At 70.2% G+C, this 200,250-nt stretch carries 146 protein-coding genes, 2 tRNA genes and 2 pseudogenes; 83 read left to right on the forward strand and 67 right to left on the reverse strand.

Going from position 1 to position 200,250, the window contains the following annotated elements:
• Positions 1-1,119 (forward strand): 23S rRNA (cytidine(2498)-2'-O)-methyltransferase RlmM (rlmM, locus tag D7X99_RS01790; RefSeq protein ID WP_368667715.1); only part of this gene is annotated, 1,119 nt, incomplete at its 5' end.
• Positions 1,120-1,190: 71 nt separating this feature from the next.
• The gene (locus D7X99_RS01795) at positions 1,191-1,895 is read left to right on the forward strand and encodes a diguanylate cyclase (protein ID WP_121776182.1); all 705 of its coding nucleotides are present in this window, start codon (positions 1,191-1,193) and stop codon (positions 1,893-1,895) included.
• Positions 1,896-1,920: 25 nt separating this feature from the next.
• On the opposite strand, the gene D7X99_RS01800 is transcribed toward D7X99_RS01795, so the two are convergent.
• From D7X99_RS01800 to D7X99_RS01815, 4 genes are all read right to left on the reverse strand, one after another.
• Positions 1,921-2,838 (reverse strand): M23 family metallopeptidase, encoded by a 918-nt coding sequence (locus D7X99_RS01800; RefSeq protein WP_121776183.1) that lies wholly within the window; start codon positions 2,836-2,838, stop codon positions 1,921-1,923.
• A 225-nt stretch (positions 2,839-3,063) separates the two neighbouring features.
• Positions 3,064-3,864, reverse strand: coding sequence for a Stp1/IreP family PP2C-type Ser/Thr phosphatase (locus D7X99_RS01805; protein ID WP_121776308.1), 801 nt, complete (start codon positions 3,862-3,864; stop codon positions 3,064-3,066).
• Between the two features lie 107 nt (positions 3,865-3,971).
• Positions 3,972-5,708 carry a DNA repair protein RecN gene (gene recN / locus D7X99_RS01810; protein WP_121776184.1) on the reverse strand — a complete coding sequence of 579 codons (1,737 nt, stop codon included), beginning with the start codon at positions 5,706-5,708 and terminating at the stop codon, positions 3,972-3,974.
• A 157-nt stretch (positions 5,709-5,865) separates the two neighbouring features.
• Positions 5,866-9,129, reverse strand: coding sequence for a DEAD/DEAH box helicase (locus D7X99_RS01815; protein WP_211486379.1), 3,264 nt, complete (start codon positions 9,127-9,129; stop codon positions 5,866-5,868).
• Between the two features lie 310 nt (positions 9,130-9,439).
• On the opposite strand from D7X99_RS01815, the gene D7X99_RS01820 reads away from it, so the two are divergent.
• The 5 genes from D7X99_RS01820 (at position 9,440) to D7X99_RS01840 (ending at position 13,690) form a co-directional block, all read left to right on the forward strand.
• The gene (locus D7X99_RS01820) at positions 9,440-9,976 is read left to right on the forward strand and encodes an adenine phosphoribosyltransferase (RefSeq protein ID WP_120599144.1); all 537 of its coding nucleotides are present in this window, start codon (positions 9,440-9,442) and stop codon (positions 9,974-9,976) included.
• 95 nt (positions 9,977-10,071) lie between these two features.
• The gene (locus tag D7X99_RS01825; RefSeq protein WP_121755731.1) at positions 10,072-10,692 is read left to right on the forward strand and encodes a TetR/AcrR family transcriptional regulator; all 621 of its coding nucleotides are present in this window, start codon (positions 10,072-10,074) and stop codon (positions 10,690-10,692) included.
• Entirely contained in the window at positions 10,692-11,189 is a 498-nt protein-coding gene (gene coaD / locus D7X99_RS01830) for a pantetheine-phosphate adenylyltransferase (protein ID WP_120599142.1), read from the forward strand. Before D7X99_RS01825 ends, coaD begins: the two co-directional genes overlap by 1 nt.
• Positions 11,186-11,932, forward strand: a complete 747-nt coding sequence (locus D7X99_RS01835; protein ID WP_120580263.1) for an MBL fold metallo-hydrolase — start codon at positions 11,186-11,188, stop codon at positions 11,930-11,932. The genes coaD and D7X99_RS01835 overlap by 4 nt, the downstream gene beginning before the upstream one ends.
• Before the next feature lie 165 nt (positions 11,933-12,097).
• Entirely contained in the window at positions 12,098-13,690 is a 1,593-nt protein-coding gene (locus D7X99_RS01840) for a bifunctional UDP-sugar hydrolase/5'-nucleotidase (protein WP_121776310.1), read from the forward strand.
• A 3-nt stretch (positions 13,691-13,693) separates the two neighbouring features.
• Here the strand turns inward: D7X99_RS01840 and D7X99_RS01845 are convergent, their stop codons facing one another.
• From D7X99_RS01845 to D7X99_RS01855, 3 genes are read right to left on the reverse strand one after another with little or no spacing between them, the layout of a single operon-like run.
• Positions 13,694-14,473, reverse strand: a complete 780-nt coding sequence (locus tag D7X99_RS01845; RefSeq protein ID WP_121776185.1) for a YdcF family protein — start codon at positions 14,471-14,473, stop codon at positions 13,694-13,696.
• 10 nt (positions 14,474-14,483) lie between these two features.
• The gene (locus D7X99_RS44200; protein ID WP_121776186.1) at positions 14,484-16,322 is read right to left on the reverse strand and encodes a serine/threonine-protein kinase; all 1,839 of its coding nucleotides are present in this window, start codon (positions 16,320-16,322) and stop codon (positions 14,484-14,486) included.
• 60 nt (positions 16,323-16,382) lie between these two features.
• Positions 16,383-17,228 (reverse strand): NAD(+)/NADH kinase, encoded by an 846-nt coding sequence (locus D7X99_RS01855; protein ID WP_120579723.1) that lies wholly within the window; start codon positions 17,226-17,228, stop codon positions 16,383-16,385.
• 121 nt (positions 17,229-17,349) lie between these two features.
• On the opposite strand from D7X99_RS01855, the gene D7X99_RS01860 reads away from it, so the two are divergent.
• On the forward strand, positions 17,350-18,687 hold the full coding sequence (locus D7X99_RS01860; protein ID WP_121776187.1) for a replication-associated recombination protein A: 1,338 nt from the start codon (positions 17,350-17,352) through the stop codon (positions 18,685-18,687).
• A 27-nt stretch (positions 18,688-18,714) separates the two neighbouring features.
• On the opposite strand, the gene D7X99_RS01865 is transcribed toward D7X99_RS01860, so the two are convergent.
• The 3 genes from D7X99_RS01865 to D7X99_RS01875 all read right to left on the reverse strand — a co-directional run bounded on the left by D7X99_RS01865 (position 18,715) and on the right by D7X99_RS01875 (position 22,882).
• On the reverse strand, positions 18,715-20,187 hold the full coding sequence (locus D7X99_RS01865) for a sigma-54 dependent transcriptional regulator (RefSeq protein WP_120597987.1): 1,473 nt from the start codon (positions 20,185-20,187) through the stop codon (positions 18,715-18,717).
• On the reverse strand, positions 20,184-21,764 hold the full coding sequence (locus tag D7X99_RS01870; RefSeq protein ID WP_121776188.1) for an ATP-binding protein: 1,581 nt from the start codon (positions 21,762-21,764) through the stop codon (positions 20,184-20,186). The genes D7X99_RS01865 and D7X99_RS01870 overlap by 4 nt, the downstream gene beginning before the upstream one ends.
• A gap of 167 nt (positions 21,765-21,931) precedes the next feature.
• Complete coding sequence (locus D7X99_RS01875; RefSeq protein ID WP_121776189.1) at positions 21,932-22,882, reverse strand: diguanylate cyclase; 951 nt, start codon at positions 22,880-22,882, stop codon at positions 21,932-21,934.
• A 137-nt stretch (positions 22,883-23,019) separates the two neighbouring features.
• Here D7X99_RS01875 and D7X99_RS01880 point away from each other — a divergent pair, with 137 nt between their 5' ends.
• Positions 23,020-23,808 carry a glycosyltransferase family 2 protein gene (locus tag D7X99_RS01880; protein WP_121776311.1) on the forward strand — a complete coding sequence of 263 codons (789 nt, stop codon included), beginning with the start codon at positions 23,020-23,022 and terminating at the stop codon, positions 23,806-23,808.
• A 7-nt stretch (positions 23,809-23,815) separates the two neighbouring features.
• Positions 23,816-24,667 (forward strand): ChbG/HpnK family deacetylase, encoded by an 852-nt coding sequence (locus D7X99_RS01885; RefSeq protein WP_121776190.1) that lies wholly within the window; start codon positions 23,816-23,818, stop codon positions 24,665-24,667.
• On the opposite strand, the gene D7X99_RS01890 is transcribed toward D7X99_RS01885, so the two are convergent.
• The 5 genes from D7X99_RS01890 to hemE form a co-directional block, all read right to left on the reverse strand.
• A complete protein-coding gene (locus D7X99_RS01890; RefSeq protein ID WP_121776191.1) occupies positions 24,646-25,305 on the reverse strand; it encodes a bifunctional 2-polyprenyl-6-hydroxyphenol methylase/3-demethylubiquinol 3-O-methyltransferase UbiG in 660 nt (219 codons plus the stop codon). The two genes, D7X99_RS01885 and D7X99_RS01890, sit on opposite strands and share 22 nt — an antisense overlap.
• A 58-nt stretch (positions 25,306-25,363) precedes the next feature.
• A complete protein-coding gene (locus D7X99_RS01895; RefSeq protein WP_121776312.1) occupies positions 25,364-26,494 on the reverse strand; it encodes a mannosyltransferase family protein in 1,131 nt (376 codons plus the stop codon).
• A 104-nt stretch (positions 26,495-26,598) separates the two neighbouring features.
• Positions 26,599-28,836 carry a fatty acid oxidation complex subunit alpha FadJ gene (gene fadJ, locus D7X99_RS01900; RefSeq protein WP_121776192.1) on the reverse strand — a complete coding sequence of 746 codons (2,238 nt, stop codon included), beginning with the start codon at positions 28,834-28,836 and terminating at the stop codon, positions 26,599-26,601.
• Complete coding sequence (fadI, locus tag D7X99_RS01905) at positions 28,836-30,137, reverse strand: acetyl-CoA C-acyltransferase FadI (protein ID WP_121776193.1); 1,302 nt, start codon at positions 30,135-30,137, stop codon at positions 28,836-28,838. Before fadI ends, fadJ begins: the two co-directional genes overlap by 1 nt.
• A 117-nt stretch (positions 30,138-30,254) precedes the next feature.
• Positions 30,255-31,298, reverse strand: coding sequence for a uroporphyrinogen decarboxylase (hemE, locus tag D7X99_RS01910; RefSeq protein ID WP_121776194.1), 1,044 nt, complete (start codon positions 31,296-31,298; stop codon positions 30,255-30,257).
• Positions 31,299-31,653: 355 nt separating this feature from the next.
• Between hemE and D7X99_RS01915 the strand changes: the two genes are divergently transcribed.
• A complete protein-coding gene (locus tag D7X99_RS01915) occupies positions 31,654-32,004 on the forward strand; it encodes a hypothetical protein (RefSeq protein ID WP_147475993.1) in 351 nt (116 codons plus the stop codon).
• A gap of 4 nt (positions 32,005-32,008) precedes the next feature.
• On the opposite strand, the gene D7X99_RS01920 is transcribed toward D7X99_RS01915, so the two are convergent.
• Genes D7X99_RS01920 through D7X99_RS01935 form a run of 4 tightly spaced genes read right to left on the reverse strand, consistent with a single transcriptional unit; the run spans position 32,009 to position 35,776 of the window.
• Positions 32,009-32,638, reverse strand: a complete 630-nt coding sequence (locus D7X99_RS01920; protein WP_121776196.1) for a carboxypeptidase-like regulatory domain-containing protein — start codon at positions 32,636-32,638, stop codon at positions 32,009-32,011.
• A complete protein-coding gene (locus tag D7X99_RS01925) occupies positions 32,638-34,323 on the reverse strand; it encodes a caspase family protein (protein WP_121776197.1) in 1,686 nt (561 codons plus the stop codon). The genes D7X99_RS01920 and D7X99_RS01925 overlap by 1 nt, the downstream gene beginning before the upstream one ends.
• Positions 34,310-35,107 carry a hypothetical protein gene (locus D7X99_RS01930; protein WP_121776198.1) on the reverse strand — a complete coding sequence of 266 codons (798 nt, stop codon included), beginning with the start codon at positions 35,105-35,107 and terminating at the stop codon, positions 34,310-34,312. The genes D7X99_RS01925 and D7X99_RS01930 overlap by 14 nt, the downstream gene beginning before the upstream one ends.
• Before the next feature lie 3 nt (positions 35,108-35,110).
• Positions 35,111-35,776, reverse strand: a complete 666-nt coding sequence (locus D7X99_RS01935) for an RNA polymerase sigma factor (RefSeq protein WP_233613044.1) — start codon at positions 35,774-35,776, stop codon at positions 35,111-35,113.
• 239 nt (positions 35,777-36,015) lie between these two features.
• On the opposite strand from D7X99_RS01935, the gene D7X99_RS01940 reads away from it, so the two are divergent.
• The gene (locus D7X99_RS01940) at positions 36,016-36,786 is read left to right on the forward strand and encodes a DUF4382 domain-containing protein (protein ID WP_121755468.1); all 771 of its coding nucleotides are present in this window, start codon (positions 36,016-36,018) and stop codon (positions 36,784-36,786) included.
• A 28-nt stretch (positions 36,787-36,814) separates the two neighbouring features.
• Here D7X99_RS01940 and uvrA read toward each other — a convergent pair whose 3' ends face one another.
• The 3 genes from uvrA to D7X99_RS01955 all read right to left on the reverse strand — a co-directional run bounded on the left by uvrA (position 36,815) and on the right by D7X99_RS01955 (position 41,074).
• The gene (uvrA, locus tag D7X99_RS01945) at positions 36,815-39,358 is read right to left on the reverse strand and encodes an excinuclease ABC subunit UvrA (protein WP_121776314.1); all 2,544 of its coding nucleotides are present in this window, start codon (positions 39,356-39,358) and stop codon (positions 36,815-36,817) included.
• A gap of 109 nt (positions 39,359-39,467) precedes the next feature.
• Positions 39,468-40,574, reverse strand: a complete 1,107-nt coding sequence (locus tag D7X99_RS01950) for a serine hydrolase (protein WP_121776199.1) — start codon at positions 40,572-40,574, stop codon at positions 39,468-39,470.
• Positions 40,575-40,642: 68 nt separating this feature from the next.
• Positions 40,643-41,074: a YciI family protein gene (locus D7X99_RS01955; RefSeq protein WP_121776200.1), complete on the reverse strand. Its 432-nt coding sequence runs from the start codon at positions 41,072-41,074 to the stop codon at positions 40,643-40,645.
• Positions 41,075-41,253: 179 nt separating this feature from the next.
• On the opposite strand from D7X99_RS01955, the gene D7X99_RS01960 reads away from it, so the two are divergent.
• The 5 genes from D7X99_RS01960 to D7X99_RS01980 all read left to right on the forward strand — a co-directional run bounded on the left by D7X99_RS01960 (position 41,254) and on the right by D7X99_RS01980 (position 52,816).
• A complete protein-coding gene (locus D7X99_RS01960) occupies positions 41,254-41,805 on the forward strand; it encodes a hypothetical protein (protein WP_121776201.1) in 552 nt (183 codons plus the stop codon).
• A gap of 90 nt (positions 41,806-41,895) precedes the next feature.
• Positions 41,896-43,350: an SDR family oxidoreductase gene (locus D7X99_RS01965; protein ID WP_121776202.1), complete on the forward strand. Its 1,455-nt coding sequence runs from the start codon at positions 41,896-41,898 to the stop codon at positions 43,348-43,350.
• 26 nt (positions 43,351-43,376) lie between these two features.
• Positions 43,377-50,252, forward strand: a complete 6,876-nt coding sequence (locus D7X99_RS01970; RefSeq protein WP_121776203.1) for a type I polyketide synthase — start codon at positions 43,377-43,379, stop codon at positions 50,250-50,252.
• A 26-nt stretch (positions 50,253-50,278) separates the two neighbouring features.
• Positions 50,279-51,352 carry a fatty acid desaturase gene (locus D7X99_RS01975; protein ID WP_121776204.1) on the forward strand — a complete coding sequence of 358 codons (1,074 nt, stop codon included), beginning with the start codon at positions 50,279-50,281 and terminating at the stop codon, positions 51,350-51,352.
• 120 nt (positions 51,353-51,472) lie between these two features.
• Positions 51,473-52,816: an FAD-binding oxidoreductase gene (locus D7X99_RS01980; RefSeq protein ID WP_121776205.1), complete on the forward strand. Its 1,344-nt coding sequence runs from the start codon at positions 51,473-51,475 to the stop codon at positions 52,814-52,816.
• Positions 52,817-52,837: 21 nt separating this feature from the next.
• On the opposite strand, the gene D7X99_RS01985 is transcribed toward D7X99_RS01980, so the two are convergent.
• The 6 genes from D7X99_RS01985 to D7X99_RS02010 form a co-directional block, all read right to left on the reverse strand.
• On the reverse strand, positions 52,838-53,947 hold the full coding sequence (locus D7X99_RS01985) for a hypothetical protein (RefSeq protein WP_121776315.1): 1,110 nt from the start codon (positions 53,945-53,947) through the stop codon (positions 52,838-52,840).
• A 127-nt stretch (positions 53,948-54,074) separates the two neighbouring features.
• A complete protein-coding gene (locus D7X99_RS01990) occupies positions 54,075-55,700 on the reverse strand; it encodes a leucine-rich repeat domain-containing protein (protein ID WP_121776206.1) in 1,626 nt (541 codons plus the stop codon).
• A 10-nt stretch (positions 55,701-55,710) separates the two neighbouring features.
• Positions 55,711-56,076: a DUF6285 domain-containing protein gene (locus D7X99_RS01995; RefSeq protein WP_121776207.1), complete on the reverse strand. Its 366-nt coding sequence runs from the start codon at positions 56,074-56,076 to the stop codon at positions 55,711-55,713.
• Positions 56,069-57,085, reverse strand: a complete 1,017-nt coding sequence (locus D7X99_RS02000) for a phosphotransferase family protein (RefSeq protein ID WP_121776316.1) — start codon at positions 57,083-57,085, stop codon at positions 56,069-56,071. The genes D7X99_RS01995 and D7X99_RS02000 overlap by 8 nt, the downstream gene beginning before the upstream one ends.
• Positions 57,086-57,087: 2 nt before the next feature.
• Positions 57,088-58,290, reverse strand: a complete 1,203-nt coding sequence (locus D7X99_RS02005; RefSeq protein ID WP_121776208.1) for an acyl-CoA dehydrogenase family protein — start codon at positions 58,288-58,290, stop codon at positions 57,088-57,090.
• 24 nt (positions 58,291-58,314) lie between these two features.
• The gene (locus D7X99_RS02010; protein WP_121776209.1) at positions 58,315-59,088 is read right to left on the reverse strand and encodes an SDR family NAD(P)-dependent oxidoreductase; all 774 of its coding nucleotides are present in this window, start codon (positions 59,086-59,088) and stop codon (positions 58,315-58,317) included.
• A gap of 132 nt (positions 59,089-59,220) precedes the next feature.
• Between D7X99_RS02010 and D7X99_RS02015 the strand changes: the two genes are divergently transcribed.
• The 9 genes from D7X99_RS02015 to D7X99_RS02055 are packed head-to-tail and all read left to right on the forward strand — an operon-like array spanning position 59,221 to position 70,650.
• A complete protein-coding gene (locus D7X99_RS02015; protein ID WP_121776210.1) occupies positions 59,221-60,063 on the forward strand; it encodes an enoyl-CoA hydratase-related protein in 843 nt (280 codons plus the stop codon).
• The gene (locus D7X99_RS02020) at positions 60,060-60,722 is read left to right on the forward strand and encodes a TetR/AcrR family transcriptional regulator (RefSeq protein ID WP_121776211.1); all 663 of its coding nucleotides are present in this window, start codon (positions 60,060-60,062) and stop codon (positions 60,720-60,722) included. The genes D7X99_RS02015 and D7X99_RS02020 overlap by 4 nt, the downstream gene beginning before the upstream one ends.
• 8 nt (positions 60,723-60,730) lie before the next feature.
• Positions 60,731-61,561 carry an NAD(P)-dependent oxidoreductase gene (locus D7X99_RS02025; protein WP_121776212.1) on the forward strand — a complete coding sequence of 277 codons (831 nt, stop codon included), beginning with the start codon at positions 60,731-60,733 and terminating at the stop codon, positions 61,559-61,561.
• Positions 61,562-61,615: 54 nt separating this feature from the next.
• Positions 61,616-63,454, forward strand: coding sequence for a long-chain fatty acid--CoA ligase (locus tag D7X99_RS02030; protein WP_121776213.1), 1,839 nt, complete (start codon positions 61,616-61,618; stop codon positions 63,452-63,454).
• A 28-nt stretch (positions 63,455-63,482) separates the two neighbouring features.
• The gene (locus D7X99_RS02035; RefSeq protein ID WP_121776214.1) at positions 63,483-64,622 is read left to right on the forward strand and encodes an acyl-CoA dehydrogenase family protein; all 1,140 of its coding nucleotides are present in this window, start codon (positions 63,483-63,485) and stop codon (positions 64,620-64,622) included.
• A 12-nt stretch (positions 64,623-64,634) separates the two neighbouring features.
• Positions 64,635-65,783: an acyl-CoA dehydrogenase family protein gene (locus tag D7X99_RS02040; protein ID WP_121776215.1), complete on the forward strand. Its 1,149-nt coding sequence runs from the start codon at positions 64,635-64,637 to the stop codon at positions 65,781-65,783.
• A 28-nt stretch (positions 65,784-65,811) separates the two neighbouring features.
• The gene (locus D7X99_RS02045; protein WP_121776216.1) at positions 65,812-67,023 is read left to right on the forward strand and encodes an acetyl-CoA C-acetyltransferase; all 1,212 of its coding nucleotides are present in this window, start codon (positions 65,812-65,814) and stop codon (positions 67,021-67,023) included.
• A 38-nt stretch (positions 67,024-67,061) separates the two neighbouring features.
• On the forward strand, positions 67,062-69,239 hold the full coding sequence (locus D7X99_RS02050) for a 3-hydroxyacyl-CoA dehydrogenase NAD-binding domain-containing protein (RefSeq protein WP_121776217.1): 2,178 nt from the start codon (positions 67,062-67,064) through the stop codon (positions 69,237-69,239).
• A gap of 28 nt (positions 69,240-69,267) precedes the next feature.
• A complete protein-coding gene (locus tag D7X99_RS02055) occupies positions 69,268-70,650 on the forward strand; it encodes an aldehyde dehydrogenase family protein (protein WP_121776218.1) in 1,383 nt (460 codons plus the stop codon).
• Positions 70,651-70,694: 44 nt separating this feature from the next.
• Here D7X99_RS02055 and D7X99_RS02060 read toward each other — a convergent pair whose 3' ends face one another.
• Positions 70,695-72,716: a hypothetical protein gene (locus tag D7X99_RS02060; RefSeq protein WP_121776219.1), complete on the reverse strand. Its 2,022-nt coding sequence runs from the start codon at positions 72,714-72,716 to the stop codon at positions 70,695-70,697.
• Between the two features lie 168 nt (positions 72,717-72,884).
• A complete protein-coding gene (locus D7X99_RS02065; protein ID WP_147475994.1) occupies positions 72,885-73,490 on the reverse strand; it encodes a hypothetical protein in 606 nt (201 codons plus the stop codon).
• 122 nt (positions 73,491-73,612) lie between these two features.
• On the opposite strand from D7X99_RS02065, the gene D7X99_RS02070 reads away from it, so the two are divergent.
• Positions 73,613-74,536 (forward strand): hypothetical protein, encoded by a 924-nt coding sequence (locus D7X99_RS02070; protein WP_121776221.1) that lies wholly within the window; start codon positions 73,613-73,615, stop codon positions 74,534-74,536.
• Between the two features lie 14 nt (positions 74,537-74,550).
• On the opposite strand, the gene D7X99_RS02075 is transcribed toward D7X99_RS02070, so the two are convergent.
• Complete coding sequence (locus D7X99_RS02075; RefSeq protein ID WP_169829655.1) at positions 74,551-76,719, reverse strand: BTAD domain-containing putative transcriptional regulator; 2,169 nt, start codon at positions 76,717-76,719, stop codon at positions 74,551-74,553.
• 169 nt (positions 76,720-76,888) lie between these two features.
• On the opposite strand from D7X99_RS02075, the gene D7X99_RS02080 reads away from it, so the two are divergent.
• Positions 76,889-78,904, forward strand: a complete 2,016-nt coding sequence (locus D7X99_RS02080) for a DUF4091 domain-containing protein (protein WP_121776223.1) — start codon at positions 76,889-76,891, stop codon at positions 78,902-78,904.
• 305 nt (positions 78,905-79,209) lie between these two features.
• On the opposite strand, the pseudogene D7X99_RS44610 reads toward D7X99_RS02080, so the two are convergent.
• Together D7X99_RS44610 and D7X99_RS42195 are read right to left on the reverse strand one after the other, a co-directional pair.
• A pseudogene (locus tag D7X99_RS44610) lies at positions 79,210-80,097 on the reverse strand (hypothetical protein); the annotation flags it as partial.
• Positions 80,098-80,099: 2 nt separating this feature from the next.
• Positions 80,100-80,678, reverse strand: a complete 579-nt coding sequence (locus tag D7X99_RS42195; RefSeq protein WP_147475995.1) for a hypothetical protein — start codon at positions 80,676-80,678, stop codon at positions 80,100-80,102.
• A gap of 340 nt (positions 80,679-81,018) precedes the next feature.
• On the opposite strand from D7X99_RS42195, the gene D7X99_RS02090 reads away from it, so the two are divergent.
• The 10 genes from D7X99_RS02090 (at position 81,019) to D7X99_RS02130 (ending at position 92,772) form a co-directional block, all read left to right on the forward strand.
• Positions 81,019-81,279 carry a hypothetical protein gene (locus D7X99_RS02090; protein ID WP_121776225.1) on the forward strand — a complete coding sequence of 87 codons (261 nt, stop codon included), beginning with the start codon at positions 81,019-81,021 and terminating at the stop codon, positions 81,277-81,279.
• 4 nt (positions 81,280-81,283) lie between these two features.
• Positions 81,284-82,060 carry a hypothetical protein gene (locus D7X99_RS02095; protein ID WP_121776226.1) on the forward strand — a complete coding sequence of 259 codons (777 nt, stop codon included), beginning with the start codon at positions 81,284-81,286 and terminating at the stop codon, positions 82,058-82,060.
• Between the two features lie 110 nt (positions 82,061-82,170).
• Positions 82,171-85,842: a hypothetical protein gene (locus tag D7X99_RS02100; RefSeq protein WP_121776227.1), complete on the forward strand. Its 3,672-nt coding sequence runs from the start codon at positions 82,171-82,173 to the stop codon at positions 85,840-85,842.
• Entirely contained in the window at positions 85,839-86,378 is a 540-nt protein-coding gene (locus D7X99_RS02105; RefSeq protein ID WP_120575226.1) for a DUF1318 domain-containing protein, read from the forward strand. Before D7X99_RS02100 ends, D7X99_RS02105 begins: the two co-directional genes overlap by 4 nt.
• Positions 86,372-89,848 carry a PD40 domain-containing protein gene (locus D7X99_RS02110; protein ID WP_121776228.1) on the forward strand — a complete coding sequence of 1,159 codons (3,477 nt, stop codon included), beginning with the start codon at positions 86,372-86,374 and terminating at the stop codon, positions 89,846-89,848. Before D7X99_RS02105 ends, D7X99_RS02110 begins: the two co-directional genes overlap by 7 nt.
• A gap of 215 nt (positions 89,849-90,063) precedes the next feature.
• Positions 90,064-90,555 (forward strand): Spy/CpxP family protein refolding chaperone, encoded by a 492-nt coding sequence (locus D7X99_RS02115; RefSeq protein WP_121776229.1) that lies wholly within the window; start codon positions 90,064-90,066, stop codon positions 90,553-90,555.
• Between the two features lie 96 nt (positions 90,556-90,651).
• The gene (locus D7X99_RS42620) at positions 90,652-90,798 is read left to right on the forward strand and encodes a hypothetical protein (RefSeq protein WP_158620562.1); all 147 of its coding nucleotides are present in this window, start codon (positions 90,652-90,654) and stop codon (positions 90,796-90,798) included.
• A 137-nt stretch (positions 90,799-90,935) separates the two neighbouring features.
• Positions 90,936-91,007, forward strand: a tRNA-Val gene (locus D7X99_RS02120).
• A 13-nt stretch (positions 91,008-91,020) separates the two neighbouring features.
• A tRNA-Asp gene (locus D7X99_RS02125) sits at positions 91,021-91,097 on the forward strand.
• An 871-nt stretch (positions 91,098-91,968) separates the two neighbouring features.
• On the forward strand, positions 91,969-92,772 hold the full coding sequence (locus D7X99_RS02130) for a response regulator transcription factor (RefSeq protein WP_121776230.1): 804 nt from the start codon (positions 91,969-91,971) through the stop codon (positions 92,770-92,772).
• Between the two features lie 8 nt (positions 92,773-92,780).
• Here the strand turns inward: D7X99_RS02130 and D7X99_RS02135 are convergent, their stop codons facing one another.
• Positions 92,781-93,485, reverse strand: coding sequence for a hypothetical protein (locus D7X99_RS02135; RefSeq protein ID WP_121776231.1), 705 nt, complete (start codon positions 93,483-93,485; stop codon positions 92,781-92,783).
• Between the two features lie 34 nt (positions 93,486-93,519).
• Positions 93,520-94,596, reverse strand: coding sequence for a hypothetical protein (locus D7X99_RS02140; RefSeq protein WP_121776232.1), 1,077 nt, complete (start codon positions 94,594-94,596; stop codon positions 93,520-93,522).
• A gap of 118 nt (positions 94,597-94,714) precedes the next feature.
• Between D7X99_RS02140 and D7X99_RS02145 the strand changes: the two genes are divergently transcribed.
• A complete protein-coding gene (locus tag D7X99_RS02145; protein WP_121776233.1) occupies positions 94,715-96,070 on the forward strand; it encodes an amidohydrolase family protein in 1,356 nt (451 codons plus the stop codon).
• Positions 96,071-96,204: 134 nt separating this feature from the next.
• A pseudogene (locus tag D7X99_RS43410) lies at positions 96,205-96,923 on the forward strand (IS5 family transposase); the annotation flags it as partial.
• A 12-nt stretch (positions 96,924-96,935) separates the two neighbouring features.
• Here D7X99_RS43410 and D7X99_RS02160 read toward each other — a convergent pair.
• The gene (locus tag D7X99_RS02160; RefSeq protein ID WP_233613045.1) at positions 96,936-98,393 is read right to left on the reverse strand and encodes a sigma-54 dependent transcriptional regulator; all 1,458 of its coding nucleotides are present in this window, start codon (positions 98,391-98,393) and stop codon (positions 96,936-96,938) included.
• Entirely contained in the window at positions 98,353-99,849 is a 1,497-nt protein-coding gene (locus D7X99_RS42200; RefSeq protein WP_158626896.1) for a HAMP domain-containing sensor histidine kinase, read from the reverse strand. The genes D7X99_RS02160 and D7X99_RS42200 overlap by 41 nt, the downstream gene beginning before the upstream one ends.
• 173 nt (positions 99,850-100,022) lie before the next feature.
• Between D7X99_RS42200 and D7X99_RS02180 the strand changes: the two genes are divergently transcribed.
• Both D7X99_RS02180 and D7X99_RS02185 read left to right on the forward strand, forming a co-directional pair.
• Entirely contained in the window at positions 100,023-101,786 is a 1,764-nt protein-coding gene (locus tag D7X99_RS02180; RefSeq protein WP_147475997.1) for a SulP family inorganic anion transporter, read from the forward strand.
• Positions 101,787-101,906: 120 nt separating this feature from the next.
• Positions 101,907-102,359 carry a YciI family protein gene (locus tag D7X99_RS02185; RefSeq protein WP_121776319.1) on the forward strand — a complete coding sequence of 151 codons (453 nt, stop codon included), beginning with the start codon at positions 101,907-101,909 and terminating at the stop codon, positions 102,357-102,359.
• Between the two features lie 14 nt (positions 102,360-102,373).
• Here D7X99_RS02185 and D7X99_RS02190 read toward each other — a convergent pair whose 3' ends face one another.
• The gene (locus D7X99_RS02190) at positions 102,374-102,853 is read right to left on the reverse strand and encodes a hypothetical protein (protein ID WP_121776238.1); all 480 of its coding nucleotides are present in this window, start codon (positions 102,851-102,853) and stop codon (positions 102,374-102,376) included.
• A 152-nt stretch (positions 102,854-103,005) separates the two neighbouring features.
• On the opposite strand from D7X99_RS02190, the gene D7X99_RS02195 reads away from it, so the two are divergent.
• Positions 103,006-103,614, forward strand: coding sequence for a hypothetical protein (locus tag D7X99_RS02195; protein WP_147475998.1), 609 nt, complete (start codon positions 103,006-103,008; stop codon positions 103,612-103,614).
• Between the two features lie 22 nt (positions 103,615-103,636).
• Here the strand turns inward: D7X99_RS02195 and D7X99_RS02200 are convergent, their stop codons facing one another.
• Positions 103,637-105,295, reverse strand: a complete 1,659-nt coding sequence (locus tag D7X99_RS02200; protein ID WP_121776240.1) for an amidase — start codon at positions 105,293-105,295, stop codon at positions 103,637-103,639.
• Positions 105,296-105,454: 159 nt separating this feature from the next.
• On the opposite strand from D7X99_RS02200, the gene D7X99_RS02205 reads away from it, so the two are divergent.
• The 3 genes from D7X99_RS02205 to D7X99_RS02215 all read left to right on the forward strand — a co-directional run bounded on the left by D7X99_RS02205 (position 105,455) and on the right by D7X99_RS02215 (position 108,689).
• Positions 105,455-106,345, forward strand: coding sequence for a hypothetical protein (locus D7X99_RS02205; RefSeq protein WP_147475999.1), 891 nt, complete (start codon positions 105,455-105,457; stop codon positions 106,343-106,345).
• Positions 106,346-106,696: 351 nt separating this feature from the next.
• Complete coding sequence (locus D7X99_RS02210; RefSeq protein WP_233613051.1) at positions 106,697-108,172, forward strand: sigma 54-interacting transcriptional regulator; 1,476 nt, start codon at positions 106,697-106,699, stop codon at positions 108,170-108,172.
• 67 nt (positions 108,173-108,239) lie between these two features.
• Positions 108,240-108,689 (forward strand): hypothetical protein, encoded by a 450-nt coding sequence (locus D7X99_RS02215; RefSeq protein WP_121776243.1) that lies wholly within the window; start codon positions 108,240-108,242, stop codon positions 108,687-108,689.
• Here the strand turns inward: D7X99_RS02215 and D7X99_RS02220 are convergent.
• Positions 108,686-112,261 carry a serine/threonine-protein kinase gene (locus D7X99_RS02220; protein ID WP_121776244.1) on the reverse strand — a complete coding sequence of 1,192 codons (3,576 nt, stop codon included), beginning with the start codon at positions 112,259-112,261 and terminating at the stop codon, positions 108,686-108,688. The two genes, D7X99_RS02215 and D7X99_RS02220, sit on opposite strands and share 4 nt — an antisense overlap.
• Before the next feature lie 234 nt (positions 112,262-112,495).
• Entirely contained in the window at positions 112,496-113,401 is a 906-nt protein-coding gene (locus D7X99_RS02225; protein WP_121776245.1) for a bile acid:sodium symporter family protein, read from the reverse strand.
• Positions 113,402-113,557: 156 nt separating this feature from the next.
• Here D7X99_RS02225 and D7X99_RS02230 point away from each other — a divergent pair, with 156 nt between their 5' ends.
• From D7X99_RS02230 to D7X99_RS02240, 3 genes are all read left to right on the forward strand, one after another.
• Positions 113,558-113,749, forward strand: coding sequence for a hypothetical protein (locus D7X99_RS02230; RefSeq protein WP_121776246.1), 192 nt, complete (start codon positions 113,558-113,560; stop codon positions 113,747-113,749).
• 150 nt (positions 113,750-113,899) lie between these two features.
• Entirely contained in the window at positions 113,900-114,697 is a 798-nt protein-coding gene (locus D7X99_RS02235; protein ID WP_147476000.1) for a hypothetical protein, read from the forward strand.
• Between the two features lie 219 nt (positions 114,698-114,916).
• Entirely contained in the window at positions 114,917-118,525 is a 3,609-nt protein-coding gene (locus D7X99_RS02240; protein WP_121776248.1) for an FG-GAP-like repeat-containing protein, read from the forward strand.
• Between the two features lie 271 nt (positions 118,526-118,796).
• On the opposite strand, the gene D7X99_RS02245 is transcribed toward D7X99_RS02240, so the two are convergent.
• Positions 118,797-119,393: a macro domain-containing protein gene (locus D7X99_RS02245; RefSeq protein WP_121776249.1), complete on the reverse strand. Its 597-nt coding sequence runs from the start codon at positions 119,391-119,393 to the stop codon at positions 118,797-118,799.
• A 132-nt stretch (positions 119,394-119,525) separates the two neighbouring features.
• Between D7X99_RS02245 and D7X99_RS02250 the strand changes: the two genes are divergently transcribed.
• On the forward strand, positions 119,526-120,251 hold the full coding sequence (locus D7X99_RS02250; RefSeq protein ID WP_121776250.1) for a S9 family peptidase: 726 nt from the start codon (positions 119,526-119,528) through the stop codon (positions 120,249-120,251).
• Here the strand turns inward: D7X99_RS02250 and D7X99_RS02255 are convergent.
• The gene (locus tag D7X99_RS02255) at positions 120,238-121,359 is read right to left on the reverse strand and encodes a hypothetical protein (RefSeq protein WP_147476001.1); all 1,122 of its coding nucleotides are present in this window, start codon (positions 121,357-121,359) and stop codon (positions 120,238-120,240) included. The genes D7X99_RS02250 and D7X99_RS02255 overlap by 14 nt on opposite strands.
• A gap of 127 nt (positions 121,360-121,486) precedes the next feature.
• Here D7X99_RS02255 and D7X99_RS02260 point away from each other — a divergent pair, with 127 nt between their 5' ends.
• From D7X99_RS02260 to D7X99_RS02315, 11 genes are all read left to right on the forward strand, one after another.
• Entirely contained in the window at positions 121,487-121,879 is a 393-nt protein-coding gene (locus tag D7X99_RS02260; protein WP_121776252.1) for a RidA family protein, read from the forward strand.
• A gap of 192 nt (positions 121,880-122,071) precedes the next feature.
• Positions 122,072-122,818 (forward strand): hypothetical protein, encoded by a 747-nt coding sequence (locus D7X99_RS02265; RefSeq protein ID WP_121776253.1) that lies wholly within the window; start codon positions 122,072-122,074, stop codon positions 122,816-122,818.
• A 158-nt stretch (positions 122,819-122,976) separates the two neighbouring features.
• Complete coding sequence (locus tag D7X99_RS02270; RefSeq protein WP_121776254.1) at positions 122,977-123,741, forward strand: hypothetical protein; 765 nt, start codon at positions 122,977-122,979, stop codon at positions 123,739-123,741.
• Positions 123,742-123,856: 115 nt separating this feature from the next.
• Entirely contained in the window at positions 123,857-124,750 is an 894-nt protein-coding gene (locus D7X99_RS02275; RefSeq protein ID WP_158626897.1) for a sugar phosphate isomerase/epimerase, read from the forward strand.
• Positions 124,751-125,238: 488 nt separating this feature from the next.
• Positions 125,239-125,577 carry a hypothetical protein gene (locus tag D7X99_RS02285; RefSeq protein WP_147476002.1) on the forward strand — a complete coding sequence of 113 codons (339 nt, stop codon included), beginning with the start codon at positions 125,239-125,241 and terminating at the stop codon, positions 125,575-125,577.
• A gap of 122 nt (positions 125,578-125,699) precedes the next feature.
• Positions 125,700-126,176 (forward strand): SRPBCC family protein, encoded by a 477-nt coding sequence (locus D7X99_RS02290; RefSeq protein ID WP_121776258.1) that lies wholly within the window; start codon positions 125,700-125,702, stop codon positions 126,174-126,176.
• A 164-nt stretch (positions 126,177-126,340) separates the two neighbouring features.
• Complete coding sequence (locus D7X99_RS02295; RefSeq protein WP_233613046.1) at positions 126,341-127,903, forward strand: sensor histidine kinase; 1,563 nt, start codon at positions 126,341-126,343, stop codon at positions 127,901-127,903.
• Positions 127,900-129,252, forward strand: a complete 1,353-nt coding sequence (locus tag D7X99_RS02300) for a sigma-54 dependent transcriptional regulator (protein WP_121776260.1) — start codon at positions 127,900-127,902, stop codon at positions 129,250-129,252. Before D7X99_RS02295 ends, D7X99_RS02300 begins: the two co-directional genes overlap by 4 nt.
• Before the next feature lie 181 nt (positions 129,253-129,433).
• Positions 129,434-131,005, forward strand: coding sequence for a SulP family inorganic anion transporter (locus D7X99_RS02305; protein WP_121776261.1), 1,572 nt, complete (start codon positions 129,434-129,436; stop codon positions 131,003-131,005).
• Positions 131,002-131,700: a carbonic anhydrase gene (locus D7X99_RS02310; RefSeq protein ID WP_121776262.1), complete on the forward strand. Its 699-nt coding sequence runs from the start codon at positions 131,002-131,004 to the stop codon at positions 131,698-131,700. Before D7X99_RS02305 ends, D7X99_RS02310 begins: the two co-directional genes overlap by 4 nt.
• 86 nt (positions 131,701-131,786) lie before the next feature.
• The gene (locus tag D7X99_RS02315) at positions 131,787-134,891 is read left to right on the forward strand and encodes an ELWxxDGT repeat protein (RefSeq protein WP_158626898.1); all 3,105 of its coding nucleotides are present in this window, start codon (positions 131,787-131,789) and stop codon (positions 134,889-134,891) included.
• A 17-nt stretch (positions 134,892-134,908) separates the two neighbouring features.
• Here D7X99_RS02315 and D7X99_RS44615 read toward each other — a convergent pair whose 3' ends face one another.
• A complete protein-coding gene (locus tag D7X99_RS44615; protein WP_121776264.1) occupies positions 134,909-135,058 on the reverse strand; it encodes a DUF3969 family protein in 150 nt (49 codons plus the stop codon).
• A gap of 306 nt (positions 135,059-135,364) precedes the next feature.
• Between D7X99_RS44615 and D7X99_RS02325 the strand changes: the two genes are divergently transcribed.
• From D7X99_RS02325 to D7X99_RS02335, 3 genes are all read left to right on the forward strand, one after another.
• On the forward strand, positions 135,365-136,030 hold the full coding sequence (locus D7X99_RS02325; RefSeq protein ID WP_121776265.1) for a DUF4476 domain-containing protein: 666 nt from the start codon (positions 135,365-135,367) through the stop codon (positions 136,028-136,030).
• Positions 136,031-136,173: 143 nt separating this feature from the next.
• Positions 136,174-137,292 (forward strand): triacylglycerol lipase, encoded by a 1,119-nt coding sequence (locus D7X99_RS02330; RefSeq protein WP_158626900.1) that lies wholly within the window; start codon positions 136,174-136,176, stop codon positions 137,290-137,292.
• A 31-nt stretch (positions 137,293-137,323) separates the two neighbouring features.
• Complete coding sequence (locus D7X99_RS02335) at positions 137,324-138,559, forward strand: PQQ-dependent sugar dehydrogenase (RefSeq protein ID WP_121776267.1); 1,236 nt, start codon at positions 137,324-137,326, stop codon at positions 138,557-138,559.
• A gap of 216 nt (positions 138,560-138,775) precedes the next feature.
• Here D7X99_RS02335 and D7X99_RS02340 read toward each other — a convergent pair whose 3' ends face one another.
• On the reverse strand, positions 138,776-140,140 hold the full coding sequence (locus tag D7X99_RS02340) for a sigma 54-interacting transcriptional regulator (protein ID WP_121776268.1): 1,365 nt from the start codon (positions 140,138-140,140) through the stop codon (positions 138,776-138,778).
• 189 nt (positions 140,141-140,329) lie between these two features.
• On the opposite strand from D7X99_RS02340, the gene D7X99_RS02345 reads away from it, so the two are divergent.
• Positions 140,330-141,436 carry an ADYC domain-containing protein gene (locus D7X99_RS02345; RefSeq protein ID WP_147476003.1) on the forward strand — a complete coding sequence of 369 codons (1,107 nt, stop codon included), beginning with the start codon at positions 140,330-140,332 and terminating at the stop codon, positions 141,434-141,436.
• A 24-nt stretch (positions 141,437-141,460) separates the two neighbouring features.
• On the opposite strand, the gene D7X99_RS02350 is transcribed toward D7X99_RS02345, so the two are convergent.
• On the reverse strand, positions 141,461-144,685 hold the full coding sequence (locus D7X99_RS02350) for a serine/threonine-protein kinase (RefSeq protein ID WP_121776270.1): 3,225 nt from the start codon (positions 144,683-144,685) through the stop codon (positions 141,461-141,463).
• Positions 144,686-144,922: 237 nt separating this feature from the next.
• Between D7X99_RS02350 and D7X99_RS02355 the strand changes: the two genes are divergently transcribed.
• The 3 genes from D7X99_RS02355 (at position 144,923) to D7X99_RS02365 (ending at position 147,091) form a co-directional block, all read left to right on the forward strand.
• A complete protein-coding gene (locus D7X99_RS02355; protein ID WP_147476004.1) occupies positions 144,923-145,696 on the forward strand; it encodes a hypothetical protein in 774 nt (257 codons plus the stop codon).
• A 258-nt stretch (positions 145,697-145,954) separates the two neighbouring features.
• Entirely contained in the window at positions 145,955-146,443 is a 489-nt protein-coding gene (locus tag D7X99_RS02360) for an 8-oxo-dGTP diphosphatase (RefSeq protein ID WP_121776272.1), read from the forward strand.
• A gap of 120 nt (positions 146,444-146,563) precedes the next feature.
• A complete protein-coding gene (locus D7X99_RS02365; RefSeq protein ID WP_121776273.1) occupies positions 146,564-147,091 on the forward strand; it encodes a DUF2780 domain-containing protein in 528 nt (175 codons plus the stop codon).
• A 34-nt stretch (positions 147,092-147,125) separates the two neighbouring features.
• Here the strand turns inward: D7X99_RS02365 and D7X99_RS02370 are convergent, their stop codons facing one another.
• The 3 genes from D7X99_RS02370 to D7X99_RS02380 form a co-directional block, all read right to left on the reverse strand.
• On the reverse strand, positions 147,126-148,271 hold the full coding sequence (locus D7X99_RS02370; RefSeq protein ID WP_121776274.1) for an acyl-CoA dehydrogenase family protein: 1,146 nt from the start codon (positions 148,269-148,271) through the stop codon (positions 147,126-147,128).
• Positions 148,272-148,321: 50 nt separating this feature from the next.
• Entirely contained in the window at positions 148,322-151,165 is a 2,844-nt protein-coding gene (locus D7X99_RS02375; protein ID WP_121776275.1) for a carboxypeptidase regulatory-like domain-containing protein, read from the reverse strand.
• Positions 151,166-151,263: 98 nt separating this feature from the next.
• On the reverse strand, positions 151,264-152,121 hold the full coding sequence (locus D7X99_RS02380) for a hypothetical protein (protein ID WP_158626901.1): 858 nt from the start codon (positions 152,119-152,121) through the stop codon (positions 151,264-151,266).
• A gap of 328 nt (positions 152,122-152,449) precedes the next feature.
• Between D7X99_RS02380 and D7X99_RS02385 the strand changes: the two genes are divergently transcribed.
• Positions 152,450-154,585: an ATP-binding domain-containing protein gene (locus D7X99_RS02385; RefSeq protein WP_121776277.1), complete on the forward strand. Its 2,136-nt coding sequence runs from the start codon at positions 152,450-152,452 to the stop codon at positions 154,583-154,585.
• Here D7X99_RS02385 and D7X99_RS02390 read toward each other — a convergent pair.
• Positions 154,576-155,253, reverse strand: a complete 678-nt coding sequence (locus tag D7X99_RS02390) for a hypothetical protein (protein WP_121776320.1) — start codon at positions 155,251-155,253, stop codon at positions 154,576-154,578. The genes D7X99_RS02385 and D7X99_RS02390 overlap by 10 nt on opposite strands.
• Before the next feature lie 286 nt (positions 155,254-155,539).
• Between D7X99_RS02390 and D7X99_RS02395 the strand changes: the two genes are divergently transcribed.
• Positions 155,540-156,844 (forward strand): pectin acetylesterase-family hydrolase, encoded by a 1,305-nt coding sequence (locus D7X99_RS02395; protein ID WP_121776278.1) that lies wholly within the window; start codon positions 155,540-155,542, stop codon positions 156,842-156,844.
• 94 nt (positions 156,845-156,938) lie between these two features.
• On the opposite strand, the gene D7X99_RS02400 is transcribed toward D7X99_RS02395, so the two are convergent.
• The 4 genes from D7X99_RS02400 to D7X99_RS02415 form a co-directional block, all read right to left on the reverse strand.
• Positions 156,939-158,318 (reverse strand): DUF1552 domain-containing protein, encoded by a 1,380-nt coding sequence (locus D7X99_RS02400; protein WP_121776279.1) that lies wholly within the window; start codon positions 158,316-158,318, stop codon positions 156,939-156,941.
• 12 nt (positions 158,319-158,330) lie between these two features.
• Positions 158,331-159,953 (reverse strand): DUF1592 domain-containing protein, encoded by a 1,623-nt coding sequence (locus D7X99_RS02405; RefSeq protein ID WP_233613047.1) that lies wholly within the window; start codon positions 159,951-159,953, stop codon positions 158,331-158,333.
• A 196-nt stretch (positions 159,954-160,149) separates the two neighbouring features.
• A complete protein-coding gene (locus D7X99_RS02410) occupies positions 160,150-160,560 on the reverse strand; it encodes an SET domain-containing protein-lysine N-methyltransferase (protein WP_121776281.1) in 411 nt (136 codons plus the stop codon).
• Positions 160,561-160,675: 115 nt separating this feature from the next.
• A complete protein-coding gene (locus tag D7X99_RS02415; protein WP_121776282.1) occupies positions 160,676-161,713 on the reverse strand; it encodes a lysylphosphatidylglycerol synthase transmembrane domain-containing protein in 1,038 nt (345 codons plus the stop codon).
• A gap of 154 nt (positions 161,714-161,867) precedes the next feature.
• Between D7X99_RS02415 and D7X99_RS02420 the strand changes: the two genes are divergently transcribed.
• Entirely contained in the window at positions 161,868-162,239 is a 372-nt protein-coding gene (locus D7X99_RS02420) for a Spx/MgsR family RNA polymerase-binding regulatory protein (RefSeq protein ID WP_121776283.1), read from the forward strand.
• A gap of 70 nt (positions 162,240-162,309) precedes the next feature.
• The gene (locus D7X99_RS02425) at positions 162,310-163,167 is read left to right on the forward strand and encodes a general secretion pathway protein GspE (protein WP_121776284.1); all 858 of its coding nucleotides are present in this window, start codon (positions 162,310-162,312) and stop codon (positions 163,165-163,167) included.
• A gap of 13 nt (positions 163,168-163,180) precedes the next feature.
• Here the strand turns inward: D7X99_RS02425 and D7X99_RS02430 are convergent, their stop codons facing one another.
• Entirely contained in the window at positions 163,181-164,065 is an 885-nt protein-coding gene (locus tag D7X99_RS02430; RefSeq protein ID WP_158626902.1) for a DUF459 domain-containing protein, read from the reverse strand.
• 102 nt (positions 164,066-164,167) lie between these two features.
• Positions 164,168-164,962, reverse strand: a complete 795-nt coding sequence (locus tag D7X99_RS02435) for an alpha/beta fold hydrolase (protein WP_121776285.1) — start codon at positions 164,960-164,962, stop codon at positions 164,168-164,170.
• 244 nt (positions 164,963-165,206) lie between these two features.
• Between D7X99_RS02435 and D7X99_RS02440 the strand changes: the two genes are divergently transcribed.
• Complete coding sequence (locus D7X99_RS02440; RefSeq protein ID WP_121776286.1) at positions 165,207-165,575, forward strand: hypothetical protein; 369 nt, start codon at positions 165,207-165,209, stop codon at positions 165,573-165,575.
• Between the two features lie 20 nt (positions 165,576-165,595).
• On the opposite strand, the gene D7X99_RS02445 is transcribed toward D7X99_RS02440, so the two are convergent.
• Both D7X99_RS02445 and D7X99_RS02450 read right to left on the reverse strand, forming a co-directional pair.
• Positions 165,596-169,327, reverse strand: coding sequence for an AAA family ATPase (locus tag D7X99_RS02445; RefSeq protein WP_121776287.1), 3,732 nt, complete (start codon positions 169,325-169,327; stop codon positions 165,596-165,598).
• A 215-nt stretch (positions 169,328-169,542) separates the two neighbouring features.
• The gene (locus D7X99_RS02450) at positions 169,543-170,691 is read right to left on the reverse strand and encodes a hypothetical protein (protein ID WP_121776288.1); all 1,149 of its coding nucleotides are present in this window, start codon (positions 170,689-170,691) and stop codon (positions 169,543-169,545) included.
• 350 nt (positions 170,692-171,041) lie between these two features.
• Here D7X99_RS02450 and D7X99_RS02455 point away from each other — a divergent pair, with 350 nt between their 5' ends.
• From D7X99_RS02455 to D7X99_RS02465, 3 genes are all read left to right on the forward strand, one after another.
• Positions 171,042-173,069 (forward strand): YgiQ family radical SAM protein, encoded by a 2,028-nt coding sequence (locus D7X99_RS02455; RefSeq protein ID WP_121776289.1) that lies wholly within the window; start codon positions 171,042-171,044, stop codon positions 173,067-173,069.
• Positions 173,070-173,155: 86 nt separating this feature from the next.
• Complete coding sequence (locus D7X99_RS02460) at positions 173,156-173,659, forward strand: hypothetical protein (RefSeq protein ID WP_121776290.1); 504 nt, start codon at positions 173,156-173,158, stop codon at positions 173,657-173,659.
• 203 nt (positions 173,660-173,862) lie between these two features.
• A complete protein-coding gene (locus D7X99_RS02465; RefSeq protein ID WP_147476006.1) occupies positions 173,863-174,294 on the forward strand; it encodes a hypothetical protein in 432 nt (143 codons plus the stop codon).
• Between the two features lie 8 nt (positions 174,295-174,302).
• Here D7X99_RS02465 and D7X99_RS02470 read toward each other — a convergent pair whose 3' ends face one another.
• Positions 174,303-177,281, reverse strand: coding sequence for an ATP-binding protein (locus tag D7X99_RS02470; RefSeq protein ID WP_171805207.1), 2,979 nt, complete (start codon positions 177,279-177,281; stop codon positions 174,303-174,305).
• Between the two features lie 383 nt (positions 177,282-177,664).
• Between D7X99_RS02470 and D7X99_RS02475 the strand changes: the two genes are divergently transcribed.
• The 4 genes from D7X99_RS02475 to D7X99_RS02490 all read left to right on the forward strand — a co-directional run bounded on the left by D7X99_RS02475 (position 177,665) and on the right by D7X99_RS02490 (position 186,435).
• Positions 177,665-178,645, forward strand: a complete 981-nt coding sequence (locus tag D7X99_RS02475; RefSeq protein WP_121776293.1) for a ChaN family lipoprotein — start codon at positions 177,665-177,667, stop codon at positions 178,643-178,645.
• Positions 178,646-178,937: 292 nt separating this feature from the next.
• Positions 178,938-180,122, forward strand: coding sequence for a hypothetical protein (locus D7X99_RS02480; protein ID WP_233613048.1), 1,185 nt, complete (start codon positions 178,938-178,940; stop codon positions 180,120-180,122).
• Between the two features lie 184 nt (positions 180,123-180,306).
• Positions 180,307-185,268 carry a hypothetical protein gene (locus tag D7X99_RS02485; RefSeq protein ID WP_233613049.1) on the forward strand — a complete coding sequence of 1,654 codons (4,962 nt, stop codon included), beginning with the start codon at positions 180,307-180,309 and terminating at the stop codon, positions 185,266-185,268.
• Positions 185,269-185,334: 66 nt separating this feature from the next.
• Positions 185,335-186,435, forward strand: a complete 1,101-nt coding sequence (locus tag D7X99_RS02490) for an ADYC domain-containing protein (RefSeq protein ID WP_121776296.1) — start codon at positions 185,335-185,337, stop codon at positions 186,433-186,435.
• Between the two features lies 1 nt (position 186,436).
• On the opposite strand, the gene D7X99_RS02495 is transcribed toward D7X99_RS02490, so the two are convergent.
• Complete coding sequence (locus tag D7X99_RS02495) at positions 186,437-187,369, reverse strand: sigma-70 family RNA polymerase sigma factor (RefSeq protein ID WP_121776297.1); 933 nt, start codon at positions 187,367-187,369, stop codon at positions 186,437-186,439.
• Between the two features lie 125 nt (positions 187,370-187,494).
• Between D7X99_RS02495 and D7X99_RS44385 the strand changes: the two genes are divergently transcribed.
• Entirely contained in the window at positions 187,495-191,418 is a 3,924-nt protein-coding gene (locus D7X99_RS44385; RefSeq protein ID WP_121776298.1) for a bifunctional serine/threonine-protein kinase/formylglycine-generating enzyme family protein, read from the forward strand.
• A 9-nt stretch (positions 191,419-191,427) separates the two neighbouring features.
• On the opposite strand, the gene D7X99_RS02505 is transcribed toward D7X99_RS44385, so the two are convergent.
• Positions 191,428-191,946 (reverse strand): GNAT family N-acetyltransferase, encoded by a 519-nt coding sequence (locus D7X99_RS02505; protein WP_121776299.1) that lies wholly within the window; start codon positions 191,944-191,946, stop codon positions 191,428-191,430.
• Positions 191,947-191,956: 10 nt separating this feature from the next.
• Positions 191,957-192,997: a hypothetical protein gene (locus D7X99_RS02510; protein ID WP_121776300.1), complete on the reverse strand. Its 1,041-nt coding sequence runs from the start codon at positions 192,995-192,997 to the stop codon at positions 191,957-191,959.
• A gap of 146 nt (positions 192,998-193,143) precedes the next feature.
• Between D7X99_RS02510 and D7X99_RS02515 the strand changes: the two genes are divergently transcribed.
• Positions 193,144-193,431 carry a hypothetical protein gene (locus D7X99_RS02515; RefSeq protein WP_121776301.1) on the forward strand — a complete coding sequence of 96 codons (288 nt, stop codon included), beginning with the start codon at positions 193,144-193,146 and terminating at the stop codon, positions 193,429-193,431.
• Positions 193,432-193,555: 124 nt separating this feature from the next.
• Here the strand turns inward: D7X99_RS02515 and D7X99_RS02520 are convergent, their stop codons facing one another.
• The gene (locus tag D7X99_RS02520) at positions 193,556-195,055 is read right to left on the reverse strand and encodes a putative metal-binding motif-containing protein (protein WP_147476007.1); all 1,500 of its coding nucleotides are present in this window, start codon (positions 195,053-195,055) and stop codon (positions 193,556-193,558) included.
• A gap of 99 nt (positions 195,056-195,154) precedes the next feature.
• Positions 195,155-196,075 carry an RluA family pseudouridine synthase gene (locus D7X99_RS02525; RefSeq protein ID WP_121776303.1) on the reverse strand — a complete coding sequence of 307 codons (921 nt, stop codon included), beginning with the start codon at positions 196,073-196,075 and terminating at the stop codon, positions 195,155-195,157.
• Positions 196,076-196,174: 99 nt separating this feature from the next.
• Between D7X99_RS02525 and D7X99_RS02530 the strand changes: the two genes are divergently transcribed.
• Entirely contained in the window at positions 196,175-197,410 is a 1,236-nt protein-coding gene (locus tag D7X99_RS02530) for an MFS transporter (protein ID WP_121776304.1), read from the forward strand.
• Positions 197,411-197,414: 4 nt separating this feature from the next.
• Here the strand turns inward: D7X99_RS02530 and D7X99_RS02535 are convergent, their stop codons facing one another.
• From D7X99_RS02535 to D7X99_RS02545, 3 genes are read right to left on the reverse strand one after another with little or no spacing between them, the layout of a single operon-like run.
• Positions 197,415-198,491 (reverse strand): M20/M25/M40 family metallo-hydrolase, encoded by a 1,077-nt coding sequence (locus tag D7X99_RS02535; RefSeq protein WP_121776305.1) that lies wholly within the window; start codon positions 198,489-198,491, stop codon positions 197,415-197,417.
• Positions 198,478-199,344 (reverse strand): [LysW]-aminoadipate kinase, encoded by an 867-nt coding sequence (locus D7X99_RS02540; protein ID WP_121776306.1) that lies wholly within the window; start codon positions 199,342-199,344, stop codon positions 198,478-198,480. Before D7X99_RS02540 ends, D7X99_RS02535 begins: the two co-directional genes overlap by 14 nt.
• Entirely contained in the window at positions 199,341-200,117 is a 777-nt protein-coding gene (locus D7X99_RS02545; protein WP_121776307.1) for an SDR family NAD(P)-dependent oxidoreductase, read from the reverse strand. The genes D7X99_RS02540 and D7X99_RS02545 overlap by 4 nt, the downstream gene beginning before the upstream one ends.
• Positions 200,118-200,250 lie beyond the last annotated feature (133 nt).

The following is a 200,250-nucleotide window of genomic DNA, read 5'->3' on the forward strand; positions in this document are numbered from 1 at the left end:
CCCACGCCCCGTGCCGGTGGCCCCGGACGCTCCGCCCCGGCCCCCATCGCCTCGCCCGCGCCGCGCATCCCACCTCGGGCGCGCGTGCCATCCATGCCCTCACAGACACTGGCGGCCCAGCCGGGCCGGTGGCTGTGGACCTGCCGGGAGGGCTTCGAGTCGCACCTGTTCGAGGAGCTGACCTGGGCTGGAGCGGGTCCCCGCCTCCTGGGGCCCGCCCTGGTGGAGTCCGAGCAGCGGCCGGAGGTCCCCCCCGCCTTTGGCCGGGCGGTGGAGCGGGTCGTCGCCACCTGGGCGCCCTCGGGTGGAGCCCAGGTGCCGGTGGAGAACCTCGTGGCGGCGATGTCCGGGCTGCCCTCTCGCGTGCCCTGGCTCCTGCGGGCCTACACGCCGGACAGCGCGAAGGGCAACACGCAGGCGGGCCGTGCCGAAGCGCTGGAAGCCACGGTCCGCGCGGCGCTCCCCTCGGGACGCGTGCTGGAGGACGACGGACGGGCGCGCGAGGCGGGGGCCCTGCTGGTGGGCCTGTGCGTCGCGCCGGACGGGGTGCTGACCCTGGGCGCGGTGAGCGCTCGTGAGGCCCTGTCGCTCGCGCCGGGCGGGCGGCGACGGATGAAGCGTGCGGGCGAGTCCCCTTCCCGCGCGGCGATGAAGCTGGAGGAGGCGCTGGACGGGCTGGCGCATGAGCCCGGGCGCGGCGACGTCTGCGTGGACCTGGGCGCGGCGCCGGGCGGCTGGACGCAGCGGCTGGTGGCGCGAGGGGCGCGGGTGGTGGCGGTGGACCCGGCGAAGCTGATGCCGGAGCTGGCGAAGAACCCGCGCGTCCAGCACGTGCAGGAGAGCGCCTTCGCCTACGCCCCGGAGGAGTCCGCGGACTGGCTCTTCTGCGACATGGCGTGGCGGCCCCTGGAAGTGGCGCAGCTGCTGGCCAAGTGGGGTCGGCGCCGCTGGGCACGCAACCTGGTGGCCAACATCAAGCTGCCCATGAAGGACAAGAACCCGCTGCTCCTGCGGGTGCGCCAGACGCTCGTGGACGACGGGGGCTGGGAGGGCCTCACCGTCCGCCAGCTCTACCATGACCGGGATGAGGTGACGGTCACGGCGCGTCGCATGCGCTGAGGGCGACGGAGCGGGCGCGGAGAGAAGCTTTCCTGCGCCCGGGGCGGGTCCGCGCTACACACGCGGACACGATGCCCTACGCACTCGACGACGCCACCTCCACCGCCCTCGTCGCCCTCCACCCCCGGTCCGCGCGCCCGGGGCACACCCAGGAGGCGCCGCAGGCCGCAGCCCAGGAGCTCATCGCCGCCGAGCAGCGCCGGCGAGGCCAACCGGACGCCACCGGGGCCATGCACGTGCTGGCGCTCACCCAGGGCACGCTCCTCAAGGAGGAGTTCGACCTGTCCACGCATGCGCACCACGACGGCTGGCGCGTGGGCGCGCTGATGGTGGACGTGAAGGAGATGATCCACTTCAACGCGCGCTTCGGCTTCCCCGCCGGGGACGCACTGCTCAAGGCCGTCGTGGCGTCGCTGGCAGCGCAGTACCCGGGCGCGCGCATCGTGCGCTTCCAGCCGGACGGCTTCGCGGTGCTGCTGGTGCCCACGTCCCAGCTCACCGTGCGCGAGGACAGCGCGGACACCACGCGCGCGAGGCTGGCGGAGGACCTGCGCCCCGCGCTGCCTCCGGGCGCCGCTGACACCGACGTGCCGGGCTTCACCGTGGCGCTGCTGGAGCTGACGGTGCACCAGCCGTCGCACTGGCAGGTGCTGGGGCCGCTCCTGTGGGCGGAGGTGGAGCGGGCCTACATCATGGAGCGAACCGGGCGGACTCACGGCCTGCAGCGGCGGCGCCTGCGCCTGGACGCGTTCCTTCCGGAGCCGGAAGGAACCTGAGGCGCGTCCCCGAGCGACCCGTCTCCTACTCTTCGAGGATGAACTTGCGCGGGTTCTGCGGCACGCCGTTCACGCGCACCTCGTAGTGCAGGTGCGGGCCGGTGGAGCGGCCGGTGTTGCCCACCGCCGCGATGGACGCGCCGCGCTTCACCCGGTCCCCGGCCTTCACGAGAATCTTGGACAGGTGGCCGTAGCGCGTCTTGATGCCGTAGCCGTGGTCGATGACGAGCACGTTGCCGTACCCGCCCTCCAGGCCCGCGAACACCACCGTGCCGTCCGACGGCGCGGAGACTTCCTTGCCGTGCGGCGCCGCGATGTCCAGGCCCGCGTGCGTCACGCGGTCCGCCGTGTACGGGTCCAGGCGCTGACCGAAATCGCTGGTCACCCAGCCGCGCGCCGGCCACACCGACGGAGTGGAGGCCAACAGCGACTTCTGGTCCTGGAAGTAGGCCTGCAGGTCCTGGAGGCTCAGCTCCTGGCGGGTGGCCTCCGCGGAGAGCCGGTCCAGGCGGCCCAACAGCACCTTGGGCGTGTCCGTGGTGGTCAGCTGGGTGAACTGCGTGTCCGTCGTGGGCGCCGTGGTGCCGGCCTCCGGCTCCGTGGGGCCCATGGCCAGGTTGCGCTGCGGGTCCGACAGCAACGTCACCGCGCGCAGCTTCTGGTCGAAACGCTCCACGCGGTCCAGCGTCGAACCAATGTGCTCGATGCGCTCACGCACCGACTTCAGCTGGGAACGCAGCGTGAGGTTCTCCTCACGCAGGATGCGGTTCTCCGACGCGTCCGCCGCCACCTGGAGGTAATGGATGCTCGCACCGGCGCCCAGGCCCGCCACCAGCATCAGGCCCATGCCCACCTGCACCAGCCAGGAGCGCTGGATGGTGTAGCGCTTCACCGGAGCGTCGTGGTCCGGGATGACCATCAGCGTGAAGGACTTTTTGGCCACGGACCACTCCTGGGGAAACTCTTTCGCAACGTGGGACTTCCGGCGCCAGAAGCTAAGTCGCTCCCCGCGCTCGCAACACCTCCCCCACCCGCCGCCCCTCCCGCACCGTCACCCACTGGCGATTCTCAGTAGATGGAAAGGTTGGGGCAGCTATCATCCGCATTTGAAGAGTGTCAAGGTCAACAGACCGCAGGGCGCGCCCCAATCGCGCCCCGGGTCCGGGCCCTACCCGCCCTGCATGCGCACCACGATGACGCTGATGTTGTCGTCGCCGCCGCGCTCGTTGGCCAGGTCGATGAGGTGCTTGGGCACCTCCTCCAGGTTGGCGTGGCGCACGACGGTGTCGTGGATCTCCCGGTCCTCCAGCATGTTGGCGAGGCCGTCCGAGCAGAGCAGGAACACGTCACCGGGCTCGGACACGAGCCCCATGACGTCCACCTGGACCTCCTCCTCGAAGCCGACGGAGCGGGTGATGATGTTCTTGTACCGGGAGTGCTTGGCCTCCTCCGGTGTGATCATCCCCGCTTTGATCTGCTCGTTGACCAGCGAGTGGTCCTCGGAGATCTGCTGAATGAGGTCCCCGCGGATGAGGTACGCGCGACTGTCGCCCACGTGGGCGAAGAAGGCGTGCTCGTCGCGGACCACCAGGGAGATGACTGTCGTGCCCATGCCGGACAGGCGCGCGTCATCCTGGGCGGTGAGGTAGATGGCCTGACAGGCCTTCTCCACCGCGCCCCGGAGCGCTTCCGGAATGGGCGAATCCTGGAGGTTGGGAACGCTGACGAAGGGGTTTTCCCGCCCTTCACGCGCGCGCCTCAGCTCTTTGTCGATGGTCTCGACGGCGATGCGCGACGCGGTACCACCACCCGCGTGCCCACCCATGCCGTCCGCCACGACGTAGAGCTGGAGCTCATCGTCAATGAGGAAGCTGTCCTCGTTGTGATTGCGCTTGCGCCCGACGTCCGTCAGGCCAGCGGAGATGACTTTATGGCGGGGGGCCGCGGTCTGCCCTGCGGTGCTGGACACGCGCCGGATGCTATGTGAGCCCATAAGTGGGGGCAAGGACGCGGACAAAAACTCCCGGTGCGTCATGCCCCTCCCCCTGGGTCACCCCTACCTTGTAGGCCCCCATTTCAGGCCGTCCGGCGCAGCCGACCCCGGGGGCTGTTGCCTTCCGGACCCGACTCCCGGCGCGCGCGGGGCGTGGCCCGGTGGGCCGAACGCACCAGCGCCTCCGCCGCGCCCAGCGCCTCGCGCGTGACTTCCACGCCCGACATCATGCGCGCCAGTTCCTGGGTGCGCTCGGCGCCGGCCGAGAGCGAAAGCACCTGGGACACGGTGCGCTCGCCCTTCACGCTCTTGCGGATGAGCAGGTGCGCGTCCGCGTAGGCCGCCACCTGGGGCAGGTGCGTGATGCACAGCACCTGACGGTGGGAGCTGACCTCGCGAATCATCCGGCCCACCACGTCCGCGATGGCGCCGCTGACGCCCGCGTCCGCTTCATCCAGGATGTAGCAGCCGCACGCGTCACTGTCCGCCAGTGCACGTTTGAGCGCGAGCAGCAGCCGGCTCGCCTCACCGCCCGAGGCCACCTTGGCCAGGGGCCGCGCCGGCTCACCCGGGTTGGCGCTGAAGAAGAACTCCACTTCATCCATGCCGTCCGGACGCAACGACTCCCCGGCGGTGACGCGCACCTCGAAGGCGGCCTTGCCCATGGCCAGTCCGCCCAGGCCCTCGCGCACCTGCTGGGAGAAGGCGCCGGCGGAGGCCTTGCGCGCGCGGGACAGCGCCAGCGCCGCCTTGCGCGCCCGCTCCTCCACGCGTTTGCGCTCCTGGTTCAGCTCCTCCAGGATTTCGCGCCGGTTCTCCAGCGTGCCCAGCTCCGTCTCCAGCTCGCCGCGCTTCTTGATGACGCCGTCCAGCGTCGCGCCGTGCTTGCGGCACAGCCGCTTGAGCGCGTCCAGCCGCTCCTCCACCTCGCCCAGCCGCCCGGGGTCGGACTCCAGCCCCTCCACGTAGCGGTTGAGCAGGCGCGCGGCCTCCTCCAGCTCCGACAGCGCCGTGCTGAGTGACTGCGCCACCGGCGCGAGCGTCGCGTCGCACTTGACGCCCTCGTGCACGAGCCCCAGCGCGCGCCCGACAATCTCCACCGCGGACGGCGCTTCGCCCGACACCAGCAGTTCGGCCTCCGCGCCCTGACGCTTGAGCTTCTGGGCGCTGCCCAGCCGCCGGCGTTCCGCGTCCAGCTTCACGTCCTCGCCGGCATCGGGGTCCAGACGTGTGATTTCGTCCAGTTGGAAGCGCAGGAACTCCGCGCGCTCTCGCACCTTGGCGTCGTCTCCGCCCAGCGCGGCCATGCGGCCATCCACTTCGCGCAGGTTCGCCCACTCGCGGCCGTACGCGGCCAGCGTTTCCTCCAGGCGGCCGTACTTGTCGAGCAGCACCCGGTGCAGTCCCGAGTCGAAGAGGCTCACGTGCTCATGCTGGCCGGCGATGTCCACCGCGCCCCGGGTGAGCTTCCCCAGCACGCCCAGCGTCACCAGCGCGCCGTTGACGTAGACCTTTCCGCGCCCGGTGCGCCCGAGCACACGGCGCACGAGCACCTCCTCACCCAGGTCCGGGAGGCCCAGTTCCTCCAGGCGCGTGGCCAGCACCGGTGTCCGGGCGAATACGCCCTCCACCGCCGCGTCCTCGCAGCCCGCACGGATGACGTCCGCATCCGCCCTGCCCCCGAGCAGAAGGCCAAGCGCGTCCACCAGAATGGACTTGCCGGCACCCGTCTCACCCGTGAGGACGGTGAGGCCCGCGCCAAACGCGACCTCCACCTCCTCAATCACCGCTACGTTCGAAATCCGAAGACCCAGCAGCACTCGCGCCCTCCGCGATCCGTACGACGCCCCAACACCTGAACACCCTAGCAGGTCTCGATGACACTGCACAGGTGTTCGGGTCGGGCGGACGGCGGGAGGGCGAGTGGGAGGGCGTGGCATGTTGGCGCCACAACCCTCTCCCACTCCCCAAGTCGCATCAGATTTCGGTGAACAGCTCCTGGATGTCCTGTTCGGTGAGCGTGCGGCCCATGTCGTCCCCGTCCGGGCCCAGCACGCCGGCGGCGAGTTCGCGCTTGCGGCGCTGGAGGCTGAGAATCTTCTCCTCCACCGTGCCGCGGGTAATCAGCTTGTAGCTGATGACCGCGCGCGTCTGGCCGATGCGGTGCGTACGGTCCGTGGCCTGGTCTTCCACGGCGGGGTTCCACCACGGGTCGAAGTGGATGACGTAGTCCGCGGCGGTGAGGTTCAAGCCGGTGCCGCCCGCCTTGAGGCTGATGAAGAAGAGCGGCGGGCCGTCAGGGCGGTTGTACTCGTCCACCTTGCCCATGCGGTCCTTGGTGCGGCCGTCCAGGTAGAGGTAGCGCAGGCCCTTCTTGTCCGCCTCCTGCTTGAGCAGCTCCAGCATCTCCGTGAACTGGCTGAAGACGAGCGCGCGGTGGCCTTCCGCCACCAGGTCCGCCACCAGTTCCATGAAGCGCTCGAGCTTCGCGCTGGGCGGCAGCAGTGTGCCGGGCGGCATCTTGAGCAGACGCGGATCGCAGCAGACCTGACGCAGGCGCATCAGCGCGGCGAGGATGGAGACGCGGCTGCGCTTGAAGCCCAACTTCTCGATGGACTCGTTCACCTTGCGGCGGCTCTCTTCCAGCACCTCGCGGTAGAGCGCGGCCTGGCCGGGCTCCATCTCGCACCACGCGACGCTCTCCGTCTTCGGCGGCAGGTCCTTGGCCACCTCCGTCTTGAGGCGGCGCATGATGAAGGGCTGGATGCGGCGGCGCAGCCGGTCCTTCGCGGTGGCGTCGTTGGCCACCTGGATGGGCTGCTCGTAGCGGTCGCTGAAGCCTTCCGCGCTGCCCAGGAAGCCGGGCATCAGGAAGTCGAAGATGCTCCAGAGCTCCGACAGCCGGTTCTCCAGCGGCGTACCGGTGAGCGCGAGGCGCGTCTCGCTGGGCAGCGACTTGCACGCCTGCGCGGTGGCGCTGTCCGCGTTCTTGATGTTCTGCGCCTCGTCCAGGATGACGTAGCGGAAGCCCACCTGGGACAGCTGCTCCAGGTCGCGGCGCACCAGCGCGTACGACGTGAGCACCAGGTCCATGTCCTTCAGGTCCTCCGCGCGCTCGCGGCGGTCCTGCCCGTGCCACACCATGGCCTTGAGGCCCGGCGTGAAGCGCTCCGCCTCGCGCTCCCAGTTGGCGAGCACGCTCGTGGGCGCGACCACCAGGGACGGCTTGCGGCCCTCGTCGTTGGCCACCTTCTGCATCAGGCTCAGGGACTGGATGGTCTTTCCCAGACCCATGTCGTCCGCGAGGATGCCGGACAGCCCGTGGCGCCGGAGGAACCAGAGCCAGGACAGGCCCGCCTCCTGGTAGTGGCGCAGCGTGGCCTGGAGTCCTTCCGGCACGGCCACCTTCGGCACGCCGGCGGACTCGCGCAGCGCGAGCATGGCCTGACGGGCCTTGGCCTCCACCTCGGTGAACTCGCTCAGGTCCGCGAGCAGGTCCAGGGCGACCGCCTGGTGCAGCGGCAGCCGCGTGCGCGTGCGGCCCGGCATGGCGCCGGCCTCCTCCAGGAGGTCCGCCACGCGCTTGATCTCCGCGACGTCCGCCTCCGCGAAGGAGCCGTCCTTCAGCGGCACGAACTTGCGGCCGGAGTCCAGCCACATGCGCACGGCGCCCAGGTCCACGGCCTGGTCGTCGGTGACGAACTCCGCGTCCAGGTCGAACCACTGCACGCCGCTCATGCCCACGCGGATGCGCGGCTTGAGCTTCGGGCGCAGCCGCACCTTGGGCGCCTGCACGCCGTAGCGCTCCCACTCCTCAGGCAGGCTCGCCAGGCCCCGCGCCCAGAACTCCAGGGCCACGTCGCCCGTCGCGTCGAACGCCTGCGAGGCCTGATCAAAGCGCAGCCCCTGGTCGAGCAGCACCTTGCCCGCGGTGCGCTCCACCTCGTCGCGGCGGCGGTACAGCTTGCGTGAGTCCTCGCCCACGCCGCTGGCGTAGCCCAGGTGCGTGGCCGTGGGGGACACCGCCACCGTCGTCTGGCCGTATCTCGCGGCCAGCTGCACCTTCACGCGCTCGGCGGCGCCTTCCAGTGTGACGACGAAGCGCGGCTCCACCGACTCGTCCACTTCGATGTCGTCCGCCTTCAACGACATGCGGAAGCGCGGCAGGTGCGCGGCGAAGAACGTCAGGACCCGGTCCAGTTGCCCGGACGGGAAGGCCATGGTCGGTTCCAGCAGCCACTTGCGCAGCAAGCGCGGCGGGAAGTCCGGCTCCACGGAGTGGAGGTTCTGCGCCTGGATGACGTACGTGCGCCGGCCCGCGAGCACGATGACGTCCTTGAGCGGGTAGCCCACGCCGTCCGGGAACAGCAGCTCGATCTGCGCGGTGGCACCGTCTGGACGCGACTCCAGATGGATTTGCGGCCGCACGGGCTGCTCCATGTAGACGAGCGGCGTGCCCCGGTAGATGACCCGGCGCTGGCGCAACAGCTCCAGCACCTCGCACAGGTCCTCGTCGGAGAGGACGATGCGCGAGTCGTAGCGGTGCTCATGGCGCGACAGCACCATGAAGATGCGCTCGTCCGGGGGCGCGATGCGGCTGCCCGCCTGGAGCAGCCGCTTCACGTGCACGGGGCCCTTGGTCTGCGCGTCCTGACGGCGCACGTCCACGACCCAGTGGCGGTTGTTGGAGCCGCCCGCCCCCGTGCTCGCGGGGGTGAGCCGGTAGAGGAACTCGTAGTCGGGCAGTGAGGACAGGCCCAGCCAGCTCTCCACCTTGGCGAGCGCGGGCAGGCTTACGCCTTCCATCCCCGGCGCTCCGCCTCCGGGAATCTCCTCCTCGTCGTCCGGCCCCATGTCCTCAGGTTCGGGCGGAGGAGGCGGCGCCGCGGCTTTCTGCGGTGGCGGCGGTGGCCGGAAGCGGGCCGCGTAGATGAGTGCCACGGCGACCACGTGCTCGCAATGCGGGCCCGTGGTGTTCCACACCGGGCAGGTGCAGGAGGAAACGACTTTTCCCTCTCCGGGAATCAGGGCCACGTCGTAGCGCTCGCCGGACGGACCCGCGACCTGCGCGCGGATGCGTTCGGGTTCACGCGTGAGGCCGAAGACGCGGCGGCCTTCGGCCACCTCGCGGCCTTTCTTGAACGTGGCGGGCTCGACCTCGGCCTTGAGGGCGCGGAGCCAGATTCCGTCCTGGGGGGAGAGAGGGTCTCGGGTGTCAGCGGTGGTTTGCACGGCTTGCAAGGGCCCCAGACTCCTTGGTCGGGGGGAACCGCCTCGCTTAACACAGTGAGGGGATCCCCGCGCGCGGGAAAAAATACGGCGTCCGCCAGCCGATGCGGCCGGGCGGCGCGAAGCTGTGAGATCATCAACGTCCGCCATGCCCCGGTCCCGTCCCAGTCCGCCCATCCTCCGGCCGTTGGCCCTGGGACTCTGCGTCCGGGGGCCCGCCAGGCTGGCTGTCACCCAGGCCGGGTACCCTGGGTCCCAGGTCCACCCCGGGTGTCATCCACCGGGCTGAAACGCCGCCGTCCTCCTTTCGGAGCCCCACCCCATGTCCCTCGACCCCACGCTCGCCTCCGACCTCCAGGCCGTCCTGAGAGATGTGCCGGACTTCCCCAAGCCCGGCATCGTCTTCAAGGACATCACCCCCATGCTGGCGGACCCGCGCCTCTTCGGCCGGGTGGTCACCGCCATGTCCGCCCCCTTCCGGGGCCAGCACATCACCAAGGTGGTGGGCGTGGAGTCGCGCGGCTTCCTGCTGGGTGCCCCCATCGCGCTGGCGCTGGAGGCAGGCTTCGTGCCGGCGCGCAAGCCCGGCAAGCTCCCGCACAAGCGCATCGTGGAGAGATACTCGCTGGAGTACGGCGCGGACGGCGTGGAGATGCACGAGGACGCCATCCTCAAGGACGAGCGCATCCTCGTGGTGGATGACGTGCTCGCCACCGGCGGCACCGCCGACGCCACGGGCCGGCTCATCGGCCGGCTGGGCGGGCAGATTGTCGGCTACAGCTTCCTCATCACGCTCGACTTCCTCGAGGGCGCGAAGCGGCTGGGCCCGGACAAGGTGACGTCCGTCCTCCGCTTCTAGCCTTCCGCCTGGCGTCACCGGACCTCACGTCCGGTTGACGCCCGCGCCGGCCCTGTTTATAAGTTGGTCACACAACTTAGAAACCAAATCGCGCCATGCCTCGTCCCTCCAATACCGAAGCGCGCCGGGAACAGATCGTCGCTGGACTGCTCAAGGCCATGGCCGAGCGCGGCTACGAGGGCGCGTCCGTGGCGGAGATCGCCCGTGCGGCGGGCCTGAGCGCGGGGCTGGTGCACTACCACTTCGAGGACAAGCAGGAGATCCTCCTGACCCTGGTGCGCTCGTTGGCCGCTCGCGCCCGGCAGCGCTTCGCCACGCGGGCGACGAAGCTCGCCGCGGACGATGCACACGGTCGGGTGGAGGCGTTCGTGGACGCGTTCCTCGCCACCGGGCCGGACGCGGACGTGGCGGCGGTGGCGGGCTGGGTCACCATCAGCGCGGAGGCCATCCGGCAGCCGGAGGTGCGCGTCGCATACGAAGAGGTGGTGCGCGCGGACCTGGAGCAGTTGGAGGCGCTGGTCGCGGCGGTGGTGGGCAAGCGCCGCGCGCGTCCGCTGGCCGCAGGGCTCTTCGCCGCCATCCAGGGGTACTTCGTGCTGTCCGCGAGCGCGCCCGGGCTCGTGCCCCCGGGCTCCGCGGCGGGCACCGTGAAGCGCATGGCCGCGGGGCTGCTGGACGCGGCGACTTCTTCTTCTCCGGACCGTGAGGTGTCGTGATGACCATCGCCATCTACGCAGGCAGCTTCGACCCCGTGACGGCGGGCCACCTGTCGGTGGTGCGACAGGCGGCGCGCCTCTTCAGCCATGTCGTCGTCGTGGTCGCGGTCAACCCGAACAAGCTCACGCTGCTCACCGCCGAGGAGCGCGTGGCGCTCATCCGGGAGACCGTGGCCCGGCACCCCAACGTCTCCGTGACCTTCACCGAAGGGCTCATCGTGGAGCTGGCGCGGGAGATTGGCGCGAGCGTCCTGTTGCGCGGCGTGCGCGGCGCCACCGATGCGCAGTTCGAGACGGAGCTGGCGCAGATGAACCGCGCGCTCGCGCCGGAGCTGTCCACCCTCTTCCTGCCCGCGGAGGCGCACCTGGCGGAGGTGTCCAGCAGCGCCCTCAAGGAGCGCCTCACGCGCGGCGAGGACGTGTCCGCCTTCTGCCCTCCCGCCGTCGCCGCGAAGCTGCGCGAGCGGCTGTCCCCTTCCCTCCGGAGCCATCCATGAGCCTGTCCTTCATTCCCCTGGGCGTTGGTGATGCCTTCTCCGCGCTCTACTACTCGTCGTGCCTGGCGCTGGAGGCGGAGGACCAGGTGCTGCTGCTCGACTGTCCGCACCCCATCCGCAAGATGATGCGCGAGGCGTCCGAGTCCTCCGGCGTGCACCTGGACGTGGAGCGCGTCAGCGCCGTGGCCCTCACGCACCTGCACGCGGACCACGCCTCTGGCCTGGAGGGCCTGGGGTACTTCTCCTTCTTCGTGCTGCAGCGGAAGATGGAGCTGCTCGCGCACCCGAGCGTCACGCGCCGCCTCTGGGAGGGACACCTGGCCGCGGGCATGGAGTGCCTCATCGAGCAGCAGGGCGCGGGGCCCAGCCACAAGCACTTCGAGGACTACTTCACGCACACGCCGCTGCACCTGGAGCGCTCGGTGCGCCACGGCCCGTTCGAAATCGAGTGCCGCTTCACCTATCACCACGTGCCCACCACCGCGTTCCGCATCCGCGCCGGGGGCCGGTGCCTGGGCTACAGCGCGGACACCGCGTTCGACGAGGGGCTCATCTCCTGGCTGTCCGAGGCGGACCTGGTCATCCACGAGACGAACTACGGCGTGCACACGCCCTACGAGAAGCTGGCGGCGCTGCCGGAGGCGACTCGCGCGAAGATGCGCCTCATCCACTATCCGGACCTGTTCGACACGAGCGGCAGCGTCATCGAGCCGCTGGTGCAGGGCCGGCGCTACACCGTCTGAGGACGGAGCGCACGGTGGGCTGGATGCCCTTCATCCTCCGGGAAGAAGGGCTTGGGGCTTGCGCGTTGCGCCATGTCCGGTCCGCTCGCCTTCACGCGCCGAGTGCGCTACGCCGAGACGGGTTGGCGCTCCCCCTTTGTGCCCCGGCAAGAGAACGACTGTCCGATGATGACGAAGACCGTGAGCACCTGGGCGGTGCTGCTGCCGCTCGCGCTGGTGCTGGCCACCCGTTCCGCCGAGGCCGCCGAGCCGACGCCTCCCGCCGACACCGTCCGCCTCACGATCCTCCACCTCAACGACGTCTACCAATTCCAGCCCACCGCCCAGAACCGGGGCGGCCTGTCGCGCGTGGCCACGCTCAGGCAGCAGGCGATGAAGGAGTCGCCGCACGTCCTCACGCTGCTGGCGGGTGACACGATTTCGCCTTCGGTGGAGTCGTCCGCGGAGGTGGCGGGCGAGGCGCTCAAGGGCAAGCAGATGATCGACGCGTGGAACGCGCTCGGTCTGGACTACGCCACGGTGGGCAACCACGAGTTCGACTTCGGGGACGACGTGCTTCGCGCGCGCCTCCAGCAGTCGCGCTTCCCGTGGCTGGGCGCCAACGTGATGAGCGTGAAGTCGGGGCAGGTGTTCGAGGGGCTCAAGGCGTGGGACCTCCGCGACGTGGACGGCGTGAAGGTGGGCATCTTCGGCGTGGTGCTGCCAGAGACGCAGACCTCGTCCAAGCCGGGCAAGGACACGCGCATCACTCCGTACTGCGAGGCGGCGAAGCGCTCCGTGGAGGAGCTGCGGGCCGCGGGCGCGCAGTTCGTGCTGGGGCTCACGCACCTGGCGGTGGAGCAGGACCGCGAGCTGGCGAAGTGCGTGCGCGTGGACCTCATCATCGGCGGGCATGACCACGACCGCGTGGAGGAGACCGTCGCGGGCACGCCCATCTTCAAGCTGGACGAGGACGCCATCGACCTGGGCCGCGTCACGCTGGACCTGGATGCGAAGACGGGCGCGGTGAAGAAGCTGGCGTGGAAGGTGATTCCCATCACCTCGAAGACTCCGGACGACGCGGCGTTCAACGCGCAGATGAAGCCCTACGCGCCGCTGATGGCCACGCTGGCGGAGCGCATTGGCCGCTCGCCGGTGGCGCTGGATGCGCGCAGTGCGCCGAACCGGCTGAGTGAGACGAACCTGGGCTCGTTCCTGGCGGATGCGTTCCGCGAGGCGACGGGCGCGGACGTGGCGCTCGTGAACGGGGGCGCCATCCGCGCGGACCGGGTGCTGCCCGCGGGGAAGATGACCCGGCGCGAGATGTACTCGCTCATGCCCTACCGCAACGAGCTGGTCGTCCTGGAGGTGACGGGGGCGACGCTGCGCGCGGCGCTGGAGAACGGCGTCAGCCTGAGCAGCGTGGATGGCAAGCCGCCCGGTCGCTACCCGCAGGTGTCCGGCCTGCGATTCACCTATGACTTGCGCAAGGCGCCAGGCTCGCGGGTGACGAAGGTGGACGTGAAGGGCAAGCCGCTGGACGACGCGGCGAAGTACCGGCTGGCCACCTTCAGCTTCGTGGCACAGGGCAACGACGGCTACGCGATGTTCAAGGACCTGCCTGTCCTGCCCCCGAGCCCGGAGCACACGTCGCCCTGGGACGCGCTCAGCACCGCGTTCCGCACCGGCAAGCCCGCGCCCCGCGCGAAGCCCCAGGGCCGCATCACCGTCCTCGGCGTGCCCAAGGGCGGACTGCACGCGCCGCCGTCGATGAAGTAGCGCCTACCGCCAGGGCGCGGTCCAGCCTCGCGCCCGGTAGACAATCCGCCCCGCCAGCTCCCGCAGCATGTCCGTGCTCTGGTTGAGCGCTCCCGAGCGTGGCAGCCAGCTCAACTTCGCCGGGGGAATCGTCGAGGAGCGGAGGTCCACCGCGAGGGTGTCCGCCTTCAGCCCCACCGCCGCGAAGCAGCCGGCCGCTCGGGGCAGGTGCGCGGCGCTCGTCACCAGGAGCAATGACTTCCAGCCGTGCGCGCGCACCAGGGGCTCCGACTCCAGCGCGTTCTCACGGGTGTTGCGGCTGCGCCCTTCCTTCACGATGCGCTCGGGCGCGATGCCCCAGTGCTCCATTTGCGCGGCCAGCACGTCCGCCTCCACCACCGCCTCAGGCCTCGCGTCCAGGTTGCCAGCGGTAATCAACACCTGCCGCGCCCGGCCGTCGTGCAGCAGCTCGAAGGTGCGCATCATCCGCTCCGGCGCGGCGTTGTACTCCGGCTGCCCCGAGCGCTCCGTGGCCGCCGCGTCCAGCCCTCCGCCCAGCAGGATGACCGCGTCGTAGACGGTGTCCGGCCGGTACGTGCTCACCGCATCCGCCTCCGTCGCGCGCGTCAGCAGCGCCACCGTCGGCTCGATGGAGAACACGTACAGCACGGCCAACGCCGCGAGCTGGGACGCCAGCGACAGGCGCTTCCACCGGCGCAGCAGCAGCCCCGCCACGCTGAACAACAGCACCCACGTAAGCGGGGACAGCAACAGGTCCAACACCTTCGACAGGATGAGGAACATCGCAGCGCCGCTACCGACCCGACCGGGACTTGAGGTACTGCCGGGCCTCCGCCGCGCCGGCCCCTCGCGGACGCAACTGCAGATAGCGCCGGTAGTGCTCCACGGCCTCCCCTGCCCGGGCCGTCCGCGCTCCCACCCGCCCCATCCCCAGATGGCACTCCGCGGCCGTCTCCAGCAGCCGCAGGCACGTCCCGAACTTCCCACTGGCCTGCCCTGGCTTGCCCGCCACGAGCAGCTCCACGCCCAGCGTGTACTCCGCCCCCGCGCCCGGGGACTCGGAGATCCAATCCAGGGCCTCGTGCGATTCGCTCTGGGCGTTGACGCTCGGCACGCCCTTCCGGGAGCCCGCCTTCTGCGGCTCCGGCACCCGTGCGTCCACCACCGGCTCGGGGGGCGGCGGCGGGGGAGGCAGGCGCTCCAGCGTCACCTGCACGCGCTCCGGCACCGCCGCCTGCGACACGGTGGTCGACCACGGATGGTGGCCCACGTAGCGCAGCTCCAACTGGCGCGAGGCCTCTCCTGGAGCGACCTTCAGCACCGTCGGCGTCACCCCGACATACTTGCCGTCCCAGCGCACCTCCGCGCCTGGAGGCACCGACACCACCTGGAGATTGCGCCCCGGCGTTTCCGCCATGTCGGGCAGAACCGCCCGCCCCACGAAGAAAATCACCGCCGCCGCGATGACGGCCGCCCAGACCCAGCCGGGCACTCCCGCGCCCATGTCCGCCGCGGGACTGCCGCCCACCATCGCCCCGGGCACGTGATCCTCCGGGAACGCCTCGGCGTGCGCCCGGTGCACCGCGGACGCCCGCTCCGGCTCGTCCATTCCCCCCGGGCCGTCCTCCCCCGTCCACACCGCCACCTGGCGCAGGAAGGACTCCGGAATCCGCGGCGGCTGGCCCGCGAGCTTCAGCTCCTCCTCGAACAGCCAGCCCATCAGGTGGCGCAGCGTGGACGCGGGGAACAGCGGCGCCCGGTACGCGAGCCACTCCGCCAACGCGCGCTGGAAGTCCTCCGCGCTCGTGAAGCGATCATCCCGCCTCAGCGCCAGCGCCCTCGACACCAGCGCCCCCAGCGACGGATCCAGGTCCGACACGTGCGCGTGCGGGGGCGTCAGGTCGCCCGTGGCGATGCGCTCCATCACCGAGGCCTGGTCTCCCTCCGCGGGTCTGCGGCCGGTGAGCATTTCGAAGAGCACCACGCCGGCCGTGTACACGTCCGAGCGCGCATCCAACGCCTCCGCCCGCGTCTGCTCCGGTGACAGGTAGAGGAACTTGCCGCGCACCACGCCCGCGTCCGTGTCCTGCCGCCCGGCCCACTGCGCCTTCGCGATGCCGAAGTCGGTGAGCTTCACCTCGCCCTCGTAGCTCACCAGGACGTTGTCCGGAGACACGTCGCGGTGCACCAGCCCCAGCGAGCGGCCCTCCTCGTCGCGGCGCGTGTGCGCGTGGTGCAGGCCCTTGCAGACCTCCACCATCAGCTGCACGGCCAGCGGCGCCGGCAGGTGCGCCATCCCCTTCAGCTTCAGGCGCTTGAGCACCTTGGACAGGGGCTGCCCGTCCACCCACTCCATGGCGAGGAAGTACTCCCCCTCTTCCTGCCCGAAGTCGAAGACCTGGACGATGTTGCCGTGCGACAGCCCCATGGAGATGCGCGCTTCGTTGAGGAACATCCGCACGAAGGCGGGGTCCAGCGCGTACGGGTCCCTCACGCGCTTGATGACCACGGACCGGGACACGCCCTGCGCCACGGTGTAGCGCGCGCGGTGCACCACGGCCATGCCGCCCGCACCCAGGCGCTCCTGCAGCTCATACTTGCCGAAACGCGTCCTGTGCCCACCCGTCGTCACGGGCCGGACGCTACCCCACCGCTCACCCCCGAGGGGAGCCCCACCCCCGGGCCCGGAGGCTCAGCGCTCTCCCCAGTGGAGCTTCTGCCGGAGGATGGTGAAGAAGGCCACGCGCGGGTTGCGCACCAGGCCCACGCGGTTGGGCGAGCGCACCACTTCAATGCAGTCCCCGCCCTGGAGCGAGTGGCCCGTCTGCCCGTCCAGCGTGAGGTACGTGTCCGCCGTCTCGCTCTTCAGCGTCACGCGAATGGTGCGGTCCGCCGGCACCACGATGGCCCGCTGGGTCAGCGCGTGGGAACAGATGGGCGACAGGATGGTGCAGTCCACCGAGGGGTGCACGATGGGGCCGCCCGCGGACAGCGAGTACGCCGTGGAGCCGGTGGGCGTGGCCAGGATGACGCCGTCCGACTTGTACGTGGTGATGGGCACCCCGTCGATGGACGTCTCGTGGTCCGCGATGCGCGCGAGCGCGCCCTTGTTGATGACCACGTCGTTGAGGATCTCGTCCTCGATGAGGACCTTGCCGCCTCGCAAGAGCCGGCAGGAGAGCTTCATCCGCGAGTCCACGTGGAAGTTCCCCGCCAGCACGTCGTCCAGCCGGATGAAGAGCTCCTCCACGGAGATTTCCGTCATGAAGCCCAGGCTGCCCAGGTTGACGCCGATGATGGGCACATTGCGTCCGCCCAGCAGGCGCGCCGCGTAGATGAGCGTTCCGTCTCCGCCCAGCACCACCACCAGGTCCGCTCGCGCCGCCAGCTCGCGGTCCTCGATGCGTGGCCAGTTCAGCGCATGCGCCAGGGCACGATCCGCCAGCACCGTCAGGTTCGGGTGGCGCTGCTGGATTTCCGCCGCCAGGGCGACAGCCTGCGGGGTGTCTCGCTTCGCGACGATGACGAGGGTCTGCACGCCCCCCGGGTTCTAGTCCAGCCGGCCAACCGTCCTCTTCAGGAAAATGACGCACCTGCCCGGCGCCGGACATCACAAGGGGGCGCGGCAGGGCGGCCGGGACGCTAGGTTTGGAGGCCCCATGGACCTCTTCGACCACGCCAGCCAGAAGGAACAGGCCGTCCTGGCGCCGCTCGCCGAGCGCATGCGCCCCACCTCGCTCAGCGAGTACCTGGGCCAGGAGCACCTCACCGGCGAGGGCCGCTTCCTGCGCCGCGCGCTGGAGAGCGACCAGGTGCCCAGCCTCATCCTCTGGGGCCCGCCCGGAACAGGCAAGACGACGCTCGCCCAGCTCGTCGCGCGCTCCACCGGCGCCTCCTTCGAGACCATGTCCGCCGTGCTCGCGGGCGTGAAGGACATCCGCGAGACGGTGGCCCGGGCGCAGGACCGCTGGAAGTTGAACCGCCAGCGCACGCTGCTCTTCATCGACGAAATCCACCGCTTCAACAAGTCGCAGCAGGACGCGCTCCTGCCCCACGTGGAGAAGGGCACCGTCACGCTGATTGGCGCCACCACGGAGAACCCGTCGTTCGAGGTGAACGCCGCGCTCCTGTCGCGCTGCCGCGTCATCACCCTGCGCGGGCTGGAGCAGGAGGAGCTCATCGCCGTCATGCGCCACGCCGTCGCGGACGCTCGGGGGCTGGGCGGCAAGGTGGCCGTGGACGACGCTGCGCTGGAGTTCATCGCGGACGCGGCGGGCGGCGACGCGCGCAAGGCCCTCACCGCGCTGGAGGCCGCGGCGGCGTACGGCCGCACGGCGGTGGACCGCAAGGTGGCGGAGGAGGCGCTCCAGCAGAAGATGCTGCTCTACGACAAGGGCGGCGAGGAGCACTACAACGTCGTCAGCGCGTTCATCAAATCCATGCGTGGCAGCGACGTGGACGCCGCGCTGTACTGGATGACGCGCATGCTGGAGGCGGGCGAGGACCCCGTCTTCATCTTCCGCCGCATGGTCATCTTCGCGTCCGAAGACGTGGGCAACGCGGACCCGCGCGCGCTGGGCGTGGCGGTGGACGCGCTGAGGGCCTTCCAGCTCATGGGCCTGCCGGAGGGCACCCTGCCCCTCACCCAGGCCGTGACGTACCTGGCGCTCGCGCCCAAGTCGAACGCCGTCATCGCCGCGTACGCGGCCGTGCGCGAGGCCGTGACGAAGGAAGGCGCGCTGCCGGTGCCCATGCACCTGCGCAACGCGCCCACGAAGCTGATGAAGTCGCTGGGCTACGGCGGCGGGTACAAGTACCCGCACAACTTCGAGGGCAACTACGTCCCGGAGGACTACCTGCCCGAAGCGCTGCGCTCCCGCTGCTTCTACACCCCGACGCGCAACGGCTTCGAGGCGGAGCTGTCCGAGCGCTACGAAACCATCCAACAGCAGCTCGCCGCACGTCGCAGCGAGCGCGAGCCCGGGGAGGACGGCTGAAGCGCCGTCACTCCCCGAAGGGCCCCGTCAGGACACCGCTTCCAGGACGGGGCCCGGGCCGCTGTCCGAGTCCGGGCCCTTGGGCGAGCGCGGCTTCATGCTGCGGCCGGCCACTTCGTACTGCTTGAGCAGACGGCGGAAGTTGGAGCGGTCCACGCCGGCCGCGCGCGCCGCGCTGGACACGTTGTGGTTGTTCTTCTCCAGCAGCGCGGACAGATAGCGGCGCTCGAAGGCGCGCATGGCCAGGCGCTTGGCCTGGGCGTACGGCAGATGCGCCAGGCTGAACACCTCCACCGCCGAGTCGGCCTGGGGCGCGGCCTGGAAGCCGGGCGGCAGGTCCTCCACGTCGATGACGTCGTTGGCCGTCAGCACCACCGCGCGCTCGATGACGTTCTCCAGCTCGCGCACGTTGCCCGTCCACCGGTTGCAGGTGAGCGCCTCCATGGCGCGCGGGCTGATGCCGGCGACCTTCTTGTCCGCCTTGGAGGCGTAGACCTTGAGGAAGTGGTGCGCGAGCAGCGGCACGTCCTCCGGGCGGTCGCGCAGGGGCGGCAGGTCGATGGTGATGACGTTGAGGCGATAGAAGAGGTCCTCGCGGAACTTGCCCTGCTCCTTCGCGCGGGACAGGTCCACGTGCGTGGCGGCGATGACGCGCACGTCCACCTTCACGGGCTCGTTGGCGCCCACGCGCTTGACTTCACCCTCCTGCAGGACGCGCAGCAGGCGCACCTGGGTGGCCGGGGGCACGTCGCCAATTTCATCCAGGAAGATGGTGCCGCCGTCGGCCGCCTCGAAGAGGCCCTTCTTGTTGCCGGTGGCGCCGGTGAAGCTGCCCTTCACGTGGCCGAAGAGCTCGCTTTCCAGCAGCGTCTCCGTCAGGGCCGAACAGTTGACGGCGACGAAGGGCTTGTCGCGACGCGCGCTGCGGTAGTGGATGGCGCGGGCGACCAGCTCCTTACCCGTGCCGCTCTCACCCTGGATGAGCACCGTGGCGGTGGAGTGGCTGACCGTCTCCACCAGCTTGAACACGGCGCGCATCTGCGAGGACTGACCGATGAGGTCCTCGAACTGGCTGCGCGCGGTGAGCGCCTCCTCCAGCGCGCGGGTGCGGTCCTTCAGCGCCTTGCGCTCGGCGGCCTTGGCCACCGTGAGGCTGACCTCGTCGATGTTCTCGAAGGGCTTGGTGAGGTAGTCGTACGCGCCCGCCTTCACCGCCTCCACCGCCGTCTCCACGGTGGCGAAGGCCGTCATCATGATGACCTCCACGTCCGGGCGGTCCGCCTTGATGGCGCGCAAGAGGTCCATGCCGGACAGGTGCGGCATCTTGATGTCGAGCACGACCACGTCGATGGACGGATCCTTCGCCGCCGCGAGCCCCTCCACCGCGTCGTCGATGGCGACGACCGGGTGTCCTTCCCGCTGGAGGATCTGGGTGACGGCCTTGAGGACGACGGAGTCGTCATCCACAACGAGGACCTTGGCGCGCTTGACTTGGTTCACGGCAACCTCTCGAGCTGCAGGGGAATAGGCAGGTAGACGATGAAGCGGGAGCCCTGACCCACGTGGGTGTCCACGTGGAAGGTGCCCCCGTGGTCCTGGACGATGCGATAGGCGATGGACAGCCCCAGGCCGGTGCCCTCGCCGGGCGGCTTGGTGGTGAAGGACGGCTCGAAGATGCGCGGCAGGTGACGCTCTTCGATGCCCGAGCCGGTGTCCCTCACCGCGAAGAAGGTCCGGTCGCCCTCGCGCCCCGTCTCCAGGGACAGGCGCCCGTCGGCGTGGGGAAGCGCTTGCAGGCCGTTCTGCAGCAGGTTGAGCACCACCTGCGCGAGCGTGCCGGGGTCGCCGTACACCTTGGGCAGCCCGTCCTTCAGGCCCAGCTTCAGCTCCACCTTGGGCATGGACTTGAGCTGCGCGCGGAAGAGCACCGCGGCGTCCTCCACGCACTTGGACAAATCAAAGAGGCGGCGGTCCTCCACGCGGCTGTGCCGGCTGAACTTCAGCAGGCTCTCCACGATGCGCTTGCAGCGCAGCGCGCTCTCTTCAATCAGCTTCAGCGACTCCAGGTCGCTCTCGCTGCGGCCCGCGTCGCGGGACATCAGCTGCGCGAAGGCGAGGATGCCACCCAGCGGGTTGTTGATTTCGTGCGCCACGCCGCCCGCGAGCTGGCCCACCGCGGCCATCTTCTCCGTCTCGATGAGCCGGCGCGTCATGGCCTGCTCCTCCGTGACGTCGCGGTAGGTGCACACCGCGCGGTCATCACCGGCGAACGGGTACGCGGCCACCACGTAGCTGCGCCCACCCTGCTGCACTTCCCCGCGCGCGCCCTTGCCCGTCTCCATGGCGGAGGGCAGCGGGCAGCCCGTGCACGGCGTGTCCCGGCCGAAGAGGTACTGGTGGCAGGGGACGTCGGAAGGCACTTCCTCGATGGAGCGGCGGGCCACCTGCGCGTAGGCCACGTTGGCCCGGCGCACCGCGAAGTCCCGCGCGCGCACCACCGCGAGCGGCGTCTCCATGCAGTCGAAGGACAGCTCCCACTCGCGCTTGGCCGTGGAGAGCAGGCGCGTGCGCAGCGCGACGCGCTCCTCCAGGTCCGCGTTGAGGTGCTTGAGCTCCGCGTTCTGCTCCTGCGTGACGCGGTAGAGCCGGTCGTTCTCCGCGTGGAGCGCGTACTGCTCGAAGGCGCTCTTCACCGTGAGGACCAGGTGGCTGTCGTTCCAGGGCTTGGAGATGAAGCGGAAGATTTCCGAGCGGTTGATGGCCTCTTCGATGGCCTGCTGATCCGCCTGCCCCGTCAGCATGATGCGCTGGGCGCGCGGCTCCTGGAGCTTCACCTGGGTGAGGAACTCCACCCCGTTCATCCCCGGCATGCGGAAGTCGGAGATGACGACCTCCGGATGGAACCGCTCCAGCGTGCGCAGGCCCGCTTCGGCGTCCGTCGCCGTCTCTATGTCCCACTCACCGCGGCGCAGCACCCGCCGGATGGACTTGAGGATGTTCTCCTCGTCGTCCACGAGCAGCAGCCGGCCGCGGGCGACCGGGTCCTGCGCCTGCGCTTGAGCTCCGAGGGTTCCCATGGACTTTCCGGAGTTCGACATTTGCAATGGCCTTGCCAAACCGGAGATTTGGATAAACCCCGGCAATCACGCCCTTTTTCAGTGACATGACAAAAAGGGGCAAGGTCATCATAGACCCATGGCACCCAATGGGGTCAAACCCGACTCAGGGTTTTTGACCCGCTGGGTCAGCCAGCGCGGGAGGGCGGCGCGGAAAACAGGGGGGCGGGAGGGTGCAGACAGATGCGGTCGCGACCCTCCCTCTTGGCCCGGTAGAGGGCCTCGTCGGCGGTGAGCAGCAGCTGCTCCGGGGCGAGGATGGCGCGGTGGGGGAAGCTGGAGACGCCCAGGGACGCGGTGACGCGCAGGGCACCCTCCGGACCGGCGTGCAACTCGTTGATTCCCTTGCGGATTCTCTCCGCCACGGTGAGGGCGCCGGGCAGGTGGGTGCACGGCAGGAGGATGGCGAACTCCTCTCCTCCGTAGCGGGCCACCAGGTCCGTCTCACGGACGCTGTGCTGGAGGGAGGCGGCCACCTCTCTCAGGACGCGGTCCCCGGCGCCGTGGCCGTGGGCGTCGTTGATGTTCTTGAAGTGGTCCAGGTCCACCAGGATGAGAGAGAGGCTCTCGTCGTAGCGCTGCGAGCGGCGGAACTCCTCGCGCAGGCGCTCCTGGAAGTAACGGTGGTTGTGCACCTGGGTCAGGCCGTCCGTCACCGCCAGGCGCCGCAGTTCCTCGACCTGGGAGTGAAGTGACCTCAACCGGGAGTGCGCCTCCAGGCTCCGGTAGAGCCTCAAACGCAGCTCTTCATCGTCCCATGGGGTCAGAATTACCTCAGCCCCCCTGCGCAGCGCAGCCAGGCGCAAGGCCCGGTCTTCCGGGGGAGCCAGGACCACCACGGCGGGTTGGGGCGCCGGTTGCGGTGGGGTGAGGGCCTCCAGGAGCCCCAGGGCCTGGGCCTCGTCGGGCCCGCCGGAGCAGAGCAGGACGCCGTCTACCTCCTGGGTCAGCCCGAGCGCCTCCGGCCCGGAGCGGGCCACACGGAGCGCGAAGTCCTCCGGGCCGAGCGTGCGCACCAGCTGAGGCAGCAGTGCCTGTGAATCGTCCACGACCAGAAGCGTGTAGGGCTGGGTTTTCACCGTGTCCCCGTAAAATGATGACTAGGCGGTACTATAGGGGTTTCCCACGAGAAGGGCCAAGGGGTTTGCCTGCGGGTAGGGGCTCTGCTAGCGAGCCCGCGTTTCCTTCCGGACGGAACGCGCGCGACATGACGACCGTGGCCAAGTACCCGAGCATCAGCCTCTTCTTCCCCGCCTGGAACGAAGAGGACTACGTGGAGCGCGCGGTGAGCCGCGCACTGGAAGTGCTACCGAAGCTCACCGACGACTTCGAAATCATCGTCGTCAATGACGCCTCCACGGACCGGACCCAGGAGGTCTGCGACACGTTGGCGGCGAAGGTGCCTCAGCTAAGGGTCATCACCCACCCCGTGAACCTGAAGCTGGGCGGAGCGATGCGCACGGGGCTGGCGGCGAGCACGAAGGACCTGGTGCTGTACTCGGACATCGACCTGCCGTGGGACATGCGCGAGCTGGAGCGGGCGCTGCACCTGATGGGCTACCTGGAGGCGGACATGATCTGCGCCTTCCGGTTCGACCGCACGAGCGAGGGCGCCAAGCGCATCGTGTACTCGTTCGTCTACAACCTGCTCATCCGGGCGCTGTTCGACATCCAGATCAAGGACGTGAACTTCAGCTTCAAGCTGATGCGCCGCCAGGTGCTGGAGTCGATGGAGCTCAGGAGCCAGGGCTCGTTCATCGACGCGGAGCTGGTGGTGAAGGCCATCCGCAAGGGCTTCCGCGTGTTCCAGATGGGCGTGGACTACTTCCCGCGCACGCGCGGCATCTCCACGCTGGCGTCGCCGTCGGTCATCTTGAAGATGGTGAAGGAGCTGGTGGCGCTGTACCCGGAGACGCGCTCGCCGTCGCCGCCGGTCAAGCCGGTGCGCCTGCCTCCGTCCGTGCAGCAGTTGCGCTCGGTGCCGGGCCAGGCGGGGCGCGGGTAGGACGGACATGGCGTCGCGCACCCGCCTCATCGTCAACGCGGACGACCTGGGCCTGCATCCGTCGCTGGACGCGGGCATCCTCAAGGCGCACCGCGAGGGCATCGTGACCAGCGCGACGCTGCTGGCCATGGGGCCCTCCGCGGCGGAGGCCGTGGGCTTGGCGAAGGCGCAAGGGCTGGCGGTGGGCGTGCACCTGGCGCTGTCCACGCGGCTTCCCTGCGCGGCTCCCGCTGAGGCCGTGCGGACGGTGGCGCCGGGCGGGCGGCTGCGGGGCAACTGGGCGGAGTTCGCGAAGGCGTGGGTGACGGGGCGGGTGCGGAGGGAAGAGCTGGAGCGGGAGCTGTCCGCGCAGCTCTTCCGCGCTCGGGAGCTGGGCGCGCGGGTGGATCATCTGGACGGGCACCAGCACCTGCACTTGTTGCCGGGGGTGCGGTCGGTGGTGGAGGGCATCGCCGCGCGCGAGGGCCTGCCCCTGCGGTGGCCGGATGCGCTCCCGCGCGCGTCGTGGCTGCGGGCTCCCGGGCCCGCGTTGAAGACGACGGTGCTGGCGGTGCTCGCGCGGACGGCGCCTCGGGCCCGGCCGGGCGTGCGGCGGGTGAGCGCGGGCGGCGTATTCGAGGCGGGCCGGCTGGATGAGTCCGCGCTGCTCTCGGTGCTGGACTCGCTGCCGGCGGGGGACTTCGAGCTGGGGTGTCACCCCGGTGAGGGCGCTCCGCATGTGCCGGAGGATCCAGCGTGGACCTATGGCTGGGAGGCGGAGCTGGCCGCGCTCACCAGTCCCCGGGTGAAGGCGAAGCTCGTGGAGCGGGGCATCACGCTCGCGAACTACGGCGAGCTTCAGCGGGCCTCGGCGTCGTAGAGCAGGTGCGGCGTGGTGTAGCCCGCGCCCAGGCCCACGACTTCACGCACTTCGAAGCCTGCGTCGCGGAGCATGCGCACGCCGTCGACTCGCGGCTTGAGCACCATGCCTCCGCTGGCCTTGGTGCGCCCCAGGAGCGAGACCATCACCCACTCCTGCGCGAGCGCCTTCGCGTGCTTCCAGGAGCGGTCGCCTTCGACTTCCTTCAACAGGAAGCGGCCTCCGGGCTTGAGCAGGCCGCGCACGGACTGGAGGAAGCCGGGCCACCGCTCATCGGGCAGCAGGTACAGCACGTCGCAGACCACCACCGCGTCGAGGGTGTGCGGCTGCGTCTTCGCGAGCTCTTCCACGGAGCCCACGTCCAGCGTCACGTTGGGCAGCCCCGACAGGGCCTGCTTCGCCCAGTGCACCTTGCGCTCATCCAGGTCCACTCCGAGCACCCGGCGCTCCGGCACCGCGAGCGCCATCACCGCGGACAGGAGGCCGTGCCCGCAGCCGATGTCCGCCACCGTCCCGGCGGGCAGACGCGACGCCACCGCGAGCAGGGGGGCCGAGGACGCCCGCGCGTGCACGTGGAAGCGCTCGCCCGCGGGCAGGTGCGCGTAGAGCTCCAGCGCCTGGGACATGAGCCCGCTCATGACGCGGCCTCCGCGCTCGGGGCCGCGGCTCGCGCCAGCGCTCGTCCCATCCGTCCGCTCATGACACGTACTCCGCCGCACCGAAGGCCACCGTCAGCGCCAGCATCACGCATGCGCTGGTCGCGAGCACTCCCCACCTCGTGCGCGGCCGTTCCTTGAGCAGCAGCGCCAGCGTGAGGAACAGCGGGAAGGCGGCCAGCAGGTAGCGCCCCATGCCCATGAAGTCCTTGCTGGACAGTGCGGGCAATCCCACGATGGCCAGCGTGTACACGCCATAGCCCCACCCCAACCGCTTCACCGTGGGCCACACCAGCGCGAGCGCCCCCACCGTGACGGCCGCGTGCCCCATCAGCCTGAAGCCGTCCGACAGCGACATCTCCCGGCTGAAGCCCTGGAACCAGCGCAGCTTCGCCCACGTGCGCCAGCCCGGCTTCTGGTCCCACCCCGGCGCGGACTGCACCTTCACGAACGCGAACGGCTCTCCGAACGCCTTCCATTGGTAGAGCACGTACAGCACGAAGCCCGCCGCCGCGAACACCGGCAGCAGGTCCATCAGGCTCCACTTCAGGCCGCGCTCGTGCTTCCACTCCAGCCGCCGCGCCAGCAGGCCCACCACCAGCGCGGGCGCCACCGGCCGCGCCGCCGTGGCCACCGCCGCGAGCAGCACCGCCCACCCCAACTGCCCCCGCTCCAACAGCAGGAACGCTCCGATGATGAGCAGGAGGAACAGCGCGTCCGAATACATCGCCCCGTAGAGGAAGAACGCGAACGGATAGAACGCCAGCAGCAACCCCGCGTTCCTCGCCGCCTCTTCATCCGCTCGCGTGCGCGCCCACAGCGTGAAGACGTACAGCGCGCCCAGGCCGCACAGCATGGTGACGAGCACGCCCGCGAGGAACGTGTCCAAGTACAAGAGGCCCAGTCCGCGCAGCACCAGGGGATACAGCGGGAAGAACGCCACCGGGCTCTGCTGGCCGGGCGTGTAGCTGTAGCCCGCCGTCGCGATGTGCGCGTACCAACCGGCGTCGAAGTGCGTCCAGCCCACGAGGATGGGAGCGCCCGGCCACGTCAGCCGCGCGGGGCTGTAGCCCTGCGGGAACACCATCGCGGACACCGCTACCAGCGCGGTGCACACCGCCAGGGCCGCGAGCCCGGCGGTCAGAACAACACGAGGAGCGGAACGGACCATGTGGGGCATGCCCCTTGGTCCAGAACCGCCCCTCGCGTCAAGTCAAGCCCGGAAACAGGGAGAAAACCGTTTGAGGTCCCCTCACTGCCCGGTGCGTCACGCGCTCAGGACTCGTAGAAGCCCTTGTTGGCGCGCACCTTCTCCACCAGCAACGGCGCGGGCGTGAAGCGCTCGCCGTACTTGTCCTGGTAGTGCTCCAGCTTGCGCAGCAGGTTGGCCGGGCCCAGGGCGTCCGCGTACCGGAACGGGCCGCCCAGGAACGGCGGGAAGCCCAGGCCGAAGATGGCGCCCACGTCGCCGTCGCGCGGGCTGCGCAGGATGCCTTCACCCAGGCAACGGATGGCCTCGTTCACCATCTGCAGCGCGACGCGTTCCGCCATCTCCGCGGGGTCCAGGGACTTGCGGTCCTTGCCGTGCGGCAGGAGCAGGTAGACCTGCGGGTCCACCTCCTTCTTCTTCCCGTTCTCGTACAGGTAGAAGCCCTTGTTCGTCTTGCGGCCCAGGCGGCCGTCGGACACCACGCCCGCCAGCGCCTTGGGCGCCACCATGCGCTTGCCGAACGCGGCCTCCATGATGGGCCCCACCTTCTGGGCCACGTCGATGCCCACCTCGTCCAGCAGCGTGATGGGCCCCACTGGGAAGCCGAAGTCCACCAGCGCCTTGTCCAGTTGGACGATGTCCGCGCCTTCCGCCAGCAGGTACGCCGCCTCGTTCATGTACGGCGCGAGGATGCGCGACGTGTAGAAGCCCGGCCCGTCGTTGACGACGATGACCGTCTTGCCCTGCTTCTTGCCCACGTCCACGCAGGTGGCCGTCACCCACTCCGCCGTGCCCGGGTGCGTGATGATCTCCAGCAGCGGCATTTTGTGGACCGGGCTGAAGTAGTGCATGCCAATCACCTGCGAGGGGCGCTTGCTGCCCTTCGCCAGCTCGCCAATGGGCAGGCTGGAGGTGTTGGACGCGAAGATGGTGTTCTCGCCGGTGACGGCCTCCACCTCCGCGATGACCTGGTGCTTGAGCTTCAGGTCCTCGAAGACGGCTTCGATGATCAGGTCCACCGACTTGAAGCCGCTGTAGTCCGTGCCCGCGGTGATGTTGGACAGCTTCGCGTTCGACTCCAGCCGCGTGAGCGAGCGGCGCTTCACGCGCTCATCCAGCACCGTCTGCACCTGCTTGAGCGCGCGGCCCGCGCCCGCGTCGTCCCGGTCCTTCACGCGCACGGGCACGCCCTGGAGCACGCCGGCCACGTAGGCGATGCCGCCGCCCATGAGGCCGCCACCCAGCACGCCCACCTTCTTCACCTCGCGCGGCTTCAGGTTGGGGTTGGAGGTGCCGTTCTCCTTCTTCAGCGCCGTGGTGGCGAAGAAGATTTCGACCAGACGCCGCGACACGTCCGTGAACACCAGCTCGCCAAAGGCCTTCGCCTCCGCCTCCAGGCCCGCCTTGCGGCCGGACTCCAGGCCCACGCGGATGACCTGCAGCGCCTTCTCCTGCGCGGGGTACTTGCCGCGCGTCTTCTTCAGGAGCTGCTTCTTCGCCTGGTCGAACATCACCTTGCGGCCGAGCGGGTTGTCCTCCAGCGCCGCTTCCTTCCAGAGGTCCTTGTTGATGAGCCCCTGGAAGAGACCGGCGATGCCCTTCTTCTTGCCGCTCTGGGCCACGGCCTTGAAGCCCTGGTGCGAACGCTCCACCTTGAGCGTGCCCGCCGCCAGCTCCGCCGCGCGCTTGAGCGCGAGGTCCTTGAGCATGGGCACCGGCACGACTTCATCCACGACGCCCAGCTTCTTCGCCTTGGACGGCTTGACGTTCTTGCCGGTGAGGATGAGGTCCAGCGCGGCCTCCGCGCCAATCAGCGCGGGCAGCCGCTGCGTGCCGCCAGCGCCGGGGATGAGGCCCAGCTGCGTCTCCGGCAGGCCCACCACCGACTTGGGGCTGTCCGTGACGATGCGGTAGTGGCACGCGAGCACCCACTCCAGGCCGCCGCCCAGGCACGCGCCGTGGATGGCCGCGACCACGGGCTTGGAGAAGGCCTCCAGCCGGTCGAACTCCGCGTGCGCGGCGCGGCTGATGGCCTCCACGTCCGCCGGGGACTTGATGGTCTGCAGGAAGTCGATGTTCGCGCCGGCGACGAAGTTGTCCTTCTTGCCGGAGATGAAGACGACGGCCTTCACCTCCGGGTCCCGCTCCGCCTGGAGGAGCAGGTCGGAGAACGCGGCGCCCACGTCCGGGGACAGCGTGTTCACCGGCGAGCCCGGCTGGTCCACGGTGATGACCGCGACGCCGTTCGTGACGTCGTAGCTCAAGCCCTGCTTCGCTTCGACTGCCTCTTGCTTGGTCGCCATCACGCACGCTCCAGGATGACCGCGGCGCCCAGGCCACCCGCGGCGCAGACGGTGCACAACACCGTGTTCTTGTTCCGACGCTTCAGCTCATTCAGGGCCTGCGTGATGATGCGCGCGCCCGTGGCACCGAACGGGTGCCCGATGGAGATGGAGCCGCCCGTCACGTTCAGGATGGACCGGTCCACCTCGCCCACCGGCGCGTTGAAGCCCGCCTTCTTCGCGAACTCCTTCGACGCCAGCGCCTGGAGGTTGCTCGCCACCTGCGCGGCGAAGGCCTCGTGCATCTCCACCAGGTCGATGTCCGCGAGCTTCATCCCCGCGCGCTTGAGCGCCACGGGCGCCGCGTACGCCGGGCCCTGGAGCAGTTGGTCGCCCGGGTCCGTGGCCGCGAACGCGTGCGAGCGCAGGAAGCCCAGCGGCTCGTAGCCCAGCGCCTTCGCCTTCTCCTCGCTCATCAGCAGCAGCGCCGCGGCGCCGTCCGTCAGCGGGGACGCGTTGCCGGCGGTGACGCTGCCATAGCGGCGGTCGAACACCGGCTTGAGCTTGGACAGCGCCTCCAGGCTGGTGTCCTCGCGCACGATGTTGTCCTTCGTGGCGATCTGCTCGTACTTGGGCGGCACGGTGACGTGCATCACCTCACCGTCGAACAGGCCTTCCTTCCACGCGCGGGCCGCGTTCTGGTGCGAGTTGAACGCGATGAGGTCCTGCTCCTCGCGGGTGATGCCGTTCTCCTTGGCCATCTTCTCCGCGCTCTCGCCCATCGTCTCGCCGGTGGAGTACTCGGCGATGGCGGGGGGCACGGGGATGAGGTCCTTGGCCTTGAGCTTCTGGAAGGGCTTGAGCTTGTCCGGAAGGCTCTTGCCCTTGGACGACGCGGCCAGCGCGTGCGCCAGCGGGCGGCTGGTGAAGATGGGCGCGTCCGACAGGGACTCGGTGCCGCCGGTGATGACGACGTCCGCGTCCCCCAGCGCGATGGCGTTGGCGCCCGCCACCATGGACTGGATGGACGTGGCGCAGGCACGCGCCACCGTGAAGGCGTCAATGCGCTTGGGCAGGCCCGCCGCCAGCACCACTTCGCGCGCGATGGACGGCGCGGTCAGCGTGGGGATGACCTGTCCGAAGACGAGCTGGTTGATTTCGTTGGGGTCCAGGTCGCTGCGCTGCACCAGCTCCTGGACCACCATCCGGCCCAGGTCCAGCGCCGTCAGGTTCGCGAAGACGGTGCCCGCCTTCGCGAACGGCGTCCGCAGACCGCGAACGATGGCCACCCGCCGGTGGCCGTTGCGCTTCTCGCTTGCCATGTGTGCCTCACCCTCTGTGAAACGAGTGAGGCGCTTCTAACGGCGGGCAATGCACCGCGTCAATGTCGGATTGATTCTTGAGTCAACTGCTCGCCAGTCGGCCGGGCGGGGGATTGTTCAGCCGAGCGTGCCCTGGCGGAGGGCGGCGCCGTGCTTGTGGACGGCCTCCACGAGGAACTTCGCGGCGCCCGGGTCGGTGGGCGGGAGGATGCCGTGGCCCAGGTTGAAGATGTGCCCGGTGGGGCCGGCGCGGCGGAGGATGTCCTTCACGCGACCGTCCAGCTCTTCACGGGGAAGGAAGAGGTGGAGCGGATCCAGGTTGCCCTGGGTCGCCACGTCCGGCCCGAGGATGCGGCGGCCCTCGTCCACGGGGCAGCGCCAGTCCAGGCCGATGACGTCCGCGCCGGTGCGCTTCAGGAGCGGCAGGTGCGGCGTCATGTTCACGCCGAAGAGGATGACGGGGACGCCGGTGGCCTTGAGCTCCGTCACCATCTCGGTGAGGTACGGGAGGCTGAAGCGTTCGAAGTCCCAGGGGGACAGCTCGCCGCCCCAGGAGTCGAAGATTTGAACAATCTTCGCGCCGGCCTCCACCTGCATCTTGAGGTACGGGATGAGGGTGTCGGTGAGCTTCCGGAAGAGGCGGTGGGCGACTTCGGGCTGCTCGAAGAGCAGGCGCTTGATCTGGATGTAGCTCTTGGAGCCGCCGCCCTCGACCATGTACGCGGCCAGGGTGAAGGGCGCGCCCGCGAAGCCGATGACGGGCACGGAGTCGTTGATGGCCTTGCGCGTGCGGCGGATGGCCTCGGCGACGAAGCCGGTGCCTTCCACGGGGTCGGGGACGCCGAGCTTGTCGATGTCCGCGGGCGTGCGCAGCGGGTTGGGGAAGTGGGGGCCCTTGTCACCCAGCTCCAGGTGGATGCCCATGGCCTCCACGGGGATGAGGATGTCGGAGAAGATGATGGCCGCATCCACGCCCAGGCGGGTGATGGGCTGGACGGTGACTTCCGCGGCCAAGTCCGGGTTCTTGCAGAGGTCCAGGAACGCGATGTTGCCGCGGATGGCTCGGTACTCGGGCAGGTAGCGGCCCGCCTGACGCATCAGCCACACGGGGGTGGTGTCGGTGGGCTGGCGGCGCGCCGTGCGCAGGAGTCGGTCGTTCACGTCGTCACCTTCGTGGGGCGAGAGGGAGGCAGGGACTTCACGGACCGGGGTGTACCCTATCTTCATGACCCGGTTGAACCGCTACGTTCCGAGCCTGTTCGCGCTCGCATGCATGGCCTGTGCGGCAGGGCGGACGGCTGCTCCCGCCCAGCCTCAGTGGCCGCTGTCTCATGAGCTGGTCCGCTGGGAGCCGGTTCCCGGGGCGAGCGTCGTGGCGCCTCGGGTGCCTCCTGGGGCACCTCGGGTCGACCCTGCAGGGGTCTATTCTGGATGTAAGGACATCAATCCCGCTTACATTAGCGGTATCGAGCCCCAGGCCACGGCTTACGTCACCTGCTCGTGGCACCAGTTGGACTTGGGCCGACAGCTCAACATCGACCTGGCCACCAATGTCTATGAGCCTCACGCGTCGTCAGAAGAGAAGCGTGAGCAACTCCGAGTGACGCTGATCCAGCGATACGGCATTTCAGAGAAGGAGCTCACCCGGTTACCCGCCCCCTGGTTCGGGTGGGAATGGCGCAAGAGCGTTCAAGAGTGGCTTGGGCCTCCAGAAGAGCAGCCAGACGGTCCGGGAGAGTTGCTCCGAGACCGTTGGATCGTCGCCGGCACGGGCCGTCTCTTCGTTCAGGTGATCTCCTCGGGAGACGATCCGTTCCCTGAGGGCGAGGCCTTCCTCGAATCGCTGCGGGTCACTGACCTGAAGTGACGATTCAGCCGCCGTCCCGTCCGCCGCCGTGGTCGTCGCTGCCGCCGTCGTCGTCCCCACCGTCATCGTCATCCGCGGGCAGCGTGATGGGCTGAACACGCTCCTCGCCCTCACGGACGCAGACCTCCGTCTCCACGTCCTCCAGGTCGTCGGCCTTGACCTCCAGCGCGTAGCAGCCCGCGGGCAGCGGCCCCAGGCGCACCTCGCCGCTGCTCGTGTCCACCTTCGCGCGGTCTTCTCCCGTGCCTCGCAGCTCCACCTCGACGTCGGGCGGGATGGCGCCCTGTTCGTCCCGCACCCTCACGGTGAGGAAGGCCCCGGGCTTCCCCTGGATGTCACCCACGTCGGTGACCCTTGCACCCTGCGCCAACACGGGCGTCCTCGCCGCCTGCGTACGTGAGGCGACCACGTACAGCTCCAGCGGCACCGCTGGCACGCCGTCCAGTTCGAAGCGGCCGTCCGCGGCCACCGTCGCGCGCAGCTCCGAATGGCCCAGCACGCTGACGCGCGCCACGCCGGACTCCGCGCCCAGCACGCGGCCTCGCACGGTGCCCGTGCGCAGGTCTCCGTTGTCGAAACCGCCACAGCCCACGAGCGCCAACACCAGCGCTCCGCCGCATGTCCTGGCTCGCATCAGAAGCGGTACCCTCCGGCCAGCATCAGGCCTCCAAAGCCCACTGTGCGCGTCTGCCCGTCCACCGGGACGTAGGCCCACAACGCCTGTGCGCGCGCCTCCACCATCCACGCCGGGCTGAAGCGGAACGACAGCGCGGCCATCCACCCCGGCCAGGCCGTGACGTACTGCTCGTTCCGGTCCAGCAGCTCCAACTGGAAGGAGCGCTGCAACCACAAACCGGCCACGCGAGGACCGGTGGACAGACCCAGCCGGCCCCACGTCCACGTGGGCCCCACCGCCACTCCCACGAGCAGCGTGCGGTGCCGCACCGGCACGTCGCCACCTGGATCCAACCGCAGCGACTGACGCCCCTGCCCCGCCGCCACGTCCACCCAGAGGTCCAGCTTCCCGTCCAGGAGCACGCCCTCCCAGCCCAGCCCCACGCCCGCCTGCGCCGACGCCGGCAGCACCTGCTCGCGGCTCTGTCCATCCAGGAAGCCGAGCATGCCTCCGCCCAGCGTCACCGTGCGCTTGGGCCCGTCCGTCATGGGACGCAGGAACGCCTCCAGTTCGCGCCGCTCGCCGGAGCGCAGCGCCACGGTGTCCTCCCACAACACCTGGCCTCCCTTGCGCAGCTCCAGCTTCCGCTTGCCCTCCGGCACCACCACGCCTCCGGGCAACTCGCCCGCATCGTGGCCATCCACCTTGAGCGTGAAGCCCTCCAGCCTCGCGCTGTAGGAGAAGACCTCTGGCTGCCCTGGCCGCTGCAAGGAGCCGGACAGCAGCACCGGATCCGCGCCCACTTCCAGAATCTGCGCGCTGGGACGCTGGCGCCCTTCCGTATAGGCCCAGGTGTTGCGGCGGGCCTGGTCGTGGGCTTCGGTGGCGCTCACCGCGCCGTCGCGATTGCGGTCGCCACTTCCGTCGAGCGCCTGGATGAGGAAGTGCGTGTAGATGTCATTGGCCAGCGCGTCGTCCTCTCGCGCGGCCTCACCCCAATCGCTGGCGGACAACACCAGCGAGGCGCGGCTCGCGGCCTCCAATGGCTGCGGCAGGAAGGCCGCCTTCGTGTGCGCGAGCTCGTCGCGGACCTCCGGCGGCAGCAGCGACTTACCGGTGCCGCTGTGACAGGTGGCCAGCACCAGCACGCGCCGCCGCGAACCCAGTCGCTCCAGCGACTGCTCCAGCGTGGCCATGTCCAACCCCGTGCCGGCCACGTCGCGGTAGCGGGTGTCGGACGTCACCAGATAGCGCTGCAGCTCGCCCCTCGCGTCGCGCGCCAGCGAACCGTGTCCGGACACGTACACGAGCACCGTGTCCTGGGGCCGCCAGGGACGCGCCTCCAGCGCCTGGAGCGCGGCGAGCACCGACGTTCGCGTCGTCTGCTCCGGCCGCGTGAGCACCGTCACGGAGCGGAAGCCTCCGCGCGCTGGATCCGCCAGCACACGGCCCAGGTCGTCCGCGTCCTTCGCCGCGTAGCGCAGCCCGTTCCAGGAGGCGTCCGTGTACGCGGAGATGCCGATGAGCAGCGCGTGCCGTTCGCCCTCCTGCGCCGAAGCCAGCACGCCATCATCCAGGCGCACCCGCACCGCGCGGCCCTTCTCCCGCGACTCCACCGAGCGGCACGCGCCGAGCACCACCAGCGCCAGCACCACGGGGATGAACAGCAGGCGGGACACGCGCGGCTCCTCAGGGAGCAGCATGCCCCGACTCCACCTTCAAGCGAAGGCGGGCCTGGGCCGCGTCCGGTGGCACCTGTCCGCTGACGCGCACCGCCTCCAGCGCCGCGTTCTCCTGTTCACCGTGCGGCCAGGCGACCAACACCAGCGTCACGGGTCCGCGCTCATCCTCCAGGGACACGCCCGCCAGGTCCTCGCCGTCGCGCAGGTCGTGCGTGCCCGGCGTCAATGCATGGCGGCCCAGCACCTGCGGCGGCACACCCGGGGCTTCGCGCACCAGCAGTGCGTCCGCGGACTCACTGGCGTGGTAGCGCAGGAGCACCACGGCTTCGGGCGGAAGCACCGCGTCCGCGGCGACCGCGCGCACTTCGCCATCCGGTAATCGCGCCGCGGCCGTGAGCTCCAGCGCGAGCGGTGCAGTGCCCTTGATGCGCTGCGAGGGTGACTCCACGCTGCCCGGACCTCCGGCCCCTGGACGCACCACGAGCGCCAGGAGGACCGCGGCGGCCACCGCGCCCAGTCCTCCGGTCAGCCATGCCCGCTGGGGCGCGCGCATCTTCCGACGCACCCGCGCCCAACCGACCGCATTCTCGCGGACGGGACGGCCCGAGGCCGCGACGAGCGCTTCGTCCGCCAGCGCGTTCAACCCCGGAAGCGCATCGGGCTCCGCGTCGTCGCGCGCGAGGAACGCCTCGCACGTCTCACACGGATGCGAGAGGTGCTCGGCGAAGTAGCGCACCGCTTCGGGCTCGCGCCGTTCGAGCTGCTTCGCGGACTCCACGTCCAGATGTCTGTCGCTCGCGCCCATGGTTCAGCCCACCTCCGCGGCCAGCAGCCGCGCCAGCAGCTCGCGCTTCACGCGGGCCCGGAAGCGCTCCAGCCGCATCGTCACCGCGCTCTTGCCCAGTCCCAGCCGGTCGGCGATCTCCCGCGCGCTCAGCTCGCCCTCCAAATAGAAGAGGCGGACGGTCTCCTTCTCCGGGCCCTCGGGCAGGCCTTCGATGAGCGCGCGCACCACGGCCACGCGGCGCTCCAGCGTCAACGACGGAGGCAGCGCGGGCGCGACCGTGTCCAGTTCGCGCGCCAGGTCCTCCTCCACGCGGGCCCGGGCCTTCGCGCCACGACTGAGCGCATAGGCATGATGCCGCGCGATGGTCAGCAGCCAGCCGCTGAACGCGCGCGGATGCTGGAGCCGGGGCAGCTCGCGGAAGGCGCGCACGAACGTCTCCTGCACGGCGTCCTCCACCTCCGCCGTGCCCAGGACTCCCGAGCCCTGGGCCACGCGGCGCACGGCCCCGTGGAAGCGCTGGTAGAGCTGACCGCACGCGGACTGATCACCCCGCGCCGCCCGGCGGATGCAGTCCGCCAGCTCCTGCTCCGTCACGCCGCCCTCCCCGCCCGCTTCGCGCACGCGCGCGACGACCGCGTGCCGGGGCAGGGCCCCCGAGGCGATGCCGGTCCAGGTGAGAGGATGCAAGCCATGACCCCTGTTCAGTAACCGTCCCTGAGGAAGGAGTCACGGGGGGCTTTTCCGGCCACGTACGCCCGGCCGATTCCCCAGGCCTCCCTCCGGAAATCCGCGCGGAAAATCCGGCCCGTGGCCGTTTTTCGCGGCCGGACTCCCTTCCTTCAGCGGAAGGGATGACGGGCGGACATCGCACGGCCGGTGCGAGTCCACGGGCCCGTCATCCCCCACGGAACCAGGAGACACACGTCATGCGTCGTTTCATCGGTCTGTTCGCGTCCCTCATGTGGCTGTCCGCGTGCGGCAACAGCACGTCCTCGGTGGGGTTGAGCACGCGGATGGGGAGCGCGGTCACGGGCTCGGCCCTGACGCGCACGTCCAGCCAGCGGCTGGAGCTCTCCAATGGCATCACCGTGGAGCGTGTGCGGCTGTCGGTGCGCGAGCTGGAGCTCAAGCGCGAAGGCCACCATGACGACCGCTCCGACGACGACTCCGACGCCGGGAGCGACGACGACAAGAGCGAGTTCAAGCAGCGCACGGGGCCCTTCCTCATCGACCTGTCCGGCACGGCGCTGGACGGCCAGATGGTGCGCCTGCAGGACATCTCCGTGGACGTCGGCACCTACGACGAGATCGAATTCGACATCGGCAAGGTCGACCCCGCGACCGCCCCGACCGCGTTGAAGGAGCTGGCTGAGCAGGGGGCGTCGCTCATCATCGACGGCCACATCGACGGCGAGCCCTTCCAGTTCGTCTCCAGCCTCCGCGTGGAGCAGGAGCGCGAGGTGAGCTTCGAAATCGCCGAGGGCGACGACCAGAACGTGACCTTCAACATCGACCCGAGCGGCTGGTTCACCGACAAGGACGGCAAGCGGCTGGACCCGCGTGAGTCCAGCGCCCGGTCGCAGTTGGAGAACAACCTCCAGAAGTCCATCGACGCCTTCGACGACCACGACCGCAACGGCGGCGAGGACGACGACGACCACGACCGCCACGGCGGCCGGAGCGGCGGCGAGGACTGAAGCACGTCCCCGCCGTCCCACCGCTCCGTCACCCGAGCGTTCGCGCCAGGTACGGAGCGGTGCGGCTCTCCTTCACCTTCGCCACCTGCTCCGGTGTGCCCTGCGCCACCACGCGGCCTCCGGCGTTGCCCGCGCCGGGTCCCACGTCGATGACATGGTCGCTGGCGGCGACGACGCGCAGGTCGTGCTCCACGACGATGACCGTGTTGCCCGCGTCCACCAGTCCCTCCAGCTGCGTCATCAGCTTGTCCACGTCCGCCGGGTGCAGGCCCGTGGTGGGTTCGTCCAGCACGTAGAGCGTGTCGCCGTGCTGCGTGCGCTGCAGCTCCGTGGCCAGCTTGATGCGCTGGGCTTCGCCTCCGGACAGCTCCGTCGCGGGCTGGCCCAGGCGCAGGTAGCCCAGGCCCACGTCGCGCAGCACCTTGAGTGCGCGCTGGAGCGGCGGCTCTTCGGTGAAGAAGTCGAAGGCGCCGTCCACCGTCAGCCCCAGCACGTCCGCGATGTTCTTCTCGCGGTAGCGCACCTCCAGAGTCTTCGCGTTGTAGCGGGTGCCGTGGCACGTGGGGCACGGCGCGTACACGCTGGGCAGGAAGAGCAGCTCCACGCTCACGAAGCCCTCGCCCTCGCACGTATCGCAGCGGCCTCCCGCCGTATTGAAGGAGAAGCGCCCCGCGCCGTACTTGCGCGACTTCGAAAGGGGCGTCGCCGCGAACAGCTTGCGCACGTGGTCGAAGAGGCCCGTGTACGTCGCCAGATTGGAGCGCGGCGTGCGGCCGATGGGCTTCTGGTCCACCGTCACCAGCCTGCGGATGGCCTCCATCCCCTGCTTGATGTGTCCCTCGCTCGCCATCACCGGCTCGCGGTCCAGCGGCTCGCCCTCCTCCTCTTCCGGCGCCAGCGTCTGGCCCAGTCTTCCCGCCACCAGCTCCACCAGCGCCTGGCTCACCAGGCTGGACTTGCCGGAGCCGGACACGCCCGTCACCGTGGTGAAGACGCCCAGCGGGAAGTCCACGTCCAGCCCGCGCAGGTTGTTGCGCCTCACGCCCTCCAGGCGCAGCCGCCCCGTGGGCTTCCGGGGTTCGCGGCGGCGCAGAGCCTCTTCCTCGAAGAGATAGCGTCGCGTCCGGGACGCCTCCACCTTCGCCAGTCCTTCCGGCACCCCGCTGTAGAGCACGCGTCCTCCGTGCTCACCGGCCGCAGGGCCCACGTCGACGATCCAATCCGCGTGGCGGATGACGTCCACCTCGTGCTCCACCACGAACAGCGAGTTGCCCGCTTCCTTCAGGCGGTCCAGCGCCGTGAGCAGCGACTCCGTGTCCGCGGGGTGCAGGCCGGCGGACGGTTCGTCCATCACGTACACCACGCCGAAGAGGTTGGAGCGCACCTGCGTGGCCAGCCGCAGCCGCTGCAACTCACCCGGTGACAGCGTGGGCGTGCTGCGCTCCAGCGACAGGTAGCCCAGGCCCAGGTCGGTCAGCACCTGGATGCGCCCGAGCAGGTCCTTGGTGATGCGCTGGGCGACGATGAGCTTCTCCGGGTGTTCGCGGGCCATGACGTCCGCGTCCTTCCCCTTCCCTTCCGCCGTGGGTTTGATCAGCTCCGCGACCTGCTCCAGCGGCATGCGGGACAGCTCGCCGATGTCGCGGCCCGCGAACGTCACCGACAGGGACTCGCGCTTCAGGCGCTTGCCCTCGCACAGCGAGCAGTCGCTGGCGACCATGTAGCGGGCGACGCGCTTCTTCATCATCGCGCTCTGCGTCGTCGCGAAGGTGGTCATCACGTAGCGCTTCGCGCCCGTGAAGGTGCCCATGTAGCTGGGGGTCTCCTTGCGAGCCATGGCCCGCTTCACCTCCGCGGACGTGAAGCCCGCGTAGACGGGGACCGTGGGCTGCTCGTCGGTGAAGAGGATCCACTGGCGGTCCTTCTTCGGCAGGTCGCGCCAGGGCTTGTCGATGTCGTACCCGAGCGTCACCAGGATGTCGCGCAGGTTCTGGCCGTGCCACGCGGGCGGCCACGCGGCGACGGCGCGCTCGCGGATGCTCAAGGAGTCATCCGGCACCATGGAGCGCTCCGTGACTTCGAACACGCGGCCGATGCCGTGGCACTTGGGGCACGCACCCGCGGGCGTGTTCGGGGAGAACGCATCCGAGTCCAGCCGCTCCAGCTTCGGCGGGTAGTTGCCCGCGCGCGAGTACAGCATGCGCACGGAGTTCGACAGGGTCGTCACGCTGCCCACCGACGAGCGAGACGTCGGCGCGCCCCGGTGTTGCTGGAGCGCCACCGCCGGTGGCAGCCCGTCGATGGAGTCCACCTCCGGCACGCCCACCTGATCAATCAGGCGACGGGCGTACGGGGCCACGGATTCGAAGTAGCGCCGCTGCGCCTCCGCGTAGAGCGTCCCGAACGCCAGCGACGACTTGCCGGAGCCGGACACGCCGGTGAAGACCACCAGCGCGTCGCGAGGGATGTCCACGTCCACGTGCTTCAGGTTGTGTTCGCGTGCGCCCCGGACGCGGACGAAGCCGGAGGGGTCGGAGGTCTTGCGGGTGCGAGGTGCTTTCGGAGTGGCCATGCCGGGGCGGACGTTGCCCACCCGTCAGCGCGCGGTCATCCAAGAAGCGAACCGCCTCGTCGGAATCCAGATGAGTTCCGGGCCGCTACCGTCTGACGGAGGACAAGACTCAGCCCCCTGGCCGCTCCAGCCCGAGCGCCGCCGGCAGCACGTACTGTCCGAACAGGACCAGGGGGAGCGCCGAGCCCGCATCATTATAGTGGCTGCCGGTGAAGGCCGCGGTGACGCCCAGCGAAGGCGCGACGAAGACGTACTGGCCTCCGTTGCCCCGTGCGAAGGACACCTCCACCGGCGTGCCCTGGATGACGAAGCGGGCGCTCCACCACAGGAGCCCATAGTTCGCGTCGCCCAGCGGCCCCAGCGCCTTGCCGGACTCCGCCACCCACGCCTCGGAGACGCGGCGCTCGCCCTGCCACGCGCCGCCGTCGAGCATCAGCTGCCCCACCTTGAGGAAGTCGCGCGGACGCAGGCGCAGGTGGCCGCCGGTGTCCGTGCCCTTCTTGCCCGCGGGCTGCCAGGTGACGTCCTGGACCTGCATCGGCGTGAACAGCCACTCACGCGACAGGTCCGTGATGGAGCGGCCGCTGACGTGCTCCAGCACGGCGCCCAGCAGCACCACGCCGCCCGTGCAGTAGCGCGTCACGGTGCCGGGCTCGTCCCGCATGGGCACGTCCACGATGAAGCGGGCCCAGTCGTCCGTGTCGTACATCCGCTCTTCGTTGCCGGGGGACTCGGGGTCCCAGTCGTCGCACGACAGCCCGGAGCGCATCTGGAGCAGGTGGCGCAGCGTGATGCGCTCCTTGCGCGGATCCGCGTTCTTCACCGGAGCCAGGTGCGGCAGGAGCGGGAGCACCGGCGCGTCCAGGTCCGGCAGCAGGCCGCGCTCGTGCGCCATGCCCACCAGCAGCGACGTGACGCTCTTCGTGGCGGACCGCAGGTCGTGCGCCTTCTCCCGCGTGAAGTCGTTCCAGTAGCGCTCGTAGACGAGCTGGCCCCCGCGCGCGACGAGCACCGCGTCCGGCGCTTCCACCGTGCCTTCGGACACGTCGTGCTCCAGCGCGTCGAACCACGGGCGCTGCACACCCGTGTCCTCGAAGGAGGCCACGGCCCAGCCGTCATCGAGCCGGTCCGGCGGCGAGCCTGGCCCCGTGGGCACCCGCTTGCCTCCGCACGCCATGAGACACACCGCGCACAGCAGAACCATCCGCTGGAACATCGCTGCACCTGCCTTCGCTCCGGCCCTGGAAGCACGGCAGCCTATGTCACGAGGAGGCGCCATCGCGACTAGCGGATGTTCTTCGCGGCCTGCTCGCGGATGCGCGCTTCCTGCTCTCGCAGCTCGGGCGTGAACTCGGCGCCAAAGTCGTCGTCCTCGAAGACCTGCCGCAGCTCCAGCTCCACGTTGCCGCCCGCGTCCATGGACGGCCAGCGCCTGAGCCACTCCAGGGCCTCCGCCCGCGACTTGACCTGGATGAGGGTGAAGCCGGCGATGAGTTCCTTCGTCTCCGTGAAGGGACCGTCGACGATGGCCGGCTTGCCGTTCGTGAACTTCACGCGGGCGCCCTTGCTGCTGGGGTGCAGGCCCTCGCCCTGGAGCATCACGCCCGCCTTCACCATCTCCTCGTTGTAGGCGCCCATGGCGGCCAGCAGCTTCTCGTCCGGGAGCACGCCGGCTTCCGTGTCCTTGTCCGCCCTGCGGATGATCATGAAGCGCACGGTCGTGTCTCCTGCCGCGCGCCGTCGGGCCGCGGGGGGTGTTTTTCTGCTGCCTTCAGGGACGCAACGAATGGGGCTGGGGAAAATCGACACGGCCTTTTTATTTTCCCGCCGCGTCTTCCAAACCCTCGCAATCACGGGGCTTCCCATGTCCCGGCCGCGAATGTGACAGTGCCTCCATGCACGCGGGCGCGACATCCACCGGGCCGAAGCCCTTTCCGGCCAGCGGCCTCCTGCACCCCATGGTCCTGGTGGCCGTGGTGCTGCTCGTGCTGAACGACCACGTGTTCAAGGCGCGCTGGCCGTCGTGGTGGACGGGGAAGCTCTCCGACGTCGCCGGGCTCGCGATGTTCCCGGTGCTCCTCCAGGCGCTGTGGGAGCAGGCGTTCCAGCGGCGTACGCGGGAATTCCGTCCGTCGTTCCGGGTGCTCGTGGGAGCGGTCGTGCTGACGGGGCTGTGCTTCGGCGCGACGAAGATTTCCTCCGACGCGGGGGATGCGTGGCGCTGGGCGCTGGGCGCGCTGCAGTGGCCCTTCTACGCGCTGCGCGCATGGCTCGGGGGCGCGCGCGTTCCCTCGGTCCGGCCCACCGTGCACACGGTGGACATCACGGATCTGCTCACGCTGCCGTCGCTGATCATTCCCCTGTGGCTGGGATGGCGACGTGCTCGCGTGGCTCGCGAACAGGGCGTGCGTATTCCCGCGCACGAGGAGTCTTCGCTGCCTCCTTGATTGCTGCGTGCTGTGCACGTCGCTTCGCGGCACGTGTCAGACCCCCAATTACAGTCGGCCCCGTCACGCATTGAACCGACAGGGGCCATCATGTCCGCGCGTTCTTCTCAATCCCATACATCCACGCCGTCAAACATCCTGGAGCAGGTGCGGCAGTGCGCCGCGTCCGTCACGCGGTATCCGCTCGACATCCTGACGGAGCATGCGCAGCTTGAGGACGAGCTGGGCATCGACTCCGTGAAGCTCGCGGAGATCGCCGCGGTCATCGCTCGTGAGTTCCAGCTGCCGCCGGACCGGCTGCCGCGAAACGGGAAGGCGCGCACGCTCGGCGCCATCGCCGGGGCGGTGAAGGAGGCGCTGGGCACGGAGCCTGGACCGTCGCTCCACGTCGCCGCGTCCGTCGTGCCCGCTGTCGTCGAAGTGAAGGCGAGCACCAGTGCTCCGGCCACGCAGGACCTCCTGCCCCGCGTGCGCGCCGTGTTCGCGCGGGTGACGCGCTACCCGGAGGAGCTGCTCACGCCGCACGCGGACCTGGAGGATGAGCTGGGCATCGACTCCGTGAAGCAGGCGGAGGTGATGGCCGTGCTCATGAAGGAACTGGGGCTGAGCGACGCGCCGAAGCCCTCGCAGCGCCTGCGCACCATGGCCGCCATCGCCGACGCGGCCCGTGCGCTGCTGCCGGCCGCGCCGCCCGTCACGGAAGCCCGGCCTCGCGCTCCCGTCCACGTGGCGCCCACGCATGTTCCGTCGCGCACGGAGCTGCCGTTCGAAGGGAAGGTCGCGCTCGTCACGGGTTCGGGAAAGGGCATCGGCCGGGTCATCGCGACGCGGCTGGCTCGCGCGGGCGCGACGGTGGTCGTCAACTCGTTCCACTCCCGTGAGGACGGAGAGAAGACGGCGCGGGACATCGTCGACGCGGGTGGCAAGGCGGTCCACCTGTGGGGCTCCGTCGCGCAGGAGGATCACCTGGAGCGGATGTTCGCGGCGATCCGCGAGCAGTTGGGCGGGCTCGACCTGCTCGTGTGCAACGCGTCCAACGGGCTCATCGGTCCGTTCGACCGCATCGCGCCCCGGGATTGGGACAAGGCGTTCCGCACCTGCATCACCGGCACCTACGAGTGCGCGATGCGCGCCCGTCCGCTGATGGCCGCGCGCGGGGGCGGGAGCATCGTCACCATGTCCACGTCCATGTCCCAGCGGTACATGCACGACCTGGGTTGCCAGGGCGTGGTGAAGGCGGGCGTGGAGTCCCTCACGCGCTACCTGGCCGCGGAGCTGGCGCCGGAGGGCATCCGCACCAACTGCGTGTCCGCGGGGCCCGTGCACGGAGACCTGCTGGGGATGTTCCCGGACGCGCCGGAGCGCGTGGCGCGCTGGGAGTCCGCGACGCCCGGTGGACGGCTGTGCACCGCGGACGACGTCGCGGACGTGACCGAGCTGCTGCTCGGCCCGAAGACGCAGCGAGTGAATGGCGCCATCTGGGTGGTGGACGCCGGCCTCTCCGGAACCGTGGACGGCCTGCTGCCGGCCGCGCGCGCGTCCTGACCCCTCACCTTCCAGGAGCCATCACCATGGACTTCTTCGCCGTCCCGTATGACATCCACTTCGACGACACGATGGCCTACGGGAGCCATCACTTCCTCACCAACTTCAAGTTCCAGTGCGCCGGCCGTGAGCACCTGCTCTTCAGCCCGCACGCATTCGAAGAGCCCGAGTTCCGGCGCGACTTCGACCAGGTGCTCCTGCTCACCTACGAGGGCTATTCGCGCAACCTCGCTCCGGCGGCGCTGGGAGACCGGTTGATCATCCTGACGTCACTGGAGGAGCGCGGAGAGGTGTCCCTGCGCTTCTGCTTCCGCACGTTGAAGAGCGACGGCACGCCGGTGGCCTGCGGCTACCAGACCGTGCTCTGCGCTGACCGGCAGGGAGCGCTGCGTGCCTTCCCCGCGTCCTTCCAGCGCAGCTTCGAATCGCTGGCGGCACTGCATGAACCGACGGGTTCGAAGAGCTTCCGCGACCTCGCCTTGCAGGGAGGCGGAGGCGTGCAGGCCTTGTTCCCGGAGGCCGTGCGCGAGCTGGCGCGGACGCTGCTGGCGGACACCGCTCCGCGCGGAGTCTCGCGGATGGTCCGCATTCCTGAGTCGGTGCCCGCGCCCGGACTTCAGCTCCCGGCCAACGCCACCGCCTTCCTGTTCGCGGGACAGGGCACGTTCGAGCCCGCCCTCTTCCTTCAGTTGAAGGCGCTCCAGCCGGAGCTGCGTGATGAGCTGCTGGCGGTGAACGAGGCCTGCCGTTCGCAGGGCATCGACGTGGGCCCGCTGCTCGCGGCGGAGGACGTCACCCAGGTGGGCCGGGCGTTGGACGCGGCGCCGCTGTTGGATCAGCTCGGCATCTTCCTGTCCGGGGTGCTGGGGGCGCGGTGGATGGAGCGTCAGGGAACCCGGCCGGATGTGTTCGTGGGGCACAGCTTCGGGGAGATCGCGGCGATGACCGCGGCCGGAGCCATGGACCTGCGCACGGGCGCGGAGGTGGTGTGCCGTCGCATCCGGGCGCTCCAAACGGTGCCGGACGACCTGGGCACGCTCGCGGCGGTCGCCCTGTCGGAGCCGGAGACCGTCCGGGCCGTGGCGGAGTGTGGAGCCAGGACGTTGGAGATCGCGGGCCGCAATCATTCGCGGCAGACCGTGGTCGCGGGGCCTCGTGAGGAACTGGAGCGGTTGCGCGCGTTCCTGGAGCGGCAGGGCAAGGGATTCACGTTCATCTCCAGCCGCTACCCGTTCCACCACCCGAGCCTGGCGCCCGCGGTCACCGCGTTCCGCGCGAGCCTCGCGGACCTGGCGGTGCATCCGGCGCGAGGGCCCGTCTATTCGCCCATCGAGCGGCGAGTTTACGGACGTGGAGGGTCCGAGCTTGCGGGGGCGCTCGCGTCCCACCTGGTGCGTCCCTTCGACTTCCCGGGCGCGGTGGAGACGTTGGTGGGCGCGGGCTGCGCGCGGTTCGTGGACTGCGGCACGGGGGGACGGCTGACGCGCATCGTCCAGCGGATCCTCCCCAAGGACACGTCCGTGGCGATGACGTCCGTGGACCGTTCGCTGCCCGTGGGTCCGCCGGCCGTGACGCCTTTCGCTCGGGATGCAGCGCCCGTGGTTCCGGCCATCGCGGTGGTGTCGTTGGGCTGCATGCTTCCTGGCGGCGCGAAGGATCCGGAGACGTACTGGCGGAACATCCAGCGGGGAATCAGCGGCATCGTCGACACGGGTGTGAGCCATCCGGACCAGGTCGTGGACTTCGTGGGTCCGGCGGTGACTCCGGACCGCACGTACACGCTGCTCACCGGACGGGTCCTGGACAGTGACCTCGTTCCGCCTCCGGGAATCACGCCGGACCGATTCCAGCGATATGGCCGTGAGCAGCGGCTGCTGGCCATCGCGCTCAGTCAAGTGATGGAGTCCTTGCGGTCCACCGCGCCGCGCGCGCCTGGGCGCATCCAGTGCCTGCTCGGATCCACCGCGGACGGTTCGCCCGAGTACGACGACTCGCTGTGCGTGGAAGCGGGAGAGGCCCTGCTGCGTGCTCGTGGAGAGACGGCACGGGACTTCTCCGCGCTGATGCGTGAGGCGCTGGGCGTCACCGCGACGTCCTCCGAACTGGCACCGCATCCGACCCTCCAGTCGGTGGTGACGGACGTGGTGGGTCCGAGCGTTTCCACGATGCTGCTGGACGCGGCATGTGCCTCTTCGCTCTACGCCATCGCGCTGGGGATGAAGGCGCTGGAGCGCGGCGAAGCCGACCTGGTGCTCGCTGGAGGGGTGTTCTCTCCGAGCCCTGGCAACAGCTGCCTGTTCTCCCAATTCAAGGGGCTCTCCGCGACGGGGAGCCGGCCGTTCGACGAGCGCGCGGACGGCGTCATCTTCGGCGAGGGCGCGGGAGTGGTCGGCCTGATGCGCCTGGAGGATGCCGTCTCCGCGGGCCTGAAGGTCCACGCGGTCATCCGCGGCGCGGGGCTGTCCAGCGACGGACGCAGCAGCTCCGCCAACGTCCCGCGAGCGGACGGACAGGTGGCCGCGATGGAGGCGTGCTACGCGGCGGCGGGCGTCGAAACGGCGTCCATCCAGTACATCGAAGCGCACGGAACGGCCACGCCGGCCGGAGACACCACCGAGTTGCAGTCGATTGGCCGTGTCTTCGGAGGCAAGCGGAAGGGCCTCCAGCTCGCCAGCGTGAAGGCGTTGATCGGCCACGTTGGGTGGGCCGCGGGTGCGGCATCGGTCATCAAGCTGTGCAAGGCGCTGGAGCACCGGAGCTTCCCGCCGCAGTCCCACTTCGACCGTCCAGGCGCGGGGCTGCGAGCGCTCGGGCCGGACTTCGAGGTGAGCACGCGGGAGCAGCCGTGGCCGGAGAACGGGGACCATCCGCGCCGTGCAGCCACGAACGGCTTCGGCTTCGGCGGCACGAACGCGCACCTGGTGCTGGAGGAGTACCGGGGAGGACCGCTCGCGCCGCGCGCCTGTGCCATGCCGTCTCTGAGCGAAGAGCTGGTGGTGGTGGCCGCGGAGGGGATGTTCCCGGAGGTGCGATTCGACGCCAAGGGGATGCGTCTGCCCGCGTCCGTGCGGCTGCTGCCGGACATCACCGAGGACATGGACCTCACGCAGCATCTGGGGCTCATCGTCGCGAGCGACGTCGTGAAGAAGCTCGGGACGTTCGATTCGCTGCGGACGGGGACGGCCATCGTCCTGGGGTTGGAGGGCAAGACGCGCCGGGGCGTGGAGGCCACGCAACGCGTGCTGGCGGACTCCACGCGGCGCAGGCTGCGCGAGCACGTCCAGCGAGCTTCGGACTCCGCGAGGCTCTTGCCGCTGGTGGATCGGCTCCATGCGGCTGTGGGCGCGCTGCGGCCGTCCGGTCCGTACACACTCCAGGGGATGATGCCCAACGTCACGCCGGGACGGGTGGCGGGGGCGCTCGACACCAAGGGACCGAACTTCGTGGTGGACGCGGGGGCCGGCACGCTGGCCGCGTCACTGCGCGCTTCACGCGCCTTGTTGGACAGCGGCTTCGAACTGGTGCTCGTGGGCAGCGCTCACGTGAAGAGGCCCGGGGAAGGCCCCGCTGTGTCCGCGCCCGAAGAGGGCATGACGATGCTGGCGGTGACCACGGCCGCGAAGGCTGAAGCGCACGGCCTGAAGCCCCTGTGCCACCTGCGGATGTCCGAAGAGGCTGGCTCCGGCGCAGGGCCGGGCGTCACGTTGCCGCCCCACTCCGCCCGGGAAGCACAGGACGTGCTGAGCGCGGTGCGAGCCGCCGCCGAAGGCCAGGCCATCACGCTGCGCTTCCATCCGGATGCCGCGACCGGAGCACGGCTGGTGCTCCAGCTTCATCCAGGCATCAGCGCCCGACCTGGAGCACCTAAGGAACAAACGGTGGCGGTAGGGTCTCCGTCCACGGAGCGCCGCGATCTGGAGACGTCCGCCAGGCCATCGGACATGACCACCATCTCCGGTGCTGAGAATCGAGAACTCAGAGGGAGCGCCCCGTCGGCGGCGGGCCGCGAGAACCTGTCGGACAGTCGGACAGGTTTGGAGAACCACGGCCGGGAGGGGCTCCCCCTTCAGCCGGGCCGCGAAAACCTGTCGGACAGTCGGACAGGTTTGAAGAACCACGGCCGGGAGGGGCTCCCCCTTCAGCCGGGAGGCGGAAACCTTTCGGACAGTCGGACAGGTTTGGAGAACCCAGTCGGCCGGGAGGGACGCCCGCTTCAGTCGAGCCAGGAGAACTTGTCCGACAGTCGGACAGGTTTGGAGAGCCACGGCCGGGACGGGCTCCCCCTTCGGCCGGGCCATGGGAACCTGTCGGACAGTCGGACAGGTTTGGGCCGCTCCGGGCCGGAGGCGGGCAGCTTGGATGTCCGTGGGACTGGCGCTCCGTTTGCACCGGGAGCCATCGCAACGGTCACCGAATCCGCCACTTCCATCCCGGAGGCGTCCGACGGCTTCGACCACTCGGCGCCCATCCGCTACCACGCGCCAGTGCTGGTCGAGCGTCCGGCCCTGACGACCAGAGCGTCGCCGCTGCGTGGCCAGCGGGTGCTGTTCATCGCGCAAGATGAGGCCGTGGCCCGTGAGCTTTCGGCCCAGGCACATGACATCTGCGGCCCTGAGTTCCGCATCCTCCACTCGGGCGCCTCCGATGCGGGAGCGCGGATCCACGGCATCGACCTGACACGGGAGGAGACCGCGGAGGCGAACCTGGCTGCGCTCGGCTTCGAGCCACAGGTCATCATCTCGGTGTGCCGCATGTCCTCCGAGGAGAGCGAGTCCTCCGTCGTCGCGGACACGGCCCTGCGCCACGAGGCGCTGGAGTTGCTCTTCCTGTCCGCTCGCCGTGCCTATGAGGGCCTGTCCGCTGGCACCGTGACGCTGGCGAGTCTGTGCATTGGCGGTGTCGGTGCTCGCCGGACGATGCACCCTGTCACCGGCCTCTTCGCCGGCCTGCTCAAGTCCCTGGGCCGCGAGGTCCCGGCGCGTGGCATCCGTGCCATCGCCACGGGTCCGCTTCCGCTCCGCACGGCGCTCGACCATGTCGCTTCCGAGCTGGGCACCGGTGACAACACCGCGCCCGTGGAGGTCTGCTTCGACGGCTCCGTCCGCTGCGTCCGGCTGCTCCAGCCCACGGACGTCCCGGCACGGCCCGCCGTCACGCTCGACTCCCACTCGGTGGTCCTGCTGACGGGCGGTGGACGTGGCGTGACGGCCGTCCTCGCCGGAGCGCTGCTCAAGCGGTACGGCTGCAAGGTCGTCCTCCTGGGCCGCAGCGATCCTTCCGACGCTCCCGCACGCGTGCTTCAGGCGAGTGACGAGGAACTGGGCGCCGTGGAGCGCGAGTTCTACGCCTCGGAGCTCGCCCGTGACAGCACGGTGCGCATGCCCGCGCTGCGAGCACGCTTCGAGCGCCACCTGGCCGTGCGTGAATTGCGAGCCACGCTCAATGGACTCATGCGGCTTCCCGGCCAGATGACCTACCGCGCCGCGGACGTCACCCGTCCCGAGGACGTGGACCGCGTGGTGGAGGAGCTGATCCGCGAACACGGGCGGCTCGACCTGGTGGTCCATGGCGCGGGCACGCAGGTCTCCAAGAAGCTCCACCGCCGTCGGCTCACGGAGCTTCGGAGCACGCTGGACACCAAGCTGCTGGGACTGCGCAACCTGCGCGAGTCCTGCGCACGCCGCCTCCCGGCTCCCGTGCCCTTCCACGTCCTGACGTCCGCGTTCAGCTACATCGGCAATGACGGACAGGCGGACTACGGCGCGGCGAACGAAGCGCTGGACCGGCTCTGCGCCTGGGTCAGCGACGCGCGCCAGGACGTGCAGTGGTGCAGCGTGGGCTGGCTCGCCTGGGACGGCATCGGCATGACGCGCGGGTCGGAGTACCGCGTGCTCGGAGCCAGCCGCCGGCTGCGCGGCATCCGCGCCGACGAGGGCGAGGCGCTCTTCCTCCAGCTGGTGGACGGACAGCCCGTCCAACCCATCAACGTCCAGCTCACCGAGAGCGAGCGCGGCTTCTACGGCCTGGAGGTGATCGCCCCGCCCGCGCCCACTCCGGAACCTCCGCGCCCCACGCGAAGGGACCTCACGATCGACGCGGCGAGCGTCCCGTGCCTGGAGGACCACCTCGTCCGAGGCACGCCCACCCTGCCCGGCGCCTGGGCCCTGGACCTGATGTTCCAGGCGGCCCTGGACGACACGCGCCCCGAACTGCGCACCGTCACCATCGAGGACGTTCGGTTCTCCCGCTTCATCCGAGTGAAGCCCGGAGGCCAGCAGTCACTGCGCGCCGAGTGCACTCCACTCACCGATGCCCCGGGCCAGCACAGCGTGCAGGTGAAGCTCACGGGCGACATCGTCCATGCCTCCGGTGTGGTGCTGGAGCGTGACCTCGTCTACGCCGAGGCCCGCTTCACGCTGACCGCGGAACCGCCCCGGTCCCCACACCGGCTGGAGGCCGCTCACGCTTCGGGCCACGGCATGGCCGTGCACGACCCGCACTGCGCCACGGGCTCCCCCATCGAGCTGCGCAGGATGTTCGACTGCCTGGAGGAGATCCGACTGGAGGAGGACGCCCGCTTCGCACGGCTCGGGCTGCCGGAGTCACCGCGACAGGCGGGCCACGGCGTGCCAGCGCTCGTGCTGGACGCGGCCCTGCGCCTGAGCGCGATGCATGTGGAGGGCGTGTCGAATGACGTGTTCGCTCCCGTGGGCGTTCAGCGGGCCACGTTCGACCGGGACCTGGTGGCGCACGACTCCAGGGCTCCTCGCAGCCTCACGCTGAAGTCGCTCGCTCCTCGCGTGGAGGGCGACCTGCTCCAGTGCGGCACCGTGGCGGCGCATGACGAAGCTGGCCGCCTGCGGATGCTCGTCGAAGGCGGCATCGCCCGCCCCATGGCTTGAACCCCCTTCCCGCTCAGGCAACCGCCATGAACGACTTCTCTTCGTCCAGTCCCCTGCCCCCGGATGACGCCAAACGGCTCCGCTCGGAGCTGCGCCGCGTGCTGCCCCCGGAGGCCTTCGAACGACAACCCCTGCGCGGCATCGTCGCGCTCTGCCTGGTGCCCGTGGAGGCGGCGCTCATCTGGGTGCTCGGCACCTGGACGCTGCCTCACTGGGCGTGTCTGCTCATCGCCTTCGCGCTGGGACAGCTCGTCACCGCCGTGGGGCTCGCCGCGCATGAAGCCCTGCACCACTCGGTGTTCCACAGCCGCAAGTGGGAGAGCCTGCTGGGCTGGGTGGGCTTCGCGCCCTTCCTGGTGACACCGGGCAACTGGAGGGCCTGGCACGTCCAGGCCCACCACAGCGCCGCCAACGTCCTCGTGAGGGATCCGGACATCCTCCCGCGCAGGACGGACTGGCACACCCAGGGGTTCGCGAAGCTGTTCCACGCCATGTCCCCCGGGTCCGGACACTGGCTGAGCTTCATCAGCTTCAGCGTCTTCTTCACCGCGCAGGGCCAGGCCTTCCTCTGGCACCACTGCCGGCTGCCCGCGTTCCAGCACGTGCACCTGCACCGGGCCCGGGAGCGAATGCTCACGGTGCTCGTCACAGCGGGTTGGGTGGCGCTCGGGTGGGTCCTGGGGCCCCGCGCGGCGTTCTACGCGCTGGTGCTCCCGCTGCTCATCGGGAACGTCTCGCTGATGATCTACATCGCCACCAACCACTGGATGCAGCCCGCGGCGGAGGAGACGGACAACCCCTTCGTGAACACCGCCAGCGTGGAGACCCACCCGCTGATGAACTGGATGCACTTCAACTTCAGCTACCACCAGGAGCACCACATCTTCCCGGCGCAGAGCCCGAAGTACGCCCCGCTCCTGCGCAAGCACCTGCGGGAGCTGAGCCCCAAGGCCTCCATCGTCTACCCGCACCTGCACGCCCTGCGCACGCTGTACCGGCGCCCGGCGCTCTACTCCGCGGATGGCCAGTCACTGATGGGCCGGGACGGCACAGGGGAGGTGAGCACCACGGAGCTGCGCCGTCGGCTCGAAGCCACCTGAGCGGTATCATTCGCACGGACGCCCGGTCGGTGGGCGGGCGTCCGGGTTGGCCCCGCTCCGACAGGCAAGGGCTCACCACGCGCCGCGGCATCCCCACCCTTCCGCCAACGGAGGAAATGGATGCTCACGGAGTCGGTGTCAGGCGGTCCCCGGACGGTGTCGCTTCACGAAGCGAAGGTGGAGGCCATCGCCCGGCAGCTGCGGCAGCGAAAGGGAACGGGGCCCGCGTCCTTCAAGAAGAAGTCCCCGCCCCACAGCGTGCCCAAGCGGTTCGACTCGCGGCGCCGCGACGAGAAGGTGGACCTGGGGGACCTGGACGCCATCCTCGACATCGACCCCGTGGGGATGACCTGCACCGCCGAGCCCGCCGCCACCTTCGACGCGGTGGTGCGAGCGACGCTGCCGCACGGGCTCGTCCCGTTCATCGTCCCCGAGCACAAGACCATCACGCTCGGGGGCGCCATCGCGGGGTGCTCCATCGAGTCCATGTCCTTCCGCCAGGGCGGCTTCCACGACACGTGTCTGGAGTACGAGGTCATCACCGCCAAGGGAGACGTGCTGCGCTGCTCGCCGAAGGAAGAGCCGCTCCTCTTCCAGATGATGCACGGCTCGTTCGGGACGCTGGGCATCCTGTCCAAGGTGCGCTTCAAGCTCACGCGAGCCGCACCCTACGTCCGGGTGACGAACGAGACGCACTCCACGCTGGAGTCCTTCCAGCAGGCCATCTGGCACCACTTCCAGGAGCCAGGCACAGACTACCTGGACGGGCAGATCTTCTCGCCTACGAAGCACGTGCTGTGCGTGGGCCGCTTCGTGGACCAGGCACCGTACGTGAGCCGCTACGAATGGCTCACCGCGTACTGCGAGACCATCCCGCGCCGGAGCGAGGACTACCTCACGACGTATGACTATCTCTTCCGCTACAACCGGGGCGTCACGCACGCGCGGCCGCAGAACCTGCTCGCGAGGGCGCTGTTCGGAAAGCTCATCCACTCCGACAGCGTGCTGAGGACCGCCAACCGCTTCACCCAGCTGCTGCCGAAGGAGGACCCGCCGGTCATCGTGGACGTGTTCATTCCCTTCTCGCGCTCGGCGGACTTCATGGACTGGTACCACCGCGAGATGCGCCACTACCCCGTCTGGTGCGTGCCCTTCCGAAGGACTCGCGACTACGAATGGCTGACACCCGAGTGGTGGGCCGGAATGAACGACCCACTGTTCCTGGACCTGGCCGTGTACGGCATGCCGCAGCCGCCGGGCCGCAACGTCTACAAGGAGCTGGAGGACGAGCTCCAGCGCGTGAACGGAACCAAGACGCTCATCTCCTACAACTACTACGACGAGCAGACCTTCTGGAGCATCTGGAACCGGGAGACGTACCAGGCCGTGAAGCAGCGCACGGACCCGGACAACCTCTTCCGGGACCTGTATGTGAAGACGTGCAAGGCGGCGCTCGGGCTTTAGTCAGCGCGGGCTGGCCAGGCTTCAGCCAATCTCCGTGCGCAGGTTCAGCGGACCGGCGGGGACGCCGACGTCGTGGAGCGAGGGGTCGTCCTTCTCCGTCTGCCAGGCGTTGGCTTCCGTCACGGTCTTGCCAGTCGCCTCGTTGGAGATGGACATCTTGCCGTTGTGGCCCGCGGGGGCGATCTGGCTGGTGTCGAAGCCGCTCCAACCCGTGCCGGAGTTCGCGAACGTGGCCTCGCCCCAGGTCTGACCGGAGTTCGCGCCGGGCTTCGCCGTGCCGTCCTTCGACGCGGCCCACGCCACGCTGGTGTTGCTGTCGAACGCCACCACCTGCGACTGGCCGGGCTGGAGCGTGAACGTCTTGGGCGTGCTCTTGTCGAAGTTCTGCCCGTCGTTCGGGTTCCCGTTCTCGCCCGTCTTGTTCCAGAGCGTGATGGTCTGCGGCTCGCGGGTCTTGTTGGTGAAGGTGTTCGTGTACTTGAACTGGCCCTTCTGGCTCTCGTCGATGAGCTGCATGTTGCTGTTGTAGGGAGAGCCGACGTTGTTCTTCGCGAGCCACGGCGCGTTCGCGGGCGCGGGCTCCGTGGAGCCGGCGGACGGCGGGCCGAAGCCGGGGCCCGCGTCACTGTTGTACGTGGGGTGCGCCGGAGCGGCCGCGCTGGAGGCCGGAGCCGCGCTCTGGGCAGAGGGAGACGCCGCCGAAGGAGCCGGAGAAGCCGCCGCGAAAGGAGAAGGAGAAGCCGCCGCAGGAGTATCGAAGTCGATCGAGTCCACAGCCGCGGGAGCCGCCTGCTGCGCCGGGGCCGCACCGCCCACGCCGCCCACCGCGGACGCGGCACCCTCGGCGCCCTGGCCCAGGCTCGCGGGCGACTGAGTCTGGAGGAGCTTCACCAGCTGCGAGAGCTGGGCCACGACCTCCGACAACTGCTTCTGGAAGTCCCCGGAGGCGCCGCCCAGCTTGCTCGTGCCCGCATCGAAGGAGTCGGCCATGAACATCCGCCGCAGGTCGTTGCGGGGCTGCTGCGCCTGGGATCCCACCACACCCTGAGCCGGAGCGGCCGCCGGCTTGAGCTGGGAGATGCTCGAGGAAGGCGGGAAGGAGGACGCGCGGTTCAGGGAGGAGATGGACATGCCGGGACCCAAGAGCAGGACGCATGCCAACCCCCGGACTCCGTGAAATCAGTCACTTGGGCCAGGCGCTCCCCGCCCTTCGCGATGACGCGATTCACCAGCTGATGTCTGGCGTCACCAGGGGGCTTCAGCCAGCGCGGGCCGCGAAGACGTCCCGCAGGCCCGCGATGAGCGCGTCGCCGGGATACGGCTCGCCCAGGGGGCCCAGCGCGTCGCGCAGCGCTCCGAAGAGCGCGTGGACGTGCCGGGGCTTGTCGCCATCCCAGTCCAGGTGCCGGGCGATCTCCTGGCTCTGCGCCCGGAACTTCTCCAGCGCCGCGTCATAGGGCGCAGCCGTGGGGATGTTGATGCGCAGCAGCAGCGCCAGCAGCGCGAGGATCTCCGCGAAGTCATAGCGGTCCGCCTTCGCGTCGTAGAAGGACTCCAGACGCACGGTCTCCGGCTTGAACCAGTAGCCGATATGGGCCGCCGCCTTCTCCCGGCTGCGCTCCACGTCCACCTGGAGCTGGTCGTGCAGCTCCGGATCCATGTGCGTCACCAGCGACCAGAGCACCGTGGCCTTGCTCAAGGTCGTGCTGTCGAAGCGCCGCGTCGGCAGCGTGCGCAGCGGCGTTCCTTCGAAGGTGAGAACCTCCAGCTTCGGCAGCCGCGTAAGGACCTCCGGGAAGTCGAACATGAGCTGGACCTTCCGCCAGCTCCCGAAGGCCCACCGGACGTAGGCGTAGGGGTTGTTGACCAGGTTCACCCGCCGCAGCTCGACGCATCCGGCCAGTGACTCCGGCAGCCGCCAGAGGCAGTTGGCCTCCAGGTCCAGGACCCGCAGCTTCTTGAGCTCGCCGATGGACTCCGGCAGCTCCAACAGGCCATTGCCCCGCAGGTCCAGCTCGCGCAGCTCCGTGAGCTGCCCCAGCTCTTCCGGGAGCGCGCGGAGGTTGTTGCGGCGGAGGTTGAGCTTCTCCAGCTTGCGGAACAGGAAGAGTTCCTCCGGCAGGGACGTGAGCCCCTTGTCCTCCAGCGTGAGGCTCTTGACCTTGTCGGGCTCCGCGAGCTTCTTCGCGACGAGCTGACGGAACGCCTCCCGGACGCTGGTGAACGCGTCGCGGGCAACGGGCTTGCCGTCCGCCAGCCGTTCCCGCACCTTCTCCAGATCGACGCGGCCGTCCCTCACCACCGCCGGGATGAAGACGCCCTTCCCTTCGTAGGGGTCCTTCACGTCCTCCACCCCGCCGACCACCGCGAACACCTTCGAGTCCTGGCCCAGGTAGCGGTGCGCATCGACAGCGCCCGCCACCTTGAAGGAGTAATGCGAGGCAAGGGTGCGGGCCTTGAGGTTTCCGCCCACGGAGACGCTGCCGTGGTTGTAGACCGCCACCAGGTCTTCAGTCGTCAGGGCGCCGGAGACGTGAAGCCGAGCACCGCCAATGGCGATGCGCTTCGCGACGAGGTTGCCGTGCACCTGGAGGAACGGGCCGAAGTCGTTCTCCCAGTTGAGCACGCAGCCTTCGACGGTGAGGTCGCCTCGCACGATGAGGCCGGTGAACGGAGGCTCATCGTCGTCGTCCTGCGCGAAGATTCCCTGGTGGAAGTCCAGCCCCAGGTCGTAGGGCATGACGACATTCCCGGTGAGGACGAGCACGCGGTCCGAGTCATCCTCGCGATTGCCAGGGGCCTTCACCTCGTCGCGAACCTGGGACCAGGTGAGGATTTCGAACGGCAGGTCGCGGGCGGGAGACGGGGACGCCTTCTTCTTCATGGCCCGACCTCTACCCCATCCGGTCGGAAGCCGGCAGTGCCTTCGGTGCGCTCTCCCGGACGCGTTGGAGGGTGGAGTCCCAGAGCAGCGACCAGGCCTCGCGGTTTCCGTCGAACCCGCCCTGGCGGATCCGCGCCGCCAGCTCGCGGTTCAGCTCCGCGAGCCCCCCTTCGCGATGGAGCAGGACCACCAGCGCCCCGCGTTCTTCCCGCTGGGGCTCGTCACCCGCACGGAGTTGTCGCTCGGCGATGCCCATCGCATTGGCGATCATCCGCGCCGCGTAGACCTTGTCCTCCGGCAGCCCGGGCAGCAGCTCCCGGAGCAGCACCTCGCGAGCAATCGCCAGCAGCGCGGCCCCGTCCGGCTGTTCACGCATTCCGTCCTCCTGTCATCGAAAGAAGTTCCAGCTCCAGCTCCGGCACCACATGCGCCGTCAGCGCCAGCTCCAGCGAGGGCTCGCGGCCGGAGACGTGACGCTCGCCCTGCTGCAGGGCAATCACCGCCCACCGCGCGTGGGCGAAGGCCTCCCAGTAGCGCACCGCCTCCCAATCCAGCGTGCGGCCGCTCACGCGCGCATAGCCCCGAGCGAGCGCCTCACGGGAGCCGATGCCTCCCGCCTCCTTGTCGAACTGGCCGAAGCGCCAGCACCGCGCGCAGAACCACCCGATGTCCTCCAGCGGGTCCGACCACGCCGCGAACTCCCAATCCAGCACGGCCGTGAGGCCGGCTTCGTCCAGCATGTAATTGCCGGTGCGGAAATCCCGGTGCGTCAGCACCCACTCCGGCGTCCGGGGCGCATGCCGCTCCAGCCAGCGGATCCCCCATTCCAGCGCGGGAAACGCCGTGTGGTGGCCGTCCAAGAAGGATTGGAACTCCTTCACGCCCCGAAGCGCGGGCGACAGCGCGGGCAACGGGAGGAAGGACAATGACTCGACGGGAGGACGGATGGCATGCAGCCGCGCCAACTCCTCTCCCAGCCGTTCCGTCAGCGCCTCGCGGTCTCCGCCCAGCCCCAGGTCCTTCACGATGCGATGCCCAGCGGCGGTCCCCCGGGCCTTGCGCATCACGAAGAACGCGCGCCCGAGCACGGAGCCATCTCCCAGCCACAGCGGCTCCGGCACCGTCACGCCCGCGCGGTAGGCCTCTCGCAGCAGGGCGAACTCCCGGGCTCGGTCGTGCGACACGGAGACGCCCGAGGCCGCATCGGAGCGCAGCACGCACTCCAGCACGCCTTCATGCGGCCCTCCGCTCACCACCGCCGTCAGCAGCCAGTTCTCCTGGATGGCGCCCCCGGAGAGCAGGCGCGCATCGACGAGCCGCACCTCGCGGGCCTCCGCCTTCGTGGACAGGAAGGACTCCAGCGCGTGCTTGTGTTCCTCGCGCATCGTCATCCCACGCCCCACCGGAAGAAGTCCGCGCCCTCCGTCAGGTACGCGCGCGACAGCACCATCTTGTGAATCTCACTGGCCCCATCCACCAACCGGGCCTGGCGCGCATAGCGGTAGATCCATTCGACGAGCGTGTCCTTGGAGTAGCCGCGCGCGCCCATCAACTGGATGGCCGTATCCGCGGCCTTGTGCAGCGCGTCCGCCACGTGGATCTTCGCGATGGAGATGTCCGTGCGAGCGAAGTCCCCCTGGTCCAGCTTCCAGGCGGCGCTCATGGTGAGCAGCCGCCCGATGTGGATGTCCTTCGCCGCGTCGCCCAGCATCCACTGCACGCCCTCATGCTGAGCCAGGGTCTCCCCGAAGCTCATCCGCCGCGAGACATAGCCGCCCGCCTCCTCCAGGCACCGCTTCGCCAATCCCAGCCAGCGCATGCAGTGCGTGAGGCGCGCAGTGCCCAGGCGGATCTGCGTCACCTTGAGGCCATCACCCACGCCCAGCAGCCGCTGCTCGTCCGGGATGCGCAGCCCCTCGAAGACGAGCTCGCAATGACCGCCATGCTCCTCGGGCCCCATGATGGGAATGCGTCGCTCGATACGCCATCCAGGCTGGCTGGCGTCGAAGAGGAACGCAGTGAGTCCCTTCCGCTCGTCGTCAGAGGTGCGCGCCACCACGATGAAGTGCTGCGCGCCCTGGGCACCGGTGATGAACCACTTACGGCCCGTGAGCACCCATTCGTCGCCCTGCCTCTCCGCCCGCGTATAGGTGAGTGACGGGTCGGAGCCGCAGCCGTCGGGCTCCGTCATCGCGAAGGCGGAGCGCACCCGGCCGTCGATGAGGGGCTGCAACCAGCGCTGCTTCAGCGCCTCCGTCGCGAGCACCTTCTCCAGGACGATCATGTTGCCGTCATCCGGGGGCGCGGCGTTGAACATCACGGGCCCGAAGGGCGAAAGGGCCGCCTCCTCGTAACAGGCCGCCATGCCCACCACGCCCAGGCCCTGCCCTCCGCGAGCCTTCGGCATCTGGAAGGCCCAGAGCCCCTGCGCGCGGGCCAACTCCCGCACCCGAGCCACCACCTCCTCGCGGAGGTTCTCGTGCGCGTCGAACGCGTCTGGCTGCGTCTCCAGCGGAAGCACGTGCGTGGCCACGAACTCACGCACACGCAGCCGGTACGCTTCGATTTCAGGGGACAGCGAGAAGTCCATGGGGTCACCAGGTCGAAGGAAGGACTACAGGGTGGAGCAGAGGTGGCCACCATCCACTTCAATGACAGAACCGCTCATGTAGCTGCCGGCCTCCGACGCCAGCAGCAGCAGCGGCCCATCCAGCTCCCGCGTGTGGCCCAGCCGCCGGAAGGGAATGCGAGCAAGCAGCTTCTGTCCCGCGTCCTTCCCGAAGAAGGTCCGGTTGAAGTCCGTCTCGATGTAGCCGGGGGCCAGCGCGTTCACGCGGATCCGATGCCGCGCCAGTTCGAACGCCATCGCCTTGGTGAGGTGGATCAACCCGGCCTTGGAGGCACAGTAGGGCGCCACCCCGCCGCCCACCCGCAGGCCCAGGATGGACGCGATGTGGATGATGCTGCCCGGCGCCTCGCGCTCCACCAGACGGCGCGCCACGGCCTTCGACACGAGATACGAACCCTTGAGGTTGGTGTCGATGACGGCGTCCCACTGCGCCTCCTCCACCTGGAGGAAGAAGCCGTCGCCGGACACGCCCGCGTTGTTCACCAGCACGTCCAGCACCCCACCCGCCAGCGCCTCCGCCTCGGCCACGGCCTCCTGCACGGACGCCGCGAGCGTCACGTCCATGGACACCGCATGGGCACGCAGCCCCAGCTCCCGCAGCCGCTCCACCTCCGCGGTCAGCCGGTCCGAGCGCCGCGCCGCCAACACCACCTCCGCGCCCGCCCGGGCCAGCACCTCCGCGAAGTGCAAACCCAACCCTCCGGAGGCGCCCGTCACCAGCGCACGGCGACCCTCCAGGCCAAACGCATCCACACTCATGAACGGGCTCCAGGGCAGGCAATCGATGACGCGAAACGTCGAAGACTCCGGGGCGATGGCAATGACTCTTGCTGTTGACGCCGCGCCAACAAGTCTCCACTATACCCACCACATGAGCCAGGATTTCCAACCATGAGCTACCAACACATCCGCGTTTCCTACGCGGACCGGGTCGCCAATGTGGAACTGCACCGGCCCGAAGCGCGCAATGGCTTCACCGTGCTCATGGCGGATGAACTGGCCTCCGCGCTCGCCGCCGCGGACGCGGATGAAGCGGTGCGGGTGGTCATCCTCTCTGGCGCCGGCAAGGACTTCTGCGTGGGGGCGGACCTCAGTGGCCAGTCCCTGGAGGTCACGAACACAGACATCCCCGGCGGTGCCTGGGTCGAACCCGCGACGCGCGTGGCACGCCAGTTGTTCCTGTTGAGAAAGCCAGTCATCGCCGCCATCCACGGCGCGGCTGTGGGCGTGGGCTCCACGATGATCCTCCCCGCGGACTTCCGGCTCGCGGCCCGGAACAGCCGTTTCGGGTTTGTCTTCAGCCGGCGGGGCATCTACCCGGAAGCGGGCTCCTGCTGGTTCCTGCCCCGGCTGGTGGGCCTGGGCCGCGCCATGGATTGGATGGTGAGCGGGCGGCTCGTCCCCGCGGAGGAGGCGCTAGGCGCCGGGCTGGTCCAATCCCTCCACGAACCCGAGGCCCTGGCCACCGCGGCGCAGACGCTCGCAAGGGAGTTGGTGGAATCGACCGCGCCGGTGTCCGTGGCCGTCATCCGTCAGGCGCTTTACCGGATGAGCGCCCTCCCCTCGCCGGAGCCCGCGTTCGCCCTGGACAGTCAGCTCATCGCGAGCCTCGGAGAGAGCCCGGACGCGCTAGAAGGTGTCATGGCCTTCATGCAGAAGCGACCCGCGCGGTTCTCCCGGACGGTGACCCAAGACCTGCCCGCGTTCCTCCCCTGGCAGGAGACCCGGCGATGAGCGCCCTGGCCCCCCGCTGGAAGCGGCTGGAACCGGACGAGCGCCGGCAGCAGATCCTCGATTGCGCCATGCGCCTGTTCGGCGAGCGCCCCTACGCGGACGTCTCCACCACCGACATCGCCAAGGAGGCGGGCGTCGCGCGGGGCCTCCTCAATCACTACTTCGGGCAGAAGCGGGATCTCTATCTGAAGGTCGTGAAGCGAATGCTGCTCATGCCCGGCATCGAAAAGAGCGTCCCCATGACCGGAACCCTGCGAGAGCGCGTGGAGCGCAGCGTCGAGTGGTACCTGGACACCGTGGCGACCCACGGCAAGACGTACCTGGCCGTCATCGGAAGCGGCGGCATCGGCGCGGATCCGGACGTCGAGCGCATCATCGCCGAGGCGGACGACGTGGCCGCGTCGCGAACACTCGAGTTCCTGGGGCTCAAGGCCGAGGTCGGCAACGATTCAAGGCAGCGGGCGATGATCCGCTCCTACGGCGGATTGGTGAAGTCCTCCATCCGCGAGTGGCTCCGCGACGGGACACTCAGCCGCGAGGAGACGCACCTGCTCCTGAGCGAATCGCTCCTGCTCATCGTGCGCGACCTGCTCCCCCAGCTCGCCCAAACGGCGACGCCCGGACGCGCCACCCCGGCGAAGCCAAAGGCCCAGAAGTGACGCGACCGATGGCCGGTCCGGGCCCGCTCACCGGACGCACGCTGCTCATGTCCGGCGGAAGCCGTGGCATCGGGCTGGCCATCGGTGTCGCGGCCGGACGGCTGGGCGCCAACGTCGCGCTCCTGGCCAAGACGGGCACGCCGGACCCGCGTCTGCCGGGCACGGTCCACACGGCCGCCGCGGAGATTGAAGCCGCGGGAGGCAAGGCGCTCGCGGTGGTGGGCGACGTGCGGGACGAAGCAGACGTGCAGCGCGCCGTGGACGAAACGGTGGCGCGCTTCGGCGGCATCGACTTCTGCCTCAACAACGCGAGCGCCCTGGCCCCGCTGAAGACCGAGGAGCTCTCGCTCAAGCGCTTCGACCTGATGCAGCAGATCCAACTGCGCGGGACGTTCCTGCTCACGCGCACGGCGCTGCCGCACCTGCGACGCTCGTCCCACGCGCACATCCTTTCGTTGTCCCCGCCGGTGAACCTGGCGCCCCACTGGATGGGCCTGCACCCGGCGTACACGATGGCCAAGTACGGCATGACGCTGCTCACACTCGGCTGGGCGGCGGAGCTGGCGGACGCCGGCATTGGCGCGAACGCGCTCTGGCCGCGCACGCTCATCGCCACCGCCGCCGTGAAGAACCTGCTCGGCGGGGACGCTTCGATGGAGCGGGCGCGCGCGCCGGAAATCATGGCGGACGCGGCCGTGGCCATCCTCCAGCGCCCGCCGCGCGAGTGCACCGGACAGACCTTCATCGACGAGGACGTCCTGCGCGCGGGTGGAGTCACCGATTTCAGCCGCTACGGCGGCGGCCCGGATGTGGCGCTCGACCTGTACGTCGATCCCTGAAGAGGAAGCGCGACAGACAACCTGATTGTCCTTTGACCTGGCGGAGGTGTGTCCATGGGTGCGTTTGACGCGAACCTGGAAGCGCAGTGCCTGTCCCTCGCGGCCCAGCTCACGCTGCCGCGCCTCCTTCAGCGCAACGCCACGGAGTACGCGGACGCGCCCGCGCTCACCTCCGGGAACAGCACCCTCACCTGGAGCCAGCTTCGCCAGCGCACCGCCGCGATGACCCGCGGGCTCTGCGTGCTGGGGCTGAAGCGGGGCGAGCGGATGATGATCATGATGTCCGGCCGGCCGGAGCATTGGATCATCGACTATGCGGCGGCCCACCTGGGCGCCATCTCCTGTACCGCGTACCAGACCCTGAGCACCGAACAGGTGGGCTACGTCGCCCGGCACAGCGCGGCCACGGTGGTGGTGCTGGAGGGCGCGGACGAGCTGGCCCGGTGGTGGCCGGTGCTCGAATCGCTCCCCGCCCTCAAGCGCATCGTCGTCGTGGACGCGTCCGCCCTTCCGCGCGGGGACTCGCGGTTCATCTCCTTCGCGGAACTCGAAGCCGAAGGCCGCGCCCTCCACGAGGCCCACCCCCAGGCCTTCGAGGACGCCTGGAAGGACATCCGCCCGGAGGATCCGCTGGCGATGATGTACACGTCTGGCACCACCGGAGACCCCAAGGGCGTGGTGCTGAGCCACCTCAACGCCTTCTATGAAGCCGTCGCGGTGGACCAGTGCGTCCCCGTGCCGATGCGCGTCCCCTCCATCGCCTATCTCCCGCTGGCCCACGTGGCGGAGCGCGAGCTGGGGCTGTACCGAGCGCTCTACAAAGCACTGCACATGCACCTGTGCACGGACCCCACGGGCGTCGTGCCGCTGTTGGCCCGCTCGCGCGCGCCCGCGTTCTTCGGCGTGCCGCGCCTCTGGGAGAAGCTCGCGTCGAGCCTGCGCTTGAAGATGGACGCGCTCCCCTCCGCCCAGCGTGAGCCCTTGCTCGCCGCCCACGCCGCCGCGCTGGAGTCCTTCCGGCTGCGCGGCTCTGGCAGGGCCGTGCCGCCGGAGGTCCAGCAGAAGGCCGCGGACTCCGAAGCGCGCGTGCTCGAACCGCTGCGCAAGTCCATGGGCCTGGATGCGTTGCATTGGACGAGCAGCGGCTCCGCGCCCATCCCCGTGGACATCCTCGAGTACCTGGGCGGCTTCGGCATCCAGGTGCTGGAGGTCTGGGGCATGAGCGAGACCACTGGCTGCGCCACCATCAACACCCCCACCGACTTCCGCGTCGGCTCCGTGGGGCGGCCCATCCCCGGGCTCCAGCTCAAGCTGGCGTTGGACGGCGAAATCTTCGTGCGCGGTCCGGTGGTGTTCATGGGCTACCTCGCGCTGGACGGCCAGATTGCCCGCGCGACGGACGCGGATGGCTGGCTCGCCACCGGCGACATCGGCACGCTCGACGCGGACGGCTTCCTCAGCATCACCGACCGCAAGAAGGAGCTGATCATCACGTCGAGCGGGAAGAACATCGCCCCCTCCAAGCTCGAAGGCATGCTGCGCGCCCACCCGCTGGTGGCCCAGGCCATCGCGATTGGCGACGGCCACCCCTACGTGACGGCGCTCGTCTCCCTGGATCCAGAAGCCGCGCCGCTCTGGGCCAAGGCCAAGGGCCTGTCCTCCGTGTCGTTCGAGGACCTCGCGCGCGAGCCCGCGGTCCAGACCGAATTGGCAGCGCTCGTCGCCGCGGCCAACATGCGGCTCTCCCGCTCGGAGCAGATCAAACGCTTCCAGGTCGTCCCGGAAGCCTGGTCCCCGGTGACGGGTGAGCTGACGGTCACCCTCAAGCTCAAGCGCCGCGTGCTGCTCGCGCAGTACGCCGAACGCATCGCCGCGCTCTACGCGATTGCCTGACGTCCCCTCCCCTTCCAGAGAACCGCCCATGCACGTGAGAACCCCGGAGCAAGCCTCGTTCGCTGATGCCATCGACGCGTTCTGCCGCGCCAGGACGGGCACACGCGCGCAGCGGGACGCGCTGACCCACGATGGAACGGAAGCCCACGCCCCCGGCCTCTACGCCCACATGGCCGAGCTGGGCTGGCTGGGCGTGGGAATCCCCACGGAGTACGGCGGCTCCGGCGGAGGCATGTCCGAGATGTGCCTCTTCGCGGAGCGGACCGCCTATGGGCTCGCGCCTGTGGGGGGCTACATCACCACCGCGGTGGCGGCGGGCCCCTACGCGAAGTTCGGGACCCCGGCGCAGAAGGAGACCCTCCTCGGAGGCATCGCGCGCGGCCGGGTGGAGGCCATCTCCATCTCCGAGCCCGGAGCCGGCTCCGACGCCGCCGCCATCACCTGCCGCGCGGTCCGGACGCACGGGGGCTTCGTGGTCAACGGCCAGAAGACCTGGTGCTCCAACGCGCACTTCGCGGACCACGTGCTGCTCGTGGCGCGCACGAACACCGTGGGCTCGCGGCATGAAGGCCTCACCATGTTCTGCGTCCCCGCGGGCACGCCCGGCATGGAGATCCGCGGCATCCCCACGATGGGTGGCAAGGAGGTCAACGACGTCTTCTTCACGGAGTGCTTCCTGCCGGAGTCCTCCGTCGTCGGCCTCGTGGACCAGGCCTGGCCCCAGCTGATGTCGGGGCTCAACAGCGAGCGGCTCCTGCTCGCCGCGTCCATGCTGGGCCGGGGCCGGCGCGCGTTCGACGACGCCGTCGCCTACGTGAAGGAGCGCAAGCAGTTCGGCCGCGCAGTCGGCTCCTTCCAGGCGCTCAAGCACCGCATCGCGGACCTGGCCACGGAGCTGGATTGCTGCGAGCTGCTCGTCTACCGCGTGGCGGCCATGGTGGACGAGCACCCGGACCGGATGCTCCCCCGCGAGGCCTCCATGGCGAAGCTCAAGACGACGGAGACCGCCAAGCGCGTGGCGCTGGAGGGCATGCAGATGATGGGCGGCTACGGCTACGCCACCGAATACGACATGGAGTCGCACCTGCGCGCCACGGTCATCTCCACCGTCTACGGCGGCACCAGCGAAATCCAGCGCGACATCATCGGCAAGACCTTCGGACTCTAGGAGACAGACATCATGACGACGGCACGTCCCCGGTGGAGCTCGGATGACGTCGAGCAGGTGCGCACGCTCGCGGCCACCTACTTCACGAAGGAGGTCCTCCCCAACCTGCCCAAGCACGTGGAGCAGGGCTACCCGGACAAGGCGCTCTACCGCCGCGCCGGAGAGCTGGGCCTCTTGTGCATGTCCATCCCGGAGGCCTACGGCGGCGTGGGCGGCACGTTCGCGCACGAGGCGGTCCTCATCGAGGAGCAGATCCGCGCCGGGGACCCGTCCATGGGCTTCCCCGTCCACTGCGCCATCGTCGCGCACTACCTGCTCGCCTACGCATCGGTGGCCCAGAAGGAGAAGTGGCTGCCCCGTCTGGCCAGCGGCGAGTGGGTGGGCGCCATCGCCATGACCGAGCCCGGCACGGGCTCCGACCTCCAGGCCATCTCCACCCGCGCGGTGCGTGAAGGCGACTTCTACCGGGTGAGCGGCGCGAAGACGTTCATCTCCAACGGCCACGTCTGCGACTTCATCATCATCGTCGTGCGCACGGGTCAGCCGGGCCATGCGGGCATCTCCCTGTTGTGCGCGGAGGTCTCCGACACGACGCCCGGCTTCCAGCGGGGCCGCATCCTCGACAAGCTGGGGGGCAAGGGTCAGGACACCACCGAGCTCTTCTTCGACGACCTGCGCGTCCCCGCCGTCAACCTGCTGGGAGGAGAAGAGGGCCGGGGCTTCGCCCAGCTCATGCAGCAGCTGCCCCAGGAGCGGCTGACCACGGCCATCATCGCGGTGGCGAGCCTGGAGCGCGCCGTCCAGCTCACGGTCGAGTACACGAAGCAGCGCCACGTCTTCGGCAAGCCGCTCTTCGCCCTGCAGAACACGCGCTTCGAGCTGGCGGAGTGCGCCACGCTCCAGCGGGTCTGCCGCACCTTCGTGGATGACTGCGTGGCGTCCCACCTGGAAGGCCGACTCGATGTGACGACGGCGGCCATGGCGAAGTACTGGGTGTCCGACCAGGCCTGCCTGGTAGTGGACCGCTGCCTCCAGCTGTTCGGCGGGTATGGGTATATGAAGGAATACCCCATCGCCCATCTGTTCGCGGACACCCGCGTCCTGCGAATCTTCGCCGGCGCGAACGAGGTCATGAAGGAGCTCGTCGCCCGGTCCCTGTAGCCCCTCCCTTCTCACAAGGAGGCTCCCCGTGAGCCAGGAAGCATTCATCTTCGACGCCGTCCGTACCCCTCGCGGCAAGGGCAAGAAGGGCGCCCTGCATGGCACCAAGCCAGTGTCGCTGCTCGTCGGCCTGGTGGACGCGCTCAAGCAGCGCAACCCGAACCTGGACCCGAAGCACATCGACGACGTGGTGCTGGGCGTCGTCTCCCCCGTGGGCGACCAGGGCGCGGACATCGCGCGCACGCTGGTGCTGGCCGCGGGCCTGCCGGACACCACCGGCGGCGTTCAGCTCAACCGCTTCTGTGCCTCCGGCCTGACAGCGGTGAACATGGCCGCGCAGCAGGTGCGCTCCGGCTGGGAGCACCTGGTCATCGCTGGCGGCGTGGAGAGCATGTCCCGCGTCGCCATGGGCTCCGACGGCGGCGCGTGGGCCATGGACCCCGCCACCAACTACGACACCTACTTCGTGCCGCAGGGCATCTCCGCGGACCTCATCGCGACCATGGAGGGCTTCACCCGCGAGGACGTGGACCGCTACGCCGTGCGCTCGCAGGAGCGCGCCGCCCACGCGTGGAAGAACGGCTACTTCCAGAAGTCCGTCGTCCCCGTGGTGGACCAGAACGGGCTCATCATCCTGGACCGCGATGAGCACATGCGCCCGGACTCCACCGTGGCCTCGCTGGGCCAGCTGAGCGCGTCCTTCACCACCATGGGTGAGATGGGCGGCTTCGACGCGGTGGCGCTCCAGAAGTACCACGCGGTGGAGCGCATCCATCACGTGCACACGCCGGGCAACTCCTCAGGCATCGTGGACGGCGCGGCGCTGGTGCTGGTGGGTTCGGAGAAGGTGGGCAAGACGCTGGGCCTCAAGCCTCGCGCGCGCATCGCCGCCGTGGCCACGTCCGGCGCGGAGCCCACCATCATGCTCACCGGCCCGCTGCCGGCCACCCGCAAGCTGCTGGACATCGCCGGCCTGTCGGTGAAGGACATCGACCTCTTCGAGCTCAACGAGGCCTTCGCCTCCGTGGTCCTCAAGTACCAGAAGGACCTGGACATCCCGGACGAGAAGCTCAACGTCAACGGCGGCGCCATCGCCATGGGGCACCCGCTGGGCGCCACCGGCGCCATGATTCTTGGAACCGTGGTGGACGAACTGGAGCGCCGCAATGCGCGCCGCGCGGTCGTCACCCTGTGCGTCGGCGGCGGCATGGGTGTGGCCACCCTCGTCGAGCGCGTCTGACCCCTCCCTCCCCTTTCAAAGACTTTCGAGCGAACACCATGAGCGAACAGAACACCCTGCGCTGGGAACAGGACGCGGACGGCATCGTCGTCTTGACGATGGACGACCCCTCCCAGTCCGCCAACACCATGAACGCCGCCTACGTGAAGTCCATGCGCGCGGCGGTGGACCGGCTGGTGAAGGAGAAGGACAGCATCACCGGCGTCGTCATCACCTCCGCGAAGAAGACCTTCTTCGCGGGCGGCGACCTCAACGACCTGCGCCGCGTGAAGAAGGATGAAGCGAAGCAGGTCTTCGACCTGGGCCAGGAGATCAAGGCGCAGCTGCGCGCGCTGGAGACCCTGGGCAAGCCCGTGGTCGCGGCCATCAATGGCGCGGCGCTGGGCGGCGGGCTGGAGATCGCCCTCGCGTGCCACCACCGCATCCTCGCGGACGTGAAGGGCGCGCAGGTGGGCCTGCCGGAGGTGACGCTGGGCCTGTTGCCCGGCGGCGGCGGCGTGGTGCGCACGGTGCGCATGCTGGGCATCACGGACGCGCTGATGAAGGTGCTGCTCCAGGGCCAGCGCTACCGCCCGCAGGAGGCGAAGGAGCTGGGGCTGGTGAATGAGGTGGTGCCGTCCGTGGACGCGCTCCTGCCCGCGGCGAAGGCGTGGGTGAAGGCGAACCCGAAGGCGCAGCAGCCGTGGGACCAGAAGGGCTACAAGATTCCCGGCGGCACGCCGTCCCACCCGGCGTTCGCGGCGAACCTGCCCGCCTTCCCCGCCAACCTGCGCAAGCAGCTCAAGGGCACGAACATGCCCGCGCCGCGCGCCATCATGGCGGTGGCGGTGGAGAGCACGCAGGTGGACGTGGACACCGCGTTCACCATCGAGTCGCGCTACTTCACGGAGCTCGTCGTCGGCCAGGTCGCGAAGAACATGATGCAGGCGTTCTTCTTCGACATGCAGCACATCAACTCCGGCGGCGGCCGTCCCAAGGGCTTCCCGCAGCACACCGCGAAGAAGGTGGGCGTGCTGGGCGCGGGCATGATGGGCGCGGGCATCGCGTACGTGTGCGCCAAGGCCGGCATCGACGTGGTGCTCAAGGACGTGAGCCTCGCCTCGGCGGAGAAGGGCAAGGGCTACTCCGTCAAGCTGGTGGAGAAGGCCGTCTCCAAGGGCTCCCTCACGAAGGAGAAGGGCGACGCGCTGCTGGCGCGCATCACCCCGGCGGAGGACCCGGCCGCGCTCGCGGGCTGCGACCTGGTCATCGAAGCCGTCTTCGAGGACGTGAAGCTCAAGCACAAGGTGTTCCAGGAGATTCAGGGCGTGGTGGCCCCGGACGCGGTGCTCGCGTCCAACACCTCCACCCTGCCCATCACCCTGCTCGCGGAGGGCGTGTCACGGCCGCCGGACTTCGTCGGCATGCACTTCTTCTCCCCCGTGGACAAGATGCCGCTGCTGGAGCTCATCGCCGGCAAGCAGACGAGTGACGCGGCGCTGGCGAAGGCCATCGACATCGCGGTGCAGATTGGCAAGACGCCCATCGTCGTCAACGACAGCCGGGGATTCTTCACCAGCCGAGTCATCGGCACGTTCCTCAACGAGGCCATCGCCATGGTGGGCGAGGGCATCGCGCCCGCGTCCATCGAGCAGGCGGGCCTCCAGGCGGGCTACCCCGCCGCCCCGCTCTCCCTGATGGACGAGTTGACGCTGACGCTGCCCCGGAAGATCCGCCAGGAGACGAAGGCGGCCACGGAGGCGGCGGGCCAGCCGTGGGCGGACCACGGCAGCTACGCGGTGATGGACGCGCTCATCGACCAGCACGGGCGCAAGGGCCGCTCCACGGGCGGCGGGTTCTACGACTACGCGGACGGCAAGCGGACGAACCTCTGGCCGGGGCTGGCGCAGCACTACGCGAAGCCCGGCTACACCATCCCCTTCGAGGACATGAAGGAGCGGATGCTCTTCGCGGAGGCCATCGACACCGTGCGCTGCTTCGACGAGGGCGTGCTGCGCTCGGCGGCGGACGCGAACGTGGGCTCCATCCTGGGCATCGGCTTCCCGCCGTGGACGGGCGGCGTGGTGCAGTACATCAACGGCTACGAAGGCCCCTCCGGCACGGGGCCGCGCGGCTTCATCATCCGCGCGCGCCAGCTGGCGGAGCGCTACGGGAAGCATTTCCTGCCGCCCGCGTCCCTGGTCGCGAAGGCGGAGCGCGGAGAGCTGCTCGAGTAAACCCCTCACCCACACAAGAGGTCGCCCCATGAGGAATCAGCGGGAGCATGACGTGAAGGCACTCGTTTCAAGGCAGCGCGCCTGTTTCGAAACCCGCGTCACGCTCCCGCTGAAATGGCGGCAGGAGCAGCTGCGGGCGCTCGAAACGGCGGCGCGCAAGCATGAGGAGGCCATCCTGGCCGCCCTCAAGGCCGACCTCTCGAAGAGCCCGGAGGAGGCCTACCTGACGGAGGTGGGCAGCATCTATGGGGAGCTGAAGACGGCCCTCAAGCACGTGAAGGCCTGGATGGAGCCACGCAAGGGCTCCGCGCCGCTCGTCATCCAACCGGCGCGGGCCTGGCAGTACGCGGAGCCCCTGGGCGTGACGCTCATCATCGCGCCCTGGAACTATCCCTATCAGTTGTCGCTGGCGCCGCTCATCGGGGCGCTCGCCGCGGGCTGCACCGCCGTGCTGAAGCCTGGTGAGCACGCGCCGGCGACCTCACGCGTGCTCGCGAAGATGCTGGGCGAAGCGTTCCCTCCCGAGGTCGTCTCCGTCGTGGAGGGCGGCGTGGAGGAGAGCCGCGCGCTGCTCGACGAGCGATGGGACCTCATCTTCTTCACCGGAGGCCCCCAGGTGGGCCGGACCGTCGCCGAAGCGGCGGCCCGGCACCTGACGCCCACCGTCCTGGAATTGGGCGGCAAGAGCCCCTGCATCGTCGACCGGAGCGCGGACCTGGAGATCACCGCGCGCCGCATCGCCTGGGGCAAATACGTCAACGCCGGGCAGACCTGCATCGCGCCGGACTACGTGCTCATCCCCTCCGACCTCCAGGAGCGCTTCACGGCGCTGGTCCAGAAGGCCGTCCGGAGCTTCTACGGAGACGACGCGAGCGCGAGCGCCGACTACGGCCGCATCGTCAACGCCCGCCACTTCGAGCGCGTCAGCGCGCTCGCGGCCCATGGGAACATTGCCTTCGGCGGAGAGCGCGACGCAGCCAGCCGCTACTTCGCGCCCACCGTCATCACCGACGCGCCCCTGACGAGCCCGCTGATGCAGGAGGAGATCTTCGGCCCCCTCCTCCCGCTGGTCGACTGCGAGGACGTCGACGACGCCATCCGCTTCGTTCGCGCCCGCCCCAAGCCGCTCGCCCTCTACAGCTTCGCGAGGGACGCCGCGGTGAACGAGCGCGTCCTCACGGAGACGTCCAGCGGCGGCGCCGTCACCAACGACGTGTGCGTCCACTTCGCCGCGGAGGGAATGCCCTTCGGCGGCGTGGGCGAGTCCGGCCTGGGCGGCTACCACGGCCAGTCCAGCTTCGACGCCTTCAGCCACAAGAAGAGCGTGGTGAAGCGGCCGTTCATCCTGGACATGAAGCTGCGCTACCCACCCTACACGGGGAAGCTGGACCTCTTCCGCCGCTTCCTGTGACGGGCCAGGGGGCGCGGACCCTTTCCGCGCCCCCTCCCCTCTGATTACAGCGTCTTCATGTATTCGATGAGGGCCCAGCGCTCCGGGTCGGTGAGCGACTGGGTGAAGTCATGCCCCTCGTTGCCCATGCCGTAGAAGTGGGTGTTGAAGATCATCCGGGAGCGGATCTGCTTCTGGGTGATGGGCGGCGGCGACTGGTAGGCGAGCGAGTTGTAGTTGGCGACCAGGTTCGCGATGTTCGCGAAGAGCACGTCAGCCGTCGCCATCTCCTCGCTGCACGGGATGAACGGGTCGTTGGACGGGGAGTTGGCGCAGGGCAGCGACGACACCTTCCAGCCCAGCTTCGCGAAGTCATAGGACGCGTAGCTCGCGTCGTAGCCCGCGTTGGTCCCCAGGATGTTGGCGGAGGTCTGCAGGCGCTTCCACACCGCCGGCCGTTCCGCCGGCTTCAGCACGTCCCAGAGGGTGGGCACGCTGCCGTTGTGGAAGAACGGCGCGGAGGCCCACGCGCCATAGAGCGGCGGCGCGATGTAGCCGAACGGGCTGATCCACTCGTTGGGCCCCAGGGGTGAATAGACGGGGCCCAGGCCGTTGTCATACGCGCTGCGCGGCACGCGCCGCAGGGCGCTGGTGATGATGTCGTCGTAGAAGGGGCCGTGGTTGGGGGCCTCGTCGTTGTAGCCCAGGAAGGACGAGTTCCAGGCCTTGCGCTTGCGGATGTCCGCCATCAGGTCCTTGCGCGCGGGGTCCGTGCGGATGGTCTCGATGGGGGTAATCACGCCCGCCACGCCCTTGAGGCGCGGGTCGGGCAGGTACGCCGGGTCCGCGGCGTGGCGCGGCGAATAGACGCCGTGGCAGGACGCGCAGGAGCCGTTGCCCGGCGCCTTGGGAATGTTGGCGTTGGCGCCGTTGGCCCACAGGTCCCTCTCGTGGAAGAGCACCGCGCCCTGCTCGGCGAGCGCGGCGTTGACCGTCTTGGGGTACGTGGGAGGTGACATCGAGATGAAGAAGTTGTCGTTGTCCTCGAACTCGACGGTCATCGCCCGGCGCTGCGCGGGCGTGCGCCCCAGGTTCGCGATGCTGAAGGCCATCTCCGAGCGGACGTTGTCCGACGTGAGGGCGCCATCCCAGAACTGCCGCGTCTTGAAGGCGCGGTGCCACCAGCTGGGCGCGCGGGACTGGCCGCCCGCGTGGGTGGGGAAGTATTCGAGCAGGCTGGGCGCCAGCGCGAGCGAGTCCATGTCGAAGAGCGCGGGCAGCAGGTCCACGATGCCGATGGCGTCACTGGTGCCGCGGCCCACGCTCCACGGCACGGGCGCCAGCTGCAGCACGGTGCCCACGCCCGTCGAGCGGAAGAAGTCGGATTGGATCAACCCCGCGTCCAGCGCGTCGTTCGTGCGCCCCCACACGAAGCCGGCCTCCTGTTCGGTCCCCAGTCGCGAGTCGTGGCACCCCGAGCAGCTGGAGCTGATGGCGCCCGTATAGCGCCCGTTCGAGTCCTTCTCCTGCACGAGCCCCAGGGGGAGCTGGCCGCTGCCGCCGTTGGTGAGGTTGGGGTTCTCCCACGGCAGCGGATAGGGATTGCGGAACGGCGCCTTCGCCATGCCGTAACGCTTGATGACCTGCTCGTCGAAGTCCGAGGGGCGGATGAGGAAGCCCCAGAGCAGGTAGAGGTTGTAGTAGGCGAGCGCGGTGGTGAACGGCTGGAAGTAGGCGCGCGTTTCAATGTTGTTGCGCCCCCGGGCCACGCTCGCGCGGAACTCGCCGCACGTCGTGGGATTGGGCGGCAGCGTGGAGACGAACGGCGCCGGGGGATTGTGCAGGTCCACCCAGTACGCGTTGAACTGGACCGCCGCCCCGGGCTTGTTGACACCCGGCACCACCAGCGTGCGCGGATCCACCGGCAACGGCGTTGAGTCCGGCTTCCCATTGCAGGCCGCCACGAATGGCGACCGCACCGCCGTGGTCTCCAGCAGCGGCAGGGGATTGGCGGCAGCCCCGGCACTGACCAGGAAGAGGACCAGGGAACTCGGACACGCCCACGTACGGCTCCATCGCAGTCTCATGCACGACCTCCAGCGCCTATTGGCACTTTGACAACAAGGAACCTTGTAGGCCCCGGATTCCGGGGTCTCAATACGCAGCGCGTTAGCGTGTCTGGGAAAAACAAAGGGCCCGGAACGGTTGGTTCCGGGCCCTCGAGTGTTCACGTGTGTTGACGCTGGAGACCTGGGTCAGAGCACGCCGGGGGACGCCTTGGCCTGCGTCTTGGCGAAGATTTCGCGCAGGCGGGTGGCGACCTTGGGCATCACGTCCTCGAAGGCGAGCTCGGTGGACTGCCGCAAGGACTCCTGCCCCGCGGACGCCCCACCCAACCACGCCGAGGCCGCCTTGCTCTTCTGGGACTCGCCCTCGATCAGGTCACTCACCTGGATGGCGCCCTGGGTCCCCCGGGAGCGCACTGTCAGCTTCAACTTCGACACGAAGCCACCGCCGTTGACGTCGAAGTACTGGATCTCCGGGACGATGAGCACGTCCGCGTCACCCATGTCCTCGGGGCCGGAAGCCTCCTGGACGGACTGGAAGACGGTGCCCATCATCTGCGGGAAGCTGCGCGTGAGCCCTTCGCCAATGGTGATGTTCCAGGTGTGCCCGGCGCCCAGGACGAAGTAGCTGTCCGAGTCGATGCGCGCCTTCTGCTCGGGGGAGATGAAGTAGCGCGCGCGAAGCGCCAGCGGCGTCCCCGCGTTGGACATGGGCGCGGGGCTCGGCCGCACCTGGTGGGTACAGCCGACGAACGCGAGCAGCGCGAACAAAGGCAGAACGAGGTTTCTGGGCATGGCGACTTCATAGCCCACCGCTCCCTTTCCGCCCAATCCCAGGCAGAAATGACCCGCCGCGGTGAGTAGGACTCAGGTCCCAACCATTGACCCAAGGCCGGGAGAACCCGTTTGATTCATCAATGCTCAATCAAACCACGGAGTACCAGTCCTGTATCCAGAGTTCCGAACGGGTGTCCTGGCGTCTGGATGAGCTGCTGCCCAAGGACACCGTGCTCGACTTCAGCCACCGGTTCCTTTCGGATGCGCTGACCGGGACGGAAGACATCCCCTTCCTGAGCGCGGAGGAGCGGCTGATGTTGAATCACATCCGCTCCAACAGCTACGCGCACCTGTTCCTGTTCCTGGAGGAGTACGCCGTCGCCCTGGCCGCCCAGCGCGCCGGCCTGGAGCTTCACGGGAACGCGACGCACATGCGGGCGCTGCTGCGGTTCACCGAGGAGGAGCTGAAGCACCAGCAGCTCTTCGCGCGCTTCACCGGCGTGTTCGCGAAGGGCTTCAAGGTCGCCCCTGCCCTGCTCGACAACCAGGTGGAGGTGGCCCGGGCCATCATGGCGAAGTCGAACCTGGGCGTGCTGATCTTCAACCTGCACATGGAGCTGATGACGCAGCAGCACTACCAGGAAACGGTTCGCGGAAACAAAGACGAGACGCTGGATCCGCTGTTCTGCAACCTGCTCAAGCACCACTGGCTGGAAGAGGCGCAGCACACCCGGCTGGACTTCCTGGAGGCCCAGAAGATCCTCGCCCAGGCGCCCGAAGCCCTGGACGCGGCCCTGACTGAATACTCGGAGCTGCTCCAGGCGCTGCGTGGCACCCTGAACGCGCAGCTCGCGCTGGATCTCCAGACGCTGGAGAAGGCGGTGGGGCGCACGTTCACGCCCACCGAACGCCAGCAGTTGTCCGAGTCCCAGGAGCGTTCATATGTCTGGGGTTTCATCGGGATGGGAATGAAGGCCCCCCTCTTCCTCTCCCGCCTGCGCGCGCTCTCTCCCCTCGCGGAGCAGCGCGTGCTGGAGCTGGCCCCGACGTACTACTGCGCCTGAGCCGGCTTTGAAGCTCAGCCGCGGCGACCGCGAGCGCCTGGGCCTGCCGCGGGCCCAGGGGTGAGGACTCCCGCGGGGGTGGCTTGGAGCCGGCAGCGCGCCTCGGCGGCCCGCGCCTGCACGGCGTCCTCGTGCTGTCCCAGCGACAGCATGAGGGACGCGGCGCGCGCGTAGTGCTCCGCCGCCAGCTCGGGCGGCAGGACCTGTTCGTCGGAGCGAGCGGATGCCAGCAGGTGGGGCAGTGCCCGCTCCGTCCGCCCAGCTCCGAGCCAGTGGTGCGCCAGGAGGATGGAGGGGGCGCCGTCCTCCTCGAACACCGTGGCGAGCCGGGCGTGCAGCACGCGCTCCTCACCGGGCCCCATCCCGGCCAGGACCGCCTCCATCACCAGGTCGTGGCTGAAGCGCTCGCCCATCAGCACCTGGGCCGCCTCCAGCTCCGCGAGCGCCTCATGCGCCTCCGCCTGCTTCACCTGGAGGCTCCCGGCCACGAGCGAGGTCTTGAAGAAAGCCCCCGCCAGCGCCGCGAGCCGCGCGCACTGGAGCGCCAGCTGAGACAGCCCTTCCAGGCGCCGCTGGATGAGGGGGCCCACGCGCCCTGGAGGCGGCAACCGTTGGGGCCATTCACGGTGCAACGAGTCCGTCTCCAGCAGGTGCTTCAGCGTCTCCACCACGTACAGGGGATTGCCGCCCGTGTAGCGGGCCAAAGTCTCCAGGTGAGCCTCCGCGCCCGGCAGTCCCATGGCCGCCACCATGCGCTTCACGTCCTCGTCCGTCAGCGCGTCCACCTCCACGACGCGCGCCAGTCCCGCCTCGACGAGCCCTGCCACGTGCATCCGCGTCTCGGGCGACAATTCTCCCCGGCGATAGCAGTCGATGAAGCGCAGGCTGCGTGCGCCTGGAGGGGCCGTGTCGGCCAGCCGGGAGAGCGCGAAGGTGAAGGCCCTGGCACTGGCCGCGTCCCAGTACTGCACGTCGTCCGCGACGCTGATGTCCTCATGTTCGTGGAGCAGTTGGAGCGCCGCCACGATGGCGTCGTAGAAGCGCAGCGTGCCGGCCTCGGAGGCCAGGGGCGGCAGCAGCCGCGCATCTCCCAGCTCCGGGAGGATGCGCGACAGCTCGGTGCGCACCCAGTCCGGCAGCTTCACGTCCGGCCAGCGCCGCAGCTGTGTGCGGAAGGCACGCGCCTGGGAGGCGAACGGCACGTCCCGGTCTCCCGCTCGCGCCTCGATGCGGCCCCAGCGGCCCTGCGTGGCCGCGAACTCCTCCGCGAGCCGCGTCTTGCCGCTGCCGGGCTCACCGGAGATGAACAGCAACTGGCCCGCCTCCCAGCCGGCTTCCAGCTGCCGCCACGCCGCGTCCCGGCCCACCAGCACCGGAGGACGCAGCACGGACAGGGGCAGCGAAGGCCGAGTCCCCAGGGAGCGGGAGCGCGGCGGGGCCTGCTCCACCTCCCGCACCAGCGCGAGCGTCTCCGGCATGGGGGTGACGCCCAGTTCCCGGTCCAGCACGTCGCGCAGGTGTTCGAACGTCGCGAGCGCGGCGCCCCGGTCACCCTGCAGGTAGTGCAGCCGGATGAGGTGCCGGCCGGCCTGCTCGGATTCGGGCTCCTGCCGCGCCCATGTCTGCGCCAGCCCCAGGGCGGCGGTCCAATCGCCCGCGGCGGTGAGCTGGGCGACGCGGGCCTCGCGCGCCTCGCGAACCCATCCTTCGATGCCCGCGCGAGCGCCATCCAGCCAGCGCGCGAGCTCCGGACAGTCATCGAAGTCGAAGCCCGCCAGCAACGTGTTGCCTTCGGCGTCCACACACGCCAGGGCCTCCGCGTGGGCACGGGCCTCCGTGGTGGCCTTGAGGCACGCGGCGTCCACGGACACGGGCGAGACCAATGCCAGCCGTTCGGCGTCGCCCTCCACCAGGGGCGCATCCTCCGTGGCGACTCGCAGGCGGCGCAGCAACTGCCGCAGGTTGCTTCGCACGGTCGTGGGCGGCGAATCCGGCCACAGGAGGGACGCGAGCGCGAACTTGGGCGAGGGGCCCTGCAATGCCAGCCACGCCAGCAGCGCCGCGGTGCGCCGCTCCAACCTCACGCGTTGACCGTCGGGGCCGCACAGCTGCGCCAGCCCCAGGACCCGCACCCGCCATTCCCTGCCATCCACCGGAAGTCTCCCCAGGCCTCGCGCCGTCATGCGAAGCGCGCACCTTACTCGACCAGACGTGGAAGCAAGCCGTCGATGGCCTCTCGTGTCTGCCCATGGCGCCGTCCTCGGGCATCCGAGCCTGGGAGCGCTGGTGGGCCCGGGTGACGGAACAGCCGGGAGGCTGGAGCCGCACACGGCCCGTGCGCATCCATTCCCCATGCTGGCACTTCGACAGTGTGGACTCGGCTGGCTGGCGTTGTCCGCGGCCTGGCCGGTGTTCGCGGCGGAGCCGGTGGTGTGGGGCGAAGGGATGATGGTGAAGGTCCGTCCCGACAACACCGCGCCAGGAAGCAGCACCGAGGTACGACTCACCGCCGCGCGCAATGAGTTCGTCTCCTTCCAGGTGGCGTTGCACGGCGGTGACCGGGGCCTGCGGGGCGTGCGAGCCCGCCTGCCCGCGCTGGAGGGGCCCGCGACGCTGACGGGACTGAACGTGACGCTGTACCGGCAGGCGTACATCACCACGCGGCAGGGCTCCGAGCCCGGGCAGCCAGTGGGGCGCTGGCCGGACGGGCTGGTGCCGGACATGGACGAAATCGCCAGGGAGCCGCGCAATGCCTTCCCCTTCGACGTGCCCGCGCGCGAGGCGCGAGCCGTCTGGGTGGACGTGCACGTGCCCGGGGACGCGCCCCCCGGCGACTACACGGGCACGGTGACGGTGGAGGCGGAAGGCGGCTTCCAGCGGCAGGTGACCGCGAGGCTGACAGTGGTGGAAGCGGTGATGCCGAGCACTTCCTCACTGGCCTCGGCGTTTTCGCTGTCGCCGGCCCAGGTGTGCCTCGCGCATCTGGGCCGGGCGGACTGCTCGCACGAGGAACTGCAACCTTTCCTCGTGCGCTACCAGCAGATGGCGCTGGAGCACCGCATCACGCAGCCCCGGCTCTACCTGCGCGGGTCCGGGCCCAAGGCATGGAGCGATTTCGACGCGACGTGGGGGCCCAGCCTGGATGGCACCGCGCCCACGCGGCTGCCCGGCGCGCGGATGACGAGCCTGGAATACACAGGGCCCCTCACCGCTGGCGGACTGTCGGCCTTCACCGGGCACATGCGCGAGCGCGGCTGGCTGAACCGGGCCTTCGCGCTGATTGGCGACGAGCCGCCCATCTGGATCAGCTACGAGCAGGTGCAAGCCGCCGGAACGCTGGTGCGGCAGGCCGCGCCCGGCCTTCGCACCCTGCTGACGACGAACGCCAGCCAACTGAAGCCCACCGGCCTGGTGCCCCTGGTGGACATCATGGTTCCGATGGTGAACCACCTGGAGGGCACGGATCCGGGCTTCGTGGGGAACCAGACCGCGACGTACGTGGAGTTCCTCTCGCGGCCCGGAACGGAGTTGTGGATGTATCAAAGTTGCATGATCCACGGCTGCTCGCCCACGGTCTCCGTGCCGCAGAACCGGCCGGGGTCGGGTTGGCCGTCGTACATGGTGGACCGCCCCTCGACGAACGCCCGCGCGATGGAGTGGCTGTCCTTCCTCTTCGGCTGCAAGGGCGAGCTGTACTACGAGACCGCGGGCATGCTCCCCACGGCGTGGACGGACCAGTACCACTTCGATGGCAACGGGGACGGGACGCTGTTCTACCCGGGCACGCCCGCGATCATCGGCGGGCGGACAGACGTGCCGGTGGCCTCCCTGCGCCTGAAGCTCATCCGTCAGGGCATGCAGGACTATGAGTGGCTCAAGGCGGTGAGCGACGCGGGCGACCCGGCCTTCGCGCACCAGGTGGCGCGAGAGCTCATTCCCAACGCATGGCAGGTACCGGATGACGGCGCCGCGTTCGATGGCGCGCGGCTGCGGCTCATCCAGCGCTACGGGGAGCTGACCTTGGGCAACCCGTCCGCCCCGCGCATGGGCGGGGCGCCGGTCTCCATGCCCTTGGAGCCGCAGGTTCCAGGCGGTCCAGGGGAGCCGGGCGGGCAAGGCAACGCGGGCGGCTGCGGCGCGGCCCCTGGCGTCTCCGTGGCGGGAGTCCTGCTATGGGCGGCCTGGGCGCTGGGCAGGACACGCCGGGCGCGGGGGCGGCACCGCACTCACGGGGTCTCTGGCAGATTGAGACCCGCCTTCAGCAACTCGGTCTTGATGGCGCGGGACTCCTGGGCCCGCGTCACGAGGAAGACCCCGTGCATGCCCCGTTGCTCCCGGATGCGGACCCCGCCCGCGAGGAGGGCCTGAAGAACCTTCACGGATCTGGCCTCCGAGCAGAAGTCCCCTGCGCGCAGGGCCTGGGAATACAGATAGGTGCCCGGCTCCTCCGCGATGGCGCCACGGGACATCTTGCTCAGCAGCAGGGAGACGACCTCCGCGCTACAGCCGTTCGCGGCCAACGTGAGGGGTGAGCCGCCGAAGTGTTTGACGTCCACGCGCGCGCCGGCCTCCAGCAACAGCTTCATCATCGTGGGGTCGCCCTTGTCTTCACGAAGCCGATCCGCCGCGTCCAGCAGCGGAACGCGGTTGCTGAACTTCGGCCCATTCGGGTCCGCCCCCGCCTTCAGCAGGAGCCGCACGACCTCCACGTGCCTATTCCTCACGGCCAGTTGCAACGAGGAGGTCAGCTCATCCGGGCGGCTGTCGGGTGAAGCGCTCATCTTGAGGGCTCGCGCCACCTGCGCCGTGAGGCCCGCCTTCGCCAGCGGAGAAAGCGGCGGACGCACCCCGCCCTCCAGCAGTGCGTCCACCATCGAGGGACTCACGGCGTCGAAGTCACTGAGCCAACGTTCGAGGAGGGCGGCCCCGTCGCGGGACGAGACGGGCCTACCCGCGACCAGCACGGCACGCATCAGCGCGACGTCCCGGTGGGCGAAGGCCTGCCCCATGGCGTACTGGATGACGGAGGGGGAGATTCCACCCCGCCCCTGCCGGGCAAGGCGCTCCACCTGGGGGGTCTGGCGCGCAACGGCGGCAGCGAGGAAGTCCGCATCCAACAGACACGCGGACCGGGCGGAAGCGCCCGCGTCCACCAGGCGCTGCTCGATTCGCTTCAGGCGCTTGAAGCGCGCGAAGCACACAGCGCTCCATGCCGGTGGAGGCCAGTACTGTTGATGCCGGGGAACGATGAGCAACGGATCCGCGCCCGCATCCAGCAGGACGTTGGCGGCCTTCTCCTTCCCCTCCTCGCACGCAACCATGAGCGGGGAATGCACGTGAGGATGAACCAGCTCATCCGTGTTGTTCCGGGACGCGCCCTCAGCCAGCAATGCACGCAAGGCCTCGGCGTCGTCATCCAGGATGGCGCGCATCACTGGCGGCACATGAGGCATGGGGGAGGTCGCCCGCGCGGCACGCCCACCCAGCAGCAGCACCAGGAACACGGCGAGGAACGTCGCACGACGGGCGGAACACGAGGACATGAGGTGCTCGGGGGACATGGTCAGGGACTCAGCAGCTTTCGCAGACGCGCGTCCTTCGTCCGCCGCTGGAGCGCATCCAGACAGACATCGCGACGGGAGCGGGTTCCAGGCGGATCCCGGTCCTCCGGTTCATCCAGGCACTCCAGCAGGTCAAGGTCGAAGCGCGTGAACGGCTCGATGCCAATGGCTTGCCGAAGCTCCTTGGCGGACCTTCTTCCCAGGAGGGCCTGCACCCATTGCCTCAAGCAGTGTCGGACAGCGTCCGGCTTCTCCAGCGCCTCCAGGCATTGTCCCGGTCGGGTGACGCCCTCTGTGCCGCGATGGCCGGTCGGCCCTTCGGGGCTGCTGCCGCGATAGCGGATGCCGGGCCGCTTCGCGGTGACGGCGCAGTCCTCGGGACAATTGCAGCGCTGCTCGTGCACGTCACACACGCCATCGCCGCACGCCAGACACGAAGGCATGTCCATCGGGTCGCGCTGCGGTTTGCAGGTGTCGTCCGGCGTCAGTTCACCGCAACGGCTCACCAGTCCGGAGCAGCACGGCTCGCCCAGACCGTAGACGCTCACCGAGCCACACGTGCGGTCCCTCGGGCGGTTCATGCGGGATGCGCAGAACGGCTGACCATCACAGTACGTCAGCCGGATGCAGAGTTCGGGGAACTCACCACACCGCTCTGGCGGAAGGCCCTCACACCACACGTCGGGCCGGCGCTGGGCGGTGGCCACCGGAGTCACACCCGCATCGGGGGATGGCACTGGCGCGGGGGGCGCGGGATTCGGGGACCAGGCAGCCAACGCCATCCCAAGGAGCGCCGCGAACAGCGAGGGCGGGACGAGGCTCCGGTTCCAGGTTCTTCCCATTGGCATGCTGTTCCAGGGCCTTTCACGCCCTGCTCCTCCACCGGGTGCCCATCCGGGGTTCCCAGCATAGACTCCAGGCATGAATCCTGTTCGTGGCATCACTCTCTTCGCGGCCGCCCTCTCCCTGCTGACCAGCTGCGCGACACTCGACACGTCGAACATGACGCCGTCCTGCCGCTCCCAGTACGAAGCGTGTCTCAACAGTTGCCAGCCGCGCGGCCGGCCCGCATCGAGGCAGCCGCCGGACTCCGTGCAGGGCAACGCGGAGCGGCTCACCCTCGATACGCAGACGCCGGCCTGCACCGACTCCTGCAAGCAGCAGGCGAAGACCTGCTCCTGAGCCCATGGCCCCGGAGCGCTACGAGACCCTGGACGGATCCACGCCGGACGTCACCCCGCTGGCGGCGGAGGTCGGGCTCAAGCAACCGTTGAGCGCCTTCACCCTGCTGGAGGGAGGCGACGTCTTCGAGTCACGCGGAGGCCGTCCCCCCGCGGAAGGCCCCGCGCGCGCCCGCGCCTATGTGAGCGCGAAGCTGGAGCTCAAGCCGTACGGCGCCCCGGCCGCGCAGGTGAAGCGGGTGCAGGAGGAGATCATCCGGCAGCTCTCCGGGAACCTCCAGCTCATCGCCCGCCTGGAGGCCGCGAGGCCCCTGACGCTGGAGCTGATTCCCCCCGGACACACGCTGGCGAAGTACGGCTATCCCCGGGCCGTGTCCCCCCAGGCCGCGGGCCTGTTCTGGGATCATCCGGACTGGCCCCGGGCACGAATCGCGCTGAAGCAGGACCGGCTGGAGTCGGAGCAGTACCTGGTCTTCCACGAGATGGCGCACGCCATCCAGGGGCTGGCCTTCACCCAGAAGGAGAGCGAGCTCATCTACCGCACGATGCTCCGCACCTACCGCAGCCGCGCGGCTGTGGACGAGGTCTTCGCCATCTACAGCGAGCGCGAGTTCGTCACCGGCGTCTCCGCGCACGACCTGCGCGCCCCCGGCGTGTACGGCATGGCCCGCCAGCGGTGGAACGAGGAGCACCTGTTCACCCGCTTCGTGCGAAACCTCTATTTCCCCTACAAACCCCTCGCGGGCGGCACTGCGGGAATGACTCCGTCCAGCTTCGGTTGAAGCGTTTTTCCGGGTGCACGGCGCCGCCCGGCTCGCGAGGCATGCGCGGATTGAAGCTCGCTTCCGTCGCATGGTAGGAGGAGGCGGGCCGGTCGCCTCGACGGAACATCATGGACTCCCCCGGTGCTGAACGGCCTCGTCGGCGGTTGACGCGAATCATCGCGGGCGCAGGCCTGCTCTTCCTCGCGACGTTCGTCCTCCTGCTCATCGCGGTCGTGACCGCGCTTCACAACCTCGACCACCCGTGGCTGAAGCCGCACGTCGTCTCGCAGGTGGAAGAAGCCTCGGGCGTGCGGCTGGACTACCAGACCGCGCGGATCGACGTGCTCTCCGGGCTGCGCCTGGAAGGACTGGTGGTGCGGACCCCGCCGCCGTTCCAGGACGTCGCGCCCGAGTTCCTGCGCGTCGGCACACTGGAGGCGGCGTGGTCGTTCGGCGCGCTGCTGAAGGGACCGGTTCGGGTGGAGCGGGTGGCGGTGCGCGACGCGACCGTCGTCCTGGTGGCGGATGAAAAAGGGACCACGTCGCTCACGAACCTGACCGGACCGCCGGAGCCCGAACCGGTGGATGAAGCGTCCCCCGGAACCTCCCAGCAGGTCGCGGATCTCTTCGCCTCCCCGTTCCCCGTCTCGAGCATCGAGCTGTCGAACGTGTCGCTGACCTATGTCCGCGTCCAGAACGGCGCGGTGGTGGACCGCTGGTCGCTGCGCGGGCTCGAAGCCGGCATCGAAGCGAAGCCGCAAGACAAGAGCTGGAAGCTGCTCGTGGACCTCGGCAAGCCCGGGAAGCCGCTGGCCCTCACGCTGAACCGTGAAGCGCCCGCCGCGGAGGCCCTGCTGGAGCTGGCCCTGTCAGTGGAAGCGAGCACGGACGCCGCGCACGTGAAGGTGGACCTGGACGTCGCGAAGCAGACCTTTGATCCGCGCTTCACGCTCCGATCGCTGCTGCACGGCGCGGTGACGGCCAGGTTCGACGCCAGCAAGCAACACACCACCGTTGAGCTTGAGCGAACGAAGCTGACCGACAGCGCCGAGGTGCAGGCCCAGCTGGTGCTTCCGGATGCGTCGGAAGTCCCGCCCGTGCTGACACAAGCCCTGGCGGACGTGGACCTGGGACGGCTGCTGCGATGGATCCCCGAGGACCTGCGTCCGTTCTCCCTGGAGCGCGGCAAGGTGCACCTGGAGGCCAGGGAGGTCACGCTCAGCGACATGCCCCAACTGGGAGCCCAGGGCCGGCTCGGGCTGGACGTCGACGTGGCGAAGCTCCTCCTCGTGCAGGAGGCGCTCAAGGTGGAGCTTGGCGATGGACGCATCTCACTGACGGCGACTCCGGATGCCCCCCAGGGACTGGCCGCCAAACTCGCGTTCGTGATCCAAGGACTCGACGTCGGAGGCGCCACGCCGCTCCGCGTTCCGAAGGCCTCCGGCGAGCTGACGGGGCATCAGCTGCGGCCCGACCTCTCCTCACCCTTCAGGGTCGCGGGGGACGCGGCCCTGGCCGCCAAGGTGGAAGCACTGGATGTCCGTGCCTCCGGATACCGAGCGATGGCGGAGCGCCTGGGCCTCAACCTCCAGGTGCCCCTCACGGCGAAGCCCCCCTTCGCGCTGAAGGCGGACGTGCCCGTGGAGGTGCTGCGAGTCACCACCGAAGGCCGCGAGGTGCTGAAGGGTCCCGCGCGAGTGCAGCTCCACGTGACGGACGCATTCCCCACGATGGAGGAGCCACGGCTGAGCAAGGCCCGCGCACGGCTGGAGCTGGACGTGGGCACGCTGCACGCGTCGCTGGACGCCACGAAGGGCACCGACGACGTGGCGTACTCACTGGACGCACAGCTGCCGGACCTCGTCATGGCACGGCCCTTCATCCCGGATGACGTCGCCGCACGCTTCCCCTGGAAGAACCTGGCCGTGACGCTGGCCTCCAAGGGCAGGCTGACGGCCCTCTTCGCGCCCTCGCCACGCGTGGACCACCAGACGGAGCTGAGCCTGAAGAAGGCGGGCTGGGACGACATCTCGGCCGCCAGCACCACGCTCGCGCTGCGCTCCCAGGGAGACGCGTGGAAGCACAAGGGAGACCTGGCCTTGAAGGTCGAAGGGCTGCGCATCGGAGAGACCGACGCGGGCACCCAACACCAGACGCTGACCTTCGATGTCGACCGCCGCAAGCTCTCGCTCAAGTTGGGGCTCACCGGCAATGAGGGCCTGAAGGTCGCCGCCGACGCGGCACTGGCGTTCAACCCGAAGGCTCGCGCGCTGCGCATGGACGTGAAGGGCGATTTCCCGCCGCTGGGTCCCCTGTCGCCGCTCCTGGCGAAGGCGCGGGTGCCCCCGGAGGTGGATCCGTCCAAGCTCGCGATGACCGGCGAACTGCACGGCACCCTGACCGGCCTCATCACGCACCTGGGCTCCGACGGAAGCTTCCGCCTGGCCCCCATGCCACCGCGCGCCGCCAGCTTCGAGGGCAAGGCCCACATGGACCTGCGCGGCGTGCGCTGGAAGCAGGCGGACCAGACCATCAACGTCCCCGCCCTGCGCTGGGAGGGCGAGTCGCACGCCGACGGCGCCCAGCGAAACGTCCGCACGACCCTGGCGGTGGAGAAGCTCACCGTCAGCATGAACGACCGCCGGTTCACCTTCGCGGACCTGTCCAGCGACAGCACCGCCACCTTCACCGACCAATGGGAGAAGGGGGACATCGAGCTGAAGCAGCTCGTGAAGGTCCGCTCGATGGAACAGAAGCCGGCGCTGCCCTACCCCGTCCAGGACGTGGAGGCGTCGTTCTCCGTCGTGCGCAAACCCACCGGCGTCATCCGCATCCCGGACCTGCGGCTGTCCAATGGTGGCACCCAGACGGTGCTGAAGGTCCGGGGACGGCTCGACCTGAGCAATGATCAGCAGCGCATGGGGCTCCGCGGCTCGCTGGAGCAGGACCTGGCCCACCTCGCGCGGCCCGGTCAGGTCGAAGGCAGCGGCAAGGTCACGGTGGACTTCCGCGTGGCGTCCCCGGACCTGGTGGTCTTCCGCACCACGTCCAGCCTCAAGCTCCAGGACGTGAACGTGCGGATGCCCGAGTCCGGCATCGTCGTGGAGGCGCTCAACGGCGACGTGCCGCTGACGGAGAACGTGGAGGTCTCCCAGGACGGCGTGCGACTCTTGAACGACCTGGACGTCAATCCGTACTCGATGCTGCGCTTCGCGGATCAACACCCGCTGCTCACGCGCAGCGGCTTCATGTCCGCGGATCGCATCACCACGCCGTGGGTGACCATCGCGCCGCTGGCGGGCAACCTGGCCATCAACCAGAACGTGTTCTCCATGAGCCAACTGGAGATGGGCGTCCGCGGAGGACGCATCACCGGCCAGTGCATGCTGAACTGGCAGGGCAAGCACTCCACGATGGAGGCCCACGTGCGGGCCACGGGCGTGAAGTCCTCCCGGGGTGAGCCCTTCGACGGCAACGCCGCCATGGTCATCTCCGCCAGGGACCGCAGCATCAACGGGCGCGCGGAGATTCTGCGCATCGGCAACCGCCACCTGTTGGACCTGCTGGACGTGGAGGATCCGCACCACACGGACCCCGCCACCAACCGCGTCCGCTACGCGCTGGGCCTGGGGTATCCGGAGCACGTGCGAGTGAGCTTCAAGCAGGGCTTCGGCAGCCTGCTCATCACCATGGGCGGCCTGGCCAAGCTGGTCAGCATCGATGAAATCCGGGGCATCCCCCTGGGCCCCATCGTCGACCGCCTCATCACCACCATGTTCCCTCCGGAGGCTCTGCCATGACACATCGTGGGTTGCTGCTCGTGGCCGCCCTCGCGGCTTCCGGGTGCATCAGCGCGCCGGAGATCGTCATGGTGGACCGGGCGACAGCGCTCGAGGAGCAGGCCGCGGGCTCGTACAAGGACGTGGAGCAGCGGCTGGCGCGCGCGGGCATGAACCCCACGCCGGTGCCGCTGACGCCCAACCAGTTGGAGGATCTGGGCATCCAGCCCCCGCCGCTGGTGGAGAACCTGGGCAAGACGCAGGCGGACCGCGTGGACGACCTGGTGCGGCGCCACTGCGTGGGCGAGGGCAAGGACGGGCTGCTGGTGCTCACCCGGAAGCAGTGCACGGCCGGGCGCGTGTCCGCGGATGACGCCGCCCTGGTGGAGCGGGTGAACCGCGCCCGGCGTCAGCTGTGGCAGTGGATGAAGACCGTGCGCCCCGGTGTGCCGGAGGCGACGCTGCGCCAGAACTGGCGTCTGGCGCACGCGGAGGGCGTCGTCTGCGGAGGCTGGGTGGAGGCCGAGGACGGCACCTGGGGAGAGAAGAAGTGCTGACGCGCCAAGGCCCCTGGTTCCTGGCCCTGACCGTCCTTCTCGCGAGCGGCGCCTGGGCCCAGGACGACGAGAACGACGGAGGCATGGTCCTGCCCGAGCGGCTCACCGTGGGCATGGGCGACCAGTTCCTGGGGCAGCTGGGGCCCGACGAGAACTCGCTGCTGTTCGTGTCCAACCGGGACATCGCCACGGAGATCTTCGTCCAGGACCTGGAGAAGGGCCGCGAGCGCCGCCTCTTCGACGAAGGCGCGGACGTGACGTGGCCGCGCATCAGCCCCAATGGCAAGCAGCTGCTCTACGTCTCGTTCCGCACCCAGGCCGGCGGCCAGCTCTGCGTGAGGGACCTGCCAGAGGCGAAGGAGCGTCGCTGTCTGGAAGAGGAGCTCAGCGCGCTGCAAGCGGAGTGGATCGACGACACGCACATCGCGCTGGTGAGCCGCGCGACCATCCAGGGAGACCTGCGGCTGTCGAAGGTGGCGCTGGGGGCCGGATGGCAGGTGACGCCGCTGCTCGACCGCAACCTGACCAGCCCCACCGTCTCTCCGGATGGGCGCTGGCTGGTGTACGTCCCGGTCCAACGCTCCGTGCAGGAGGTGGGACCGGGCTTCGCAGCGCGAGCGGCGCCGCACCTGGAGGCCATCCGGCTGGATGTCCCCGGCGCGGCCCCTGTCCCGCTGACGCTGGACATCCCGGGGAAGACGGGCCAGCCGGTGTTCGCGCGCGACGGACGCTCGCTGTACGTGGTGCAGTTCTTCACCGACTCCAACGGGGACGGGGTGATTGACGCGAGCGACAGCGGGGTGCTGTTCCGCGTGCCCTTCGCCTCCGACCGCGACGACGCGCCCGCCCAGGCCGCCGCCGCCAGCCCGGACCAGCTCACCAGCGAGGCGTGGAACTGCGAGTACCCGTCCCCCACCGCCGCGTCGCTCATCACGACCTGTTCCCGGGGCCAGTCGCTGGACGTGTATCAGCTGCCGCTGGGTGGCCAGGTGCCCGGTGAATGGGACGTGAAGCGCCTCAGCGAGGAGCTGGGCATGGTGGGCCGGCGCGCGGATCAGCTCATCCTCTACCGCCAACGGCTGCTGCTCGAGACCCGGCCCAAGCTCCGCCGGTTGTTGATGATGCGCCTGAGCCAGCTCCACCTGGCCTACGGCGACTTCGACGCGGCGGACTTCTACGCCCGCCAGATGTCGAAGGTGGACGACCCCGTCACCGCCGGACTGTCGGAGCCGTTGCGCATCCTCATCGCCCACCGGAAGGCCCTGAAGGAGCGCGACCGGGGCCGCATGGTGGATGAGCAACAGGAGGGCGAACGCCAACGCATGGCGGCCCTGGACCCCGCCGCCGCGCCCAGCCCGCCCTCCGCCGTCTACCGGCACGTCGTGCGCAGCGAGCTGGCGCAGTCATCCGGCGACTTCACGCTCGCTCGGCAGGAGCTGGAGGCGGCCGAGCTGACGGACACCACGCCGCGCGCGGTGCTGGAGGGCTGGTACGAACAGGCGGACGCGCTGTACCGCGAGCTGGACGACCGGAACGCATTGGTCGCCGCCGGCCGCAAGCTCTCCCAGAACAAGGTCTTCAAGCAGGACGACCAGTTGGACTTCGCGCGCGGCGCCGTCCGCGCGCTGTACCGGGGACGCCCCTACGCGGAAGCGGACGCCGCCATGGCCCAGGCGCTCGCGGAGGAGCCTCCGGGGACGCCGTATGCGTTCGCCCTGGAGCTGGGCCGCCACGTCAATGCGTTGAACGAGGAGCGCCCTCCCCGCCCCGTCCGGGACGCCCTGGTCGCGTTCTACAAACAGCAGACGGATCCGCTCCGCCGCCGCATGGTGGTGCAGGACGCCGCCGAGCGCGCGGCGAGCCTGGGCGCCGACGGCGTGATGGAGGCCCTGGCGACGCTCTACGTCGACGACGCGCCGGCCGGCACCGAGGAGCGGCGCCGGGCGGAGCGGCTGTTCCGCCGCGCGCTGATGGGCCGCGCCTACCGCCGCATGGGACGGGACCGGATGGACGAGGCGCGCGCGGACTTCGACCTCGTGACCCGCAGGACGGGCTCGCTGGAGAGCGCCGTCGAGTCCATGAGCTTGCGCCTGCGCGCGGGAGTCGCCCCCGAGGTGGTGATCAAGGAGGTCACCACGGAGGTGCCGAGCAAGGTCGTATCGCTCTCGCACTTCGTGAAGGCCTACGTGACGACGCGCCGGCTGTCCAAGCTGGATGACGACGCCCACGCACAGGCGGTGAAGACCGGCCTCGCGGAGCTGCGCGCGGCGTGGCAGGAACTCAAGAACCAGCGCGAGGTGCAGGCCCTCATGGGGGCCATCCACCACGAGGACTTCCTGCGCGGCCGCAATCCCGCCGCCGCCGAGCGCGCCAACCGGCACTACCTGGTCGCCCTGGACCTGGTGCGCAACAACGCGCGCTACAAGGCGATGATTCTTGGCGCGCTGGGGCTGCTGCACACGCAGGTGGGCAACTACCACATCGCCCTGGGCTACCTGGACGAGCGCGACAAGCTGCCCTACGCGGACAGCGGAGCGGGGCTGTCCGTGGCCCTCGCCCGGGCCCGGGCGCTCCTGCACGTCAACCGCGAGGCGGAGGCAGCGCAGGCGGCGGACAAGGCCCTGGCCACGGTGGAGTCCGTGCCGAAGATGGCCCGGTTCATCCCGTTGGTGATGGACCGCGCGGCGCTCTACAACCTGGCCGCGGGCCGCTTCGAACGGGCCCTGACGCTCTACGACCGCGCGCTGCCCGGCATCGAAGCCGGCCCCCGCGACGACGAGGGCCTGCGCAACCGGCTGGTGCTGCGGCTGGCCCGCTGCGGCGCGGCGCTGGGCGCGGATCATCCCCAGCGCGCGCTGGAGGACCTGGACCAGGTGGACCGGGACCTGGCGACGCCCGCCGTGCGGGCCACGATGAAGCAGGCGCACGCCACGCCCAAGTTCGTCCAACGCGCGTATCGCATCATCGCCGCGGGGCTGCGCGCCAACGCGGAGACGCGGCTCGGGCGCATGGACGCCGCCGCCCGGGCGCTGGAGCAGCGACGCGCGTTGTTCCTGGAGCAGTTCGACGAACTGGATCGCGACGAGGACATCCGCGCGGTGACGTTGGCGGAGCTGCGGCTGGCGGAGAATGCCGTGGACCGCCGCGACCCGGCGCAGGCGGCGCAATGGCTGGGCAAGGCGTTGGAGCACGCCGACTCGCTGATGGCTCGCACGCACGCGCCGGTCGATGCGGGCCAGCTGGACGTGCTCTGGTTCGCGGCGCAGCTGCAATCCGAGGACAAGACGCGGATGCCTTTCGACGTACCCCAGCGGATGGAGCAGGCGCGGCGGACGCTCATCGAGCAGCGCGACCCGGCCTGGCGCACGTACCTGGCGTGGTTCAACATCTACCTCGCACTCGACGGCAAGGTCGCTGCCTCGGCGGACAAGCCAGCCCAGACGCAGGAAATCCAGACCGCGTCCGAATAGCCGCTGCAAACACATTCGGAAACGCGCGGGACATTTTCGCGGCACATGGCGGGAGCACCTTGCACCGTGTCAGCCCGGAAGCCCCGGGCCTGAACGGCACGGGACGCCGTGGGGGGCAAACCCCTCCCAGTCGGTCCCTCACGGTGTCCACCGTGCCATCAGGCCAACGGCTTCCGGGTGCGGTCATCACGCGCAAGCTGGAGGTACACATCACCATGAAGCGCCATCTGTTCATGCTGGGCCTGCTGTTCGCCGTTCCCACCTTCGCCGGATCCACCACCCCCACGCAGGACGCGTCCCAGGGCGCGCGCCGGCCGCCCCCCTTCGAGCGCAAGTCGCCCGTCCAGGTGATCATCGACCACCGCCAGGACCTGGCCCTCACCGACGCCCAGGCCGCGAGCCTGACCCGGATTCAAACGGCGCTCGACGCGAAGAACGCGCCCGTGAAGCAGTCCCTGGAGGCCCTGCGCCCGCCCGCGCCGCCGGACCGCACCCAGGGCACGCCGTCCGCCCAGGACCAGGCCAACCACGAGCAGGCGCGCGGCCTGTTCGAGCAGCTCCGCGCCAACGACATGGCGGCCTACCAGGAGGCCGAGCAGGTCCTGACGGATGCTCAGAAGACCCAGGCCCGCACGCTCCTGGAATCGGAGCGCCGCTCGCACGGTCCCGGCCACGGCGGCCGGGGTGGTCCTCCCCGAGGCGAGTAGCCCCTCACCGCCAGTCCGGCCCCCTGCTCGTCAGGGCGGCCGGAAACCCGGCGGCGTGGAGTGTCGTTTCCTGAAAGTCACGAACTCCCCGTCAGGATGTCAGACGGCCTCCGTATGGTGTCGGGCATGGAGGCGATGATGCAGACGATGTTGGTGTTCGTGCCGGTGGCCCTGTTGGTGGGCGCCGTGGTGATGATTCCCCGTTCCCGCCGCCGCGTGCGTCGGTGGAAGGTCCGGGCCTAGCAGGCGGATCCGCGCCCGTCGGATCCGCCCCCTTCCGAGGGAGCGGAGCGTGATTCAGGGGGCCCGAAAACAGATGCTTGACGGGGCCGAACGAGGACGGTACAAGCCGCCTCACTGAATCACGGCGGGGCCGCCCAGGGCGGATAGCTCAGCGGTAGAGCGGCGCCCTTACAAGGCGATGGTCACAGGTTCAATCCCTGTTCCGCCCATATAGATTTTTGTGGGGAGTTAGTTCAGTTGGTTAGAACGCCGGCCTGTCACGCCGGAGGCCACGGGTTCAAGTCCCGTACTCCTCGCCACTAGAGAGGCCCGGAACCGAAAGGTTCCGGGCCTTTCGCTTTTCTGGCCACCCTCCTCGCTACGGAGGGGTGCGTCCCTCGCACCTCGACGACGCGGGCGCGCGAGCAGCTCCCCCCCGAAGCCGCCCGCGCGCCCGGTCGCCAAAGGACGCAGGCCGTCCGCGGCCTGGTCAAGGCGCCAGCTCCACTCCCGCCCGTGCAAGGCAGGCCACCGCCTCGACTTCTCCTGGCCGTCCCCTTCACCGAAGAAGCGCGCGTCCATCCGTGCGACCGCCTCGTCCGGCGTCGGCTCCTGGTGGACCGCGGCCACGCCCTCCGTGGAGAGGCCCGCGTCGGGCGGACTCGTGGCCACGGAGGACTGCTCCGGAGCCAGGGGCCTGTCCACGCGCGGACCCGCGGCCCGGGCCGCCACCTGGGCCTCACGCGCCAGCCGCTCGGAGTGGTCGACCGAGGCCTCGAGCTCACGGACCTGGGCCTTCAACCGCTGCAACTCAGTGGTGTCGCGCGCACCGGACTCCCGTGCATTCACGCCGCTCGCGCCAGCGAGCCGGAACACGCCGTAGGAAAGCAGCCCCATACCCAATTCCTTGTCATGCCGCATGAACCGGGGTGCCCACGAATACGCGAACGCCCCGCTCCGAGAGTCATTGATGCATCCGGCGCCTGCTATGTCCGCGCTCGCGGGCACGGAGCGGGCCATCGCCGCAAGCGTAAGGAGGACCCCCATCGTGAGAGCCGCATGCTTGAATTGTCTGTTCTTGAGCTTCGCTCCTCGAATGGGTGCTTCGCGCAAACTCTCACTGCAAGAAGCCGAACCGACAATTCGCTAAAATTAGGGAGCGTGTTCCCTGGGAGCGACTCTGGAGGTCCGATGGCCGATGAAAGCCTTCGAAGTTCGCAGGTCCGTGTCCTGGTGCGCCTGATCAACGAGGCGCACGAGCTGCCCGAGGGACAGGAAGCGCGGCCGAGGCATCTGCTCTCCGGCATGTGCCGCATCCTGGGCGCCGAGGCAGGGGCCTGCGTGCTGGAGTGCGACTTCAGACCGGGAGGTCGCGGAGGCTTCACGGCCGCCGTCCTGGAAGGCTGGGACGGCGCCGCGCGGCCCGCGCTCGAGGCGCTCCAGAGCATGGGCAGCGCCTGCAACCCGGGCATCCGCTCGCTGATGGAGCGGCCTCCAGTGCCCGGCGCCGTGGTCACCGCGTTGCGGCGGGAGCTCGTCGGAGACCGGGCCTGGTACGGCGCGCCCTACGTCGAGCACTACCTGCGGCCGACACAGCTCGACGACTCGGTGTATTCGCTCCGGTGGTCCGAGGTACCAGGAGTGGTGCGAGGCATCGGCCTCTACCGTGGGCGGAGCGAGCGCCCCTTCGATGAAGCGGACCGCGAGCTGCTGCACCTGTTCCACGTCGAATGCGGGGCCTTGCTCGACCTGCCGGAGCCCACGAAGGAGGAGGCCCCGGGCGTGCGGCTCGCGCCGCGCGAACGCCAGACGCTGGAGCTGCTCCTGCAGGGGCTCGGTGACAAGCAGATCGCGGCCCGGCTCGGCATCAGCCGCTTCACCGTGAATCAGTACACGAAGACCCTCTACCGGCGCTTCAGCGTGCAGTCCCGGACGGCGCTCATCGCCAGGTTGCTCGGCCGCCAGGGCCGGGGCACTGGCGAAAGAGCGCAGTAGGACCCGCGTCAGACGACCGAGGGCCCGCGCAAGGACCGGTGATACTTCTGGAGGATGCGCTCCACGCGCATCTGGCCGAGCAGCGCCTGGAACGCCTCCGTGGCCACCAGCGCCCCTTCCACCGCGTCCATGGTCAGGGCCGCGTTCCCCGCCTGCTCCACCAGCCAGCGACCGTCCGCCGTGATGGCGAACACGGCGCGCTGGGGCTCTCCGGGCAGCCACACCACCAGGAAGAGGTTCTCGCACTCACACTTGGGATCCGAGCACAGCTCGATCCGCCAGGCGTAGCGCTGCCCGTCCAACTCCACGCGGCCCAGGATGTCCCGCTCCAGGTCCGCGCCTTCGCCCAGGAGCGACTCCGGCAACTGCACCTCGAAGGCGCCCTCCAGCCGGCCCATCGCTTCCAGCACCTGCGTGCGGCGCTCGGTCACCAGTGTCTCGAAGCCCTCCTGGAAGCCGGGCGCCTGCGACGCCGCGCGCACGACGCCGCCCCAGCGGTCCTCGGCGGGGCGCAGCTCGTCATCCAACAAGGTGCCGTCGGAGGTGAGGGTCAGGGCCTTCTGCTCGCCGCCCGCGGTCACCTTCAGGTTCACGGTGTCGCACAGGCAGCCGTCGTCGGTGCAGGTGGCGCCATGCACGGACACCGCGCCGTACTCCGGCGTCTGGCAGTCAGCGAGGTGGCGGAGCGATGCATTCTCGGAAGAGGTCATCATCGAAAGCGGGTCCTGGAGGGAAGGAGCGTGCGGCTCACTTCACGTTGGCGAGCGGCGTCTCGATGAACTTGCCCTTGCCGGCGAGGTCCTTGAGGTCGACCTCCCCCGCCTCCAGCGGACGGCGCGGAGTCTGCGGGTTCTGCCGCACGCCGGCCGTCTTCTCGTGGGCGGAGATGATGGGCAACAGGCGCACGCCGTCCTTCGGCACCTGGAAGCCCTGCGCCTGCAACTCCGCGCTCAGGTCCTTGCGGAACAGGCCCGGGTTCTTCGCCAGGTGGCCCGTCGTGTACTCGCAGTTGGCGCAGGTGAAGCGCGTGGTGTGGCCGCTGTACGTCACCGCGTGGATCTTCGAGCCCGGCGGCAGCGTGCCCTTGAAGGACGCGGCGATGTCCTTCGCCGCGCCCGGCGCCATCAGCTTCGCGGCGTCGGACTGCTCGCTGTGCGCGAAGGTCGTGTTGAAGTCCGCGCTGGGCGGATTGGGCTTCGAATACCGGGCCTCCGCGGGCGCTCCGGCCTGCAGCGCGTTGCGCTGGGGCGTGCGGCCGAAGTCGTCCGAGCCCGCGACCTTGGAGCCGCTGAACTCGTAGCCGGGCGTCTTCGTCGACGAGTCCTTCATCCCGCTGACGGACACGCGCTTGCCGTCGTTGGTCAGGTCGTGCACGTTGGGGTGGTACATGCGCTTCATCGCGTCCGGCGGAGGCACGGTGGAGCCCGCCGACTTCGTGTAGGCCCCCTGCGTGTGGACCGCGCCAAAGGACGTGGCGAAGAAGTTGGTGTTCTTGCTCAGGCCCGCGCCGCCCTCCTTCCGCCCCTTCACCCCCTCGGTGCGCGCATTCGCCTCCAGGCCCGCCAGCCGCTGGTGCTCGTTCGTCAGGGCCTTGCCGTCGTCCAGCTTCAGCGTCTTGTCCGGGTTCTTGGAGCCGTACACCGCGCCGCCAAAGCCGTCCGTGAAGACCTTGTGCTCCGGGGGCGGCTTGAGGGCCGGCTCCTTCTTCGGCTTGGCCTGCGCCTGAACCTGCGCGGCCTGCACCTGGGCTTTGGAGGCAATCGGATTGTTCTGCACCGAGTGCCTGGCCTGATTGATGGAGGAGGTGGTCTTCATCTTGGGCATGGCGTCTCCGGGGGAATGCGTGAGCCTCCCTCTCTTTTTCCGGGATTTGCAATGCCAACGCCAGCCCAATGTGGGCCTATCGTCACGGGCATACGTCAGCGCACCCAGGAGCCACGCCTTGCCCTCCCGTTCCCGACGCCTGTTGACGACTGTCGTTGGCGCGCTCCTCCTGTGCTGCGTTTCCCTGCCGTCCTGGGGCCAGACGCCCTCCCCTTCGGAGCCCCCGCGCATCGCCCTCCGCGCCGCCAGGCTCTTCGACGGGAAGAGTGAGCGGCTCCTTCCGGATGCGGTCGTGCTCATCGAAGGCTCGACCCTCCAGGCCGTGGGCACCGGCCTCCCCATCCCCTCGGGGACACGGGTCATCGACCTGGGCGACGTCACCCTGCTGCCCGGGCTGATCGACGCGCATTCGCACCTGCTGCTGGAGGTCGACCCGGAGAACGGAGCCGACGGCCTCCTCACCCCCGTCGCCCAGAACGGCACCACCGAGCGCGCTCTCATGGGCGCGAAGCTGGGCCGCGAGATGCTCGAGGCGGGCGTCACCACGGTGCGCGACGTGGGCAACTCAGGGGTCAACGGCGACGTGGCGCTGCGCAACGCCATCCAGCGTGGATGGGTGCAGGGCCCGCGCATCTCCGCCTGCACCCGCGCGCTCGCTCCCCAGGGCGGTCAGTTCCCCACGCTCCAACCTCCGGCGCAGTCCCTCATCGAGCAGGAGTACGTCACCGTCTCCGGTGTGGAGGAGGCCCGGCGCGCCGTGCGGCAAGCGCTCATGGACGGCGCGGACTGCATCAAGGTCATCGTCGACAACGGGCACAACCTCCTCTCATTGGAGGAGCTGAAGGTCATCGTCGAGGAGGCCCACCGCATGAAGCGCCCGGTGGCGACGCACACCACCACCGACGAGAGCATCCGCATCGCGGTCCAGGCGGGCGTCGACTCCATCGAGCATGGGTACTCGCTCCCCGATGACGTGCTGGCGCCCATGGTCCGCAATCGCATCTTCCTGGTACCGACGGATGGCCCGATGGACGTGTGCGACTCCTTCGATACCCAGGCAGGCAATGCGGAGCGTCGGCGCCAGATGAAGGAGCGCTGCAAGAAGAACATGGCCAAGGCCAATGCTCGCCTCCGCCGTGCGGTGGCCGCGGGTGTCCGGATCGCCGCAGGTTCGGACATGTACATCGTGCAGCCGGGATTGACGCGAGGCCAGGCCACCGTGAAGTGGTTCATCGCCTATGCCGAGGCGGGTCTCAAACCCGTGGACATCCTGCGTGCCGCGACAGTGAACGCGGCGGAGTTGCTGCGCATGCAGGACCAGGTTGGCGCGCTCGCGCCGAACAAGCTCGCAGACCTGCTCGCGGTGGAGGGGGATCCCCTGAAAGACATCCGGGCGCTGAGGCAGGTCCGGTTCGTGATGAAGGACGGCCAGGTGGTCCTGGACGCCCGCCCTCAAAGCAGGGGCCCGCCCTAGGGGGTGTCCCTAATTATCTGAAGAAAGGTGCTGGAGGCCGAGCGGCCGCCAGCCCCGTGGGCAGGGTTGAGCTTGCAGGGAAAGGAAGAGCTGAGCACCCCTGGTGAGTGCATCGACATGAGCTGACGGACGAGCAGTGGAAGCAGCTTGAGCCACTCATCCCTGCCCGACGAGGGCCGCGCACCAAGAAAGGTGACCGGCAGTTCGTCAATGCAGTGCTCTGGCGGGTGAAGACGGGCGCACCCTGGCGTGACTTGCCAGAGCGTTACGGGCCCTGGAAGACGGTCTACAACCGCTTCGGGCGCTGGGCGACCCGAGGCGTATGGGAGGGGCTCTTCAAGTCGCTGCAGTTGCAAGTGGATGATGTCGGCTCGCTGCTGGACGCCACCATCATCCGGGCGCATCAGGACGCCGCGGGCGCAAAAGGGGGGGCCGATGCAATGCTCTGGGCCGTTCTCGAGGAGGCTTTTCTTCCACGGTCCACGCCCTGTGCACCACCCAGGGCCAACCGCTCGAAGTGACGCTGACGCCTGGGCAGCGCGGCGACGTCACTGAAGCCGAGCACCTCATTCAGTATGCGCACGGCAAGGCGCTCATCGCCGACGCCGGCTATGACGCCGACCACCTCGTGCAGGCCGTCCGGGAGCGCGGAATGAGGCCCGTCATCGCGATGAATCCAACGCGCAAGCACCACCGGCGCCGCAACAGTCGCGCCCTCTACCGGCTGCGCATCCAGGTGGAGTGCATGTTCCACCGCCTCAAGCGCTTCCGCGCCGTGGCCACCCGCTACGAGAAGACCGCCACCAACTACCTGGCGGTCCTCCACCTGGCCTGCATGATGCTTTGGCTTAATTAGGGACACCCCCTAGGGTGTTCCCTTGAAGTCAGCGGCCGACAGGCCGTGCCGCTTGAGCAGGTCGTAGAAGTCGCTCCGGTTGCGCCCGGCCATTCGAGCCGCGGCGCTGACACTGCCGCTGCTGCGGCGCATGGCCTCCGCGAGGTAGGCGCGCTCGAAGGCATCGCGGGCCTCGCGCAGCGAGGGCAACGCCTCGGCCCCGACGGGAACACCCGGCAGCTGCGCGCTCTCGGTGGGGGGCCGCTCCAGCGCCTGCCCCAGGCGCGGCACATGTCGCGGTTGAAGCTCGTCCGCGCCGGCCAGGAGCACCGCGGCCTCCATCTCGTGGATGAGCTCCCGGACGTTGCCAGGCCAGCCATAGCGCTGCATCAGCTCCACCGTCGCGGGCGCCAGGCGTGGCGGACGCAGGCCATAGCGGTTCGCGGTGCGCTCCAGGAAGAGCTGCGCGAGCAAGGGGATGTCCTCCAGCCGCTCGCGCAGGGGTGGCAGCTCGATGGGCACCACGTGCAGCCGGAAGTAGAGGTCCTGACGAAAGCGCTTCGCGGCCACCTCCTCCGCGAGGTCCCGGTTGGTGGCGGCGACCACCCGCACGTCCACGGACTCCTCCACGTCCGCGCCCACGCGCGTGAGCCGCTGCTCCTGCAGCACGCGTAGGAGCTTCACCTGCACGGACGGGGACGCCTCGCCAATCTCATCCAGGAACAGCGTGCCGCCGTTGGCCGCGCCAAACAGGCCCTCACGCTCGCGCACGGCCCCGGAGAACGCGCCCTTCACGTGTCCAAACAGCTCGCTCTCCAGCAGCTCGGGCGGAAGGGCGCCGCAGTTGACCGCGACGAAGCGCCCCGCGTTGCGGCGCGAGAGCACGTGGAGCATCCGCGCCGCCAGCTCCTTGCCGGTGCCACTCTCGCCGGTGAGCAGGACGGTGGCGTCGGTGGGGGCAATGCGGGCAATCACCTCGCGCACGCGCGAAATGGCCTCGCTGATGCCCAGGAGCAGGGGCTCGCCCTCCTCCCCCATGCGCCGCCGCAGCTCGGCCACCTCCCGGCGCAGCAGCGAGCGCTCGAGCGCATGCGTGAGCTTCTGCATGAGCTCGTGGTCGTGAAACGGCTTGGTGAGAAAGCCGTAGGCGCCCTCCTGCATGGCCTGCACCGCGGTCTCGATGGAGCCGTGCGCGGTGAGCATGATGACGGACAGCTCGGGAGCCCGCTGTCGCGCGGCCCGGAGCACGTCCATGCCATCCATGTCCTCCAGGCGCAGGTCGAGCACCATCGCGTCCACGCGCTCCTGCGAGAGCCTGCGCAGGGCGCTCTTGCCCTCGCCCTCCACGGTCACGCGGTAGCCGCGTGACGTCATCCGCATGGACATGAGCTCCGCGAGCTGGAGGTCATCGTCCACCAGGAGCACGTGGGGCTGCTGGACGGGGGACTCAGGCGTCAAGACGGCCTCCAGGGGACGCAGGGTCTTCAAGGGGAATCCAGAAGGTGAAGGTGGCGCCGGGCCCGGACGTGTCCGCGAGCGACAGCTCACCGCCGTGCGCGGTGATCATCTCGCGCGCGATGGTCAGGCCCAGCCCCGTGCTGCGGCGCCCGCCCACTTCGAGGCTCGCGAAGGGCCGGAAGATCCAATCACGCGCGTGCGCGGGCACGCCCGGGCCCTGGTCCGCGACGGACAGCTGGACCGCGGGCACGGGGTTGGCGGCGCCAGGGCGCTTGCGGGTCACCAGCTCACACGTGATGCGCACCGTCTTGCCCGCGCTGGAGACAGCGATGGCGTTGCTCACCAGGTTGGACAGGGCACGCTCGACCAGGGGGTCATCGATGGGCGCACGCACGGGCTTCGCGGCTGGCTCGTACACCAGCTGGACCTTGCGCTCATCCGCTTCGAAGGCGAGGTCCCGAAGGACATTCTGGACAATCAGGTCCACCGAGGCCCCGGCATTGCGCTGCAGCGGCTGGCCAGACTGCACGCGCGACAGGTCCAACACGGAGGTCACCATGCGAATCTCACGCTCGCACGCGGCCTGTGCGAGCTTCACCACGCGGGCCTGCTGCGGCGTCAGGGGGCCCGTGCTGCCATCGCCCAGGAGCGAGAGGGCCTCGCGCACCCGGGCCAGCGGCGTGCGCAGGTCGTGGGACACCGAGGCCACGAACGCGCTCTTGAGCTGATCCAACTCCGCCAGGCGCCCCCGCATGCGGTCCAGGTCCAGCGAGAGCGCGCGCAGCTCCTCGGGGCCGCGCAAGGGAGGCAGCGGGCTGAAGTCACCCTGGCCGATGCGGCGCGCATGCGTGGAGAGCAGCGCCACCGAGTTCGACACCGCGCGCGCCTGCGACAAGGCGAGCACTCCCGCGGCGACGATGCCCAGGAGGCCGAAGAGTCCGCCGGAGCTCAGCGCCGCCGACCCGATGGAACGCGCGTGGTCCTCCTTCGCCTGGATGGCCAGGCGCATGTCCCGCGTGCGCTCGGACCACACCGTGGTGAGGACCTCATCCAGTTGCAGCCGCCGCTCACGCAGGGGAAACGACAGCATCGACTCACAGGTGCCGGCCTGCTCCAATTGCAGGGCGTACTGCACATAGTCCTGGGCGCTCGCGCGGATGCCCGCATCCAGATGCACCGTGCCGGTGCCGAGCGCGGTCTGCAGCACGTGGCGCGCGCTGGCGACAGCGCGGTGCACGGAGGCCGCGCTGCTGTCGTGCTGCTCGCAGGCCACCACTCCGCGCCGCACCGCCAGCTCGAGCGCCCAGGCCGCGACGTACACGCGCTGCTCTCGCTCGAAGGAGGCGAGCTCCTCGCGGCCCACGCTCGCCACCACCTCGTGGGTGCGCATGAGGCCCACGGCCATCTGGGAGAAGGCGGCCACCAGCAGCGCGGTAACCACCGCGTAGGACAACAGCAGCCGGGCACGCAGTCGAAGCACCAACATGGCGCGCAATCTAACCCGCGTCCGCGCGCACGGCCCGTCACTTCGCACGGCCGTCTGTCGGCCCCAACAGTGTTGGTCCGAGCCGACAGGGGCTCTGAGGGGATGGACCGACACCGGGGGCACGCGCCCCTCTGAGAAGGCCCTTGGCACGGCACCTGAAAGGCGTGTCGTCCATGCGTTCGACGACCGCTCTCTCCAAGCCATCCTTCTCGACCCGGCGTGCGGGCGAGCTCATCCACAGCTGGCGCGAGATGGTACAGCCCAGCAGCCTGCCAGCCGACGCGGCCGCCGGCCTGAGCGTGGCGTGCGTGGCACTTCCTCTCAATGTCGCGCTCGCGACCGCCGCGGGACTGCCCGCGAGCGTGGGGCTCGTCTCCGGCGTGGTGGCGGGCGTCGTGGGCGGGCTGTTCAGCGGCAGCCGCTTCCAGGTCACGGGCCCCGAGGCGGCGCTGCTGCCCCTGGCCGCGGCCATCGTGGCGGCGCATGGGGCCGCGGGCCTCGCCATCGCCACGGTGCTCGCGGGCGCCATGCAGGTGGCGTTGGGGCTCGTGCGCGCCGGCCGGTTCGCGCGGCTCATCCCACGGCCCGTGGTGATGGGCTTCACGGTGGGCATTGGTCTGCTGCTGCTCAACACGCAGCTGCCGCGGCTGTTCGCGGTGGAGGACACGCACGCGGACGCCGTGGCGCTCGCGCTGCGGCACGACTGGGGCGAGCGCGTGGGCTGGCTCGGGGTTGCCGCCGGAGCCCTCACGGCGCTGGCCATGGTGGCCCTGCCCAAGGTGCACAAGCGCGTCCCCGCGGTGCTCGTGGGGCTGACGATTGGCACCGTGCTCATGGTCTGGCTCGGGGCGGGCTACGACGCGGTGGGCGCCCTGCCGCGCTCGCTGCCCATGCCGACGCTGCCGTCCTTCGAGGGCGTGCACCTCGCGAGCCTCCTGCCGGCGGCCTTCGGCCTCGCGCTGCTTGCGTCGCTCGGCTCGCTGCTCGCGACGAGCTCGCTCGATGCGCTCACGGGTGCGAGCACCCACAGTGACCTGGACCAGGACCTGATGGCGCAAGGCCTGGCCAACATCACCGCCGGACTGATTGGCGGCTTCCCGGTGATGGGCGCCATCGTGCGCGCCAGCGCTTCCATTCAAGCGGGCGCGCGCACCCGCGCCGCTTCCGTCATGCATGCACTGTGGCTCTTCGTGGCCATGGCGCTGCTCGCGCCGCTGGTGGCGCGCATCCCCATTGCCGCACTCACCGCCATCCTGCTGGTCGTGGGGGTGCGCCTGCTCAATCTGGAGGGCCTTGTTGCCATGTGGAATCAGTCCAAGTCGACGTTGAGCGTGGTGCTCGTCACCGCGCTGGGTATCGCGATGTTCAACGTGTTTGTCGGCATCGGGGCCGGGCTCGCGCTGGCGAGCCTCCTCTACGTGCGTCGCCATGGCGCCCTGCGGCTGGAGGTGCAGCGGGTGACGGATGCGTCGCAGCTGCAGCGCGGCCTGCACATGCAGGCGCCGGAAGCACTCAACGCCCCCGAGGCGCTGGACCTCATGGTGGCGCGCGTGGACGGGCCCATCCTGTTCATCAACCACCTCAAGCTCTACGACCTCGTGGACGGTCCGCCCTGGGCGAAGCTCGTGGTCATCGACCTGTCGCGGGTGTCGCTGGTGGACGCCGCAGGTGTGGCGACGCTCCAGTACCTGGCGGAGTTCCTCGCCGTGCGCAGCGCGCACCTGGCCCTGGTGAAGGTGCCGCCCCACCTGGAGGCCGCGCTCGAGCCGCTCTCGAAGCACCTGCTCGAAGGGCGGATGCACGGCTCGCTGGAAGGTGCGCTCCTGGGGGCGGGCCTCATGCAGCCCGCGCCCGTGGAGGAGCCTGTCGCCCACCCCGCGCACGCGTATACCGCCGCGCACAGCAGCGGACTCGCGCTCGAGGGGCGGGGCGGGTAACCCGCAGCGCTCAGCGGCGGCAGCGAGCCGGAGCCTCAACGGTTCCGGCTCGCGGAGCACCCGGTTTCACCGCGGGACAATGGCGCGATGTCGGGTCAGCCCCCCAGGGTGCCGCACACCATGCTCACCACCACGCTGCTGTTGCTCGCCCTCTCCTCCACTCCTGCCGCGCCAGGCGCGCCGGCAACGAAGGCCGCGGCCCCGGCCGAGGAGAAGGTCGAGTTCGACAAGCACTCCCTCGTCCTGCTCAAGCGGGCGCCCAACGCGCCCAAGATGGAGCCCGACGCCCTCCAGAAGCTGCAGGGCGAGCACCTCGCGCACCTCAATCGCATGGGGGAGAGCGGAAAGATGGTGCTCGCGGGCCCCTTCGACGAGCAGGACGACATGGGCATGCGCGGCGCGTGCATCTACCGCACGGCCACGAAGCAGGAGGCGCGGCAGCTCGCTGAGCAGGACCCGATGGTCAAGGCGGGCCGGCTGCAGGTGGAGGTGCTCGCCTGGTACACCGAGAAGGGCTACCTCGCCTTCCCCAAGGCGCCGCCCGAGGAAGCGCCGAAGCCCCCGCGGAAGTAGCGGCCCGTCACGGCTCAGGGCAGCGGCGACAACTCGTCGTCGCGAAGACTTCGGGTGAGTCGGTCGACCCACTTCGCGTCTCGACGTGCCACTCCCCGCCGCAGTCTGTCCAGCCAGTCCGGCGAACCGATGGGATCCATCCAACCGCCGACATACGGTGAAACCAGCGCCTGGCTTTCACAGCCGGCCGCACGCAGGCTCATCACCTCCTGCCATGCGGCCGCGCAGTCCCGGGTCATCCCGGCGACATCAACGTCGCCGCCATTGCCCGGCACGGCCCCTTCCCACAGCGCCTGGTTCTGAAGGCCGTGCTCGCCCAGTTCGGCCAGCATCGCATTCAGCGAGTACACAATGGCTTCCTGTAGCGCGAGCAATGCATTGCCCTGCGCCCCCTCCAGCGAGGCCCGCGCGAGCGCACAGGCTCTCATCGACGCGGCGATTTCACGCTCGGCGTTCAGCGCATAGACCCGCTCGACGGATTCAATAGCATCCATGATTCCCCAACAGTACCGGCACGACCTCAGCCGGTCGAGCCTGGGCTCCTTCCGGCTCCCCTCCAAGGCCAGACGGAGGCAGCAAGGCGCTGGGCCGCGCGGTTGACGGTGCGGCTCGACTTCAAAGGGGGACGCATGGTGCAATGACGCGCATGCCCAGAGTGTTTCTCTACAATCCCTTCAAGAGCGACTGCATCGAAGACCTCATCGACAGGTGGATCAAGGCAGAGGAGAAGCGGGGCTGGACCAAGGACCTGGTGCGGGTGCGACACGGCTCGGACAAGCCGCTCGACGACCTGAAGAGCGGCGACACGCTCTACATCATTGGCCACGGCGACGTGACGCCGAACCACATGGTCGACCGGGGGCCCACGGAAGGTGGCACCCAGGAAGTCCTCCAGCCGCACGAGCTGGCCGCGCGGGTGTTCTCGGACGGGCTGACCGACAAGGCGATCACCATCAAGATCTACAGTTGTCTGGCGGCCCGGGGCATCATGGACAGCTTCGCCACGAACGCCGCGATCCAGATCAAGCTCAAATGTGGAAGCATGGGAGGGATGTCGTGCAAGTTCGACATCTACGGCTACGACGAGATCGTCTCCATCCTGGTCTTGAATCCCAAGACGGGGGAGTACGGCAAGTTCGTCGGTGAGCTGAAGGAGGACGTCACCGGCGTGAGCGAAGACACCATCGAGCTCACCACCGTGAAGGCAAGCTCCTCCAGAAGGCTGCTCGTCAAGAAGGGCTTCGGCTTCATGTAGCGGCCGAAGCCTCCGCCCTCCCCTACGCGCCGCGCAGGTCCACGCTCCGGACGAACGCTGGCTTGCGCCGCGCGTGCGAGGCCTGCTCGTAGGCGTAGGCGAGCTTGAGCAACACGGGCTCGCTCCAGGCGCGGCCGATGAAGGACACCCCCACCGGCAGCCCATACACATCGCCCGCGGGCACCGTGATTGTCGGATAGCCAGACACGGCCGCGGGCGTGGAGCTGCTGCCCAGCCAGTGGTCTCCCAGCACCAGGTCGATAGGCCCCGCCGGCGCCTGCGTCGGAGCCACGAGCGCATCCAGCTTGTGCTTGTTCATCACCGCGTCCAGCCCCTCGGCGCGCGAATACCGGCGGCACGCCGCGAGCGCCTTCTTGTAGGCGGTGTCCGTGAGCGGGCCCTTCTTCTGCGCCTGGAGCAGCAGCTCCTGTCCGAAGTACGGCATCTCGCGCTCGCGGTTCTTCTCGTTGAAGGCGATGAGGTCCGCGAGCGTCCGCACGGGGGCACCCTCCCCCAGCTGTGCGAGCCAGGCCTCCAGGCCCGCCTTGAACTCATACAGCATCACTTCCAGCTCAGGCTCGTCGAGCTTCGCCAGGTTGGGCAGCACCACCGGGTCCACCAGCACGGCCCCTTGCGCCTTCATCACTTCGAGCGCGCGCTCCACGACCGCGTCCGTGGCCGGGTGGTAGCCGAAGAACCGCTCGCGCGGCACACCGATGCGCGCACCCGCGAGCCCCTTGGGGTCAAGGAACTTCGTGTAGTCCGGGTGGGCGCGGCCCTTGCCCGCGGCGGTGGCCGCGTCGCGTGGGTCCTCGCCCGCGAGCACGCTCAGCAGCGCCGCGGCGTCCGCCACGGTGCGCGTCATGGGGCCCGCGGTGTCCTGGGTCGAGGAGATGGGGATGATGCCCGCGCGGCTGACGAGCCCCACCGTGGGCTTCAAGCCCACCAGCGCACACGCGGACGCGGGCGAGACGATGGAGCCGTCCGTCTCCGTGCCCACCGACACGGCGCAGAAGCTGGCCGCGGTGGCCGCGCCCGAGCCACTGCTTGAACCGGAAGGGGTCCGGTCGAGCGCATAGGGATTGCGGCACAGGCCGCCGCGTCCGCTCCAGCCGCTCATCGAGTGCGTGGAGCGGAAGTTGGCCCACTCGCTGAGGTTCGTCTTGCCCAGGAGGACGGCGCCGGCGGCGCGCAGCCGCTCCACGATGAACGCGTCACGCGGGGGAACAGCGCCCACCATCGCGAGCGAGCCCGCGGTGGTCTGCATCTTGTCCGCCGTGGCGATGTTGTCCTTGATGAGCACGGGGATGCCGTGCAGCGGCCCGCGCGCGCCCTTCGCCTTGCGCTCGGCATCCAGCGCGTCGGCCAGCGTGAGCGCGTCGGGGTTGAGCTCGATGACCGAACACAGCGGCAGGTCCCCGGTGCGGTCGAGCGCACGGATACGCCCAAGGTAGGCCTCCGTCAGCCCGCGCGCGGTGTGCTTGCCGGACTCCAGGCCCGCACGCAGCTCCGCGACCGTCGCCTCCTCGAGCGCGAAGGCCCCCGGCGCGGCGGCGGTCGGCGCGGCGGCGCGCGCATCACGGGCGGCCAGTGCCCCGGTCACGGCCGCCGCGGCCCCCAGGAGCGTGCGGCGGGAGAGACCTGCCGGGTTCACTTCGGAAGCAGCCGTCTTCTTCGTCATGGCGCAGGCACCCGTTCGTGGAGGGGCGCCAAGTGGACCCGATTCCCCCACCCGGCGGAAGAGCCGTGGCGAACATCTTGTGACAAGGCTGGCACAATCCCAGTCAGAAGCGGTGTCAGGGGCGTGTGATACAGATAATGCTTCACCTGGAGACCTCCCATGCATCTACGTGCCCTTGCATTGACCTGCCTCACCGCGCTCGCGGCCTGTGACAACACCCCCATTGAATCCGAGTCCACGGAGGAGCTGGGCGTCAGCACCGCCGCGGAGACGGCGACCCGCCTCTACGCCACGGTGGGCAACAACGAGCTGAGCTTCGAGACGCTCGGCACCTTCGAGCAGCGTGACGGCGTCCGCGCGCTCGTCATCCGCGCCACCGCGAACCGCTACCTCGCGGATGTCCTCAGCTTCGTTCCGGACGACGCCTTCGGCGACGCGAACGTCATCAGCGAGCGCCGGTTCGAGATCGTCCTCCACGAGGGGCACGAGCTCAACACGATGCTCTCGGGCCTGCCGCTCTTCGTCAAGGTCACCACCAACACGGGCACGCCGCGCTCGTACACCGCGCGCATCGTGGTGGCCCCGCGCTTCTACGACTTCCGCGGCGACTCGGGCATCTGGATCGACGAGGCGGTCACTCCCCGCTACGTCGTCCAGGGCAACGAAAACCTCATCTACCGGGGCCACGCCGCGGTCGCCGGCTACACCGACTGGCTCTCCGTCACGGCGCCGGACGGCATCCCGTCCGTCTACGGCCGGCCCAACTACAAGCTCGACTGGACGTACACGAAGCTGCACGAGGCCATCGACCCGCACACGGTCCCGCTCGCCTTTAGCGCTGGCGGCGACAACGGCGCGACGATGCAGAAGACCGCCCGGTTGGTGGCGCGCGTGACGGAGTTCGCGCTCACCGACGGCGACGCCTATGACGTCTGGCCCAGCCTGCCCTGCGAGCCCGCCGTCTCCAACTGCTACCACTCGCAGCCCGCGGGCACGACGGACTTCAGCCAGTGCGGCACCTACCGCCAGGTCCTGCGCTGCACGTACTGAGCGACCCGCGGCAGGTGTAAGCCAGCGGTGGTCGTGAACGGGCCTGTTCCCCATGCGGTGTCCTGGGGGAGCAGGCCTGTCGTGTCCGTGCTTGTGTTCGAACCTTGTTTGAGACTGGGGTTTCGTTCGCAATCAACCCCGCTGGGAGGCCGGGCCCGCCCGGACGCGGGGGAGACCCTCCCCGTCCGGTCATGCTAGAAACCGTGTCCCATGTCTCGCCCTGGGCCTCGTGATTCCCTGTCCCCCTCGGGGGTGGCCGAGGTGTCGACGGCCGTCGGAGAGAGGAAGCGGAGCTCGGCGTCCGCCGACGAGTGGGTGCCGGCGCTGACCCTCATCTCCCACGCCACCGCGATGCGCGCGGGCGCGCGGCTCCTGCTGGACGCGGTCCTCGCGGGCCGCACCGTGGAGCTGTCCCGCAACGGCCCGAACTTCACCCGGCCCGGAGACCCCTTCGGACATCCGCTGGCGGACCCCTTCGTCAGCCGGGTCCCCATCGTGTTCTCCCCGGCGGAGACCGGGTTCATCCGGATGCGGGTGGGCGAGGCCGGGACCCGGGTGACGGTGAACGACCAGCTCGTGACCGACTGTGAGTTCACACGGGAGGAGCTGGCCGCGGGCGTGCCGCTGGACGTGGCCGGCCGGCTGGTGTTGCTGCTGCACCTGGCCTCGCGCCAGACGGATGCACCCACGGACACGCTGGGCATGCTGGGCGACAGCCAGGGAATCCGGCGTGTGCGCGAGCACATCCAGCGCATCGCCGACCTCCAGGTCCCGGTGCTGGTCCGGGGAGAGACGGGCACGGGCAAGGAGCTGGTGGCCCGGGCCGTCCACCAGCACGGCCCGCGACAGGGGGGCCCCTTCATCAGCGTGAACCTGGGCGCCATCCCCAAGGAGCTGGCCGCCGCCGAGCTGTTCGGCGCGCAGCGGGGCGCCTTCACCGGAGCGACCCGCGACCGGGAGGGCTTCTTCCGGGCGGCGCAGGGCGGCACGCTGTTCCTCGACGAGGTGGGCGAGGCCCCTCCCGAAGTGCAGGTGATGCTGCTGCGGGTGCTGGAGACCGGTGAGCTGTATCCGGTGGGAGGAAGCACCCCCATCAAGACGGACGTGCGGCTCATCGCCGCGACCGACGCCAACCTGGAGGAGCACATCCGGGACGGACGCTTCAAGGCGCCGCTGCTGCACCGCCTGTCGGGCTATGAAATCCACCTGCCTCCCCTGCGCGAGCGTCGCGAGGACCTGGGAGAGTTGTTCCGGCACTTCGCCCAGGAGGAGCTGGAAGCGATTGGCGAAGCGCACCGGCTGACGCCCCGGGACCCCTACGCCGAGTCCTGGCTGCCGGCCTCCATCGCGCTGCGCCTGCTGCGCTTCGCGTGGCCCGGCAACATCCGGCAACTGCGCAACCTCGCCCGGCAGCTGGTGATTGGGAGCCGGGGGCAGTCCGTGCTGCGATTGGACCCGCGGCTCGCCGGGGAGCTGGAGACCGCCGTCGTGGCGAGCCCTCCCGTCGTCGCGAAGCCGCCCGCGGCGGTCGCCCGGCGCAAGTCCACCGAGGTCACCGGCGAGGAGCTGCTGACGGCGCTCCGGCAGCACCAGTGGGACCTCAAGCTGACGGCGGACCGGCTGGGCATCCCGCGCTCCTCCATCTACGACGCCATCGACAAGCACCCCCACATCCGCAGGGCGGGGACGCTGACCGCGGAGGAAATCACGTCCTGTCATCACGCATGCGCGGGCGACCTGGACGCGATGGTGCGGCGCCTGGAGGTCTCCAAGCGCGCCCTCAACCGGCGCATCAAGGAGCTGGGTTTGAGTACCCGGGGTTCCTGACGCCGTGGCAGGCCCCATGCATGAGCAGCTCGGGCCCCCGGGGCTCCGGGTCGCAAGGAGTCGTGCCATGTCGAAGCACCAGTTGATCCTCTCCAAGTACGTCAACAACCTCCATCCGGTCCGCTCACTGGGGAAGCGGCTGGAGCCCGCACGGCAACTGGTGCTGAACAGCTCGCGGAGTGAAGAGGCGCTGAACGACCCCTCCCTGTGTCTCGTCGCACCGGGAGACGTGCTGGAGGTCGTGGTCGCCTCGGACCCGCACGCGGGCGCCGTCCTCTGGATACTCGAATCCAACGACACCCTGGGCGGCAACTGCATCGACCTCCTCGACACGGAGGTGATGTTCCTCCCGGTGGACCGCCTGTTTGATCCAGGCCCGGGAGAGCAGCGCCGCAAGCTGTGGATCAGCGACCCGGGGCAGGAGCCCCTGTTCCCCCCGGATGATGGGACGGGCAACGCAGGCACCATGGTGGCGATCCCGCCCCTGGCGCCGCCCGACTCGGGTTCCGAGAGCTAACGCGGACGGGACGGGAGACCCGGCAGGGTGTTTCCCCACTCCCGCCGGAAGCCCGGGTTGGCGGCGAGCGCGCGGGACAACTCCTCCAAGGCCTGTCCGCGCCACGCCTGTCGCTGCTCGGGAGCGGCGGAGGGAAGCGCGGACCGCAGCGCGAGCAGGGCGCCTCGCAGCAGGTGGGCATCGGGCCAGTCAGGACGTGCCGCGAGCAGCGGGTCGACCAGGGCCAGCCCTTGTTCCAACAGGAGGCCCGCGTCCGCCTGCTTCGCCTGCATCGCGCGCGTGGCCTGGCGGCGGAGGAAGTGCCCGAAGCCCAGGATGAAGTCCTGTCGCTCCGGATCCAACGCGATGCCCTTCTGGAACGCCTGGGTCGCGGCCTCGCGGTCCTCGGCCCGTGCCCCGGTGTACAGCGCCCGGGCCCCCAGCGCCTCCCCCATGAAAAACCAGGCATCGGCCTGGTTCGGCTTGCGCGCGAGTGCCTGGCGCAAGGACGCCTCGGCGCGCGCGATGCTGGGGCGCGGATCGCGTCCGTGGTCGAGCTCGAAGGTGGCCAGGATGGCGTGGACCATGCCCCGGTTGGCCAGCGTCCCGACGTCCTCCGGCAGCCACTGGAGCGCCTGCTGGAGGGCCGCGTCGGCCGAGTGTACGCTCGCGCGGGGATCCTCTCCGCGCGCACGCTGGTACAGGGCGCGCTGGGCGAACACCTCTCCCAGGTTGATGTAGCCGTAGCCGCTCTTCGGCGCGACGGACACGGACCGTTCGCAGGCCTCCTGGGCCCGGGCCAGCGCGGGCGTGGGGTCTTCCCCCTGGTCCCAGCGGGTCTGCGCCTGCTGGAGCAGCGTCAGGCACAGGCCGTTGTGGAGCTGGGGAATGCCGGGGCCGAGCTCCAGCCCCGTCCGATACAGCTCCGCCGAGCGCTCCAGCGCCGCGGTGGGCTCACCGCCCCGCACGCGGAGCCTCCGGGCCACGAGTGCATGCGCCAGCCCCCCGTAGAAGTAGGACACCACGTGCCCGGGGTTGAGGGTGCGGGCCTGCGCCAGCGCCGCCACGGCCTGGGAGAGGTCTCCGTCCGGGTCCGGCGCGCGGGGATGGGTGGCGCGGGTGTAGAGCGCGATGCCCAGGTTGAGCCAGGCCTCCGGCATCCGGTCGTCGAGCCGCACCGTGGCGCGAAACGAGTCGATGGCCTTGCCGTAGCGGGGCAGCGGATCCGCGCCCACCTGCTCCTCGTGGTCGGCCCAGGTCTTGTAGACGAGGCCCAGGTCCAGGAGGAAGCCCGAGTCCCGGTCCGCCGGAGCCAGGCCCTCGAAGGTCTCGACCGCGTGGCTCAACTGCTCTCGCGGATCCCTGGCGCGGAGCTGGCGCAGGTGACCCCAGAGCCACCAGGCCTGCCCCAGCTCGAGCCGGGCCTTCGCGCGCGAGGGGGAAAGCTCCATCGCGCGCCGGGCCGCGCTCACGGCCTTCTGGGGCAGCGACTCGTCGTCGTCGCCCAGGTTGCCCTGGTACTCGGCGAGCCGGCGATGGAGTCGGGCCTCCAGCACCCGGGCTTCGGACAGCTCTGGCATCGCCGTGAGCGCGTGCGCGACGGCTTCGAGCCCCCGCGTGTACGGCGGCATGACCGCGCCCTTGCCGTAGACCTCCAGGATGAGCGCACCGAGTTCGAGCTCTCCCTGGGCGGTGTAGAGGGCCGCCACGCTCTCGCCGCTCGCGACCGCTTCGGCATAGGCCTTCCGGCCCGCCTCGAAGTCCGCCGCCGCGGCCTCGCGCTCGCCCTGGTTCCAGTGCCGCATGGCGCGGGCCTGGAGGATGTCGCCCCGCAGCTTGAGCGCCTCGTGGAACCACGAGAACCCGGGGCCAAGCGTGGCCAGCCCGTTGAGCGCGTCGTCCCACCGCCCCTCGTAGAAGGCGAGCAGCGCCGCGACGTAGGCGGCGGAGGGAACTTCCGCGCCCTCGCTCTGACGAAGCCAGGCCAGCGCGGGTTCGCGGTAGCGGCGCTCCACCTCGCGCTCGCGAGCCGCTCGCCGTCGGGGGTCGCGGAGGCGCTCGGCCTCCAGCAGCTGGGCCTGGTACTCGTGCCCCGTCACCAGCGCCAGCGCATAGGCCACGCGGGGTTCGCGGAAGCCCCGCGCCCAGGCGGACTGGAGGAACTCGCGGGCCCGCGCCTCGTCCCCGAGCGCCAGGTGGCCGCGCCCCAGCGCGTAGTGCCCCGGTCCCACGGCCGGGCCGCCCGCCTCCGCCACCTCCGCTTCGAGCGTCGCCATGCGCGCGCGGATGGCGCGTTGATCCACGCGGGTGTCATGCAGGGGCGCCAGGTCCGAGTAGCGCGCCAGCGCCTCGATGCGCTCCACGGACTCGGTGAACCGCCGGGCCAGCCGCTCCCGTGTGGCGGCCTCGCGGCGGGCCAGCCCCGCCTGTCCCAGGGCCAGCAGCACGAGCAGGGCCGCCACGAAGCTCACGGACGCCACCCGCCGGTGCCGGCGCAGCGTCTTGAGCAACCGATACCCGACGCCGTGCGAGCGGGCCCGCACCGGCTCGCCGGAGAGGAAGCGCCCCAGCTCGTCCGCCACGGCCCGCGCGGAGTCGTACCGGTCGGAGCGCTCCTTCTCCAGGCACTTGAGCGCGATGGCCTCCAGGTCCCTGGGGATGTCGGGATCCACCGCGCGCGGGGGCCGGGGCTCCGTGTGGGCGATGTTGTTGAGCACCTCCAGGCCGTTGGCGCCGGGGATGGGCGGCTGGCCCGTCAACACGCTGTAGAGGGTGGCGCCCAGGCTGTAGACGTCCGCGCGGCGGTCCAGGCGGGTGACTTCACCCCGGGCCTGCTCGGGCGACATGTAGTGGGGCGTGCCCAGCACCGCGCCGGTGGCGGTGACGCCCTCCTTCCAGTCACGCGCCAGCCCGAAGTCCATCACGTAGGGGCGCAGCGTGCCGTCCTCCGCGCGCTCCACCAGGATGTTGGAGGGCTTCAAGTCCCGGTGGATGAGGCCCACGCGGTGCGCCTCGTGCACGCCCTCGCAGGCCGCCTGGAGCACCAGCACCTTCTGTTCGACGGACAGCTCGCGGGCGAGCGCGCCCAGCGGCGGGCCCTCGATGAACCGCATGGCGATGTAGACGCGCCCCTGGACCTCGCCCACCTCGTACACCGGGCACACCCGCTCGTGGTTCACGCGCGCCTGGGCCCGGGCCTCGGAGAGGAAGCGCCGGGTGAGCTCCGGGGCATCCTCACGGACGAACTTCAGGGCCACGTTCCGGTGGAGCCGGGGATCCCTCGCGAGGAAGACGCGCCCCATGCCCCCTTCGCCGAGGAAGCGCACGCACTCGTAGCGCTCCCACCCGGGGACCGGGAAGGCGGGAGGTCCGGGCTCGGGCTCTGAGGCCGAGCCGGGTGTGGCTTCCCCCCGGGCCAGCGCCATCATCGACACGAGCGAGTCCTCGGACAGGCGGCCCCGCTCACGCAGCAGGGCCAGCGGACCGCACGCCCGGCGCCGGGCCTCCTCCCGCAGCTCCGCGGCTTCCTGCTCGTGGAGCAGTCCTTCCGCGAGGGCCACGCGCAGTTCGGCCTCCTCGAACCCCTGACGCATCGAACAACGCCCCCAGGCAAGGCCCCCATCGTACCCGCAACCGGCCGGTTCGCTCCCGGCCCTGGAGGACACGGCATGTCCCCGGCGTGTTGGCGACATGTCGCCGCGAGCAGGTGGCTCCGGCCCTGGCGCGCCCCCTGCGATGTCACTCATTCGAGGCGGGCGTCCTGGACACGCAGTGGCTCCACCCCGACCTGCACGTCATCCGCTGCCAGGAGCACCGGGCACGGACGTTCACGGAGCCCTGCGCGGCTGCAGCTCCTCCGCGGCCGCGCTCGTGGCCTGTCTCCGGGCGACCATGGCGCCGAAGACTCCGGCGGTGAAGAACATGATGACGCTGTAGATGGCCGCGGGGATGGCCATCACGCCGTCATTGAGCAACCGGGGGCTGGAGGCAATGGCGATGGCGAGCGTGCCGTTGTGGATGCCCACCTCCATCGCGATCGCCACCGCCTGCTTGCGCTCGACACGCAGCAGGATGGGCACCACGAACCCCACCGCCATGCTGGCCAGGTTGAAGGCAAGCGCCGCGAGCCCCACGCTCTGGAAGTACGTGCCCAGTTGGTCCCGCTCCTTGAGCGTCGCCGCGAGCACCACGAGCACCAGGAACAGCGCGGAGATGATGCGCACGGGCCGGTCCAGGCCATTCGCGAGCGCCGGCCGCTTCGCGCGCACGAGCATTCCCAGCGAGATGGGCACCAGGACGATGCCGAACACCTGGACGATCTTGGCGAACTGCAACGGAATGGCGCGCTCCTCCCCCATGAAGTGCGCCAGGGAGAAGTTCACGATGAGCGGCAGCGTGAGCAGCGACAGCACGCTGTTGACCGCCGTCAGGCTGACGTTCAGCGCGACATCGCCCTTGGCCAGGTGGCTGAAGAGGTTCGCGGTCGCACCGCCCGGCGTGGCGGAGAGCAGCATCAACCCCACGGCGAGTTGGGGAGGCAGCCCGAAGCCGGTCGCGATGGCGTAACAGACCGCGGGCATGAGCAGCGTCTGACAGCCCAGGCCCACCAGCGCCGCGCGCGGATATACCGCCACGCGGCGGAAGTCCGCGAGGGTGAGGCTCAGCCCGAGGCCGAGCATGATCACCCCCAGGGCAATCGGAAGGAACACCTCGGTGATGACACTGCTCTGCATGGCGGGCCCCCAGCGAAAGCACGCACTCTGCCAGAAAGACCCGCTCCGCAGGATCCCCCCACAGCTGTGACACGCTCCGGGGGGTGTGCAAGTCTTTGCGCGTTGAAACGCGGCGAGACGTGCGGCCTCTTCGCGGAGCGCCGGATAGTCGCTGACATGAAGAGAGCGGATGGCCTGTCCGGCTTCTTCCGCGAGTGGCTGGGCTACGAGCACCTGGCCCTGGGCTTCAAGGACGATCCCGCGAAGACCTCCGGGTTCGACGACGAGGGCCAGCGCGCCAGCGAAAGCTCCTACTCGTACTTCAGCACGCGCATCGCGCCCGGACCGCTCAGCGAGCTGTACGGCTGACGTCCCAGCGAAGCGCGTCCTTCCCGGTCAGCGCTGCGTTATCATCGGACGCAGCGCTCCCGGTGTGAGCCCATCCTCCACGAGCCGGCCCGCGCTGGCACATGGATTGCTGCCGCCCCTCCGGCACCCCATTCCCTCCCCAAGGACGCAATGCCAACGACGCTCAACAGGAAGCCCGCGCCGCCGGAAGAGACTCACATCCAGGTGACTCCCGGGCTGTCCATCAGTGGTGCGACCATCGCGGACAAAGGGACCCTGGGTGCGTTCGTCCAGATCAACGGCGTCAATTGCCTTCTGACGAACCACCACGTCGCGTTTTCGGATGAGGCCGAGCAACAGAAGGAGCTCCAGCAGCGGATGCCCATGCGAGCAACCTTGTACGCAAGGCCGCTGCCGGCTTGGTGGACCAAGGCCACGACCAACAAGTTGCTCCCCATCTTCCACCCCAAGTACGGCGGGGGTGGAAATCGCCTGGCGCGAGTCATCGCCTATGCGACGCCGATGCTTGCCAACAAGGCGCTGGATGTCGCCATCTGCCCCTTGGAAGACAACGTCAACTTCAGCTTCTACGCCCGAGGGAATCCGCCGTATCTCATTGGGCCAGCAGTGGCCCCACGCCTCGGCATGATCGTGAAGAAGTCAGGGGCGGTGACCGGAGTCACCTACGGGAGGGTCCATCATCTCGACGACAGCAAGATGATCATCCAGGCAATCCAGTCCCCTGCCACCAATGACAAGGGCGTGCAGTTCGTCATCATGCCCTTCGCAAGCGGCGCCGTCGCCGACCATGGCGACTCGGGGTCCGTCTGGGTCGATGCCGAGACGAATGAGGCGGTCGGGCTGCTTTACGCCGGAAAGTACGACCTGGAGACCCGGGACAACTACTCGCTCGCCACGCGAATGGACGTTCTTGAGAGGGAATTCAAATTCACGTTCACGCGTAACTGACCCTACTGCTGACGTGAGACGTGCCACGACCGGGGATGTCTGTCCCCTTCCCGCGCCACCAGGACAGGGGGAACCTTCCCGGGGTCCTCCATCGGTCCTGGCGCTGAGACGTAAACGCAGACGCGCCCCAACTGACCGGCAAGCCAGGGCCCCTGGCATGTCAGACGGGAGGAGTAATGTCTTCAACTCCTGACGCCCCCTGACAGGAGAAAAACGCGAATGAGAACTGCTTTGTTGTTCCTGACGACGACCCTCATCGGTGTCGGTACGCTCGGGTGTGGAGCGGAGCCTTCCTCCGCCGTGACAGTCCAGAAGCAAGCCATTGCAGCCCCATCGGGAGTCACCGCGGTCGCGGGCATCCGGGAGATGACCGTCTCCTGGAGCTACACGCCGGACAGCACCGGCAGCCCCCTCGCCTCTTTTGAAGTCGTGGCCACGCCTGGAAGTGCCAGGGTCGTCACGGGCCCCATGGCCCGGAGCACCCTGGTGACGGGTCTGGCGAACGGGACGAACTACAAGTTCACCGTGACCCCCATCCTCGCGGATGGCACCCGCCAGACCTCGAGCGCATCCGCCTACGTGCGCACCTTCGATGTCCCCACCAGTCCCAGTTGGGGCACGTACAAGTCCGGCGACCAGCAGGTGGAGTTGAACTGGTACGCCCCTGCGAATGGGGGGCAGCCCATCCAGGGCTACACCGTCACCGCCTCCCCCGGAGGGCAGACGTACGTCACCCCTGGGACGTCCTTCATCGTCACCGGGCTCACCAATGGGCAGCCGTACACGTTCACGGTGCTGGCCACCAACGCCGTGGGCAATTCACAGCCTTCCGGTTCGACAGGCACCCTGAGGCCCGCGGCCCTTCCGAGCGCGCCCCAGAACGTGACGGCGACGGCGGGCATCCGTTACGCGACGGTGCGGTGGACGGCCCCCACCAGCAATGGCGGTGGCGCCATCTCCGGGTACCTCATCACCACGCAGCCGGGCGGCCTCACGCAGTACGCGGGTTCCACCGCGACCTCCGCGACCGTCGGAGGCCTGGCCAATGGCGTGACCTATACCTTCAGCGTGGCCGCCCAGAACTCGACGGGGACGGGGACCGCGGCGACGTCCAGCGCTGTCACCACCCCCTCCCTCCCCTCCGCGCCCATCAACCTCACGGGCGTCTTCCACCAGGGAAACCTCGAACTGGATTGGCGTCCGCCAGCTTCTGACGGAGGCGCTCCCGTTACCTATTACAGACTGACGTCCACGCCCGCGGGCGCGGAACGCACGGTCCCCGCCAACCTGTTGGTCGCCTCCATCTCCGGGCTCGCGCTGGAGACACCGTATACCTTCACCGTGAGCGCGCTGAGCGGCGTGGGTGAAGGCCCGCCGGCCTCGTTTGGCCCCATCCTCACGCGCCCGCAACCCCGGGCGCCCACGGATGTCCGCGTCACCTCCACCGCCCAGGGCGCCGTCGTGCTCTGGAACCCGGCGACCGCACCCTCGGGAGATGCCGTCACGGAATACCAGGTCACCGCGTCGCCCGGTGGCGGCTCCGTCACCGTCCCGGCGGGCACGCACATCGCGACCGTACCGGGGCTCGTGTCCGGCAACACCTACCGCTTCCACGTGAAGGCGCTCAACTCCGCGGGACAAGGCCGGCCGTCCGCTCCCGTGCTCCACCGCCACGTCGCCCCGCTGGCCTGCGAGGCCCCCTCCTTCGCGCCGGCCTCCGGACACCTCTTCAACGATGTGAGCAGCTTCGTGGGGGCCGGTGACTTCACGGGGGATGGGCTCGCGGACGCGGTCGTGGGCAACGTGTACCGCCTCGTCGTGCTCGCCAGCGGGCCCCGTCGTTCCCTGACAAAGCTTGAGCCCTCTGTCTCCGCGGGCACGAGTTTCAAGGAACTGCGACCCGCCGTGGCGGACTTCAACGGGGATGGGAAGCTGGACGTCGCGGCCATCCTGAAGGAAGACAGCACGACCGCGGGAGGCTTTGTCGTCTTCCCGGGCACGGGCGCGGGGACCTTCCAGACGCCCATTCCCACGCGGCTGGCCGTGAATGTCGGGATGGACTGCCTCCTGACCGGAGACTTCACCTCCGATGGGACGCTGGATGTGCTGGCGCACACCACCGACCAGCGGATCCTCCTCTATCGTGGCGCGGGCAATGGGAGCTTCTCCGCGCCCACGACCGTCGCCTCTTCGGCGCCCTACTGCCCGGCCGTCGCGGACTTCAACGGCGACGGGTTCCTGGACTACGTCCGGGTCGACAACGCCAACAACCGCGTCGTCCAGGCCAACGGCACCGGGACCGGCTCCTTCAAGGTCCCCGTGTATGCCCCCTGCTCCTATTGCTACGGAGACATGGCGGTCGGTGACTTCGACCACGATGGCAAGCGGAACGACCTGGCCATCGTGTCGTCGGATCAGGTGCGCATCTACAATTCCCCCTCGGGCACGCTGGGCCTGATGACGCAGTACTCGATCCCCGCGCCCACGGGCGGCGTGTATTCCTACCCCGTGGCCGTGGACCTGGATGCGGACGGGCTGGATGACCTCTTCTGGACGAACGTCTCGGGTGGAAGGTTGAACCTGCTGCGGGGCAGCACGTCCACCCCGCCCTTCGCGCCCCTGATGACCTATGGCTTCAGTGGAGAGGGCGCCGCGCCCGCCGTGGGCGATTTCGACGGGGATGGCCGGAGGGATGTCGTCCTCGCGGACAGCTACCCGGACGTCCGGATTCTCTGGGGAGGCCCCCTGACGCCTGAGAGCCTGCGGCTGGAAGGCAAGCCCGCGGGGATTGCGAGCGCGGACTTCAACGGGGACGGGGCCGCGGATCTGGCCGTGGGCGTCCATGAGAAGAATGCCATTGCCTTGTCGTTGTCTGGCATCGGAGCGCGCGGCTCCGCACTGCTGACGCCGGTCTTCGTGCCGCCCACGGGGAGCACGCTCACCGGCGGCGTGCAGGACATCGTCGCGGGGGACCTGGATGAAGACGGCCAGGAGGACCTGGCGGCCATCACCACGGTGTCGGGCACGACAGTGGCTCCCCAGCTGGTCATCTTCAAGCGCGCGGCGGGCGGGGACTTCAGCCCGGCCGAGCGCTACAGCGAGGGAACGGATACGCAGGAGCTGATCAAGGTGGACCTCAACGAGGACGGCCGGTTCGACCTCGTGACCCTGCGCTCGCTTTCGTACAGCCAGATTCAGCTGAGCGTGTGGCTCAACGTGGGCGGTGGGCGCTTCGCTCCCCGGGTGGATTTCAAGGTCGCCGCCACGGGCCCGTTCTCGAGACTCCTCGCCGCGGACCTGGACCGGGATGGACACATGGACCTCGCGGTGATGCGCCAGGGAACGCCCAGCATCACGGTGGGCCTGGTCCACGTGCTCTGGGGCAGGGGCGACGGCACGCTCACGGGTCCCACGACGTTCACCGCCGAGGTGAACCTCTGGGCCATGGGCCGCGCGGACCTGGAAGGCCAGGGGCGCGTCGGGCTCACGCTTGAACAGCGCGCGCTGGGGTTCCTCACCTTCGATGCCGCCCGCCAGCCCACCCTGACGCCGCTGACCCCGCTGGGGACCCGAGGAGGCATCCGCGTCCTCACCGACGACTTCAACGGTGACGGCCAGGTGGACCTCTTCTCGTTCAGCAACCACGAGTCCGCCATCGTGCTCCAGCAGCCCGCCGGAGCCTACGCGGCCGGACCCAGGACGGCCTGGGGAAGGGCCGTCCAGGACGCGTTGAGCGCGGACTGGAACGGGGACGGACTGCCGGACCTGGCGCTCGCGGATGATGACGCCCAGAGCGCGACCCTGGTGATGAACGTCTGTCTGCCCTGACCGGGTACGCAGGAACGGCTGCATCCGCGGCCCGGTTCCGGCTCAGCCCGGAACCGGGCCCGGCTCGAGGAAATGGGATGCCCTTTCTGATTCAATGACAGGCCTCTCATCCCCCCAAGGACCCTCATCACGTCCTCGGAGTACCGGCAGCGCTTCGGCCCGTAGCGAGGCCTCCAGCACGCGTTGCTTCCGTCAGCGCGTGCTGCGGCGTGGATGTCACGCGGATTTCAAAGAGGCCCCCTGCGTGAGCCTCGCGGCGCGGGCCTTAGAGCTATGCGGAGCGCATCGCGCGGTGCACGAGGTGGATGTCCCGGAAGGACGGGATGCGCGCGGGGTCGAGGACGTGCATCAACGCCATCCGCATCTGCACGGCGCAGCGCCGGACATCCATCCCGCCAATGCCAGTGCCGAGCCCCGGGCAGACCAGGGTGCGGATGACCGGAGCGCCCGCGGCCTGGTTGTGGCGCTTCACGGCGAGCAGGACGGCGCGGAACGCGAGATAGGCATGGACCGTCTGCGCGATGCTCTCCGGAATGCGCATGGTCGGCGCGGCCACGAGAAACGGCCAGCGCGTGTCACCGGAGGGGACGACCACCGCGGCGCCGACGGGAAGCTCGCCGTGGTGCTCCGCCAGGATGGCGCGCTGCACGGCCTCCTGGACCTGGAGGCCCAGGGTGTCGCGAATCGCCAGGTCCAGTCCGCCGTCCATGATGCCGAAGCTGTTGGCTGGACTGACCATGGCGTCCGCCGGAATGGCGAAGAAGTCCTCCTCCCGCACGGCGACGAAGTCGAACGGATCAAAGGCTTCCGTCCAGGCCCGCGCCAACTGCGGTGAGCGGTCGATGAGGTAGATCTTCTCGGGGAACATGGTCTGGGGTTTAGCACTTCACAGCCAGTGCCCGCGCGCGGGTGGTCTGACCCTGGCGGAACGCCCTCCCTGTGCTGTTATTCGAAGCACGTCCCTTCCAGGGCGCACGCCTCGTCACGAAGGAGTCGGGCCATGAGTCTCCACACGTCGCGCTTCGTCCTGGCCCGGGCCCCAGTGCTGGGCGTCCACCAGGGGTCGCGGCAAGAAGCGCTCCGCCGGGGCGTGGTCCTCTTCTTCCACGGACTGGGCGGAGGCAAGGAAGTCCACGAGCGCGAGCTGCGGCTCTTCGCGGACCAGGGGCTCTTCGCGGTGGGGGTGGACGCCGTGGGACACGGCGAGCGCCGCTTCCCGGACTTCGACGCGCGCTTCGCCGAGGGCAATCCCCGCGGACTGGAGGAGTTCCTCGACGTGGTCGAGTCCACCGCGAACGAGGTGCCCGCCCTGCTCGATGCGCTGGTGGAGGAGCACGGCGCCGACCCGGCTCGCCTGGGAATCGGCGGTGTCTCCCTGGGCGGCTACATCACCTACGCGGCGCTCGTGCGGGAGCAGCGGCTGCGCGCCGCCGTGCCGTTCCTCGGCTCACCGGAGTGGGGCCTGCCCAGGCCGGCCAGCCCGCACCGCCACCCGCAGCGCTTCTTCCCCACGGCCCTCTTCAGCCAGACCGGAGGGAAGGACGACGTGGTGCCTCCCGGTCCCGCGAAGGCGCTCCACTCGCAGCTGAAGCCCCTCTACGCCGAGGCCCCGGAGCGATTGCGCCACCGCGAGTTCCCGGAGTCCGGCCACATGATGCGAGAAGCGGACTGGCAGGAGGCGACCCGCGACGCGGCGGACTGGCTGTCACGCTTCATCCTGCGCTGACGGCCGGGGCCGCACCGCACGTGGCTTCGTACTCCTGGAGCCTGTGCTTGAAGCGCTCACGTTCAGGGGCGGGCCACTCGCTGGGCAGCTCGTCCACGGCCTGCCGTTGCGCGGCCAGTGCCTCGGCACACCGATGAAGCCCGAAGTGCGCGGCGGCGGCGGTTTCCAGCACGTAGGGATTGGGGTGTTCCCGCTGCTCGGAGTCATGCAGCGCGGGGCGGATGGCCGAAAGGGCAGCGGCGTACTGCCCCGCCTCGACCTGCCGCCACGCATGTTCCGTGGCGACCCACCGGGCCCGGGGCGCCAGCGCGTACGCCCGTTCGATGACCGCCGGATACTCTGGAGCCTGGGGTTGGTGCAGGGCGAGTTGCATGGCCAGGTTGATCCAGGCCGCCGAGCTCTCCGGGAAGCGGGACACCCTCAGCCGGGCCCATCCCATCTTCTGCTCCAGGGGCAGCTTGTATTTGTAATTCCCTCCCCTGCTGCACGTGACGGCGAACAGGTACTCCGAGGCGAACCGGTGGCCCGCGAGCGACGCGGGCCGGAAGGGATGCGCGCCCAGTTGCTCGATGAAGCTCCGTGAGAACCCACCCGCCCCGTCTTCGATGACATCGCAGCCCCGCATCCGCCCGTCCGCGGAGATATGGCATTGGACGATGACCACCGCGAACTCGACGCCCCCCGGGAGCTTCTTGACATCCGGGTACCTCAACGGGTGCTCGCCGCGTTTGGGCTCCTGGAACTCCTTCTCCAGGTACGTGCATGCCGGCTCATGGCCCGCGTCACACGCGGCCCGCAGGTCCCCCAGGGCCCGGAGGACCTCGCCCTCCGAGGGCTTGCCCTTCAAGGTCCGGACGACCTCTTCGTGGACGAGGGCCGCCTGTGCGGCATCCAGCTCCAGGGAGGGAGCATCGGTCTGCGCCATGCGGAGGACGGGCACCCCGAAGTTCTCCGCATCCAGGAGATACGGATAGGAGGCCTTGTGCCTCAGGTAGGCGTCCAGCGCCATGGCCAGGTGACCATGGTTCGCGTTGGGAGGAGGAAGGCCGTAGTGGCTGCATCCGGACAACAGCCCCAGCACTGAAAGAATGAGCAAGCACCCGCGCATGGACGCGCACTCTAGGCGTGCCATTGTCCTGCCGGGAATCGCCGCCCGGAGTGGAGAGCCGCACCGGGAGAACGGGCTGCGTCAGCAGGCCGGGCAGGCGCCCCTGCCGAACAAAGGAGACACACCCATGACGTCAGCGAAGCATCAGCCCATCGTCGCGCCTGGACTGCCCAAGCCCGCGGGCCCGTACTCTCCCGGCATGCAGTTGGACCGGCTGCTCTTCATCTCCGGACAGGCCGCCAGGGACCCTTCCACCGGGGTGCAGGCCGACGGAATCGAAGCGCAGACGGAGCAGGTGCTGCGCAACCTGGAGCGCATCCTCGTGGCCGGGGGCTCCAGCCTCCAGCACGTCCTGCGCTGCGGCGTCTTCCTGGTGGACATGCAGGAGTTCGCCCGGATGAACGCCGTCTACGAGCGCGTCTTCGCCGGTCACCGGCCCGCGCGCACCACCGTGCAGGTCTCCGCGCTTCCGGACGCGGGCCTGCGCGTGGAGATTGATTGCATCGCCTACGTGCCTTGATTCGCCAGAGACGGAAAGCGCTGGGAAGAGCCTCTGCCCGGATCAGCACGGCCACGTGCTGGGAATCCGTGGCGGCATGGCTCGCATGTCAGCACTCCGCTGACCGCGGTGGAGCACCGGCTCCCCGATTCCTGAGCAGGGCCTCCCTGGCATGGTGGTTGCGTATGGGGCCGCCACCACGACGGGGGACCCATGACTCCACGTTGCATCTGCCTGCTCCTCTTGTCGTTGGCCTTCCCTGGCGCTTCCGTCAGCGCCGAGGAGCTGGCTCCGGCATCGGCCCGGGGGTGGTTCGAGAACCCCACCCGCTCGCGCGGACTGCTCGGTTCAACGGCGCTGCCGCTGCATGCGGGTGAGGGCTTCGTCGGACAACAGGCACTCTTCGCCACCGTCGCGGAGGTGGGCCTGAGCGAGCGTGTGTCCGTGCATCTGGCCACGGCGACCCCGTTCCAACTGGTGTACGGCGACACAGCCTTCAGCCTCATGGGGGGCATCAAGATGTCCACGCCGCTGACCGAGAAGCTGCATCTGGCGTTCGGCATGCAGGGCGGCACCTATGACAGCGACTTCCCTGGCTCGCAGGGGCTCCACAACGCCGTCGCCGCCTACGGCACCCTCACCTACGGGACGGCCGACGCGAACCTCTCCCTCACGGTCCAACCCATCTACGTCTGGGCCCGGGATGACAACGGGGGCTTGATGGTGCTGCCCCTGGTGGGAGGCTTCCTGCGAGTCGGGGAGCACTGGGGCATCACGGGGGAAGTCGCCATCTCACCGGTGCCCGCCATGTCCGACGCGTTCGCCTTCGCGACGGCGGGCGCGCGGTTCATGGGGCCGCTGTGGTCCGTGGACCTGGGGATCCTCGCCGGAACGCAATTGCAGCATCAGGACACCCCCGCCTTCGTTCCCGGTGCCTCCTTCCTGTACCACTGGCGCTGAGGCGTAAAGGCAGACGCGCCACAGCCAGCAGGACCCACCATCCATTATTTCACGTTTTACTATTTTAACTCGTTCATGACAGCATTCTCCCAGGGGCTTTCGCGAACCTCCTCGCGCCCCTGGGAGAGACCATGCGGAACGTGTCACGAAAGAATGGGATGAACCCGCGTGGAACGGCGCTCGCGGCCGCCGTGCTCGTGCTCGGCTGTGGCGGTGCGCCCGGGGAGCAGCCGGCGGAACACGCCCCCGCGGCCCAGGAGGCCTCGCTCACCGTCTCCGGCGACTTCGACGGTGACGGCACCACCGACCAGCTCACCACCAGCCTGACGGGCATCTCCATCTTCCACCCGTCGAAGGGGACGACGAAGTTCTACGGCTTCAGCGGCAGCTTCGCCGTCAACAACGCCGCCACGGACCTGGATGGGACGGCGGGCCTGGAGGTGGTGGTCGTCACCAGTGGCGGCATCAGCGTCATCACCGACAAGAAGGGGACGGCGCAGTTCTACAGCTTCACCGGCAACTTCTCGATCGTGAGCGTGAGCGACACGGACGGGGTGGCGGGCGCGGAGGTGGTCACGGCCTCGGTGGGCGGCATCAGTGTCATCCGGCACCGGAGCGCCAACAGCTACTTCTATCCGTTCTCCGGGACGTATCAGGTCAACACGGTGGTCGATACGAACGGCGTCGCGGGCGCGGACATCGTCGTGGTGGCCAAGAACAGCACCAGCCAGGGCATCTCCATCATCCACGACTCGAACCGCACCTCGCAGTACTACGCCTTCAACACCAACTTCACCATCACCGCGGCGTGTGACTCGGATGGGGTCGCGGGCGCGGAGCTCTTCATCTCCACGTCCACGAACAAGTACATCCTCAAGGACCGGACCGGGCAGACGACGACCACGACCCAGACGGGCTGCTGAAGACGGACATGGACGCGCCTGGCCCAGCACCACAGCGGGGGTAGCCGGGATGGGGCGGCATCACGTGATTCGGGCCTGGATTGCCCCCCTTCCGCCGGAGTTCAATCCAGGGGCGATGCGGACGAACGCTTTCGATTCCAACCGGCGCGCGTGGCCGAGGTGGCTCGCGCCCGTGCTGCTCCTGGCCTTCGTGGGCTGTGCCGAGCCACGGCGCTCCGAGCCACCCGAGGCTCCGCTCGGTGCGTTCAACTTCACGCTGGAGTCGCGGCCGGTCGCCGCGCAGGTGGAGTTGCTCGACTCGCTCGGCTACTCCGGGGTGACGTTCTTCTGGCCGGGCCGCGAGGCCTTTGACAGCTATGCCCGCCAGCCCGCGGTGGAGGCGGGGCGGGTGCGGCTTCCCGCCGTCCTCTTCGGCCTGCCCTTCGACACGGCCTGGGACCGCGAGGAGCTGAACGGGATTCTGGCGGCGCTCGCGCCCAGGCGGACGGCGCTGTGGCTCATCCTGAACGGTCCTCCTGACGCGAAGGCGGCCATGGTCGCCTCGGTTCGTGACGTGGTGGACCTGGCCACCGCGCACGGCGTGGACGTCGTCCTGTACCCGCACGACGGCGAGGCCATCGAGAACGTCGAGGAGTCACTCGCGCTGATGGCCGCGGTCGACCGTCCCCGCTTGAAGACCTCGCTCCACCTCTGCCACGAGCTCAGGGCGGGCAACCGCGACCGGCTGGCGGAGATCATCAACACCGCCGCCCCCCAGCTCGCCCTCGTGAGCATCCACGGCGCCGCGCGCGAGTTCACTCCGAACGCCTCCACCTGGTCCGAGGTCATCCAACCGCTGGACCGGGGCAGCCTCGACGTGGGGACCGAATACCTGCTCCCCTTGCGCCGGGCTGGCTACGAGGGCCCCGTGCTGCTCCACACCTTCGGCATCGAGGACCCACCGGAGGAACACTTCCGCCGCTCGATGCAGAAGTGGCGTGAGCTGTCGCGCTTGGCCGGTCCCGGCTGAGAGGCGCGGTCACATCAAGGGCAGACCCATCGCCTGTTCGAACAGCTGCAGGTGGCGGTCCTGCAAGTGCTTCCGTCGTACCAGGAGCACGCCGTCGTGCCGCCACCATTCCCGCAGTTCGTGAAGTTCAGGGCGTCGCAATCCGGCGCGATACACGTGCAGCTCCCGTCGGAGCACACCGCGGCCTCGGAGGTGCCCACGGGCGTGGGGCTGGAGTCGCGGACGTCGCCACAGGCCACCAGCAGCAGCCCGGACAACAAGGACAGCAGAGCGGATTTCTTCAATTGGGTTCGCATGGCCTTACGCTCCTCATTCAGGGAGTCATGACAACGGCGGGGAATCGCTGCTTCGAAAGAGCGTACTTGCATTGCCTTGTCATGGAAAAGCCACGGTGACGATGCGCAGGGAGGAATTGAGCCTGGGCCCCGTGCTATCCCGGCGTCATGGCCCCATCCCGGGGCCAGCTCTCCGGAGAAACGTCCATGCGCATGTCATTGATTCGGGGTCTCGTCGTGGCGGTGATGTCCTGGGGCGCGTCCGCGTCCGCGCAAACGAGCTTCTCCCTCACCCCACCCTGCGCGCCGGGGCTCTGTGGCGCGTCGCGCCTGGGTGCAGCGGCCATGAAGCCGGCGGGCGCGGTGGGTGATTCGCAGTACATCGAAGTGGATGTCGCGGCGACGCAGTTGCTGCAGTCCAGCAGCGGCATCGCGCTCGCGAACCCGAACACGGCGCGCCGGCCCTGGTACGCGGTCACCCACTTCGCGGCCGAGCCGTTCAACTACAGCGCCACCTTCTGGGTGCGCTCGGAGTCTTACAACTCCTACTAAAGCGTGCCGGCAAAAGGGGGGGGAAGCCGATCTGGGCCTCACGCTTCGATGCGTTGGACAAGGTGTCGAGGAACTGAAACAAAAGGAGAAGGTCAATGGACGCAAGAAGCGAGAGTGAACCCGTGAAGAACGTCACAACGACGGAACGGAAATCCGAGCGCGAGTTCGTCGTCACGCGAACCGTCAACGGCCCGGCGCGCATCATTTTCGAGGCGTGGACCCAGCCCGAGCTGCTCAAGCGGTGGTGGGCACCGAAGTCGTTTGGGATTTCCTTCATTTCCTGCGAGGCCGATGTTCGTGTCGGGGGCACGTACCGTTTCGTGTTCGGCCACCCTGCCTCGGAGCAGCCGATGGCGTTCTTCGGTAGGTACATCGAAGTGACGCCGCACTCGCGCCTCGCATGGACGAATGAGGAAAGTGCTGAGGGGGCCGTCACCACGGTGACCTTCGAGGAGAAAGGCGGCAAGACGCGGGTCGTCGTGCACGACCTCTATCCCTCGAAGGAAGCTCTCGACGGTGCCATCGCCTCCGGGAGCACCTGTGGGATGGTCGAGACGTTCGAGCAGCTGGACGAGCTACTCGTCGCCCTGGGCGTCTAGGAGCAGAGGCCTTCACCGCGGCCACACAGCGCGGGTGGAAATGTGTTGATGATGGGCCCATGTCGCCGCCCCCGGCCCATCCCTCCCTGACCTCTCTCGTGCCCCCACCGGGCGAGCTTCTTCGCACGCAGAGAAAAGCAGGCCGGTCCGCCGTGGTCGGCTTGATGCTCCTCTGGTGCGCCGCCTTCGTCAGTCCCTTCGTGACCTATCAGGCGGACGTGAAGGCGGCGGAGGGTGAGCTCCTCGTTCACCTGTCGGACCGCGCGGGCCTCCAGGCCCAGGCACTGGGCGCGCATCTCGGACTGCTGCGCTCGGAGCTGCAACGGCTGGCGGAGCACCCGTCGCTCAGACCCGAGGATGGAGCCGCAGGCCCCGAGGTGGCGCTGCTCGAGAACGCCTTCGGCCACACGTCGCTCTTCTCGGCGGGAGTCGCGCTGGTGGCAGCGAACGGCCAGCGCATCTGGAGCGACCCGGTGAGCATGCCGCTCGGGCGCACCCCGCTCACCTCGCGCCCGTGGTTCCGGCGGATGGTGGAGAAGCGGGCCGCTTCGGTCGGACTGCTGGACGAGGAAGGCGGCGGCCTCATCGCGGTCGCGGTCCCCATCGTGCGCGACGAGCGCGTCGTGGGCCTCCTCGTGGGCGAGCTCGCGACGGCGAGCGAGCTGCTCCCGGTCCATCGCGGGACGAACGAGTCCATGGTCGCCCTGCTCGGCGAGCGCGGCCGGCTCCTCCTCCCGGCAACGCCCCCGCCACTCCTGCGCCAGCCGGAGCTCGCCGCACTCCTTCGCCCGCTGGTGGAGACTCCCGGGGCCATCACGCTCGGAGGCACGCGGCTGCTGGGCGCGGCGGCGCTCGTCCCCGGAACCGAGATGCTGCTCGCCGTGCTCGAGGACGAGGCGAGGGACCGCGCGCTGCTCAAGCGCCGCTACGTCGGCCAGTTCGGCGTTCACACCGCGCTGCTCGGCGGAGTGCTCCTCCTCTTCACGCTGCTCCTGCGCCGCTCCTACCATTCGCTGATGACCGCCGAAGAACAGTTGCGGCGCCAGGAGACGATGGCGGCGCTCGGCACGGCCTCCTCGCTCATCGCCCACGAGGTGAAGAACGCGCTCAACAGCATGCAGGCCGCGCTCAGCATGATTCGCGCGAAGGGAGGAGAGACGACCTTGCCCGTCCAGGCGCTGCGCTCCCAGGCGGACCGGCTCGGCCACCTCGCCCGCTCCTTGCTGAGCTTCGCCTCCCCCCAGTCTACGCAGCGGCGCAGCTGCGAGATGCACCTGCTGGTCCAGGACGCGCTTCAAGCCGTGAGGCTCCTGCCGGAAGCAGCGGATGTCGCCATCGAGACCACGCTGCAGGAGGGGCTCTTCGTGAAGGGGGACCCGACGCTGCTGGTCTCCGCTGTCGACAACCTCATCCGCAACGCCGTCGAAGCCGGCGCCGTGGCCCATGACACAGGCCAGCAGCCGACGCCTCGCGTCGAGGTCCGGCTCCTTCGCGAAGACGCAGAGGTGGTGCTCGTCGTGGAGGACAACGCGGGAGGAGTGCCCCCGGCCTTCGAGCCCAGGCTCTGGGAGCCCTTCGCGGTGGGCCGTTCGAGGGGGATCGGGCTCGGGCTTCCGATGGTGCGCACGGCCATCCGCGCGCATGATGGCGGAAGCGTTTCCTATACACGCGTGCCCGGAGGCAGCCGCTTCACGGTTCGCCTTCCGCTTGAGAAGATGGCTTCATGAGCACCTCCCTGCTGCTCGTCGATGACGACAGGACCTTCTCCTCGCTCGCGGCATCCATGCTGAGCCAGGAGGGTTTTCGCGTCCGGGTCGCGCGCTCACTGCATGAGACCCGCGCCGCGCTCGCCGCCGAGGCGCCGGACCTCGTCCTGCTGGACCGGAGACTGCCGGACGGAGATGGGCTCGTCTTCCTGCCCGAGCTGCGTGCCCAGCTTCCGGGGACCGTCGTGCTGATGGTGACCGCGCACGGCGATATCGAGAGCGCCGTCGAAGCCATCCGCGCGGGTGCTCGCGACTACCTGAGCAAGCCGGTCGAGATTGACGACCTGGTGTTGCGCGCACGTCGCGCGGCGAGCGACCTCCAGCTCCAGGAACGGCTGCGCCAGGCGGAGAGCGTCCTCGAAGGACGGCATCGGATGGCGGAGCCCCGCTCGCCAGCGATGCAGCGAACCCTCCAGATGCTGGAGCGGATCGCCACCACTCCGCGAAGCCCCGTCCTGCTGCTCGGGGAGACCGGGACCGGGAAGGCGGTGCTCGCCCGCCATCTCCACGCCCTGCGCCAGAAGCAGGGCGCCTTCGTGCAGATCAACTGCGCCGCGCTCCCGGACACGATGATGGAGAGCGAGCTCTTCGGGCACGAGCGCGGCGCCTTCACGGATGCGAAGACGGCGAGGCGCGGGCTCGTGGAGCTCGCGAGCGATGGGCTCCTCTTCCTCGACGAGGTGGGTGAGCTGCCGCTCGCGCTCCAGGCGAAGCTGCTCACGTTCCTCGACAAGGGGGCCTTCCGGCGACTGGGTGGGACGACGGAGCTCACGAGCACCGCGCGAATCGTGGCGGCCACGAACAAGAACCTCGAAGCGGAGGTCGCCGCCGGGCGCTTTCGCGAGGACCTCCTCTTCCGGCTGAGCGTGTTCCGCGTGGACGTGCCCCCCTTGCGCGAGCGTCGCGAGGACGTGCTGCCGCTCGCACGGACGCTCGTGCAGGAGCTCTCCTCGGAGCTCGGCCGGCGCCCGGTCCCCTTCTCTCCCGCCGCGGAGGAGCGCCTGATGAGCTATCCCTTCCCCGGCAATGTCCGGGAGCTGCGCAACGTGCTCGAGCGAGCGCTCGTGCTCGAAGGAGGGCCCACGCTCGAGCTGCAGTCGCTCGCCAAGGGAGGCGGCGCGCCGGCCGCGGTCGACCCCAACGCATTCTCCGTGTCAGGCCCACCCCGGCAGCTCGATGAAGTGGAGCGGCTCTATGTCCGGCACGTGCTCGAGCAGCTCGGAGGCAGGCGCATGGAGGCGGCCCGCGCACTGGGCCTTTCCTATCCGACCTTCCTCCGCCGTCTAGAGGAGAACCCGCCCTCGGAGTGAAGGACTTTAAAATTCGTTCATCGTCCGGGCCGCGGGCTTCAAGTTTCTTTCATCGCCTGCCCTTGAAGCGCCACGCCCCCTCCGGGAAGTGCCCGGGACGGGCTGGCACAACGCTTGCGTAGCCCCCCATGTCACGTCGAGCCCGGGTTGAAGCCCGGCGGATGACAGGGGAGCTCAAGCAATGACTTCGGATGTAAAGGCAGCAGAGGCGAAGCCGTCGTTGAAGGCGATCCTCGCTTCGGATTTGCCAGCTTCGCTGGTGGTGTTCCTGGTGGCCCTGCCCCTCTGTATGGGCATCGCGCTCGCCTCGGGAGCGCCCATCATGGCGGGGCTCATTGCCGGCGTCGTGGGAGGCCTGGTGGTGGGCCTCATGGGTGGCGTGCCGCTTCTCGTGAGTGGCCCCGCGGCGGGACTCGCGGTGATGGTCTTTGGCTTCATCCAGCAGCTGGGCTTCGCCGTGACGTGCGCGGCGGTGGCCGCGGCGGGACTCGTGCAGGTGGCGCTCGGCGGCCTGAAGGTGGCGCGTTCGGCGCTGGCCATCTCGCCGGCGGTGATCCACGGAATGCTCGCGGGCATCGGCATTCTCATCGTGCTGGGGCAGGTCCACATCGTCCTGGGTGGCTCTCCGCAGAGCAATGCCTGGAACAACCTGCGGGAGCTGCCCGGGCAGGTTCTCAACCTTCATGGAGCGGCCACGCTGCTGGGCCTGCTGACGCTGGGAGTCCTCATCGCGTGGCAGTTCCTGCCGAACGGGCGGCTGAAGAAGGTCCCGGGGCCGCTGGTGGCGGTCGTGGGCGGGACCGTGGTCGCGGCGGTGATGAACGCGGACGTGGCGCGGGTGCAGCTGGCGGCGGATGCGCTGTCGGCCATCAAGCTGCCGGCTCTTCCGGAAGGGTCCATGTGGGGCGCCTTCTTCGTGGCCGTGCTGTCCCTCGCCGTCGTGGCGAGCGCCGAGTCGCTCTTGAGCGCGGTGGCGACCGACAAGCTCCACACGGGCCCGCGGGCGAACCTGGATCGCGAGCTGCTCGCGCAGGGCGTGGCGAACACCCTCTCCGGTCTGGTCGGCGGTCTGCCCATCACCGGCGTCATCGTGCGCAGCGCGGCGAACATCAACGCCGGCGCGAAGACGCGCTGGTCCGCGGTGCTTCACGCGGTGTGGATGCTCGCCTTCATCACGCTGCTGGGGAGTCTGGCGGCGTACGTGCCCCTGACGGTGCTCGCCGGCCTGCTCGTGCACGTGGGCCTGAAGCTCGTGAACCTCGCCCACATCCGGGAGCTGCGGCACCGCGGTGAGCTGCCCGTGTACCTCATCACCGTGGCCGGCGTCGTGGGCATCAACCTGCTCGCGGGCATCGGTCTGGGACTCGGCGCGGCCATCCTCCGGCTCCTGTGGCAGCTCGGCCAGGTGCGCGTGGAGATGCACGCCGCCAATGGCGTTCACCAGGTCTGCATCAGCGGAGCGCTGACGTTCGTCGGCGTGCCGAAGCTGTCGGCGGCGCTCGCGAAGGTTCCCGCGGGCTCCAGGGTGGAGGTGGACGTGGCGGTGAACACGCTCGACCACTCCGGCTTCGAGGCGCTCGAGAGCTGGGCGGACACGTATCGCAAGACGGGTGGCACCGTGACCATGGAGCCGCTCGAGGATGTCTGGACCCGACGCAGCGCGCGTGCGGCCCCCACGGCGGGGGCTGCCGCTCCATCCCATTCCTCCCCCGTTCATCACGTTTCGACTCTCTCCCCCGGAGGTGTGCAGTGAAGAAGCTCATCAGAGGCCTGCTCGATTTCCAGCGCCACACCCTGCCCTCCTACCGGGCGACCTTCGCGAGGCTCGCGAAGGGGCAATCCCCTGACTGCCTCTTCATCAGCTGCTCGGACAGCCGCGTGGTGCCCAATCTGCTCGTCTCCACGGACCCCGGCGACCTCTTCACCGTGCGCAACGTGGGCAACCTCGTGCCGCCGGCCAGGCCCGGTGGCCAGCCCTCGGCGGACCGCGGGGAGGCGGCGGCCATCGAATTCTCCCTGGGCTTCCTGCCCATCGAGGACGTCGTGGTCTGCGGACACTCGAGCTGCGGCGCGATGAAGGCGATCCTGGCCGGAGGCGCCGTGGACGGCGCACCGAACCTCGAGCAGTGGCTCGCGCACGGAACGCCCTCGCTCAAGGTGCTGCGGGAGAAGAACACCCAGGTGGGCGAGGGGCTGCCCGACGCGGATCGCCTCTCCCAGCTGAACGTCCTCGAGCAGCTCAAGCACTTGAAGACCTACCCCATCGTGAGGGATCGGCTCGCGGCGGGAACGCTGCGGCTGCACGGCTGGTGGTTCGACATCGGGGCGGCGCAGGTTCACGCCTACCGGGACGACCTCGGCCGCTTCGTGCCCATCGACGAGACCGAGGGCGATCGCATCCTGACGTCGCTGACGGACGAGCAGCCCGCGCTCCGCGCCGTCCAGTAAGGCCTGGAGTGACCAAGGTTTCGCATCCCTTGCGTATTGGGGGGATGCGCGAATCACCGGGAAGTGTCGGGGACCGCCCTCGGGCCATGGCCGGAAGGTGGTCGTTGGTGGGAGGCCTGGCCTTGTGGCTGGGCCTGGGGTGTGGCGGCTCCTCCGTGGAGCCCGCCCCCGCCGCCAGGGACGCGAGGCTGGAGGCGGAGGCCGCGCCCTTCTTCGTGCGCGACCTGCGCCCGGGCCCCATGGCGGCCCTCCCCGGTGCGAACCCCGCCGGCTTCGTGCAGGTGGGGGCGACCGTCTTCTTCACGGTGGACGACCGGCTCCATGGCCAGGAGCTGTGGAGGACGGACGGCACGCCGGAAGGCACGGCCCTGGTGACGGACCTGCTGCCGGGCGTTGAGGGTTCGGAGCCCACCCACCTCACGGTGATGGGAGGGCAGCTGTACTTCGCGGCCCGGCTGCTCGCCTCGAACCCGGGGCTCTACGGCATGTGGAGCACGGACGGCACGGCGGCGGGCACCCGGCTGCTGCTGACCCTGCGCCAGCGCCCGACCTTCGTCACCGAGCACGGCGGCGCCCTCTACTTCCAGGCCCCGGGCCTGGACAGCCCGCAGGGCTTCACGCTCTGGAAGAGCGACGGCACCCCCGCCGGCACCCGGATGCTGAGGGAGGAGTCCTCCGCCTACATCCGCACCACCCCCGTGCCCGCGACCTGGATGGGGGACACGCTCTACTTTGGCGGCTTCTCGGACGCGACGGGGGCGGAGCTCTGGACGTCGGATGGCACGCCCGAGGGCACACGGCTCCTGAAGGACAGCATCCCCGGCCCGAGCGACATGCTGCCCGGCCCCGAAATCGTCCGGCTGGGAGACCGGCTGGTGTTCTGGGGACTGGGGTTGGACAACGACTCGCACCTGTGGCTCAGCGACGGCACGGGCCCCGGGACCCAGGTGCTGAACGCGGTCCGCCCTGATTCGTATTTCTATGGCCCCAGGCCGACGCCCATCGTGGCCGTCGGGGACCTCGCCTACTTCAGCGCGTGGGATGCCCAGGCGGGACAGGAGCTCTGGCGGACGGACGGCACGCCCGGGGGCACCGCGCGGGTCGCCGACCTGGTCCCCGGCGCCGGGGACAGCGCCCCCGTGAACCTCACCGCCCATGAGGGACGCCTCTACTTCCACGCCCTGGACGCCACGGGCCAGCGCCAGCTGTGGAAGCTGGACGCCCCGGACGTGCTCCCGGAGCGGGTCGAGGGGGCTCCCGCCCCGTTCCCGTCCAAGCCGGAGCCGCTTCGGAGCACGCCCGCGGGCCTCTTCTTCCAGGGGTGGGAGGACTCCCAGCCGCGGCTGTGGCTCACGGACGGCACGCAGGCAGGGACGCGTCCGGTGTCGCCGCTGGCCTCCGGGCGCACCTACGGGCTGCAAGCGTGGGCGTGGGACCGGCTGATCATCTCCGCGTCGGATGGGGAGCTGCTGCTGACGGACGGGACGCCGGACGCGACGCGCACCGTGCTCGCCGCCACCGCCGGGGAGCTCAGCGCCTTCATCAACACCCACCTTGGCCAGACCGTGAACCTGGATGGAACGCTGTTCTTCACCTCCCCGGTGATGCGCAGAACCCCCTGGGGGCTCGATGAGTATTACTGGCCGCTGTGGGTCAGCGACGGCACGGCCGACGGGACGCGGGAGGTGTTGAGCCAGTTCGGCAGCATCTTCGCGCGGGGCCCCGGCAACCTCACCCCCGTCAACGGGCGCCTCCTCTACCTGCTCAATGGATACGACGCCCTCGAGCTGTGGGGGCTGGACGGCGCCACCTTCAAGACAGAGAAGCTGAGCGAGGCCGGCTCCCCTAGCGGGGGCCCCAGCCTCGTGGGCACCGCGACGCGGGCCTACTTCGGCCGGCTCGACGCAGCCACGAAGAGGATTTGGGAACTGTGGACGACGGACGGCACGGCGAAAGGCACCCTGCGGCTGGTCGCCGCCGCGGAGGCGTCCTCGTGGAGGACCCGGTTCCACACGCCCGTGGGGGACCTGCTCTACTTCACCTGGCAGAAGGAGTCGGGTGGGGACTCGCTCTGGGTGAGCAACGGAACCCCCCAGGGCACGGTGCGGATCAAGCTCCCGTTGGAGGCGACGGACAGCTTCGACGTCCAGGGGCTCTTCCCCTCCGCCCGGCGCGTGTTCGTCTGGACCCGCGTGAACGGGACCCATCAGCTCTGGGTGACGGAGGGGACGGCGGAGAGCACCCGCTTCGTCACCGCACTGCCGGACCTGGAGGTCATGAATGAAGTGGCCACGGTGGGCGACTCGCTGTACCTCGTCTTCAGCACCGGCGACGGCCTGCCCCGGCTGTGGAAGGTCGAGGGCCAGACGCTGAAGCCGCTCCACACCTTCGGCACGACGCGCAACGCCCCGCGCCCCCAGAGTCTCACCGCGCTGGGAAACCGGCTGGTGTTCTGGGCCTCGGACGGCGTGAGCGGCTACGAGCTCTGGACGAGCGACGGCACGCCCGAGGGCACCGTCCTGCTGAAGGACCTGAACCCGGGCCCGGCGGGCGCGGTGGCCAGGCCGGGCCCGCTGATGGCACTGGGTCCGCAGGGGCCGCTCGTCTTCGCCGCGTCGGATGGCACCTCCGGCCTGGAGCTGTGGAAGACGGATGGCACCGCCGAGGGCACGGTGCGCATGGCGGACGTGCTGCCCGGCCCGCGCGCCTCGTCGCCGGGACTCCTGGGCGCGGCGGGCCGGCACCTCTTCTTCTCCGCCTGGGCACCCGGAGCAGGACACGAGCTGTGGGCCCTGCCCCGCGAGGTCGCGGACGTCACCCCGCCCACCCTCACCTGTCCAGGGAAGATCCAGGCCAAGGCGCTCACGCCGGAGGGCGCCCCCGTGGACCTCGCGAGGGTGACGGTGACGGACGCGCAGGACGCGTGGCCCACGCTGCGCCTGAACCCGGCGTCAGGGAGCATGTTCCCCCTGGGCACGACCCCCGTGCGGGCCACCGCGCTCGACGACACGGGCAACACGGCCACGTGCACCTTCGAGGTCGAGGTGAAGGAATCCCTGAACGACAGCGACCCCGGACCGTCGGAGGACGGGGGAGGCTGCCAGCAGGGCGGAGGCGGCGCGAACGCGGGCCTCCTGGGAGGCCTCCTGCTGGCGCTGTGGGCGATGCGGAGTCGAGCTGCTCGGAGGTGACGAGCACCTCCCTGACCCTAAATCCTTGCCAGCCACCTTTCGCCCTCGGGTGAAGGGGCTGGCAGGGCCGCGAGCAGCTTCAGGAGCCTGTCTTCGATTTCCGCGATGGAGCGGCTCAGGGCTTCTGGCACGAGCTGCCCCACGTCTTCCAAGGAGCGCCAGTACATCGTGCGTGCGGCGCACCGGTACCAGTAGTCCCCGGCGGGCTCGGATGACGCCGGCTACGGCTTCCGGCCGGTGCGCACGGTTCTCAAGAAGTAGAGAGCCCCCCAGAGCCCACCGAGCCGGAGCGCCCATGGGCCTGCTCCGGTTCGGGGGGCCTCTGCTTTTCTCAGACAATGAGTCCGGGTTCGCTAAAGCCGAGCCATGTGTCTCATATGAATAAATGCGCGGACGGTGCGTGAAGACGGCACGGCGGCGGCAACGCTTGAGCGTACCGACCGCACCGAACCCGTTTGCCACCAGGACTTCACATGAATCGCATCGTCCGTGCCGCACTCGTTTCGTCCCTGTTCATTTCGTCCGCCAGCTTCGCGCAGGACGCGGAGTTCAACATGCAGGTGGACATCGATGATCAGGACATGCCCTCCGCGCGCATCAAGATGAAGACGACGACGAACGTGAATGGCGAGGAGACGACCACCGTGAAGGTGCGCGGCGGCGGCGCCCGGATGGACGTGCAGATGACGGGTGGAACGATGGAGTCGGAGAGCCACAGCGAGACCCGGACGACGGAGACGCGGCGGGAGCCCCGGATGGACTCCCGGCCGGAGAGGCCGATGGCCGACGAGCCCTCTCACCGCGACTGTGGCACGCGTTCGGACGAAGGCTGCATGATGCGGCGGGATGGGCAGTTCCCGATGGACGCCTCCACCTGGCGCGGCTTCTACCAGTCGCTCAAGAGCGAGAACAACGAGATCGTCCGCCAGGAGAAGGCGGACAAGATGCTCAAGCGCGTCTACCTGACCGCGGCGCAGTTCGGCATGGTGCTGGACCTGTTCAACAATGAGATTGTCCGCCTGGACGTGGCCCGGATCGCCGCGCCGCACGTGGTGGATCCGCAGCACGCGCTGGGCTTCTCCTCCAAGTGGAGGAACTCCATCAGCGGCAGCGAGTACACGGACATCATCACCCAGTAGTCCGTGCAGACATTCCGGGCGAAGGGTTCGGGACTTCACGTTGACCCCTCCCCGGCGTCTGGGGCGGTCCTCACGTTAGGCTTGTCCCCATGACAAACAGGCACCGCGTCTATCTGGTCCCCGGATTCTTTGGCTTTACGCAGATGGGTGACAAGGAAACGGAGCGCATCGCCTACTTCCAGAACGTCCCCCGCTTGCTCGAACAGCGGTTCAAGGAGCGCGGCATCGATGCGCGGGTGCACGCCATCGCCTCCGCCCCCACCTCCGGGCTGGAGGTGCGTGCCCACGACGTGTTCCGGGAGATGGCACGGACCGCGAACGAGGACGACGCGCAGCTCCACCTCGTCGGGCACTCCACCGGCGGGCTGGATGCACGCAGTGTCGTCTCACCGCGCATGGCGCGGGAGGCTCCGGCCTTCGTGAAGCGCGTGCGCTCGGTCGTGACCATCGCCACACCGCATTACGGCACCCCGCTGGCCAGCTACTTCCACCAGGGCGGCGTGGGGAAGACGCTGCTGCGCTACCTGTGGCTCTTCACCTTCCTCACCCTGCACCGCAAGGCCATGCCCTTGCGGACCGCCGCGTTGCAGGCGTGCTACTGGCTCGTCCTGCGGAGCGAAGAGGCGAAGCTCCCGCCCAACCTCTTCAATCAAATCGTCCGGCTGACGGCCGACCTCTCCGAGGGTGAGCGCGAAGAGCTCATCCAATTCTTCAGCCAGGTGGGCGAGAACCAGGCGCTCGTCCAGGACCTCATGCCGGTCCGCGTGCGGGCCTTCAACGCGGACACGGCGGACCGGGAGGGCGTGCGCTACGGCTGCGTCGTCACGGGCGCGCCGCCGCCCAGGTTGTCCTTGCACCTGCTGCTCACCGCGGACGCGCTCCTGCACGGACTCTTCGCCCTCCTGTATGAGAAGAGCGCGCCCCTGTCCCGGGAGCTCCAGATTCCCGAGCGCACGCCGACCCAGACCCAAGCCCTCCAGGATGTCCTCGGCAGGAGGTTCGAGTCCCGCAGCGACGGCATCGTCCCGAGCCGCTCCCAGGTCTGGGGACAGGTCCTCCACGTCGCGACCGCGGACCACCTGGACGTCATGGGCCACTTCGACCAGCCCCCGGAGCACATCAGCTGGCTGAAGTCGGGCTCCCACTTCCAGGAGCCGCAGTTCCAGGCGATGTGGGACCGGGTGATTGACTTCACGGTGGGGGGCGCCGCGACTGTTCACCCAGGCAACGAAGAGGAGCGACGCGTGTCCAGCGACGGGTGACGTCCCACCCGTCCCGGCGGAGAGTCACCCCATGCGCCATGGACTCGTGACCTCGTTCCTCTCCGCCCTCCTGCTGAGCGCCGTCCCCGCAGCTCAGGCCCAGACGGCCCAGCCGGTGGAGACCGCGCCCCCGAACGTCCCGGAGTTCAAGCCCGCGTTCCCGCAGCAGACGCGCGCCCCGGAGGTGAAGACGCGCACGCCCATCGTGGTGACGGAGATCGCCTCGGGCTTCAACAAGCCGTGGGCCATCGCGTTCCTGCCGGATGGGCGCTTCCTCGTCACGGAGAAGCCCACGGGTTCGCTCTTCATCGTCACCGCCGCGGGCAAGAAGTCGCCCCCGGTGGCGGGCCTCCCCAAGGTCGACGGCCGGGGTCAGGGCGGGCTGCTCGACGTGGAGGTGGGGCCGGACTACGCGAAGAGCGGGCTCATCTACTGGACCTATTACGAGCCGCGAGAGGGCGGCAACGGGCTCGCGGTGGCGCGCGCGAAGCTGGTGGATGGCCGGAAGCCGCGCATCGAGGGCCTCCAGGTCATCTTCCGCATGCAGCCCACGCTCGAGTCCACGATGCACGCGGGCGGACGGCTCGTCTTCACGCCAGACGGCAAGCTCTTCGTCACGCTCGGCGAGCGCTCCATCCTCCCCGGCCGCGTCCAGGCGCAGGACCTGAAGAGCGACTTCGGGAAGGTGGTCCGCATCAACCCGGATGGCTCCATCCCCCAGGACAACCCCTTCGTGGGCAGGAAGGACGCCCGGCCGGAGATCTGGTCCTCCGGACACCGCAACATCCTCTCCGCGGCCCTGGACGCCCAGCAGCGGCTCTGGATCGTGGAGATGGGACCGCGCGGAGGCGATGAGCTCAACCGCCCGGAAGCGGGCAAGGACTACGGCTGGCCCACGATTGGCTATGGCGAGGAGTACTCGGGCGAGCCCATCCACAAGACGACGCAGGCCGCGGGCATGGAGCAGCCTGTCTATTATTGGGATCCGGTCATCTCGCCCTCGGGGCTCACCCTCTACTCAGGGGCGCTCTTTCCGGAGTGGAAGGGGAACTTCTTCATCGGCGGCCTCTCCAGCCAGGCGCTGGTGCGGCTCGTCTTGAAGGACGACCGCGTGGTCGGCGAGGAGCGCCTGCTCACGGAGCGCAAGGCGAGGATCCGCGAGGTGGTCCAGGGGCCTGACGGTGCGCTCTACCTGCTCACGGACGCTTCGAACGGCCGGCTGTGGAAGCTCACGCCAGGGGCCGTCCCATCGGGCCGCACCCCCTGAAGGCATCCTGGCGGAGTGTTGCCGCCACTGGCGCACCCTCCGGTAGCCCTGCGGTGTCGTGTACTGGAGGTGTCCCGGGCGGGCTGCCACGCCTGGGAAGGGCGGGAAGGGTCGGCACGCCAGCAGGCCAACGCGGCGCTGGTGGAGCGAAGCTGGCAGGTGCATCAGACTGGAGTTGCCCCCGTCAAATCGGACGGCTCAGGGTTGGAAGCGCTTTCAGCTCCTTCCGCCGGGTGTCAGGCCGTGCCGCTCCAGCAGGCGCCGCAGCTGCGTCCGGTGCATCCCGAGCGCCCGTGCGGTGGCGGCCACGTTGCCGCCGTGGTGACGCAGGGCCTGCTCGACGCGGCTCCGCTCGTCCTCGTCCAGGGGGCGGTGACGGGCGGGCGCGGCGGCGCCGGACGGAGCAGGAGGGGCATCCACGGGCGGGGCGGCGGTGCCGAACGCCGTCCCCGCGCCGGGGCCCAGGTGGCCCGCCTCGACGCGGGGCGCGTCCTGGAGCAGGGCCTGCTGCGCGGCGGCTCGCGCTTCGACGCGCAGCTCGCGGACGTTGCCCGGCCAGGGCCTCAGCAGACAGGCCTCGTAGAGGCTGACATGCGGTGGCAGGCCCGGCGCCAGCGCCTCCACGGCGCGCGCCACCAGGAAGGGAAGCTCCTCCGGACGCCGCCGCAGCGGGGGCAGTGAGACCTCCGGCCTGCCAATGCGGAAGTACAGGTCCTCGCGCAGCCGCCCCTGGGCCACCTGCGCGCGCAGCTCGCGGTTGCCCGCGGAGCAGACCTGGACGTCGACCTTCCGGGGCTTCGAGCCGCCCAGCGGGAGCACCTCGCGCGTCTCCAGCGCCCGCAGGAGCTTCGCCTGGACCCCCGGGTCCAGCTCCGCCACCTCGTCCAGGAACAGCGTGCCCCCGTCGGCCGCTTGCAGGTAGCCCTCCGCGTCTTCGGCGCCGGAGAAGGCACCGCGCCGCGCGCCGAAGAGCAGCCGCTCCGCGAGCGCGGCGGGGATGGCCGCGCAGTTGACCGCCACGAAGGGCCCCCGGCTCCGGGGACCGCGGTCATGGAAGGTGCGGGCCACCTGCTCCTTGCCGGTGCCGCTCTCGCCGTGGATGTGCAGCGTGAAGCCGTGCTGGGCGGAGCGCGCCACCTCCTCCAACAGCCGCTGGAAGGCGGGGCCCCGCACGAAGCCCTCCACCTCCCGCACGCCGTGGCGGGCCAGGGGGCCCACGTCCGGGCTGGGAACGAAGAGCGAGTCCCCCAGCCGGATGAGCCGCTGGGCCTCGCGCGGCACGCTGGGCGGCACCGGCTCGCCATCCACGGCGGTCCCGTTCTGGCTGCCCAGGTCCGTCACCCAGAAGCGACGCCCGTCGTGGTGCACGCGGGCATGGCTGCGCGACATCCGGGGGTCCTGCGGCGTGCCCAGCACGGGGCTCGCGCGTCCCAGCGTCAGCTCGCCCTGGAGGGGCACCGCCACCGCCATCGGCGTCCCCGCGCACGTCAGGCGCAGGAGCCCCGGCACCGGCGCGTCGTCCTCGGAGGCGCCCTGCCGGACGGGGCCGCTCGGCCGAAGGGTCGACGGGTCGTGTTCCATGCCGCGCCATCATACCCGTGCCACCGTGGCACGGGGCCTTGTGTCAGCGCGTGTGCCAACCGGCGGCTCGCGCGAGGGGGCCTCGGGGCGCGGCCGTTTCGCCGCGCCCCTCGCCGTGATGGCATGCGGCTCGCACGTGGGGGCCGCGAACGGCTCCCCGTCGGGAGCCCTTTCCCGAGGAGACACCTGGTGAAGCTTCTGCGCGCGTGGCTCGGATGTCTGGCATTGATGATGGGCGGTGGCGGCTGCCAGCTGACCGCGCCCGTACGGGTTCCTCCCAGCGAGGCGAAGGCGGAGCCCTCCGGCGGAGGCGGCTGCCCCACCGGCCAGTGCGACCCGGATCCGAACGGCCTGGGCATCTACATCGCGGAAGGCCAGAGCCACTGCTTCGTGTACGAGCGGTCCGCTCCGCTGTGTCCGGAGGGCTTCGTCAACACGCCCGAGGGCGTGGTCATGAAGGTCCGGCCCCGGGATGGGCGCCGCGCGGTGCTCGACATCCCGGTGGAGCTGGCCGGAGAGCCCGGCGCCGCGCCGCGCCTGCACGGCATCCATGCCACGCCCACGGACCTCTACCTCGCGGTGGCCGGTCCGGACGGCGCCATCCGCAAGCTGTGGGGCACGGACCTGGCGAAGCTGACCTTCACGTTCCTGCTGCCGGTGACGCCCGCGGATGGCGACCCCCGGAACCCGCGCTACGAGATGACCTGGACGCCGCTCGGCGCCAACCGCTTCCAGGTGCTCTACCGTCAGGTGGGGATGTCCGCCTGGCGGCCGCAATGCGCGGCGCCTGGAAAGGAGACCGTCGCCTCGCTGCTGCTCCCGGGGCGGCACGTGGACGGGCTGACCGCGGCGCTCCGGACGGAGGCAAGCGCGGTCACGCTGGCTTGCGCGACGGGAGCCATTGGCGTGTGTCTGGACTGGGGTTATCAGCCGTGGGATCCGGCGTCGCTGGGGGACACCCCGGAGCGGACGGCCGTCTACGGAGCGTGTCTCCAGGCCAAGCGCGCCGCGTACTTCGTGGGGCTCGGCGACGCCCGGACCTTCACGGTGAGCGGCACGGACTTCCTGCGGAGGGATGCCCATGGCTTCGGCCCGCGCTCCAGCGACCGGCTGGATGAGCTCGACCACGTCGAGGCGCTCTGGAGTCCCCAGGGCGCCGTCTGCCTCAACCCCCAGAACCGCAGGACCACCCTGCCGCTGCCCGCGGGCCTCCAGCTGCCATCCTGTGGCGTCGCGCCCCAATGGAGCGCGACGGCCGTGATGGCGACGGGCGTGCCCCGGCCCTTGAAGCAATAGGCGGGCAGCGCCTGGGACGCGGGGCTACGAGCCTCCGGGCTCCGGGGCCGCCTCGCGGATCCACGCGGCGTATTCCTCGCGCAACCCGGGGGCGAGCTCCACGGCTCGCGCGAGCGCGGCGCGCGCCTCCCCCCGCTCCGCCGCCGCGCCCCGCCCGCGAGCGCCCGCGAGCAGCAGCACGCCCCGCTGGGCATGGGCCTCCGCGCGCGCCGGGTCGAGCCGCAGCGCCTCCTCCACCTGTTCGAGCCCCTCGCGCACCACCGTCCGCGCCGCGCGGGGAGCCAGCGCCCACGCGAGCTCTCCACACACCCGTGCGCGCTCCAGCCGGGCGTCCGCGTAGGGATGGGCCCGCGTCGCCCGCCGAGCCTCGTCGAGCGCCCGGCGCAAGTGGGGCACGGCGTCCCGGCCCTGGCGCCGCGCGTGCTCCGCCGCCAGGCGCTCCACCGTCGCGCCCTGGATGCGGCAGTCGGCGCAGGCCGGAGCGCGCGTGGAGGCCTCCGCCAGCGCCTGGCGCGCCCTGGCGAGCGCCGGCTCCGGGGTCCCGCCCTCCCGCAGCGCCAGCCGGGCCTCCAGGACGTGCGCGCGGGCCCGGTGCAGCAGCGCGCGGTCCGACGCCGGGTTGAGCTCCAGCGCGCGCGCCACGTGCTGGAGCACGGCCGCGACTTCGGAGCGCGCGTCCCCTCCGGTGTCGAAGCGGAAGTGCCCCTGCGCCAGCTCCGCCACGGCCAGGTGGTTCAGCACGGCGGCGAAGCGGCCGTCCAGCGCGAGCGCCTTCGCGCCCGCGTCCCTCGCCCGCTGGACGTGCGCCGCCGGGTCCTCGCCCCTCGATTGACGCCAGGCGGCCTGCTCCGCGTGCAGCTCCGCCAGGTTGGCGTGGGCGAAGAGGTAGGAGGGGTCCGCCTCGGCCGCCCGCTGGAAGCACCGCTCCGCTTCCGCGTAGGCCCCGGAGGGGTCCACGCCGTGCTCCCGCTGGTGGTTGCCGCGCCAGCGGTGCACGAGCCCCAGGTCGTTGAGCGCCCAGGGGTAGCGCGGCTGCTTCGCGATGGCGCGCGACAGCCACGTGATGGCCTCCGCGAAGGACGCGTCCGGCGACTCGCCGTCCCGGGCCTGCCGCAGGCCCCGCATGAAGTGCCCGTAGCCCAGCGAGTCGTGCGCGAGCACGTCGTCCGGCGCCAGCTCCACGGCCCTGCGCGCGGCCTCCAGCCACGCGTCCAGCAGCGCGGGCGCGCCGCGCGGATCCGCCTCGCCCTGGAACGTCACCCGCCGGTACTGGTTCATCAACACCTGGGCCCTCCGGGTGTGGCCCGAGGCCCGCTCCGGATCCGCCTGGAGGCTCCGGTCCGCGGCGGCCTCGGCCCGCTCCAGCGCCCCCAGCCGGGAGCGGCCCTCGCGCCGGTCCAGCTCCGACACCTGCGACCAGACGTCCGAGAGCGCCTCGTGGGCCGCCGCGTCGCTGCGCGCCACCTCCAGGAGTTCGCCGTAGCGCAGGGCCGCGTCCGCGAAGCCGGCCCGCGCCCCCGCGTAGTCGCCCCGCTCCAGCAGCGCCAGGGCCCGCGCGGAGGTGACGTCCGCCAGCAGCTTCCGGGGCTCGGGGAGCCACGGCGCCTGCGTCACCGCCTCCCGCGCCGCCTGCTCCGCGGCCGCGAGGTCCTGGCGGTGGAAGGCGATGAGTCCCTCCAGGTAGCGCGGTGACTCCAGCGCCGCGCCCCTCGCCTGCTCGAGCGACCGCAGCGCGGGCGCGAGGTAGCGCGCCTCCAGCTCCCCGCGCCGCTGGGTCACCCACGCCGCGCCGCCGCTGCGCCGCGCGTCCTCCAGGGCCCGCCGGTAGCGCTCGCCCAGCACCTGTCCCAGCGCGGAGTGCAACTGCGGCGAGTCGACGCCCAGCTCGCGCGCTCGCACCAGGGCCTGGTGCGCCTGCTCGAACTCGCCCAGCGCCAGGTGCCCGCGTCCGAGCGCCAGCTGCACGAGCCCGTCCCCCCGTGCCCCCAGCCCGTGCCGCAGGGAGGCGATGGCCGCCAGCCGCTCACGGACGCGGCGCTGTTCGGGCCGCGTGTCGTGCAGGGGCAACGCCTGGGACGCGCGCACGAACCACTCCGACTCCCGCACCTGCTGGCCCAGGTGCTCCGCCAGCCGCACGCGCGCCGCGCTCTCCACCTGGAGCTCCCGCTCCGACAGCCACGAGCGCACCGCGAGCCCGCCGAGCAGCAACATGCCCGCCAGCGACACGCCCGACACGGCCACCAGCGCCCGGTGCCTGCGCGCCAGCCGCCGCAGCCGGTGGCCGGGGCCCGGCCGCCGTCCCAGGATGGGCTCCCCGTCCAGGTAGCGCCCGAGGTCCTCGGCGAGCGCGCGGGCGGAGCCGTAGCGCTGCGCCGGGTCCTTCTGCAGGCACTTGAGGCAGAGCGTCTCCAGCTCCGCGTCCAGGTGCGGCAGGCTCGCGCGCAGGGAGGGGGGCTCGTCGTGCAGCACCGCGTTCAGCGTCTCCAGCGGGGTGGCGCCGGTGAATGGCGGGACGCCCGCGAGCAGCTCGTACAGCGTGGCGCCCAGGCCGTAGACGTCGCAGCGCCGGTCGATGGCGCGCAGGTCCCCCCGCGCCTGCTCCGGCGCCATGTACGCGGGCGTGCCCATGACCTCGCCCGTGGCGGTGAGGCCGTGGCCCAGGCCCGCGTCGTACGCCAGCCCGAAGTCCACGATGACGGGCACGGGGCGGCCCGCCCCGTCCCGGGTGAGCAGCACGTTGGAGGGCTTGAGGTCGCGGTGGATGACGCCCAGCCTGTGGGCCTCGTGCACGGCCTCCGCCGCGACCCTCATCACGCGGACCTTCTCCGGCACGGAGAGGGACGCGGCGGCGCGGTCCAGCGGCTCGCCCTCCACGAGCTGCATGGCGATGTAGGGCCGGCCGCCCAGCTCCCCGGCTTCGAGCACCCGGCAGATGTTCGGATGGTCGAGCCGCGCCTGGGCGCGGGCCTCCTGGAGCAGCCGCATGGCGCGCTCGGGGGACGCGCCCCGCAGGAACTTGAGCGCCACCTCGCGATCCAGCCGCAGGTCGCGGGCCCGGTGGACCTCGCCCATGCCGCCCCGGCCCAGCAGCGACAGCAGCGCGTAGCGCTCGCGGTGGGAGGCAGGCGGGGACTCCACGGGCAGGAGCCGCTCCGCGTCCAGCGTGGGCAGGTCCACCGGCGCGGGGACTGGCGTCGTCGGCTCGCCGGCCGGAGGGCTCGCGGACGCGTCGCCGACGGAGGGTGCCATGGCCGCGAGGCTATCAAACGCGCTGGCACGCTGGCACGGCGCCCCCGTGCCAGTGGCACACCGCGGCCCGTGCCTCCGGTGCGCGCGGAGGCCGGTCCTCCCGAGTGAGGCGGCCTTCGGAGTCCACACGGCACGGGCATTGCTCAAGGCACGGGCATGGCGCGGCGGCGCACCCAGGCCCGGAGCCAGGGGCGCCCCACGTCATCCATCCATCCCATCACCGAGGACCTCCCCATCATGTCGAAGCTCCGTCACGCCCTGGTCGCCCTGTCGCTCCCCGCCCTGCTGTGGGGCTGCGGTCCCGAGGACCTGCCGTCCGGCACCGCGAATCCGGCCGCCCCCGGGACGCCGCTGCTGGCCACGCAGGAAGAGGAGCTCGCGGCGACCGGCGAGTACACCTGGGCGCAGGGCGAGGCCCTCACGCCGCTGGGCGCCAGCGCGGGCCGGGCGTGCTTCCTCACCCGCGTGGGCGGAGACTTCGAGGGCTCCGGTGAGCGCATCGACATCACGGAGAGCGGCGGCTCCTGGTACCTCGGAGGGGCCTCCAACCAGTCCGGCATCCGGGGCGCGGCGCGCTGCGTGGACGCGACCGCCTCCCAGCAATACGAGTGGACCCAGTCGATGGCGTACCCGGTCTCCATGGGCACGGCGGCGGGCCGCGTGTGCTTCCTCACCGGCGTCGCCGGCAAGTTCCACGGCAGCGGCGAGTGGGTGCGCGCCTATGTCGAAAACGGCTACTGGTACCTGAACGGCAACTCCAGCCAGAGCGGCGTGCGGGCGCGCGCGCGCTGCGTGGCGACGACGAGCTACACCGACGAGTTCGGCTGGGGGCAGGGCGGGGCCGCGAAGCTGATGGACCCCGTGGCGGGCCGCGCCTGCGCCCTGACGTACATGCGGGGCAAGTTCGAGGGTGGCGGTGAGTACGTCCGCACCTTCCAGAGCAACGGCTACTGGTACCTGGGCGGCGCCTCCGGTCAGGTCGAGGTGTCTGGCCGGGCGCGCTGCTTCTAGCAGGCGGCGCCTGATGGCGTGACTGTCTTCAGGGCATGGGTGTGATTCGCGTCGCACCCATGCCCAAACCGGGCGTCCCGGCGAACCGCGCCGCGGCCGTGAACAACGAGCGGTGGATCACCACGTACAGCCCGGGCGGCCCGCGCAGTGGTTCCACGCCGGGGGACACCCTCGACATGGGCACGTTCGCGCGGAACATGCGCACGCGGGCGGAGTTCGTCTTGACGCCCTGCCCGAATCAGGGGACGAACCGGGCCCATGCCCTACACCCCCATCGTCGCCACGCTGGGCTACGTGATGTCGCCGGACGGCCAGCAGGTGCTGCTCATCCACCGGAACGCGCGTCCTGATGACGCCCACTACGGCAAGTACAACGGCCTGGGCGGCAAGATGGACCGCGACGAGGACATCGCCGCGTGCATGCGCCGTGAGATTCGCGAGGAGGCCGGCATCGAGTGCACGCGCATGGTCCTGCGCGGCACCCTGTCCTGGCCCGGCTTCGGCAAGCACGGCGAGGACTGGCTGGGCTTCATCTTCCGCATCGACGCCTTCGAGGGCACGCCCCTGGAGAAGAACCCCGAAGGCGCCCTGTCCTGGGTCCCCGTGTCCTCCATCCTGTCCCTGTCGCTGTGGGACGGAGACCGGCACTTCCTGCCGCTCGTGTTCGACGAGGACCCGCGCCCCTTCCACGGCGTCATGCCCTACGAGGGCGGCCGAGCGCTGAGCTGGTCCTTCACCCGACTGTAGGGACTCACTGCTCCGGGCGTCCTCCGACCAACGCTCACCGCGGTTTTCCAACCAGCTCCCCGGCCCGGACCGATACAACCGCCGCCTCACACCTGGAACTCACGTGAAGGAGCGCGGCGCATGGACCTCATCGGACAGCTCTCGCAGCAGCTTGGAGTGGATGGCACGCAGGCACAGGGGGTCGCGGGTTCGCTCCTGAAGCTGGTGCAGGGCACGGTGCAGGAGAAGGTCGGCCCGGACGCGGCCCGGCAGATGGACCAGGCCATCCCGGAGATGCAGGGCTGGCAGCAGCAGGCACAGGCCCCCGCGGGTGACGGCGGCGGACTCATGGGCGCCCTCGGCGGCATGCTCGGCGGTGGTGGCGGTGGCGGCGGTGGCGGCCTCATGGGCGCCCTGGGCGGCGCGGCTGCCCACGCGGGAGAGATCGCTGGCGTGGTGGCCATCCTCCAGCGCTTCAACCTGGACGCGAGCAAGGCCACCCTGGTCGCGCCACTGCTCCTCAACTTCCTCAAGTCCCGCCTGGACCCGGGCCTGGTGGGGAAGATCCTCGCCGTGATGCCCCTGCTCGCGGGCGGGGCCGGTGGCGGCAGCGGCCCCCAGGGCGGCGGCGGACTGGGCGGAATGCTCGGCGGCCTCCTGGGGAAGTAGGACAGGGGCCCCAGGAGGAGCAGTCCGCCTGAGGCTACAGCGCCATCGTCCCGGCGATGATCTCCTTCATCACCTCGGACGTGCCGCCGCCAATGGTGAGCATGCGCACGTCGCGCCACGCCCGCGCGACGTGCGACTCCTCCACGTAGCCCATGCCGCCGTAGAATTGCTGGCAGTCATAGGCCACGCGCTGGGCCAACTCAGTGGTGAGGAGCTTGGCCATCGCGATCTCCTTCACCGGCTTCTGCTTGCGTTTGCGATTGAAGAGCTGCACCGCCTGATAGGTGAGCTGCCTTGCCGCCTCCACGCGGGTGGCGTGGTCCACGAAGGTGTGGCGCCACACCTGGAAGTCCAGCAGCCGCTTTCCAAACGCCTGACGCTCACGGCCGTAGCGGATGGCTTCACGCAACAGGTCGTCCATCACCGCCACCGTGTAGAGCGCCGTCACCAGGCGCTCCGCGTGGAAGCTGTTCATGATGTGGAAGAAGCCGTCGTTCTCCCGGCCCAGCACGTAGCGGGCGGGGATGCGGCAGTCCTCGAAGTAGAGGATGGCCATGTCCGACGAGCGGTGGCCCACCTTCTGGAGCTTCTTCGACACGGAGAAGCCCTTCACGTCCGTGGGCAGCGTCACCAGCGAGATGCCCGGCGCCCCCTCCCCGCCCGTGCGCACCGCCAGCACCAGGAAGTCCGCGCGGGCGCCGTTGGAGATCCACGTCTTCGCGCCCTGGATGACGTAGTCGTCGCCGTCCCTTCGCGCGGTGGTGCGCAGCCGGGCCAGGTCCGAGCCCGCGTCCGGCTCGCTCATCGCCAGCGCCGCGATGCGCTCCCCGGTGAGCGCGGGGGCCAGGAACTCGCGCTTCTGCTCGTCGGTGCCCAGCTCGTTGATGACCGGCGTGGCCATCTGCCCCTGCACCAGGAGCGACATCGCCACGCCCCCGTTGCGCGCCCGCGCCAGCTCCTCCGCGAAGGCGGCCACGTACCAGTAATCCAGCCCGCTGCCGCCATAGGCAGGGGCGTGGCTGATGCCGAAGAAGCCCAGCGCGCCGCAGCGGCGGAACACGTCGCGAGGGAACTCGCCGGCCTGGTCCCACTCCAGCGCGTGCGGGGCCAGCTCCTTCTCGACGAATTGACGCACGGTGCGGCGGAACGCCTCGTGCTCCGGGGTGAAGCGCTCATCCATGGACTGGGATGCTGTCAGGGCCCGCCCCACGCTTTCAAGCCGCGCCTCCGTCAGCGTGCGCGGATGAACGTGAAGGACAACGCCTGGCCGCCCCGCTGGAGCGCGAGCACCGCGGGGCTGCCCGGAACGCCCCATTCGCGCCGCCGCGCCTCGACCGTGTCCAACACCACCGCCCCGTCGATGGAGCGCACCACGTCCCCCACCTGGAGCCCCGCGACGTTCGCGCCTTCGGCGATGTCACTGATGACGACATCCCGTCCCGTCATGCCGAAGCTCAGGCCCAGCCGCCCTGGCTCCACGCGCCGGATGCCCAGGCGCCAATCCCCCAGGTCCTGCGTCTTCCCCGCGGCGAGCGACACCCGCCGGTCCACCAGCTCCCGCCCCCGGCCCCACGCGGTGAGCCGGTACGCGCCCGGAGCCAGGTCCTTCAATTCAAAGCGTCCGTCCGCGCCCGTCGTGGGGGACATGATGCCGTCCGCGTCCACGTAGGCGCCTGAGAGTGGCTCGTTCGTGATCGCACTCAGCAGCCGCCCGGACACGACGCCACCCGCGTCCACAACCACTTCCACGGCGGCCTCCGCGCCCGACGCGAGCGTCACGTCCACCTTGCCCGCGCGCCCATCCTGCAGCGTGGCCACGACAGTGACATGCGTGGGGCAGAGGCCCTCCACATGGAAGGTATCGCCAGAGAACTGGCGCTCCACGCGGGAGAGGAAGTCGTCGTCGCCGCGCGCCGCGGTGACGGTCAGCGTGAAGCCGCGCACCTCGCGGCCTCCCGCGGAGCGCACGGTGCCCCTCAGCCGGGCTCCGGGCTTCAGCTGGAGCGTGAGGTCTTTCTGGGACGAGGACACGCTCGCGGCCTCGCCCTGCCGTCCGCCATTCGTGGACCAGACGCGCCACGCATCCGAACCCAGGCCGTCCAGCGCCAGCACCGCCTGGCCGGATGCGTCCGTCAGCTCCTCCGCCTGGATGTCCGTATGGCCCGCCTCCGTGGCCATCACCGTCGCGTGGACGCTGGGCGCGCCGTTGGGCTCCAGCACCGTCACGCGGAGCGGCTTCCTGGGCTCGCCCACCACCAGGTCCACGTGGCGCCGGCCTCCCGACTCCAGCTCCACCACCTGCTGCTGGTCGCCATTCTGGAAGCGCAGCGCGGACAGCCACGCGCTCAACTGGTAGCGCCCCGCGCCCACGCGCATCGACCACGTTCCATCCGGCTTCGCGGGCACGTCGACGGACTCGGAGGCTGGAGCCCCCACCCGGTGCGCGGTGACCGTCACCGCGCCGGACAGCCGCGCACCGTCCTCCTTGCGCACGGTGCCCTCCAGCACGCCTTCACCCACGAGCGCCAGCAGCGTCATGACCGTCTGTCCCGCAACCACACGCACGGGCTGGCGCACTTCATCCTCGCTGTCCGCGCGGCGCGCCGCGACGTACACGGTGCCCTCCGGCACGTCCTCCAACGTGAAGCGCCCCTGCGCGTCCGTCACCGAAGGCAGCGCGTCCGGCAACGGCCGCCACCTGAGCTGGGCCACTACCGTCACGCCGGAGAGCGGCGCCTCCGCGCCATCCACCACCGTGCCCTCGATGCGCCCCGGAGCCGCGAGCTCCAGCACCAGTTCAAAGCGCTGCCCCGCGAGCACGCCCAGCCCCGTGCGCGTGAGCGGCTGGAAGCCCGGAGCGCGCACCTGCACGTCATAGGCGCCCGGCGCGAGTCCGCCCACCGCGAAGCGTCCATCCACCTCCGTGCGCGCATGGAGCAGGTCCGCGCGGTCGCCATGCGCGCGCACACCCACCGTGGCCTCCGCGATGGCCTCGCCCGAGTCCTTGCGCCGCACCACGCCCGCGAGCGACGCCGCGCCACCCAGGCGGATCCGCACGTCCTTCACCGTCATGCCCGGCCCCACGACGACAGCTCCTCCGACCGCGCCCGTCTCCTCTCCGTGGCGGGCCGTCACCTGGAACGACCCGGGCGGCACGTCCAGCGAGAAGCTCCCCGTGTCTCCGGCCTCCACCTCCACGGCGCCGTCCTCGCCCCAGGCGCTCACGCGCGCTCCCGGCGCGGGCGTTCCATCCGCGCGGGTGACGAAGCCCTCGATGAACGCGGAGCCGTCCAACTCCACGCGCACGTCCGTCCCAGGCACGAGCACGCGTGCGATGCGGCGGGGCGCGTGGCCCGGGGCTCGCGCCTCCAGTTGATACTCACCGCGCGCCAGTCCGTGGAACCCGAACGCGCCCCGTGCGTCGCTGAGCGTCTCGTGCCGCGCCGCTTCCGGCACCGACGCTCCCGTCTGGAGGAACCCGGGAAGCGCGTCCTCGAAGCCGGTATGCGGCGTGAGCGTCAGCGCCGCCATCGGCACTGGCGCGCTGCCCGCGCGCTCCACCGTCAGGCCCGTCAGCGACACACCGGGTTCCAGCATCAGCCGAACCGTGGACAGCGCCTCTCCAAGGGGACGCGTCACCTCCGCGCGCGCCAGCGCCAATCCTTCCGCATGCGCGGTGACGAGATAGGGCCCCGGACGCGCGGGCAGCACCAGCGCTCCCGCCGCATCCGTCCGGCCCTGCCCCGCCACGCGCCACGACGGCAGCCGTGAGCCCGGGGACGCGGGCCCTCGCAGGTACAGCGTCACCTCCGCGCCCGCGAGCGGCCCCGAGGCCGTGGCGGTCTCCACGCGCAGCGCGCCGTCCGCGTCCCGCATGGGCTGTTCCACGGGCGCGGTCGCACCGCCCCCATTGCGCACCGGGGCCTGCGTCGAGCCGGACGCGGGCCGCTCGGGGGACATCACCGCTTCATCGCGCACCTCCGCGGCGGGCGCGGAGGCGCGCATCCAGACGAAGACGCCGGCCAGCAGGAGCGCCAGCCCGGCCACCACGACGAACACCTTGCGAGACGACATGCACCCTCCGGGGGAGGTGGGGAGCCGCGCCCCAAGACACCTCACCCGGCCCCCCGGTTCCAAGGGGGCGTCTCGCGTTTTCCCGCCGCCGCTCGGTGCTACAGGGGCAGGAACGCGATTCGCAGGCCCAGGGTGAACAGCGCGTGGAAGCCGTCATCCACGGGCGTGAGCCCCTGGTCGCGGGTGCCCACGCCGGTGATGTCCAGCGTCTGCGAACCGGTGCGCACCGTGTACTGGCCCACGGAAGCGGTGATGATGGGCCCCACCGCCAGGGCCCGCGTCACTCGCACGTCGCCACCCAGCGTGAGGCGCGCGATGGTGGGCCCCCGGTCCGTCACGTGCGTGTCCACGTGCGTGGGGAGGAACACCCCCGGCGCGACCTGCACCTGCGTGTCCCCCTCCACGTGGCTCTTGAGGACCTCCAGGCCCACGCCCAGGCCAATCCACGGATCAAAGCTCCCGCCCGGCCGGATGTGGTAGCGGACCTCCGGCCCCACGCGCCACTGGTAGGTGGAGCAGTCGAAGCCCTCCGGGCACGACAGCTCGTTCGTCTTGGTCAGCACCGGCTCCCAGCTGCCCCACACGCCCAGGTAGAACCGCGGCGTCACCCGGAAGCCCAGCTCCGCGATGATGGGGAAGGAGATCTTCGCGGACTGGGTGATCTTCAGGTCCTCCAGGCCGCCGCCCGGGGCCTGGCCGTTCGTGTAGACGTAGCCCAGGCCGAAGCCCACGTTGCCGCTCACCGCGAACTGCGGCCCGATGCGCCCCTCGGGGTGGTGTCCGCCCGACTTCTGCGTCTCCTCCGAGCTCATCGTGGGGGTCGTGGTCGTCGTGGTCGTCGTGGACGTCTCCGACTCCGTCTGGGGCTCCGGCTCCTGCGCCCCCGCCGACGTGGCGATTCCCAGCGCGGCGGCGAGTGACAGCGTCCAGCGGAACGGCGCATTCATCGAGGTCATCCGGTACATCCTCCGTGTTCGGGATGGATGCGGACGGAAGCAAGCCGCGCGTGCCGTTAGAAGCCACCTGCCTCCGGTGTGCGCCGCCATTCGACAGACAGCCCCCCTCTGCGATCAGTCGCGGACATCCACCCCACCCCATGGGGAGGCAACCTGGCGGGGTGGATGGGAAGCGCGCGTGCGGGAGGACCCGGGAGAAAGGACGGGCGCCTCCACCGCGATCCTCAATCTAGCAAGTCGGCCCGAAAATCCAACGGGTTGACCCGGCGGTGGCCAGCGTTCACCTTGCCCGCTCCACGCACGCCCACGGGCGGAAAGGAAAGACATCATGGCCGGCCAGGAGCAGGAGCTGTCGCCCGAGGCGCTCGCGCTCATCGCCGAGGAAGAGGCCCTGCTGTCACGCGTCCAGCAGGCGCTGGCGGAAGCGCGCCGTCAGGCCGCGGAACGCACGCTGGACACGCAGGGGCTGATGGCCCAGCTGGCGGTGCTGCGCGACGACGCCACCACGGCGCACGCCGCGGACCTGCCGCACGTCTTCACCCAGATGAACGAGGTGCGCTCCATGCTGGAGCGGCAGGAGGCCATCCCGCTGCCGGACGCGCACGCTCCGTACTTCGCGCACCTGCGCCTTTCCGGGCCCACGGGCGCGCGCGACTACCTGCTCGGCCGCACCAGCTTCGCCAACCTCTCCGCCGGCGTGCGCGTCATCGACTGGAGATTCGCCCCCGTCGCCCGCGTCTTCTACAACTACGAGGAGGGCGACGCGTTCGAGGAGTCCTTCGGAGACCGGCTCTCCGAAGGAGAAGTGGAGGCGCGCCGGCTGGTCATCATCGAGAAGGGCGTCCTCACCCGCATCAGCACCGGCCCCTACCTGCTCCAGCGCGATTCACAGGGCCGCTGGCACTCGCGCGGCCGTGACGCGGCCTCCGTGCTCGCGGGCGGCAGCGGCACCGCCGCGCGTCCGGGCTTCCTGGGCGTGGGCCGGGGCGCCACGCACGTGGAGGACGCCTTCGGCGTGACGGCGCTCCTGGACGCGGAGCAGTACGCCGCCGTCAGCACCGGCCCGGAGCAGCCGCTGCTGGTGCTGGGCAGCGCGGGCAGCGGCAAGACGACGGTGGCGCTGCACCGGCTGGCCAAGGTCATCTTCGACGACGCGAAGACGTACCCGCAGGCGCGCACCAAGGTCGTCGTCCCGGAGGAGGGCCTGGCCCGGCTCACGCGCCGGCTGCTCGCGCCGCTGGGCCTGGGCAAGGTGTCCGTGGAGACGCTGGAGGCCTGGTCGCTGGCCACCGCGCGCTCCGCCTTCAGCGTGCCGGGCATCAAGCTGTCCCCGGACACGCCCGCGCTCGTCTCGCGCTTCAAGCGCCACCCCGCCCTGCGCCGCGCGCTGGCCGACCGCGTGCCCGTGTTCCAGGGCAAGGCCCTGCCCCCCACGCTGGACCGGCTGCGCCTCAAGCTGGCGGACGCGTACCTGGACCGCGCCTTCCTGGAGGCCGTGGTGGCGGACGCGAAGGGAGAACTGCCGCGCACCGTGGTGGCGGAGGTGCTGGAGCACACCAAGCAGCAGACCGCCACGCCGCTGTCGCGCCAGTACAAGGGCTTCGACGAGGACCGCCTCGTCACCGTGGACGGGCGCGCGATTGAAGCGGACACGCCGGACGCGCTCGCGGGCACGGTGGACGCGGACGACCTGCCCGTCCTGATGTTCCTCAAGGCGCAGCGGGGCGCGCTGGGCGCGGAGCGGCTGGCGCACGTGGTGCTGGACGAGGCGGAGGACTTCTCCCTCTTCGAGCTCTTCGTCGTCAGCCAGCTGCTCGCGGACAGCCGCAGCTGCACGCTCGCCGGAGACGAGGTGCAACAGACGACGGCGGGCTTCGCCGGCTGGGACGCCGCCCTGGACGAGCTGGGCATCCGCGACGCCGCCACCTGCCGGCTCCAGGTGTCCTACCGCTGCCCGCGCCCGGTGGTGGAATTGGCGCAGCACGTGCTGGGCAAGCAGTCCCCGGCCACCGCCGCGACGGCCGGCCGCGAGGGCGCGCCCGTGGGCTTCCACCACTTCCCCGACGAGGCCCAGGCCTGGCTGTTCCTGGGAGACGCCCTGCGCGACCTGGTGCTGCGCGAGCCGCACGCGTCGGTGGGCGTCATCGCCAGCAGCCGCGAGGCCGCCTGGTCCTTCCACCGCGTCATCCGGGAGATGCCCTGGGCGCGGCTGGTGCTGGAGGGCGACTTCTCCTTCGAGCCCGGCGTGGACGTGACGGACGTGGACAACGTGAAGGGCCTGGAGTTCGACTACGTCGTCCTGCCGGACGTCACCGCGCGCGCCTACCCCGCGGACGACGAGGCCCGCCGCAGGCTGCACGTCGCCGTCACCCGCTCCTCCCACCAGCTGTGGGTGGCCTCCTCCACCGTGCGCTCCCCGCTCATCCGCACCTTCCCCGGCGCGGACGAGTCGAATCAGGGCTGACGGCCGCCGCCCGCGCGCCACTCCTTCTGCCGCTGGGCGTGGGCCTCGCGGCGCGACAGCGCCTCCGACTCCTGGCGGGGAAGCTCCGCCAGGCGCGTGCGGTGCATGTTCACGCTCAGCTCCAGCAGGCCCCGGTGCTCGGACGGCAGCGTGTCGCCGTAGTCCTGCAGCATCGTGGTGGCGAAGGCGATGGCGTCCTCGGACACCTGGCGGCGGTACTCGTAGTACTGGTGCACCTCCTCCTCCGAGGCCTCGTTGGCCTGCACCTTGCCGAAGAGGGCGTTCCACTTCGCCTTCACCCCCTCACGGCGGCGCAGCTCCTCCGGGTCCTTCGTGGGCGCATCCAGCTCGAAGTACAGGTTGCCCGGCAGCTTCGCGCGCAGCGCCTCCAGGTCCACCGGATAGGGGCCGGGCTCCGCGTCCGGCGCCGCCTGCACCTGGGCCGTCGCCGCGCCCACCAGGTCCAGCCCGCCGTCCTTCCCGCGGGGCACCGCCGGCGTGGACGCGAACACCGGCGGCGGCGCGGGGGCCTGCGTCACCGGCGCGGGCACCGGGGCTGGCGCGGCGTCCTCCGGGCCCTGCCCTCCAAAGACAAGCCACGCCCCCACCGCCAGGGCCAGGACTCCCGCCGTGCCCAGGGGCAGCTTCCATCGCGCGTGCGTGCTCATGCCCAAGGCCATACCCCGCGCCCCGCGCTCGCCGCAACCCGTGTCATGGCCTGCCAGCGACGCGCCGCGCAATTGATACATTTAAAACATGACCAGACGCGTCAATTTTTAATCCCTGGCTGACGCGAGGCGGCAATTACAATCCTTTCAGATGGAATGCTGCACCTGACTTGAAATTCACAATTTTCACTGCAAGCGAAGTTTCCCTGCTTACGGCTGATAAACAAAAACGTATCATCCCCGGCCGCAACCCCACTCAACTCACTCCCCCTTTGGAGGAAGCCGCATGAGAAGTTTTCTCTGGATGAGCCTTCTGGCCCTCTCCGCCCCCGTGGGCGCCGCGCATGCCGAAGTGCTGGTCGAAGGCATCGTCGACGTGCTGGTGGACGGCGGCAACAACTACGCCTGGCAGAAGGTGACGCTGCCCGGCACCAAGTGTGGCAACGGTTCGCAGTACAAGTTCTTCGTGCACAAGACGAACTCGCCCAACCTGCTGTTCATGATGGAGGGTGGCGGCGCGTGCTGGGACTACGATTCCTGTAGCGGCCGTACGGGCATCCTGGGCGCGGCGAACCCCAACGGCATCTCCGACGACTACATGACGCAGTTCACGGCCAAGTACGTGTCCCCCATCGTCAACGGGGCGGACCCGGGCCTGCCCTTCCGTGACCGCAAGGACATCGCCACGAAGGACTGGAACATCGTCTACATGCCGTACTGCACGGGCGACGTGCACATCGGCAACAACACCAAGGTCTACACGGACACGACGGGCGGACAGGCGCCGCTGACCTGGTCGCACTCCGGCTACACCAACACGCTGGCGGCGGCGAACTACGCCAAGCAGAACTTCCCCAACGTGCAGAAGCTGCTGGTGACGGGCTACAGCGCGGGTGGCACGTCCACCTCCGCTGGCTACTACTTCATCCGCAAGGCCATCAACCCGGCCAAGGGGTACATGATCAACGACTCCGGCCCCATCTTCATGGCGCCGAACGCGAACTCCCTGTCGCGCCCGCTGCACGACAAGATCCGCTCGTCGTGGAACCTGGACTCGGTGTTCAGCCAGCTGCCGGCCAGCTTCAGCATCAACGACATGGGCTCCATCAACAAGATGGTCGCCACCGAGTTCCCGAACGATCAGCTCGCGTACACGGGCTACACGATGGACTACAACTACTCGCGCTATTCGTATGAGCGCTTCAAGACGCCCAACGACGAGGCGTCCGTCCACGCGTACTGGAAGACGGACCAGGACGCGTTCGTGAACGAGCTGAACAAGTACAACAACTTCAGCTATTTCATCCCGCACCACCGCGCCATCAACGCCAGCCACTGCAGCACCATCATCACCTTCGTGGGCGCGCACGCCTGCCAGCGCATGGAGAAGAAGTACTGGTACGAGTACGTCTCCAGCCCCTGGCAGTCCTGGGCCTGCCACGGCGAGATGGTCCCCATGGACGTCTTCCTGTCGCGCTTCATCAACAGCAACCAGCGCGTCCGCATCTACGAGCCGGCCAACAACTACAACAACGAGGACGCGGGCATGAGCATCCTCGCGCCCCTCATCAACGGCGCGCTCGGCGGGTAATCCCCACCGTCCGTCCCTGAAATGAAAACGGGAGCGGGCCCCAGGGGTCCGCTCCCGTTGTCTTTTCCGGGGCCCTTCAGGCCGCCCGGAGGCTTCAGGTGAGGTTGAGCGTGCCCACGTAGTCCTCGTGGCCGAAGCGGTCCACGTTCACGCCAAAGGCCTGGGCAATGGTGGTGAGCAGCTTGTTGTGCTCCACCGCGCCCAGGAGCGGCTTGCCCGGGCCCTTCCAGTCGCCCAGCGGGTCCTTCCCGGGGCGCAGGGACAGCATGCGGCCCATGCGGAACTTCCCGCCCGCGCCGCCCGCCAGCACCGTGGGGATGGACACGTTCATGTGGCCAGCCGCGTCGCCCAGCTCGTTCCCCCACAGGATGACGGTGTTGTCGAGCACCGTGCCGCTGCCCTCCGGGATGGACTTGAGCGTGTCCATCAGCCGCGCCACCTGTTCGGCGTACCACCGCTGCACCGCCACCATGCGCAGGCGGATTTCGGTGCGCGCCGGCTCGGACTGGGTGTCCGTGCGGTGGGCGATGTCGTTGTGGATGTCCTCGTCGATGCCAATCCACGGCATGGACGGCCCGGGGATGGTCATGGTCACCACGCGCGTCAAATCACACGCGAACGCACGGGCGATGAGGTCCATGTGCAGCTCGGTGAGGGCGGGCATGTTGTTGATTTCGCCCAGGTCGTTCACCGCGCCGGAAGGCGCCGCCGGCTTCGAGCAGCTGAGCGCGCCGGAGCTGGTGAGCCGCCGCTCGATGTCGCGCAGCGCCGCCAGGTGCGTGTCCAGCTTGGTGCCCTCCGCGGCCGCCAGCCGCGACTTCAGCCGGGTGGCGTCCTTGATGAGGTAGTCCAGCAGGCTCTTGCGCCGGGTCAGCAAGGCCTGAGCCTCCGCCTCGGAGCCGCCCATGCTGGCGAAGAGCCGCTTGTAGACGTTGGCGGGGTTCAGCTCGAACGGCACGCGCGAGCCGTTCTCCGTGAAGGAGATGCTGTTGTAGACGTGCTGGGCGCCGAACTGCTCGAAGGCGTGCAGTTGCAGGGAGCGGAACTGCGTGGAGCCGCCCACCGCGTTGCCAATCACCTGGTCCAGGGACGCGTTGTTGGGCAGCTCGTCACCGCTGGACACCTCCACCTGGCTGCCGGTGAGGAAGGTGACGGGGCCGCCCTCGTGGCCGGTGCGGCCGTGCTCGTAGAGGACGCGGTAGTCCAGGCCGTCCAGCACCAGGAGCTTGTCCCGGTGGCGCTGGAGCGGCTGGAGGACGGAGTTCTCGAAGTCGATGTTGAAGCTGGTGTCATTGCCCTTGGGCACCCAGTACTCCGGCAGCAGGCCGTGAGGGGTGAACAGGGCGATGAAGCGCAGGGGGGCGGCGTCCGCCGCTTCGGCCACGGAGCTGGTGAGCAGGTGCGCGAAGGGCGCCGCCATGGCCGTGCCGGACAGGAGCTTCAGGATGCTGCGTCGGGAGAAGTCGCGGGGCATGGAAGTCAAAGCTCAACGGGTGGGCAGACGCCGCTGGGTGAAGGAAGACGAACGCACCAGGCTGACCAGCACTTCGGTGATTTTCAGGCGGTCCGTGCGGTAGGGGCCCGTGCGCATGGCGGCAAGCAGCTCCGTGTCCGAGGCGTGCTCGTCGCGCCCCATGGCGTAGCGCACGAACTGCAGCGGCACGCAGTTGGCCAGCTCCTCGCTCGTCGTCAGGTAGCGCGCCAGCTGCGCGCCACCGGTGAAGTCGCCCAGGTTGGTGGTGCCGTCCCTGGCAATCACGGCGCCGCTGGCGTCCACCCGCTTGCCGTTCTCCTCCGTGCGGTGCTGGCCCAGGCCGTCGAAGTCCTCCATGCCGAAGCCCATGGGGTCGATGGTCTTGTGGCAGCTGGCGCACGCGGGGTTGTTGGTGTGCGCCGCGAAGCGCTCGCGGGTGGTGGCGTCCTCCGACAGGGCCGGGGGAATGGTGGACACGTTGGCCGGCGGCGCGGGCACCGTGCGGCACAACAGGCGCGTGAGCACGAACTTGCCGCGCTTGATGGGCGAGGACGAGTCGAAGTGGGCGTACGTGGACATCACGCCCGCCTGCGTGAGGATGCCCAGGCGCTCCGGCGGCAGCGTCACGCGGCCCAGGCCCGTGTCGTCATCCACGTTGGTGCGCTCCAGCTCGCCGTAGAAGTTCGCCAGCGTCTCGTCCACGAACGAGTAGTTGGCGCCCAGGAGCTCCGCCACGGAGCCCGAGTGCTCCTTCACGATGAAGTCGATGAACGCGTCGCGCTCGCGGACCATGGAGTCGCGGAAGTCCACGCTGTAGTCCGGGTACACGTTGTTGTTCTTGTTGACCTTGCCCAGGCCGCCCAGCCCCAGCCACTCCACGAAGAACTGGCGCAGCTTCACCTGCGCGGCCTCCGTCTTGAGCAGGCGGCGCGCCTGGGTCTCGCGCTCGTCCGCCGAGGACAGCGTGCCGGCCTTGGCGGAGGCGAGCAGCGTGGCGTCCGGCGGTCCACCGGTCACCATGAAGGACAGCTCGGAGGCGACCTCGTAGGCGGTCAGCTCCACCACCTGGCCCTTGCGGGCGGTCTCCGGCCCCAGCTCCGTGCGGTACAGGAACGACGACGAGGAGAAGAGCGCCTGGAGCACCAGCTCCGCGCCCGTCGCCATGGTGCCGCCCTTCTTGCCCTCGTTGAAGAGGGCCAGGAGGTCCGTCTCCTCGTCCGCCGTCACCGGCCGGCGGAAGGCGCGCTCACCCACGCGCTGGATGAAGGCGCGCGCGCACTCGTCCTGCGTCTTGCCCTTGGGGCACGCGTAGAGGTCACTGAGTTGTGACTTGCCCTGCTCCGCCAGCGTCACCGCGGCGGTGTCGAGCTGATCCGCCAGGAGCGACGTCACCTGGAGCCGCTCGTGGGTGGAGAAGCCGAGGATGGTGTCCTCGGCCGCGAAGCCCTGGGCGATGTCGACCTCGGTGCCCAGCACCGCGGTGGCGGACTTGTTGTACTCGTCGCGCGTCAGCCGGCGCACCCGAGCGGGCGCCGCCGCGCTTTCAGGCTCCGCGTCCTGCCCACCGATGTTGCCGGTGCAGGCGGAGGCGGACAGCACGAGAGCGGAGGACAGGTAGAAACGACGCAATGGCATGATGTCTGGCATTCCTCGCATCCGCGCGGCCTGAAGCACCGGCGCACAGGCAGCCCGCATTGTACTGGTTGCCCCCCACGCGGATACGGGGGAATTCATTTCCGAGCGTTTCCAAGCTTCCCCGAGGAAGAAGGCACCCTCACGGAGCAGGAAGTGCGAACGCACCTGTCAGGTGCGCACACGGTGCGTGCACGACTCAGGGAGGAACTTCCTCACCTCGCGCCTTCCACCAGTTCTCCCCGTAGCTGATGCAGATCTGCTCACCCGGGTGGATGTCCCGCAGTGCGTGATAACGGAACACATCGCGTTCCTCCGCTCGGCTATAGGACGCGTTGGGTTCGCTCGCGTGATTGTAGATCATCCCGTAGCCCATCACGAGCGCGACCCAGTCACCCTCGCGGGGCACTTCGTTGCGGTGCCAGCGAATCTCGAAAACATAGTCGTCGAGCGGTTCACCCCGGAACTGCCGCTGCGGGACCTTGAGGTAGTGGCACTCCTCGATGAGCTCTCCCGCGGCGATGAAGGTGTCCGTGAAGACGCCCATGCCCCACTCACACGGCCGCACCTTCACGCCGGAGTGGAGGAACAGCGCCGGGCCCAGGTTCATGAGTGCATCGCTCTCGCTTCCGGTGGCGTCCACGCTAAAGCGAACCATCGCGCAAGACGGGCAGCCACGGGAAGCGGGGGCGAGGGCGTGAGGCCTTCCGTGACTTCCGGAGAAGTCAGCCAGCCTGCCCTCCGGGCACGGGGCGGCGGCTGAAGGTGTGGCGCAGCAGGTAGAGGCCGGGAAGCAGGGGCAGCCAGAGCGTGAAGCCGCGCAGGAGCAGGGTGCCCGCGAGCGCCGCCTCCACCGGGACGCCGAAGAGGTTGAGCATGCCCACGGACGCGGCCTCGTAGGTGCCCACGCCGCCGGGGATGATGGACACCGTCTCCGCCATGGAGGCCACCATGAAGCTGACGAACACGGTGCTCAGGGGGACCTCCTGCCCCAGGGCCTGGAGCATGGCGCCCAGCGAGGCCGCGTCCAGCACGTAGACGCCCAGTTGCAGGAGGACGCCGCGCGCGAGCAGGCCGGGGTTGAGCAGCATGCCGGGCGGCACCTCCGCGATGGCCTTGAGCAGGGTGCCCAGGGACGGGATGCGCCGGGCGAAGCGGCCCGGCTTCCACTCGCGGTGCCGCGTGGCCCAGAGGATGCCCAGCGGGATGATCAACGCCACCACGCCGAAGCCGGTGACGAGCCATTGGATCCAATTGTTCAGCTCGGATTTGCGCCAGAGGAAGTAGAGGCTCACGCCCACGCCCAACGCCTGCGCGATGTAGAAGCACAGCACCGTGAGCAGCACCGCGCCCGCGGCGATGCCGGGGTTCGCGCCTTCACGGCGCAGCCCGCGGCCCACGAGCAGCGACCCGCCCACGCCGCCGGTGGGAATCACCTGGTCGAACGCGAGCTTCATCAGCGACAGCCGCGCCAGCGACCAGAGCGAGGTCTTGATGCGCGCCCGGTGCAGGACCATCCACCAGATGCCCGCCACGCACAGGTACGTGCCCACCTGGCACGCGACGGCCACCAGCAGCCACGCGGGCCGGGCCTGCCGCAAGAGCTCCAGGAACTGCCTCTCCTCGTTGTGGCGCGAGAGGATGAACGCCAGGAGCGCCGCGAGCACCAACACCCCTGGAATCCACCAACCCCGCCGGCGCTTCGCTGGCACCTCCAGCGGCTCTTCCAGGGTGGGAATGGGTTCGGCGCGAGTGCCCTGCATGTGTCTCCTTCCTGGGAATGGGATGGCTTCGGAAAGGATGCGCTTCCTGGCCCCATGGGGCAGGTCCTGAAGCATGGCGGCCCGCCTGCCCTCCGAGCGGGGAGGCGAGCCCAGTGCTGCCTGTTCGCGGGGGCGGTCTGGTAGAAGCCCGCGCATGTCCGACGACATCCTCGTGCTGGCGTACGCCGGCTGTGACACCTGCAGGAAGGCGCTGAAGTGGCTGGAGGCGCGGGGCGTCCCCCACCGCACGCGCGCCATCGTGGAAGCGCCGCCCACCGTGGCGGAGCTGCGCCAGTGGATCCCCAAGAGCGGCGTGTCCGTGCGCAAGTGGCTCAACACCAGCGGCCAGAGCTACCGCGCGCTCGGCAAGGAGAAGGTGGACGCGGCCTCCGACGCGGAGCTGGTGGAGTGGCTGGCGAAGGACGGGAAGCTGGTGAAGCGGCCCGTGCTCGTCACGAAGGAGTCCGTCACGGTGGGCTTCAAGCCGGAGACCTACGAGGCGCTCTTCCCTCTTCACGCGACTTGAGAGCGGGCGGGCGGACGAGCCCCCGTCCGACCGTCGTCGCGTGCGGGGGCGGTTGCCACGTTGAGTGGGCATGGAAATCGGATCCAGACGCCCGTTGGGGGAGATCCTCCTGGAGCTGGGAGTGGTCGACAAAGGCCAGCTCCGGTTGGGGCTGGTGCACCACCACGAGGTCCATGTCCCCCTGGGCCGCGCCCTGGTGAGCGAGGGCGTGTGCACGGAGGCGGACGTCCTGCGCGGGCTGGCCATCCAGTTCGACGTGGAGGCGGTGGACCTGGACCGGCATCCGCTCGACCGTTCGCTGACCACCCTGGTGCCCTCACGCATCGCCCGGCAGTACGGCGTCGTGCCGCTGCGGCTGGAGACGCGCGAGGACAAGGAGGTCCTGCACCTGGCCGTGCCCGCGCCGCTGTCGCTGGACGCGGTGGATGACGTGCGGGCCGTGTCCGGGAAGGCGCGCGTGGAGCCGCACCTGGCCTCCGACAGCGCCCTGTCCCGCGCGCTCAGTGCCCTCTATGGCATCCGGGAGACGTCGGGGGCCGCGCAGGAGCCGCCCCGTCCCGTCGTGCCCAGCCCGCCGCTGATGCTCTACGGCTGGCCGCCCGTCACCGCGGTGCTCATCTCCCGCACGCTGGCGCGCAACGGCATCCCGTCGCGCGTCGCCACGCCGCTGGACGTGCTGCACACGCGCGACAACGACGTGGTGCTCGCTCCCCTCCAGGCCATGGAGGGGCTGCTCGCGGGAGAGGTCCACATCGAGGGCTCGCTCATCGTCCATGGAACGTCGGACGACGAGGGCTTCGAGCGGGCGCGGAAGCTGGAGGCCCGCGGCTTCCTGGCCAACCCGCGCGACGAGGAGTTGCTCCTGCGCGCCGTGCGCAGGCTCCGTCCCGACGCGGGCAGCGAGAGTTCCTGGCCGCGCCACTCCTGAAGCGGGGAGGCCGCTACGGCGCCGTGGATGCCGCCGGGGCCGCCAGGGCCTGCATCGCGGGCTTCGCCGAAGCGCCAGCGGGGCGCGTGGTGTGCTTCTCTTCGGGCTCCAGGTGCTCCAGGCCCAGCACGCCCAGCACCTCCGGGTACACCTTGTTCGCGAAGTAGCGCCCGCCGGCCACGGTGAAGTGCACGCCGTCCGTCATGCGCAGGCGCATGGGCTTGCGGAAGCCATCCACGCGGGCCTGCTTCAGCGCCTTGCCGCGCGCGTCGGTGAAGTAGGGCCGCGTGTCCAGGTGCACGGCGTCCCCGCGCGCGGCGATGACCTCCCGCTGCAGGTCGCGGATCACCGTGAGCTTCTGCTCGAAGCGCTGGCGGCTCGTGGCGGGCAGCTCCAGCCACACAATCTTGCGGTTCGGCGCGGAGATGGCCGTGACGAAGTCCGTCAGCCGCTGGCGGTATTCGCCCTGCCAGTCCGGCTTGCCCCAGGCCACGGTGGCGCGCCCCTGCCGCGTGTGCAGGGCCTGCCCGTCGTTGCCGCCCAGGATGACCACCACGACGTCCGGCTGGTGCTGCTGCACCTCCTGCTGGCCGACCTCCAGCCAGTCGAAGAAGTCCGGGCGCGCCAGTCCCGTGGACGACTTCGCGCGGCGCTCGCAGCGGATGCGAGGGTGCGCGGCGAGCTGGTTCTGGAGATACTCCCCGAAGCCCGTGGCGATGAGGCTGTCACCCAACAGCAACACGGTGCGGCGGGGCGCGGGCGCCGGAGCGGCGGCCTGGGCCGGAGCGGTGGGCAGCACGGGCGAGGCGGTCAGCCCGGAGGCGGATTCCGCGGAGGCCTGCGCCGCCGTGGACAGGAACGCCAGGAAGAGGAGCGCGCGAAGAGGACGGGTCGACATCGGCGGAGGCGAAACTACTTCCCGCGACCGCATCCGTACACCCCCCCGCCAGGCGGGTGGATCCGTCGAACCGCGCGCGGGTTGTCAAGGCCGCGCGCGGCGTCAGGCCACGGAGCCTGCGTCCGCCCCGAGCCCCCGGGCCGTCAGCACCGCGAGCCCCGCGGGCGCGAGCGCCTGGAGCCATGGCATGAGCAGCCGCGCGCACTCCTCCGGATGTGAGAAATAGGGAACGTGTCCCGCGCCGCGCAGCAGGTGCCGGGGCGTGCCCTCCGGCAGCGACGCGGCCAGCCGCTCCAACGAAGACGGCGGCACCAGCACGTCGCGGTCCCCCTGGATGCACAGACACGACACGTTCAGCGGGCGCAGGTCCGGCGGCGGCGGCTCCGTGTGGATGGAGAACGCGCGCCGCAGCGTCGTCAGCTGCTCCAGCAGCGTGGTGGGCACCACGTCCGCCACCTGATGAGAGGCCACCGGGCGCCACGCCGCCAGCGACGCCGCGACGCGCCCGGGACGTCCCAGCACCGCGATGGGTCCCATCATCGAGATGAGCCTTCCGCGAGGTCCCACGTGCGAGGTGCGCGTGAACGCCCCCAGGAAGGCAACCCCACGCGTCGCGCCGCCCGCGGCCAGGTGCGCCGCCACCATGCCGCCAAAGGAGCTGGCCACCACCGCGTCCACCTTGCCCGTGACGCGCAGCACCTGCTCCGCCAGGGCCCTCGCGCCGCACGCGGCATGCTCGCCTTCCGGGTACTCGACCATGACGGGACGCGCCACGTCCGTCAGCCGCAGGGCGAGTTCACGGAAGCCTGATCCACGCGCGCCCAGCCCGGGCAATAAGAGGACGCGAGGACCCTCGTCATTCCCTGCCATGTCCGTCAGCTCCACCGTGCGACGCATGTCTCTCGCTTTCCTTGAAACGCGCCGGAACAAACAACGCCGGGCCCCTGGGTCTGCCCCATCCCACCGGGTGGCCCGCACGACCCACGACCTGGGGGAAATGCTCCCGGTCCCTCGCCTGCCAGGACGGAGAGTGATACATGATTCATCCCACCACCCTTTTCCACCGACACGATTCACGGTGTCCGGAAGCCAAGGATTTTCGCGGTCGGCGTTCTGACAGCGTGGGGGCGAAGGGTTAAGAATGGTCACCGTGAATCTGCATGCCTTCGGGGAGTTTGTTCGCAAGCATCGTCCGGCCCTGGAGGTTCGGGCCGCGAGGCTTTGCGCTGGGAGCGCGGTCGACTCCACGGAGCTGGTCGGCGAGACGTTGGAGCGCGCCCTGTCCGTGTTCGAGCGGCTTCAGGACCAGGACACCGCGTCCGTGACGCAGTGGCTGGATGGCGCCATGAGCCGCTGCTTCGCTCGGATGGGCGGACAGCTGCCGGACGCGCGCACCGCGGCGCCGGACCTTCAGCAGACGTTCGACCTGCTGCGTGCGCGCTTCCGTGAGGTGTACGCGCAGCCGGCGTTCGGCAAGAGCGCGGGCGTCACCGGCGGCTGGCGGATGTAACAAGTCCCGCGCCCTGTGTTTCAGGGCGCCGGGCGGTGGCCGGACAGCGTCTCCACGTAGGACGCGGCCACCCGGAGGAAGCGGCCCCCACGCACGCCGGTGAGGTACTGGCGCTTCATCGCGCGGGTGGCCCCCACGTAGAACATCGCGCGGCGGATGCGTTCGTTCTCGCGCTCGTTGCGCTGGCGGGCGCCCGCCATCCACGCCTCGATGGAGTCCAGGGCCTCCAGTCCCGCGAAGAAGACGACGGGGCACTCGTGGCCCTTGCATGAGAACACCGTGGTGGCGCGCACGTGGTCCACGCCGCTCACCCGGAAGTCCGTCACGTCCCGGCCGCCCTTGCCGCCGTAGGCCTCCGCGGGCACGCCCGCCTTGCGCAGCGCGTCCGTGAACGACGCGGGCATCACCGGCGCCACGACCAGGATGTCGCCGGGGTGGACGCCCTCCTCGTGCACGAGCCGGGCAATCTCCTTGGCCACCCAGCGCGCCTCGCTGGTGCTGGAGGCGAAGTCCTTCACCTGGGGAAGCACGCCGCCGCGCTCGGTGGACTGCACGCGGTAGAGGCCTTCCAGCGTCTCCTCCGGCAGCCACAGGAGCCGCTCGCGGGCCAGCTCTCCGGCCTTCATGTACTCGCGCATGCCGGGGTCGGTGACTCGGTGCTGGCGCAACGGGTCCAGCACCACGTTGAAGGCCACGTCGAGGATGTCGCGCGTGGCGCGGAAGGTCTCCTTGAGCACGCGGGTGCGGCCGCGGAAGGACAGCCCTTCGGGGAGCTGATCCTTCAAGCTGTCGATGGGCGCCTGGCCGTAGACGTTCTGCGAGTCGTCCATGAACAGCTGGAAGCAGCGGGACTCGCGGCCGTCCTCGCCCACGCGGGGGCGCACCAGCGCGTGCAGGGCCGCCAGTCCCTTGGCGTCCATGTCCTGCGCCTCGTCCACGAAGACGGCGTCGAAGGCGTGGGGCTCCAGCCGCCGCAGCGCGCCCACGTGCTTCACCGTCACCTGGGCCCTGAGCGCGCGCAGCTGCTCCGGGCCCGCGCGCACGGTGAGCGCCTCCATGAGCAGCTTGTCCACGAGCGGCGTGAGCGAGCGGTTGTAGAAGGACACCAGGACCCGGGCGCGCGGGTTCTCCAGCAGGTAGCGCGCGGCCCAGTGCGCCAGCACGTACGTCTTGCCGCTGCCGGCCACGCCGCGCACCAGGTGGTGGCCGTCGTCGAAGCGGCGCTCGAAGAGGGAGACCTGCTCCTGCGTGAAGAGCGGTCCGGTGTCCTTGCCGCCCGCGATTTCTCCGCCCAGGCCCACGGGCACCAGTGGCGGCGGGGGTGGCGGCGGAGGACGCGGCTGGGTGGCGAGCAGCTCCAGCTTCGGCGGCGTGCCGGCGTGGACGCGCACGCGGGGGAGCAGCGACAGGAAGCGCGCGGGCACGGGCGAGGCACGGGCCTCCGCGCGCGAGGCGAGCACCAGCAGGTATTCCTTCGCGCGGCTGGCGGCGACGTTGAGGATGGGCACCAGCGTGTGCGGCGGGAAGGGCCGGCCACCGGCCACCGTGTCCACCATCACCACGTCGTACTGGGTGCCCTGCTGACGGTGGATGGTGGAGGCGCTGAACATGTCGTGGCGCAGGCCCGCCGCGTTGCCCAGCTTGCGCAGGAGCGCCGCTTGCGCGCGGTAGGGCGTCACGCAAAGCACGGTGAGGCCCAGGCGTACGGACTGGCGGGCCAGCGTCACGGCGAGCTCCGCGGACAGCTCGCGCTGGTAACCGGAGCCCGTCTCGCCCCGGCCGTGCGTGAGGCGGCGGGCGTCGCGGCTCAGGCCGTCCAGCACCAGCCACATCGCGCGGGACGGGAAGGCGGGCACGGGCGCGGGCCTCTGGGCCCGGTCCTTCACGATGTCGCCGTCCTCCAGCGCGCCGCCGTAGCAGAAGTGGCTCACCACCTTCGCGATGTCCGGGTGCATGCGGTGCTGGGTGCGCAGGAGCAGCACGTCCGGGCGCTCCGCGTCCTTCACCGCGTCCTCCAGGTGGGACAGGGCGCTGGCGCGCAGCCACGTCTGGGTGCCCTTCCCCGCCCCTTCCGCCGCGCGGCTCACGGGGCCAATCTGCTTGGGGTCGCCCGCGAGCGTCACCTGCCGGGCCAGCGGGGCCAGCAGCGCCGTCGCCGCGCGCGTCACCATGCCGGCCTCGTCCACCACGAGCCGCTGGAAGGTCTCCTCGCCTTCCAGCTCCGACACCAGCCGCAGGGCGCGGTGCACGGTGAGCACCATGAGGGGGCTTTCGCCCTTCTCCGCCTCCTTGAGCGTGGGGTCCTTCACGCGACCACGCAAGCTGCGCAGCTCCGCCTGCATGCGGGCGAGCTCCGGCGCGGGGCCGCCCCGGGAGCGCTCCAGCGTGAGCTCGCGCTCGCGCTGCTCGATGGTGTTGAGCAGCTTGCTCGTCTTGTTCTCCTCCATCGCCACGGTGGGCAACTTGTGGAGGGACTCGCTGGCGCCGGTGCCGCCGCGGAAGATGCTGCGGGCCAGGGGGCGCAGGGGGATGGGGTCGCGCTCCAGCAGGGCGCTGACGCGCATCACCAGCTCGTCCGCGGCGCGGTTGGTGGGGGCCACCGCGAGGATGCGCTCGTTGGGGTAGGCGCGCAGGGCGCGGGCGATGAGGTCCGCGACGGCGGTTGTCTTTCCGGTGCCGGGAGGGCCCCAGATGCTGCCCCACGGCTGGCGCCACAGCCGGTCCACGGGGATGAGCTCCGCGTCGCGCGAGGACGGCGTGGACGGGAGGAGTTCCCCCTTCGCGCGCGCCAGGGCGTTGGTGAGGTCGGAGGTGCGGTCCTCGTAGGCGGCCGCCGCCGCGCACAGGGCCTCCGCGAAGTCATAGGGCCGGTAGCACCACCGCTCACAGGAGAGGACGCGGCGGTCCAGGTCCTCACCGGAGTCGGAGGAGGCGAAGACGCGGCCGGACTCGAAGTCCAGGTGGACGATGTTCCCGGCGAAGACCAGCTCCTCGCCCAGGAAGCCGAGCAGCGAGCCTCCGGACCAGTCCGGATCCGCGGCGGGAACGGGCACCAGCCCCAGCACGCCGGGCCCGGCCAGGCCCACCTCGCGTGCCTCCTGGATGCGCTGCGCGCGGTACTGGCTGCGCTCGGCCACCAGCGCGTCGCGCAGGTCCTCCGGGAGATAGGCGGGGGCGACCCACTGTTCCCTGCGGCGCCCGGAGGACACGGCGGCCTGCATGGCCTCTCGCTCCGCCGGGGTGACGTCGCCAGAGGCCGACACGTCGCGGGCCGGGGCCTCTTCCGGGGGACGCGCGTTGGCGACGTCGTCCATGCGGACGAGGTCCGGCGCGGGTGCCACCTCGGGCGGAGGCGTGTCGGCCGAGTCGTCCACGCGGACGAGGTCCGGCGCGGGTGCCTCGACCGTGCCAGTGGCAGCGTTCCCCTGTCCGGCGGGACGCGCCGGCACCGCGCGGTTCACGCGGTGGGAGGCCGGCATGGACGCCAGCGCCGCGGAGTCCAGCTCCCGGAAGGTCAGCGTCCTCGCCTTCGCGGACGCCCTGCCCTTCACCTCCGTCACCTTCGGCGCGGGCTCGGCGTCCTCCGACTCCTGCGGCGGCCACGACGCGCGGACCCGGAGCACGGGCGCGGCGTGTCCCTCCTGGACGTCGGTGTCGTACTCCACGCGGAGCACGGGCATGAGGTCATCCGGAGCACGCTCGTCCCTCGGCGCCTCCCCCTGACCCGACTGCTCGTCCGTCCTGCGCATCATACGAGGTGCTCGCGGCGAGGCCCTTCCTCACTTCGGAAGCGGCGGCGCCGGGAAGCCGGCCAAGCTAGGGGAGGCGTCGATCTGCGTCAACGCGCGCGCGGGCTCCCTCGCACGCCTGCACCACCGGTGAAGCCCTCTCCTTCACGCACGACAGCCCGGGCCGCGCACACTCGCGGACCCGGGCCGTCATTCACCGCCTTGGACCTCCGCGGGGACTACAGCAGCGGGCAGAGCAGCCCGTTGCCGGTGCCCGCCGGGCAACCCTCGCCCTGGCAGTAGTTGGGCCCCAGGCCCACGGAGAGGATGCCCAGGGGGCTGGGCACCTTCACCTTGCAGGTGCCGAGGGTCGCGTTACCGGACGCGTCCGCCACCGAGTACACCATCGTGTAGACGCGGCCGTTGCCCAGCAGGCTGGACTCCGCGCGCAGCTGCGCGGACTTGCGGTCCGCGCTCAGCACGATGTCCTTGCACTTGAAGAGGGCCAGGCTGAACAGCGCGTCCTCGGACTCGTCCGACTCCACGCGGATGATGGAGGCCGACTGCTGCAGGTCCAGCGTCCCGCCGCAGGCGTCCGCCGCCGGCTGCGCGCAGTCCGCCAGCGTCACCGTCTTGTAGTCCGCGCCCAGGGTGCGGGCCAGCACCAGATTCTTGCTCGCCCCGGCCACCGGCGCCGTCGCGTCCACCACCGTCACCGTCGCGCTGCACGTGGCCGAGTCCATCCCGTCCGACACCGTGAGCGTCACCGGCGTCGTCCCCACCGGGTACTGGCCCGCCGGGCTGGCCGTGATGCTCAGCGGCTGCGGGAAGCCATCCGGATCATACGAGCCATTGTCGATGGACGCCGCCGCCGAGCACGACGCGTTGGCCGACACCGTCACGTTCTTGCAGAGCGCCACCGGCGCCTGGTTCACCAGACAGCCGCCGCCCGCCGCCAGCGTCAGCGTCGCCGTGTTGTTCTCCTCGCTGTCCTCCGGGAAGAAGTTGAACGCGTCCGCGACCACGAACAGCTTCTGTGCGCCCTCCGGGATCTGCACCGCCGTCTCGAACGCGTAGCGCTCCTTGCCCACCAGCCAGGGCACGTTCACCGTCGCCAGCAGCGTGCCGCCCTCGGCCGGGTCCCCCGCGTAGATGCCCGCCACCGACGGGTCGATGCCTGTCGGCGCCTCGTTGACGATGAAGCCCGTCACCGTCGCCACCTGGCCGTCGTCACACGTCACGCCCAGCCCGGACACCGCCAGGTCGATGCCCGTGTGCAGCGCTGCCTTGGACTGGCCCGGTGCCACGCCCTCCTCCAGGCTTTCGGTACCACAGCCACTCAGCATCAGCAGGGAGGCGAAGAACGACAGAGGACGGCGCAAGGACATGACTCTCTCCAATGAGAAGGGCGGTGCCGGGATGGGGGGAGCGGGCCTGATGCCAGACAATGACAGCCAGACCCGCGCCCCATTCTCTGCCATAAACGGATTTTTCTAGCAATACGGGCAATCTTGTACCCAGGCCCAGGTATACATAGACACCCCGTTGAAGCCCCAATGACCCCGCTGTCTGTCTTTGCGAGGAGTCGAGAAAGGGCGCACTCCGTGTCTGGGTTTGGACGACCTGACGGGTTGCCGGTCCCTCGGGGCACAGGAGGGCAGGCGGCCGTCGCAGTGGACAGCGCCCGCCCTGATGGGGTTGGTTGGGCCCTCCCCCGCTGTTGAGGGGACCCAAGCCCATGGCCTCCATCACCCCGCGCTACGCCCATCCGTTCCTCCCCGTCACCCGCGCCGACATGCAGGCCCGGGGGTGGGAGCAATGCGACATCATCATCGTGAGCGGCGACGCCTACGTGGACCACCCGGCCTTCGGGCCGGTGCTCATCGCGCGCTTCCTGGAGGGGCGGGGGTTCAAGGTGGGCATCATCCCCCAGCCGGACTGGCACTCGGCGGAGCCCTTCAAGGCGCTGGGGGCGCCCCGGCTCTTCTTCGGGGTGGCGGCGGGCAACCTGGACTCGATGCTCAACCGGCTGACGGCCCAGAAGAAGAACCGCTCGGAGGACCAGTACAGCCCGGGCGGGCGCACCAACTGCCGGCCGGACCGGGCCTCCATCGTCTACGCGCAGCGCTGCCGGGAGGCCTTCCCGGACGTGCCCGTCGTGCTGGGCGGCATCGAGGCCAGCCTGCGGCGCATCGCGCACTTCGACTACTGGAGCGAGAAGGTGCGCCGCTCCATCCTCTTCGACGCCAAGGCGGACCTGCTGGTGTTCGGCATGGGTGAGCGGCCCATCTGGGAGATCGCCGACCGGCTCAACCGGGGTGAGCGCATCGAGGACCTGAAGGACATCCGGGGCACCGCGCACCTCATCAACGACGCGGCGATGAAGGCCCTGGAGGCGGACCCGGCGAAGCGCGCGGCGGACCGCGACAAGGTGGTGGTGCTGCCCTCGTACGAAGAGGTGGTGGCGGACACGCGCGCCTTCGCGGTGATGAGCCGGGACTTCCAGATGGAGACCAACCCCGGCAACGCGCGCGCCATCGCGCAGCGCCACGGCAACCGCGCCATCTACATGAACCCGCCCGCCCGGCCGCTGGAGGACGGCGCCGGACAGAAGCCCGGGGACACGGCCACGGTGGCCATGGACGAGCTGTACGACCTGAAGCTCAACCGCGTGCCGCACCCCATGTACAAGGAGCCCATCCCCGCCTACGAGACGGTGAAGCACTCGGTGGTGCTGATGCGCGGGTGCTTTGGCGGCTGCACCTTCTGCTCCATCACGGAGCACGAGGGCCGCGTCATCCAGAGCCGCTCCGCGCAGAGCGTGCTGCGCGAGGTGCGCGAGGTGCGGCGCATGGGGGACTTCCGGGGGACGATCACCGACCTGGGTGGGCCCACGGCGAACATGTACAAGCTCAAGTGCAAGAGCGAGGACATCGAGAGCCGCTGCCGCAAGCTGTCCTGCGTGCACCCGGGCGTCTGCGAGAACCTCCAGACGGACCACGGGCCGCTCATCTCGCTGATGAAGCAGGTGCGCGAGGAGCCGGGCATCAAGCACGTCTTCATCGCGAGCGGCGTGCGGTACGACCTGGCGGAGCGCTCGCCGGAGTACGTGAAGGAGCTGGCGGCGCACCACGTGGGCGGCCAGCTGTCGGTGGCGCCGGAGCACGTGTCGCCGCGCGTGCTGGAGAAGATGAAGAAGCCCGGCATCGAGAGCTTCGAGCGCTTCCAGAACATGTTCGCGTGCGCCAGCGAGGACGCGGGCAAGGAGCAGTACGACATCGCCTACTTCATCAGCGGCCACCCCGGCTCCACGCTGGAGGACATGGTGATGCTGGCGCAGTGGCTGAAGGAGAAGGGCAAGCGGCCCCGCCAGGTGCAGGACTTCATCCCCACGCCCATGTCGGTGGCCACGGCCATGTATTACACGGGCCTGGACCCGCTGAAGATGGAGCCCGTGTACACGGCGAAGGGCCTGCGGGAGAAGCGGCTGCAGAAGGCGCTGCTGCTCTACTGGAACCCGGAGCACTGGCCGCTGGCACGCGAGGCGCTGAAGCTGGCCGGGCGCGAGGACCTGATTGGACGGGGGCCGAAGGCGCTGGTGCCGCCGGAGTCCGCCGCGGAGGCCTCGCGCTTGCGCCGAGCCTCGGAGAACGCGGAAGCCGGGGAGGGACTGGCGACGAACGCATGGCCCCGTCCGGTGCAGCCGCGTCCGTCGGGGGCTCGGGGTGGGGGCCGCACGCCACGTCCGGGCCCGCGCGGGCGGTAGGAGCCCCCTGACTTTCGTTCCGGGGGGAGGCTCGGGTATAGGTGCGCCGCCTTTTACGAGCGGCCACACCGCCGGAGCCCGACACCATGCCCAGGACTTCCCAGGAGCAGTCGCAGGAGCGTCATGCGTTCCTGCTCGACCTCTTCCGCAACCAGCCCGACCTGAGCCGCCAGGACGCCCTGGAGAGCTACAAGGACCGCTTCGGCGCCACCATCAACCTGCGCACCTTCAACGAGCTGCGCGAACAGGCGAAGAAGGAGCTGTCCTCGCAGCCCGCCGCTCCGGTCGCCGCCCCCAAGGAAGAGGAGCAGGACGTGGACGTGCAGGACGAGCGCGCCGAGGTGACGGCGGAGGACGCGGGGACGCTGCTGAAGGCCGCGGCGGCTCCGGAGCTGCACGCGGGTGCGGCGCCGGCGAAGAAGCCGAAGGCGAAGGGCCCGGGCGCACGCAACGTGTTCGTGGACGCGTCCGCGGAGCAGCTCCAGTTCCTGGAGCGCATCGTGCAGCAGCTCCAGGAGGCCGGTGCCGCCAACCTGCGCATCGACCACGCCACCGACCGGTGGATGGTGCTGGTGGTGGATTCCAAGTAGCGGACTCCCCGTAGTCAGACAGCCAATGCCTGCCACCCAAGGCCCGCCTCTCCTCCACGGAGAGTGCGGGCCTTGCTGCTTCAGGGCCGCCGCAAAGATATACCTAAAGCAGCAATTCGAGACTAGTTTGACATAGCACCAGAAGCCGACTATCCATTTTGTCTATGGATGCGCTCCCGCATTCACAGACTCAGGGGAAACCGATGACCCGTTCGATTCCTGCGCTGGCGTTGATGGTGAGTGGGTTGCTGTTCGGCTGTGGTGGGATGCCCGAGGAGGGCGAAACCCAGGAGCCGCAGGCCGGGTCGGAGGGCAATGTCTCCCAGAGCACGGTGACGACCATCACCGGCACTGGCGTGACCGTGGTGTACAACTCCGTCAACGACTCCTTCACGGTCCGGGACACCCTGGCGGATGGCCACTCCGCCGTGGCGCGCATCTACAACGGCAATACCGGGTCCACGACGTACTGCTGGAATTCCAATGGTGCGGGGACCTCCGCAGTTTGCGACCGAAGCTACCCGAACAACCCCCTGCTCAGGATCTCGGCATGCACGGGCGAAGCTGGGCCCGGCACGCTCGTCGCGTGCACCAGCGCCGTACCGGTCGACGCGTTCGCTCCCGAAGCGAAGTAACTCCGCGTTCAGGCCTGCGGTCCCGCCAGGGGCAGTGACACCGTGAAGGTGGCGCCGCCCCCTGGCGTCTCGGACAGGCCGACGCTGCCGCCGTGGGCCTCCACCACCTGGCGGGCGATCCACAATCCCAGGCCCAGCCCTCCGAAGTTGCGCACGGACACCGCGCGCTCGAAGCGCTGCCAGATGCGCTCCCGGTCCTCGGGGCGCACGCCCATGCCGTGGTCCACCACCATCAGGCGCGCGGACGGGCCCACCTGCTCCAGGTGCACCTCCACCGGCTTGCCTGGGCCGTACTTCAACGCGTTGGACAGCAGGCCCTGCACCACCTGCTCCAGGCGCGCCCGGTCGAACCGTCCCCGCACCGGGCCCGCGACGCGCAAGGTCACCTCGCAGCCCTCGCGGCACAGCTCCTCCCGCGCCTGGGCTACCTCCTCCTTCACCAACGCGGCGAGGTCCATGTCCTCCACCTTCAGGTGCACCGGACCCGACGACAGCAAAGACATGTCGAGCAGCGTCTCCACCACCGTGGCCAGACGATGCACCTGCCGCCGCGTGAACAGGAGCCGCTCGCCCAACCGGGCGTGCGCGTCCGGCCCCAGGCCCCGCTCGATGAGATCCAACTGGAGCCGGAAGCCCGCCAGCGGCGTCTTCAATTCGTGGCTCACCACCGACAGGAATTCGTCCCGCGCGCGGACCGCATCCTGCAACACCGCCTCTCTCGCCGACAGCTCCGCCACCTCCCTGCGCACCCGCGCCATCTCCAACTGGGTGCGCACCCGCGCCGCCAGCTCGCGCGCGGAGAAGGGCTTCACCAGATAGTCATCCGCGCCCGCCTCCAGTCCCTCCACCGAGGCCTCCTCACCCGCGCGCGCTGACAAGAGGACGAAGGGGATGGCCCGCAGCCGGGGATCCGCGCGCAGCTCGCGCAGCAGGCCGAAGCCGCCCAGGCGCGGCATCATCACGTCGCTCAACACCAGGTCGGGCGGGCGCGCGCGGATGGCCTGGAGCGCGGCGTAGCCGTCCTCCGCCGTCTCCACCGTCACCGACGCGTCCAACAGCCCCGTGATGTACGTGCGCAGGTCCGCGTTGTCGTCCACCACCAGCACCCTCGCGGACATGGGTGGCAGCAGCGGAGTGGCCCTCACTCCTTCCGACGTTCGCGCCCCATCCTCCGGGCCCGTCGGCGCCAGCCATCCGCGGATCTCCTCGACGTAGGCGGACGCGCTCCGCTCGACGGAGTGCGCGGGACCGCTCCCCTCGGGGACGAGCTGCTCGCGCGGCAGGTGGCCGCTGCCCAGGGGCACCGCGACACAGAAGGTCGTGCCCTGCCCCAGCACGCTCGTCACGCCCACCGTGCCGCCGTGCAGCTTCGTCAGCTCCTGCACCAGGCTCAGGCCAATGCCGCTGCCCTCGTGGCTGCGCGAACGGGCGTTCTCCACGCGGTGGAAGCGCTCGAAGATGTGCGGCAGCTCCGCCTCCGGGATGCCGCTGCCGGTGTCCCGGACCGTCAGCCGCGCCTCGCCGTCCTCGATGTGCAGCCGGACGTGGACGCCTCCCTCGAACGTGAACTTCATCGCGTTGGAGAGCAGGTTGAAGACGATCTTCTCCCACATCTCGCGGTCCACCCAGACGGGCTCTGTCAGCGGCGGCAGGTCGAGCGTGAGGGTGAGCTGGGCTCGCTTCGCGATGGACTCGAACTGGCTCACCAGCTCCGCGGTGAAGGCGGACAGGTCCGTGGGCTGGAAGGCCGCGCGCACGCGTCCGGCCTCCGCTCGGGTGAAGTCGAGCAGCGTGTTGACCAGCTTGAGCAGCCGGGTGGCATTGCGCTGCACCAGGGACAGCCGCTCCGCCAGACGCGGCGCCAGCGGCTCCGTCGGATCCGACAGCGCGTCCTCCACGGGCCCGAGCATCAGCGTCAGGGGCGTGCGGAACTCGTGGCTCACGTTGCTGAAGAAGGCCGTCTTGGCCCGGTCCAGCGCCGCGAGCCGCTCCATCCGCTCCACCGCCTCCTGCCGCGCGCGAGCGCTGGAGGCGGCCGTGGCCAGGGCCCCCGCCACCAGCTCCAGGAAGCCCCGGTATTCCCCAGCGGGGTTCAGGAAGGGGCTCAGACCCACCACCAGGAAGCCCAGGTCGCGGTCCCCTTCCGCGTGCGGAAGCGGCAGCACCAGGGCGGGCCTGGGCGACTCCGCGACCTCCGACGGCAGCGGTGCTTCAAGCCACCCATTCACGTCGCCCACCTGCCAGGCCTGGCGCGTGCCCACCACCGGAGCCAGGAGCCCTCCCGCGGGCCCTCCGTCCTCCTGCGCGCGCAGGTCGAGGTGCGCGGGCACCGCCGCGCTCCGTGCGCCCATGCCGGTGGAGCCCACGAGCGAGGCCCTCGCCCCGTCCGCGTCCGTGACGTAGAGCCACGTGAAGGGCAGGTCGGCGGGGTTCTCCGCCAGGGCCTCCAGGCCGGCACGGCACGCCTCCTCCACGGAGCCCGCGCCACCTGCGCGCTGGGTGAGGAGGTGCAGCGTGCGCAAACGCCGCTGCCCCAGGACCTGCCCCGTCGTCTCCAAGGCCGGCGTGTAGAAGCCCACCACCTTGCCGTCGTCATCCAGCACCGGCGTGTAGGACCAGGTGAAATAGGCCTCCTCGGCGGAGCCACCCCGCTGGATGGGCAGCGACTGGCTCTCCGCCCAGTTCGCCTGCCGGGTGCGCTCCAGCTCGTCGAACATGCGGCCAAGCGGGTGCCACAGCTCCGGGAAGACGTCGCGCAGCGGCCCCAGTGCATGGTCCGGGTGCTTGGCGCCCATGATGGGAATGCCCGCGTCGTTGTAGAGCTGCACGCGCTCCGGTCCCCAGTAGATGAACATGGGGAAGCGCGTCGTCAGGCACATGCTCACCAGGGTGCGCAGCGTCGGCGGCCATGACGCGATGGGCCCCAGCGGCGTCCCGGACCAGTCCCGCTCCAGGATGAGCCGCCCCATCACGCTGCCGCCGCGCAACGACTCCAGCCATCCCTCGGGGCGCGGCGCGGCCCCCGCGGCTCCGGCCAGCTGCGGCGCGCTCTGTTCGTTCGGCGGACGGCTCAGGGGAGGCTCGAGGAGTGCGGGACGCGTGGACGAGGTGACCTGATGATGTGGACGTAGCCAGCCGCTCTCCCCACTTCAACGCCGGAGTCCGCCAGAAGGCCCTTTCCGTCGCCTAGCGAGCAGGGCCTCTCAGCCGGGGAACCTTGAACCTGCCCACCCCTTCTCCATGGGGGCAGGCGGGCCTGCCGCGAGTGAGCCTCCTGCGGATGCAGGGCAAGGCCACTCTTGTGTCCGGGAGCGGAGGCGCCGCCGCTTTCAGACGGACAATCCCCGCGCGGTCTGGGTGAGATGGCGGGATGACGCGAATCCCTTTTGGCCTCGTCCTCGCGCTGTCCCTGGGTTGCGCCAGCAGGCAGCAGCCGTCCCCTCCTCCCGCGCGGGAGTGGGCCACGACGCTGTACCGGGACCACCCGCTGGTGGGACGCATCTGGGACGTGGCGGGAAGCCGCTTCGTGGACGAGAGCGCCCTGCGCGCGACGGTGGTGCCCGCGCGCTTCGTGCTCCTGGGCGAACGGCACGACCACCCGGACCATCACCGGCTCCAGGCGGAGCTGGTGCGCGCCAGGACGGACTCCGGCCAGCGTCCCGCGCTCGCCTTCGAGATGCTGGACGTCACGCAGCAGCCCGCCGTGGACGCGGCGCTGAAGGCCTGGCCGGAGGACGTGGAGGGACTGGCGAAGGCGGTGGGCTGGGAGCGCAGCGGCTGGCCCGCCTTCAGCCTCTACGCGCCGGTGTTCGCCGCAGGCCTCCAGGCGCACCTGCCCATCGTCGCCGCCAACCTGCCCCGCGCACAGGTGCGGGCGCTGGTGATGAAGGGACCGGAGGCGCTTCCTTCCGACCTGCGCTCACGCCTGGGGCTGGAGGCGCCCGTGCCCGAAGCGGAGGCGAAGGCGGTGCGTGAGGAGTTGGACCGCTCGCACTGCGGACAGCTTCCCCAGGAGATGCTGGAGCCCATGGCGCTGGCACAGCGGGCGCGCGACGCGATGATGGCGGACCGGCTGCTGGAGACCGTGCCCGCGGACGGCGCGGTCCTCATCACCGGCAACGGCCACGTCCGGAAGGACCGAGGCGTCCCCGCGCACCTGGAGCGCCGCGTGAAGGACGTCACCGTACTGAGCGTGGCGCTGCTGGAGGTGTCACCGGAGGCGCTGAACCCCCAGGACTACGCGGCCGCCGTGGGTGCCACCACCCTGCCCTACGACTACGTGTGGTTCACGCCAGCCATGCCGGAGGACGACCCGTGCAAGGCGTTGCGGGAGCGCAACAAGAAGCCCTAGCACCGCGAGTGTCAGACCCGGATGGTACGTGAAATGGCGGCACCCGATGCCGCCACTGCAATTGATTCGTTTCACATTCGTACCCATCGAGACCGGAGACACTCCAGGAGTGAAACTCCTGAAGGGTGATTCCATCCCATACGCAACGGATTTCACGACAACAACAGTCGCGCCGCAATGTCGAATTGAACTGTCAATTCAAGACACCCTCACGTAATCAATAGCGCATCCGGGCTCCCCGGATCGGCTGTCCCCCCCCTGACAGCCTGAACCACCATCCAAGAGAATGACAATGACGACTCGAAGCCTCGGGTTTCGTGCGTGGCGTTGGAGCGCGGTGCTTTCCTTGGCGCTGACGGGCTGTGCCGTGGAGCCTCAGCCGCAGGAGCAAGCCCCCGACCAGGAAGAGCAGGCGAAGGTCCTGGAAGCGCAGGCGCATGAGCTCACCCCACCCGCTGGGTGTAGCGAGATCACCATGGGCGCGCTGTCGAACGGCGTCCAACTGACGCCGGTGATGTACGGCGGTCAGCCGACCTATCAGGGCACGTTCAACGGCCTGGGAGACCCGGCGCTGAAGGACACGGCGTTCGTCCGGCTGGACGTGAACACGGCGACGGGCGTGCATGACCTGACGGCCGGCGGCGCCAACACCTTCACCTGCGAGCAGTGCGTCTACGGCTATCAGGACGCGGGCACGACGGGCCAGAAGCTGTTCGTGGCGGACACCGGCGCCCTGTTGCTGGCGCTCAAGGTGTCGCCGCAGCAGTCGGTGGGCGTGCTCTACAACGTGACGCTGCGTGAGTCGGTGAACGCGGCGCCACTCAGCGCGCCCTACAAGGGCAGCGCGGTGGTCCCGGGTGGCGAGTGCAAGTGGATCCGCTTCGCGACCTGGAACACCCTGCGTCCCATGGGCTGCGACCCGCGCGAGGGCTCGTGGACGGCGAACGTGCCGGGTCACACCTGCGTGGCGGACAACTACTTCGCGGATGACGGCACGCTGGAGAAGTCGCAGGGCACGGGCACGCAGGGCGCGGCCTGCACGCGCACGCCCGCGGCGGACGCCAACCACCCGGCGACGACGGACTGCGCGCAGGGCTTCGCGTGCTCCGACCTGTTCACGGATGACCGGCAGTGCCTGAAGACGTGCGACCCGATGGCGGCGGTCCCCGGCTGCCCCACGGGTACGGTCTGCGGCGTCTACGGCACGTGCATCGAGCAGTCGGTCCTGGAGCCCCTCGGCTTCGACTTCGACCCCGCCCTGATTGGTGAGACGTGCACCAAGACCTACGCCGAGTTCTGCGGCACGGAAGGGGCGCGCGGCGCGTGCGTCAGCCTGAACGGCCAGACGAAGTGCCAGCCCTACACCCGCGCCCGGTCGGAGTGCGGTCCGGGCGAGGAGCTGGGCTTCATCAACTACCCGCTGTCCGGTGGCGGCTACGACCGCACCACCGGCTGGTGCTACCACGACGGTCTGTAGTCCCGGCGTGGGGGGAGCCCGGCCGTGGAGGCCATGGCCGGGCTCCCTGAAGTGACAGTGTCTCCAGGGACGGCACTCCGGGTGGAGGCGGTCCGGTATGCTGACGCACATGCTCTGTCTTGCCTGTACGGAACCGCGTGCGCCGGACTCCGGGCCTCTGTGCCCGGAGTGCGGTGCCGCCCTCGTGCCCGCCGCCGGGCGGCACCTGGATGACTTCGTGCTGGCGCGGATGCGACGGCGCATCGAGCACTGGCGCTTCGACGGGCTGGTGGATCCAGCCACGGCGGACCGGCTGGAGTCCTCGCTCGCGGCGCCTGTTGAAGCGGTCGCGAGCATTCCAGAGGTTCCCCCGCTTGAGGCCGTGGTGGTTCCGGTGGAACCGGCGCTCGACTCCGCGGCGCGCGTGGAGGCCTGGGCGGATGACGTGGCCGGTTCGCTGCGTCGCGCGGGCGGGTGGCGTCCGGGGTGGTTGGCCTCGCTCGCGAACTCGCTGGATGAGACGGCGCGGGCGGAGCGGGAACAGGCGGCGCGGCGGCGGGTGGTGGCGCAGAAGGACGGCGAGTCCTCCAGCGAGGAGGACCTGGGTTCGGCGCTGGGGTCCGGGCAGGCGTTGTTCGGCCGGGGGCACCTGGACTCACTGGGCGGCAGTGGCCTGGAGGCGGTCATCGCGCTCGATGAGGGCGACAACCCTCCCCGCCTCCACGAGTACATCTGGTGGTTCCTCGGCGCGGTGCTCGTGCTGGGCGGCTCGCTCATGGGCGTCCGCGAGGCGTGGCGGGCGCTGGGTGGCGTGCCCCGGCAACTCATCGTCACGGGCGCGCTGCTGGGCTACCACGCGGCCTTCATCGGGCTGGGTACGTTCCTGGCGCGGCGCTCGCGGTCGGCGGGGCGCGTGCTCGCGAGCATCGGGCTCGCGTTGCTGCCGGTGGTGTTCATCGCGCTGTCGGCCCTGGTGGCGCTGAATCCCACGGTGGGCGTTCCCACTGCGTTCGGTGTCGCCGCCATCGCGCTCCTGCCGCTGCGGGCCGCGGGGCGGCTGTGGCGCGGGGCTTCCGCCACGTCCTTCGCGGTGGCGCTGTTCCCGTCGCTCCTGGCGGGGCTCCCGCTGATGGGTTGGGGCGACGCACCCTGGCTGCGTGCGCTGTGCGCGTTCGCAGGCGTGGTGGCGTTGGGAGCTTCGGTGTGGCGGGCGCGGGCGGGCACGGCTTCGTTCGCCGGGGTCGGCGCCGCGCTGTACGGCGCGCTCTGGCTGGCGGTCTTCTGCGTGGCGAGCGGCCCCTCCGGATTCGATGCGCTGGAGCCGGGGGCGCCCCTGTTCGCGGGGCTCGTGCTGTGGGCGGTGGCGCTGGGCGCGGTGGTGGCGGCGGGAGCGTCCTCGGATGCTGTCCGGGCGGCCCATCCCCGCGCGGCCCCGGTGTTCGAGACGCTGGCTCACGCGGTGGTCGCAAGCGGCGCGCTCGCGGGGGCGCTCGGCGCCTTCTCGGTCTTCCCGGGCGAGGACACCTGGGTGGATACGGCATCCGTCTGCGCTCCCGTGCTGGCCTCGCTCATCTTCTTCCTGTTGGAGTTCCGCCGCCGGGCCCTGGTGCATCCGGCCGTCATGGCGGCGCTGCTCGCGGGGGCGTTGGTCGCGCGCGTGCAGGCACCGGATTCTCCGGCGTGGTGGTGCTTCGGCGTCGCGGCGGTGGCGGCCGGGTTGATTCTCCTGGCGCGCGTGACGTTCTCCGCTGTCGTGCGCAACCGGATGCTCGCGTGGGGTGTCGTCGTCTCGCTGGCGACGATGCCCGCGTTCTCCGTGCTGGCGTGGACGCAGGGGACGAACGCGCCCTGGCCCCAGGCGTACACGGGTGCGGTCATCGCGTTCGCGGCCCACTTCGCGGGGCGGTGGCGGTGGCGGGGCCTCCACTACCTGGGCGGTGTCGCGTTGCTCTTCGGGGCGCGCTCCGCAGTGGACGGGACTCCGTGGCTCGCGTCCAGCGCGGCGGACCTGGGCGTCTTCGCGCTCGCGGCGGTGCTCTATGGCCTGGCTGGGCTCGCACAGTCCGCGTGGATGGAGCGCCAGGGTCTGCGGGACGCGTTCCGGCCCCTGGAGGACCTGTCGCTGGTCATCGCCGCGCTCGGGGTGGCTCGGGCGCTGGGGGTCGCGCCCGTGTTGCCGGATGCGCTCTCGGGTATCGCGGTGCCCTTCTCGACGGTGCTTGCCTGCGTGCCCACGGCGGTGGCCACGGTGGTGCTGCTGCTTCGCGTCCGGCGCGAGGGCAGCCGGCTCGTCGGCTTCATGGCGGCCATGGGGCTCGCGCTCACGGTGTCGCAGGGACTGGGCACGGTCTCCGACTTCACCTCGGCGCGGGCCGCTCTCGTGGCGGCGGGCCTGGGCTTCGGCTTCGCGCTGTTCGCGATGCTTCGCGGCCAGGGTCTCGACAAGGTGAAGGGCCGGCGGCTGCTGGACGTCTTCCCCTTGCCGTTCGGCGCTCGGGGACGGCCGCTGTTCACGGATGGCTTCGCGGGCGCCGCGCTCGTGCAGGCGGTGCTCGCGGTCATCACGCTCGTCAACTGGATCGCCCTGCCGGACAGCGCCGAGCGTCCGGTGGCCCTGCTCGCGGGCGTGCTGCTCACGGCGGGCGCGCTCCTGGCGTTCGTGTCACGTGGCTTCGTGGCGTTCCAGCTGCGGGGTTCGGTGGTGACGCTCGCACTGAGCGGCGGGTTCATCGCGCTCACCGGGGCCGTCAATCGCGCGGGCCGGCCGCTCCCGCCCGACGTGTCGGCATGGCGCCTGCCCCTCATCGGCATCGCGCTGTGGTTCCTGGCGCTGGGCCTGCGGCGCGTGGGGCCGTGGGTGGCGCAGCGACTGGAGAAACCCAGGCACGGGCCGCTGTACCACGCGGTGCCGCACCTGGGCGTGGCCGTGCTGGCCGTGCTGCTCCTGAAGTCCGCGCTCGTCGTGGGCCTGCCGGCTCCGTCACGCGCGCTGGGCCTGGTGCCGCCGCTCCTGGTGCTGGGGCCGGCGCTGCTCACGGTCCTGCTCGCGGCCTCGTTCCGCTCGCGGGTCCTGGCGCATTGGGGGCTCCTGCTGGGGCTTCCCGGCGCCGCGCTCTGGGCCGCGCAGCTTTCGTTGCTCGGGAGCCCGCTGGCGGCCCTGCTGCCTCCCGACGGGCAGTGGATCCGCGCCACGGCGGTGGACAGCGTCAGCCCGTCACTGGACTGGCTGCACCCTGCGGCCTGGATGCCTCCGGGCAGCAGCGAGTTCCTCCTGTGGCAGCAGGCGTTTGCCGGCATCGCCGCAGCCGGGCTCGTCTACGCGGTGCTCGCGGTCGCGGTGGCCCGGATGGACGCGGCCCGTGCGTTCTTCCGGCGGCTGCTGTCCCTGCGCACCGATGACACCTCGGGGCCCTTCCTCCCGGCCCTGCGCCGGGAGACCCTCACGGCCGTGGGGCTCGTGGTGGCGGCGGCCTTCCTCCAGCCCGGCCTGGTCTCGGCGCAGCTCGTCCTCGCCATCGGGGCCGTGCTCTTCGTGGGCGGTGCGCGCGGACCGGGGCGCAGCGTCCTGGGGTTGGGCCTGCTGCTGCTCGTGCATGCCCGTGCCCATCTGGCGCCGAACATCGAAACGTGGCCGGGGCCGACGCTCGCGATGCTGGGGCTCGCGGTGGTGGTCGTGGCTCCGTGGCTCGCGAAGCGGCGGGGGTACGACGTGGGCCGCACGCGGCTGCGCGCCCATCTGGCCGTGATGCCCTGCTTCATCGTGGCGATGCTGTACGCACTGGCTGTGACAGGAGTCACGTCCCCGACGATGGCTGTTCCCGTCCTCCTGTCGCGGACACTCGGAGGGCTGGGCGGAACGTGGATGGTCTCCGCCGCACTGCCCCTGACGCTGGGGCTCCTCTCGGCGGCGCTCCTCGTGGCGGCCTTCCAGTGGCGCGGGGCGCTCTCCGGGTTCATCGCGGGGCTCGGGACGATGGTCGCCGGAGGCGCCGTCGTCTCGATGGGGATGGTGTTCCTCGCGCAGGCCAGGGCCCCCTGGAGCCCGGCGTACCTGTCCCTCTTCACCCGGTCCGGCGCGGCGCTGGCGCTGGCCGCCGCGGGGAGCGCGCTGGCCCTCCACGTCGCTCGACGCGTGACGTCCCGCCGCCGGAGCGACGTCGCGGGAGGCATGGGCTGGGGCCGCGACCTGTGGCTGATGGCGAGCGCGGCGCTGCTCGCGGCCGTCGCCGTGGGAGGCCAGGCCTCCGAGGACGTGCTGCCCGTGGCGCTGGCGGCCATCGGGTTGGCCGTGGGCGTGTCCCTGCATGCCGCGTGGCGCGAGCACACGGGCCGCCATGTCTACTTCGTGCAGATGGCGGTGGTGGGCGTCTACGCGCTGGTGCGCGGGCTGTACGCGCAGGGCCTCCGCCCCGAGCATGACGCCCTCTTCGCGCTGTCGCTGGGCTTCGTCCTCGTGGGCGTGACGGTGCTGGCGCGCAGGGCGGGCGTGCGTCCCGTGGAGCAGGCGACGCGGCGGTTCGCGGCGCTCCTACCCATCGCGGTGGCGCTCATCCTCCCCCGCGACGCGACGGGCGACGCCGCCCTGCTCGCCGGAGGCTCCGGCCTGCTGTACGCGGCGCTGGGCGCGGTGGAGCGCAGCCGGATGTTTGGCGCGTTCGCCGCGGCGGCCTGCAACCTGGCGCTGCTCATCGCCGCGCTCGCGTTCGGCCTGGAGGGACTGGAGATCTACCTGGCGCCGCTCGGGCTGCTGCTCCTGATGATGGGACAGCTCTTCACGTCCAGCCTCCCGCACGCGGCTCGCAACGCGGTGCGCATCCTGGGCGGACTGCTGCTCTATGTGCCCGCGGCGGCGAAGCTGACGGCCAGCATGGGCCAGTCCGAGGATGGCACGTATGCGATTGTCTTCGGCGCTGTCTGTCTTCTGGGGGTGGCCGTGGGCATGGCCCTGCGCATCCGCGCCTACCTGGCGCTGGGGACGCTGTTCCTGCTCCTGGACGTGGTGGCCAACCTGCTCGACGCGGGCCTGCGGGACCACCGCATCGGCTTCCTGGTGATGACGCTCACGGGCCTCACCATCGTCACCGGGCGCGTGATGGCGACCTTGAAGCGCCAGGAGTGGGACCTGCTGCTGCGGCGCGTGCGTGTCCAGCTGCGGGGCTGGGACTGACAGCCCCGTGCGGGGGGCGGACGGATTCCGTGCATCGATTTATGACCCGGGGTCTCATCGGAAGCGATGAACGCGTCCTTCCGACCCCTGCCGGTGTGTCTGTTCCTGCTCCTGTCCGCGCAAGGACAGGCGGCGCCGCCCGCCGCCGCCCCGAAGCCCGGGCCCGCCCGGTCCGTGAGCGGCCCGACCGACGCCGAGCGTTACGCGCGCCGGTGCCAATCCCAGACGACCCAGCGCATCGCCCGGCCCCAGGGCACGATGCTGTGGGGAACCAAGCGCGGCTGGGATCCGGAGAAGCAGACGGAGGAGCGCACCAGCGTGCTCGTCTCCGTGGCGCTGGACGCTCCCCGGCAGGCCGAGGCCGGGGTGACGGGCCTGCGCTTCGAAAATGGCCGGCTGTGGGCGGTCCCCCCACCGGAGACCCGGGCGACGGTGAGCGATGTGGTGGGCACCGTGCTCCAGGGCACCGCCAGCGACGGCAAGCCCGTGGAGGTGGCCATCTGCGGCGCGGAGCCCGCGGCGGATGACCCGACCCGCGTCTTCTACCGCATCGAAGCGTGGAACCCCGTGGCGCGCGAATGGGAGAACCCCTGCGTCGCGCTGGACCGCTCTCCCGCGCCTCGGGCGCTGGCGGTGGGCGGCGTGTGGGACGCGAGCGGCGCCCACGCCGACGCGGCGGACCGGGTCACCTTCGCGTGTGAGAACGGCGCCATCTCCAAGTGCATCCTCTGGGGCTACGCGCCCTGGGCCTCACGGGACGGGAAGTCGCTGGCCGGCCTCCACCAGGCGTGCACGCGGCTGGCCCGCGCGGACTACTGCGGCAACGGCCGGAGCCACACGCGCCAGGACACCACCATCGACATCTACGACCGGATGGGCGTGCTGGAGCGCGCGACGGAAGTCACACGGGAGTGGGACCCGGCGAAGGGGTCCTTCGAAGCAGCCTGGGCACCCGACGGCGCCACCTGCCTCTCCCGCACCCGCGACGGCCGCGCGCTGGACGTCATCCTCCAGGAGTGCCCCGGCCGGTTCCAGGCGAACACGGGTGACGCACGCGACGAGGGAGAGGTGTGCACGGTGAGCCGCGGCGACGTGAAGCCCGGGGCCACGCTGCTGCGCAACCTGTCCTATGGCCCTCCGAAAGCGGAGCCCGCGCGCGTGCAGTAGCTCAGCCTTCCGACGAGGGCTCGCGCTTCTCGTCGAGGAGCTGGCTGAGGGTCAGGTCCAGTTGGCTGTCCACGAAGGCGATGAAGCTCTGGAAGTCCTCCGTGGAGAGGCCCAGCTGTTCCTGCAGGCGGCGCCGGGTCTCCGTGTAGACCTGCTGCTGCACCCGCTTCAGCCAGCGGGAGATGGTGGACTGGTTGACGCGGAAGAGCGGCGCCATTTCATACGTGGAGAGCCGGTCGGCGAAGTGGAGGCGGAGCAGATGGCGGTCCTCGGCCGACAGCGTGGCGGCGGCTTCCCGCACGGCCTGACGGAAGGCCGCGTGATGGCGGCGCTTCATCACGTCCAGCTCCGGATCCAGTCCCTGCGCGGGCAGAGCCTTGAACAGCTCCTCCGCGTCGTCACCCGTGGAAGGCTTCTCCTGCCCACGCAGCTTGTTGGTGATGCGGCTGGCGATGACGACCACCCAGCTCAAGAGGCCGCCACGCCCCGTGTAGTCCGCGATGGCGGGCGCGTGGCCCGCGTTGGCCACCAGGAGCTTCACGCCCACGCGCTGGCGGACCTCGTCGATCATCGAGTCGGGTTGGCGGAGGCTTCGCAGCCGCTCCGGCAGCCGGGCCAGGTACTGGCGTTCGAAGGCCTCCAGCGCGACGGAGTGGCCCTGGAGGCACGCGCACGCCAGGTACAGCTCCGGCAGGGACAGGGCGGAGACGAGCGGCGCGACTGGCGCGGTGGGGCTCGCCGGGGGGATCCGCTCCGCGACGTGGGTCACGAAGCGCGCGGCGGGGAGCGAAACGCCCGGCCAGCGGGCCTGCGCGTCCTCCCAGGCGCGCATCAGCAGGGCGTCGAGTGCCGCGAGCTCTTCCGGCGAGGGGGCCACGAAGCGCGTCTTCGTGTGCGAGAGGAAGGTCGTGGCCAGTGCGGACACCTGGGACATGGCAACGCAATACCATGCCGCGCCCCGACCCGCCGCCCACGCGCGTCTCGCGCACGGTGCGGGATGTCGTGTCCGCGTGTGTCATTGAACGCCGCACGCCGCGTGGCTAGCGTGGAGGCGACTCCGTGAGCGCGCCCCCTTCCAGCTGTCTGACCGACGACATCCTGGTCCAGCTCCTGGAGGATCAGCTGACGGACGAGGCGCTGGCGCAGGTGCACCGCCACGCCGCGGGGTGCAACGAGTGCCGGAGCATGCTGGCCACGCTCACGCCCGGCATCCAGCGCTCGTCCGTGGAGGACCCGGAGCCCTCCGACGCGCGGGAGACGGACCTGCTGCCGCCGCCGGAGCCCTGGACGCCGCCGCCGTCGTTCGATGCGTTCCGCCTGGAGCGCCCGCTGGGCCGGGGCGGGATGGGCATCGTCTACCTGGCGCACGACACGTCGCTGGACCGGCGCGTGGCGGTGAAGTTCATGGCGGCGACGCAGCCGGATGAACGCTTCCGCGACCTGTTCACCACGGAGGCCCGGGCGCTCGCGCGGTTGCAACACACGAACATCGTCAGCGTGTTCAGCGTGGGCGCGGTGGACGGCCACCCGTACATCGTCTCCGAGTACGTCGTCGGCGAGACGCTCGCGGAGCTGCCCCTGCCGGTGCCGTGGCGCCGGGTGCTGTCCCTGGGCGTGGGCCTGGCGCGGGGGTTGGCTGCGGCGCACCGCCAGGGCGTCCTGCACCGCGACCTCAAGCCCTCCAACGCGCTCGTCACGCGCGAGGGCGAGGTGAAGCTGCTCGACTTCGGCCTCGCCGAGCGCGTCGAGGTGGGCGCGGAGCTGGCCTCGGGCTCGCCGCTGCTCGTGGGCACCCTGCCCTACCTGGCGCCGGAGGTGCTCACGGGAGGCCCGGCGTCCGCCCGCAGCGACCTGTATGCGCTGGGCCTCATCCTCCATGAGCTGTGCACGGGTCAGGTGCCCCGCCGCGCCTCGCGAAGGCCCGAGGACACCCCGACCCGCGCAGCGCTGGGCACGGAGGTGGACCCCGACTTCGCCGCCCTCATCCAGCGCTGTCTCGCGGTGGATCCGCTGGAGCGCTTCGGTTCGGCGGAGGCGCTGAGCGAATCCCTGGAGCAGTTGGAGCGCTCCATCGCGCCCGCGCCGCTGGCGGCCGGCAATCCCTATCGAGGGCTCGCGCCGTTCGCGGCCGAGCACCGGGCGCTCTTCTTCGGACGCGAGGGCGACATCCGCGCCGTGCTGGAGCGCCTGCGCACGCGGCCGCTGGTGCTCGTCGCTGGCGACTCCGGGACGGGCAAGTCCTCGCTGTGCCGCGCGGGCGTGCTGCCCCGGGTGGCGGCCGGAGACCTGGGCGACGGACGCGAGCCGCAGGTCGTCACGCTGTGGCCCGGCCATCGCCCGCTCGAAGCGCTGGCGGCGGCGCTCGCGCCGGTGCTGGGGCGCAGGGAGGCGGAGCTCGTCACCGCCCTCACGGACACGCCGGCCTGGCTGGGACAGGCGCTGCGCGAGACGCATGGACGCGGGCGGGGCCTGCTGCTCTTCGTCGACCAGTTGGAGGAGCTGCTCACCCTCGCCGACCCTGGCCAGGCGGCGCACTTCGCCCGCCTCCTGGGAGAGCTGGCCCTGCCGTCGCCCGGAGTGCACGTGCTGCTGGCGGTGCGGGGCGACTTCCTCACGCGCCTGTGCGCGCTCCCGGGCCTGGGGGAAGAGGCGGAGCGGGCGCTCTACATCCTCCGGCCCCTGTCGCCGGAGTGCGTGCGCGAGGCCATCATCGGCCCGGCCCGTGCGCGGGGCGTGGCCTTCGAGTCGCCAGAGCTGGTGCAGACGCTCGTCGACTCCACGGCGCATGGAGTGGGCAGCCTCCCGCTGCTCCAGTTCGCGCTCGCCGAGCTGTGGGAGCGCCGCGACGCCACCCGGGGCCGCATCACGCGCTCGGCGCTGGAGGCGATGGGCGGCGTGGCCGGAGCGCTGTCCCGGCATGCGGACGGCGTGCTCGCGCGCATGAGCTCCGCGGAGCATGCGGCGGCGAGGCGGCTGTTGCTCCAGCTGGTGACGGCGGAGGGCACGCGCATCGAGCGCAGCGCGGAGGACCTCGCGGACGCCTCGGATGACATCTCCCGCGCGGCGCTGCGTGTGCTCGTCGAAGGCCGGCTGTTGCATACGCGCACGGTGAGCGACCTGCCGCGCTGGGAGATTGCCCACGAGTCGCTCATCGCGAGCTGGGGCACGCTGCGCGACTGGCTGGACGACGACATCGGGCACCGCGTGCTGCGCAAGCGCGTGGAGGCGGCCAGCGCGGAGTGGGACCGCCTGCGCCGCTCCAGCGAGGCCCTCTGGGGTCAGCGCCAGTTGGATGAGGTGCGGGTGCTGGAGCCCACCACCCTGGGCGCCCGGGAGCGGGCCTTCCTCCGGGCGTCCCACCGGGCCGTGCGCCGCGCGCGTTGGGGACGGGGCCTCACCGCGCTCGTGCTCGCGCTCGCCGTCCTCGCGTCCTACGTCGGCCTCCGGCTCCAGGCGTACCTGGAGGACTCGCGCTTCATCGCCGCGGAGCTGGGCACCGCGAAGGAAGCGCTGGCCTCGGGCCGCACCCTCGCCGCGAGGGCGCTCGCGAACCGCGTGGAGTCGCTGGCCATGTTCGACGGCCGGCCCCCCTCCTCGCTGGGCCCGGAGACCGCGACGGATGCCACGGGCCTGCGCAGCGCCGCGGAGAAGCGCTGGACGGAGACGCTCGCCCTGCGCGACCAGGCGGAGGCCGCCTTCACCCGCGCCAGCCGGAGCCTGGAGCGAGGCCTGGACCGCGACCGCCACCATCTCGACACGCGCCGGCTCATCGCGCAGGTCCTGGCCGAGCGCGTCCTCCTCGCGGAAGCGTTCCACCAGCGCCACGAGCGCGACGCGTGGCTCCAGCGCCTGGAGCAGGAGGTGGACTCAGCGAAGGAGGGCGAGGCCTCCCTGCGGCGGTTCCGCGAGCCCGCGGAGCTGATGTTCGAAAGCACTCCACCAGGGGCCCGCGTGTCCATCACGCGCGTACTCCGAAGCGACGGGCCGTTCCGCCGCGAAGCCGCTCAGGACACCGGAGGCTCACGCTTCGTCCTCCCGGAAGGTTCCTACCTGCTCCACGTCACGCAGCCGGGACGGGTGCCCCTGGACGTTCCGGTGTTCCTCACGCACGGCGAGCGTGAAGCCTTGCGCCTCACGCTCCCCACCCAGGTGCCCGAAGGCTACGTCTACATCCCGCCGGGCTGCTTCTTGCTGGGCAGCGCCGAGCCGGAGGTGGTGCGCCGCTTCACCTTCAGCCCGCCCATGCATCGCTACTGCCTCACCGGCGGCTATCTGGTGGGCCGCGACGAGGTGACGTTCGGAGACTGGCTGACCTACCTGGAAGACCTGCCACCGGACGCGCCCGCGAGGCGAATCCTCGAACAGCCGCACTTCGGCGACGGGGGCACCATCACGCTGCGGTGGCGGCAGGGCACGGGCTGGGTCTTCACCTTCCACCGCACCCGCGAGGAGTTCCGCACCGCGAAGGAAGGCGAGCCCCTGCTCTACGCGGAGCGCACGCGGCACGCGAGCGTCGACTGGAAGCAACTGCCGCTGTCCGGCGTCTCCGCGCAGGACCTGGAGGGCTACTTCTACTGGCTCCACCGGACGAAGCGGCTGCCGGGAGCGCGCCTGTGCGGCCAGCATGAATGGGAGTACGCGGCCCGGGGAGCGGACGGCCGCCGCTATCCGCACGGCGACCAGCTCCAGCCCGACGACGCCAACATCGACGCGACGTATGACCGGCGGCCGTTGGCCTTCGGGCCGGACGCGGTGGGAACGCATCCCGCGTCGGTGAGCCCGTTCGGCCTGCGGGACATGGCGGGCAACGCCTACGAGCTCACGCGCTCCGTGACGCCCGAGTTCGGCAGCGTCGTGCTCCGGGGAGGCTCCTGGTATTACGACTCGTTCGTCGCGGCGAGCGCCGACCTGTCCCCCGGTGACGCGACCGCGCGGGACGTCCGCATCGGCGTGCGCGCCTGTGCTTCGTTCGACCCGCGCTGAAAGAGCTGCTCAGCCAATCACATACACGCGGTTCGGGATGCCGTCCTCGGTGACGTGGCGGTCCAGGCGCATCCCCAGCCGCTCCGCCACGCGGAGGGACGCGGTGTTCTCCGGGTGGATGATGGCCACCAGGGGAACCTGCGGCAGGTGACGGGCCGCCAGCGCCAGCGCGACGCGGGACGCCTCCGTCGCGTACCCGGAGCCCCAGGTCTCGGGCGTGAAGCGGTAGGCCAGGTTGAGCACGCGCTGGCCCTCCAGCTCCTTGTGGCGCAGGCCGCTCAGGCCCACGACGACACCGGGCGCGTCCAGTCGCTCCACCAGCCAGTACCCCACGCCGTCGCGCGCCCAGTCCTCCAGCCAGATGCCCATGATCCGCCGCGCGTCGTCCAGCGTCTGCATGTAGCCGCGGCGGCTGAACCGGTTCGTCGTTGGATCCGAGTGGAGGGCGAAGACCGCGTCCAGGTCGCTTTCGCGAACAGCGCGGAGCAGCAGCCGGTCGGTGGTCTGGCGTTCGAAGTGCTGAAACATGCCGGACAGCTTACGTGAACCAATCCCAGTCGATGTCGTCCGGAAGCGGGGACGGCGCACCTCGGCGCCGGGCGGAGACCTCCTCGCGCCAGGCAGCCCGCCCGCCCGGGAGCGGCCAGGCGCGCGAGACGGTTCCCCTGGGGTCGGGGGTGAAGTTGAGCAGCAGCATGCGGTTGACCCGGTCGACGGTCTCCGGCGTCGCGCCCGCGCGCAGCTGGAACTCCGCGCTGAACAGAGCGCCCTCCTCACGGACGGCGCTCGCGGCACGCGGCGGGGTGACGAAGGGCCACAACCCCAGCAGCGGAGGCTCCACGCCTTCGAGCAGCGCCGCGTGCAGCCGATCATGTCCATCCAGCACCAGCCACTTCGCCAGGATGTCCACGTAGAGCAGCAGCACGGGCGGCAACGTCCCGTCCCGTGCGCGCTTGCGCCAGCTCTTCACGCGTCCATCCTCGGCTGAAGAGGGCGCGCGCAGTCCGAGCACGACACCCGGAGTGTGTTCGGTCCGCGCGTCCCACCAGTCCTCATTCCAGGCGTGGAGGAACCGCGTCACGGCGGACAGCGAGTGCGGCGGCATCGGCGGCTGACCGAAGCCCCATTCCATGGGGGAGACGGGATGCCGCTCCGACTTCTCCGCGGCGATGGCGCGCACGGGGCGCAGACACCAGGACCCGGAGTGGAGCACCGACAGAGGGGCCTCCACGAGCGCACGCGCCACCCGCCACTCCCAGGCCTCCCACCAGGGCCCGGTGCCTGGCGCGGCCTCCACGGCCCGGACCTCGGGCGCGGACAGGGCCGGCAGGACATGGGGGGTGAGGGCCGTTCCCCGGAGGAACGCAGCGCGGTCCCAGTAGGAATCGATGCGGGTCCAGAGCAGCGTCTGTCCCGCGCCGCGCAACCGGATGCGGTAGTCGGGAGCCGCCTCCAGGTACACGGAGGGACGCCGCGCCCAGCGGCCCGTGGCGGGGACGTGCAGCAGCAGGCCGGGGCCCGGGGTCTCCAATCCCCAGCTCCGGGTGTCATCAGCGACGATGGAGACTCCCGCGTTCATGCGCCGCGCTCCTCCAGATGCCCGGCTCACACGGGCCGCTGGAGCGTAGCCGACCGCACGCCAGGCATGCGGCCGTGCACGAACGCCCGCCTCCCCCTGCCGTCCCGCGCGGCCGCACCCCACCTTGGGGCAGGAGGTGATGCGATATGGCGGACAGGATTCTTGAACAGCAGCATGAGCACGAACGGGAGCAGGAGCGCGAGCGGCTGCGCGAGCAGGAGCAGAAGGACCTGGAGGTGGAGTCGCATCGCGGCGCTCGCCCCCTGGAGGGCTTCGCGGGAGGCCATACCACCTGGACCGGAGACCAGGACGACGCTGCCGCCGCCCGCGTGCACGCCGGTGACGCAGAGGCCTCCTGGGAGGCCAGTGAGAGACAGGCCCGGCTGGAGCCACCCGAGCCCGACGCCGAGGACGACCCCGGCCGCCGCGAATAGGCCCTCTCAGCGCGAGCCCACACCCCACAGCCGGCGCGCTTCTTCCGCGAGGAGGTCGGGGGTACTCCTCGCGGGCCTTCCGCCAGACGACGCCCGGTGAATGGGCCGCCGCGAGCCGCCGGGCTCAGGGCGCGCAGTAGCGCACGGAACGGAGGGTGTAGGCCTCCGTCGGGACGGTCGTGGCGGTCATCAGGAGCGCTCCCATCCAGTGTCCGGGGAGCGCATGCATCAGCACCCACTCTCCATTGCGGTGAAGAGGCATGGGCGCGGGTCCAGGAGTCCAATCCGTCACGACGCCCGAAGGACTCATGCCCCAGAGGCGTCCTTCGTAGATGAAGCCCGAATCCTGACCCGGAACGGGAACGTAGCCCATGGTGATCCAGGCCAACTGGAGCCCCCGTGACGTCATCGTGGCGCCAAGCACACTGGATTGGCTCCACGCCGTGGACGTCAGCGTCACGGGCGTGCCATTCGCGAAGAGGTGCCGCACCTCATGGAGCCTGGGATTGTGCCCATCCGGTTCGCGGTAGAGCATCACGGGCTCTTCCCCACCCTCCTTCGCGGGCATCATCAGCAGCGTGGGAATGGCCCCGAACGCCACGGTGAGGCGACGCTCGTCTCCCACGAGTCGCAGCTCGCGGTCATGACGCCTCAAGCGGATGCGCGTGTCATCGACCGTTTCCCCCTCGTCGTACGCCGTCACCAGGAAGTTCCCATCCCCCATGCCCATCACCCGCGGCGAGTGGAGGTTGGGTGAGCCCGACTGGAACAACACCCGGGGTGGGGCCAGGACCAGGCCGGAGGGATCCACGAGCATGCCCTGCACCTCGCGGACACCGGAGATGGACGCGGCCCAGACCACGGAGATCCGCTGCCCGTCCACGGATGCTGCCACGCGCGCGGCCGGCTGGGTCTTGGGTTGCTCGAAAAGGACGATGCCCTCGGGAGAGCCGATGGGAGCGCCCTGCTCATCCAGCTGCACGAGGCGTCCCTCCGCGGTGGATCCCGTCTGGTAATGCAGCGCGGTGAAGTAGAGGGCAGGCCCACGAGAGGTCCGCACCAGTTGCGTCTCCGTCACGGGAGAGAAGCCTGGATCCAGCGGGATCATCGACGTGCCCTGGAGGTTCAGGGACTCATCGAACCGGAGCACCTGGATCCCCTCCGGGCTGTCGACGTAGACCATCAGGAAGCCCCCCTCCACGGGCAGGCTGTCGACCGACCTCGCATAGGGCGCCCACTTCATCGGGGCGACCTCCGCCCAGGTCGCCGGATCCGTCACGCCGTCGCAGTCATTGTCCAGACCGTCGCAGCGCGTCTCCGACGCTTCATAATCCGCACCGTAGGAGCGGGCCGTGCACACGGGCTCGTAGGCACCATCCACCCACGCCCGCTTCGCCCCAGCGCACACGCCCTGGGTCTTTTCGCAGGGCAGGGCTTCCGGTACGCCGCTGTCCACCGTTCCCGCGTCCGCGACGCCCGCGTCGTCCGTGGTGCCCGCATCCGTCCCGGCATCCAGCACGGGGCCCGACGGACTCGTGGAGGAACCACAGCCCGAAACCAGCAGGGCCACCATCAACGACAGGCTTCCCCACAACCCGCCCCACGACTTCATCCGCGCGCGCATGTTCCCCTCACGATGACGCCCCACACCGCAAGAAGAGCGGCATTGGACGCAAAACCTGACATCCATCCAGGCTTTCCCGCTGCTCAAAGCCTATCATGATCACCCGCGCAGCACCGTGAGCCCCCGCAGGAAGTCCTCCGGCAGCGGCGACTCCACCTGGATGAGCTGGCCCGTCGCGGAGGACGGCACCTCCAGCCGCCATGCGTGCAGGGCCTGACGCCCCACCGCGAGCGCCGCTGGATGCTTGCGCGCCTCCTCCGTGCCGTAGAGCGAATCTCCCAGGACCGGGAACCCGGCCTCCGACAACTGCACGCGGATCTGATGCGTGCGCCCTGTGTCCAGGTCGATATCCAGGAGCGCTCCCTCCCGGAACCGCTCGCGCACCGTGAACGTCAGTGCCGCGCGGCGAGCGGAGGGCACACGGGTCGTGAAGCGGCGCTGATCCTTCGGGTCCCTCGCGTACGGTCCTTCCAGGTGCCCCGTGTCCGGCGGACGCCCGAGCACCAGCGTCTGGTAGCGCTTGTCCACGCGCTTCTCCTGGAACGCCTTCAGGAGCGCCGCCACCGCATCATCCGTCCGGGCCAATGCCAGACATCCGCTCGTCTCACGGTCCAGGCGGTGCACCACGCCCGGCTGGGCCACGCCCTCCACGTCGAACGGCGGACACCGCGCCGCGAGCAGCCCCACCACCGACGCCGCCCGCCCCTCCGGCTCCACCACCAGCCCCGGCGGCTTGGCCACGATGACGAGCGCCGCGTCGTCGTACAGCACCGGCAGCTCCGGGCCTTCCAATGAAGCATGCGGCGACGGCCGGGGCTCCGGCGTCTCCAGGGTGAGCTCCTCGCCGCCCCACAGCTTGCGCGTGGCCTGCGCCTTCTTGCCCCGGATGCGCACGCGTCCTGCGTCCAGCATCGCCCGGGCCCGCTCCGGCGTGAGGCCCGGGACGTGCTTCGTCAGGAACCGGTCGAGCCGCTCGCCGGCAATCTCCCGGGGAACCACGAGAACCTTGTGCCGCGTCATGTCTTTCCCCGTCTCCCATGGCAGCCAGGGAGTCAACCACCGTGTAGGCGTGCGCCCACCGAGCACGCGTCAGGGACGCGCTGTAGAACGAGTGTCTCCGTGGCCACCTCCCTGTTCTCACGTTCGGGCTCCGCCCGGGCCCTGTCCCATCGCGACTTCACCCTTCTCTGGCTGGGCACGCTCGTGTCCAACATCGGCACGTGGATGGAGTCCGTGGCCCTGGGGGTCTACGTCACGCAGGTGACGGGCCAGGCCGCATGGACGGGAGGAGTCGCCGCGCTGACGCACCTGCCCTCGTTGGTGCTCGCGCCGCTGGGGGGTGCGCTCGCGGACCGCTTCGACCGGCGCACCTTCATGGCCGTGTGCGTGTGCATGCAGGCGCTGTTGGCCGCGCTGCTCACGGTGCTGGCCGGCACGGACAACCTGTCGGTGCCGTGGGTGGCGGTCCTCTCGCTGCTCAACGGCGCGTTCAGCACGCTGGTCATCCCCTGCGCCACGGCGCTCACCGTGGCCGTGGTGCCCCCGGAGGACCTGCACAACGCGCTCAGCCTGGACTCGGCGCAGTTCAACCTGGGCCGCATCATCGGGCCCGTGCTGGCCGCGCTCGTGCTGACGAGGGTGGGCATCGAGGGCGCGCTGTTCGTCAACACGCTGTCCTTCCTCGCCGTGCTGCTGGCGCTCGCGGGGATGCGCGGCGCGGCGAGCACCCCGCCTCCCAAAGTGGAGGCGCTGTGGGACGGCATCATGCGCGGCGTGCGCCTGGCGTGGACGGATCCAGGCATCGCGCTCGCGTTGGGCTCCGGGGCGTTGGTGGGTTTGCTCATCTCGCCCTTCGTGGGCCTGGTGCCGGTGTTCGCGCTGAAGGTGCTGGGTGGGGATGCGACCACCACGTCCATGCTGCTCACGGCGCAGGGAACGGGCGCGGTCATCGCGGCGTTCGGCTCCGGTGCCCTCGTCGCGCGGATGGGGCGGCGGGCCTTCCTGGAGTCGGCGCTGCTGCTCGTGGGGCTGTGCTCCGCCGCGTACTGGCTGTCCCCGTCGCTGCCGGTGGCCCTGGTGACGCTGTTCATCCTGGGCGCGGTGTACCTGGTCGCCTTCACGGGCCTGAAGACGGTGTGCCAGGCGCGCACGCCGCCGGAGCTGCAGGCGCGCGTGAGCAGCCTGTTCCTGCTCCTGGTGAACGCGGGCTACATCCTGGGCGTCTGGGGACAGGGCGCGCTGTCGGACCGGGTGGGCGTGCGGCCCATCACCGCGGGCTGTGCCCTGCTCTTCTTCGGCATCGTGGTGGGGATGCGGACCCTGCGCGCCCGAGGCCTGGCCGCGCTGGGCACCTGAGCCTTCAGCCTCCCGCGGTCCCCTTCACTGGCAGGAGCGCCAGCACGCGAGCAAGCACCGCGACGCCCTCCTCGTACTCCGGCAGGTCGATGTGCTCGTTCGGCGTGTGGTCCAACGCCGCGTCGCCGGGGCCGTACGCCACGGTGGGCACGGCCCACGCGGAGGCCACGGTGTTCCAGTCGGACGTGCCCGTCTTCAGGCGCAGCGTGGGCTTCACGCCGCGCTCGCGGATGGCCTGCTTGAAGACGCGGGAGAGGGCGTCGTTGCCGTTCGTGGACACAGCGTTCTTCCGAGCCACGGTGCGCACTGCCACGGTGGGCACGGTGGCCAGCGCCGCGAGCAGTGCGTCGGTGTCCGTGGACGGGCCGGTGCGGATGCTCACGGCGGCCGTGGCCCACTCCTCCGTCTCCGTGGCGCCGGTGTGGAAGGCGTTGAGGGAGGGGAGGTTCTGCTCGAAGAGGGACGGGCGCTCGCGGTTCCAGTCGTCACACAGGCGCTTGAGTGCGTTCCACGCGTCGATGACGTGCTCGGCGGCGGCGCGGTAGTCGCGGCTCGCGGTGTGGCGGCGGCTGGCGCGGTGCTCCAGGTCCAGGCGCAGCAGTCCCTTGTAGCCGATGGTCACCGCGTGCGCGCCGCTGGGCTCGCCGTTGATGACGAAGTCCGGGGCGTACTGGTCGCGCACATGCAGGGCGCCACGAGTGATGGCGACCTCCTCCTCCACGCAGCCCAGGAGCAGGAACTGCTTGCCGGCGCGCTCCGAGTCGTCCAGCAACTCCACGGCTTCGATGAACGCGCACAGCGGGCCCTTCGCGTCCACCGCGCCCCGGCCGTAGAGCTTCTGTCCCTCCAGCCGCACGGGCACTTCTCCGGGCACGGTGTCGATGTGGCCCAGGAACGCGATGACGGTGTCCCCGTCCCCGTAGCGAGCGACGGCGTTGCCCACGGCGTCGGTGTGCGCCCGCCAGCCGCGCGTGCCCAGCCGCTCCACCAGCGCTCCAGCGAAGGAGGCCTCCTGGTGGCTGGGGCTGTACTGCTCCACCATCCACCGCAACAAGTCGACGCCTGGCTCACGCGCCCGCATCCGCCCTGCCTCCATCGCGAAGGGTGAACTTCGTGCCGCCCGCCTCCTCCAGCGCGGAGAACACCGGCCGCGCCACGCGCGACGCGCTCACGTACGCGGCAGGGACTCCGCCCTGCAGCGCCCGGCGCACGGCCTCCAGCTTGTAGCGCATGCGTCCACCCGCCAGCGGCATGCAGCCCTCCACGTCGTCGCTGGAGCGCACCAGCGATGCGGGGTCCTTCGGATCCGCGAGCAGCCCCGGCACGTTGGAGAGGATGACCAGGGCCTTCGCGCCCAGCGCCGCCGCGATGGACGACGCCACGTGGTCCGCGTCCACGTTCACGAGCACGCCGTCCTCCGTCACCGCGGGGGGACACACGACGGGCACATAGCCGCCATCCAGCAGCGTGCCCAGGAGCGCCGCGTTCACCGAGGAGACCTCTCCGGCCAGATGTTCGCGGTCGATGCGCATCCGCCCGTCGGCGTCCTGCAACTTGAGAGGCGGTCGGCGGCGCGCGGTGAGCACGCGACCGTCCGCGCCACACAGGCCCAGCGAGGTGACGCCCTTCGAGAGCAGCGCCAGCACCACGGCCTTGTTGACCTCGCCCACCCACGCCATGGTGAGCGCGCGCAGCGTGGGCGCGTAGGTGAGGCGCACGACGTTACCGTTCGCGGTGGTGGCCTCCGGGCGCGCCATGCCCAGCAAGCCCAGGAGCCGCTCACCAGCCTCCGAGCCGCCATTGACGACGACGACGCGCTCGCCCTGTCGGACGAGCTCAACAACGTCCGAGCAGACGTTCTCCAGGTCCACGCCCGCCGCGCCGCCAATCTTCACGACGACAGGACGGCGGGATGGGGCGGGAGTGGCGCTCATCCGATGACGCTCGCGCCACCGTCCACGAGTTGCACGGTGCCGGTGATGAAGGAAGCGCGCTCACTGGCGAGGAACACGGCAGCCGCGGCGAACTCCTCCGGGAGCCCCACGCGCTTGAGTGGAATGTGCGCGCCCATGGCACGAAGGCCCGCCTCCACGTCACCCGCATTGCCCGCGGTGCGCTCCACCGGAGGCGTGCGCATGTAGCCTGGAGCCAGCACGTTGACGGTGATGCCCGCGTCGCCCAGCTCCTGCACCAGCGCGGCGGAGAAGCCGACGATGCCCATGCGAGCGAAGCCGGACAGCGCGAAGCGGGCCACCGGCCGGTGCACCGTCTCCGAGGTGATGAACAGCAGGCGTCCCCATCCGGCCTTCTTCAGGTGCGGGAGCGCCGCGAGCGCCAGGGAGATGGGCGGAAGCAGCACCGCGTCCGAAGCGCTCCGGTACGCATCCACGCCGAAGGTGGAGGCCGGGCCCGGAGGAGGACCGCCGCTGTTGGTGACGACGACATGCAGCGCGCCCAGCTTCGCCACCACGTCATCCACCCAGCGGCGCACATCCGCGTCGTCCTTCACATCCACGCGAGTCGCCAGCACCCGGCCGCCCCGGGCCACGGACTTGAGCCGAGCCTCCGCCTGGGCCAGACGGTCCGTGTCACGAGCACCGATGGCGACATGCGCGCCTTCCTTCGCCAGTTCCTCCGCGACAGCGAGCCCCAGGCCGCTGGAGCCACCAGCGACGAGCGCGACCTTGTTGGCGAGTCCCAGTTCCATCCGCGTCCCTCCAGAAGTTGGCGCACGGCAGCCGCCGAACGAGCACACCGCACGTCACTGAACCGCACCTGCGCGGGTCGAGGCACACCAGCCCGGCCCGCATGCCATCCGCCCCGCCGACCGCGCTACGACC

This window comes from Corallococcus sp. AB032C (assembly GCF_003668935.1).
Taxonomy (GTDB): domain Bacteria; phylum Myxococcota; class Myxococcia; order Myxococcales; family Myxococcaceae; genus Corallococcus; species Corallococcus exiguus.

Bases quoted from the DNA above. Each gene is read 5' to 3' on its own strand.
- D7X99_RS01940 (WP_121755468.1), top strand. From the start codon at position 36,016: ATGCGTCGTTTCATCGGTCTGTTCGCGTCCCTCATGTGGCTGTCCGCG.
- D7X99_RS02440 (WP_121776286.1), top strand. From the start codon at position 165,207: ATGGTCACCGTGAATCTGCATGCCTTCGGGGAGTTTGTTCGCAAGCAT.
- D7X99_RS01885 (WP_121776190.1), top strand. From the start codon at position 23,816: ATGGCGTCGCGCACCCGCCTCATCGTCAACGCGGACGACCTGGGCCTG.
- D7X99_RS02360 (WP_121776272.1), top strand. From the start codon at position 145,955: ATGCCCTACACCCCCATCGTCGCCACGCTGGGCTACGTGATGTCGCCG.
- D7X99_RS02270 (WP_121776254.1), top strand. From the start codon at position 122,977: ATGAACCCGCGTGGAACGGCGCTCGCGGCCGCCGTGCTCGTGCTCGGC.
- D7X99_RS02450 (WP_121776288.1), bottom strand. From the start codon at position 170,691: ATGTCCTTGCGCCGTCCTCTGTCGTTCTTCGCCTCCCTGCTGATGCTG.
- D7X99_RS44615 (WP_121776264.1), bottom strand. From the start codon at position 135,058: ATGTACTGGCGCTCCTTGGAAGACGTGGGGCAGCTCGTGCCAGAAGCC.
- D7X99_RS02385 (WP_121776277.1), top strand. From the start codon at position 152,450: ATGGCCGGCCAGGAGCAGGAGCTGTCGCCCGAGGCGCTCGCGCTCATC.
- D7X99_RS02295 (WP_233613046.1), top strand. From the start codon at position 126,341: ATGCTCCTCTGGTGCGCCGCCTTCGTCAGTCCCTTCGTGACCTATCAG.
- D7X99_RS02255 (WP_147476001.1), bottom strand. From the start codon at position 121,359: ATGCGCGGGTGCTTGCTCATTCTTTCAGTGCTGGGGCTGTTGTCCGGA.
- D7X99_RS02070 (WP_121776221.1), top strand. From the start codon at position 73,613: ATGCTCAATCAAACCACGGAGTACCAGTCCTGTATCCAGAGTTCCGAA.
- D7X99_RS01825 (WP_121755731.1), top strand. From the start codon at position 10,072: ATGCCTCGTCCCTCCAATACCGAAGCGCGCCGGGAACAGATCGTCGCT.
- D7X99_RS02490 (WP_121776296.1), top strand. From the start codon at position 185,335: ATGAACGCGTCCTTCCGACCCCTGCCGGTGTGTCTGTTCCTGCTCCTG.
- D7X99_RS01960 (WP_121776201.1), top strand. From the start codon at position 41,254: ATGCACGCGGGCGCGACATCCACCGGGCCGAAGCCCTTTCCGGCCAGC.
- D7X99_RS02030 (WP_121776213.1), top strand. From the start codon at position 61,616: ATGGGTGCGTTTGACGCGAACCTGGAAGCGCAGTGCCTGTCCCTCGCG.
- D7X99_RS01985 (WP_121776315.1), bottom strand. From the start codon at position 53,947: ATGTCCATCTCCTCCCTGAACCGCGCGTCCTCCTTCCCGCCTTCCTCG.
- D7X99_RS02050 (WP_121776217.1), top strand. From the start codon at position 67,062: ATGAGCGAACAGAACACCCTGCGCTGGGAACAGGACGCGGACGGCATC.
- D7X99_RS02025 (WP_121776212.1), top strand. From the start codon at position 60,731: ATGGCCGGTCCGGGCCCGCTCACCGGACGCACGCTGCTCATGTCCGGC.
- D7X99_RS02100 (WP_121776227.1), top strand. From the start codon at position 82,171: ATGGACTCCCCCGGTGCTGAACGGCCTCGTCGGCGGTTGACGCGAATC.
- D7X99_RS01970 (WP_121776203.1), top strand. From the start codon at position 43,377: ATGGACTTCTTCGCCGTCCCGTATGACATCCACTTCGACGACACGATG.
- D7X99_RS01930 (WP_121776198.1), bottom strand. From the start codon at position 35,107: ATGGGCGCGAGCGACAGACATCTGGACGTGGAGTCCGCGAAGCAGCTC.
- D7X99_RS42195 (WP_147475995.1), bottom strand. From the start codon at position 80,678: ATGAACCGCCCGAGGGACCGCACGTGTGGCTCGGTGAGCGTCTACGGT.
- D7X99_RS02525 (WP_121776303.1), bottom strand. From the start codon at position 196,075: ATGACGCGGCACAAGGTTCTCGTGGTTCCCCGGGAGATTGCCGGCGAG.
- D7X99_RS02080 (WP_121776223.1), top strand. From the start codon at position 76,889: ATGCTGGCACTTCGACAGTGTGGACTCGGCTGGCTGGCGTTGTCCGCG.
- D7X99_RS02460 (WP_121776290.1), top strand. From the start codon at position 173,156: ATGCCCAGGACTTCCCAGGAGCAGTCGCAGGAGCGTCATGCGTTCCTG.
- D7X99_RS01965 (WP_121776202.1), top strand. From the start codon at position 41,896: ATGTCCGCGCGTTCTTCTCAATCCCATACATCCACGCCGTCAAACATC.
- D7X99_RS02300 (WP_121776260.1), top strand. From the start codon at position 127,900: ATGAGCACCTCCCTGCTGCTCGTCGATGACGACAGGACCTTCTCCTCG.
- D7X99_RS02090 (WP_121776225.1), top strand. From the start codon at position 81,019: ATGAATCCTGTTCGTGGCATCACTCTCTTCGCGGCCGCCCTCTCCCTG.
- D7X99_RS02205 (WP_147475999.1), top strand. From the start codon at position 105,455: ATGCATCTACGTGCCCTTGCATTGACCTGCCTCACCGCGCTCGCGGCC.
- D7X99_RS02390 (WP_121776320.1), bottom strand. From the start codon at position 155,253: ATGAGCACGCACGCGCGATGGAAGCTGCCCCTGGGCACGGCGGGAGTC.
- D7X99_RS01835 (WP_120580263.1), top strand. From the start codon at position 11,186: ATGAGCCTGTCCTTCATTCCCCTGGGCGTTGGTGATGCCTTCTCCGCG.
- D7X99_RS02015 (WP_121776210.1), top strand. From the start codon at position 59,221: ATGAGCTACCAACACATCCGCGTTTCCTACGCGGACCGGGTCGCCAAT.
- D7X99_RS02060 (WP_121776219.1), bottom strand. From the start codon at position 72,716: ATGAGACTGCGATGGAGCCGTACGTGGGCGTGTCCGAGTTCCCTGGTC.
- D7X99_RS01840 (WP_121776310.1), top strand. From the start codon at position 12,098: ATGATGACGAAGACCGTGAGCACCTGGGCGGTGCTGCTGCCGCTCGCG.
- uvrA (WP_121776314.1), bottom strand. From the start codon at position 39,358: ATGGCCACTCCGAAAGCACCTCGCACCCGCAAGACCTCCGACCCCTCC.
- D7X99_RS02430 (WP_158626902.1), bottom strand. From the start codon at position 164,065: ATGTCGACCCGTCCTCTTCGCGCGCTCCTCTTCCTGGCGTTCCTGTCC.
- D7X99_RS02545 (WP_121776307.1), bottom strand. From the start codon at position 200,117: ATGGAACTGGGACTCGCCAACAAGGTCGCGCTCGTCGCTGGTGGCTCC.
- D7X99_RS02075 (WP_169829655.1), bottom strand. From the start codon at position 76,719: ATGACGGCGCGAGGCCTGGGGAGACTTCCGGTGGATGGCAGGGAATGG.
- D7X99_RS01890 (WP_121776191.1), bottom strand. From the start codon at position 25,305: ATGAGCGGGCTCATGTCCCAGGCGCTGGAGCTCTACGCGCACCTGCCC.
- D7X99_RS02035 (WP_121776214.1), top strand. From the start codon at position 63,483: ATGCACGTGAGAACCCCGGAGCAAGCCTCGTTCGCTGATGCCATCGAC.
- D7X99_RS02210 (WP_233613051.1), top strand. From the start codon at position 106,697: ATGCGCGCGGGCGCGCGGCTCCTGCTGGACGCGGTCCTCGCGGGCCGC.
- D7X99_RS02435 (WP_121776285.1), bottom strand. From the start codon at position 164,962: ATGCGTCGCACGGTGGAGCTGACGGACATGGCAGGGAATGACGAGGGT.
- D7X99_RS02365 (WP_121776273.1), top strand. From the start codon at position 146,564: ATGGACCTCATCGGACAGCTCTCGCAGCAGCTTGGAGTGGATGGCACG.
- D7X99_RS02350 (WP_121776270.1), bottom strand. From the start codon at position 144,685: ATGGCACCCTCCGTCGGCGACGCGTCCGCGAGCCCTCCGGCCGGCGAG.
- D7X99_RS02535 (WP_121776305.1), bottom strand. From the start codon at position 198,491: ATGCGGGCGCGTGAGCCAGGCGTCGACTTGTTGCGGTGGATGGTGGAG.
- D7X99_RS02325 (WP_121776265.1), top strand. From the start codon at position 135,365: ATGAATCGCATCGTCCGTGCCGCACTCGTTTCGTCCCTGTTCATTTCG.
- D7X99_RS01925 (WP_121776197.1), bottom strand. From the start codon at position 34,323: ATGCTGCTCCCTGAGGAGCCGCGCGTGTCCCGCCTGCTGTTCATCCCC.
- D7X99_RS02190 (WP_121776238.1), bottom strand. From the start codon at position 102,853: ATGGATGCTATTGAATCCGTCGAGCGGGTCTATGCGCTGAACGCCGAG.
- D7X99_RS02275 (WP_158626897.1), top strand. From the start codon at position 123,857: ATGCGGACGAACGCTTTCGATTCCAACCGGCGCGCGTGGCCGAGGTGG.
- D7X99_RS02455 (WP_121776289.1), top strand. From the start codon at position 171,042: ATGGCCTCCATCACCCCGCGCTACGCCCATCCGTTCCTCCCCGTCACC.
- D7X99_RS02415 (WP_121776282.1), bottom strand. From the start codon at position 161,713: ATGCAGGGCACTCGCGCCGAACCCATTCCCACCCTGGAAGAGCCGCTG.
- D7X99_RS02355 (WP_147476004.1), top strand. From the start codon at position 144,923: ATGTCGAAGCTCCGTCACGCCCTGGTCGCCCTGTCGCTCCCCGCCCTG.
- D7X99_RS02020 (WP_121776211.1), top strand. From the start codon at position 60,060: ATGAGCGCCCTGGCCCCCCGCTGGAAGCGGCTGGAACCGGACGAGCGC.
- D7X99_RS02180 (WP_147475997.1), top strand. From the start codon at position 100,023: ATGCGTTCGACGACCGCTCTCTCCAAGCCATCCTTCTCGACCCGGCGT.
- D7X99_RS02040 (WP_121776215.1), top strand. From the start codon at position 64,635: ATGACGACGGCACGTCCCCGGTGGAGCTCGGATGACGTCGAGCAGGTG.
- D7X99_RS02445 (WP_121776287.1), bottom strand. From the start codon at position 169,327: ATGATGCGCAGGACGGACGAGCAGTCGGGTCAGGGGGAGGCGCCGAGG.
- D7X99_RS02400 (WP_121776279.1), bottom strand. From the start codon at position 158,318: ATGCCCCGCGACTTCTCCCGACGCAGCATCCTGAAGCTCCTGTCCGGC.
- D7X99_RS02130 (WP_121776230.1), top strand. From the start codon at position 91,969: ATGGCCGATGAAAGCCTTCGAAGTTCGCAGGTCCGTGTCCTGGTGCGC.
- D7X99_RS02340 (WP_121776268.1), bottom strand. From the start codon at position 140,140: ATGGAACACGACCCGTCGACCCTTCGGCCGAGCGGCCCCGTCCGGCAG.
- D7X99_RS02395 (WP_121776278.1), top strand. From the start codon at position 155,540: ATGAGAAGTTTTCTCTGGATGAGCCTTCTGGCCCTCTCCGCCCCCGTG.
- fadI (WP_121776193.1), bottom strand. From the start codon at position 30,137: ATGGCAAGCGAGAAGCGCAACGGCCACCGGCGGGTGGCCATCGTTCGC.
- D7X99_RS42200 (WP_158626896.1), bottom strand. From the start codon at position 99,849: ATGTTGGTGCTTCGACTGCGTGCCCGGCTGCTGTTGTCCTACGCGGTG.
- D7X99_RS02285 (WP_147476002.1), top strand. From the start codon at position 125,239: ATGTCATTGATTCGGGGTCTCGTCGTGGCGGTGATGTCCTGGGGCGCG.
- D7X99_RS02185 (WP_121776319.1), top strand. From the start codon at position 101,907: ATGCTCACCACCACGCTGCTGTTGCTCGCCCTCTCCTCCACTCCTGCC.
- D7X99_RS02405 (WP_233613047.1), bottom strand. From the start codon at position 159,953: ATGCCATTGCGTCGTTTCTACCTGTCCTCCGCTCTCGTGCTGTCCGCC.
- D7X99_RS02005 (WP_121776208.1), bottom strand. From the start codon at position 58,290: ATGGACTTCTCGCTGTCCCCTGAAATCGAAGCGTACCGGCTGCGTGTG.
- D7X99_RS01990 (WP_121776206.1), bottom strand. From the start codon at position 55,700: ATGAAGAAGAAGGCGTCCCCGTCTCCCGCCCGCGACCTGCCGTTCGAA.
- D7X99_RS02420 (WP_121776283.1), top strand. From the start codon at position 161,868: ATGTCCGACGACATCCTCGTGCTGGCGTACGCCGGCTGTGACACCTGC.
- D7X99_RS02235 (WP_147476000.1), top strand. From the start codon at position 113,900: ATGCCAACGACGCTCAACAGGAAGCCCGCGCCGCCGGAAGAGACTCAC.
- D7X99_RS02115 (WP_121776229.1), top strand. From the start codon at position 90,064: ATGAAGCGCCATCTGTTCATGCTGGGCCTGCTGTTCGCCGTTCCCACC.
- D7X99_RS02215 (WP_121776243.1), top strand. From the start codon at position 108,240: ATGTCGAAGCACCAGTTGATCCTCTCCAAGTACGTCAACAACCTCCAT.
- D7X99_RS02515 (WP_121776301.1), top strand. From the start codon at position 193,144: ATGGCGGACAGGATTCTTGAACAGCAGCATGAGCACGAACGGGAGCAG.
- D7X99_RS02135 (WP_121776231.1), bottom strand. From the start codon at position 93,485: ATGATGACCTCTTCCGAGAATGCATCGCTCCGCCACCTCGCTGACTGC.
- D7X99_RS01860 (WP_121776187.1), top strand. From the start codon at position 17,350: ATGGACCTCTTCGACCACGCCAGCCAGAAGGAACAGGCCGTCCTGGCG.
- D7X99_RS01980 (WP_121776205.1), top strand. From the start codon at position 51,473: ATGCTCACGGAGTCGGTGTCAGGCGGTCCCCGGACGGTGTCGCTTCAC.
- D7X99_RS02505 (WP_121776299.1), bottom strand. From the start codon at position 191,946: ATGTTTCAGCACTTCGAACGCCAGACCACCGACCGGCTGCTGCTCCGC.
- D7X99_RS02480 (WP_233613048.1), top strand. From the start codon at position 178,938: ATGACGACTCGAAGCCTCGGGTTTCGTGCGTGGCGTTGGAGCGCGGTG.
- D7X99_RS02195 (WP_147475998.1), top strand. From the start codon at position 103,006: ATGCCCAGAGTGTTTCTCTACAATCCCTTCAAGAGCGACTGCATCGAA.
- D7X99_RS01995 (WP_121776207.1), bottom strand. From the start codon at position 56,076: ATGCGTGAACAGCCGGACGGGGCCGCGCTGCTGGCGATTGCTCGCGAG.
- D7X99_RS02265 (WP_121776253.1), top strand. From the start codon at position 122,072: ATGACTCCACGTTGCATCTGCCTGCTCCTCTTGTCGTTGGCCTTCCCT.
- D7X99_RS02240 (WP_121776248.1), top strand. From the start codon at position 114,917: ATGAGAACTGCTTTGTTGTTCCTGACGACGACCCTCATCGGTGTCGGT.
- D7X99_RS01975 (WP_121776204.1), top strand. From the start codon at position 50,279: ATGAACGACTTCTCTTCGTCCAGTCCCCTGCCCCCGGATGACGCCAAA.
- D7X99_RS02095 (WP_121776226.1), top strand. From the start codon at position 81,284: ATGGCCCCGGAGCGCTACGAGACCCTGGACGGATCCACGCCGGACGTC.
- D7X99_RS02225 (WP_121776245.1), bottom strand. From the start codon at position 113,401: ATGCAGAGCAGTGTCATCACCGAGGTGTTCCTTCCGATTGCCCTGGGG.
- D7X99_RS02465 (WP_147476006.1), top strand. From the start codon at position 173,863: ATGACCCGTTCGATTCCTGCGCTGGCGTTGATGGTGAGTGGGTTGCTG.
- D7X99_RS02510 (WP_121776300.1), bottom strand. From the start codon at position 192,997: ATGAACGCGGGAGTCTCCATCGTCGCTGATGACACCCGGAGCTGGGGA.
- D7X99_RS02230 (WP_121776246.1), top strand. From the start codon at position 113,558: ATGAAGAGAGCGGATGGCCTGTCCGGCTTCTTCCGCGAGTGGCTGGGC.
- D7X99_RS01895 (WP_121776312.1), bottom strand. From the start codon at position 26,494: ATGGTCCGTTCCGCTCCTCGTGTTGTTCTGACCGCCGGGCTCGCGGCC.
- D7X99_RS02010 (WP_121776209.1), bottom strand. From the start codon at position 59,088: ATGAGTGTGGATGCGTTTGGCCTGGAGGGTCGCCGTGCGCTGGTGACG.
- D7X99_RS02245 (WP_121776249.1), bottom strand. From the start codon at position 119,393: ATGTTCCCCGAGAAGATCTACCTCATCGACCGCTCACCGCAGTTGGCG.
- D7X99_RS42620 (WP_158620562.1), top strand. From the start codon at position 90,652: ATGTCAGACGGCCTCCGTATGGTGTCGGGCATGGAGGCGATGATGCAG.
- D7X99_RS02520 (WP_147476007.1), bottom strand. From the start codon at position 195,055: ATGCGCGCGCGGATGAAGTCGTGGGGCGGGTTGTGGGGAAGCCTGTCG.
- D7X99_RS02220 (WP_121776244.1), bottom strand. From the start codon at position 112,261: ATGCGTCAGGGGTTCGAGGAGGCCGAACTGCGCGTGGCCCTCGCGGAA.
- D7X99_RS01950 (WP_121776199.1), bottom strand. From the start codon at position 40,574: ATGTTCCAGCGGATGGTTCTGCTGTGCGCGGTGTGTCTCATGGCGTGC.
- D7X99_RS02250 (WP_121776250.1), top strand. From the start codon at position 119,526: ATGAGTCTCCACACGTCGCGCTTCGTCCTGGCCCGGGCCCCAGTGCTG.
- D7X99_RS02540 (WP_121776306.1), bottom strand. From the start codon at position 199,344: ATGAGCGCCACTCCCGCCCCATCCCGCCGTCCTGTCGTCGTGAAGATT.
- D7X99_RS02305 (WP_121776261.1), top strand. From the start codon at position 129,434: ATGACTTCGGATGTAAAGGCAGCAGAGGCGAAGCCGTCGTTGAAGGCG.
- D7X99_RS02000 (WP_121776316.1), bottom strand. From the start codon at position 57,085: ATGCGCGAGGAACACAAGCACGCGCTGGAGTCCTTCCTGTCCACGAAG.
- D7X99_RS02425 (WP_121776284.1), top strand. From the start codon at position 162,310: ATGGAAATCGGATCCAGACGCCCGTTGGGGGAGATCCTCCTGGAGCTG.
- D7X99_RS02335 (WP_121776267.1), top strand. From the start codon at position 137,324: ATGCGCCATGGACTCGTGACCTCGTTCCTCTCCGCCCTCCTGCTGAGC.
- D7X99_RS02375 (WP_121776275.1), bottom strand. From the start codon at position 151,165: ATGTCGTCTCGCAAGGTGTTCGTCGTGGTGGCCGGGCTGGCGCTCCTG.
- fadJ (WP_121776192.1), bottom strand. From the start codon at position 28,836: ATGGCGACCAAGCAAGAGGCAGTCGAAGCGAAGCAGGGCTTGAGCTAC.
- D7X99_RS02105 (WP_120575226.1), top strand. From the start codon at position 85,839: ATGACACATCGTGGGTTGCTGCTCGTGGCCGCCCTCGCGGCTTCCGGG.
- D7X99_RS02370 (WP_121776274.1), bottom strand. From the start codon at position 148,271: ATGGATGAGCGCTTCACCCCGGAGCACGAGGCGTTCCGCCGCACCGTG.
- D7X99_RS02140 (WP_121776232.1), bottom strand. From the start codon at position 94,596: ATGCCCAAGATGAAGACCACCTCCTCCATCAATCAGGCCAGGCACTCG.
- D7X99_RS02065 (WP_147475994.1), bottom strand. From the start codon at position 73,490: ATGCCCAGAAACCTCGTTCTGCCTTTGTTCGCGCTGCTCGCGTTCGTC.
- D7X99_RS01870 (WP_121776188.1), bottom strand. From the start codon at position 21,764: ATGGGAACCCTCGGAGCTCAAGCGCAGGCGCAGGACCCGGTCGCCCGC.
- coaD (WP_120599142.1), top strand. From the start codon at position 10,692: ATGACCATCGCCATCTACGCAGGCAGCTTCGACCCCGTGACGGCGGGC.
- D7X99_RS01795 (WP_121776182.1), top strand. From the start codon at position 1,191: ATGCCCTACGCACTCGACGACGCCACCTCCACCGCCCTCGTCGCCCTC.
- D7X99_RS02200 (WP_121776240.1), bottom strand. From the start codon at position 105,295: ATGACGAAGAAGACGGCTGCTTCCGAAGTGAACCCGGCAGGTCTCTCC.
- D7X99_RS02495 (WP_121776297.1), bottom strand. From the start codon at position 187,369: ATGTCCCAGGTGTCCGCACTGGCCACGACCTTCCTCTCGCACACGAAG.
- D7X99_RS02055 (WP_121776218.1), top strand. From the start codon at position 69,268: ATGAGGAATCAGCGGGAGCATGACGTGAAGGCACTCGTTTCAAGGCAG.
- D7X99_RS02315 (WP_158626898.1), top strand. From the start codon at position 131,787: ATGGCCGGAAGGTGGTCGTTGGTGGGAGGCCTGGCCTTGTGGCTGGGC.
- D7X99_RS01845 (WP_121776185.1), bottom strand. From the start codon at position 14,473: ATGTTCCTCATCCTGTCGAAGGTGTTGGACCTGTTGCTGTCCCCGCTT.
- D7X99_RS02410 (WP_121776281.1), bottom strand. From the start codon at position 160,560: ATGAACCTGGGCCCGGCGCTGTTCCTCCACTCCGGCGTGAAGGTGCGG.
- D7X99_RS02260 (WP_121776252.1), top strand. From the start codon at position 121,487: ATGACGTCAGCGAAGCATCAGCCCATCGTCGCGCCTGGACTGCCCAAG.
- D7X99_RS02330 (WP_158626900.1), top strand. From the start codon at position 136,174: ATGGGTGACAAGGAAACGGAGCGCATCGCCTACTTCCAGAACGTCCCC.
- D7X99_RS01920 (WP_121776196.1), bottom strand. From the start codon at position 32,638: ATGCGAGCCAGGACATGCGGCGGAGCGCTGGTGTTGGCGCTCGTGGGC.
- D7X99_RS02380 (WP_158626901.1), bottom strand. From the start codon at position 152,121: ATGACCTCGATGAATGCGCCGTTCCGCTGGACGCTGTCACTCGCCGCC.
- D7X99_RS01820 (WP_120599144.1), top strand. From the start codon at position 9,440: ATGTCCCTCGACCCCACGCTCGCCTCCGACCTCCAGGCCGTCCTGAGA.
- D7X99_RS02475 (WP_121776293.1), top strand. From the start codon at position 177,665: ATGACGCGAATCCCTTTTGGCCTCGTCCTCGCGCTGTCCCTGGGTTGC.